General features: G+C 59.0%; 194 protein-coding genes, 4 tRNA genes and 12 pseudogenes (2 of these 210 cut by a window edge). 79 read left to right on the top strand and 131 right to left on the bottom strand.

From position 1 onward, the window contains the following. Positions 1 to 373: the final stretch of a hypothetical protein gene (locus tag IPK32_02930; protein ID MBK8090968.1), read on the top strand. The gene continues 410 nt to the left of window position 1, outside the view; 373 of the gene's 783 nt are visible here — the last part of the coding sequence; the start codon falls outside the window, past its left edge; the stop codon is at positions 371 to 373. Here the strand turns inward: IPK32_02930 and IPK32_02935 are convergent. Beyond that, positions 354 to 1,031, bottom strand: coding sequence for a transposase (locus IPK32_02935; protein MBK8090969.1), 678 nt, complete (start codon positions 1,029 to 1,031; stop codon positions 354 to 356). The two genes, IPK32_02930 and IPK32_02935, sit on opposite strands and share 20 nt — an antisense overlap. 66 nt (positions 1,032 to 1,097) lie before the next feature. Next, positions 1,098 to 1,298, bottom strand: a complete 201-nt coding sequence (locus IPK32_02940) for a hypothetical protein (GenBank protein MBK8090970.1) — start codon at positions 1,296 to 1,298, stop codon at positions 1,098 to 1,100. 473 nt (positions 1,299 to 1,771) lie between these two features. Here IPK32_02940 and IPK32_02945 point away from each other — a divergent pair, with 473 nt between their 5' ends. The 3 genes and pseudogenes from IPK32_02945 (at position 1,772) to IPK32_02955 (ending at position 3,167) form a co-directional block, all read left to right on the top strand. Next, on the top strand, positions 1,772 to 2,188 hold the full coding sequence (locus IPK32_02945; GenBank protein MBK8090971.1) for a transposase: 417 nt from the start codon (positions 1,772 to 1,774) through the stop codon (positions 2,186 to 2,188). Beyond that, a pseudogene (locus IPK32_02950) lies at positions 2,116 to 2,709 on the top strand (IS630 family transposase). Before IPK32_02945 ends, IPK32_02950 begins: the two are co-directional and overlap by 73 nt. Before the next feature lie 53 nt (positions 2,710 to 2,762). Continuing rightward, positions 2,763 to 3,167 carry a transposase gene (locus IPK32_02955; protein MBK8090972.1) on the top strand — a complete coding sequence of 135 codons (405 nt, stop codon included), beginning with the start codon at positions 2,763 to 2,765 and terminating at the stop codon, positions 3,165 to 3,167. Between the two features lie 236 nt (positions 3,168 to 3,403). On the opposite strand, the gene IPK32_02960 is transcribed toward IPK32_02955, so the two are convergent. The 6 genes from IPK32_02960 to IPK32_02985 all read right to left on the bottom strand — a co-directional run bounded on the left by IPK32_02960 (position 3,404) and on the right by IPK32_02985 (position 7,381). Beyond that, positions 3,404 to 4,222, bottom strand: coding sequence for an IS630 family transposase (locus tag IPK32_02960; GenBank protein MBK8090973.1), 819 nt, complete (start codon positions 4,220 to 4,222; stop codon positions 3,404 to 3,406). Further along, a complete protein-coding gene (locus IPK32_02965) occupies positions 4,200 to 4,439 on the bottom strand; it encodes a helix-turn-helix domain-containing protein (protein MBK8090974.1) in 240 nt (79 codons plus the stop codon). Before IPK32_02965 ends, IPK32_02960 begins: the two co-directional genes overlap by 23 nt. Positions 4,440 to 4,633: 194 nt before the next feature. Continuing rightward, complete coding sequence (locus IPK32_02970) at positions 4,634 to 5,056, bottom strand: hypothetical protein (protein ID MBK8090975.1); 423 nt, start codon at positions 5,054 to 5,056, stop codon at positions 4,634 to 4,636. 42 nt (positions 5,057 to 5,098) lie between these two features. Then, on the bottom strand, positions 5,099 to 5,743 hold the full coding sequence (locus tag IPK32_02975; protein MBK8090976.1) for a sigma-70 family RNA polymerase sigma factor: 645 nt from the start codon (positions 5,741 to 5,743) through the stop codon (positions 5,099 to 5,101). 39 nt (positions 5,744 to 5,782) lie between these two features. Beyond that, on the bottom strand, positions 5,783 to 6,394 hold the full coding sequence (locus IPK32_02980) for a hypothetical protein (GenBank protein ID MBK8090977.1): 612 nt from the start codon (positions 6,392 to 6,394) through the stop codon (positions 5,783 to 5,785). A gap of 57 nt (positions 6,395 to 6,451) precedes the next feature. Then, on the bottom strand, positions 6,452 to 7,381 hold the full coding sequence (locus tag IPK32_02985) for a general secretion pathway protein GspK (GenBank protein MBK8090978.1): 930 nt from the start codon (positions 7,379 to 7,381) through the stop codon (positions 6,452 to 6,454). Positions 7,382 to 7,502: 121 nt separating this feature from the next. On the opposite strand from IPK32_02985, the gene IPK32_02990 reads away from it, so the two are divergent. From IPK32_02990 to IPK32_03000, 3 genes are all read left to right on the top strand, one after another. Further along, a complete protein-coding gene (locus IPK32_02990) occupies positions 7,503 to 9,224 on the top strand; it encodes a type II/IV secretion system protein (protein MBK8090979.1) in 1,722 nt (573 codons plus the stop codon). A 208-nt stretch (positions 9,225 to 9,432) separates the two neighbouring features. Then, positions 9,433 to 10,791 carry a tRNA (N6-isopentenyl adenosine(37)-C2)-methylthiotransferase MiaB gene (gene miaB / locus IPK32_02995; GenBank protein ID MBK8090980.1) on the top strand — a complete coding sequence of 453 codons (1,359 nt, stop codon included), beginning with the start codon at positions 9,433 to 9,435 and terminating at the stop codon, positions 10,789 to 10,791. Between the two features lie 616 nt (positions 10,792 to 11,407). Then, on the top strand, positions 11,408 to 11,692 hold the full coding sequence (locus tag IPK32_03000) for a helix-turn-helix domain-containing protein (protein ID MBK8090981.1): 285 nt from the start codon (positions 11,408 to 11,410) through the stop codon (positions 11,690 to 11,692). A 102-nt stretch (positions 11,693 to 11,794) separates the two neighbouring features. Here IPK32_03000 and IPK32_03005 read toward each other — a convergent pair whose 3' ends face one another. Continuing rightward, positions 11,795 to 12,502, bottom strand: coding sequence for an ABC transporter ATP-binding protein (locus tag IPK32_03005; protein MBK8090982.1), 708 nt, complete (start codon positions 12,500 to 12,502; stop codon positions 11,795 to 11,797). 45 nt (positions 12,503 to 12,547) lie between these two features. After that, positions 12,548 to 13,858, bottom strand: a complete 1,311-nt coding sequence (locus IPK32_03010) for an ABC transporter permease (GenBank protein MBK8090983.1) — start codon at positions 13,856 to 13,858, stop codon at positions 12,548 to 12,550. Positions 13,859 to 13,991: 133 nt separating this feature from the next. Between IPK32_03010 and IPK32_03015 the strand changes: the two genes are divergently transcribed. The 3 genes from IPK32_03015 to IPK32_03025 are packed head-to-tail and all read left to right on the top strand — an operon-like array spanning position 13,992 to position 16,281. Continuing rightward, positions 13,992 to 14,426 (top strand): rhodanese-like domain-containing protein, encoded by a 435-nt coding sequence (locus IPK32_03015; protein ID MBK8090984.1) that lies wholly within the window; start codon positions 13,992 to 13,994, stop codon positions 14,424 to 14,426. Continuing rightward, positions 14,423 to 15,100 (top strand): hypothetical protein, encoded by a 678-nt coding sequence (locus IPK32_03020; GenBank protein MBK8090985.1) that lies wholly within the window; start codon positions 14,423 to 14,425, stop codon positions 15,098 to 15,100. Before IPK32_03015 ends, IPK32_03020 begins: the two co-directional genes overlap by 4 nt. Next, positions 15,097 to 16,281, top strand: coding sequence for a molybdopterin molybdotransferase MoeA (locus tag IPK32_03025; protein ID MBK8090986.1), 1,185 nt, complete (start codon positions 15,097 to 15,099; stop codon positions 16,279 to 16,281). Before IPK32_03020 ends, IPK32_03025 begins: the two co-directional genes overlap by 4 nt. Before the next feature lie 8 nt (positions 16,282 to 16,289). Here the strand turns inward: IPK32_03025 and IPK32_03030 are convergent, their stop codons facing one another. The 4 genes from IPK32_03030 to dnaA form a co-directional block, all read right to left on the bottom strand. Beyond that, positions 16,290 to 18,089: an ATP-binding cassette domain-containing protein gene (locus IPK32_03030; protein ID MBK8090987.1), complete on the bottom strand. Its 1,800-nt coding sequence runs from the start codon at positions 18,087 to 18,089 to the stop codon at positions 16,290 to 16,292. A 132-nt stretch (positions 18,090 to 18,221) separates the two neighbouring features. Then, entirely contained in the window at positions 18,222 to 20,375 is a 2,154-nt protein-coding gene (locus tag IPK32_03035) for a hypothetical protein (GenBank protein ID MBK8090988.1), read from the bottom strand. A gap of 134 nt (positions 20,376 to 20,509) precedes the next feature. Beyond that, a complete protein-coding gene (locus tag IPK32_03040; protein ID MBK8090989.1) occupies positions 20,510 to 20,983 on the bottom strand; it encodes a hypothetical protein in 474 nt (157 codons plus the stop codon). Positions 20,984 to 21,747: 764 nt separating this feature from the next. Next, a complete protein-coding gene (dnaA, locus tag IPK32_03045; protein MBK8090990.1) occupies positions 21,748 to 23,211 on the bottom strand; it encodes a chromosomal replication initiator protein DnaA in 1,464 nt (487 codons plus the stop codon). 542 nt (positions 23,212 to 23,753) lie between these two features. Between dnaA and IPK32_03050 the strand changes: the two genes are divergently transcribed. Then, entirely contained in the window at positions 23,754 to 24,296 is a 543-nt protein-coding gene (locus IPK32_03050; GenBank protein MBK8090991.1) for an N-acetylmuramoyl-L-alanine amidase, read from the top strand. A 19-nt stretch (positions 24,297 to 24,315) separates the two neighbouring features. Here the strand turns inward: IPK32_03050 and sucC are convergent, their stop codons facing one another. Together sucC and IPK32_03060 are read right to left on the bottom strand one after the other, a co-directional pair. After that, positions 24,316 to 25,500: an ADP-forming succinate--CoA ligase subunit beta gene (gene sucC / locus IPK32_03055; protein MBK8090992.1), complete on the bottom strand. Its 1,185-nt coding sequence runs from the start codon at positions 25,498 to 25,500 to the stop codon at positions 24,316 to 24,318. A gap of 119 nt (positions 25,501 to 25,619) precedes the next feature. After that, the gene (locus tag IPK32_03060) at positions 25,620 to 26,996 is read right to left on the bottom strand and encodes a replication-associated recombination protein A (GenBank protein ID MBK8090993.1); all 1,377 of its coding nucleotides are present in this window, start codon (positions 26,994 to 26,996) and stop codon (positions 25,620 to 25,622) included. 80 nt (positions 26,997 to 27,076) lie between these two features. On the opposite strand from IPK32_03060, the gene IPK32_03065 reads away from it, so the two are divergent. Further along, positions 27,077 to 27,484 carry an Rrf2 family transcriptional regulator gene (locus tag IPK32_03065; GenBank protein MBK8090994.1) on the top strand — a complete coding sequence of 136 codons (408 nt, stop codon included), beginning with the start codon at positions 27,077 to 27,079 and terminating at the stop codon, positions 27,482 to 27,484. A 24-nt stretch (positions 27,485 to 27,508) separates the two neighbouring features. Here the strand turns inward: IPK32_03065 and IPK32_03070 are convergent, their stop codons facing one another. The 5 genes from IPK32_03070 to IPK32_03090 form a co-directional block, all read right to left on the bottom strand. Beyond that, positions 27,509 to 28,831 carry a sigma-54-dependent Fis family transcriptional regulator gene (locus tag IPK32_03070; protein ID MBK8090995.1) on the bottom strand — a complete coding sequence of 441 codons (1,323 nt, stop codon included), beginning with the start codon at positions 28,829 to 28,831 and terminating at the stop codon, positions 27,509 to 27,511. Positions 28,832 to 29,081: 250 nt separating this feature from the next. Further along, complete coding sequence (locus IPK32_03075; protein ID MBK8090996.1) at positions 29,082 to 30,185, bottom strand: SMP-30/gluconolactonase/LRE family protein; 1,104 nt, start codon at positions 30,183 to 30,185, stop codon at positions 29,082 to 29,084. Positions 30,186 to 30,214: 29 nt separating this feature from the next. After that, the gene (locus tag IPK32_03080) at positions 30,215 to 31,021 is read right to left on the bottom strand and encodes a nucleotidyl transferase AbiEii/AbiGii toxin family protein (protein MBK8090997.1); all 807 of its coding nucleotides are present in this window, start codon (positions 31,019 to 31,021) and stop codon (positions 30,215 to 30,217) included. Continuing rightward, complete coding sequence (locus IPK32_03085) at positions 31,012 to 31,230, bottom strand: hypothetical protein (GenBank protein MBK8090998.1); 219 nt, start codon at positions 31,228 to 31,230, stop codon at positions 31,012 to 31,014. Before IPK32_03085 ends, IPK32_03080 begins: the two co-directional genes overlap by 10 nt. A 55-nt stretch (positions 31,231 to 31,285) precedes the next feature. After that, complete coding sequence (locus IPK32_03090) at positions 31,286 to 32,641, bottom strand: arylsulfatase (protein MBK8090999.1); 1,356 nt, start codon at positions 32,639 to 32,641, stop codon at positions 31,286 to 31,288. Between the two features lie 165 nt (positions 32,642 to 32,806). On the opposite strand from IPK32_03090, the pseudogene IPK32_03095 reads away from it, so the two are divergent. Next, a pseudogene (locus tag IPK32_03095) lies at positions 32,807 to 33,837 on the top strand (hypothetical protein). Between the two features lie 22 nt (positions 33,838 to 33,859). Here IPK32_03095 and IPK32_03100 read toward each other — a convergent pair. Beyond that, complete coding sequence (locus IPK32_03100; protein ID MBK8091000.1) at positions 33,860 to 35,290, bottom strand: LysM peptidoglycan-binding domain-containing protein; 1,431 nt, start codon at positions 35,288 to 35,290, stop codon at positions 33,860 to 33,862. Positions 35,291 to 35,356: 66 nt separating this feature from the next. Between IPK32_03100 and IPK32_03105 the strand changes: the two genes are divergently transcribed. The 3 genes from IPK32_03105 to IPK32_03115 all read left to right on the top strand — a co-directional run bounded on the left by IPK32_03105 (position 35,357) and on the right by IPK32_03115 (position 38,901). Further along, positions 35,357 to 36,136 carry an N-acetylmuramoyl-L-alanine amidase gene (locus IPK32_03105; protein MBK8091001.1) on the top strand — a complete coding sequence of 260 codons (780 nt, stop codon included), beginning with the start codon at positions 35,357 to 35,359 and terminating at the stop codon, positions 36,134 to 36,136. A gap of 90 nt (positions 36,137 to 36,226) precedes the next feature. Then, complete coding sequence (locus tag IPK32_03110) at positions 36,227 to 38,269, top strand: prolyl oligopeptidase family serine peptidase (GenBank protein ID MBK8091002.1); 2,043 nt, start codon at positions 36,227 to 36,229, stop codon at positions 38,267 to 38,269. A gap of 20 nt (positions 38,270 to 38,289) precedes the next feature. After that, positions 38,290 to 38,901, top strand: coding sequence for a 1-acyl-sn-glycerol-3-phosphate acyltransferase (locus IPK32_03115; protein MBK8091003.1), 612 nt, complete (start codon positions 38,290 to 38,292; stop codon positions 38,899 to 38,901). A gap of 12 nt (positions 38,902 to 38,913) precedes the next feature. Here IPK32_03115 and IPK32_03120 read toward each other — a convergent pair whose 3' ends face one another. Next, positions 38,914 to 40,014, bottom strand: coding sequence for a hypothetical protein (locus IPK32_03120; protein MBK8091004.1), 1,101 nt, complete (start codon positions 40,012 to 40,014; stop codon positions 38,914 to 38,916). Between the two features lie 118 nt (positions 40,015 to 40,132). Between IPK32_03120 and IPK32_03125 the strand changes: the two genes are divergently transcribed. The 3 genes from IPK32_03125 (at position 40,133) to IPK32_03135 (ending at position 44,008) form a co-directional block, all read left to right on the top strand. Further along, positions 40,133 to 40,873, top strand: coding sequence for a hypothetical protein (locus tag IPK32_03125; protein ID MBK8091005.1), 741 nt, complete (start codon positions 40,133 to 40,135; stop codon positions 40,871 to 40,873). 122 nt (positions 40,874 to 40,995) lie between these two features. Beyond that, the gene (locus IPK32_03130) at positions 40,996 to 42,531 is read left to right on the top strand and encodes a YifB family Mg chelatase-like AAA ATPase (GenBank protein MBK8091006.1); all 1,536 of its coding nucleotides are present in this window, start codon (positions 40,996 to 40,998) and stop codon (positions 42,529 to 42,531) included. Positions 42,532 to 42,553: 22 nt separating this feature from the next. Next, positions 42,554 to 44,008 (top strand): DUF1501 domain-containing protein, encoded by a 1,455-nt coding sequence (locus IPK32_03135; protein ID MBK8091007.1) that lies wholly within the window; start codon positions 42,554 to 42,556, stop codon positions 44,006 to 44,008. A gap of 114 nt (positions 44,009 to 44,122) precedes the next feature. Here the strand turns inward: IPK32_03135 and IPK32_03140 are convergent, their stop codons facing one another. Further along, positions 44,123 to 44,461 carry a hypothetical protein gene (locus IPK32_03140; protein ID MBK8091008.1) on the bottom strand — a complete coding sequence of 113 codons (339 nt, stop codon included), beginning with the start codon at positions 44,459 to 44,461 and terminating at the stop codon, positions 44,123 to 44,125. Between the two features lie 84 nt (positions 44,462 to 44,545). Between IPK32_03140 and IPK32_03145 the strand changes: the two genes are divergently transcribed. After that, positions 44,546 to 45,634: a mannose-1-phosphate guanylyltransferase gene (locus tag IPK32_03145; protein MBK8091009.1), complete on the top strand. Its 1,089-nt coding sequence runs from the start codon at positions 44,546 to 44,548 to the stop codon at positions 45,632 to 45,634. A gap of 43 nt (positions 45,635 to 45,677) precedes the next feature. Here IPK32_03145 and pyrF read toward each other — a convergent pair whose 3' ends face one another. Further along, positions 45,678 to 46,430 carry an orotidine-5'-phosphate decarboxylase gene (gene pyrF / locus IPK32_03150; GenBank protein MBK8091010.1) on the bottom strand — a complete coding sequence of 251 codons (753 nt, stop codon included), beginning with the start codon at positions 46,428 to 46,430 and terminating at the stop codon, positions 45,678 to 45,680. 151 nt (positions 46,431 to 46,581) lie between these two features. On the opposite strand from pyrF, the gene rsfS reads away from it, so the two are divergent. Continuing rightward, entirely contained in the window at positions 46,582 to 47,115 is a 534-nt protein-coding gene (rsfS, locus tag IPK32_03155) for a ribosome silencing factor (protein ID MBK8091011.1), read from the top strand. Between the two features lie 41 nt (positions 47,116 to 47,156). Continuing rightward, positions 47,157 to 48,398 carry a PQQ-like beta-propeller repeat protein gene (locus IPK32_03160; GenBank protein ID MBK8091012.1) on the top strand — a complete coding sequence of 414 codons (1,242 nt, stop codon included), beginning with the start codon at positions 47,157 to 47,159 and terminating at the stop codon, positions 48,396 to 48,398. Positions 48,399 to 48,440: 42 nt separating this feature from the next. Here IPK32_03160 and map read toward each other — a convergent pair whose 3' ends face one another. The 11 genes and pseudogenes from map to IPK32_03215 form a co-directional block, all read right to left on the bottom strand. Continuing rightward, a complete protein-coding gene (gene map / locus IPK32_03165) occupies positions 48,441 to 49,271 on the bottom strand; it encodes a type I methionyl aminopeptidase (GenBank protein MBK8091013.1) in 831 nt (276 codons plus the stop codon). A 17-nt stretch (positions 49,272 to 49,288) separates the two neighbouring features. Beyond that, positions 49,289 to 50,790, bottom strand: a pseudogene (gene secY / locus IPK32_03170) (preprotein translocase subunit SecY). 112 nt (positions 50,791 to 50,902) lie between these two features. Then, the gene (rplO, locus tag IPK32_03175; protein ID MBK8091014.1) at positions 50,903 to 51,346 is read right to left on the bottom strand and encodes a 50S ribosomal protein L15; all 444 of its coding nucleotides are present in this window, start codon (positions 51,344 to 51,346) and stop codon (positions 50,903 to 50,905) included. Positions 51,347 to 51,381: 35 nt separating this feature from the next. Next, positions 51,382 to 51,969: a 30S ribosomal protein S5 gene (gene rpsE / locus IPK32_03180; protein MBK8091015.1), complete on the bottom strand. Its 588-nt coding sequence runs from the start codon at positions 51,967 to 51,969 to the stop codon at positions 51,382 to 51,384. 42 nt (positions 51,970 to 52,011) lie between these two features. Next, positions 52,012 to 52,368 carry a 50S ribosomal protein L18 gene (locus tag IPK32_03185; protein ID MBK8091016.1) on the bottom strand — a complete coding sequence of 119 codons (357 nt, stop codon included), beginning with the start codon at positions 52,366 to 52,368 and terminating at the stop codon, positions 52,012 to 52,014. 30 nt (positions 52,369 to 52,398) lie between these two features. Further along, complete coding sequence (rplF, locus tag IPK32_03190) at positions 52,399 to 52,938, bottom strand: 50S ribosomal protein L6 (protein MBK8091017.1); 540 nt, start codon at positions 52,936 to 52,938, stop codon at positions 52,399 to 52,401. A 36-nt stretch (positions 52,939 to 52,974) separates the two neighbouring features. Beyond that, positions 52,975 to 53,367 carry a 30S ribosomal protein S8 gene (gene rpsH / locus IPK32_03195; GenBank protein ID MBK8091018.1) on the bottom strand — a complete coding sequence of 131 codons (393 nt, stop codon included), beginning with the start codon at positions 53,365 to 53,367 and terminating at the stop codon, positions 52,975 to 52,977. A gap of 39 nt (positions 53,368 to 53,406) precedes the next feature. Continuing rightward, a pseudogene (gene rplE / locus IPK32_03200) lies at positions 53,407 to 54,008 on the bottom strand (50S ribosomal protein L5). 150 nt (positions 54,009 to 54,158) lie between these two features. Beyond that, positions 54,159 to 54,359, bottom strand: a complete 201-nt coding sequence (locus IPK32_03205) for a hypothetical protein (protein ID MBK8091019.1) — start codon at positions 54,357 to 54,359, stop codon at positions 54,159 to 54,161. 64 nt (positions 54,360 to 54,423) lie between these two features. Then, complete coding sequence (locus tag IPK32_03210) at positions 54,424 to 54,801, bottom strand: hypothetical protein (GenBank protein ID MBK8091020.1); 378 nt, start codon at positions 54,799 to 54,801, stop codon at positions 54,424 to 54,426. Next, positions 54,755 to 55,129: an ISAs1 family transposase gene (locus IPK32_03215; GenBank protein ID MBK8091021.1), complete on the bottom strand. Its 375-nt coding sequence runs from the start codon at positions 55,127 to 55,129 to the stop codon at positions 54,755 to 54,757. Before IPK32_03215 ends, IPK32_03210 begins: the two co-directional genes overlap by 47 nt. 158 nt (positions 55,130 to 55,287) lie before the next feature. Here IPK32_03215 and IPK32_03220 point away from each other — a divergent pair, with 158 nt between their 5' ends. Beyond that, positions 55,288 to 56,073: an IS3 family transposase gene (locus IPK32_03220; GenBank protein ID MBK8091022.1), complete on the top strand. Its 786-nt coding sequence runs from the start codon at positions 55,288 to 55,290 to the stop codon at positions 56,071 to 56,073. Positions 56,074 to 56,171: 98 nt separating this feature from the next. Further along, positions 56,172 to 56,495, top strand: coding sequence for a transposase (locus tag IPK32_03225; protein MBK8091023.1), 324 nt, complete (start codon positions 56,172 to 56,174; stop codon positions 56,493 to 56,495). 330 nt (positions 56,496 to 56,825) lie between these two features. On the opposite strand, the gene plsX is transcribed toward IPK32_03225, so the two are convergent. From plsX to IPK32_03245, 4 genes are read right to left on the bottom strand one after another with little or no spacing between them, the layout of a single operon-like run. Beyond that, on the bottom strand, positions 56,826 to 57,656 hold the full coding sequence (gene plsX / locus IPK32_03230) for a phosphate acyltransferase PlsX (protein MBK8091024.1): 831 nt from the start codon (positions 57,654 to 57,656) through the stop codon (positions 56,826 to 56,828). Next, positions 57,646 to 57,858, bottom strand: coding sequence for a hypothetical protein (locus IPK32_03235; protein MBK8091025.1), 213 nt, complete (start codon positions 57,856 to 57,858; stop codon positions 57,646 to 57,648). The genes plsX and IPK32_03235 overlap by 11 nt, the downstream gene beginning before the upstream one ends. A 44-nt stretch (positions 57,859 to 57,902) precedes the next feature. Continuing rightward, positions 57,903 to 58,613 carry a phosphoribosylformylglycinamidine synthase I gene (purQ, locus tag IPK32_03240; protein ID MBK8091026.1) on the bottom strand — a complete coding sequence of 237 codons (711 nt, stop codon included), beginning with the start codon at positions 58,611 to 58,613 and terminating at the stop codon, positions 57,903 to 57,905. A gap of 56 nt (positions 58,614 to 58,669) precedes the next feature. Beyond that, a complete protein-coding gene (locus IPK32_03245) occupies positions 58,670 to 59,662 on the bottom strand; it encodes a phosphotransferase (protein MBK8091027.1) in 993 nt (330 codons plus the stop codon). Between the two features lie 126 nt (positions 59,663 to 59,788). Here IPK32_03245 and IPK32_03250 point away from each other — a divergent pair. After that, a pseudogene (locus IPK32_03250) lies at positions 59,789 to 61,207 on the top strand (Gfo/Idh/MocA family oxidoreductase). Between the two features lie 6 nt (positions 61,208 to 61,213). On the opposite strand, the gene IPK32_03255 reads toward IPK32_03250, so the two are convergent. The 3 genes from IPK32_03255 to IPK32_03265 all read right to left on the bottom strand — a co-directional run bounded on the left by IPK32_03255 (position 61,214) and on the right by IPK32_03265 (position 65,583). After that, positions 61,214 to 63,388, bottom strand: a complete 2,175-nt coding sequence (locus tag IPK32_03255) for a hypothetical protein (GenBank protein MBK8091028.1) — start codon at positions 63,386 to 63,388, stop codon at positions 61,214 to 61,216. A 63-nt stretch (positions 63,389 to 63,451) separates the two neighbouring features. Continuing rightward, positions 63,452 to 64,288, bottom strand: a complete 837-nt coding sequence (locus IPK32_03260) for a hypothetical protein (protein MBK8091029.1) — start codon at positions 64,286 to 64,288, stop codon at positions 63,452 to 63,454. A gap of 59 nt (positions 64,289 to 64,347) precedes the next feature. Next, positions 64,348 to 65,583, bottom strand: a complete 1,236-nt coding sequence (locus tag IPK32_03265; GenBank protein ID MBK8091030.1) for a PQQ-like beta-propeller repeat protein — start codon at positions 65,581 to 65,583, stop codon at positions 64,348 to 64,350. A 114-nt stretch (positions 65,584 to 65,697) separates the two neighbouring features. Here IPK32_03265 and IPK32_03270 point away from each other — a divergent pair, with 114 nt between their 5' ends. Genes IPK32_03270 through IPK32_03280 form a run of 3 tightly spaced genes read left to right on the top strand, consistent with a single transcriptional unit; the run spans position 65,698 to position 67,720 of the window. Then, positions 65,698 to 66,678 (top strand): L,D-transpeptidase, encoded by a 981-nt coding sequence (locus IPK32_03270; GenBank protein MBK8091031.1) that lies wholly within the window; start codon positions 65,698 to 65,700, stop codon positions 66,676 to 66,678. Between the two features lie 54 nt (positions 66,679 to 66,732). Further along, entirely contained in the window at positions 66,733 to 67,554 is an 822-nt protein-coding gene (locus tag IPK32_03275) for a TIGR00159 family protein (protein MBK8091032.1), read from the top strand. Beyond that, positions 67,532 to 67,720, top strand: coding sequence for a hypothetical protein (locus IPK32_03280; protein MBK8091033.1), 189 nt, complete (start codon positions 67,532 to 67,534; stop codon positions 67,718 to 67,720). The genes IPK32_03275 and IPK32_03280 overlap by 23 nt, the downstream gene beginning before the upstream one ends. 1 nt (position 67,721) lies before the next feature. Here IPK32_03280 and IPK32_03285 read toward each other — a convergent pair whose 3' ends face one another. From IPK32_03285 to rpmJ, 6 genes are all read right to left on the bottom strand, one after another. Then, entirely contained in the window at positions 67,722 to 69,065 is a 1,344-nt protein-coding gene (locus tag IPK32_03285) for a DUF1501 domain-containing protein (protein MBK8091034.1), read from the bottom strand. 176 nt (positions 69,066 to 69,241) lie between these two features. Further along, positions 69,242 to 69,697 (bottom strand): DUF2726 domain-containing protein, encoded by a 456-nt coding sequence (locus IPK32_03290; GenBank protein MBK8091035.1) that lies wholly within the window; start codon positions 69,695 to 69,697, stop codon positions 69,242 to 69,244. Between the two features lie 205 nt (positions 69,698 to 69,902). Then, a complete protein-coding gene (rpsD, locus tag IPK32_03295; GenBank protein MBK8091036.1) occupies positions 69,903 to 70,514 on the bottom strand; it encodes a 30S ribosomal protein S4 in 612 nt (203 codons plus the stop codon). Positions 70,515 to 70,548: 34 nt separating this feature from the next. Beyond that, a complete protein-coding gene (gene rpsK / locus IPK32_03300) occupies positions 70,549 to 71,100 on the bottom strand; it encodes a 30S ribosomal protein S11 (GenBank protein MBK8091037.1) in 552 nt (183 codons plus the stop codon). Between the two features lie 33 nt (positions 71,101 to 71,133). Beyond that, positions 71,134 to 71,511 (bottom strand): 30S ribosomal protein S13, encoded by a 378-nt coding sequence (gene rpsM / locus IPK32_03305; protein ID MBK8091038.1) that lies wholly within the window; start codon positions 71,509 to 71,511, stop codon positions 71,134 to 71,136. 36 nt (positions 71,512 to 71,547) lie between these two features. Next, entirely contained in the window at positions 71,548 to 71,661 is a 114-nt protein-coding gene (gene rpmJ / locus IPK32_03310) for a 50S ribosomal protein L36 (GenBank protein ID MBK8091039.1), read from the bottom strand. 148 nt (positions 71,662 to 71,809) lie between these two features. Between rpmJ and IPK32_03315 the strand changes: the two genes are divergently transcribed. The 4 genes from IPK32_03315 to IPK32_03330 all read left to right on the top strand — a co-directional run bounded on the left by IPK32_03315 (position 71,810) and on the right by IPK32_03330 (position 76,774). After that, a complete protein-coding gene (locus IPK32_03315) occupies positions 71,810 to 72,463 on the top strand; it encodes an SGNH/GDSL hydrolase family protein (GenBank protein MBK8091040.1) in 654 nt (217 codons plus the stop codon). A gap of 9 nt (positions 72,464 to 72,472) precedes the next feature. Continuing rightward, a complete protein-coding gene (locus IPK32_03320) occupies positions 72,473 to 73,510 on the top strand; it encodes a quinone-dependent dihydroorotate dehydrogenase (protein MBK8091041.1) in 1,038 nt (345 codons plus the stop codon). A gap of 432 nt (positions 73,511 to 73,942) precedes the next feature. Further along, entirely contained in the window at positions 73,943 to 74,968 is a 1,026-nt protein-coding gene (locus IPK32_03325) for an aspartate-semialdehyde dehydrogenase (protein ID MBK8091042.1), read from the top strand. A 99-nt stretch (positions 74,969 to 75,067) separates the two neighbouring features. After that, on the top strand, positions 75,068 to 76,774 hold the full coding sequence (locus IPK32_03330; protein MBK8091043.1) for a glutamine--tRNA ligase/YqeY domain fusion protein: 1,707 nt from the start codon (positions 75,068 to 75,070) through the stop codon (positions 76,772 to 76,774). A 143-nt stretch (positions 76,775 to 76,917) separates the two neighbouring features. Here the strand turns inward: IPK32_03330 and IPK32_03335 are convergent, their stop codons facing one another. Then, positions 76,918 to 77,766: a PmoA family protein gene (locus tag IPK32_03335; protein MBK8091044.1), complete on the bottom strand. Its 849-nt coding sequence runs from the start codon at positions 77,764 to 77,766 to the stop codon at positions 76,918 to 76,920. A gap of 193 nt (positions 77,767 to 77,959) precedes the next feature. Here IPK32_03335 and IPK32_03340 point away from each other — a divergent pair. From IPK32_03340 to IPK32_03355, 4 genes and pseudogenes are all read left to right on the top strand, one after another. Further along, positions 77,960 to 78,186 (top strand): annotated as a pseudogene (locus IPK32_03340) (ferrous iron transport protein A). Beyond that, the gene (feoB, locus tag IPK32_03345; GenBank protein ID MBK8091045.1) at positions 78,183 to 80,291 is read left to right on the top strand and encodes a ferrous iron transport protein B; all 2,109 of its coding nucleotides are present in this window, start codon (positions 78,183 to 78,185) and stop codon (positions 80,289 to 80,291) included. Before IPK32_03340 ends, feoB begins: the two are co-directional and overlap by 4 nt. Before the next feature lie 39 nt (positions 80,292 to 80,330). Then, positions 80,331 to 80,462 (top strand): FeoB-associated Cys-rich membrane protein, encoded by a 132-nt coding sequence (locus tag IPK32_03350; protein ID MBK8091046.1) that lies wholly within the window; start codon positions 80,331 to 80,333, stop codon positions 80,460 to 80,462. A gap of 45 nt (positions 80,463 to 80,507) precedes the next feature. Beyond that, on the top strand, positions 80,508 to 81,935 hold the full coding sequence (locus IPK32_03355) for a sulfatase (GenBank protein MBK8091047.1): 1,428 nt from the start codon (positions 80,508 to 80,510) through the stop codon (positions 81,933 to 81,935). A gap of 350 nt (positions 81,936 to 82,285) precedes the next feature. On the opposite strand, the gene IPK32_03360 is transcribed toward IPK32_03355, so the two are convergent. Beyond that, positions 82,286 to 83,089, bottom strand: a complete 804-nt coding sequence (locus IPK32_03360) for an alpha/beta hydrolase (protein ID MBK8091048.1) — start codon at positions 83,087 to 83,089, stop codon at positions 82,286 to 82,288. Between the two features lie 155 nt (positions 83,090 to 83,244). Here IPK32_03360 and IPK32_03365 point away from each other — a divergent pair, with 155 nt between their 5' ends. Both IPK32_03365 and IPK32_03370 read left to right on the top strand, forming a co-directional pair. Then, entirely contained in the window at positions 83,245 to 84,522 is a 1,278-nt protein-coding gene (locus IPK32_03365) for an HlyD family efflux transporter periplasmic adaptor subunit (protein MBK8091049.1), read from the top strand. Positions 84,523 to 84,632: 110 nt separating this feature from the next. Next, a pseudogene (locus tag IPK32_03370) lies at positions 84,633 to 85,350 on the top strand (DUF1080 domain-containing protein). Between the two features lie 54 nt (positions 85,351 to 85,404). Here IPK32_03370 and IPK32_03375 read toward each other — a convergent pair. Further along, the gene (locus IPK32_03375; protein MBK8091050.1) at positions 85,405 to 86,067 is read right to left on the bottom strand and encodes a hypothetical protein; all 663 of its coding nucleotides are present in this window, start codon (positions 86,065 to 86,067) and stop codon (positions 85,405 to 85,407) included. A gap of 559 nt (positions 86,068 to 86,626) precedes the next feature. On the opposite strand from IPK32_03375, the gene smc reads away from it, so the two are divergent. The 10 genes from smc to IPK32_03425 all read left to right on the top strand — a co-directional run bounded on the left by smc (position 86,627) and on the right by IPK32_03425 (position 105,865). Further along, complete coding sequence (gene smc / locus IPK32_03380) at positions 86,627 to 89,344, top strand: chromosome segregation protein SMC (protein ID MBK8091051.1); 2,718 nt, start codon at positions 86,627 to 86,629, stop codon at positions 89,342 to 89,344. Positions 89,345 to 90,663: 1,319 nt separating this feature from the next. After that, positions 90,664 to 91,971, top strand: a complete 1,308-nt coding sequence (locus tag IPK32_03385) for an ABC transporter permease (protein ID MBK8091052.1) — start codon at positions 90,664 to 90,666, stop codon at positions 91,969 to 91,971. A 111-nt stretch (positions 91,972 to 92,082) separates the two neighbouring features. Beyond that, the gene (locus IPK32_03390; GenBank protein ID MBK8091053.1) at positions 92,083 to 94,260 is read left to right on the top strand and encodes a hypothetical protein; all 2,178 of its coding nucleotides are present in this window, start codon (positions 92,083 to 92,085) and stop codon (positions 94,258 to 94,260) included. A gap of 177 nt (positions 94,261 to 94,437) precedes the next feature. Continuing rightward, positions 94,438 to 94,800, top strand: coding sequence for a GntR family transcriptional regulator (locus tag IPK32_03395; GenBank protein ID MBK8091054.1), 363 nt, complete (start codon positions 94,438 to 94,440; stop codon positions 94,798 to 94,800). After that, positions 94,797 to 95,699, top strand: a complete 903-nt coding sequence (locus IPK32_03400; protein MBK8091055.1) for an ABC transporter ATP-binding protein — start codon at positions 94,797 to 94,799, stop codon at positions 95,697 to 95,699. Before IPK32_03395 ends, IPK32_03400 begins: the two co-directional genes overlap by 4 nt. A 3-nt stretch (positions 95,700 to 95,702) precedes the next feature. Next, the gene (locus IPK32_03405; protein MBK8091056.1) at positions 95,703 to 98,339 is read left to right on the top strand and encodes a hypothetical protein; all 2,637 of its coding nucleotides are present in this window, start codon (positions 95,703 to 95,705) and stop codon (positions 98,337 to 98,339) included. Beyond that, positions 98,336 to 99,922, top strand: coding sequence for a hypothetical protein (locus IPK32_03410; GenBank protein ID MBK8091057.1), 1,587 nt, complete (start codon positions 98,336 to 98,338; stop codon positions 99,920 to 99,922). Before IPK32_03405 ends, IPK32_03410 begins: the two co-directional genes overlap by 4 nt. Before the next feature lie 262 nt (positions 99,923 to 100,184). After that, positions 100,185 to 102,788: a hypothetical protein gene (locus tag IPK32_03415; GenBank protein ID MBK8091058.1), complete on the top strand. Its 2,604-nt coding sequence runs from the start codon at positions 100,185 to 100,187 to the stop codon at positions 102,786 to 102,788. 100 nt (positions 102,789 to 102,888) lie between these two features. Then, entirely contained in the window at positions 102,889 to 104,562 is a 1,674-nt protein-coding gene (locus IPK32_03420; GenBank protein MBK8091059.1) for a hypothetical protein, read from the top strand. Between the two features lie 130 nt (positions 104,563 to 104,692). Beyond that, positions 104,693 to 105,865, top strand: coding sequence for an FAD-dependent oxidoreductase (locus IPK32_03425; protein ID MBK8091060.1), 1,173 nt, complete (start codon positions 104,693 to 104,695; stop codon positions 105,863 to 105,865). Here the strand turns inward: IPK32_03425 and IPK32_03430 are convergent. Next, entirely contained in the window at positions 105,856 to 106,731 is an 876-nt protein-coding gene (locus IPK32_03430; GenBank protein ID MBK8091061.1) for an NAD(P)-dependent oxidoreductase, read from the bottom strand. The genes IPK32_03425 and IPK32_03430 overlap by 10 nt on opposite strands. Before the next feature lie 117 nt (positions 106,732 to 106,848). Between IPK32_03430 and IPK32_03435 the strand changes: the two genes are divergently transcribed. Continuing rightward, positions 106,849 to 108,000 (top strand): 1-acyl-sn-glycerol-3-phosphate acyltransferase, encoded by a 1,152-nt coding sequence (locus IPK32_03435; GenBank protein ID MBK8091062.1) that lies wholly within the window; start codon positions 106,849 to 106,851, stop codon positions 107,998 to 108,000. Between the two features lie 32 nt (positions 108,001 to 108,032). Here the strand turns inward: IPK32_03435 and IPK32_03440 are convergent, their stop codons facing one another. The 4 genes from IPK32_03440 to IPK32_03455 form a co-directional block, all read right to left on the bottom strand. After that, entirely contained in the window at positions 108,033 to 108,896 is an 864-nt protein-coding gene (locus IPK32_03440) for an alpha/beta hydrolase (protein MBK8091063.1), read from the bottom strand. A gap of 41 nt (positions 108,897 to 108,937) precedes the next feature. After that, a complete protein-coding gene (locus IPK32_03445) occupies positions 108,938 to 110,572 on the bottom strand; it encodes a HEAT repeat domain-containing protein (protein ID MBK8091064.1) in 1,635 nt (544 codons plus the stop codon). A 58-nt stretch (positions 110,573 to 110,630) separates the two neighbouring features. Next, positions 110,631 to 112,676 carry a hypothetical protein gene (locus IPK32_03450; GenBank protein ID MBK8091065.1) on the bottom strand — a complete coding sequence of 682 codons (2,046 nt, stop codon included), beginning with the start codon at positions 112,674 to 112,676 and terminating at the stop codon, positions 110,631 to 110,633. Between the two features lie 100 nt (positions 112,677 to 112,776). Further along, positions 112,777 to 114,159, bottom strand: coding sequence for a DUF1501 domain-containing protein (locus IPK32_03455; protein MBK8091066.1), 1,383 nt, complete (start codon positions 114,157 to 114,159; stop codon positions 112,777 to 112,779). 143 nt (positions 114,160 to 114,302) lie between these two features. Between IPK32_03455 and trxB the strand changes: the two genes are divergently transcribed. From trxB to IPK32_03470, 3 genes are all read left to right on the top strand, one after another. Next, positions 114,303 to 115,235 carry a thioredoxin-disulfide reductase gene (gene trxB / locus IPK32_03460; protein ID MBK8091067.1) on the top strand — a complete coding sequence of 311 codons (933 nt, stop codon included), beginning with the start codon at positions 114,303 to 114,305 and terminating at the stop codon, positions 115,233 to 115,235. A 319-nt stretch (positions 115,236 to 115,554) separates the two neighbouring features. Further along, positions 115,555 to 115,983, top strand: a complete 429-nt coding sequence (locus IPK32_03465) for a L,D-transpeptidase family protein (GenBank protein ID MBK8091068.1) — start codon at positions 115,555 to 115,557, stop codon at positions 115,981 to 115,983. Between the two features lie 20 nt (positions 115,984 to 116,003). Beyond that, complete coding sequence (locus IPK32_03470; protein ID MBK8091069.1) at positions 116,004 to 116,345, top strand: rhodanese-like domain-containing protein; 342 nt, start codon at positions 116,004 to 116,006, stop codon at positions 116,343 to 116,345. Between the two features lie 42 nt (positions 116,346 to 116,387). Here the strand turns inward: IPK32_03470 and IPK32_03475 are convergent, their stop codons facing one another. Then, positions 116,388 to 117,554: an ABC transporter permease gene (locus IPK32_03475; protein MBK8091070.1), complete on the bottom strand. Its 1,167-nt coding sequence runs from the start codon at positions 117,552 to 117,554 to the stop codon at positions 116,388 to 116,390. A gap of 143 nt (positions 117,555 to 117,697) precedes the next feature. Between IPK32_03475 and IPK32_03480 the strand changes: the two genes are divergently transcribed. Beyond that, the gene (locus tag IPK32_03480; GenBank protein MBK8091071.1) at positions 117,698 to 117,943 is read left to right on the top strand and encodes a glutaredoxin family protein; all 246 of its coding nucleotides are present in this window, start codon (positions 117,698 to 117,700) and stop codon (positions 117,941 to 117,943) included. A 64-nt stretch (positions 117,944 to 118,007) separates the two neighbouring features. Continuing rightward, the gene (locus IPK32_03485) at positions 118,008 to 119,132 is read left to right on the top strand and encodes a hypothetical protein (GenBank protein ID MBK8091072.1); all 1,125 of its coding nucleotides are present in this window, start codon (positions 118,008 to 118,010) and stop codon (positions 119,130 to 119,132) included. 26 nt (positions 119,133 to 119,158) lie between these two features. Here IPK32_03485 and IPK32_03490 read toward each other — a convergent pair. From IPK32_03490 to IPK32_03615, 26 genes and pseudogenes are all read right to left on the bottom strand, one after another. Next, positions 119,159 to 119,978, bottom strand: a pseudogene (locus IPK32_03490) (ParA family protein). Positions 119,979 to 120,107: 129 nt separating this feature from the next. After that, positions 120,108 to 120,758, bottom strand: a complete 651-nt coding sequence (gene cmk / locus IPK32_03495) for a (d)CMP kinase (GenBank protein MBK8091073.1) — start codon at positions 120,756 to 120,758, stop codon at positions 120,108 to 120,110. 19 nt (positions 120,759 to 120,777) lie between these two features. Then, on the bottom strand, positions 120,778 to 122,151 hold the full coding sequence (aroA, locus tag IPK32_03500) for a 3-phosphoshikimate 1-carboxyvinyltransferase (GenBank protein ID MBK8091074.1): 1,374 nt from the start codon (positions 122,149 to 122,151) through the stop codon (positions 120,778 to 120,780). 111 nt (positions 122,152 to 122,262) lie between these two features. After that, entirely contained in the window at positions 122,263 to 123,627 is a 1,365-nt protein-coding gene (gene xseA, locus IPK32_03505) for an exodeoxyribonuclease VII large subunit (GenBank protein MBK8091075.1), read from the bottom strand. Positions 123,628 to 123,669: 42 nt separating this feature from the next. Continuing rightward, positions 123,670 to 123,760: transfer RNA gene (locus IPK32_03510), tRNA-Ser, on the bottom strand. Positions 123,761 to 123,864: 104 nt separating this feature from the next. Next, positions 123,865 to 125,973 carry a S9 family peptidase gene (locus tag IPK32_03515; GenBank protein MBK8091076.1) on the bottom strand — a complete coding sequence of 703 codons (2,109 nt, stop codon included), beginning with the start codon at positions 125,971 to 125,973 and terminating at the stop codon, positions 123,865 to 123,867. Between the two features lie 336 nt (positions 125,974 to 126,309). Beyond that, on the bottom strand, positions 126,310 to 126,909 hold the full coding sequence (locus IPK32_03520; protein ID MBK8091077.1) for a transposase: 600 nt from the start codon (positions 126,907 to 126,909) through the stop codon (positions 126,310 to 126,312). A gap of 523 nt (positions 126,910 to 127,432) precedes the next feature. After that, positions 127,433 to 128,167 carry a sulfate ABC transporter ATP-binding protein gene (gene cysA, locus IPK32_03525; protein MBK8091078.1) on the bottom strand — a complete coding sequence of 245 codons (735 nt, stop codon included), beginning with the start codon at positions 128,165 to 128,167 and terminating at the stop codon, positions 127,433 to 127,435. Continuing rightward, complete coding sequence (cysW, locus tag IPK32_03530; GenBank protein ID MBK8091079.1) at positions 128,164 to 129,024, bottom strand: sulfate ABC transporter permease subunit CysW; 861 nt, start codon at positions 129,022 to 129,024, stop codon at positions 128,164 to 128,166. Before cysW ends, cysA begins: the two co-directional genes overlap by 4 nt. An 18-nt stretch (positions 129,025 to 129,042) precedes the next feature. Beyond that, positions 129,043 to 129,867: a sulfate ABC transporter permease subunit CysT gene (gene cysT / locus IPK32_03535; protein MBK8091080.1), complete on the bottom strand. Its 825-nt coding sequence runs from the start codon at positions 129,865 to 129,867 to the stop codon at positions 129,043 to 129,045. An 18-nt stretch (positions 129,868 to 129,885) separates the two neighbouring features. Beyond that, positions 129,886 to 130,665 carry a succinylglutamate desuccinylase/aspartoacylase family protein gene (locus IPK32_03540; protein ID MBK8091081.1) on the bottom strand — a complete coding sequence of 260 codons (780 nt, stop codon included), beginning with the start codon at positions 130,663 to 130,665 and terminating at the stop codon, positions 129,886 to 129,888. A gap of 4 nt (positions 130,666 to 130,669) precedes the next feature. Further along, complete coding sequence (cysK, locus tag IPK32_03545) at positions 130,670 to 131,632, bottom strand: cysteine synthase A (GenBank protein MBK8091082.1); 963 nt, start codon at positions 131,630 to 131,632, stop codon at positions 130,670 to 130,672. A gap of 36 nt (positions 131,633 to 131,668) precedes the next feature. Further along, the gene (locus IPK32_03550) at positions 131,669 to 132,655 is read right to left on the bottom strand and encodes a sulfate ABC transporter substrate-binding protein (GenBank protein MBK8091083.1); all 987 of its coding nucleotides are present in this window, start codon (positions 132,653 to 132,655) and stop codon (positions 131,669 to 131,671) included. Between the two features lie 48 nt (positions 132,656 to 132,703). Next, positions 132,704 to 134,152, bottom strand: a complete 1,449-nt coding sequence (locus IPK32_03555) for an alginate export family protein (protein MBK8091084.1) — start codon at positions 134,150 to 134,152, stop codon at positions 132,704 to 132,706. 334 nt (positions 134,153 to 134,486) lie between these two features. After that, entirely contained in the window at positions 134,487 to 135,707 is a 1,221-nt protein-coding gene (locus tag IPK32_03560; protein ID MBK8091085.1) for a hypothetical protein, read from the bottom strand. Continuing rightward, on the bottom strand, positions 135,704 to 137,281 hold the full coding sequence (locus IPK32_03565) for a hypothetical protein (GenBank protein MBK8091086.1): 1,578 nt from the start codon (positions 137,279 to 137,281) through the stop codon (positions 135,704 to 135,706). The genes IPK32_03560 and IPK32_03565 overlap by 4 nt, the downstream gene beginning before the upstream one ends. A 58-nt stretch (positions 137,282 to 137,339) precedes the next feature. After that, positions 137,340 to 138,311 (bottom strand): DUF21 domain-containing protein, encoded by a 972-nt coding sequence (locus tag IPK32_03570; GenBank protein ID MBK8091087.1) that lies wholly within the window; start codon positions 138,309 to 138,311, stop codon positions 137,340 to 137,342. Between the two features lie 100 nt (positions 138,312 to 138,411). After that, positions 138,412 to 139,359, bottom strand: a complete 948-nt coding sequence (locus IPK32_03575) for a serine acetyltransferase (GenBank protein ID MBK8091088.1) — start codon at positions 139,357 to 139,359, stop codon at positions 138,412 to 138,414. 3 nt (positions 139,360 to 139,362) lie between these two features. Further along, entirely contained in the window at positions 139,363 to 139,893 is a 531-nt protein-coding gene (locus IPK32_03580; GenBank protein MBK8091089.1) for a rhodanese-like domain-containing protein, read from the bottom strand. Between the two features lie 6 nt (positions 139,894 to 139,899). Beyond that, on the bottom strand, positions 139,900 to 141,282 hold the full coding sequence (locus tag IPK32_03585) for a cysteine desulfurase (protein MBK8091090.1): 1,383 nt from the start codon (positions 141,280 to 141,282) through the stop codon (positions 139,900 to 139,902). A gap of 351 nt (positions 141,283 to 141,633) precedes the next feature. After that, on the bottom strand, positions 141,634 to 142,590 hold the full coding sequence (locus IPK32_03590) for a hypothetical protein (protein MBK8091091.1): 957 nt from the start codon (positions 142,588 to 142,590) through the stop codon (positions 141,634 to 141,636). Positions 142,591 to 142,659: 69 nt separating this feature from the next. Then, entirely contained in the window at positions 142,660 to 143,145 is a 486-nt protein-coding gene (locus IPK32_03595) for a helix-turn-helix domain-containing protein (protein ID MBK8091092.1), read from the bottom strand. Positions 143,146 to 143,403: 258 nt separating this feature from the next. Then, entirely contained in the window at positions 143,404 to 147,405 is a 4,002-nt protein-coding gene (locus IPK32_03600) for an autotransporter-associated beta strand repeat-containing protein (protein ID MBK8091093.1), read from the bottom strand. Between the two features lie 246 nt (positions 147,406 to 147,651). Then, the gene (locus tag IPK32_03605) at positions 147,652 to 147,840 is read right to left on the bottom strand and encodes a YezD family protein (GenBank protein MBK8091094.1); all 189 of its coding nucleotides are present in this window, start codon (positions 147,838 to 147,840) and stop codon (positions 147,652 to 147,654) included. Between the two features lie 7 nt (positions 147,841 to 147,847). Then, on the bottom strand, positions 147,848 to 148,393 hold the full coding sequence (locus IPK32_03610) for an Rrf2 family transcriptional regulator (protein MBK8091095.1): 546 nt from the start codon (positions 148,391 to 148,393) through the stop codon (positions 147,848 to 147,850). A gap of 83 nt (positions 148,394 to 148,476) precedes the next feature. Then, a complete protein-coding gene (locus tag IPK32_03615) occupies positions 148,477 to 148,791 on the bottom strand; it encodes a winged helix-turn-helix transcriptional regulator (protein ID MBK8091096.1) in 315 nt (104 codons plus the stop codon). Between the two features lie 112 nt (positions 148,792 to 148,903). Here IPK32_03615 and IPK32_03620 point away from each other — a divergent pair, with 112 nt between their 5' ends. Further along, the gene (locus tag IPK32_03620; protein ID MBK8091097.1) at positions 148,904 to 150,040 is read left to right on the top strand and encodes a cobalamin biosynthesis protein P47K; all 1,137 of its coding nucleotides are present in this window, start codon (positions 148,904 to 148,906) and stop codon (positions 150,038 to 150,040) included. 19 nt (positions 150,041 to 150,059) lie between these two features. Beyond that, positions 150,060 to 150,248 (top strand): hypothetical protein, encoded by a 189-nt coding sequence (locus tag IPK32_03625; protein ID MBK8091098.1) that lies wholly within the window; start codon positions 150,060 to 150,062, stop codon positions 150,246 to 150,248. Positions 150,249 to 150,730: 482 nt separating this feature from the next. Here IPK32_03625 and IPK32_03630 read toward each other — a convergent pair whose 3' ends face one another. Further along, a complete protein-coding gene (locus IPK32_03630; protein MBK8091099.1) occupies positions 150,731 to 151,312 on the bottom strand; it encodes a hypothetical protein in 582 nt (193 codons plus the stop codon). 302 nt (positions 151,313 to 151,614) lie between these two features. On the opposite strand from IPK32_03630, the gene IPK32_03635 reads away from it, so the two are divergent. Then, positions 151,615 to 152,925: an IS1380 family transposase gene (locus IPK32_03635; GenBank protein ID MBK8091100.1), complete on the top strand. Its 1,311-nt coding sequence runs from the start codon at positions 151,615 to 151,617 to the stop codon at positions 152,923 to 152,925. Positions 152,926 to 153,273: 348 nt separating this feature from the next. On the opposite strand, the gene nuoF is transcribed toward IPK32_03635, so the two are convergent. Further along, the gene (gene nuoF, locus IPK32_03640; protein MBK8091101.1) at positions 153,274 to 154,662 is read right to left on the bottom strand and encodes an NADH-quinone oxidoreductase subunit NuoF; all 1,389 of its coding nucleotides are present in this window, start codon (positions 154,660 to 154,662) and stop codon (positions 153,274 to 153,276) included. A gap of 33 nt (positions 154,663 to 154,695) precedes the next feature. Next, positions 154,696 to 155,988, bottom strand: coding sequence for a diaminopimelate decarboxylase (gene lysA, locus IPK32_03645; protein ID MBK8091102.1), 1,293 nt, complete (start codon positions 155,986 to 155,988; stop codon positions 154,696 to 154,698). A 149-nt stretch (positions 155,989 to 156,137) separates the two neighbouring features. On the opposite strand from lysA, the gene IPK32_03650 reads away from it, so the two are divergent. Next, positions 156,138 to 156,212, top strand: a tRNA-Lys gene (locus IPK32_03650). Between the two features lie 43 nt (positions 156,213 to 156,255). Here the strand turns inward: IPK32_03650 and IPK32_03655 are convergent. The 5 genes from IPK32_03655 to IPK32_03675 form a co-directional block, all read right to left on the bottom strand. After that, positions 156,256 to 157,683, bottom strand: a complete 1,428-nt coding sequence (locus tag IPK32_03655; protein ID MBK8091103.1) for a transglutaminase domain-containing protein — start codon at positions 157,681 to 157,683, stop codon at positions 156,256 to 156,258. Between the two features lie 85 nt (positions 157,684 to 157,768). After that, positions 157,769 to 158,128 (bottom strand): hypothetical protein, encoded by a 360-nt coding sequence (locus tag IPK32_03660; GenBank protein ID MBK8091104.1) that lies wholly within the window; start codon positions 158,126 to 158,128, stop codon positions 157,769 to 157,771. Positions 158,129 to 158,251: 123 nt separating this feature from the next. Then, positions 158,252 to 158,324: transfer RNA gene (locus tag IPK32_03665), tRNA-Ala, on the bottom strand. Positions 158,325 to 158,455: 131 nt separating this feature from the next. Beyond that, on the bottom strand, positions 158,456 to 159,463 hold the full coding sequence (locus tag IPK32_03670) for a ThuA domain-containing protein (GenBank protein ID MBK8091105.1): 1,008 nt from the start codon (positions 159,461 to 159,463) through the stop codon (positions 158,456 to 158,458). 103 nt (positions 159,464 to 159,566) lie between these two features. Then, positions 159,567 to 160,316 (bottom strand): hypothetical protein, encoded by a 750-nt coding sequence (locus IPK32_03675; GenBank protein ID MBK8091106.1) that lies wholly within the window; start codon positions 160,314 to 160,316, stop codon positions 159,567 to 159,569. Between the two features lie 201 nt (positions 160,317 to 160,517). Here IPK32_03675 and IPK32_03680 point away from each other — a divergent pair, with 201 nt between their 5' ends. Together IPK32_03680 and grpE are read left to right on the top strand one after the other, a co-directional pair. Further along, positions 160,518 to 163,208, top strand: a complete 2,691-nt coding sequence (locus IPK32_03680) for an FHA domain-containing protein (protein MBK8091107.1) — start codon at positions 160,518 to 160,520, stop codon at positions 163,206 to 163,208. Continuing rightward, the gene (gene grpE, locus IPK32_03685) at positions 163,111 to 167,979 is read left to right on the top strand and encodes a nucleotide exchange factor GrpE (GenBank protein ID MBK8091108.1); all 4,869 of its coding nucleotides are present in this window, start codon (positions 163,111 to 163,113) and stop codon (positions 167,977 to 167,979) included. The genes IPK32_03680 and grpE overlap by 98 nt, the downstream gene beginning before the upstream one ends. Before the next feature lie 77 nt (positions 167,980 to 168,056). Here the strand turns inward: grpE and IPK32_03690 are convergent, their stop codons facing one another. From IPK32_03690 to IPK32_03805, 24 genes and pseudogenes are all read right to left on the bottom strand, one after another. Further along, positions 168,057 to 168,995, bottom strand: a complete 939-nt coding sequence (locus IPK32_03690) for a GDP-L-fucose synthase (protein ID MBK8091109.1) — start codon at positions 168,993 to 168,995, stop codon at positions 168,057 to 168,059. A gap of 18 nt (positions 168,996 to 169,013) precedes the next feature. Further along, entirely contained in the window at positions 169,014 to 170,033 is a 1,020-nt protein-coding gene (gmd, locus tag IPK32_03695; GenBank protein ID MBK8091110.1) for a GDP-mannose 4,6-dehydratase, read from the bottom strand. A gap of 71 nt (positions 170,034 to 170,104) precedes the next feature. Continuing rightward, on the bottom strand, positions 170,105 to 171,355 hold the full coding sequence (locus IPK32_03700; protein MBK8091111.1) for a glycosyltransferase family 4 protein: 1,251 nt from the start codon (positions 171,353 to 171,355) through the stop codon (positions 170,105 to 170,107). A 2-nt stretch (positions 171,356 to 171,357) separates the two neighbouring features. Next, positions 171,358 to 172,464: a glycosyltransferase gene (locus IPK32_03705; GenBank protein ID MBK8091112.1), complete on the bottom strand. Its 1,107-nt coding sequence runs from the start codon at positions 172,462 to 172,464 to the stop codon at positions 171,358 to 171,360. Between the two features lie 69 nt (positions 172,465 to 172,533). Further along, a pseudogene (asnB, locus tag IPK32_03710) lies at positions 172,534 to 174,322 on the bottom strand (asparagine synthase (glutamine-hydrolyzing)). Positions 174,323 to 174,384: 62 nt separating this feature from the next. Further along, complete coding sequence (locus tag IPK32_03715; GenBank protein ID MBK8091113.1) at positions 174,385 to 175,215, bottom strand: glycosyltransferase family 4 protein; 831 nt, start codon at positions 175,213 to 175,215, stop codon at positions 174,385 to 174,387. Between the two features lie 395 nt (positions 175,216 to 175,610). Beyond that, positions 175,611 to 176,693, bottom strand: a complete 1,083-nt coding sequence (locus IPK32_03720) for a glycosyltransferase family 4 protein (GenBank protein ID MBK8091114.1) — start codon at positions 176,691 to 176,693, stop codon at positions 175,611 to 175,613. A gap of 6 nt (positions 176,694 to 176,699) precedes the next feature. After that, positions 176,700 to 177,672, bottom strand: a pseudogene (locus tag IPK32_03725) (GDP-mannose 4,6-dehydratase). Between the two features lie 43 nt (positions 177,673 to 177,715). Beyond that, on the bottom strand, positions 177,716 to 178,471 hold the full coding sequence (locus tag IPK32_03730; GenBank protein ID MBK8091115.1) for an FkbM family methyltransferase: 756 nt from the start codon (positions 178,469 to 178,471) through the stop codon (positions 177,716 to 177,718). A gap of 59 nt (positions 178,472 to 178,530) precedes the next feature. Further along, the gene (locus tag IPK32_03735; GenBank protein MBK8091116.1) at positions 178,531 to 179,409 is read right to left on the bottom strand and encodes a glycosyltransferase; all 879 of its coding nucleotides are present in this window, start codon (positions 179,407 to 179,409) and stop codon (positions 178,531 to 178,533) included. 554 nt (positions 179,410 to 179,963) lie between these two features. Then, positions 179,964 to 180,779: a hypothetical protein gene (locus IPK32_03740; GenBank protein MBK8091117.1), complete on the bottom strand. Its 816-nt coding sequence runs from the start codon at positions 180,777 to 180,779 to the stop codon at positions 179,964 to 179,966. Between the two features lie 262 nt (positions 180,780 to 181,041). Beyond that, complete coding sequence (locus IPK32_03745) at positions 181,042 to 182,253, bottom strand: glycosyltransferase family 4 protein (GenBank protein MBK8091118.1); 1,212 nt, start codon at positions 182,251 to 182,253, stop codon at positions 181,042 to 181,044. Positions 182,254 to 182,263: 10 nt separating this feature from the next. Continuing rightward, on the bottom strand, positions 182,264 to 182,893 hold the full coding sequence (locus tag IPK32_03750) for an FkbM family methyltransferase (GenBank protein MBK8091119.1): 630 nt from the start codon (positions 182,891 to 182,893) through the stop codon (positions 182,264 to 182,266). A 400-nt stretch (positions 182,894 to 183,293) separates the two neighbouring features. Then, positions 183,294 to 184,139 carry a glycosyltransferase family 4 protein gene (locus IPK32_03755; GenBank protein ID MBK8091120.1) on the bottom strand — a complete coding sequence of 282 codons (846 nt, stop codon included), beginning with the start codon at positions 184,137 to 184,139 and terminating at the stop codon, positions 183,294 to 183,296. 25 nt (positions 184,140 to 184,164) lie between these two features. After that, complete coding sequence (locus IPK32_03760) at positions 184,165 to 186,573, bottom strand: glycosyltransferase family 4 protein (GenBank protein ID MBK8091121.1); 2,409 nt, start codon at positions 186,571 to 186,573, stop codon at positions 184,165 to 184,167. After that, positions 186,573 to 187,298, bottom strand: a complete 726-nt coding sequence (locus IPK32_03765; protein MBK8091122.1) for a glycosyltransferase — start codon at positions 187,296 to 187,298, stop codon at positions 186,573 to 186,575. The genes IPK32_03760 and IPK32_03765 overlap by 1 nt, the downstream gene beginning before the upstream one ends. Beyond that, a complete protein-coding gene (locus tag IPK32_03770) occupies positions 187,256 to 187,516 on the bottom strand; it encodes a glycosyltransferase (GenBank protein MBK8091123.1) in 261 nt (86 codons plus the stop codon). The genes IPK32_03765 and IPK32_03770 overlap by 43 nt, the downstream gene beginning before the upstream one ends. Then, complete coding sequence (locus IPK32_03775; GenBank protein ID MBK8091124.1) at positions 187,513 to 188,691, bottom strand: glycosyltransferase family 4 protein; 1,179 nt, start codon at positions 188,689 to 188,691, stop codon at positions 187,513 to 187,515. The genes IPK32_03770 and IPK32_03775 overlap by 4 nt, the downstream gene beginning before the upstream one ends. A 61-nt stretch (positions 188,692 to 188,752) precedes the next feature. Beyond that, positions 188,753 to 189,715 carry an NAD(P)-dependent oxidoreductase gene (locus IPK32_03780; GenBank protein ID MBK8091125.1) on the bottom strand — a complete coding sequence of 321 codons (963 nt, stop codon included), beginning with the start codon at positions 189,713 to 189,715 and terminating at the stop codon, positions 188,753 to 188,755. 42 nt (positions 189,716 to 189,757) lie between these two features. Then, positions 189,758 to 191,869 carry a nucleotide sugar dehydrogenase gene (locus IPK32_03785; GenBank protein ID MBK8091126.1) on the bottom strand — a complete coding sequence of 704 codons (2,112 nt, stop codon included), beginning with the start codon at positions 191,867 to 191,869 and terminating at the stop codon, positions 189,758 to 189,760. Continuing rightward, the gene (locus IPK32_03790; GenBank protein ID MBK8091127.1) at positions 191,866 to 192,876 is read right to left on the bottom strand and encodes a hypothetical protein; all 1,011 of its coding nucleotides are present in this window, start codon (positions 192,874 to 192,876) and stop codon (positions 191,866 to 191,868) included. The genes IPK32_03785 and IPK32_03790 overlap by 4 nt, the downstream gene beginning before the upstream one ends. A gap of 6 nt (positions 192,877 to 192,882) precedes the next feature. Further along, entirely contained in the window at positions 192,883 to 193,926 is a 1,044-nt protein-coding gene (locus IPK32_03795; GenBank protein ID MBK8091128.1) for an NAD-dependent epimerase/dehydratase family protein, read from the bottom strand. 41 nt (positions 193,927 to 193,967) lie between these two features. Then, positions 193,968 to 194,624 carry a class I SAM-dependent methyltransferase gene (locus IPK32_03800; GenBank protein ID MBK8091129.1) on the bottom strand — a complete coding sequence of 219 codons (657 nt, stop codon included), beginning with the start codon at positions 194,622 to 194,624 and terminating at the stop codon, positions 193,968 to 193,970. A 70-nt stretch (positions 194,625 to 194,694) separates the two neighbouring features. Further along, positions 194,695 to 196,011 carry a hypothetical protein gene (locus IPK32_03805; GenBank protein ID MBK8091130.1) on the bottom strand — a complete coding sequence of 439 codons (1,317 nt, stop codon included), beginning with the start codon at positions 196,009 to 196,011 and terminating at the stop codon, positions 194,695 to 194,697. A gap of 78 nt (positions 196,012 to 196,089) precedes the next feature. On the opposite strand from IPK32_03805, the gene IPK32_03810 reads away from it, so the two are divergent. After that, complete coding sequence (locus IPK32_03810) at positions 196,090 to 196,800, top strand: hypothetical protein (protein MBK8091131.1); 711 nt, start codon at positions 196,090 to 196,092, stop codon at positions 196,798 to 196,800. A gap of 5 nt (positions 196,801 to 196,805) precedes the next feature. Here the strand turns inward: IPK32_03810 and wecB are convergent. From wecB to IPK32_03875, 13 genes and pseudogenes are all read right to left on the bottom strand, one after another. Next, a pseudogene (gene wecB / locus IPK32_03815) lies at positions 196,806 to 197,883 on the bottom strand (UDP-N-acetylglucosamine 2-epimerase (non-hydrolyzing)). Between the two features lie 90 nt (positions 197,884 to 197,973). Continuing rightward, on the bottom strand, positions 197,974 to 199,419 hold the full coding sequence (locus IPK32_03820; protein MBK8091132.1) for a hypothetical protein: 1,446 nt from the start codon (positions 199,417 to 199,419) through the stop codon (positions 197,974 to 197,976). Positions 199,420 to 199,478: 59 nt separating this feature from the next. Continuing rightward, complete coding sequence (rffA, locus tag IPK32_03825) at positions 199,479 to 200,606, bottom strand: dTDP-4-amino-4,6-dideoxygalactose transaminase (protein MBK8091133.1); 1,128 nt, start codon at positions 200,604 to 200,606, stop codon at positions 199,479 to 199,481. Between the two features lie 36 nt (positions 200,607 to 200,642). Beyond that, positions 200,643 to 201,650, bottom strand: a complete 1,008-nt coding sequence (locus IPK32_03830; protein MBK8091134.1) for a ketoacyl-ACP synthase III — start codon at positions 201,648 to 201,650, stop codon at positions 200,643 to 200,645. Beyond that, the gene (locus IPK32_03835) at positions 201,647 to 202,717 is read right to left on the bottom strand and encodes a ketoacyl-ACP synthase III (GenBank protein ID MBK8091135.1); all 1,071 of its coding nucleotides are present in this window, start codon (positions 202,715 to 202,717) and stop codon (positions 201,647 to 201,649) included. The genes IPK32_03830 and IPK32_03835 overlap by 4 nt, the downstream gene beginning before the upstream one ends. A 5-nt stretch (positions 202,718 to 202,722) precedes the next feature. Continuing rightward, positions 202,723 to 202,941 carry an acyl carrier protein gene (locus IPK32_03840; protein ID MBK8091136.1) on the bottom strand — a complete coding sequence of 73 codons (219 nt, stop codon included), beginning with the start codon at positions 202,939 to 202,941 and terminating at the stop codon, positions 202,723 to 202,725. A gap of 5 nt (positions 202,942 to 202,946) precedes the next feature. Continuing rightward, positions 202,947 to 203,669 carry a hypothetical protein gene (locus tag IPK32_03845; protein MBK8091137.1) on the bottom strand — a complete coding sequence of 241 codons (723 nt, stop codon included), beginning with the start codon at positions 203,667 to 203,669 and terminating at the stop codon, positions 202,947 to 202,949. Positions 203,670 to 203,673: 4 nt separating this feature from the next. Beyond that, positions 203,674 to 204,657, bottom strand: a complete 984-nt coding sequence (locus tag IPK32_03850) for a glycosyltransferase family 2 protein (GenBank protein ID MBK8091138.1) — start codon at positions 204,655 to 204,657, stop codon at positions 203,674 to 203,676. A 14-nt stretch (positions 204,658 to 204,671) separates the two neighbouring features. After that, a complete protein-coding gene (locus IPK32_03855; protein ID MBK8091139.1) occupies positions 204,672 to 205,787 on the bottom strand; it encodes an aromatic ring-hydroxylating dioxygenase subunit alpha in 1,116 nt (371 codons plus the stop codon). Positions 205,788 to 205,794: 7 nt separating this feature from the next. Continuing rightward, complete coding sequence (locus IPK32_03860) at positions 205,795 to 206,178, bottom strand: EamA family transporter (protein MBK8091140.1); 384 nt, start codon at positions 206,176 to 206,178, stop codon at positions 205,795 to 205,797. 6 nt (positions 206,179 to 206,184) lie between these two features. Continuing rightward, positions 206,185 to 207,210, bottom strand: coding sequence for a dTDP-glucose 4,6-dehydratase (gene rfbB / locus IPK32_03865; protein MBK8091141.1), 1,026 nt, complete (start codon positions 207,208 to 207,210; stop codon positions 206,185 to 206,187). 6 nt (positions 207,211 to 207,216) lie between these two features. Next, the gene (gene rfbA / locus IPK32_03870; GenBank protein ID MBK8091142.1) at positions 207,217 to 208,104 is read right to left on the bottom strand and encodes a glucose-1-phosphate thymidylyltransferase RfbA; all 888 of its coding nucleotides are present in this window, start codon (positions 208,102 to 208,104) and stop codon (positions 207,217 to 207,219) included. 40 nt (positions 208,105 to 208,144) lie between these two features. Continuing rightward, entirely contained in the window at positions 208,145 to 209,884 is a 1,740-nt protein-coding gene (locus tag IPK32_03875) for a carbamoyltransferase (protein MBK8091143.1), read from the bottom strand. Positions 209,885 to 210,172: 288 nt separating this feature from the next. Here IPK32_03875 and IPK32_03880 point away from each other — a divergent pair, with 288 nt between their 5' ends. Together IPK32_03880 and IPK32_03885 are read left to right on the top strand one after the other, a co-directional pair. After that, positions 210,173 to 211,366, top strand: coding sequence for an ABC transporter permease (locus IPK32_03880; protein MBK8091144.1), 1,194 nt, complete (start codon positions 210,173 to 210,175; stop codon positions 211,364 to 211,366). Between the two features lie 7 nt (positions 211,367 to 211,373). Then, positions 211,374 to 212,123: an ABC transporter ATP-binding protein gene (locus IPK32_03885; protein ID MBK8091145.1), complete on the top strand. Its 750-nt coding sequence runs from the start codon at positions 211,374 to 211,376 to the stop codon at positions 212,121 to 212,123. Between the two features lie 19 nt (positions 212,124 to 212,142). On the opposite strand, the gene IPK32_03890 is transcribed toward IPK32_03885, so the two are convergent. Next, positions 212,143 to 213,906, bottom strand: a complete 1,764-nt coding sequence (locus IPK32_03890) for an HDIG domain-containing protein (GenBank protein MBK8091146.1) — start codon at positions 213,904 to 213,906, stop codon at positions 212,143 to 212,145. Between the two features lie 181 nt (positions 213,907 to 214,087). Between IPK32_03890 and IPK32_03895 the strand changes: the two genes are divergently transcribed. From IPK32_03895 to IPK32_03950, 12 genes and pseudogenes are all read left to right on the top strand, one after another. After that, positions 214,088 to 216,889 carry a zinc-dependent metalloprotease gene (locus IPK32_03895; GenBank protein MBK8091147.1) on the top strand — a complete coding sequence of 934 codons (2,802 nt, stop codon included), beginning with the start codon at positions 214,088 to 214,090 and terminating at the stop codon, positions 216,887 to 216,889. Positions 216,890 to 216,909: 20 nt separating this feature from the next. Then, positions 216,910 to 218,154, top strand: coding sequence for a hybrid sensor histidine kinase/response regulator (locus IPK32_03900; protein ID MBK8091148.1), 1,245 nt, complete (start codon positions 216,910 to 216,912; stop codon positions 218,152 to 218,154). A 238-nt stretch (positions 218,155 to 218,392) separates the two neighbouring features. Continuing rightward, the gene (locus tag IPK32_03905; GenBank protein ID MBK8091149.1) at positions 218,393 to 219,727 is read left to right on the top strand and encodes an IS4 family transposase; all 1,335 of its coding nucleotides are present in this window, start codon (positions 218,393 to 218,395) and stop codon (positions 219,725 to 219,727) included. A gap of 13 nt (positions 219,728 to 219,740) precedes the next feature. After that, positions 219,741 to 220,775, top strand: a complete 1,035-nt coding sequence (locus IPK32_03910) for an IS630 family transposase (protein MBK8091150.1) — start codon at positions 219,741 to 219,743, stop codon at positions 220,773 to 220,775. A 167-nt stretch (positions 220,776 to 220,942) separates the two neighbouring features. Further along, positions 220,943 to 221,371: a hypothetical protein gene (locus IPK32_03915; protein ID MBK8091151.1), complete on the top strand. Its 429-nt coding sequence runs from the start codon at positions 220,943 to 220,945 to the stop codon at positions 221,369 to 221,371. Next, on the top strand, positions 221,368 to 221,649 hold the full coding sequence (locus IPK32_03920) for a hypothetical protein (GenBank protein ID MBK8091152.1): 282 nt from the start codon (positions 221,368 to 221,370) through the stop codon (positions 221,647 to 221,649). The genes IPK32_03915 and IPK32_03920 overlap by 4 nt, the downstream gene beginning before the upstream one ends. A 61-nt stretch (positions 221,650 to 221,710) precedes the next feature. Continuing rightward, positions 221,711 to 222,972, top strand: a pseudogene (gene murA / locus IPK32_03925) (UDP-N-acetylglucosamine 1-carboxyvinyltransferase). A 39-nt stretch (positions 222,973 to 223,011) separates the two neighbouring features. Then, complete coding sequence (locus IPK32_03930) at positions 223,012 to 223,491, top strand: hypothetical protein (protein MBK8091153.1); 480 nt, start codon at positions 223,012 to 223,014, stop codon at positions 223,489 to 223,491. Positions 223,492 to 223,521: 30 nt separating this feature from the next. Further along, a complete protein-coding gene (rpmF, locus tag IPK32_03935) occupies positions 223,522 to 223,710 on the top strand; it encodes a 50S ribosomal protein L32 (GenBank protein MBK8091154.1) in 189 nt (62 codons plus the stop codon). A gap of 136 nt (positions 223,711 to 223,846) precedes the next feature. Further along, entirely contained in the window at positions 223,847 to 224,776 is a 930-nt protein-coding gene (locus tag IPK32_03940) for a hypothetical protein (GenBank protein MBK8091155.1), read from the top strand. Further along, positions 224,773 to 225,798, top strand: coding sequence for an alkaline phosphatase family protein (locus IPK32_03945; protein ID MBK8091156.1), 1,026 nt, complete (start codon positions 224,773 to 224,775; stop codon positions 225,796 to 225,798). Before IPK32_03940 ends, IPK32_03945 begins: the two co-directional genes overlap by 4 nt. Positions 225,799 to 226,126: 328 nt before the next feature. Then, positions 226,127 to 227,944 (top strand): lysophospholipid acyltransferase family protein, encoded by a 1,818-nt coding sequence (locus IPK32_03950; GenBank protein ID MBK8091157.1) that lies wholly within the window; start codon positions 226,127 to 226,129, stop codon positions 227,942 to 227,944. A 23-nt stretch (positions 227,945 to 227,967) separates the two neighbouring features. On the opposite strand, the gene IPK32_03955 is transcribed toward IPK32_03950, so the two are convergent. Continuing rightward, a complete protein-coding gene (locus IPK32_03955) occupies positions 227,968 to 229,041 on the bottom strand; it encodes a methyltransferase (GenBank protein MBK8091158.1) in 1,074 nt (357 codons plus the stop codon). Between the two features lie 136 nt (positions 229,042 to 229,177). On the opposite strand from IPK32_03955, the gene IPK32_03960 reads away from it, so the two are divergent. The 4 genes from IPK32_03960 to IPK32_03975 form a co-directional block, all read left to right on the top strand. Next, positions 229,178 to 229,254, top strand: a tRNA-Arg gene (locus IPK32_03960). A 17-nt stretch (positions 229,255 to 229,271) separates the two neighbouring features. Next, positions 229,272 to 230,066: an SOS response-associated peptidase gene (locus IPK32_03965; GenBank protein MBK8091159.1), complete on the top strand. Its 795-nt coding sequence runs from the start codon at positions 229,272 to 229,274 to the stop codon at positions 230,064 to 230,066. A gap of 40 nt (positions 230,067 to 230,106) precedes the next feature. Beyond that, entirely contained in the window at positions 230,107 to 230,487 is a 381-nt protein-coding gene (locus IPK32_03970; protein ID MBK8091160.1) for a transposase, read from the top strand. After that, a protein-coding gene (locus IPK32_03975) for a transposase (GenBank protein MBK8091161.1) crosses the window boundary here: on the top strand, positions 230,427 to 230,686 show its 5' portion. 46 nt of this gene lie beyond the right edge of the window; the window shows 260 of its 306 coding nt (coding positions 1–260); the start codon lies at positions 230,427 to 230,429; its stop codon lies off the right edge, out of view. Before IPK32_03970 ends, IPK32_03975 begins: the two co-directional genes overlap by 61 nt.

The raw sequence follows: 230,686 nt of genomic DNA on the forward strand, positions 1-230,686 counted from the left end.
AGCACAGCAAGAACTCGCCGCGCTCCTCATCGCCAGCTCACTGGTGGCTGAGGAGCGACTAGCCTGCGCACAGAGCAGTGAGGATGAAGAAGTCCGGCAGGCAGGAGCGCTGCGCATCAGCATGAGCCACTGTTTGGAGCACACCGTAGCGCTGCTACTGGTGCTGGAGGCAGCGCAGGGCCTCATGGACGAGGCGGCACAAGGAGTGCTGGTGCGCCGAGTGCGAGAGCAAATCGCCCAAGCCGCGTTGCCAGCGCGACGAAGACGTAGTTGCCAGCGCAAGGTGCGACAGCCCGTGAGCAAATGGCCACGCCTGCTCTCGACCTCTTCTCTCCAAGCCAGCGACGATCTCATCATCGACCCTTTTGCTTAGCGGCATTGAGGCTAAAGCGGTAGTCGGGCAGGTCGTCGAAGAGCAACTTGCCTCCGGCCTGTGAACGGCGACTGATCTGCTTACGCACCACAATGTGCCGACGCGCCTTGGCCTTCGGATCGGCTGGCTGATGCCGCCACTCTTTGACTGCGATGCCGGGGCAGATTTCCACCCAGTCCTTCATGCCGTGGACCTCGTTCTTGATGTTGGAGTAGGCCCGCGCGGCGATGATGTAGTTGAGGCTGCGCTCTTCCAACGCGCTCAGGATTTCGTCGGTATAAAAACCGCTGTCGCCACGCACGAGGCCCACCTTCACTCCCGCGAGCGCCTCATCGAAAGTCTCGCGCATGAACTCGACGCAATTGGAGCACGCTGCCGTGTTGCCCGGGCGCAGCCATGCGTTGGCTACCATGCGTGTCTGGCTGATGAAGGCCATGAGCGGATGGTGCGAGTTGCGCCCTTTGCGGTTGGGGTTGTAGCCCTTGGCAGCGCCTTCCTGGCTGCCATCGCGCGTGATGACCGTGCTGTCGAAGTCCACCGTCACTGCTCCCACGTTGATTTGCGCAAAGAACCACTTCTGTAATGCTGGGAACACCACCGTGTTGCGCGCATGAGAGAACTTGCCGAAGAACCGGCTGTAGGTGCTTTGGCTTGGCAGGCCTCATAGCCAAAAATGGCTGCAAGCGTTTGATCCTGGCGCAACCAATCGCAGTGGATGTAGCGGCTAGCCCCCCGTCCAGATGCCAAGCCAAAAGCTTTCGATGATCTGCACCGAATCATACGCTCGATTCGACCCGCCTTGAGGCAGATCCAAGGTGGCCAGATGTTCGCGGATACCAGTCTGATCCACAAAACGCTTCATCAACGCCATGCCGCCAAAGGGCGTCACAGGCTTGTCGGAGTATTCAATCGGTAGATTCACCATCACGGTGATTCTGCCACACGCGTCAATCCCTCGTAGTAACACCCCTTCGCTTCACTCCAGCTACTCTATTGCATTATCCAGGTTGAATAGCACCAGAGTGATTGGCACTTTAAAATGTTTAAGGTGGATAGCATCCATCTGTTCAATGAACATTTACGTATTGATGCTGCCGGGCGTCCACTCGCTGATGATCCCATGGCTATGGCTGTCGATGGCTACCAGCATACTGTAGCGCTGCCTGCCCAATGCGCTCAAAATTGAACATGCGCGCGACGTACCTCAGCGTACCCAGAAATGCCCTCATGAAGAAGTGTACTGCGTCCACGAAGAGCACCTCTTTCGCTGCCCCTTGGCCGCCAGCTCCAGGCGCGGCAGCAGCACCTGCTTGTAAAAGTCGAACTGCAACTGCTCGTCACACTAGAGCATTTTAAATTATAATGTAGAATAGTGTCAAGGTGGTGCTATTGGAAAGCATGGCCACTCTCTCCCTAGATCTTCGTCAACGCATTATCAGCACCTGCGACCGCGGTGAAGGCACGCAGGAACAGATTGCCCGGCGCTATGGGGTCTCCTATGGCATGGTCAAAAAGCTGCTCCAGCAGCGGCGCAAGACCGGTTGCATCAAGCCTCGACATCACCTTGCCGGACGCAAAAAGAAGATCGTGTCCGAACACCGCATCGCCATCCGCAAGCAACTCCAGCGTAAACCTGACATGACCCTGGCCGAGTTGCGCGACGCCCTGGGGCTGGAGTGCACGTTGCCCGCCATCCACTATGTGCTCGTGGATATGGGGCTGACATATAAAAAAAGACGCTCCGCGCCGCTGAACAAGACCGCGAAGACGTCGCCAAAGCGCGGCGGCAGTGGAAGCGCAAGCAAGGCGGGCTAGAGCCCTGGCGTCTGGTGTTCCTCGACGAGAGCGGAGCCAAAACCAACATGACCCGATTGAGAGGACGTGCACCGCGAGGCAAGAGGTTGCATGCCGCAGCGCCCTGCGGCCGCTGGCAGAGCACGACGATGATCTCCTCCATCCGGCTGGATGGCACCACGGCCTGCATGCATCTGCCGGAAGCCGCCGACACGGCAGCCTTCGTGACCTACCTCGCCGAGGTGCTCTGCCCGACGCTGCGCAGGGGCGATATCGTGGTCATGGATAACCTCGCCGTGCACAAAAGCCCGCAAGTGGCGGCATTGATTGAAGCGGTGGGAGCTGAAGTAAGGTTCCTGCCAGCCTACTCGCCGGACCTCAATCCGATTGAGAAGATGTGGAGCAAGATCAAAGCCTCCCTGCGCAGCACCGAGGCCCGCACTCCTGAGGAGCTCGACCAGGCCATCAGCCTCGCCTTCTCAAAAGTCACAGCCAAAGATGCCGCCGGTTATTTTAACTCTTGCGGTTATAGTATTATTTAAATTGCTCTAAGCTGCGGCGTGAGCAGCAAGCCATCGGGCTGTCGCGTGGAGGGATGACCACCAAGCTGCTGGCTGCCGTTGATGAAGACGGCCTGCTCTGCGACTTCGTGCTGTGCGCGGGCAATTTCCACGACCTCACCGCCGTCCGTCTGATGCTTGAGTCCTTTCGCGGCACGCATGTGGTGGGCGACAAAGGCTTCGACAGCCTAGCGTTCCGTCAGGCACTCATGGAGCACGGGGCCGCTGGCAGCACGATCCCGCGCAAAGGCTACCAGACCCTCGACGAGCAGCCACAGCCTTTTGACCGCCAGAACTACGCCACGCGCCATCTCGTCGAAAACTTTTTCCAGCACATGAAGGCTCACAAGAGGCTTGCCATGCGTTCGGAGAAAACAGCCTATTCCTTCGCTGGCTTCATCTCTTTCGCCGCACTCCTGGACAGAACTCACCTCGCTTGATTTGCGAAGACACCGCCTAGCCCGGCACGGCAGCGGCATTGAGAAACTTGTAGCCCAGACGGTGCATGGTGCGGCGTGCCTGACTGCCGCTGAGCAGTATGCCAGTGAGCGACTCGAGTGCGTGCCACCGCCGCCTTGGAGTCGGCCATCGGCATGGCGGCGAAGCTTCAGCTCAGGCAATCCAAGAAAGGTTCCATGCTGTTGTCGGGCTTATAGACCGGTTCTCAAAAAGAATGTCATAAACGCGTCTTTGGGCGGCACTGGGACTGAAGGATGGATGGCTGGTCGAACAAAGAGCGTAGGGACTCGATGATACGGTCCTGAAGTTGCTCGGAAGTCTTGGCGATCCAGCCGTTGAACCAGTCGGCCTTCATGCGCAGCCACAAGCGTTCGATGGCGTTGAGATCGGGCGAGCGTGGTGGCAGATACTCGGGCTCAAAGTGGTGCCAGTTAAGACTCTTGGTCTTGTGCCATGAGGCGTTGTCGAGCACCAGGATGGCGCGGCGTCCTGCCACGTGCGGATTCTCCTCAGCTAGAGTGTCAAGGAACACCTGAAAAGTGACGCTGTCGCACAGGTTGAAGAGCAGTGCGCCGAGACGTCCATCTTTGGGCCGCACTGCGCCAAACACATTGTAGCGGATGTGCTCGCCGAGATAAGGTGAGTGGCGCACCTTGCCGATCTTGGTCCAGGTACGGCGCGGGCGCGGATCGCCTTCAAAGCCGCTTTCGTCGCTGAACCACAAGTCGACGCTCGGATCGGCCACCCAGCGCTGGAGCTTTTCGCAGAAGGCTTGGCGCTTGTCCTCATCCTGATTGAGCGGCCAAGGGCGCGGAACTTTGAGGCGGTAATCGTGCTCGTGGAGATAGCGCACGGTGGTGCTGTAGCCGAGTTGCGTTTGCAGGTTCTGCTTGATCCAGCCGTGCAACTTCACCGCAGTCCAGTGGCTCTGTCCAGCCAGCGACGGATCTTCGATGAGAGGTAGGATTTTACCGCTCACTTGTTCCTTGGGCAGGATTCGGCGACGGCCGCTGCTACGCCCAGGAATGAGACCCATCAAGGCCGGCGAGATTGAAGGCTTGGATAAAGCGCAAAACCTGCCGCAGGCTGAAGCCTGAGAGGTCAGCGACTTGCTCGCGGCTCTTGCCTTCATAAAGCCAGCGCAGCGCTTGAAGCCGACGAAAGCCCTTCTTCGTGGGTGAGCAATCCATCGCCACGCAGACCTCTTCCAAGGTCGCGTTTTCGAGATTGAGTGTGATGCACGGGCGGGCCACCGCCGCCTATTAATTACCGCAATTCTAAAAAGTACAGCCTCAATATGACATTATTTTTGAGAACCGGTCTATGCTTTTCGAGCTTTGCTTTTCACAATTTATGATAACGCCAAAAATATCCAAGGCTGAAAGCGGTCTGAAGACCCAATGTTGGGCTTTACTTAAGACAAGGTAAGTTGGCTTGGAGTGGCCGCTTACTCTTGGGGGGTGTGGGAGGTGGGGATGACCACGCCTTGCGGCTTTTCGTCTGGGGCTTTTTCTTCTTCGCCGACGAGGTTGTCTTTGGCCTTGGGCGTGTCAGCGACCTGAGTGGCTGGGGCTTTGGGAGATGGGGTTTTTGCGACTTGGGCGGACGCGTCTGAGAATGTGTAGGCCCAGATCCCAGCGCCACAGAGCACGAGAGCGGCGGCTGCCATGGCCCACTGCGGGGGGGACATCCAAGAACGGAAGGCCTCGCTCAAGCTCTGCATGAATGAGGGTGCAGCAGCTGGCATGGCGGCATCCTCGCGCAGGCGGCGATGGAGGCGGGTCAGGAGCTCGTCCGTGAAGCCTTCGCCGGGCGTCTCATACCGCTTTAGGCGGATGAGGCGCTGGATGTCTTCGAATTCGTCTTTCATAATGTCGTGTCGTGTAGGGTGTTCGTGCGGAGGGAGCGTGTATTATTTAACAAAGTCTTCGAGATACGATTGTAGTAAACGGTGGGCATAAAACAGGCGAGACCTGACAGTTCCTTCGGAGACCCCCAGAATCTTACTGATGTCCGCATGCTGAAGCCCCTGTATGTCGTACAAGGTCACCACCGTGCGATGGTCTTCAGACAGCTTCATCATGGCTTCGTTTAATTTTTTTTGAAGCTCATGGATGTTTACTTCCCTTGATACACCGGTCTTGGAGGTGGTTACAGCGATGAAATCCGGGTCGTTCTCAATGCCTGTATCTACATCGTCAAGACTGACCTTTACATGACGCCCTCGCTTCTTGATGTGATTAAGGGTCATATTTACCGCAATGCTATAAAGCCAGGTATAGAATGAGGATTTTCCCATGAATCTATCTAGGGAGCGGTGAGCCTTTGCGAAAACCTCCTGCAAAAGGTCTGCTGTGTCTTCGCGATTGGAGGTCATGTTATAGACCATTCCGTAGAGCTTGGGCGTGTATTTCCGCACCAGGTCATCAAAGGATCGCATGTCACCTTTTTGTGCTCGATCGACGAGGATGCGGTCCTCGGCGGCGCTACTTTGCTGCGCAGTTTCCACGGGTGCCACAGGGGCCGGCAGGGCGGTGAGAGTCGTCGGATCAGGCATGTTCGGGAGGTGTCTGTATGTGCAATGTTATGACAATCCTTACTTTGGATTGTTGGATTTTTCCCATAAGTGGTCGATGCAAATTTGTGACCAAGTTTCTAATTGATCACGCCGTGCATGCAGTTCCTGGAGGCTCTCGAATCGTAGATCTTGGATGGCTTCTTCATTGGAGCGGACTTCGTCACTGGAGAGCTCAAAGAGGTGTACGACGCCTAAATGCACACTGCCGACTTCTGTGGAGTCGTCATTGATGAGGCCAATGACGCTTTGGGTGTGGGTACCGCCGAGTACGAGCTCTTCACTGATTTCTCGCTCGACGCCATTGTAGTACATTGTTTCGCCCAGGCCATCCTGGGCGGTGTCCACGGGGTTGATATGGCCACCGATGCCGATGGAGCGCTTGGCGACGAGGCGCTTTTCGCCGGAGCTGCCGCCGCGGGTGTAGCTGAGGTATTTCCCTGCGTGATGGAAGATGGCGTAGGGGATGAGTTGTTTGTGGGTGGGGTCTTTTTCAGCAGAGGGCCGCTCCATGAAAAAATTTGCTCCTGTGGCGAGCATTCGCGGGAGATAGCGTGTGGCATCAGGCTGGAAACCCTGAAAGCTGCCGATTTCATCCAATAAAAGACGGGTGATGACGAGTACGTGTTCCATGTGACAAGGGGAGCGAGCATGGAGCGGTCACTGGGTGCCGCAACCTGAAGATACCACTCACCGCTTGGGCATGAACTCGTGCCGGTGGATGATTTGCATCTGAACGGCATCCTTCCGCGACACCACTAGTCCTATCCCCACGGCCTGCTCCCCACTCCAGCCGATACTCTCGATGCGTAGCGTGCCGCCTTGCAGCGTGAGGAGCGGCGCAGAGGAATGACTCGCTGGTAGGCCGAGGAGTTGGAGTGCCTCTGGCACGGAGGTGATGGGCTGGTCGTCCTTGGTGTGGCGGATGCCATCACGACCGGCACGCCGCTGCACGAGGCGCTCCGCCATGGTGGCATTCGCGCCGGTGATGAGGGCGAGAGCCTCCGCCGCAGCCTCATTCACATCGAGCTGGCCCGAGCCATAGACGGTGAAAAGGCTGCGCCAAGGGGGAAAAGCGGCATCGAGCCGCTCGATGCCCGCCACCATGTTTAGCTCCTCTAGACTGCGAAAGGGACGATTGAAGGGCCGGTTCGGATAGCCAGCTTGTTTATAATCGAGTGCCTCTGCGCTATCGGGGCGGCGCTTCAGGTCATCTGTATCGGCCCAGTCCATCAGTGCGGCCACCAGAGCCTGCGCAGGGGCGGGCTGGAGCCCGAGATTGCGAAAAACTTGCTCCAGCGCGGTGTGACGGCCCTCCTGGACGAGTGCATTGATATTGAGCCTACTCTCCTCGCTGGTCAGGATCGCACGATAGCCCTCTGTCTCACTGACATCTGCTGCGAGGAGTGGATCTTGGACAGTGACGCCGGGATGTGCTGCGATGGTGATGCCACGCTCTGCCATGCGCCGTGCACGGAGCACGGCCACGCGGTCTCCCAGAGCCTCGTCATAGGCCGAGGATGTCATCACCGTAGTCGCCACCGCAAAGGCTAGCAGCGCCACCACTGCCAGCACAATGAGCAGCACCGAGCCGCGCTGCGCAGCCTGGTAGCAGATCATGTGGGGGCATCGTTTCGTCATCACGGGCTGCACCTTCGTCATTTCGCTCCCTTGCGCAACATCCACACTTGCCGTGCTCACAGCCTCCTCATAGAGTCAGTGCAGAAAATACCCCCCCTGCATGATTTTGCTCCAAAAAGCTGCCTTGAAGGCCGGAATCCCCGATCAGGAGACTTATGCCGTCGCTGCCCAGCAGGCACTCACAGGCGGACAATCTTTCGTACGCGAGCTCATCACGAATACTCGGCTCGATGAGCGACTCTTCCTCCACCAGCTGGCCACCGATCTGCGCTGGCCCTTCCTTGAAGCCGTCCAAACCGACCCCACTGTCGCGGCCGAGCTCAAAGGCATGATTCCCGCACGCTTTGCGGTGAAGTATCAGGTCTTGCCTGTTCGCTTTGACTCCCAGCCCGTCGCAGACAGCTCCGCAGCCCCCACACGCAGTCTGGTCATCGCCTGCCACGACCCTTTTGACCTAGTGGCACGCCAGGCTGTCGCACGCCGCGTCAGCATGCCTGTGCGCTGGTGCCTGAGTCCGCAGCAGGAGGTCCTCGCTGGCCTCCAGGCACTCTACGGCGTCGGAGCAGACACCTTCGAGGATCTGATCAAAAGCCGCGAAGGCTCCATCGCCGAAAATGCCGATGAGGCCAATGTCATCGACGACGATAGCCCCGACGCCAGCGTGGTGAAATTCGTCAATCAAATCATCCGCGAAGGCCTCGCCCAGCGTGCCACAGACATCCACGTCGAGCCCCAGCCTGACAGCCTACGCATCCGCTACCGCATCGACGGCATCCTTCATGAAGTGCCTGTGCCGGAGAACATCAAAGCGCTTCAGTCCTCCGTCATCGCACGCATCAAAATCATGTCCAAGCTCGACGTCGCCGAGCGCCGACTCCCCCAAGATGGCCGCATCAATCTAAAAACCGACGGCCAATTCATCGACGTCCGCGTCGCCTGCATCCCCAGCGTCGAAGGCGAGTCGATGAGCCTCCGCCTCCTCGGCCAAGAGCGCTTCACCATCGGCAAGCTCGGCATGGCGGAGGACTACCGTGCCAAAATCGAAATCCTGCTCAAAAAGCCCAACGGCATCGTCCTTGTCACTGGCCCCACCGGCAGCGGCAAGTCCACCACGCTCTACTCCTTCCTCAGTGAGCTCAACAAAGTCGAGCGCCGCATCGTCACCATCGAAGACCCCGTCGAAAACAAGCTCGCAGGCGTCGTCCAGATCGCTGTGAAGCCAGAAATCGGCCTGACCTTTGCCGCAGGCCTCCGCAGCATCCTCCGTGGCGATCCGAACGTCGTCATGATCGGAGAAATGCGTGACCTCGAGACCGCAGAGATCGCCGTGCGTGCCTCCCTCACAGGGCACCTCGTCTTCTCGACCCTGCATACCAATGACAGCATCGGCGGCATCACCCGCCTCATCGAAATGGGCATCGAGCCCTTCCTCGTCGGCACCTCCATCCGCGCCCTCATCGCCCAGCGCCTCGTGCGCTCCCTCTGTGAAAACTGCCGCCGCCCAGCCCGCTATGAAATGGAGGAGCTACGCACTCTGGGCATCGCCGCAGGCCCGCAGGACAAGCTCTACGGCCCTGGACCCGGTGGCTGCAAAAGCTGCAACGGCAGCGGCTACCGTGGCCGCCTCGCCATCTTTGAGATCGTGATCATGTCGCCTGCCATGCAGACACTGGTCAACAAGCGAGCCAGCGAATCCGAGCTCTTTAAGCAATCCCGCGCCGAAGGCTTCGTCACCATGCGTGAGTACGGCTGGCGCAAAGTGCTCGAAGGAGCCACCAGCATCGAAGAAGTCCTCCGCGTCACCAGTGAGGACGCAGAGTGACCCACCGTCACTCCAACCGAACTCGCCCTGCGGTCACGATAAGAGCTTCTCATCAAGATGCTCAGCAAAGGGACGTTTTACCCTTCGGATTCGACACGAATGCCTTCAGAGCCGGAATACTGCCAAAATGGACATCTAGCTTTCGGATTGTCCCTGCCATCAGCGGCCCTTGCACCTCTCTTGCGGGAAGCTACTCTCCCCGCCCCCAATGCCCCGCGTACATATCAAAACCTACGGCTGCCAGATGAACGAGCGCGATACCGAACAGGTGTCGCAGATGTTCGTCGAGCGCGGCTATACCATGACAGCGACCGACACGGACGCCGATGTCGTTTTGATCAATACCTGCTCCGTGCGGGATCAGGCCGAGCAGAAAGCGATGGGCAAGATGGGCATGGTGCGCCGCCGGCGCATCCCGCTCGTCACCGGCTTCATGGGCTGCATGGCGCAGAGCCGTGGCAGCGAGCTGGTGGATAAGGCCAAAGTCGATCTCGTCGTCGGCACGCAGAAGTACCACCGCGTCGTCGATTACGTGGATGAGATCATCCGTAAGAAGGAAGCCGCCCTCATGGACGACGAGCGCTTCTCCATCGTCGATGTCGAGGAGGAAGAGCAGTCGCAGAACACCATCCGCGACCACACGCTCAAAGAAAAACAAGCCAGCGCCTTCGTCAGCATCATGCAGGGCTGCAACATGAAGTGCACCTTCTGCATCGTCCCCTACACTCGCGGCGGCGAGCGTGGCCGTCCCATCGCCGACATCGTGGAGGAGGTGAAACGCCTCGCGGATCGCGGTGTGAAGGAAGTCACGCTGCTCGGCCAGATCGTCAATCTTTACGGCAGGCACGAATTCCCCGCTGTCGATGGCAAAAGCCCCTTCGTGCAGCTTTTGGAGGCCGTGCATGAGGTGCCCGGCATCCAGCGCATCCGCTTCACCAGCCCGCATCCCATCGGCTACAAAAGAGACCTCATCGAAGCCTTCACCTACCTGCCCAAGCTCGCCGAGCACGTCCACCTGCCCGTGCAAAGCGGCAGCGATGCCATCCTGAAGCGCATGCACCGGCCCTACACCGCCGCGAAGTTCACCGAGCTCGTCCAGCGCATCCGCTCCTCACGTCCCGACATCGCCGTGACCACCGATGTCATCGTCGGCTTCCCCGGCGAGACCGAAGAGAACTACCAAGATACCCGTAAACTCTTCGAAGACCTCCGTTTCGACAACGCCTTCGTCTTCCGCTACTCCAAACGCCGCGGCACCCCCGCCGCGGAGATGGAAGACGCCCTTCAAGTGCCTGAGAAGGTCAAAGAAGAGCGCAACCAGGACCTCCTTGGCCTCGTCAACAGCATCGCCCTGCCGATGTATGCCAAACTCATCGGTCAAGAGGTCGAAATCCTCTGCGAAGGCCCCAGCAAGACCAACGATACCCGCCTCACTGGCCGCACCGGCAGCAACCGCATCGTCGTCTTCGACGGCAATCCGTCACGCCACACCGGCGAGATCTTCAATGTGCGCATCACCGAGGCGGGGCACTTCACGCTATTTGGTGATCCAGTGCTGGCGGAGTGATTCGAAGGGACAATGTATAGACCTGAACCCATGAGGTGAAAGTTGAGGTAAAAACACCAACCCAACAGGTTGCTACATGCCCACTCTTTCACTCACCGACGACCGCAAATCCAATGCCCAAGGCGGACTTCACCTCATTGGCAAGCTATTAATCCGGCATCAAGACAGCACATCAAATCAGCCGGTTCTCCCTGCGTGGGAGGTAGCGCTATCAAAGTGCCTGATTAATAATTGAGTGTCAAAGCGGACTGCGACAAGCCTTCCCCTGTGGTCTGACCAAGCGCAGCGACCGTCTAAGCGATGCAGACATCTTCATTGCCCAATTCGGTCTGCTCACTCTAGGACGCACGCACAATAAAGACATCGCGTTGTTTCGCGCAGCCGATTCCACTCAGGACGAGCACTTAGCGCAGTGCCTGAGCCTTGCTCAGGTGACCAGCGAGGCGATCCTGCGTCAACGCATCAAGCTGGTAGACCGACTTTCAAAAAGAATTGTTATAACCAGAGTTTTGGGCGACACATGGATTGGGGAAGTGAAGGCTGATCAATCACAAAACCCTCACTAACATGCGTAAACGCGGAGTGGCTATCATGCCACAGGGCGAGAGCCACCGAAGTGGCAGCCGCTACACTGGGCATCAATCGAACCACCATCTACGATTGGCTTGCCCTTTATCGCAAGGGAGACTGGAGCGCCTTGGATTCGCATAAAGGTGGAGTTTCTCGCATCACCGACGAACTCGTGTGGAATGGCGTCAATAATCACGCGCTTGGCAAACTGCCGCACCACGACAAGCCGACCATGCGCAAGGCCGCCGGGTGCTACCTGCGCTCTCTGCAAAGCAGCCCATCATGTATTCGAGCGCTTTTCCAGAAGCCCGCGGTGCGTTACGCTGCCTAAACTAAGGTCTCTATTAAAACGCTCTCCTTTATAAAACTATTTTTCGTGTTCACGTTTGCGACAAACGATCCATTTCAAAAATTATCGAAGTGAGTCCTCTGATCAAGCGGCGCGGGCCTTTAGGCGGCCTGCTTTGGCCCCGGCTTCGTCTTTTTCCACGTAGCCATCACGCAGGCGGATGATGCGGGTGCAGCGCTCGACCATACGCTCGTCATGGGTGACGAAGACGAGGGTTTTGCCCTGCTGATTAAGTTCATCAAAGAGATCGAGGATTTCTTGGCCTGATTTGCTATCCAGATTCCCCGTGGCCTCATCGGCGAGGATGACGAGCGGGCTGTTGGAGAGAGCACGGGCGATGGCCACGCGCTGCTGTTGGCCGCCTGAGAGCTCTGTGGGCTTATGATGCAAGCGGTGTGCCAGCCCGACCTGGATCGCGAGCCGCTCGGCCGTTTCCAGCATGTCGGAGTCCTTTGCGCCGCCGTAGTACATGGGCACAGAGATGTTTTCCAAAACACTGAGCTGCTGGATGAGGTTGTAGCTCTGGAAGATGAAGCCGAGGTTGCGATTGCGGGCGGCAGAGAGGTCATCGTCATCGAGATGGGCCACATTTTGCCCGCCTAGGAAGTAATCACCGCTGGTCGGCTGATCCAGGCAGCCTAGCACATTGAGCAGTGTGGATTTACCGCAGCCGGAGGGGCCCATGATGCAGACGTACTCGCCGGGGAAGATGTCGATGCTCACTCCCTGGAGCACATGCTGCGTGGTATCGCCCATCTGATATTGCTTTCGGATGTCCGTGAGGCGGATGATGGGCTCTGGGGCAGATTCTGGCATGTGGGGCGGTGGAGTGGGCGATTATTCGTGGCGTAGGGCTTCGACGGGATTCATCATCGCAGCACGGCGTGCAGGGTAGATGCCAAAGGCCACGCCTGTGAGCACGGAGATGGAGAATGCGAGTGCGGGGGACCAGATTTTGATGATGGTCGTCACGCCCGCGAAGTGCTGCACCGCCATGGGGATGCCCAAACCGAGTACGACGCCGAGTACTCCGCCCACACCGGCCAAGAGCACCGTTTCGATGAGGAACTGCACCACGATGTCTACCTGCCGTGCACCGAGGGCGCGGCGGATACCGATCTCGCGTGTGCGCTCGGTCACGCTGGCGAGCATGATGTTCATGATGCCGATGCCGCCGACGAGCAATGAAATGGCGGCGATGCTGCCCAGCACGATGCTGAAGATCTGCTTGGTGCGCTCGGCCTGCTTCAGCAGCTCGACGGGGACGATGATGCGCCAATCCTCCTTTTTGTGATTGGCACGCATGATGTGGCGCACGGCCTCTGCGCGGCTTTCCACCTGATTGACGTCTTCCACGCGGATCACGGCTTCGTGGAACTCGACTTTCTCTGCCTCAAAGCTGCCGGTGCGGTAGCGGAAGACTGTTTCGCCGTATTGATCCATCAAGGTATCCGCCGGGATCATGATCTGCCCTGCGGAGCCACCACCACCATCCACACCCGAAATGGAGGTCTCATCCTGAATGACGCCGACGACATGGTAGTAAAAGCCTTTCACCCGTACCGACTTGCCCACTGGCGCAGAGAGCGGGAAGAGCTGCCGCGCCACCGTGTCATTCAGCACGCATACGGGCACGCGCTCACGCAGCTCTAGCTCGGTAAAAAAGCGACCATGTGTGATGGGGCGGTTACGCATCTCTGGATAGATCGGCAGCACGCCCATGATCTGCCCGTCGATGCTGCGATCCAGGTGCCAGATGTTTTCCGAGACGAAGCGACTGGGAACCACGATGGAGATCCCAGGCACCGTCTGCGTGATCTGTGTCACGTCTTTGCGCGTGATGCCGTATTCGCTGATGAGGCTGCGGCCTTGCGCCGTGCTCCCCTGCCCGTCTGGCGGCTTCACGCTTTGGAGAATGATGTTTTGGCTCCCGAGGCGGCGGATCTGCTCCTGCGCCTCATGGCTGGCCCCTTCACCGATGGCCAGCATCGCCACCACCGATGCCACACCGAAGACGACGCCCAGCGCTGTCAGAAATGAGCGCAGCTTATGCTGCCAGATCGTCTTCAGCCCGAGAGCGAGCGTGCGGCGTAGGTGCTGTGGTGAGGCGAGTAATCGCAGGATCGGGTGACGGGCCAGGAATGTCATTCGCGGGTCGCTGAGGAGGAAAAGTCTATGGCTAGAGCTTGGGGGGCTGTGGTTCGGTTTTGGAGGGGCAGAAAAAACGCCGCGCTACGGCTGGAACTTGCCCTCGAATGCGTGCGCAGCCATGATCGTTGCTGTGAAGTTCTTTTTCATCCCGTGCCTGCTCCTCATCCTCACTGCCTGTGAACGTGCCCCCACCACCACGCCGCAGCATGAGCCGCCACCTGTCATTCTGCCAGAGAGCGTGCGCCAGATCACACCGGCAGAGGCCACACAGCTCATCGCTAGCACGCCCGATCTCATCCTCATCGACGCACGACGCGTCTGGGAGATCCAGGAGCAGGGCCGACTACCGAAAGCTCAGAATATCGACTGGCTCAATGGTGAGGACTACGTCGTGAAAGAGGTCACGAAGCTCGACAAAACAAAGCCATATCTGGTCTTTTGCGCCATCGGAGCCCGATCCAAGCTGGTCCTGGAAAAAATGGTCCCACTGGGCTTTGAGCGCCTTTATTGGCTCAAAGGCGGCCTGAATGCCTGGATCGCCGATGGCCGCGCTGTCGAAAAATGACCTCCAACGGCTCCCCTGCCCTCCAAGTGGACAAAACACGTCCTATGCGCATGGATGATGCTATGACGATCTACCGCACTCTTTGCCTCCTCATGCTCTTCATGCCCCTGGCGTGCAGTTGGAAGACGAAATCGAAACCTGAGGAGAAAAAAGACAATCGCACCGGCCAGGCGCGGCTCATCGGAGTGGTCGATATGGTCAATCCCGAGCAGGGCTACGTGCTCATCAACTGCGAGCAGCGCCCCAATCTGCGCGATGGCACGGAACTCATCGCCTTGGACCATCTGGGCAATAAATCCAAACTCCTCGTCACCCCAGAGCACAAAGGCAACTACATCACCGCCGACATCAAAGAAGGGTCTCCCACTACGGGCTGCCTCGTACTGCAAAAAATCCGTGATTCGGACAAACTGCCCGATACAGCGCCAAAACCCGGCGAAACACCAGCCTCCACATCTAGCAGCTCCGTGGCCCCGATGCCCACGGAGCGGCCACCACCGATCCCAGAGATCATTTTCCCATCGCAGGGCGGCTCCACCGTGCCCACTGCACCACCGCCAGTTCCCTCATCCGGTGATGCCCTGCCTATGCCAATCCCGCTCGATCCACTGCCGCCCGCCATCGAGCCTCCGCCCGCTCCAGACCTCTCCAAACTCCCGCCTGTGATTCGATGATTTCCGAAAGCGAGGCTCTGCAACGCGTGCTCGCGGCTGTCACACCACTGGAAACAGAAAGTGTGGCGTTGGAGCATGCGCTGGATCGTTTTTCCTCCCGTGATCTCATCGCTACGGTGCCGATACCGGCCTTTGATCAGTCTGCGATGGACGGCTACGCCCTACTCGCCGCTGAATCACATGGCACTCAGCTCCGCATCATCGGTGAGCAGCCTGCTGGCCCAGACCGCGCTCTGAGCATTGAGCCCGGCTGCAGCGTCCGCATCTTCACCGGTGCGCCCATCCCCGCTGGCGCAGACGCCGTCATCATGCAGGAGGATGTGCAGCGAGATGCCGATCACATCATTTGCCAAGAGCCCGTCCACACTGGTGAAAACGTGCGACGTGCAGGCGCAGACCTCTGCGCAGGCCAAGTCGTGCTGCGGCGTGGTAGCAGGCTCACACCAGCGCGGCTCGCCCTAGCCGCCTCTCAAGGCCTCGCCCAGCTCGAAGTAAACCGTAAGCCGCGTGTGGCCATCCTGAGCACCGGCGATGAACTCATTGCCCCTGGCAGCGGTTCTTTGGCCCCAGGACAGATTTACAACACCAATGCCACGATGCTGCGCGGCCTCCTGCAACGTCACGGCATCACTCAAATCACCACGGAGCACTGCGCAGACGATTTGGATACCACCACCAGCACCCTGGGACGCCTCATCGCAGAAAATGATGTCGTGCTGCTCAGTGGAGGCGTGAGCGTGGGCGATCACGATCATGTCAAACCCGCGCTCACTCGCCTAGGCATGCCGCCACAGCTCTGGCGAGTGCGGGTGCGGCCAGGGAAGCCCTTTCTGCATGCCTATCGTGGCAGTCATCACATCCTGGGCCTGCCAGGCAATCCCGTCTCTGCCTATGTGACCTTCCAGCTTTTCGCACGCCCCGTTTTGATGCGGCTCATGGGTGCATCGGATGAAGCGCTCGCTCCGCGCATGCTGCGCATGCCTGTGATGAGCCCCTTCAGTAACGAGGGAGACCGCCCGCATTATTTACGCGGCAGCATCAGCTCCGCAGGCTTTCAGCGCAGCGGCCTGCAAGAAAGCCACGCCCTCCACGCCCTCGCCCACTCCGACGCCCTCCTCCGTCTCGAACCCGGCGAGTCCCTGAATCCCAGCGAGCTCGGGCAAGTGTGGATGATGGAGTGATGGAAAAGCTACTCCAACTGGAGCTTCGCCAGTGAGCTATACAGGCCGTCTTTTTTGCCGACGAGTTCATCGTGCGTGCCGCGCTCTAGGATGGCTCCGCCGGACATGACGAGGATCTGGTCGCAGCGGCGGACGGTGCTGAGGCGGTGGGCGATGATGATGCTGGTGCGGTTTTCCATGAGCTTGTCGAGGGCGTCTTGGACGAGGCGCTCGCTTTCGGCGTCGAGGCTGCTGGTGGCTTCATCGAGGATCAAAATGGCCGGATCAGCGAGGATGGCGCGTGCGATGGCGATGCGCTGACGCTGGCCGCCACTGAGCTGGGTGCCGCGGTCGCCGACGATGGTAGCGTAGCCTTCAGGGAGCTGGGCGATGAAGTCGTGGGCGTTGGCTTTTTTCGCGGCGGCGATGACTTCGTCCTGCGTAGCTTCGGGTTTGCCATAGGCGATGTTTTCCTGGATGCTGCCGCCAAAGAGCAGCACCTCCTGTGGCACGAGGGCGAGGTTTCGCCGCAGGGTGGTGAGCGACATGTCGCGAATGGGCTGGCCGTCGATGCGGATTTCTCCCTCCGTGGGATTGTAGAAGCGGAAGAGCAGCGAGATACTGGTGGATTTGCCGCTGCCGCTGGGGCCGACGAGGGCGATGCGCTGCCCGGCTTTGGCGTGGAGGTCAAAATCACGCAGCACGGTGACGTCTGGCCGTGTGGGATAGACGAAGCGGATGCCCTGCATGTCGATTTCGCCTTTGAAGCGGTGTGCGGGCTTGGTATCGGCCTCTACGGGCTCGGTTTCATCGTGGAGGAGCTCGCGCACGCGCTCTGTGGCACCGAGGGCACGCTGGAGCTGGGTGATGAGCTCGGGGAACTGCATGAAGGAGGCGGCGATCATGCCGCTGAGGCCGGCGAACTGGGTGAGCTCGTCGCGGTCGATCTCGCCCCGGTCGAGCATGCGCATGGCGAACCACGTGACGAGGATGAGGGCGACGCTGAAGGCGAAGATGATGAAGGCGATGAAGCTGGCACGCGGCGCGGCGGCGCGGATGACGGTGCGGAGGTATTCGCCGAGGTTTTTGTCGTAGCGGGCGATCTCGTGGGCCTCATTGCGGAAGGCTTTGACGCTGACGATGCTTTGCAGTGACTCTTCGACGACGACCTGCGTGGCAGCGAGATTGTCCTGGGCTTTGCGCGTGAGCTTGCGGATGCGGGCACCAAAGATGGCGATGAGCACGATGACGACCGGGATGGTGCCGACCATGAAGAGCGAAAGCTTCACGCTCATTTTCAAAATGAAGACGAGGCAGATGGTGAGCATGACCGTGTGCCGGATGAGCATGGGGATGGTGACGACGAGAGTCTCCCTCATGGCCTCCACGTCATTGGCGAGGCGGGAAGCCAGCTCCCCGACACGGCGTGCATTCAGCGTGCCCATCGGCAGGCGGATGATCTTGCCAAAGGTGTCGAGCCGCAGCGCCGCGAGGGCTCGCTCGGAGGCTTTGGCGAATAAAAGAATGCGCCAGAAGGCAATGAAGGCCTGCACGGCGACGAGACCGACGAGGAAGTAGCAGGTTTCGGTCAGCGTGGTCATCCACTCCGGTCCGGTGGCACCACCGAGGCCTTTTCCGGCCAATGCGGCAAGTTCTTTGATGAAGAGCACGGTCAGCCCACCGGTAATCGCGAGGGCGATGAGTGCGGGGATGAAGACATTGAAGTGCGGACGCAGGTAATGCAGGAAAAAGCCTGCGTCACGCCAGGCGGAGCTGTCCCAGAGTTTTTTGCTGGCGCGGTCGGAGGCGGGCGTGGGGCGTTTGGGCATGGGGGAGAAGCGAAGGGCTAAGAGCGGAGAGCGAAGTGTGGATGCAGCTCAGCCATCAGCAAGGGAAGCTCGTGGGCCTGCTCGATTGACGATTGAAGAACATTCGATTGTTGGTTGTTGAGGGAATGATCCTCACTCAACCCGCACGGTGGCCCTCAGGGTGGGTTTGTCAGTGAGCTCTAGGACGGCTAGGGATTCGGCGTCGTCGGGATGGCGATGGGAGGCGGTGAGGAAAAGGCTGCGACCAGCGGCTTGGAGGCGGAAGTTCACACCGAGTTGGCTGTTGCCATTGCCCATCGCCCATTCGTGATCGTAGAGGTAGGCACGAGGGAGGGCGATGGTGAGGGTGCGCTTGCGATCGGGGGTGCTGGCGAGCTTGGCTGTGATGTCTTTGGTGTCGTAGTTGGCGGCGTAGCCTGTGCCAAAGGCCCACACAGCAATTTTTTCGATCTGGGCTAGACCGTCACCTGCTTTGCCATGGAGATGGATGGCAGCGGTGGCTCCTGGGGTTAGCCGCTGGCCGTAACGACGTGCGTCGATGTTGATGAATGCATCGTAGGCATGTCCGGTGTCGCGGTCATCGCTCAGTTCGAGACCGGTTAGATCACAAATGAGGAACAGCTTTTGCCCATCCGCATCGAATTGGAGCGTTGCAGCGCTAGATTGGCCATCAGCGGCACTGAGGGGCACTTTTTGCTTCAGACCGATGTTGCGTAAAATTTCGAGGTGGCGGCTAAAAACGTGTTTTTGGCCTTCGATGTCGATTTGGAGGCCTAGAGGCACTTTTTGACGAAATGGCGTCTCTTTGCTGATGGCGAGATCGAGCTTCACTGCGGGGGAATCGGCTGCTCCAGGGTCGAGTGAGAGGCTACCACTGCTTTTTTGCCCGAGGCAGGTGAGCTCCCATGCTGCATTGATTTTTTCAGCACGACTGTTGGTGATTTGCAGGCCGGGGGTGAAGGCTCCTTCATGATTAAAACTGGTCGGTGAAGTCCAGGAGACGCCAGGCGTGGGCTGAGGCAGTGTGACATCATGGATGCGTGCTTTTCCGTCTGATGTGATGAGCAAAGGCAATCGGAGCGGGCCATCTGCGGATGAAGCTGAAGCTGTGTCTGTGTGGACATAGGTGATGGGCAGTGTCTGGCTTTTGCCCGCAGGCACGTCCACTTCTGGACTGACCTCGCGTGGCAACCAGTCTGAGGTGACAAGGGGTAGCACAGTGAGGTGTAGTGGGGTGCTCGCGGTGCTGCTGAGCTCCAAATTGACGGCGAGTTTGTCAGGCGCAGTGGTTTTGCTACCGAGACTGCGGATGCTCCACAGAGCTGGTGGCGGACCATCGAGCACATCCTGGAAGAGGATCTCCCCGAGTGAGGTGTGTAGAGCATTGTCTGCTACGCTGAGGGTGCCGACAGGTTCTACACTGAGGCGGGACTGGTAGTGCCGCACGAGCACGGGGAAGCTCTGCGTGGCGGTTTGCAGTGCAGGAGGTGGCGCGATGAGGCGGGTGAGATCTCCTAGATCCGAGAAGAGTACTTTTTCTGTGAGGCAGAGATCATGCAGCAGGCTGCTGACTCCGCGTGTGCGAGCTAGTGTGGCTTCGGCTGGATCGGCCGCCTGGAGCATCGGTCCGGCGACGATCACTTCGATGCCGTGCTTTTTCGCGAGGGCGAAGACGTCACGTAATCCGCTTTCGACACTGGCGAGCGGTGTGCCGCTCCATCCATCCTCCATACCGAGGGCGATGAGCACTAGATCCGGTGTGGCTTGGAGGCCTTCACTCATGAGCGCAGCCTCTGCCTGCACCATGCTGCTGGCGAGCACGGGCTGCATGATGATTTCCGGACCGATGACTGGCTGGTCTTTGGCCTGGAGGCCTGCGCTGGGCCGGATGAGCCTGACGCCGCCCGTATAGTAGAATTTAGCCGCTAGCAGCCGTGCGAATTCACAGGGGAAACTCTGGAGCAAGGGGTCTGCGACGGATTGAGCTCCCTGGAGGCTCCTATCCCCCAAAACAACGCAGTGGACTCGCTGACGACGACTGAGCTTGAGGTAGGTGCGCGGCAGATACTGCTGGAGCCGCTCACGCTGCGCCTCGGAGAGCTGATAATAATGCTGCGGGGAGATGGATGCCGAAGGGAGCTCTTTTTCTGCATTTAGCGCCGCTGACTGGAGGACGGCGAGTGGCGGCTTGGCCGTATCCGCACCGGTTTTATCCACCGCTGTCTGCGCTGAGGCGGTGGCGGCAGAGAATAATGCTAACAGTGTGCGGATGCGGGAGGAAACCATGCGCAGCTTATGTGCCGAGCACCAGAGTCATTTCCAGTGCGAAATACGTGCGGGAATGGAGACTCCTGGCCTATGGCTGGCGATCACTCCCACACTAGGGATGCCGCGTTTTGCTCACAGCAAAGGTTTGCGGCCTATGATTTGGGTGCTGGAGTCGCAGTGGAGGGGCTCGGAGATGGTGCCGTGGGCGCAGGAGGTGGCGTGATCTTTGGAGCTTCGATTTTTGGGGCAGATGGCGTAGGCGTAGGAGCAGGTTTAGGAGTCGTCTTTGGTGCCTCAGTTTTGGGTGCGACACGATTGGTAGCGGTGGCGCTCGATTGTTGGCTTGCAGGCACCTTGAAGAGCTTGCCGCTATACGGACATTTCACAGTCTGCCCGGCGGACATGCCTGCTACATCGACGAGCTGGGATTTTTGTGCATAAGGGCTATTCACCATGTTGGGACGACCAGCGACAGGTGAACCATAGGGGAGGTCTTTGTTCGATGGTGTGTAGTCCGCTGGCTTTTTATTGGCGGGTGGTGTGCTGTTGTTGATTCCGCGTGTGGCACTGCTTGAAGGCGGGGTGGATGGGGTGTTGTCCACGATTTCATGCCGGGGCTCACGCACAGGTTTGCTCGATTGTGAGCGAGAGGGGCTGCGGCGAGCTACTTTGGATGACCCGTGGCTTTTGGGCTTTGTAGGCCCTACTTTTGTCGAGCGATGTGAGGAAGAAGAAGAGGCTGTGTTTTCAAGGTAACGTGTATTGGCTACCGGAAGAGGACGTGGCCGATAAACGAGACCGCTAGGCATAGCGTAAGCTCCATTGCCAATAGGGCGCATCTTTGTGGAGAGAGCCCCACTTCCATGCGGGTAGAGTGGGCCAGAGAAACTACGCTGCGCCATTTGGGAGCGAGAGGTCGTGAAGGGCTGCCTTCCGGTGGAATAGGCCCAATAATTAAAAAGACCGTCACGCTGAATGAGATCCCACGCCTGACGTGGTGGCATCGTGCATGAGGAAAGACAAAGAAGGGAGGCCGAGAGTGCGAGGCACCATGTCAATGAAGCGGGATGGCGGGAGGAGTTCTTCATAAGCAGAAGTGATGAGTAGGAGTTGCGAGCACGACAGCTTTTGTATCGTTGTATCACCATGCTGGCAGTTGGCTCCTGATTATTCAAGACAGGAGACAAACGAATGACATCACTCACTCGCAATTCACATAGACACCATAATCATTGTGCCGAGTGAAGAAAGAATTCTTAACCTTACAAATCAATGAAGCGTCTTTTGGAGTGCCTGCTTGGCTCGCGAATTTATAAATAAAAAAGGCCACTCCATTGCTGGCGTGGCCTTCCTCGTTTTTAAGGGACCAAGAACAAGAAGATAGGCGTCTCTACTTGGATCGCTCCGCACCTGCATCGCGGATTTTTGCAGCGAGCTGATCTACTTTCCGGCGAAAATCTGTGGAGGTATTGATCTGATTGGTGATGACTTTGCAGGCATGGATAACTGTGCCGTGGTCGCGACCGCCGAACTCCTCACCGATCTGGATGAGAGGCAGCTTCGTCAGGGTGCGGACGAGATACATGGCTACCTGACGACCCTCGGCGATATTTTTCGGCCTACGTGGTCCAGTGAGGTCACTGACGCGTAGATCGTAATGCGTAGCGACGATGCGCTGCACTTTGTCCACCGTGATCTGACGAGCCTGATCGTCCTCAATGACATCGTGGAGTAACACGGCTAAGGCGGTCTCCGTGGGGACGGGGCCTTCGAGCGAGACGTGGGCAGCGACGCGCATCATCGCACCTTCGAGCTTGCGCACGTTGGAGCGGATTCGCTGAGCGATGAAGTCGAGCACCCAGCTATCGAGTGCGACATTGAAGTCTGCCATCTTGCGCCGCAGGATGGCGATCCGAGTTTCAAAATCTGGCACCTGGATCTGAGTCGTGAGTCCCCACTCGAAGCGGGAGACGAGGCGACTTTCGAGATTCTTGATTTCACTCGGTGGCCGGTCACTGGCCAGCACGATCTGCCGGGCATTGTTGAAGAGCTCGTTGAACGTGTGGAAGAACTCTTCCTGGGTGCTGTCCTTACCTTCAAAGAATTGCACGTCGTCGATGAGCAGGACATCTACTTTGCGATACTTCGCACGGAATTGCGTGAAGGTCTGCTTCTTGATCGCCTCGACGAACTCATTGGTGAACTGCTCACTGGTCACATAGCGCACGATGGCGTTGCGCTTTCTGGCCAAGACCTCTTGACCGATAGCTTGGAGCAGATGCGTCTTGCCTAGCCCCGTAGAACCATGAAAAAAGAGTGGGTTGTATATGCGACCCGGCTTTTCTGCGACGGCTCGTGCCACAGCGACAGAGTAGCCCGTATTCGTGCCGGCCACGAAGCTATCAAAATTAAACTTCGCGTTAAGACCAGCCTCACCAAAGCTACGGATCGGCGCGGGCTCTGCATTCGCGACGCGGGCTGCTTTTAATTGTATCGCGGGAGCAGGCGTGAGCACATGGGCACCCGTAACAGGCTCCGTAGCGACATGGAATTCGATCGTGGCAGGCTCACCAGTGACTTGCGCTACGGCATCAGAGACGACTCCGAGGTAGTTACTCTCGATCCAGAGTTGATGGATCGGATTGGGCACGGTGATGATGAAGCGCCCACCATCCGCTGTGTGTGCAGAGGCACCGCTGAAACAGCGCTGATAGTTATCTGCTCCGAGCCTCTGCAACAGCACCTCACTCACGCTATCCCACAAAGTGGGTGTCAGCGTAAAGAGATCATGCTGACCTGGTTTAGTTTGCGGGGTGTCGGAAGTGTTGTGACCATCTTCATTCTTGGGCTCCATGTGGTTGGTATTCTACAGCGGTCGTTGAGTTGAGAGGGGATTGAGGGAGGAAAGGGATTTCGCTCGAGAGTGTGAGCCAGTTTCAAAAGGCCACCCGAAGATGTTTTTAAAACTGGGCGCTTTGTATGACGAATTCGTTTCCAAGCACAACCTTTTCCGCGCTTATTTTTTGAAAAAAACTTCTGATCGAATGAAATTTCTCAACCATTTTTGCGAGTCACTGCGAAGGCTATTGTCAGCATAAGTGCGTATAAGCAGTGAACAGCCAACTCAGGATTGCGAATATCAGGACCTTCACTCGGTCGATCTTCACCCTTTGGCTCCGTGGAGATGAATCATGCTTTTTTCCCCAGGGCTCAATTCAGGGTTGATTCCTTGCTGCCTTTTCCGCTTACTTATCGTTAATCTGCTTTCACACGGCGTTTCACTGCGCCGGATGGACCCACACGCTCATGATTTCTCCATCTGCACGACTCCAATTTTCGCTCCGGTTAGTTTTAGCACGCAGTTTACTCTGTGCGCTGTGTCTGTGTTGTAGTGCCTTGCATGCTTTTGATACGGTGATCCTCGATCCAGGTCATGGAGCTCATGACCGAGGTGCCGCCATCGGTTATGTCTATGAGAAGCACCTCGCACTCGATACGGCGCGGCGTGTGGAGCAGCTACTCAAGAAAGAAGGCATCAAAGTCATCATGACACGCAACCGTGATGTATTCATCCCACTACAAGGCCGCTCCGCCACGGGTAATAGTAAGAGCAATTCCATCTTCGTGAGCATTCATTACAACTACAATCGTGGAGGCAGTGGTAGCGGGGCGGAGACGTATTACCATTTTTCCAGCAGCTACACGCTGGCGGCCTACATACAGGCCTATCTGGTCCAGCGCACGCGTATGACGAACCGTGGCGTGAAAAGCGCCAGCTATCATGTCATCCGTGAAACGACGCGAAATCCCGCTGTCCTCGTCGAATGCGGGTTCGTGAGCAATCCCACAGAGCGTGCACGCATGCTCACCGGAGAATTCCGCGCACGCATCGCTGAGGGCATCGCACAAGGCATCGTCGCCTATCGCAAGGCAGATTAAAGAGAGCGTACTCTCTGCATCATGCTTTCACGGCAGCGACGATCTTCTCTGCTGCATCTGTGAGATCAGCGGCACTGGTAATCTTCAGACCACTGGCGGCCAGAGTAGCCTTTCCGGCTTCGACGTTGTTGCCTTCGAGGCGGACCACGAGTGGGATGCCCAATGAGACCTCTTGTGCAGCGGCGATGATGCCCGTGGCGATGATGTTGCAGTCCATGATGCCGCCAAAGATGTTCACGAGGATGCCTTTGACGTTCGGATCGCCGAGGATGATTTTGAAGGCAGCAGTGACCTGCTCCTTGGTAGCACCACCACCCACATCGAGGAAGTTCGCGGGCTCACCGCCGTGGAATTTGATGATGTCCATGGTGCTCATGGCGAGGCCTGCACCATTGACGAGACAGGCGATGTTGCCATCGAGACCGATGTAATTGAGGCCGTACTCGCTGGCGGCGACTTCGCGGGGATCTTCCTCGGTTTTGTCACGCATTTCGGTGACTTCTTTCTGCCGATAGAGGGCGTTGTCGTCGAAATTAAACTTCGCATCCAGAGCCACGACCTGATTATCGGTGGTGATCGCGAGGGGATTGATCTCGACGAGGGAGCAGTCGCTCTTCAGATAGAGATTCCACATGGCGGTAAAGAGTTTGACCGCCTGATTCATCAAAGCACCACGCAAGCCGAGTGAGGCAGCGATTTTACGGCATTGATAGCTCTGGAGACCGAGTGTGGGGTGGATGAACTCTTTGAAAATTTTTTCGGGAGTCTTTTCGGCCACTTCTTCGATATTCATGCCGCCTTCGGTCGAGGCGATGATGGCGTGCCCGCTGCTGCCACGGTCAAAAAGAATGGCAAAGTAGTATTCCTTCGAGATGTCGACCGCTTTGGCGATGAGCACCTTGCTGACGAGCTTGCCCTCTGGGCCGGTCTGGTGGGTGACGAGCGTCTGGCCGAGCATCTTGCCGGCGATGTCCTGAGCCTGCTCTGCGGAGTCCACGACGTGTACACCGCCTTTGAAGCCATTTTTGAAGGTTCCTTTGCCGCGGCCACCTGCATGCACCTGGGCCTTCACGACGAGTCCTGGGCCACCGATGTCTCTCGCTGCCTTACCAGCCTCTTCCGCTGTGCTGGCGACAATGCCTTTGGGCGTTGCGACGCCGAATTTTTCAAACAACTGCTTGGCTTGGTATTCGTGGATGTTCATGCGTATGGGACTGGGAAAAGGAGCCGCGACAGTAGGATCGGCCTCCCCAGCGTCAAGGCGCATTCCCAAGAGAAGACGGTTTGTTGTCCCCGTTTCCGCTCACCAGACAGCCACTTGAATCACCCTACAGGAGAGCTGGCCTCAGCCTGGGCCCACTGAGCACGCCAGTGATCGAGTCTCTCTTTGATGCGGCCTTCCAGACCGTTTGAGGTGGGATCGTAATAGATGCGGCCTCCTTCAATGCAGCGCTGCGGCACGAATCCGCCCTCAAAATCATGCGGATAGAGATAACCCGCACCATGGCCGAACTCTTTGGCCGCCTTTTTGTGATGCGCATCCCGCAGGTGACGCGGGATGGGCAGTGTACGCCCCTCTCGGATGTCTTTCAGCGCAGCGTCGATGCCGGTGTAGGCGCGATTGCTTTTGGGCGCGGTGGCATTGTACACGGCTGCATGCGCCAGGATGATGCGTGCCTCTGGCATGCCGATAGCCTCCACGGCCTGCTGCGCAGCGACTGCGACACGGAGCGCATTGCTATCCGCCATGCCCACATCCTCACTGGCGGCGATGACGATGCGCCGTGCGATGAAACGGATATCCTCACCTGCGTGCAGCATTTTCGCCAGCCAGTAGAGCGTGGCATCTGGATCGCTGGCACGCATGCTTTTGATGAAAGCGCTGATCGTATCGTAGTGGGCATCACCATCGCCATCATAGACGACGGTTTTTTGCTGCATGCTCTCCTCCGCCGCTGCCAGCGTGATGATGATCTCCCCCGCCGCATTCGGCGCAGTGGTCAAAACGGCCAACTCCAGGGCATTGAGGCAGCGCCGCGCATCCCCATCTGCCACGGTGGCGAGGTGCAGACGGGCATCCGCCTCGATCCGCACCTGCTGATCGCCCAGTCCCCGCTCCGAGTCCGCTAAAGCGCGGTCGATGAGCGTTTCGAGATCGCTTATACCCAGGGGCTCTAGCTGAAAAACCTGCGAGCGGCTGACGAGCGGGCTATTGACATAAAAGAACGGATTGTGTGTGGTGGCACCGATGAAGCGCACCGTCCCGCGCTCAAGGTGCGGCAGCAACACATCCTGTTGGGCTTTGTTGAAGCGGTGAATCTCGTCCACAAAGAGAATCGTCGTCTTTTCATAGAGCCGCGTGTGCTGCTGCGCATGCTCCGCCTCCCGCCGGATATCCGCCACACTGCTCTCCACGCCACTGAGCGTGATGAAGCGTGATTGAGTCTCCTGGCTAATGATGTGAGCTAGAGTGGTCTTTCCCACACCGGGGGGACCGTAGAGGATGATCGAGGAAAAACGATCCGCCTGTACAGCACGTCGGAGCAGCTTCCCCTCGGCCAAAATGTGCTGCTGCCCAGTATACTCGTCGAGCGTTCGCGGGCGCATGCGTGAGGCCAGTGGGGCAGCCTTCGCATGCGTCACCCCGGCGCTACGGGTCCGTTCCGATGGCGGTGCCTGGGTGAAAAAGTCGTCGTTCATGCGTGCTTCAGTGATGGGCCATGATTCGCAGAGCAAATGCTGCTTTGCACTTTGATTTTGCCCGGCCAGAGTCAGGGCAGATGAAACTCTCCAAAAAAGCCGAATATGCCCTCCGCGCTCTGGTAGCGATGGGGAGTGCGCTTGAGGGGACGAAATTCTCGATTCAGGACCTCGCTCAGTCGGAAAAAATCTCTCTCAAGTTCCTGGAACAGATCCTACTGGCGCTAAAAAACGGCGGCCTACTCCACAGCAAACGCGGCGCAGGCGGCGGCTACCAATTAGCCAAAAATCCCGCTCGCATCCCCCTGGGTGAGGTGATTGCGATCTTTGATGGCCCCTTTGATCCCCTGCCCTCTCGTGAAAATGCAGCCCTAGCGGCCACTTTTGGCCAATTTCGGGAATTAGCCAATGCATGGCTCGCAGAGCACACCGTGGCCGATGTGATCGAGCATGAAAGAGGTCAGGCAAACGTCAGCTTCGAAATTTGAGCCGTATTAACGAGCCAAATCCACTCAGGTAGTGGTCTTGCGCTCGACGTTGAGCCCCATTTTACGATAAAGCGTGGCGATGGAGATGCCGAGCATGCTGGCGGTCTTCTCGCGTGAGCCATTATTGTAACGCAGCGTCTCCTGGATGAAGATGCGCTCCTGGTTTTTCACGAAGTCATCGAGCTTGCTGCCGATGGGCAGCTTGGTGATCCCCTCACTGACAGAGGGCGTAGGCACCTCGATTTGCTGCGTGACTTTGGTGGGTAGGTCACTGGGGCGGACGCGGTCATTCTCCGCAAAGGCACAGGCCCGCTCGATGGCATTGCGCAGCTCCGAGACGTTGCCAGGCCAGGTGTACTTCTCCAGGAATTCGATGGCGTTTTGGTCGATGGTCTTCGCCTTGGACTCTGTCCGCTCAGCGAGATCTTTGAGCATGTGCTCGACGAGGGGTTTGATGTCCTCACGGCGCTCACGGAGGGCTGGGATCTTCAGAGGGACGACGGAGAGCTTATAATAGAGATCCTCGCGGAATTTTCCGGCCGTCACGGCCTCCTCTAGGCTGCTCGTGCTGCTCACGACGAGGCGATAGTCGAGAGAGCTACCGCTCGACCAAGTCTTACGCACCATGGTCTCATCCAGGAAGGTATTGAGGTGTGCCTGGATACGAGCTGGGAGCTGATTGATCTCTGCCAGATGCACCGTGCCACCAGCGACACGCTGAAAGATGGACGTACTGCCAAACAGCTCTGTCTCCAGAGCTGCCTCTGGCATGGCGGAGCATTGCAGTTCCTTAAAGGGGGCTTTGGTGCGGCGGCTGGCCTCATGCAGGGCACGAGCGACCATGTGCTTGCCCGTTCCGAACTCACCTTCCAACAGCACCGGGCTATCGTTGTTCGCGACTCGACGCACGATGTCAAAAATGCGCTGGATGGCATCGCTATGACCGATGAGTTTTGCAGAAGAGCTGGTGCGCAGGATGCTGGAGGGGAGGGCTGCGTTCGTCGCAGTGGCCGCAGTGCCTGCTGCGCCGGCTCCGTTGCTGGCGAGCGCTTGATTGACCGTTTTGATGAGGTCTCCCAGATCAAAGGGCTTTGTCAGGTAGTCAAAAGCACCGAGACGCATCGCCTCGACCGCTGTTTCCACGCTGCCATGACCTGTCACCATGATGACGGCAGTCGTCGGATACTGCTCTCGGCACATGCTCACCAGGTCCAGACCATTCACATCGCCGATACGCAGATCGACGATGACGAGCTCCGGTTGGTTAGCCCGGATGGCCGCAATGCCATCGAGACCAGTGGTGCAGCCGAAAACCTGATGACCCGCTGCTTTGCAGAGTTTGGTCATCAATTCGAGAATCGCGGCTTCGTCATCTATGATTACTAGTTTAGCCATAACGGGAGAGGTGGTTTGAGATTCAGGATTGAATATCAAAAAAGGTTAATAGATTCAAAACCTGGAGTCAATGCGCTTTTTCTCGTTTTTGCGAGAATGCCGAATTTTTCGATCCAAAACGCGAAAAAGCGGTTGGGAGCCACTTTTCGCCCGATTTACCGCATCCGCCTTGAGTCCAGGCATTGATAAAAAGACCCGCTCCCTACTTCAGCGGCACGCTCCACAAATGGCTGCCAGAGGTGATGAAGAGCGTCTTGCCGTCCTTGCCGCCAAAAGCGCAGTTACAGGCCTCATCCGGGCCGGTGGGGATAAAGTCGATGAGGCGACCACTCGGCGAGAGGATGTAGCAACCCGCCTTGAAGCGTGTCGTCTCATGCGGAGTGGTCTTGTTCGTGCCTGCGACGACATAGATGCGGCCCTCTGCGTCCATTTTCATACCATCTGGCCCACGTCCATCTTTCCAGTCAAAGAGCACCTTTCGCGTTCCAGGCTTCACATCGCCATTCGCGTCCAATTCATAGCGAACCAGCTTCCGCGAGCCGCCATGATTGTTGTTGTTATTGTCCGCGATGTAGAGAAAACGGTCATCAGGGCTGATGAGGATGCCGTTGGGGCGCTCCAGGTAACAAAAACGTCCGCCAGTCAGAATCAGGCTTGCCTTACCTTTCCCATCGATTCGGTAGACACCTTCAACAAACGTGTTTCGAATGCTGTCGCTTGACAATGAATCGATACTCCCTGGACGATTAGGCTGTACTTTAACTTTCGTGTCGCCTCGCGCTCCTACGCCAATTGGCACTGGGCAAGAATCCACACATTGAAGAGTGACTGCTAACGGATGTGTAAATATACCGATGTTTTCATGCTTTATCTCCATCCCCGCCCGCGAACCATAACGTGGATCGGTGAAGTAAATCCGGCCCTTGGAGTCCATGCATAGGTCATTCGGCGAGTTGAAGCGTCCTTTGCGGTAACGATCCGCCAGCACGGTGATGGAGCCGTCTTTCTCGGTTCGGGTGACGCGGCGGGTTTTGGTTTCACAGGCCACGAGACGGCCTTCGCGGTCGAAAAGCAGGCCGTTGGATGCGTTGTGGCGGAAAACGCTCGTTTTGCCGTCTGGTCCCATGCGGTTGATGTGCTGCCCATCGGTGAAGTAGAGCGATCCGTCCTTCCAGGCCGGTCCTTCCGTGGCACCGATGGCTCCGTGGTCTTTTGGCACCGCTCCAGGCACCAGCGGCGAGCGCATGGAGGAGCATGAGGACAGAAGGAGGATGAAAGCGAGGCTAGAGAGCGATTGAAAGTGCATGGAGCCGCACTTTACGAAGCGAAACCGACTTACTTGTCCACATTTGTCACACTCGGCCAGCAGCCACGTATCGATGGCCGGTGGATGCGCAGCGTGGGATCAGTCCCGAGCCAACCCGGCTTCCCCGCACCATCCACAAAAGCCACGCCGATGGGCGTGTCCGGCAGCGTATCCGCCACCCGCGTGATCTCCGCCTCCGCCCGGTCCGACATGGCAATCCAAGCTTTTTTCAGGGCGATGGGGTCAAGGTTACGGGCCTGAATTGTCTCAAGCTGCTGCGGATTGATGCGAGCAAAGCGACGCATCATATCGAGCAGCAGCATGGGGCTGTAGCCTTCATCTTTTCCGCAGGCGGCCCAGATCGTGGCTTCAAGAGGATAAGTCTTGTCCAGCTCGACGATGTCCACGTAATCGCGTGTCACCGAGCGTGCGGCCAGCGCCAAGGCCTTGTTCGTCGCCATGTCAAACAAGTGCAGCCGCCAGCCGAGCACGGGATCGTTTTCGATGGGAAAGAAGCGAAAGGCGGAATCCGCAGCCCAGTCAATTTCAAGCTTTTGTCCTTCGTGGAGGAGCTGCGCTTTGCGGAAGCTGCTCGGGTTTGTCCAATCGCCAGTTTTAGGCTGAATGTCAAAACCAGCGGCACGCAGCGTGCGCACATCTGCCTCGCTGGCCCGCGCCACCTCCTCGCTCGCCTCGTGAAATATATCGAAGTCGTGGCTGTAGCGCGGCGAGTCGTCGGTGCAGTTGAGAACAAGTCCTCCAGCAAAGTGGCTCGCCTCGCTGCGGTTGGCGGCGATGAGGCTGAGTATCTGGCGCTGGAAGTTGGTTAAAGGCATGCGTTGATTTCCTGTGCACGTCGCCAAGCTCCGTGACCGCCTTTGCGCAGATTGAGCACGATCTCACGGACATCTTCGCTGGATTTCGGGACAAACTCCGGATTCCACCACCAAAAGCACTCATGAAAATCCCGCACTGCCTGCCGCGCCATTTCGAGCACGTTCGCGGGAACGGGCTGGCTGCTAGTGCTGGCGGCAGATGGGGGCATGGTGGCATTTTAGTCGCCGCCAGCGGCTTCTCACGCGTTTTTTCACCAGCGGGGACTACCGCACGCCGGAGGGGACGGCGTCCTTCATGAGCTCTGCGAGCTTGGCTTTCATGGTGGTGACGCGTTCGGGGTCCTTTTCGGCGAGATTGGTCTTTTCACTCGGATCGGCGGCGAGGTTGAAGAGCATCACGGGCTCGTATTTGCGGCCTTTGGCCTTCACCTTGCCTTTACCCTTCTTTTTAGCCTTGGTACTGCCTTCTTCCGGCAGTTCAGCATCAGCTCCTGTGCTGACGATGAGCTTCCAGTCGCCCATGCGCACGGCGACGTTTTCGGGTGATTGGGCGAGGAGGATGGCATCATGTGGCGAGGCGGCTTTTTCGGTGATCATGGGCCAGACGTCGCGACCATCGAGCGGGAGTTTTTGCTCCAGGCTGCCGCCGGCCAGTTTCACGAGCGTGGGATACCAGTCGATGATGTGCATGGGCTGTGTGAGGCGCTGACCTGCGGGGATTTTGCCAGGCCAGTTGGCGAAGGCGGCAGCTCGCACGCCGCCCTCGTAGATGCTGCCTTTAAAATCACGCAGAGGAGTGTTCTCGCCGGGTGGTGGGCCGCCGTTGTCGGAGGAGAAGAGGATGAGGGTGTTCTCACGCAGGCCCGATTTCTCCAAGGCTGCGACGACTTGACCGATGGCCTCATCTAGGCAGGCGAGCATGCCGGCGAGTTGCTTGCGCCCTCCGCTAAGGACTGCGTAGGGCTGTAAATAGCTCTCTGGCACCTGGAGTGGGCCATGAACGGCATTGTAGGGCATGTAGAGGAAGAGCGGCTTTTCCTTTGGCTGGGCTTGGATGAGCCGCACGGCTTCCTTCGTGACGAGATGGGTGCTGTAGCCTTCCTCTTGGAGCGGCTGATCGTCATGATACCAGTCGTGCGAGTCATCCCGCACATGGGTGAAGTAATCGAGGGCTCCGAAGTAATGCCCATGCTGGTGCTGAAAGCCGCGTGAGGTGGGAAGGTAGGCTTTGTCGAACTCTCCGAGGTGCCATTTGCCGGTGATGGCCGTGGTGTAGCCTGCCTCCGTGAGCGCGGTGGCCAGTGTGCGCTCTGCCAGCGGTAGGCCCCACTTGGCATGCGGGCGCACGACGGTGTACACGCCAGTGTGCGAGACATAGCGCCCTGTCATGAGTGAGGACCGCGTGGGCGAGCAGACGGGCTGCACGTAGTGGTTTTCCAAGACCGTGCCGCCAGAGGCGAGGGCGTCGATATTGGGTGTTTTGATCACTGTTCCTCCATTGAAGCCGCAATCCGCATAGCCGAGGTCGTCGATGAGAAAGAAGACGATGTTGGGCCTAGGCGCAGCCGCATGGAGGCTGATTGCGCTGGCAAGGAAGAGGCAGGTGAGGAGTGACTTCATGGTGCGATCTGCCACAACGCAGCGCAGCCATGCATTTAGCGATGAAGTTTTTCTGGGGAGCCATGCTGCTCATCCACTGACAATGGCGCAGCTTTTGGCGCTGGGCTTTTTCGCTGCCATTGGGAGTTGCCGGGCAGGTTTTTGACCCGTAGATGGCGACTCACGATGCACGAGATCACCAAGCGGAAGAATTTCATCCCTGTGACGGACGAGCTGATCGAGTACCTCGACCAGTTTGGCCGCTGCGATGCGCTACCGACGACGTATGAGGATTTGTTGGGCTTTGCGGAGAGTTATCCACTCTTTGATAAAGAAGGGAACGCGACGCACTGGAGCAGCGTGATGTATCCGCGTGAGATGCAGCAGTTTATTTATCCGAAGCTGACGAGTATCTACTCCCTCCTGCGCACGGGTGACTACCATGCGGTGCCGCATCTTTTTGTGGAGCGAGTGGATTACTGCGAGTTCGGGAATTCACGCCCATTCCGTGTACGCGTGGTGAACCAGTACAATGATAACTACGACCACTTTTACGTGAAGACGGCGGATGCCTCGCGTGTGTATGGTCTGGAGCTGGAGCATCTGCTTTCTCCGAATCGCATCAACTACCTCATGCACCGTGCTGGCACGCTGGTGGAGGAGCATATCGCGGGCATTCCGGGGATGTCTTTATCCGTGACTTCCTACACCGCCCCGATCTGAATGCGGTGCGACTGGCGAAGGAGTTCGTGAAATTCAGCGAGCGCTGCTTCATCCGGCTGCTGGGTGATATGCGCAGCTATAACTATGTGGTGGATATGACGCCAGACTTCGAAGAGGTGCAGTATCGGGTGCGGGCGATCGACTTCGACCAGCAGTGCTACGAGGGGCGCAAGAGCTTGTATCTAGCGCAGTTTTTCAAAGAGAATAACGAGGTGGTGCAGCTCTGCTCCTCCTGCCTGAATTTCCCGACGATGAAGCAGTATCAGGAGGAGGAGCGCAGCCTGATCTCTCGCCGCTACCTGAGTGAGCACCAGCGCATCTCCGCACTGATCAAATGCATGAAGAACAATGCGGTGGAGCCTTTTGAAAAGGTCACTCAACTCCGCGCAGAGCTCAGTGAATATCACGGCACACACATCTTCGATTCATGCAAGAGCATGGGAGAGATCGTGGAGCGGAATCTGGAGCACATGCTGGGCAAGCATCTGACGTGACGCCTTTTTTTGATCACCTGGATCAGTTCGTGGAGACAGCTCCGAGCGTGGGCACCATGATCTCGTCACCACCAGCGAGCTTGGTGGTGGGCTGGAGATGATTCATCTGGCGGATGCGCTCTGGGGTGGTGCTGAACTGTGTCGCGATCGTCTCGATGGTGTCGCTGGCATCGACGCGGTAGGCGAGGATGCCACGATGGGAATCAGCCACTTTATTCACGCTGGCGCTGCCGGTGGCAGGCTTGGTGCTGCTGGGAGCTGGGTAAGTCGGTGCCTTGGTGGTGGTGGGTGGCACTAGGGGTGGATCGTTTGGCAGGGTGACTCCAGGCAGTGGCACGGTGTCATCGGAGGCTGCGGCGAGAGATTTGACTGGCGGCTTGTAGGCGAGGCTGCTGCGAGAGGTCGAAACCGCACGGCCACCAGGCAGGACGAGGCGCTGACCGACGATGACCTTATTGGCATCCTTGATCCCATTGAGCGATGCGAGAGCGGACGTACTGGTGCCGTGACGGATGGCGATTGCCTTCAGGCTATCCCCTGGACGCACCGTGTAGCTGCCGCCAGCCGAGGAGAAGGAGGAAGAGCTGCTGCTATGATTCTCAATACGCACCGATTTACCCGGAATCACGATGCGTGAGCCCGCGATGAGTCCGCCGCCGAAGTCCACCCGAGGATTGGCATCCATGAGGGATTTCCGCGAGATGCCGTATTTTTTGGCGATGCTGCTGGAGCTGTCGCCAGAGCGCACTTCGTAATAGTAGGGCTTGTAGCTGACTTTTGTCATGCTGCTGCCACCGCTGCTCGCACCCGCACGGCCAGGGATGAGCAAAAGCTGACCGACGAGCACATTGTCGCTCTTCATCCGATTGAGTGACATGATCTCTCCAGGTGAGACACGGTGAGCATTGGCGATCTGCCACAGGCTATCACCTGGTTTCACGACGTAGGAGCCCCTGGCTCCAGAGGAGCTGTCCGAGGCCGAGTAGCGCCCCACTGCGCCACGCCGCAGTCCGCCCACATCATCTTCAAGACGTGAGATGCGGTGATCCTGCTCGCGATCCTTGGACGTGCCGCTGCTGGTGGAAGTGCTTCTTTTCGGCGCGGTGCTGGTTTTTGAGGGAGTCGTGGATTTTTTCTTGGTGGATGTCGTCTTCGGTGCAGCGCTTGTGTGCGGAGGTGGCAGTGATCCAGGCGGTGGAGTGCCTGGGGGCCAAACGAGGGGCTGTTGGGGATAGGTGGACTGGGCTGGATACGCGGGATAGGCCGGAGCCCGGGCTGCCGTCCTCGGTGCAGCAGTGGTGGCACCGTAGCCTGGTGGCGGAGACTGCATGTAAGTGTATCCACTTGGCAAATTACCGGCTGCGGGCTGGGACAGTGCCGACTGTGTGCAGACGAGCCCGAGGAATGAAACCAACGCCGGGAGACCGTGGAGTGAGTGCGACAAAGTCTTCATAATATGATGATTTTAGAATTTCCTGTTGTTAATTACTTTAAATATTTTAGAATTCCAAATAAAATTTTGAAATTTAAAGACACAGCTTTGCTTTTGCTCCGTGCCACTGCCTCCATGTCGGCTTTGGCACTGGCTTTTGCCTCGCTGATCTGGCTTCAGCAGCGCATGCTCTCCCTAGAGACGCCCAAAATCGGCCCTTGGGACACGGATTCACAAAAAATCCCTCTCGTGCTGCTCGATGCCGGTCATGGCGGCCATGATGGCGGTGCCGTGGCAAATGGTGCGATTGAGAAAAACCTCACTTTGGAGATCACTCGCTATTTGAAAGACGAATTGACCGCTACTGGCCTCCGAGTGGCCATGACGCGTGAAAAAGATGCCTTTCTGCCGCTGGAGGAGCGTGCGGCCCTGACGGCGAAAACGGGGGCAGATGTCTTCATCAGCGTCCATATCAATACCGATGGGGATGGCGCTACCGCAGAGGGAGTGGAGACATACTTCGCCGGGAAGCCCTCTCTTCAAACCCTGCGCAAAACCGCCTCCCAGCCTACTGGCAATGCCGCCACCCCCGATAGCGCGGAGCTAGCCGCCCTCGTCCAGCGCAACGTCTGCAAGACCACCGAGGCAGAAAACCGTGGCGTGAAGCAGCGCGGCTATGTCGTCATCGAGGAAGCAGTCTGCCCGGCTGTGCTGGTCGAGTGCGGATTCCTCACGCATCCGCTGGAGTCCAAAAAGCTCAAAGACACACCGCATCAGAAGAAAATCGCCCAAGGCATCGCTGCGGGCGTGCAGCTCTTTCTCCAGACCCGCGACACACCGCCGCTCGTCGTCGGAGCTGCTCCTTGAGTGCGGATTGAGGCGAAAAAGCCGCACGCCAAGTGAGCCGAGGCCATTGCCAGTTGAGCAATCGCGGCCTAATCTCGCGTTTTCCTCCGCATGCACCTCTGCTCCACCGTACTTGCCCTCCCTGCCCTGCTCCTCGCCGCTGCCGCCGCACTCGCAGACGGCCCGAAGGACAATCTCGCCACCGAAGTCCGCCCCATCCCCCCACCCGGCATCACCGTCCCCGATGCAGACAAGGCCCGGCTCACGACGAGCCTGCAACAGCTCCGCAGCGCCATCGACGAAGCCGCAAAAGCCCAGGCAAAAAATCCCCGCCTCGCCGATTTGCTGCCAGATGTGGAGATTTATCACAAAGCCGTCGATTGGGCTCTGCGCTACGGGGAATTCCATAAGGCCCCAGAGATCAAATCCGCCGATGAAGCCCTCGCCGAGGGCCTCCGCCGCGCCACGGCCCTCAAAGAAGGAAAATCCCCCTGGACTGCCCAGAGAGGCCTCGTCGTCCGTGGCTACCGCAGCCGTATCGACGGCAGCGTGCAGCCCTACGGCATGGTCATCCCCGAAAGCTACGTCGGAGCCCCCGCACGCACCGACATCTGGTGCCATGGACGCGGAGAGACCCTGAGTGAGCTCGCCTTCATCGACCAGCGCAGCAAGCAAGTGGGCAACATCCAGCCCGCTGGTGCCCTGGTCCTGCATCCCTATGGCCGCTACTGCTGCGCCAATAAATTCGCCGGTGAAATCGACGCCCTCGAAGCCATCGCCCATGCCCAGAAATTCTACGCCATCGACGCAGACCGCCTCGTCATGCGCGGCTTCAGCATGGGTGGAGCCGCCGCCTGGCAGTTCGCCGTCCATTACGCCGACAAATGGTGCGCGGCCAACCCCGGTGCCGGTTTCGCCGAGACGGCGCAGTTCCTCGGTGGCTTCCAGAGTGAGGATGTCTCCAAGGCCCCCTGGTATCAGAAAAAGCTCTGGCACTGGTATGATGCCACCGACAATGCCCTCAACCTCGAAATGTGCCCAACCATCGCCTACAGCGGTGAAATCGATAAGCAAAAACAAGCCGCCGACATCATGGAGCAGGCTCTCCGTGGCGAGCAGGTCGAGCTCCAGCACATCATCGGCCCCCAGACAGCGCATAAGATCCACCCCGACTCCCTGCTCGAAATCGAGCGCCGCCTCGCCGACATCTGCGCCATCGGCCGCGACCGCCGCCCGGATGAAGTCCACTTCTCCACCTGGCATCTGCGTTATGACCGCATGCACTGGGTCGTCGTTGATGCCCTGAAGCATCACTGGGAGCGCGGACGCATCCACGCACGCATCCTCAGTCCCACAGAGGTCGTCGTTCGCAGTCAAAACATCACCGCATTCACGTTCGACATGCCAGCAGGCCACAGCCGCCTCTCCCTCCTGAGCAAAATCAATGTCACCGTCGATGGCCAGTCCCTAGAGGTGTCCCGCCCCCGCACCGATCGCTCCTGGCGTGTCCACTTCCGCCAAAAAGACGGCAAATGGAAACAAGCCCTCAGCCCCGAGCTCGAAGACCAAGGCAAACTTGTCAAAAAACACGGCCTCTGCGGCCCCATCGACGACGCCTTCATGGACTCCTTCCTCTTTGTCCGCCCTACGCAGCCTGGACTCAGTGAAAAAGCCACCACCTGGGCGAAAACCGAGCTCGACCGTGCCCTCTATGAGTGGCGGCGGCAGTTCCGTGGCGATGCGCCCATCAAAGACGACACCACCATCACTGAGGCCGACATCGCTGCGAACCACCTCGTCCTCTGGGGCGACCCACAGAGCAACGCCGTGCTCGCCAAGATCGTCAGCAAGCTCCCCATCGAGTGGACCGCCACCAAGCTCACCGCCAACGGCAAAGCCCACGATCCCGCCACCCACGCTCCCATCCTCATCTTCCCCAATCCTCTCAATCCCACCAAATACATCGTCCTCAATAGCAGCTTCACCTACCGCGAATACGACTACCTCAACAACGCACGCCAGATCCCGAAGCTCCCCGATTGGGCCATCATCGACCTCCAGCAGCCTAGCACCACCCAGGCCCCAGGCGGCATCACTGACGCCGGTTTCTTTGATGAAAGCTGGCAGTTTCAGCCAGCACCAGCGGCGAAGTAAATCCGCTCCCTCAAAAACCCATGCTGCTCACTTATTGGATCGGATACCGTGTCTTCCGCGAGCTCTCGCACGGTCTCCATGACTTCCGCATCATCGGTGCCGAGCGGCTGCGCTTCAGCGGTCCCGCACTCCTCGCCTGCAATCACGTCAGCTTTCTCGACCCGCCTTACATTGGCCAGGCCTTTGACGAGCCCATCCACTACTTCGCCCGCAAGACTCTCTTTGACCACCCACTCGCGGGCTGGCTGCTGCGTCGCTGGCAGGCCATCCCCATCGACCGCGATAAACCAGACGCCTCCTCCCTCAAAGCCACCATCCGGCTCCTCCGCGAAGGCAAAAAAGTCCTTATCTTCCCCGAGGGCACCCGCAGCCCCGATGACACCCTCCAGCCCGCAGAGGCCGGCGTCGGTCTCTTCATTGCAAAATCCGCCGCTCCCGTCCTCCCCATGCGGATCTTTGGCACCCATGAGGCCTACCCACGCGGAGCAAAGACCCTCCACCCCGCACGCGTCACGCTCGTCGTAGGTGAGCCATGGCAGCCAGACCTCAGCGCCGCCACGCTGAATGGCCGCGACCTCTACCAAAGCCTCGCTGATGAAGTCATGCGCCGCATCGGTGAGCTACAGGTGTGACAGAACGCTCTCTCACAGCGCAAAGAGTGGCGCAGGCAGTAAGAAGGCATGCTGCTCCAGCAGACTGCGGGCACCATTCCAGGAGATGTAGGGCGTCAGATACACCACCAGCACATACGCCAATGCGACGGGCAGGATACCCAGCCGTGCGAGCCACTGCCAGGCGCGGTGTGCAGCCACCTCACGCCGCATGGCACGGCCTAGCGCCCAGCCAGTGAGCAGCCGTGCCGGGAAAATAAACAGGACAAAGACCAAGCTTGGCAACCAGGCCAACTCACGCGGCGTGAGCTCCACTTTGAGGATGTAGAGCGGCGCGGCAAACAGCAGCGTCGCCAGCAGCGCCATCCAAAAGGCCAGCGGCGCTCGGATAAAGAGCCGCCGCACCTCCCGCAGCTCGAACATCGCTGCAAAGCGCCCGCTCTCCGCCAATCGAGCTTGGAGAAATGGCAGATGCATCGCGACGAGCATCAGCATGACACCGCCGAGGAGTGACAGCAGCACCGCTCCGCCTAATGGAGCACGCGTCGCCGCATAGAGCACGGCCACCGGCAGCGCCAGCCATGCCGCCGCACCCGCAAAGCCCCGCAGCCCCAGCCAGAAGTAAAAAGGCAGACGCAGCCCGCTCACATACTCACGCACAGCTCCCCGCACCTGCGCCAGACCATCCGCACCACGCAGCCAGCGCAGTAGCTCCAGCGGCGCAGGCCACAGAAAATGCCGCCACCGCCCACCACGCAGGCAGGCCCACACGATATGGATCAGCGTGAGCCCAAAAACGACTCCGAGCACGATCTGCCACAAGCGGACACTCGCACTGCCTGCCGCGATGATTTGTGCATCACGCCAGAAATCATGCGCGATCCGCGCCGGCCACAGCACTAGCCAACTGCCCACCAGCACACGCCCGAGCACGGCGGCCTTGCGCCTGCCGATGATGCCATCCCGCAGCCGCCCACTCTGCGCCACCACGCCACTAGCATGCAGCAGATAGCCAAGACTCAGTAAATTCAGCACCGGCACCACCGAGCACACCGCCAGCAATACAAGCACCGCTGCAAAACCAAAGACTCCGTCGATGAAACGGATCGTGGTGGAAAAAAAGGAGCGGAGCATCGAGCGCGGGCAGGAGGGCTGGCACTTACAACACAGCATCACGAGCAAAAGTTTTCCCAGAACATGCATTTTGATCTGCTGGGAGAATTTAGCGCTTCTCACACCGTATGGCCTTCTCATGCGTCGTCAGTCCGTTTTGCACACCCTAGCCAGCCTCCGAGTGCGGATGGGCCTTTTCATGGCCTGCTGGGCTGTGATCGCCGCACACGCTGCGGATATGCCACTGGAGGAGGATACCTCCCTGCCCCGCGCTTTGAAGGAGGGCCATTTTGAGCAGCTTTTGTCGAATTCTCCCTTCACCCGCTCCCTCGGTGGCTCCGACTCCCTGATCCTCACCGGCATCGTCAAAATGGATAAGGAGCTTTTTGCCACCCTGCTCGATACCAAGACGATGGAGTCCCACCTCGTCTCCAAAAAGCCCAATCACAACGGCTGGCAACTCATCGGCATCAGTGGCCAAGCCGACCGCGTGCAGACCTGGAGCGCGAAGATCCAGATCGCCGGGGGAGAGATCTTTGCCGTGCGCTACCAGACACCGCCGCCGCGCCCACGCAACATGGCCAGCAAAGGCAGCCCCAGTAGCAGCAGCTCGGGCGGCAGCCCTTCCGCCCCACTCACCTCTTCCCAGATCACCGAGGCCAAGCAAGCCGCCGAAAACTACAAAGAGGGCTTCACCTCCGATGGCTACCCACGCCAGCCCCCGCCGGAGATGGTCGCCAAACTCTCCCGCCTCAGCGTCTCGCAGCGTGAGGACATCAACCGCCAAATGATCAGCCACCGCAATCAAGGACTCGGCATGGAAGAGCGACGGAAAATCTATGAAAACCTCGTGGACCGCTCCATGCAGGGGCGGCGCTGAGCCTCTGCAGTGCCCGCATCTCTGGAGCTGTGACACCGGATCATTGCCCGCCCTACTTTGGAGAACTCATTGGACATTCTGCGTTCCCGCCTTTCGTTCGGTGCCCTTTTTTCCCCGCTCGCATGATCGCACGCACCTACTCTGCCACGCTCGTCGGCGTGAACGCTGTCGAAATCGAGATCGAGTCCCATGCTGGCGGCGGCACGCAAAAAATGCTCATCGTCGGCCTGCCGGATGCCAGCGGGAAGGAAAGCCGCGAGCGTGTGATGGCCGCGCTGCGCACCAGCGGCTTTCAGCCGCATGATGGTGTATGCACCGTGAATCTGGCCCCTGCGGATCTGAAAAAGGAAGGCCCAGGTTTTGATCTGCCCATTGCCATCACTCTTTTGGCCGAAAGCGCCCGCATCCCAAAGGCGGTGCTGGCAGAGACGGCCATGATCGGCGAGCTGGCCCTCAATGGTGAGCTGAGGCCAGTCCGTGGCCTGCTCGCCGTCGCTCTGGAGGCACGGGCACGAGGCAGAAAACGCCTCCTAGTGCCAAAAAGAGCCGCCGTAGAGGCCAGCGTCGTCTCTGGCATCGAAATCATCGGCGTCGAGTGTCTGCGGGACGCAGTGGACTTTCTCAAAGGCAGTCTCCCCATCGAGCCAGAGCCCTGTCGCGCCGCCCAGTTCTTCGCCGCCGCTGCGCATTACGACATCGACTTCGCCGATGTGAAGGGCCAGGACGAGGCAAAGCGTGCCATCGAGGTCGCCGTCGCTGGCGGGCATAATTTGCTCATGATCGGTCCCCCAGGCACTGGCAAGTCGATGATCGCCAAACGCGTGCCCACCATCATGCCCGCCATGAGTGAGGAAGAGGCCGTAGAGACCACGAAAATCCACTCCGCAGCCGGTTTGCTGCATGAAGGGGCCGCCTTTGTCGCCACGCGGCCTTTTCGCTCTCCCCACCACACCATCAGTGATGCGGGCCTCCTCGGTGGCGGCACCAATCCCGGCCCTGGAGAGGTCTCCCTGGCTCATCACGGAGTGCTCTTCCTCGATGAGCTCCCAGAATTCCGCCGCAGCACGCTGGAGGTGCTGCGCCAGCCGCTAGAGGATGGGCGTGTCACCATCTCCCGCGCTGCGGGCACCATGACCTTTCCATCGCAGTTCATGCTCGTCGCGGCGATGAATCCCTGCCCCTGCGGCTTCTACGGCGATGCACGGCGAGAGTGCCGCTGTAGCCCGCCGATGATCCAAAAGTATCGCCAGCGCATCAGTGGCCCCTTGCTCGATCGCATCGACCTCCACGTCGAAGTGCCGCTGGTGGACTTCAAAGCGCTCGTCAGCCATGAAGCAGGCGAAAGCTCCGAAAACATCCGCACCCGCGTGGAAACCGCGCGTGCCATCCAGCGCCAGCGTTTCCTCAAAAGCACCAGCACTAGCGTGAACAGCGCCATGTCGCCCCGCCTCATCAAAAAGCACTGCGAGCTGCCAGCCAGCGGTCAGAGCATGCTGGAGCATGTGATGGAAGAACATGGCCTCAGTGCCCGTGCGCATGATCGCATCCTCAAAGTAGCCCGCACTCTCGCCGATCTCGATGCCGTGGAAAAAATCACCGAGAACCATGTGCTCCAAGCCGTGAACTTCCGCAGTCTGGACCGGAAATTCTGGTCCTGAAGCTGCGTAGTCTCCACCGCCCATGAGTCCGTCCATCGCCCTGCATCAGGAATTCACTCGCCGTGCCCTTTTCGGGCATGGAGCAGCAGGCATCGGTGCACTGGCTCTAGGCTCGCTGTTTGAAAAAAGCGGCTACGCGGCACAGCGGCCAGATCCAGCGGCTCCAGCGCTGCCACACTTCGCCCCACGGGCGAAACGCGTCATCTACCTGCTGCAAAACGGTGCCCCATCCCATGTCGATCTATTTGATCACAAGCCGATGCTCAAAAAGATGCATGGCACGCAGATCCCAGACAGCATCGTCGGTGGGCGGCGCTTCAGCACCATGACAGGCGGGCAGACAGCACGGCCCGTGCTCGGAGAGATCACCCAATTCGCCCGCCACGGCCGCAGCGGAGCCACCGTGAGCTCCTTTCTCCCGCAGCTCGGCCAGGTGGCGGATGATTTGTGCTTCATCAAGTCCATGCACACCACGCAGGTCAATCACGCACCTGCGATCACCTTTCTGATGACCGGCGCAGAGCAGGCAGGGCGGCCCGCGCTGGGTGCGTGGCTCAGTTACGGCCTAGGCAGCGAGTCGGAAGACTTGCCCGCCTTTGTCGTCATGACCAGCCGTGATAAGGAAGCCTCCTGCGGCCAGATTTTTTATGACTTCTACTGGGGCAGCGGCTTTTTGCCCACCAAGTATCAAGGCGTGAAGTTTCGCGGCAGTGGCGACCCGGTTTTGTATCTGAGCAATCCAGAAGGCATGAGCCAGGAAGTGCGCCGCACCATGCTCGATGGCCTCCGTGATCTCAATGCCATCAAACTGCGCCACCACGGCGATCCAGAGACTGCGACACGCATCGCCCAGTATGAAATGGCCTACCGCATGCAGACCAGCGTGCCAGAGCTCACCGATCTGTCGAAGGAGCCTAAGCACATCCTCGACATGTATGGCCCCGATGTCCTGCGCCAGGGCAGCTACGCCTACAACTGCCTCATGGCCCGCCGACTCGCCGAGCGCGGCGTGCGCTTCGTCCAGCTCATGCACGCTGGCTGGGATCAGCATCGGAATCTCAACACGCAGCTCAAAATCCAGTGCCAGGATGTCGATGCCCCCAGTGCCGCATTGGTCCAAGACCTCAAACAGCGCGGCCTACTCGAAGACACACTCATCGTGTGGGGCGGCGAGTTCGGGCGCACCCCATTCCTCCAGGGCGACATCACCAACACCAAGCAATGGGTCCGCGATCACCATCCCTACGCCTTCACCATCTGGATGGCCGGTGGCGGCATCAAGCCCGGCACCACCTACGGCGAGAGCGATGAATTCGGCTTCAATGCCGTGAAGGACAAAGTCCACATCCACGACCTCCAAGCCACCATCATGCACCTCATGGGCATCGACCACGAGCGCTTCACCTACCGCTTCCAAGGCCGTCAATTCCGCCTCACCGACGTCCATGGTGAGGTGGTGAGAGCCGTGCTCGCTTGATCGCTCTCTTTAGTTCCCGGTTCGCTGTTCCCTGTTCCAAGAAGCGCGGTTATTGAACCGAGAACCGAGAACCGAGAACCGAGAACCGAGAACTGCGAACTGAAAACCGAGCACTCAGCGCGTCGTCGCACTAAAACCCTCCGCCGAAGCAAGTCCCTCCACAAAGAACTCGCTCGCCTCTGGATCGAGCACGCCTTGATTGAGGATGCCCTCCAGCCTACGGCGGCTGCCACGCTCGGTGCCAGGGCGGTTGGCGGCACGCTGGATCACCTCCGTGATGACCGGCGCAGCGATCGCCGCACTCGCCGCCAGCAGCGTCAGCGCGATCACATTGGAGGAGCCACGGCGCATCCCACGGCCAAATAGAATACCCAGGGCACATCCCGCCGCCGCAGGGGCGATGAGCGAAGCGTAGTTTTCATACTGGCGGGCGGCTGAGGATTCGTTTTGCATGCGGCCCATAGATAAGCCGTGTCGAACAAACTCCAAAGAGGAATTTGCCCGCAAGCTGCTTCCTCGTTACAGGCACGACCGCCTATGCCCACCGCCACTACCCCATCCCCCAAACGCTATGCCCTCATTTTGGCCGGAGGCAGCGGCCAGCGCTTTTGGCCCGTCAGCCGTGACGCCCAGCCCAAGCAGTTGCTCAAGCTCTTCGGTGAAAAAACCCTGCTCGAACTGACCATCGAGCGCCTGGAGGGCCTGGTGCCAAAGCAGAACATCCTCATCCTCACCAACACCCAGCAAGAGGCCACCGTGCGGGCCATCATCAAAGACCTCCCGCCAGAAAACATCGTCGCCGAGCCTGAAAAGCGGGATACCGCACCCGCCATCGCCCTGGCCGTCGGCTGGGTCGTCGCACGTGACCCCATGGCCACCATGATCGTGCTCCCAGCGGATCATTTGATCCAAGATCAAGCCCAGTTCCTGCGAGTACTCAAAAATGCCGCTCTCGCGGCAGAAAACAGCGGCAACCTCGTCACCATCGGCATCAAGCCCACCTGGGCATGCCCCAGCTACGGCTACGTCGAGCGTGGGCGCAAAGCCAGCATCGGCGGCGTCGAGGACCTCCCCGTCTGGGAAGTCGCCCGCTTCCGTGAAAAGCCCAATCCCGACCTCGCCGAGCACTTCATCAGCCAGGGCAACTTCCTCTGGAACGCCGGCATGTTTATCTGGACCATCCCTGCCATTTTCAGCGAGCTCAGTCGCCACTGCCCTGTGCTAGCAGACTTCGTCAGCGAGCTACGCGGCTCCAAGGACTTCAGCGCCACCGTGGCCAAGCAATTCGGCAAACTGCCCAAGCTCAGCATCGACTACGCCCTCATGGAAAAAGCCTCTCGCGTGCTCAACATCGAGTCCACCTTCGACTGGGATGACGTGGGGAACTGGACCAGCGTGGGCAAGTATTTGAAGACCGACGAAGATGCCAACCAGCACAACTGCGCCTTCTCCCAGCAAGAATCAGCCAACAACATCATCTTCACCCAGACCGGCCAGCACGTCGCCCTCCTCGGAGTCCAAGACCTCATCGTCGTCGCCTCCAAAGACGGCCTCCTCGTCGCCAACCGCGACAAAGCCGAGATGATCAAAAAGCTCGTGGACGGCCTACCGCAGGAGCTGAAGTAAGGCAGATCTATTTCTTCAGCGCTTTGCTTTCTCATACTCAGGATCAGGCCAAGGCTGCACGTATGGCCTGATCCCATTTTTGAGCGCGGGCGGCAAAGGGCAGCGACTCATCCTGGTAGAGGATGCCGCGACTGACATTGATGAGCAGCGGCGCGGTGTGGTCACTGCCACGCAGAGCGGCTAAGTCGCCGCCTTGGGCTCCGAGACCGGGGATGAGGAGCGGCACATCGGGGATGCGTGTGAGCACGTCCGGTGCGGCATTGGTGAGTCCGACGACGAGTCCGGCCTGGGAGTGGCCTGCGGTCATGTCCGCGACGAGTTCGTAAATGTGCCGCTCTCCGGTTTTTTGCAGCTCGATGTCTTTGGCTCCAGGATTGGAGGTCACGCCGAGGAGGTAGATGCCTTTGTCGGTGTATTTGAGGAAGGGCTCCAGTGTGTCGCGGCCCATGTAGGGATTGAGTGTCACGGCATCTGCCCGCAGCACTTCAAAACAGGCCTTGGCGTAGTAGCCCTGTGTCTCGCCGATGTCGCCACGCTTCACATCGAGCACGGTGGGGATGTCCGCAGGGATGGCGGCCATGATTTCTTCCAGCAGCTTGACGCCCTGCCAGCCTAGGGCCTCAAAGTAGGCGGCGTTCGGCTTGAAGGCGGCGGCGTAAGGCGCGGTTTGCTCGATGACGTCGAGAATCCAGCGCTTGGTGGAGTCGCTGGCGTCGGTGGCGCGGACATCGAGTCCGACGCAGAGATTGGAGCCAGTAGCGGCGATGCGGGCAGAGAGTTTTTCGACAAAGGTCATGAGCGGCTGTGCTATGAACGGATGATCTAGCGATTCAAGGCGCAAGGTGATGCAGATTGCGAGGGCTTGTGGGGCGATACCGCGTAAAAGTCCTGTCATTGCCGCGCATTCCGTGCTTATGGCTGGAATCCCGTAACTGAAAAACTCCCACATGCACGACCTAGACATCGCCCGCGCCTGCGCCGCCTTTGCAGACGACAAAAAAGCCGAAAACATCCGCATTCTCGATCTACGCGGCCTTTCCCCCGTGAATGACTACTTCGTGCTGTGCAGCGCGATGTCCGCCCCGCAGCTTCGTGCTGTGCGTGACCATATCGAGGATGAGATGAAGGAGCATCATAAGCAGCGCCCACTCTACCGCGATGGCACCTACGACAGCCAGTGGATGATCCTCGATTACGGCAATGTGATGGTGCACATCCTCTCCCCGGAAAAGCGTGAGTACTACTCTCTGGAGGAGCTCTGGGGCGATGCGACGGAGCTGGCACTCACTGAGGATGCGCCTGCGCCAGAGCCACGTCCGAAGCGTGAGCGTCCGAAACGCGAAAAACGGGCAAAAAAGCCCGCTACAAAGAAATTCGCCCAACGCTCTGCCAAGTCGTCCAAATCGACCAAGGCCCCAAAAGCGAAAAAAGCTGCTAAATCGGCCAAACCGAAGCCCCAGGCAAAAAAAGCGGCCAAGTAAGGCATGAGCTGAACGAATAAGGACGTTTTGGATTCACTGCCATGAATCGCTCCTTGCTCCTTCTCCTCACTCTTTGCCCTTCGCTTGCCGTTTTTGCGGATCATTGGCCCATGTGGCGCGGTGCCAATGGGGATGGCACCTGCTCCGAGTCCAATCTGCCTCTGAAATGGAGCCAGACAGAGAATGTCCAGTGGAAGGTGGCTCTGCCAGATCGCGGCAATAGCACTCCGGTGGTCTGGGGCGAGAAGGTCTTCGTCACGCAAGCTATCGAGAAAGAGGGCAAGCGGCTCCTGCTGTGCTTTGATCGCAAAACTGGCCGCCAGCTTTGGGATGCAGGCATCCTCTATAAGGAACCTGAGCTGACTCACGGCACCAATCCCTACTGCGCGGCCTCCCCCGCGACGGATGGTGAGCGTGTGATCGTCTTCCACGCCTCTGCGGGTGTGTTTTGCTACGACATGAATGGCAAGGAGCTGTGGAAGCGCACCGACTTGGGCAAGCAGCACCACATTTGGGGCAATGGCACCTCTCCCGTGCTCGCTGGCGACCGCGTGTTCCTCAATTTCGGTCCCGGAGAGAAAACGGTGCTTTACTGCTTCGATAAAAAAACCGGCAAAACACTCTGGGAGCATGCGGAACCCGGCGGTGCGAGCGGTGAAGGAGCCAATAAGCAATGGCTGGGCTCCTGGAGTGATCCGCTCCTGCGCAAGATCGACTCACACTATGAGTTGTTGATGACTTACCCTGGCCGTGCCTGCGCCTTTGATCCTATGAGTGGGCAAGAACTCTGGACCTGCGGCGGACTCACGAAGTTGGTCTATAACTCGCCGCTCTATACCGATGGCATGATGGTGGCGATGAGCGGCTACAATGGAGCTGCCCTCGCAGTGAAGCCCGGAGGCAAAGGGGATGTGACTGAGAAAAGCCGCCTCTGGCATCTGCCAAAGGTAAGCCAACGCATCGGCAGCGGTGTCTTGCACGGTGGCTATCACTACATCCTCAGCGATGGTGGCATCGTGGAGTGCCGCAATCTGAAAACCGGCGAGATGGTCTTTAATGAACGCCTCAAAGGCCAGAACTGGTCATCCCTAGTGCTCACTGCGGATGGTCTTTGCTACGCCGCGAACCAGATCGGCGATTGCCACATTTTTAAAGCCGCTCCGAAGTATGAACTGGTCGCGACCAACTCACTGGGTGAAAAGATCATCGGTTCCATCGCCGTGAGCGACGGCCAGCTCTTCATCCGTGGATATAAGAACCTGTGGTGCATCGGCAAGAAGTAGGGCCTTTGCCAGAATCTCTAGGTTTCATTCAACCGGTGCCTGTTACGGCCAGAGGGCGCTGATGGGCTGGGGTGTGAGATCGGCCACGCCCTGTGGGAACATGCGCTTGCGGTAGGTGAGGATCTCCGGCTCATCTGGGGTGATGAGGACGACGTGCTCGTAGTGGCTGCTGGGCTTGCGGTCGGTGGCGATGACGGTCCACTTGTCTTCCAGGATGCGAGTCTTTTCGGTGCCCATGTTGATCATGGGCTCGATGGCGAGAGTCATGCCGGCTTTCAGCCGTGGGCGTTCACCTTTTTTGCCGTAGTTGGGCACTTGGGGGTCCTCGTGCAGCTTACGACCGACTCCGTGACCGACGAATTCACGCACGACATAGTAGCCATATTGGCTGACGTGGTGCTCGACGCTGTGGCAGAGATCCCCGAGCATCCATCCATCACGGGCAAATTTGATGGCATTGTGGAGGGACTCCTCGGTCGCCGCCATGAGGTGGAGGGTCTCTTTGGCGACGTTTCCTACGGGGACGGTAAGGGCATTGTCTCCGACCCAGCCATCACGGTAGATGCCGATGTCGATTTTGACGATGTCGCCATCCTGAATGACACGAGGACCACCGATGCCGTGGACGACTTCTTCGTTGATGGAGATGCAGATGTTCCCCGGAAACTGGCGGTAACCGAGGAAGGCACTGGTGCAGCCACTGGCCTTCATCTCAGCAGCTGCAAAGCGGTCTATCTGCGCGGTGGTGGCACCAGCGTGGACTTCGGCTGCGGTTTTGAGCAAGATGTCGCGAGCGAGTTGGCCAGCCTTTCGGATGCAATTCTGCTGGTGACCGTGACGGATGGGGATGTTCCCCGATTTAGCGAGTGCCATGAGCCTTGAGAAAATGCTCACTTATTGATGAGGTAGCTAGTAATCGCCACGAGGACGATGACGGCGATACCAAGCCAGAGCCAAACAATGGTGGTGGAGTCCACCACTTTGCCAGTCTGCTGGAGGCGGTCGAAACGGCCACGGATGCGACCTTTTTTGAGGAAGCCATCATAGTGACTCTGAAGCAGGTGTGTTTCGACCTGGCGCATGACGTCAAGCACGACACCGACGAGGATGAGTAGGCTGGTGCCACCGAAGAACTGGGCGGCGCTGGAGGAGATGCCGAGCCAGGAACCGACGAGCAGAGGCAGGAGGTAGAGTCCCGTGAGGAAAGCTGCCCCCGCAAAGGTGAGACGGCTCATGGTGAAGTCGAGGAAGTCCGAAGTGGGCTTACCAGGGCGGATGCCGGCGATGTAGCCGCCGCTCTTTTTGAGGTCCTCGCTGATCTGGAAGGCTGGAACATGGTGGCGACCCAGAAGTAGCTGAAGAAGAAGATGAGGATGGCAGAGATGATGTAGCTACTCCAACCGGTGCTGACAAAAATGGAGAGGCGCTGAATCCAATCCACATCCTTAAAGATGGAGGCAAGGATGCTGCTGGGGAAGAGTAGGATGGCCTGGGCGAAGATGATGGGCATCACGCCGGAATAATTGATCTTCAGTGGCAGATACTGGGTCTGTCCGCCGACCATTTTGTTGCCCATGACGCGTTTTGCATAGGTGATGGCGATGCGGCGAGTAGCCTGGGTAAGGGCGATGACGCCGGCAATCACGATAATCATGAAGCCGACAAGAAGGACGAGGGTTAATCCACTGGAGGCCGTGGCGTTTTCGCCGCTGACGTAGGTTTTCCAGACCTGAATGAAGGCACCTGGGAGGTCCGAGACGATGTTGACGCAAATCAGGATGGAGACGCCATTGCCGATGCCGCGCTCAGTGATCTGCTCACCGAGCCACATCATGAACATGGTGCCAGCGGTGATGGTGATGACCGCAGGGATGATGAAGGTGATCCAGCCGTAATTCGGGATAAGCGGGCGGCCCATTTTGGCGATGGTATCACCGAGTCCCTGCATGAGGTAATTCCGATCTGGATCTGCCAAGGAGCTGACGAGCAAGTAGGCCTGAAAGACGCAAAGAACAATGGTGGCGACGCGGGTGTATTGCGTGATTTTTTGACGACCACCTTCTTCACGGGCGAGTTTGGTCAGCGGTGGCCACACAGCAGTAAGGAGCTGAAGCATGATGCTGGCCGAAATGTAGGGCATGATGCCAAGGGCAAAGATGGCGCAGTTCTGCAAACCACCGCCGGAGAAGATGTTGAGCAGGGCGGCGACTTGGGCACCGGCGCTGCTGGTGTTTTCTGAGGCGTCTTTGATCCACTGACCGAGGACGCCAGGGTCGATGCCGGGGAGAGTGATCTGGGTGCCGATGCGCACGATCACGATCATGGCGAGCGTGAAGAGGATGCGGGAACGCAGCTCGGGGACTTTGAAGCTGTTTGCGAATGCGGAGATCATGGGCGGTTGGCTGCTTGATGCGGTGATGGGCCTGCTTCCTGCGGCAGCGGGGCGCTGCGGGAAACCGGCCCATCACGGTGAGTGGTTGGTTTAAAAGTTCGAGAGGTGGAGTTTAAGCGGCGATGCTGCCACCAGCCTTCTCGATCTTCTCACGGGCCGCGGCGGAGACTTTTGCGCCCTGGATCGTGAGTTTCCGGCTGATGTCGCCGGTGCCGAGAATTTTGATGATGTCGCAGTTACGGGAGACGAGGCCTACGGTGCGAAGAGCGGCTTCATCGACGGTGGTGCCGTCTTCAAAGGCGTCATTGAGTTCGCCGACATTCACGATCTCGATCGCATCCTGGAAAAGAGCGTTATTGAAGCCTTTTTTCGGGAGTCGGCGATGCATCGGCATCTGACCGCCTTCGAATCCGGGGCGGATACCGCGACCAGAACGGGCCATCTGACCTTTGTTGCCTTTGCAGGATGTTTTGCCGTGGCCGGAGCTTTCTCCGCAGCCGATGCGCTTACGACGCTTGCGAGCGCCGGGGCGATTGGTGGTGTCTTGAAGTTGCATGTCGATTTGAAAATTAAGAGGGTGATACTAGTGGCTTAGAGAGCCTTTTGGCGTGGCTGACGGCCGCGTGCGCGGAGGATTTCGTCTGGCAGACGCAGGGTGCTGAGGGCGTGCAGAGTAGCCTTGACGATGTTGGCGTGGTTGGAGGAGCCGAGGGACTTCCCGATCACGTCTTTGACACCGACGCACTCGAGCACGGCGCGGGCAGCACCACCAGCGATGATACCTGTACCTGGGGATGCAGGCTTGAGCATGAGGTAGCCACCGCCATGATCGCCGATGGTTTCATGCGGGATCGTGCCATTGGTGATGTTGTAGGTCACCATGTTTTTGCGGGAGCTTTCAGTGGCCTTCTTGATGGCGTCTGCCACTTCGTTAGCTTTACCGAATCCCCAGCCGACTTTACCCTTTTGGTCGCCGACGACGACAAGAGCACTGAAGCTGAAGCGGCGGCCGCCTTTGACGACTTTCGCGCATCGGTTGATGTGAACCACTTTTTCGATGGTGTCGCTGGCGGGACGCTCGCGGTCACCACGCTCACGGGGTGTGAAAACGGGTGCGGCGGCCTCGGCGGAGACTTCGACTTCTTCGGTAACGACGGGCGCTTCTATTTCGGTGGCCATACAGTTAGTTGAGGGGAAAAGAGAGAGATGAGGGAACAAGGATTAAAACTGGAGGCCTTTTTCACGGGCGGCATCAGCAAGAGCTTTCACCTTGCCGTGGAATGTGAATCCTGCGCGGTCAAAAACGACGGATTTGATGTTTTTAGCAAGAAGGCGCTCGGCGATAGCTGCACCGACCTTGGTCGCATGGGAGCAGTTTGCCTTGCCAGCACCGTAACCTTTTTCCTTGGTGGAAGCGGATACAAGCGTCTTGCCAGCCTCGTCGTCGATGACTTGGGCATACACGTTGGTGTTGGAGAAGTAAACAGCGAGGCGGGGGCGCTGGGCGGTGCCGCCAAGTTTGCGGCGAATGCGCCGATGGATGGTAGCGCGGATGGCTTTGCGATTTTGAGTGGCCATGATGGTCTGCGGGCGAAAAATTGGAGGGGGTTACTTGACGGATTTGCCAGCTTTGCGGCGGATGTATTCACCGACGTAGCGGACGCCCTTGGCCTTATAAGGCTCAGGCGGATAATAGGCACGGATGTCAGCAGCGAGCTGCCCGACCACCTGCTTGTCGATGCCTTCGATGGCGATCTTGGTATTTTCAGTGACCGTCACCTTCACACCTTTGGGGATGGGATGCAGGCGGTCATGGCTCTGACCGAGCTGAAGGTCGATATTGCTGCCTTTGACAGCAGCACGGAAACCCACGCCGTGGATTTCCAGGTTACGCGTGTAACCCTGGCTGACACCGATGATCATATTGCAAATCAGGCGCTGCGTGGTGCCGTGGAGAGCACGGACAACACGATCTTCGGAGTCACGGGTGACGCTGATGGTTTGAGCATCACCATTGACGGTGACACCACGGGGGAGAGCCCAAGCGAGTTCGCCTTTGGGGCCTTTGACCTGGACAACACGATCGTCGCCGATTTTGACGGTGACTTTGTCAGGGATAGAGATGGGGAGTTTGCCGACGCGGGACATGGTAAAATGGATTCCGTTAGGTGTTTCAGATCAGGTTTACCAAATGGTGGCGAGGAGTTCGCCGCCGATCTTGGCCTTGCGGGCACGGGAGCCAGTCATGACGCCGCGTGATGTGGAAAGGATGGAAATACCCAGGCCACCGAGGACGCGGGGAATTTCATCACAGGAGACATACTGGCGCAGACCCGGGCTGGAGACACGCTTGAGGTTGCGGATGACAGGAGTGTTGTCCTCCGTGTATTTGAGCTTGAGCTTGAGCTTCGGGTGGGCACCAGAAGTGTCCACTTCGTAGCCCCAGATGTAGCCTTCTTCCTGTAGGATACGGGAAAGCTCAGCTTTCATTTTGGAGAAAGGGGCCAAAATTTGCTCCTGGCCGGCGGCGAGGCCGTTGCGGATGCGGGTGAGGAAATCAGAAATCGGGTCAGTCATGACGTGGCGTAGGGTCCGTGGTTATTTCAGTGTGTAATATTATGCCTGCTGGCTGCTTTGTGCAGCGGACTCAGCCGCAGCGTCATCGCTCTTCTTCTTGCCCATAGCGCGGAAGGGCATACCGAGTGCGCGGAGCATTTCACGCGCATGATCGTCATTCTGAGTCGTGGTGACAAAGGTGATGTCAAAACCGAGCGTGCGCTTGATTTTATCGAGCTCGATTTCAGGGAAGATCGACTGATCGGTGATGCCCAGAGTATAATTGCCACGACCATCAAATGCACGGGGAGCAACACCACGGAAGTCACGGATACGAGGCACCGCCGTGCGGACCAGACGCATCAGGAAGTCATACATCTTATTGCCACGCAGCGTGACTTTGACGCCAACATTCTCACCCTCACGGAGCTTGAAGTTAGCGATAGCCTTCTTCGACTGGGTGATGACAGGCTTTTGACCAGTGATGAGCTGAACTTCGTTCACAGCATCTTCGATAGCCTGCTTACGTTCACCCTGACTGCCGACAGAGCAATTGATGACGATTTCTCCAGGCGGGGGACTTCGTGGATATTGGTGACGCCGAGTTGTGTTTTAAGTTCGGCGATTTTTTGCTTGTACAGCGTTTTGAGAGCGGGCTCCATGATTCAGTGGTGTTCTGCGCCTCCTTTCCTTCGAGGTCCGGCAGGGATTGCCGACACAGTGATCGAGGGGGGAGGCAGGGGGCCGCGATGGTGGCGAGTGCGCCGCCATGCGCAACCTTCTTTTTCAAGTTTTTCACAATTGGCCAGGGCTTACGAACCAAAACCATGGAAAATGGGACGAATGACTTCGGAGCGGAAGGTTGGGTCAAGGGCGCATCGCTTGCTCTTGCTGCGTACGGAGCCTTTCAGCGGTCTTGTCTTGAGCACCTTGGCTGATATTTCGCGCAGCAAGGTGAGGTTGTGCGCGGCGGTTTTGTCCCGCATCTGGCTGTGATCCTCGTGGTAGGTCACCTCCAGCAGATGATGGCACTGGTTTTGACTCGCTACGCTCGCCCTGCGGGCTGCCTGCGGCAGTCTATCTCCGCTGCGCTCTAGTTCTACCGACCAATGGTTGCGGATGAGGCGGCCCAGGTCGGCGGCGACCCTCCGAGCTGCTGAGATAGTAATGCATTTCGACCGTTGGTCTCTCCGCGCAGTGGCGCTGGCGCATCGTCTCGCGCCGCACGCAGATGATGCTTTGCAGCCCCGCCCATTTCCATGACCTGGGCCACCAGTTCATCTCGCGGATGACGACGACTTCGCGTTTCTCGTAGCGTCCGCGGTTTTGCTCGCTGGTGGTGCTTACTTCGCAGCCGGGCTGCCATCCGCCCTGCGCATGGGTTTCATCCTCCGGCAGACGCAGACTCTCAAAACGGAAAACGGGCGATGACGGCTTCATGCGCGTCTTTTTCATTGGCTTTGAGCACGAGGATGTAGTCGGCTCCGCTCTCCTGGATCTGCTTGGCGATATCGGGGTGGCCGCCCATAGCGTCGATGGTAACGGTGGCTCCGTGGAGTTGGAGGCGGGCGAGTAACCGTGGCAGGGCTTCCAGTTCGTTGCTCTTCTCGGCGCAAACTTCGAGACCGACGCTCAGGGAGGCTTCGCTGACCCAGGAGTGCAGGATGTGCAGGATGCTCTTTCCCGTGATGCTGTCCTTGGCTCCACGGCTGACTTTGCCATCGAGTCCGCCGACCCACAGCTCCATGATTTCGAGCGGCACCTCGGGTAGTGGATACAGCACGCGACCGATGACGCGCGGATCGGGCAGGCTGGCGAAGAGTTGCCTTAGCCTCAGGATGTCTGGCTGCTCGGAGGATTGCGTGGCGGGGAGACAATGAGGAGGTGTGAGCCTTCTTCGTTTTCGTGGACAGCAAAAGTTGGGTAACTACCCAAAGCAGCATGAACACGACCGGAACAAAAAAACGCACTTATGACGAGCAGTTCAAACGCGACGCAGTCGCGCTGCTCGAAAGCGGCCGCAAGGCCGCCCAGCTTGCCCGCGAACTGGGCATTTCCTTGAACCTGCGCGACTGGAAGGAACGCTACGGCACTGGAGCCGCAGTGAGCCAGCCCCCAGGCGCGCAGCGCCGGGCTGGCGAACGCAGGAGGCTCCAGTGCCGTAGCCGCGGTGGTGGAGATCGCCGCCCTGCGCCGCGAACTCGACTTCATCCGCGCTCAGAACGACATTTTAAAAAAAGCCTTGGCCATAGTAGCCCAGCAAGAAGCCAGCGCTACGCCCTCATCCAAACCCTCCACCACGAGCAGCCGCGCATGAACCTCGCCCAAGCTTGCCAGACCCTCGGCGTCAGCCGCAGCGGCTTCCATGCCCACCTGCACAAGCACCAACGCCCACGCCGCCGCCAGGACGCGCAGCTCGCCACCGAGATCCGCGCCGCATTCACCGCCAGCCGGGGCACCTACGGCTCGCCACGCCTCGTGCGTGCCTTGCGCGACAAGGGTCTGCACCACGGCAACAACCGCATCGCCCGGCTCATGCGTGAGCAAAACCTCCGCGTGCGCCAGAAGCGCCGCTTCGTGCCGCGCACCACGGTGACTGACAAAACGGCGGCAGTCGCTCCCAACCACCCTCCTCCAACGCAGCGCCCCCAAGCGCCTCAACGAGGTCTGGGTCACCGACATCACCTACCTGCCGACTCGCGAAGGCTGGCTCTATCTCGCCGCTGAGATGGACCTCTGCAGCCGCCGCATCCTCGGCTGGAGCACGCGTGAAGACCTCGCCACGACACTGCCCAACGCAGCTCTCGAACTCGCCCTGCAAACACGTGGATCAAAGCCAAAAGACCTGCTCCACCACAGCGACCGTGGCTGCCAATACACCAGCAGCGAAGTTCCGCCAGCGTCTCAAACTGCGTGGCATCACCGCCAGGATGAGCCGCACCGCCAACTGCTACGACAACGCCACCATGGAGTCCTTCTGGGCCACGCTGAAAGCTGAATGCTTCGGCACCACCGTCCCGGCCACCCGCGCCCAAGCCCGCTCCATGGTCTTCGACTACATCGAGACCTTCTACAACCCCGTGCGCCTTCACAGCGCCCTCGGCTTCAAATCACCTGTGGCCTTCGAACAATCCATCCAAAACAACTAACCCAACTTTCCGTGTCCACGTTTTCGACGAAAGATCATGGTGAGTGCAAGAGTCGTCATGTGGCAACCTGTTGGGTTGGTGTCGTTACCTCACGGATTCAGGCTCATATATGTCCTCCCGAATAACTTGAATTTTTATCCACAGATTTCACAGATGGACTTCAATCTGTGAAATCTGCGCAATCTGTGGATACACTCAAAAGTTACTCTCCGTTCCACAATCAAGCCGCTTTGGGTTCCGGAGCTCTGTGGTAGAACTCTTCTGGTTCCAGGGAGGAGGAGTTGGAGACGGAGTCAGAGTCTGATAAACCAAGAACCAAGAACAAAAAAACTAACTCACCTTCTGCGAGTGCAGGTGGAGGCTGTGGGCGGTGGCGGCGGCGATGATGTGGGGGTTCACTTGGTGCTGGATGGACTCACAGGCCTGGCGGATGGCGTTTTTCATGGCGTAGGCTGAGGCGCCGCCGTGGGCGATGATGGTGATGCCATTGAGGCCGAGCAGGGGCATGCCGCCGGCTTCATCCGCATTGGTCTGCTGATGCACCCGCTTGAAGGCAGGTCGGGCGAGCTTGGCACCGATCTTTACCGGGAGGCTGGAGGCCAGGATTTCACGCTTGATCATGGCGAACATGGCGTGGGCGAGGGCCTCGGCGGTCTTCAGCAGGATATTGCCCGTGAAGCCGTCGCACACGACGACATCGGGTGGGTCTTCCCAGATGTCATGGCCTTCGACGTTGCCGCGGAAGTGGATGCCGGGGGTGTTGCGCAGCAGTTTGGCGGTTTCTTTGGTGAGGGCGTTGCCTTTTTCCTCCTCGGTGCCGTTGGACATGAGGCCTACGACGGGCTGTGGCCGACCGAGGACATGCTGGGCAAAGGCGTGGCCCATGATGGCGTTTTGCACGAGGTGTGCGGGCTCGCTGTCGGGATTGGCCCCGGCGTCGATGAGGACCCAGTTTTTCGTCAGGGACGGCATGATGCTGGCGATGGCGGGCCGCTCGATGTGGCTGATGGTGCGCAGCTTGATCAAGGAGGCGGTGACGGCGGCGCCGGTGTGCCCGGCGCTGACGACGGCATCGGCTTTGCCGTCTTTGACCAGATCGACGGCGCGGCTGATGGAGCTGTCTTTTTTCTTCCGCACGGCATCGAGGCCGCTATCGCTCATATCGACGATCTGGGAGGCGGGGACGATCCTCGAGCTTCGGGCTGTAGACGCCCTGGGCAGCGAGCTCTCGCTCCATGATGTCTGGCACGCCGACGAGGAAGATTTTCTCGATCTGGGGCAGTGTCTCTAGGGCGAGCTTCACACCGCCGATGGGGTTTTGCGGGGCGTGGTCGCCGCCCATGACATCGAGAGCGATTTTCATTTCGGGTGGAGGAGGTCGGAATCCGTGATGAAGAGCTAAAGAGCTCAGTTCAGGGCCTCGCGGGCACCTTGGAAGAGGAAGTGGCCCCAGCCGTGCTGCGCATCGCCGCTCCAGTCTGGATCATAATGCTGGCTGCGGAGGATGAAGCGCTCTGGATGGGGCATGAGGCCAAAGACGCGGCCGGTATCGTCTTGCAGTCCGGCGATGGCGGCGGTGCTGCCATTGACGTTCTGGGTGTAGAGTAGGGCTGCGTGGCCGGTTTTGACGTAGTTGGCGGCATCTTGGCCCTCGGCGACGACGCGGCCCTCTGCATGGGCGATGGGGAGCTCGAAGTTTTCGGGCAGTTTGCTGAGGTAGGGGCTGCTTTTGGCGGTGTTTTTCTTCAAACCGGCCCAGCGGCAGATGAAGCGGCCACTGGTGTTGTGAATGAGGCTGGCTTTGGGCAGTAGTTCGAGCTGGGAGAGGATCTGGAAGCCGTTGCAGATGCCGAGGGCATAGCCGCCACCGGCGACGAAGGCCTTGAGCTTGTCGCCGAGCTTCGATTTCGTGATGAGCTGGGCGATGCGGCCGGACATGACGTAGTCGCCGTAGCTGAAGCCGCCGGAAAACACGATCATCTGCGCCTTTTCGAGCGAGGCGGGCTCTAGGAGGGATACAGGCAGTACTTCAGCACTAAAACCGGCACTTTCCAGGGCACGGGCAGTCTCGGCGTCGCAGTTGGTTCCGGGGAATTTGATCAGCAGGGCGTGGGGCATGGGTGGCGCATGATGGCGACTGAAGGCGGGGGTGCAACATTCAGTTCCCGAGAACGCTACAAGCCACCCGCAAAGAGTCTGCGCAGCTCCGTGAGCCCCTGCCCTGCTTCGCAGACCTCGGAGAGATTGGCGATGGCGGCGGGGATGTGCTGCTCGAAGTGCGGTTTGCCGAGATTCCGGCTGAGATTGGCATAGGCACCGAGGGCCTGCATCAGACGCTGCGCGGCGCAGAGGTAAAAAACCTCCCGCAGCTCGGTGAGGGGCAGTTTCCGATGATCTGCATAATAGCGCAGCAGGTAGCCGCGCTCCTCATGAGTGAGGTTCACATACGGATCATACAGCAGGCTGGCGAGGTCATACTCCCCCAGCCCGAGGCGTAGGCCCTGGTAGTCCACCAGCCATGCCTGCTCGCCCCGCATGAGCACATTCTGGCTCTGGAAGTCCCGGTGGACGAGGCAGCGTGGCAGGCGTGCCAGCCGCCTGCGCAGGCGGCGCAGGGCCTCATGCGCAGAGTCGTATTCTTTGTCCGTGTACTCGCGCCCCAGGAAGCCACGCACGTAGTGATCGAGGAAGTAGTGCTGCTCCCACTCATAGAGTGCCTCATCGAACTCGGGCTCCAGCTCCGCATGGTCCGCACGCGTGAGGGCCTCCTCCGTGATGCTGTGGATCTTTGCCGCCTCGCGTAGGGTGGCCTCATAGAGTGGGAAGCGTGTGTTCCACGGCCGCTCCCGGAAGCTATGTAGATCAATGCGGCCCAGGTCATCTAGCCACACGCAGAGGCGCTGCTCGTCAAAGGCGCGGATCGCTGGCACATGCACGCCGATCTGGGCTAGCCGCCGGGTGGCGGGGACGAATTTCGGATTGTCCCGCCGGGCCATGGTATAGACCATCAGGATCATCGGCGGATGCCCGCCATCCTGCCATTGAAGGCGGTAAAAATGCCTATCTGAGCCCCCTTTGACGATCTGCTCCACCTCACACGGCACACCGCGCAGGTCGGGGAATTGGTCTCGGGTCAGGGTGAGGAGCGCTTCGTGTTCGGGAGGCATCGTGGTGGTCGGAGTGGCACTCCATAAGCCGTGCAGCTCTGCTGGCAAGCACGGCGCAGTGCGGATTCGAGTCCGCTCGCTTTCTCCACAGGCAAGAGTGCCGCCCCGGCGTCGTTACTGGCTTGTATGCCTTCCTCACGCCATTCACGTCGTCACTTTCTCGCCACTAGCGGTGCCGCAGCGGCTGCCGCACTAGGATTTCCTGCCATCGTCCGTGCTCGCTCCCCGAATGCGAAGCTCAATCTCGTCTTCATCGGCGTCGGTGGACGCGGTGGTGGCAATCTGAGCGCCATCACCGGCATTTCCGTCGGTGGCGGCAAAAAGGGCGACAAGGAAACCACCCCGCGCCCCTCGGCCTCCGACTCCGCAGAAAACGTCGTCGCTCTCTGCGATGTGAATGGGCAGAATCTGGACCGTGCGGCGGCCATGCACCCAGGAGCGCAGACCTTCCGCGACTTCCGCAGGCTCTACGACACCCTCAAAGAGAGCTAGATCGACGGCGTCGTCGTCAGCACCACGGAGCACACGCACGCCTACGCCACGATGCCGGCGCTGAAGATGAAAAAGCCCGTGTACTGCGAAAAGCCGCTCACGCACAATGTCGCAGAGGCTCGCCTCATCACCCAGGCCGCCGCAGAAGCAGGCGTCGCCACGCAGATGGGCACCCAGATCCATGCCGGGGCGAATTATCACCGCGTCGTCGAGCTGATCCAGAGTGGAGCCATCGGCAAAGTCACCGAGGCGCATGTCTGCGTCTCCCGCGCCTGGGGGCTGCAAAGCAAGGAGGAGGCCGAGGCCAACAAGGACATAATCTATGTCACTGAGCGTCCGACGGAGGCACAGGAGCCACCGCCTTACCTCGATTGGGATCTCTGGATCGGCCCTGCGCCGATGCGGCCTTACAACGATGTCTATTTCCCCGGCCCGAAGTGGTATCGCTGGTGGGACTTCGGCAATGGCACGATGAGCGACCTCGGCAGTCACTGGAATGATCTCCCTTTCTGGGCACTGAAGCTCGATGCCCCGCTCAGTGTCGAGGCCTTTGGCCCGAAGCCACACCCAGAGCTCGCTCCGGCCAATATGCACGCCGTCTATGAATACGGCCCACGCGGCGACATGCCCGCCTGCCAGATCCATTGGCACCAGGGCAGCAGCAAACCAGACGTCTGGAAGAACGATCCTCTCATCAGCAAATGGTCCAGCGGCGTCCTCTTCATCGGGGACAAAGGCATGCTGCTCTCCGACTACGGCAAACATGTCCTTCTCCCAGAGGCCAGCTTCAAAGACTTTACTCCGCCGAAGCCCTTCATCCCCGACAGCCCCGGCCACCAGGCCGAGTGGCTGCTGGCCATCAAGAACGGCACGCCCACCGCCAGCCCCTTCAGCTACGCAGGGCCACTCACGGAGGCGAACCACCTGGGCAACGTCGCCCACCGTGCGGGTGGCAAAATTCTCTGGGATGCCAAAGCCATGCGCATCACCAATATCGAAACCGCCAATCAGTTCATCTCCCGCGAGCCCCGTGCTGGCTGGACGCTGGGCTGAGTGCGCTCACTTCAGCCACTTCCGCAGGAACTCATACGTCCCCACACCATGGATCATGTGGGGACCATCGAAGTGCTCGATCTCGGCGCGGTCACCGATGCCGAGCTTGTTGTAGAGGCGGCGCACTTTGGCGAACTCGTAGTTCACCCATTCGTCGGTGCCCACGCCGTCATTGTGGCCGCGCTCGACCATGAAGGGACGCGGGGCGATGAGGGCCGCCATTTCCGCGTAGTTGTAGGTGCGGCCCATGTTCCATTCCCAGATCTCGTATTCGTGCGTGTGGATGTAGCTCATCGGCATGTCACTGCTCACGCACTTGCGCACCCATTCATTAAAATCACCGCTGCAAATGCTCAGGCAGTAGTCTGGCAGCACCGCTGGCGTGCGCATGGCGCTTTTCCCACCGTAGCTCAGGCCGTAGAAGGCGATCTTTTCTGGCTGTGCAAAGGGCTGCGCCTTTAGCCACTCTAGGATGCGCTGATGCTGGCCATTGATGACGCTGTAAAGAGTGAGCCCTAGAGGATTGAGCTTCCGCTGGAGCGTGCGGAAGGCATGCATGCCGCGATACGGATTATGCGGAGCGAAGGTGACGAATCCCTCCTCTGCCAATCGCAGTGTGAAGGCCTGATAGGCACCAAAGGCACGCTGCGTGGCATCCGTGGTGATCGTGTCCTCTGGGATGCCCTCCAATCCATGCTGGCAGACCACGACAGGTCGCCGCTCGCCTGCTTGCAGATTTTTTGGCAAGCAGAGCCATCCCCACGCGAACACATCCTCCCACACATCGAGCGTGACTTCGTAGATCGCTACTTTGTCCGTCTCTCGCACGAAGCGGCTACGGGCATTCATGGGCAGATTCGGGTCCGGCAGCCGTCCGATGACCTCATTCCAGAAACGATCACGTTCTTTGGCCGTGTGGGCCTGGTAGTCGGCGAGCGACTTCAGCGGCAGTTTTTTCCAAAACTGCTCATTCCGCTCCGTCTCGGTGCTCACCAGCAGACGCTGCGTAAAGCTCTCCAACTCACGAATGAGGCGTTTTTGCCGAGTGGGGTCGGTTTTGATCGAAATCGCGTCACCTTGGATCTTCAGCGACTTCAGCGCAGCATCCGCATTGGCTTTCGGCAGCAGGAAGTGGATGATTTGGTCATTCATTGTCTCCTGCGTGGCGGCCAGGATGCGGCTCGTCGGTGCCAGCACTCTCGCACGGGCGATTTCGGCCTCAAAAGCGGCCAAATCAGGCGCTGAGAGCCTGCCCGGTGCCGCGATGGCCCGCGTGCCTTTTTCAGCCTCCATCGAGACGACGCGTTTCGGATAAAAAAGATGCTGAAGCACCAGCGGACGCGGCGCGATGAGGCTAGCGATCTCCGCATCACCGAAATCACGCAGCAGGCCAAAGACATTCCGCTCGATCGGCTCCTGCCACAGTGCCTCACGCGGTGCGAAGTAGCCCATCGAGTACACGCTGTCGATCCGCTCGTCGATCGCCGCTGCATGCAGCGCCTGCATCGCCCCCTCCCCTACCCCCGCGATGAGCAGTGGCACCTGCTCTGGCTGCGACTTGAACCAATCCACGATGGATAGCGCCTTCTGCACCTCATAGCCGATGATGTGGCGACCCAGCTCATAGCTCTGGCGGTAAACCCACTCGCGGTGCGGCACGTTCGTCTTCACGTTGAATTTCTCATTCGTGCTGAACTCCGTGCCACGGCTCACCAGCGCCGGGATGACCACCTCGCAGCCCGTCGTCAGCAGCCACTGATCCACCAGCTTCTCCGGCGTGCCGTCGGCATCTGGCAGATAGATCACCCGCGCATTCGGTTTCGATTTTGGCTGCACATACAGGCCCTCGCCATGCACTCCGTCAAAGACCGGCCACCGCACTCGGAAGACCCGGCACTGCTCCGTCTCCAGCAGCAGCGCAGGAGAAGCCGTGTCACCGATGAGTTCCAGCGCCGTCACGGGCACACGCTCATCCACGATGCCAATCGCGGCCTTCAGCTTCTCACGCGTGGGCTGGCGGCTACTCTTGGACTTCTCGATGAGCCGCAGCGCCATCTTGTCGATCCCTGCGACCATTTTTGCCGAGAAATCAGCCTCAGCAGCGAGTGGCTGTGTGCCGGGCAGAGTCGGCGTGGCAGCCAGCGTGGAGAAAAACGGCAGGAATAGGAGGAAGCAGCGCATGAGAGGACAAACGGCCACTCCATGCCGCGACTTCCATCACAGGGCATCAGAACCCAAGGCGGCTTATTTCCCCGCAGATGGGTCTGGCAGTGCCTCCCAGTCCACGTCTTTGATCCAGCGCATTTCGCGGAAGGCATCCAGATAGGGGCCGAGCTGGGGCTCCTTGAAGATGCCCGCAGCACGGAGCATCCACTCGTTGGCCATCTTGAGATCTTTTTTCGCAAAGGAAACGGCAGCTCCAGAGAGGTAGTAGGCGGGTGAGTCGTCCATGAAGGTGAAGCTGTCTTTGATGATCTTTTCAGCGACGTCGTAGTTCTTCATCCGGGCCTCACAGATCACGATACGGAAGAGTGAGAGATGGCGGATGGTCATGGGCAGCTTCGGGAAGTCGGTGATGAGCTTGCGGAAGGCGGCTGCGGCCACGGGGAAATCATGCCGGGCGAATTCGAGTTCGGCGAGGTTGAAGCGCGGGCCGGGCGATGTGCTATCGAGCTCGAGCGACTTGAGGAACTGCTCTTTGGCGAGATCGAAGTCACGCCGACGTGGAGCGAGATACACATCACCACGCATGGTGTAGATGAGTGAGACCTTCGGGGCGAGCTTCTCGGCCTCTTCGAGCTTACTGAGGGCTCCGGTGTAGCGATTTTCTTTCCGCGCTTTCTGAGCCTCTTCCAGCAGGACACCGACTTTTTGCGCAACATCGGGCGGGATCGAGTCGCCGAGGGCCTGGATGAGCGGAGAGACCGCAGGCTCGCCCGCAGTCGCGGTGCTGGTGCTCGGAGCAGGAGCGGCAGGTGCTGCGGGAGCCGCAGGCGTTGGTGTAGTGGCCTGTGCAGCGAGAAGGACTGGGAAAAGTGCGTGCGCAGCGACTGCGACTGCGGCGAAGGAGAGTTTTTTCATACGAGGCGGAGTGTCTGGACACTGCGTGTGCTTTCAAGTTTCAAATTGAGCATTTTCAGTCACCAAAGGCTCCATGCGACGAGTTCTTTGTCATCCCGTGCGAAGATCTTATTACCCGCGAAGGCGGGATGTGCCCAGGTTTTGCCGATGACCTGCCAGCGGGCGATTTCTTCACGCCGCTGCGCGGTGATGCGGACATAGACGAGCTCGCCGGAGGCATTGAGCAGAGCCGCGAGGTCGTGCGCCTCATCCATCCAGACGAGGCTCATCTGCGGATTGCGGTCTTCAGGGGTGAGCTGGCCGTCATCGCTCCAAAGGATACGCCCAGTGCGGAGCTCGAAGGCCTGGAGGCCACGCTTTTTATCGAGCATGAAGACGGTGCCGTCTTTGCACAGCGGGGCAGACATGAGGCCGCAGATGTTTTTTTCGTCTTCCCAGAGGAGCGTGGGCTGCGGGCCCAGTCGGAGTGCCTTGGCACCGTGCCAGTAACCGCTGACGAGCAGGATGCCATCCTGATAGAGTGGCTGGGCGATGCTGACACCGTAGGTGATGGGGTAAGGCCATGACCAAAGCAGTCGGCCCGTGGTGGGATCGAGGCTCTGGATGTTTTTTGGCCCCCAGGCGATGAGCTGGCGGCTGCCGGTATGGGTGATGAGTTCCGGTGTGCAATATCCAGCCGGATCTGGGCCACCGCGCCAGATCTCCACGCCGCTATCCGCCTGCAAGGCGACGACGGAGCCTTCTTTCACACCGACATGGAGCAGCACTCGCTCGGCATCGAGCACAGGTGATGCCGCAAAGCCCCACTGCGGCACGCGTGCCCCGAGCTCGGCCACGGTGTCTCGCTGCCACAGCACGGTGCCACGCTCCGCATCCAGACAGCAGGCGATGCCGGTCGCCCCCAGGGTCCATGCCTTGCCATGGGCGAGGGTGACGGAGGCACGCGGGCCGCTACCATACTCCATGCTGCCGTAGTCGGCGGCGTAGTGGTGCTCCCAGAGCTGCTTGCCACTGGCTGCGTCGATGCAGAGCACGCGCTCGATTCCCTGCGGCTGTTTTTGCCGATCCATGACATACACGCGGCCATCACTGACCGTGACCCCGCCGTATCCTGGACCGATGGGCAGCCGCCAGAGCCGCTGCGGCTCACGCTTGGCAAAATCTGCCGGGAGTGCCGGTGGATTCCAGCGGCCATCCGCAGCAGCACCACGCCAGCGCGGCCAGTCCTGCGCTCGGAGCGCGGGGAGGATGCTGAAACAACAAAGACTCCAATAGACGAAACGAAACACAGTCATGCAGGGCGAATGATACGACGGCAAAACGCGAAGATGGCAAAAAAGCGGCACTGAAGAGGCTTAGAAACCAGGAGCGGCCTTGACCATGGGGCGCAGCCCCGCCACTCATGCAGCATGATTTACCGATTGATGCTGCTTTGGGCACTGCTGACCTCTGCCACCGTGCTCGTCGCACAAGACACTGGCCCAGCCAAAAACGACCCATCCGTGCCCAAGGATCGCGATACCGTGCTACGCATCCAGATTTTCCTCGATAAGCACCTCTTTGGCCCAGGGAAGCTCGATGGAGCGATCGGTGAGTTCACTTACAAGGCCGTGGTGAACTACAATTACTCACGCGGGCACAAGGATCTCTACAATTGGGACCATGTGAAGTCCGCAGCCGAGGCGGAGGTGCCGGTGATCTTCGCTGCCTACAAAGTGAAGGCCGATGTGCTGAAGTACATCAACAAAGATCTGCCCGATGATCCTGAAAAGCAGTCCGAGTTCCCCTACATGGCCTACCGCAGTCTCTCGGAGCTGGTGGCAGAGCGTTTCCACACGGACGAGAGCTTTTTGGCAAAGATCAATCCCGGCAAAAACATCGACGCGATGAAGGCCGGGGCCATCATTGTGGTGCCAAACATCCGCAGCTTTAAAATCGAAGAAGTGAAGGCCATGCAGACCTTTGCTACGGACAAGACGCTGGCTGCTCGGACCATCGTGGTGGACACTGTGGAGCGTATGGCCGCCATCTACACACCGGATGAGGAAATGATCGCCGCCTTCCCCATCACTCCAGGGAAGCCGCAATTCATCCCCACCGGTGTATGGAAGATCCAGAGCATGATGACGACGCCCAGCTTCCGCTACGACAAGAAATTCCTCGAAGAAGGCGTGCGTGGCGATGAGGCCTTTCACCTGCCACCGGGGCCCAATAGCCCCATCGGCGTCATTTGGTGTGGACTGAGCAAAAGCGGCATCGGCCTGCATGGCACCGCCCAGCCACGCACCATCGGTCGCACACGCAGCGCGGGCTGCGTCCGCCTCGCGAACTGGGATGCCATCCGCCTGCCCGGCCTCATCCGCCCTGGGGCCAAAGTGATCGTGAAATGACGCACCCGCCTTGCCATTTCATCCCCGCCCTGCATCATCCACGCACCGGACTGCATGCCTGAATTTCTGACAACCCATTGGCGCGACGGCGTGGAGATCCTCATCCTCGCCGCGCTGGCCTATCATGGGTATCTTTTCTTCCGTGCCACCCGTGGCGCACGCATCCTCACCGGGCTGCTGATGCTGCTACTCGGCCTCGCACTCATCGCGCTGCTGCTAGACCTCGCCGTCATCACTTGGCTGCTGCAAAGAGTGTCCGTCTTCCTCGCCATCGCCCTGGTGGTGCTCTTCCAGCCAGAGCTGCGACGTGTTTTGGCAGAATTGGGCAGTCACCGCATCTTCTCCTTCAATCGCCCGGACCCCGAGGCACTGGATATCCTGATGGAGGCCATGCAGCAGCTCTCGAAGCGCCGCTGCGGTGCCCTCTTTGCACTGAAGCGTGGCATCGACCTGAAGCCCTTTGCAGAATCCGGCGTGGAGATGGACGCCAAGCTCTCCACCGAGCTCATTGGCACTCTTTTTCATCCAAAGACCGTCCTACACGATGGCGGCGTGATCATCGACCAGGGCCGCATCGCCAGTGCGGGCTGCGTCTTCCCCGTCAGCCAGCGTGACATCCAGGACCGCGCCATCGGCCTACGCCACCGAGCAGGCATGGGCATCACGGAGGAGACCGATGCCATCGCCCTCGTCGTCAGTGAAGAAACCGGCGCACTCTCCCTCTGCTACCACGGCAAGCTCGAGCACGATCTGGAGCCCGATGAGCTGCGCTCCCGCATCAATGAGATCCTCTTCGGCGAAGGCTCCGATGATCGCAGCACCGCAGAAACCACCAAAGACAAGGAGGATGCCCATGAGCCCGATCACGCGATTTAAAGACATGCTCGTGCGGAACTGGCGTGAGAAGATCATCGCCCTCGTCCTAGCCTTCCTCTTTTGGTTCATGATCAAAGCGCAGATCACCCAGCCCCAGATGCCGCAATGGCAACAACACGCCTGGCCCCCGCGTGATCCCAGCGTAGCACCTGCGATCGTGCGCTGACTCAGATCAGCTCCGCCATCGGCAAATGCGAATCCACGAGGTACTGCGGCCTGCCACTGTGATCCGGCAGCGTGACCTTGCTCACGTCGATACCGAGCTGACGGTAAAGGGTGGCAAAAATCTCGCCAAAGGCCACCGGGCGGTCCGCAGGCTCCGCCGCATGCTTATCCGTCGAGCCGATGACCTGACCATGACGCATGCCGCCACAGGCGAGCAGCGCACTATTCACCCGTGGCCAGTGATCACGGCCCGCCTTGGGATTGATCGTCGGTGTGCGACCAAACTCTCCCCAGCAGATCACGCTCACATCTTGATCCATGCCACGCTCATGCAGATCGGTGATCAGCGCCGTGAGCCCTGCATCTAGCAGCGGCAGATCTTCACGGAGCTGGCCAAAATTGTTCGAGTGGTAGTCCCAGCGGCTGAATCCCAGCGTCACCACACGTGCCCCCGCCTCCACCAGCCTGCGAGCCGCCAGAAAGTGACTCGTCAGACGCGGCCCACCATCATCGCGATTGCGATTCTCTCCCTTGCCATAGCGCTCCACGATACGCGGGTCCTCCCGGCTCAAATCGAGTGCATGGAGCAGTTTCGGGCTCGTCAGCACATCCAGCGCCTGCTGGTGAAACACATCCACCCCGCCGATCAACCCACTCGCGTCCATATCACGGCGCAGCGTGTCAAAACTGGCCAGCAGCGCCTTGCGATCATGCAGCCGATCCAGCGAGATGTTTTTCAGTTCCATATCACCCGTGCCGCCCTCACGATTTGGCTGAAAAGGTGCATTCGAGACACCTGTAAAGCCCGCAGCCCCATTATCCGCCCACGGCATGTGCCCCATCTTGGGCGACAGCCCCACAAAGGATGGCATCGAAGGCGTCACACCACCCAATAGCCGCGAAACACAGGCCCCCATCGACGGCCAGCCGCCCGGCGGCTGTTGCTTGGTTGCACGACCCGTCAGGCACTGAAAAGCATCATGTCGCCCCTCCGAGTCATGAATGGAGCGGATCAGCGAGCTGCGATCCATCATCCGCGCCAGACGCGGCAGATGCTCACAGAGCTGGATACCAGGCACATTCGTCGAGATGGGCTTAAACTCGCCCCGAATCTCCGCCGGAGCATCCGGCTTCATATCCCACATATCCTGATGCGGTGGCCCACCGGGCAAAAAGACCATGATGACCGCCTTATGCCTACTGCCAGCCTTTGTCGCAGATTCAGCCCGCAGCAAATCGGTCAAAGACAGCCCACCCATCGCCAATCCCCCCACACGGAGAAAATCACGCCGCGAGACTCCATCACAGAAGCCTTGATGAACCGAAGAAGAACGAATCGAGAGCATACCACCCCAACCTACGGTCACTTTTCCCTCCTCTTGCTCAGGCTCTCGCTCTCTCCCTTGCCCGCACGCGATATTCCACCTGATGCGAACATGCACAGAACACCCGAGAACAACACTGGCAGCAACAGCGGATCGCCGTCACTCCACCGTGAAGATCCAAGCGCATTAAACACGCCCTAACTCGCTTCCAACGTCTGCCAGCGGCGGAGCCAGCCACGGCTGAGAGTTTCGACGAGTTGCTCCACGCGGTCCACCTCGCGGACATGGATGCGCAAGAGAGGGATATTGGTCAGTGCGAAAAGTGCGTTCACGAACATGTCGCGCTCTTTGCGGTCTTTCCGCTCGTGACTGTCATCATCCAATTCAATCCCGAGCATAGGCATCCAGTCGTCATTGCGGCAAATGAGGAAATCGACGTGCTTTTGACTGACCTTGTTGAAACCGGAGAGATCGCCTTTCGCATGCTGAAAGACATCGGCGAGGCGGGGCTTTACCTGAATGCGGCAGCGATGTTGAGAAATCTGCTCCAAGCAGGCATGAAAGCGGGCCTCAGTAGGTGTGAGCAATGCTTTGGGCTTATAATGATGCTCCAGAGCGATTCGGGTATCTGTCAGTGGGGCGATGAGTTTCATTGGAGGGAGGCGGGTTCGCAGGCTAAATTATAGTAATTATAGCCTAAATCACTCCAGGGATAAACAACAGTTTTGCTCCCAAGACGCAGAACGAGATCAGACTCAGAGGGAGCGAGACCGGATGCAGGCGTTCATGGCGATAAAGCAAAAGGGACGCCTCGCGGCGTCCCTTTTGGTGGATGATTGAGATGAATCGCTCTCTCGATTAACGGGAGTAGAGTTCGACGACGAGCTGCTCGTTAGCGATGGGGGCGATTTCTTCGCGCACGGGGACGCGGTTGACGGTGCCCTTCATGGCTTCGCGGTCCACGGTGGTCCAGTCGGCTCCGGGGCTGCCAGCGGTCATTTCGAGGAACTTGCCGACGAGCTGCTGGCTGCGAGGAGCGGCCTTCACTGCGACGACGTCACCAGGCTTGCACTGGAAGCTGGCGATGTTCACGATCTTGCCGTTCACGGTGATGTGGAGGTGAGCGACGAGCTGGCGGGAAGCGAAGCGGGTGTTGGCGAATCCCATGCGGTAGCAGACGTTGTCGAGGCGGAGCTCGAGCATCTGGAGGAGGATTTCACCGGTCACGCCTTTGCGGCGCTGGGCTTCTGCGAAGAAGCGGCGGAATTGTTTTTCAAGCACGCCGTATTGGAAGCGGAGCTTCTGCTTTTCGAGCAAGGCGGTGCCGTATTCGGAGGTCTTGCGGCGGGTGTTGCGTGCGCCGTGCTGTCCAGGGGGGAAGTTGCGGAGTTCGAGTGCTTTGGAGGGGCCGAAAAGCGCGATGCCGAAGCGGCGGGCGATTTTTTCACGAGGTCCAGTGTAACGAGCCATGAGTCAGTAGATAAAAGAGGTGAGTGTGAAAAAATTAGACGCGACGTGCTTGGGGCGGACGGCAGCCGTTGTGGGGGATCGGCGTGGTGTCTTTGATGGTGGTGACTTCGACACCGAGGGCCTGGACGGCACGCACGGCGGATTCACGACCGGAGCCTGGGCCATGGAGACGGACTTCAGCCTCACGGAGGCCGTGACCCATCGCCTGACGGCAGGCATCCTGTGCGACGACCTGGGCGGCGTAGGCGGTGCCTTTACGGCTGCCACGGAAGCCCATTTTACCGGAGGTGGACCAACCGATGACCGCGCCGGTCTTGTCGGTGATGGTGACCATGGTGTTGTTGAAGGAGGAACGCACGTGGACGATGCCGGAGGTGACGTTTTTGCTGCCTTTGGCCTTAACGATCTTGGTGGCCTCGGCACCTTCTCCGCCGATTTCTGCCCAGATGCTCTGGGAGACTTGGCGGTCACCGCTGGTGGGGACTTTATCTGCTCCGGGAGCAGCGACAGGTGCTGCTGGGGCGGCAGCGGGTGCTGCGGCGGCCTCCGGGGCGGCGGGGATTGCTGGGGTAGTTTCGTCAGCCATGGGATGAAATGTGCTTCGCGTTAAGTGTGGAGATTATTTAGAGGCCTTCTGGGCACCGACGGTCTTACGTGGGCCTTTACGGGTACGGGCATTGGTGTGGGTGCGCTGACCACGCACGGGCAGACCACGGCGATGGCGGTGTGCACGGTAGCAGTTGATCCCGAGGATGCGCTTCATGTGCATCTGGATCTCACGACGAAGGTCGCCTTCGATCGGAATTTTGGTGGCCTGGATCGCCTGGGTGATCAGGGCGATCTCATCGTCCGTCAGTGCGCCAGCGCGGATGTTCGGGTCGATTTTGGTCGCCGCGAGCACCTTGCGGCTAAGGGGAAGACCCACACCATAAATGTATGGCAGTGAGTATTCGATTTTTTTGTCGTTCGGGATTTCGACTCCGAGCAGGCGAGGCATGACGTGGGCGTGTGGGTTGTTGTTGGTGGAAAAGGATCAGCCCTGGCGCTGTTTATGGCGCGGGTTTTTGCAGACGACGCGGACGACACCAGCGCGGCGAATGACGCGGCAAAGTTCGCAAAGAGGTTTAACGGAGGTACGGACTCGCATGAGAGGGGGTTCCAGTGGGGGGAATGGATCAGTGACCCCTGCTCCGGGAGCAGGGGGCGTGATGCCTACCACGAAAGAAATTTCACGCAAGCTAGTTTTTCACAGTTTTCCTGTGCGTTTTGAAAAGCCCTTCCCATCATCGCTGCGCATGAAAAACATTCTTTGTTTCGGCGACTCGAATACCTGGGGCTTTGTGCCCGATAGCATCCTCGCCCCCTACCAGCGCCGCTTCCCCCACGATGTGCGGTGGACGGGCATTCTGGCCCGCGAGCTCGGCGCTGGCGTCAAAATCATCGAAGAGGGCCAAAATGGCCGCACCACGGTCCACGATGACCCTTTCGCCGCTGCGCGGAATGCCAAAACCGTGCTGCCATCTATATTAGAGTCCCAAAAGCCGCTCGATCTCGTGATCCTGATGCTGGGCACCAATGACCTGAAGGCCATTTTTGCAGTCTCCCCACCCGAAATCGCCGTGGGGATGAAAATCATCGCCCAGATGATCTTGGCCAGTGATGCCGGTCTGGAGGGCCGCCCCCCTGCCCTACTCATCCTCTGCCCGCCCATCATCGGTGACACCTCTCACTTGCCGGGTGTGACGGAGAAATTCCCCCTCGCTCGCGAAAACAGCCGCAAGCTGCCCCGGCTCTATGATGCCGTGGCCAAGCAACTGGGCTGCCACTTCTTCAATACACAGGACATCATCGAGCCCAGTGCCGCCGATGGCATCCACCTCGATGCGGCTGCCCACAGCACGCTGGGGCTCGCCCTCGCCGCGAAAGTGAAGTCGATCCTCTCTCTCTAATCTCCCCTCATGACCCTGCTGGAAAAGTTTTATCCCGTCCTGAAGCCCTGGCTCTTCCGCATGGATGCCGAGTCCGCGCACTCCCTGACTGTCAAAATGATGGTCATCGGTCACAAACTCGGCTTTGTGCAATCCGTGGCCCCTACACACACGGCAGAGCAGCCCGCATCCATCCAGTGCATGGGCCTGGATTTTGCCAATCGACTCGGACTGGCCGCCGGCATGGATAAATCTGCCAGCGCTGTCGATGCCTGGGCCGCACTCGGCCTGGGCCATGTGGAAGTGGGCACGCTCACACCGCGTCCGCAGCCAGGGAATCCAAAGCCACGCCTCTTCCGCCTACCAGAGCACGATGCGCTGATCAACCGCATGGGCTTTAACAATCCCGGCATCCACAGCGCTGTCACACGCCTGGAAAAGCGCCGCTCCAAGGCCATCGTCGGTGTGAACATCGGTAAAAACTTCGACACCCCGAATGAGGGCGCGGTGAATGATTACCTCTATTGCCTGAAAGTCGCCTACCGCGTCGCTGACTACATCACGGTGAACATCTCCAGCCCGAACACCAAGGGACTCCGCGATCTCCAGGCGGAAGAAGCCGTGCGCCAACTCGTCGCTGCACTGAAAAAGGAGCAAGCCGCCCTCCAGCAAGAACACGGTAAAAAAGTCCCTCTACTCGTCAAAATCGCCCCGGACCTCAACGACCTGCAAATCGAGTCTCTGGCCCGCGTCTTCAATGAGCTGCACCTCGATGGTGTCATCGCCACGAACACCACCATCGACCGCAGCGCCATCACAGGCCACGCCCTAGCCACAGAGACTGGCGGGCTCAGCGGTGCTCCTGTGCGTGAGCGTTCCAGCCTCGTGCTAGAGGCTTTTCGCATGCTGCTGCGTCCAGGCACACCGCTCATCGGCGTCGGCGGCATCACTGCGGGCCCTCACGCCCAGGAAAAGCGCCGCGCCGGAGCTGATCTGGTGCAAATCTATAGCGGCCTCGTCTTCCGTGGCCCCGCACTCATCCGCGAGACCCTCGCCGCCCTCGCCTGAGCATGCCGCAGAGCATCCGGTGAGGAGAAGGGAGCCTTTGGCCCAAAGAACCGGGGCGGATCACTCGATCCGCCCCGGTCCTTTGAAGTGTGTGCCAACAGCCAAGAAGGAACCACTAGGTTTGAGAAACTGGCGACTTAGCAGTCTTGCGACTACTCTTATTGTCTGGAGGTAGTTTCGCACAGTCTGCGGAATGTGTGTCAGGCAGTTGGAAGAGATTTGAAAGGGAATTGTAAAAACAGCCCTTTGGGCTGACTTTTGATCCCTAGTGCTTCTCAGAACTGCTCTAGACTCTCAAAAACACTTCACGCCGCGACCGTCCGTGTAGCAGTCAGACCGACCATTGCTTCCAGCCCTTTCGCGCCTTGCATCCAGGCCGCTTGGTCGTAGGATCGCTGCCCTTTTTCACCCCAAACCCTGAACCAGAACCCCATGAGCACCCCCAAGAACGTCGCAATCGTCGGAGCCACCGGCGCCGTCGGCGTGGAAATGATCCGCTGCCTCGAAGAACGCGCCTTCCCCGTCGCGAAACTGACCCTTCTCGCCTCCGCCCGCAGCGCTGGCAAAAAGCTCAAGTTCAAAGGCCAGGACATCACCATCCAGGAGCTCACGCCAGATTCCTTCCAGGGCATCGACATCGCGCTCTTCAGCGCAGGTGGTGGTATCTCGCGTGATTTTGCCCCGCATGCCGTCAAGGCCGGTGCCGTGGTCGTGGACAATAGCTCCTTCTTCCGCCAGGACCCGAAAGTCCCGCTCGTGGTGCCAGAAATCAATGCCGCCGATGTGAAGGGCCACCAGGGCATCATCGCCAATCCGAACTGCACCACTGCCATCTCGCTGATGGCTCTCTATCCGCTGCATCAGGCCTTTGGCGTGAAGCGCATCTTTGCCAGCAGCTACCAGGCTGTCTCTGGCACTGGAGCACAGGCCATCGAAGAGCTGGCCAATCAATCCCGTGACTGGGCTAGCCAAAACCGCGCCTGGGATGCCGCCAAGCTCGATAACAAGCCCGCCGTGTATCCGCATCAAATCGCCTTCAATGCCATCCCGCAGGTCGATAGCTTCCTCGAAACGGGCTACACCAAGGAAGAGATGAAAATGGAGAACGAAGGCCGCAAAATCATGCATCACCCGGACTTCCGCGCCTCCGTGACCTGCGTGCGCATCCCTGTCTTCCGCGCCCACAGCATCGCCATCACTGCCGAGTTCGAAAAACCCGTGAGCGTCGAGTCCGCACGGGCAGTTTTGGCCAAAGCACCCGGCCTAGACATCATCGACGATCCGGCCAACAAGCAGTATCCGCTCGCCCTCGACATCGCAGGGCGTGATAACTGCGCCGTAGGCCGCCTTCGCATGGACTGCGCTCTGGATAATGGTCTCACCTTCTGGGTCGTCGGCGATCAGCTCCTCAAAGGGGCCGCTCTCAATGCGGTGCAGATCGCTGAGTGCCTGCTGTAAAGCAGCCCTGCATCACACGGCTCGGCATCCGGCATGACTCGCATGGGCATGGGACGAATTCTTGACCCCCTGCCCATTCGTGATTATGCGGACATATCCATGTCCGAAAACGCCCCTGCCCCCGCCACTGCCCCCTCACTCGATTTCATCCGCGAAATGATCGCCGCCGATGTCGCGGCTGGACGCAACGGAGGGCAAATCGTCACACGCTTCCCACCAGAGCCGAATGGCTACCTCCACATCGGCCATGCGAAGAGCATCTGCCTGAATTTCGGCCTCGCGCAGGAGTATGCGCCGCAGGCACGCTGCCACCTGCGCTTTGATGACACCAATCCGACCAAGGAAGAAGTCGAGTATGTCGATAGCATCCAAGAAGATGTGAAGTGGCTCGGCTTTGACTGGGGCACTCATCTTTACTACGCCAGCGACTACTTTGAGAAGCTCTATGAGTTCGCCCAGCAGCTTATCGGCAAAGGATTGGCCTACGTGGATGACCAGACACAGGAGCAGATGCGCCTGAATCGCGGCACTCTGACCACTCCCGGCACGCGTAGCGCCTGCGCAGAGCGCAGCGTGGAGGAAAATCTGACTCTCTTCCGCCGCATGCGTGCTGGCGAGTTCAAGGAGGGCGAGTGCGTGCTGCGGGCCAAGATCGACATGGCATCTCCGAACATGCACATGCGTGACCCGGCCATTTACCGCATCCTCCACGCCCATCATCACCGCACGGGGGACAAATGGTGCATCTACCCGATGTACGACTATGCCCATCCACTCAGTGATGCGCTGGAATCCATCACCCACAGCCTCTGCACGCTGGAGTTTGAGATTCATCGCCCTCTCTACGAATGGCTGATCAACAACGTCGATGGCCTGCCAGGACAGCCCTACCAGCGTGAATTCGCCCGCCTGAATGTGACCTACACCGTCATGAGCAAGCGTAAGCTCCTGCGCCTCGTGAAGGAGAATCTCGTGAGCGGCTGGGATGATCCACGCATGCCGACGATCAGTGGCATGCGTCGCCGTGGCATCACGCCTGCTGCACTGCGCTCCTTTTGCAAAACCGTTGGCCTCACCAAATTCAATTCACTCACCGAGGTGGCGCTGCTCGAGCACGCGATCCGTGAAGGCCTCAACAAAACCGCCCGTCGTGCCTACGGCGTGCTGCGGCCGATCAAGGTGGTGCTGGAAAACTACCCCGCAGACCGCGTCGAGCAGCTGGAGGCTCCGAACAGCCCAGAAGATCCCAGCGCAGGCACACGCCAGATTCCGCTCTGCCGGGAGATTTTCATCGACGCGGAGGATTTCATGGAATTCCCCACCCAGGGCTTTCACCGGCTGAAGCCAGGCGGTGAAGTGCGCTTGAAGTTCGCCTTCTGCATCATCTGCCAGGAAGTGATCAAAGATGCCGCGGGCAACATCACCGAACTACGCTGCACCTATGACGAGACCACTCGCCACGGACAGAAGCCTGAGGGCCGTCCGAAGCCCAAAGGCATCATCCACTGGGTCAGTGCCCGCCACGCCGTGGATGCGCAGGTACGGCTCTATGATCGACTTTTCACCGTCGAGACGCCCGATGCCGATGCTGGCGAGGACGGCGATTTCACGCAGTTTTTGAACCCAGACTCACTGGAGGTCCTTTCCGACGCCAAACTGGAGCCATCGCTGCGAGAGGCTGCTCCGGGCAGCCACTGGCAGTTTGAGCGTGTGGGCTACTTTTTCGTCGATCCGGTCGATTCCAAGCCTGGAGCACCTGTTTTTAACCGAACGGTCACTTTGAAGGACGGCTGGGCAAAGAAGTAAGCCGCACCGCGCAGCTTACTTCGACTCCTTCGCGTATTTTCCCAGGCTTCAGAGATCTTGCCGGTCTTCTCGTCGCCTTTGTGGAAGATGAAGCGGTGGCGCAGCACCAGATGCTCACCTTTTTTCAGCGTGTGGGCACCACTCTATTTTTGAAGCTTCAACTGAGAAAGGCCGAAGGGGTTCGCGGTGAAGAGGCCGTAGGTGCGTGAGTGCCAGGAGGTGGGGAAGCGGAAGCTGCTCGGATGGTTCAGCATCGCGATGCCCAGGTGCTCTCCGCCCACGGGGCCGTGGTAGTCGCACCATTTGGCACGCTTGCCCCAGGTGTCTGCATCGGTCTGGCCTTCGCTATTGATGAGCTTGCCGCCTTCCTTCGCATCCACGCTCATGCTGTGTGGCACGCGGATGCTCAGACCGGCATCTTTTTTATCATCCACCACCACATCGGCCTCAGAGGCGATCAAGTCGATGTCCACGTCAATGACGCGGCTGCCATCATCTTCCACGCGGAAAGTCAGCGTGCGCTCCTCGGTGAGCGTCACTTTGCCCTCAGCATCCACATAGTCGGACAAAGCGGTCAGCACGCCTGTCGCTCCGCCTTGCAGTTGCTTGAAACTCTTGTGCTTGATCGCTCCCAGGTGCTTCAGGCGCTCAGAGCTCTTCGGATTCTCGCCAAAGGTGGCTTTCTCTGCCCAGGTGTCATACCCGCCGATGCTCTCGTGGCCAAAATTCAGCCCGCGATGATGCGGATGATCCTGCTTTTCACCCTCGACGTTCTTCATCGGGTAGGCACGCGTCATTTCCTTGCCCGTGGGGCCAAGGATCGGCCACAGATACGGCTTGTTCGCCTGATCGACGACATACTCAGCAAAAAGCTGCCCATCTACCTTCACCACCGCACCACCAGAGGCGGTCTTTTCGACAGTGAATTCTGCGGCACTGGCCGCGAGGCTGAGAAGCAGGAGGAAGGCAGAAAGGAGGGCGGTGCGTTTCATGGGCGGTGTGAAACGCCCACCGCATGGCATTTCTACATGCAGGCGTGAAAAAGGCCGCACGGAGCCGAAATGACAAAAAGTGATCCAAGTACGCGATTGCGCGGCGTGCAACGATCTGCGACAGAGTCTCAATAGCAGAGCCGTTACCTGCGCCTCCATCTCGTTGATTGCCTGCTCCGATTCCTCTTTCCCCATGTCCCCCATGACACTCGCTCAACTCCCCATCGGCCCTTACGCAAGGGTGCTATCCATGCCTACAGGACGCTCCGCGCTGACACGACTACGGGAAATGGGCATCGTCCCTGGCACGCTCGTCCAAGTCATCCGCAGGGCTCCCTGGGCGAGCCCATTGAGATCAGTGTGCGGGGATCACGCCTTTCCATGCGCAATCACGAAGCGGCTTTCATCGAACTGGAATGAGCAACTCGACCGCTGCATCCGCAGGAGCCGCCTCCGCAGAGGTACCGCTCATCGCCATCGTGGGGAACCCGAACTCGGGCAAGACCACGCTCTTCAATCTGCTCACGGGACTGCGCCAAAAGGTGGCAAACTACCCCGGCGTCACCGTGGAAAAGAAGATCGGTGAATGCTACAGCCAGCACGGCAAAAAACTGCGCCTCATCGACCTGCCGGGTGCTTACAGCCTCAATGCACGCTCCCCAGATGAGGCCGTGCTGCGGGATGTCCTGCTCGGCAGACGCCCAGAGACGCCACGCCCAGACCGCGTCGTCTGCGTGGTCGATGCGGCGAATTTCGAGCGCAATCTCTACCTCGTCTCCCAAGTGCTCGAACTGGGCCTACCGACGATTTTGGTGCTGAATATGGTCGATGTGGCCGAGCAGCGCCAGTGGCGCACAGATGCCGAAAAGCTCAGTCGCCAGCTAGGCATCCCGGTGGTGAAAACACAGGCCGTGAGTGGCCAAGGACTCACCGAGCTGAAAATCGCCCTCAGCCGTGAGCAATCCAGCGTGCCCCACGCAGACAACCCGCTGCGCATCGCCCTACCAGAAGGCGTGCGAGCCGCTCTGGAGCAAAGTCGCGGTCCACTCTGCCAGATGGGTGCCATCCACGCATGCGCCTCACTGCTAGAGCCGCTCTACCTGCTCTCCGACCATGATCCCACGCACTATGGCCTGGGAGATGCGCAGATGACTCACATCCATGAATTGCGCCGCAGCATTGATGCTGCATTCCCTGGCTGGGAGGATGATCTGGTCACCGCCCGCTATCGTGCCATCGAAAAACTCTGCTCCGAGGTGCTGACGCGGCCCGATCAGGAAGTGGACACACTCACTGCCAAGCTCGATCGCGTACTGCTGCATCCCGTCATCGGCATGCTGAATCTCGTCTTCGTCTTTCTACTGCTCGGCTATCTCATCTTCAGCGTCGCCGCCGTGCCCATGGAGTGGATCGACAGTCTCTTTGGCCAAACCGGTGCCTGGGTCGAGTCCCTCATGGCTCCAGGGGATCTGCGTGATCTCATGGTCAATGGTGTCGTCTCCGGCGTCGGTGGCGTGGTCATCTTTTTGCCGCAGATCATGATCCTCTTCTTCTTCATCGGCTTGATGGAGGACACTGGCTACATGGCGCGGCTGGCCTTCATCATGGACTGGCTGATGAGCAAAGTGGGTCTCAATGGGAAGTCGTTTTTGCCCTTCCTCAGCTCCTACGCCTGCGCCGTGCCCGGCGTGATGGCCGCACGCACCATCGACAGCCCCAAGGACCGCCTCGTCACCATCCTCATCGCACCCCTGGCCTCGTGCTCCGCTCGCTTGCCCGTGTACACCTTGCTCATCGGCCTGCTCTTTCCAGCGCAGCCATGGACACAGGCACTGCTGATGACCGGACTCTATGCGCTAGGCACCGGCGGGGCCTTCGTCTTCGCCTGGATCTTTAGCCGCCGCATCATGAAGGGAGCCAGCAGCCCCATGATCCTGGAAATGCCCGCCTACAAGCGGCCCTCACTCCGCTCCATCCTCCTACTCGTTTGGCAGCGTGCCCGTGCCTTCCTCGTCCGTGCAGGCACCATCATCCTCGGCATCTCCATCCTCATCTGGGCCGCATCCACCTACCCGAAGAGCGAAGGCACCGACAAATCCGCCCAGCTCGCCGCCAGCTTCGCAGGCCGTGCGGGCAAGCTCATCGAGCCCGTCATCGAGCCCCTGGGCTATGATTGGAAAATCGGCATCGGCCTCATCGGCAGCTTCGCCGCACGCGAAGTCTTCAATACCACCATGGGCGTCGTCTATGCCGTAGAAAGTGAGGACGCAGACAATCTCGATCCCCTGCGGGACAAACTCGCCGCAGAACGCCGCGCAGATGGCCGCCCTGTCTATACGCCCCTCGTCTGCATCAGCCTGCTCATCTTTTATGTCTTCGCCATGCAGTGCATCAGCACCATCGCCATCGTGCGGCGAGAGACCGGCTCGTGGAAGTGGGCCATGCTCCAGCTCGGCTACATGACTGGCACCGCCTATCTTTTGAGCCTCCTCGTATTCCAGATCGGCACCGCTTTGGGATACTGACCTCCCATTCATCCACCCCACCGCACCCTCAGCATCACCATGGACTGGCAAACCCTCACCGCCCTCGCCATCGTGATCCTCACGGCGGTCATCTTCATCGTTCGTGCCGTGAAAAATCGCCGCAAATCAGGCTGCGGCAGCGGCGGATGTGGCGGCGGCTGCCCCAAGTGACTGCGCCCTGCAAGAGAGTCCCAGGCCGCACGTTCACGCGGCCTTATGATTCGTCTCTTTGCTGCACTCTTTCTCCTGCTCGCCCTCCAAGCCCCTGCGCAGACGCATCCTGATGTGCTCTTCATCGCCGTCGATGATCTCAACGACTGGGTAGGCCACCTCGGCGGCCATCCACAGGCCAAAACACCGAATATCGACCGCCTCGTCGCACGCGGCACCGCATTCACCAACTCCCACTGCGCCGCCCCCGCCTGCAATCCCTCCCGCGCAGCCCTCATGAGTGGCCTACGCCCCTGGGAAACCGGCATCTACACCAATGGCGACCCCGCCCAAGGCGTGCTCAAAGACATCACCACCATCAATCGCCACTTCCTCGCCAGCGGCTACAACACCCGCGGCGGCGGCAAAATCTACCATGGATTCGGCAGTGAAGGCCGTGACGACACCTGGACCGAGTGGGCGGGCCTCTTCCCCACCGTGAACGATCACGATGCCAATCTCAACGGCCTCCAAAGTGGCCATTTCGACTGGGGTGCCATCCAAGCCGCCCCACAGGACATGGGCGACTACAAAGCCACCTCCTGGGCCATCGACCACCTCCAGAAAGCCCCCACCGACCAGCCCCTCTTCCTCGCCCTCGGCTTCATCAAGCCCCACCTCCCCTGGTATGTGCCCCAGCTCTACTATGACCGCTTTCCCCTCGCTGACATCCAGCTCCCCATCACCCGCGAAGACGACCTCGATGATGTACCCGATGCCGGTAAAAAAATGGCCCGCCCCGAAGGCGATCACGCCAAAGTGCTGCAAGGCGACCAATGGAAAAAAGCCGTCCAAGCCTACCTCGCCACCATCTCCTTCCTCGATGACCAAGTAGGCCGCCTGCTCGATGGGCTCGATGCCAGCCCCCGCAAAGACAAAACCATCATCGTCTGGTGGACCGACCACGGATGGCACCTCGGAGAAAAGCAGCACTGGCGGAAATTTGCCCTCTGGGAAAAAGCCACCCGCACCTCCATGGCCATCATCGCCCCCGGCATCACCCAGCCCGGCAGCACCTGTGCCGCACCTGTCGATTACACCCACATCTACCCCACCCTCTGCGAGCTCACCGGACTCCCCACTCCCCTACACGTCAAAGGAGCCTCCCTCATGCCCCTATTGAAAAATCCCGCCGCCACCTGGGACCAATACGCCGTCTGCACCCATGGCAAAGGCAACCACGCCGTTCGCGACAGCCAGTGGCGCTACATCCGCTATGCAGACGGCAGTGAGGAACTCTACGACCACAGCAAAGACCCGCATGAATGGACAAACCTCGCCGCCGAAGTCGGCATGAGCGACATCAAAACCCGCCTCGCCGCCCTTCTGCCCAAAACCGAAATCAAACCCACCTCCGGCAGCAAAGGCAGCAACGGCGACAGCAGCAGCGAAATGCCCAAGAAAGGCAAAGGCAAGAAAGGCAAAGCCAAGTGAGGTAGTTGCAGATCCTCTGGTTTCCGTGCCCTGGGTAGGCCAGGGGGGTTCGGGGTTCTGTACTGGCTCGCCCCCGGCCCGCCCCGCCGGCGCCGGGCCACGGGGGGGGGGGGGGGGGGGGGGGGGGGGTTTGAACGCCTGGGCCTCCAAGGAAAAAACTGGTGTTCACAAATCATGATGACGCGAAGTATAGATAAGCCGCCCCACGCTCCTAGCAGCTTCTCAGCAGCCCTCAGAGTGCCTCGTGCTCACCCTTGCCTACTACAGCGCACGCTTTCGGAGGATGGATGGCAACAGAAGAAGCGTTCCCGCAGTCTTCTGTTGCCGTATAGGTATCCAGCCTGCCCCGATCAATGCTTCAGCAGCCACTCCGTCGTGCGGGGATTGAAGTCGCCCAGGCACTCCCAGTGGAAGGCGTGGCCCGCATTGTCATAGAGATGCAGATCCGCACCAGGGATCGCAGCGGCCACTTCTTTGCCCATCCACTGCGGCGTGAAGGTATCGTCCTTACCGCCGATGACCAGCGTGGGGCACTTCACGTTCTTGAGCTCGTTGAGCGTGTTATGCGTCATCGCGGCGGCGCTTTGGGCCTCCGTCGCATGCACGGGCTGCGGCGCGGCATTGATGGCCGCATCTTTGAGCCCCTGCTGCATGTTGTTCCAGCAGTCGTCATTATCGAACCAGGGCTTGGTGAAAATGAGCATCTGGATCCAGTGCATGAAATCCTCCGGCCGCATGCTCGCCTTGCACTTCATGAGGTGCTGCCAGGTGTAGAGACCGAAGCGGTCCTGCCGTGCCCACGTACACATGAGGATCATGCTCTTCACCTTCTCCGGGTGCCGCAGCGCCAGCTGCTGCGCGATCACTGAGCCCAGCGAGCAGCCCACGACGCGGGCTTGCTTGATGCCCAGCTTGTCCATCAGTCCGGCGTAATCATCCGCCATCATCGCCGTGGTGTAGGGGCCTTCGGGCTTATCCGTCTCACCCACGCCACGATTATCCCCCAGGATGCAGCGGAAGTGCTTCTCCCACGCCTGCGCATGCGCATCCCACACACCGCCAGGGGCCGTCACCCCCATGATGCAGATCAGCGGCTCACCGCTGCCGCGTTCTTGGTAGTACATTTTGATTCCGTTGGTTTCGACGTGGGGCATAAGGAGAAGTTCTTGGTTGGGGGTTCTGAGTGCGTGACTCCTGGCTTTTCGTTCCAGGCTTCACGCATCTCTTCGACAGAAAACAGGGAACCGCATTTTCGACAAGAAAAAACTACCTGCGGGAGTGTGAACTCAGCGCATGATACGCCCACCACATGCCAGCAGCCGCCACCGATCGCCCATCCACCACCACCCCGCCGTGGGAGGCACGGAGGCCGCCCGCACGGCGCGGACTCCTGCGGAAAATGCTCATCATGCTGCTGATCGCAGGCGGCATCGGCTTCCTCGCCTCCGCCCTCCGCCCACGCCCCATCCAGGTAGAGACCGCCCTCGTCCAGGACGGGCCACTCACCGTCTTCGTCAGTGAAGAAGGCCGCACCCGCATCCGCAACCGCCACATCGTCGCCGCCCCCGTCGCTGGCAGCATGCAGCGTGTCACCTTAAAACCCGGCGACACCGTCCAGGCCGGCAAAACCATCCTCACCCGCATCCAGCCCGCACAGCCCGCCCTTTTGGATGATCGCACCCGCGCCACCGCCACCGCCCAAGTCGCCAGCGCAGATGCCGCCCGCAAGCGAGCCCAAGAGGCCCTCGAAGCCAGCCGCACCACCCACAAATTCGCCCAGTCCAACTGGGACCGCGTCCAGCGCACCACCGAAAAAGGCACCCTCAGCGACACCGACCGCGATGAGTTCCACCGCCTCGCAGAGATCAGCCAGCGTGAAGTCCGCGCAGCCGAGTTCGCCCTCCAGGCCGCCGAGTCCGACCATACCCAGGCCCAGGCCGCCCTGCTCCAGTTCACCACCCACGATCCCCACCCTCCCATCCTCGAGATCAAAGCCCCCGTCAGCGGCGTCGTACTCCGCGTCCAGCAAGAAAGCGCCACCATCATCACCCCCGGCACCGCCATCCTCGAAATCGGCGACCCCACAGACCTCGAAGTCGAGGCCGAGATCCTCACCCGCGACGCCGTAGGCATCCTCCCCGGCGCCACCGTCAGCATCGAGCAATGGGGCGGCCCCGAGCCCCTCCCTGGCCGCGTCCGCCGCATCGAGCCCGCCGCCTTCACCAAAGTCTCCGCCCTCGGTGTCGAGGAGCAGCGCGTCCTCGTCCTCAGCGACTTCTCCCCCCCACATCAAACCACCGCCACCCAGCCACTCGGAGACCGCTACCGGGTCGAGGTCCGCGTCGCCGTCTGGAGCACCCCGCGCACCCTCCTCGTCCCCTCCGGTGCCCTCTTCCGTGAGGGCAGCCAGTGGAAAACCTTCATCCTCGCCGCCGACAAAGCCCAGTCCATCATCGTCGAAGCCGGCCGCAGCGACGGCCGCCACACCCAGGTCCTCAGCGGACTCCAGAGCGGCGACCGCGTCCTCATGCACCCGCCCGACTCCGTCAAACACGGCAGCGCCGTCGTCCCGCGTGAAGCACCGTGACCCCAGCCTGGCCCCACCGTCACCAGGACCTCCACCGTCACCGCCAGCACCCCAGCAAAATGACGAAGGCTGCAAAGCAGCCCCACACCCCGCACGTATCCTCCAGCGCCATGAACTACCCTGCCCTGCTCGCCCTCACCGCACTCTCCGCCCTACTCCCTCTCACCCTCACCGCCGCAGATCCCGTCCGCGCATTCATCGACGACACCCAGCCCGGCTTCCGCGACCTCACCGCCGCCGACTTCGCCAAAGTCAACAGCGCCGACGACACCTGGAGCTGGCAGGACGGCACCCTCCACTGCACCGGCAAGCCCGTCAGCGTCCTCCGCACCGTCAAAGAATACCAAAACTTTGAAATCGTCGTCGAATGGAGCCACCAAAAACCGGCTGGAAACTCCGGCGTCTTCGTTTGGGCCACCCCCGCCTCCATCGAGCGCCTCACCACCGCCGGCAAGCCCGGCCTCCCCCAGGGCATCGAGGTCCAAGTCCTCGACCACGGCTACACCGACAAAGTCAAAGCCGCCGGCGGCAAAACCGACTGGTTCGGCACCAACGGCGACGTCTTCCCCGTCGGCGTCAAGCTCACCCCCTTCCCCCCGCTCAGTCCAGACGGCAGCCGCAGCTTCCCCCGCAAGCACCTCGCCAAAGGTCACCCCGAATGGAACCACTACTACATCCGCGCCATCAACGGCGAAGTCCGCCTCTGGGTGAATGGCGAGGAAGTCAGCGGCGGCACCGCCTGCAACCGTCGCCCAAGGTTTCCTCTGCCTCGAAAGCGAAGGCTCCCCCATCCTCTTCCGCAAACTCCGCCTCCGCGAGCTCCCCTGATCCCTCCTCGTCCGTCTCCTCCTCCGCCTCCGCCTCGATCCTGCGGCGTCTTTTTTACCACGGATGAACGGATGGTTTCACCACGGATGGTGTGCGCTTCAAGAGGGCTGCGTTTGGCTCGTAAACTCCCTTGTCATACTCATAGGCTAGCCACCGTCCGGTCTTCATGCTCTTACCGGCGTGAATCTGGCGAGGACTCTCGTCTTCACCGGCACCGAATGACATGTTCCAGTCCACCACTGAACCATCTTTCGGATCTCTGGCACTCCTGGGTGGATCTGCTGCGGCCTTCCAATAGGCTTCATAATAGGCTGCTCGCTCCTTCAGACGGAAATCCTTCTTGTGTCGCTTGCACCAAAAGGTCTCCAAAATGACAGCGGACATATCGTCGGGGTGATGAAACCCGAGCTTATTCATGTGCTGCGCCAACGGCCCACCGCCCCAAAGCCCCCAACCGTTCCGCATACCCATGCCGGGTCCGAAATGATACTTGATCATCTCACCTTCGGTCTTCATCGCGTCAATTTTCACAAGCTCCTTCTTCGGAAGCAACTTCTCCAACTGCTGGTGCGCTTCCTCTAAAGACTTCGGAGGCAGAGCCTGCGCTGCTTTTGCCTTCTCTTTGGCAGGCTGCTTTGCAAGTGCGTCCTTCTTCTCATCGGCACACAATTGGCTGCCGACGGCTAGAAGCAGAATGAGAGTGGCGATGCGCTTCATAAGTCGGGCGAGACTTTATCGCTGCGGCCCAGCCTGTGCAAGCAGGTTGGAAACGCAGCGCAACTGTTTGAAAAAGGCGTGGTCGCGGGCTGCTTCTGGCGAAATCTATCCGGACGTTCGGGGCGGGCACGAGCAGTCCCCATCGTATGAACAGAGAAGTATTTGGATTTGAGATGAGCGACACGTCAGCGTCGGATTAGCGGTTTCAAAATCCCAAAACCCATGGCGCAAAGCATCGCTGCGTGGATCGAATTGCACCCACAGGCTCCCACGCAGCGTTTAGCGCACGTCCTTGCTCGCTTGCTCCGAATGGCGCATGAGAGCCGGACTCGAATGCCGCACTAAAAAACGCCTCGCTGAAACCTTGTTCACATCCGCTGCGTTTATTCACAGCCGGGGAGCACCCGAAACACACCATATCTTGTTTCGTATACCTTAAGGAAGCCCAAGATAGGGGAAAATAACCCCTTGTCGCTTGCGGCTACTCGCTCGCCCGTGGTTCACTCCACCCCAGCACCTCTGACTTTTCACGTCTCACCTTTCACGCACCGACCGCGCCATGTACCTCAAAAGCCTCACCCTTCACGGCTTCAAGTCCTTCGCAGACAAGACCCACTTTGAATTCCACAGCGGCGTCACCGGCATCGTCGGGCCGAACGGCTGCGGCAAATCCAACGTGGTCGATGCCATCCGCTGGGTGCTCGGAGAAACTTCCGCCAAAGCCCTCCGTGGCGATGAAATGGCCGATGTTATCTTCAATGGCACCGACAAGCGCAAACCCGTGGGCATGGCCGAAGTCACTCTAACCATGGCTGACTGCGAAAAGTCCCTGAATGTCGATTTCAACGAAGTCGCCATCACCCGCCGCGTCTTCCGTGATGGACGCGGCGAATACCGCCTCAACAACACCGTCTGCCGCCTCAAAGACATCCACGATCTCATCGCAGGCACCGGCATCGGCCGCGCTGCCTACTCCATCATGGCCCAGGGCCAGATCGACATGCTCCTGAGCTCTAAGCCAGAAGATCGCCGCACCGTCTTTGAAGAAGCCGCTGGCATCACCAAATTCAAATCGCAGAAAAAAGAAGCCCTGCGCAAACTCGAATACACCGAGGCCAATCTCCTCCGCGTGGCCGACATCATCGCCGAAGTAAAGCGCCAGATGGGCACCCTCCAGCGCCAAGCCGCCAAAGCACGCCGCTACCAGACTCTCCTCGAGGACACACGCCTCCTCGATACCCACCTCGCTCACAAGCAGTACACCGAATTCTCCGGCGAGAAATCCGAGAGCGAGAACCAACTGCGCATGCTCGCCAATCAGCTCGAAGAAACGCAGCGCAAACTCCAAACCGCCGAAGCAGAGGCCGCCCAAACCCGTGAGGCCTACCACTCCCTCGAAAGCCAGATCAGCCAGGCACGCCAGCAGGCCCAGGAGCTCCGCTCCCAGATGCAGAGTGCAGAAGGCCGCATCGGCTTCAATCGTGAGCGCAGTGAGGACCTAGAGGCCCGCATCCGCCAGAACGAAGAGCAAATGGCCGCCAACGAGGAACTGCTCGATCAAACCCGCCGCGACCTCACCAGCGCCGATGAGCAACTCAACTCCATCCGGGAAAACATCGCCACCCGCCAGCAGGCCGTCAATGAACACGGCAGCCAGCACCAGAACCTCATGCCCGAGCGCAATCGGCTCGACAGCGACCGCCGCAGCATCCGCGAGTCCATCCGCCTGTTTGAGGGTCAAATGGCCTCCGGTGAAGCCCGCGCACAGTCCCTGACCGCCCAGATGGCCGCAGACCGTCAGCGTCATGAATCCCTGGCCCATGATCGCCAAACGGCGGCCCAGGCCCGCGAAGCCAGCCAGATCGAATTCGATGATCTCCAGCGCCAAATCGCCGAACTCGAGCACACCCGCGACGAGCTCGATGAAAAGGCCAAAACCTGCGCCCGCGACATCATCGAGCGCCGCCGCCAGCGCGATGCGATGAACAATGAGCTCAATGAGCTCCAGCGCAGCCTCACCCAGCGCAAATCACGCCTGGAAGTCATCGAGCAGCTCCTGCAAAAAGGTGAAGGCCTCTCCGCAGGCACTCAAAAAGTCCTCCCCGGCCTCGATAACCCAGAAATCTACTCCACCGGCGTCCGTGGCCTCCTCGCCTCCAGCATCGAAGTCACCGACACTGCCTTCATCCCCGCCATCGAGGCCGCGCTCAAAGATCACCTCCAGGCCGTCCTTCTCACCGAAAGCGAGCTCGCCGCCCAGATCGTCCAGCGCCTCGCAGATCAGCGCATGGGCCGTGCAGCACTCTTCCCACAGGATTTCATCAATCTGCGCTCCCAGGCAGATCGTGAGCTCCTACCCGGAGGAGCCCTAGCCTGGGCCACCGATAAAGTCCGCGTCAAAAACGGCGTCCAGAGCCTCATCGACCACCTTTTGCACAATGTCGTCATCGCTGAGGATCTGCACACCGCCATGCGCCTGAAGCGCCAGCTCCCACACCTCGCCATCTCCACCCTGAAGGGCGAGTTCATCAGTGCAGATGGCATCATCTACGGCGGTGCCTCCAAAGATGAAGAAAGCTCCACCCTCCGCCGCGAGGCAGAAGTGAAACAACTCCGCACTGAGGTCGAATCCTTCGATCTCCAGTACCAGGAGAAAGAAAACGCCGTCAAAGATGCCACCGCACAGCTCGACGACATGCAGCTTGAGGAACTCAGCCTCCGTGAGCAATCCCAGCGTGCACGCGAAGGCTTCTCCGCACTCCAGGGCAAAATGTCCGTCGTCCAGCGTGCCCTCCAGCAAGCCAGCGCCAAGCTCGAAAGCATCGAATGGGACCAAAACCAGATCTCCGAGCGTATCGGCGGCAGTGAAAACATCATCGCCCAACTCCGCGATGCCGCCAACATGGTCATCGAGCAGCTCGAAGGCTCCCGCGTCCGTGAAAATGAACTCGAACTCGAAATGGAGTCCTTCCTCCGTCGCGAGCTCGAATCCAGCGAGCGACTCAACGAACTCCGCACCGCTCTCGCCCTCGAGCAAAGCGCCCTCGGCAGCATCGAACGCCAAAAACACCCCTCGGTGCTCGCATGCAGGAGCTCGCCGCCGCCATCCGCCGCTTCGATGAAGAAATCGCCACCTGGCGAGTCCGCATCCAGCAGAGCGAAGCAGAAAACGCACGCTACGCCGAGCAGATCGAGTCCCAGCGCGGCACTATCGCCGCCATCGAAGAACATCTCCAATCCAAGACCGAAGAACGCGCAGGCCTCTTTGAGCAAGTAAGCGCACTCGAAGCCCAGCTCACCCAGCTACGCCAAAGCCACAACGGCCTCAATCAGAGCCGCAGCCGCGCAGAAGTCGCACTCACCCGCGTCGATCTCCGCCTCGAAAACCTCATCAATCAAGTCCAAGAGCGCTACAGCTTCCACATCAGCGCCTTTGAGCCAGATTATCACGTCCTCATGCTCACCATCGAGGAGCAGAAGAAAAACCGCAGCCGCGGCAAAAAAGCCGCCAGTGCCGCTGCGGATGATGCTGATAAAGCAGACTCATCTGAGGAGCACTCCGACGCTAGCGAGTCCGCCACAGCCCCCGAGGAATCCGAGACCTACATCCCCGCCATCTCCAACCGCGACGATGAAGATGTCTCCATCGAAGACGTCGTCATCCCGGACGAACAGGCTGAGCCGGATTGGGCCTTCGTCATGGAAGTCGTCTATGAGCTGCGTCAGAAGCTCGAAGGCATCGGCCCCGTCAATCTGGATGCCATCCAGGAATTCGAAGAACTCGAAGAGCGCCACCGCTTCCTCGAAACCCAGCACGGCGACCTCGTTAAAGGCAAAGAAGAGCTCCTCCAAGTCATCGCCAAGATCAATGAGACCACCAAGCTCATGTTCAGCGAGACCTTCACCGCCGTCCGCAACTACTTCCAAAACAACTTCAAAGAACTCTTCGGCCCGCAGGCCAAGGCCGACCTCATGCTCGTGGACGAAGCCGATCCGCTCGAATCCGGCATTGAGATCATCGCCAAGCCGCCTGGCAAGAAGCTGCAAACCATCAGCCTCCTCTCCGGTGGCGAGCGCAGCATGACCGCCGTCGCCCTGCTCTTCTCCATCTACCAGGTCAAGCCATCCCCCTTCTGCGTTCTCGATGAGTTGGACGCCCCGCTGGATGAAACCAACATCGGTCGCTTCCTCAAGATGCTCGATAATTTCATCGACAACTCCCAGTTCATCATCGTCACCCACAACAAGCGCACCATGAGCCGCGCCGATGTGATCTATGGCGTGACCATGCAGGAATTCGGCGTCTCCAAGCCCGTCGGCGTCCGCATGACTACAGAGGACACACGCACCCTGAAAAAATCGGACCAAGAACTCGCCCTAGAAGCCCCTTCCTCCTCACGACGCGGCAAAAAAGCTGCCGCCGTCACCCCAGACGAAGAGCCCGTGAACGACCTCGATGCCGAGCAGGCAGTCCTCACCGACTCCGAAGACCCCGTCGAAGAAGAACAGCTCGTCATGCCAGCTTAGGCCGTGTTTTAACTCACTGCCTAGCAAGTTGGCATTCGACATCTGGACTCCTGCATTCCATCCTGGCTCGTGCCTTCCACTGCTGTCAGCGCCGTCACCTTCCTAGCCCGCCGTTACCTGCGGGCAAAGCGTTCCTTCGTCTCCATCATCACCATCATCTCCGTCCTCGGCGTCGCGATGGGCGTGCTCATGATGATCGTGGTGAACTCCGTCATGAAAGGCTTCGAGCGTGAGTTCCGACAGGCACTCATCGGCTACCAGCCCCACATGCTCATCAAGCCAGCAGATGGCAAGACAGCCTCTGCATCCGAGACCGCCGCGATCCTGCAAAAGATCCGCACTCGGCCCGAAACAGCCCACACCAGCACCTATGCCGGTGGCTATGTCTATTTGGAAAAAAACGGCCAGCAGAGCGTGGCAGAGCTTTTTGGCCTACCAGCCGAAAGCGCAGGCTACTACATGCAAAAAATAAAAAAGCACCTCCTAGACGGCACCACCGACCTCGCAGATGGCGGCATCATCGCGCCAGATGAATGCGCAGCTAGGCTCGACGCCCGTAGTGGCGATACCATCTCCATTTACCCCAGTAGCAGCGTCACACAGGCCGTGCGGAGCTTCCGCACCGCTACCGACATCGAGGATGAAGAAAAACGCAAAGCCGCCTACAAGCAGATCAAGCTCCATCCACGCGAAATACGCCTCCTAGGCTACACCCGCACCGAGTCCGCAGGATTTTATGCCTACACCACCCTCCCCACGGCACAGAACATCTTCGGCATGCAGCAATCCGTCAGTGGCATCCTCGTAGAGGTCCATGACCCCAATGCCATCAAAGCCACCCACAGCGCCCTCCAAGCCGCCGGCATCATCCCACCAGGCTGGAAAGCCACCCTCTGGACCGATGTCGGCGATGCACGCCTCGCCGCGATGAGCAATGAGCGCTTCATGATGTTCTTCATCATCGGCATCATCGGCCTCGTCGCCGCATTCTCGGTCATGAACACCACCATCACCGTCACCACGCAGAAGCGCCGTGAAATCGGTGTCCTCACCGCGCTAGGAGCACGTCAGGGCCAGATCATCCGCATCTTCGTCTCCCAGGCAGCCTTTGTCGGCATCGTCGGCACCGCAGTAGGTCTGCTGCTCAGTGCCGCCGTCCTGCACTACCTCAATGAACTACGCGGACTCATCGCCTACGTCTCTGGCGGTGGCTCAGTCGATACAGAGGCCCTCTTCCTCTCCACCATCCCCGCGCAGATCGACCCACTCTTCATCACCTGGACTGCGCTAGGCTCCATCCTACTCTGCCTCCTCGCCGCCTGGCCACCCGCCTGGCTCGCATCCCGCGTCGATCCTGCCGTGGCCCTGCGGGACTGAGCGATCGGTCACTTCAAACACGAAGTTCTCAGCCCATAAGGCCGTAAATACCCCGATGCGTCCGCCGGAAAATGCAACCCAAGTAGCCTGTAGATCGTTAGGCAGCCTGCCATGACCACCCGACGCACTTTTGAACTCCTCGCCGCCGCGCTTCTGGCGATGGCATCCTTCGCACTCGGTGCACCTGAGTGGCCGGAAAAGGAGATCGCGCAGTTCTTGAGCGAACAGCACATGCGACCACTGGAGTTTAAGCCAGGGACTCGTTTGCAGCGTGATGTGGACAAAAAATGGCAGGAGTGGTTTCGCCGCGTCATCCTTGGCCCCTTTCAAAAGCGAGTGAGCAAGGACGCAGCACTCACGCAAAAAGCCGCTCGCCTGCTGGAGCAAGGAGCCCTGCAAATCGAAAGCAACTCGCTGCGCGACAAGCATCTGACATCCGCTGACCTTGCAAAAGGCTGTGCGGAGATCATCAAAGCAGGCGTGGACGACCCGCTCATGCATTGGGTCCATAGCCACGCGATCTATGCCAGTAGCCAGAATCTTCCCGCCACGACCGATGCGTTCAATAAAGCCCGTCGCCATCGCGAATTCGCCCTCCTGCCAGCCTCTTCACGCTACTGGGTGCTAGCAGGCATTTCACAACTCTACTGGAAGATGTATCCGACCAAAAAGCCCACGCCATCAGGTACCGATCTCATCCAGGCAGCTAGCGAAACGCTGAGCGAAAAAGACGCCTTCACCGCCGCTGAGGACGAAATCCTCGACGAATGCCTCTGGCCGATTTTCCTCGAAAAAAACATCCGCAGCCACGAAGACAAAGTGGAGGCCTTCACCCACCTGGAGACGCTCACCGACTGGACCCGCCACATGCTCACTGGACGCCTCCATGAAAGACGCGCCTGGCTCGCCCGCGGACACACCTTCGCCAACGGTGTGAAGCCAGAGGGCTGGCAGGGATTTGAAAAACACCGCGAGCTAGCCGTGGCGGCCTTTAAACAAGCCTGGGAGCTGCGCCAAGACTCCCCCCTGGCCGCACGCGAGCTACTCGGCATCGAGCTGACCGGCGGTGGCACTGGGGAAAAAGCGGATACATGGCTGCACCGGGCATTGGGTGCCCAATTTGACCACCTGAGCACCTGCCGCGCACAGATGAACGGCCTGCTACCGCGCTGGGGTGGCAGTCATGAGCAGATGCTCGCCTTCGGGCTCGCCTGCGCAGATTCGCGGCGCTTCGACACACCACTGCCATATTTCTTTTTCAATACCCTAGAGGATGTCGTGCGCGATGGCGGCCAGTGGTGGGAGATTTGTCGGCGACCTCTCATCGCACGCGTCGCCATAGCGCTGTGCCGTCAGCGTGTCGCTGATGCTGCCACCCCGGAAGAGAAAAAAGACGCCCTCGCACTGCAAGGAGCCTTCGGCTGGCTCTGTGGCGACTACGCCGCCGCGCAGGAGGCACTCACGCAAAACGAGTCTCGTTTCAGCCGCGCCGTCATTCTCCAATTGCTCCCCTACCACGGCTATAGCGAGGCGTTGATCCGCGGGGAATCCGCCATTTTCTCCAGCGACCAAGCCACCACCTGGCAGCAGGCACATCAAGACCTGCACGCCCGCAACTGGGAGTCCGCCATCCAGGCTTTCGAAACTGTACGCGGCAAGCTCACAGGCCCCGGCGCAAGACTCGCCTCCTCCTGGCTGCAAACCACCCGCATCGAGCAACAGCTCGCAAAAGGCGACTGGGTCACGCTCCCATTCACGCCCGACCTCGACGGCTGGCAGGTGCAAAAAGGCGACTGGAGTGTCGGTGCGGACGGCACGCTCACCAATCGCGGCAAAGGCACCTCCGCCTTCATCTTCCATTACGCACGACTCGGCTCGGAGGTGGAAATACGCGGCGAGTTCCAGGCCGGAAAATCAGGCCTCGGCGTGCATCTCGGTCATGGCTATGACAAAGGCGACACCGAGCGCTGGCTCACCTGCATCATGAAAGGGGACCAAGCCTACTTCCTTGATCGCTACTACACCTCCGGCTCCAAGACCCAAAAAATCCCCAAACTACCGGAGGGCAAGCCCGTGCGTTTCGAGATCACCTGCCGCGATGGCAAGATCACCTGGAAAGTAAATGACCAGATCGTCTATGATCAGGTCACTCCCGTCGGCTTCTACCCACCACATGATCCCCTGCCCCTCATTCAGACCGGCCACATCGGCTTCTGCCACACTCTTTTCGACGAAGGCCACCTCGCCACCATCCTCAAAGTCGAAGTGCGGCGGTTGGTCAAAGAGTGAGCAGACTCCTTGCCACCCACCACCACGCCAACTTTGACATCCACGTTCGCCAAAAGACAAAGATAAGAGCGAGCCTGCATCCAATAGTGCTCAATTAAGCGGCTACTGACTCATCGGAGAAAAATACTTGCCACTGTATCAGTTGTGCTGTTACAGTAAGAACACTGAGCAAAGGCCATGCTTCCGTTCTCCATCCAGCTCCAAGACGGCACGCCCGTTTCCGACCAGATCCTGCTGGCGGTGCGGAAGGCGCTGCTCACCGGCCAGATGAAGGCGGGCGATGAATTCCCCAGCGTGCGCACGCTCAGCCAGGAGCTGAAAATCAGCCCCACCACCGCGCACAAGGTCGTCCTCCAGCTCAAAGACGCAGGCTGGCTCAATTCCCGCCCCGGCATCGGCATGGTCGTCACCGAGCCAGATCAGCCCGGCCTACGCGAGCGCCTCGCGCAGATCACGCCGGAGTGCCGCGCACTGCTCAAAGAAGCCGCCGAGCTCAATCTCACGCTCAACCAAGTCATCACCCACCTCAAAAGCCTATGATCACGATTTCCGATCTTCATAAACGCTTCCGCAAAACCGAAGCCGTGGCCGGTTTGAGCCTCGAAGTGCCCGCGGGGCAGGTCACGGCCTTTTTGGGCCCAAACGGCGCAGGCAAGAGCACCACCATCAAATGCCTCCTCAACCTCCATCGGCCCGATTCTGGCTCCGCGACCGTTTTGGGCGTCGATTCGCGAAAACTCGGCCCGCGTGAGTTCACGCAGATCGGTTACGTCAGCGAAAACATGGAACTGCCGCTATGGATGACCGTGAAGCAGTTCCTCGACTACTGCCGCCCGCTCTATCCGAACTGGGACAAGGCCTTCGAGGGCCAATTGCTCAAGCAATTCGACCTTCCGCTCACCACGAAGCTCAAAGACCTCTCACGTGGCATGCGCATGAAGGCCGCGCTGCTCAGCAGTCTCGCGTATCGGCCCAAGCTCGTCGTGCTCGACGAACCCTTCAGCGGACTCGATCCGCTGGTGCGGGATGAATTCATTCGCGGTCTGCTGGAACTCACCGAGCAGGAAGGCTGGACCGTTTTCGTCTCCTCACACGACATCGAGGAGGTGCAGCGCCTCGCCGATCGCATCGCCATCATCAATCGCGGCAGCCTCGCGCTCGATGAGACCAGCGACAGCCTGCAAAGCCGCTTCCGCGCCGTGGAGGTGGTGCTCCCCGACGACACGAGGCCGCCCACGAATCTCCCCGCCGACTGGCTCCATGCCGAAACCGCCGGTCGCACACTTCGCTTCATCCATAGCCGCCACAGCAGCGACGAAGCGCTCGCCGCAGCAGTCCACAGCACCCTCTCCGCATCCCCAAAGCCCGAAATCCGCCCTATGAGCCTGCGCGAGATCTTCGTCGCCCTCGCCCGTGCCTACCGTCTCGAAGGAAAATGAGCCATGAACCTCACGCTTCATCATTTCCTCAAAGAGTTCCGCCACCTGCGCTGGAAGTGGTTCGCGTGGCTGGCCGTGCTGGTGCTGCAACTGGCGGTGGATGCGGAATGGATCGTGCCGATGAGGGCGGGAACAGCTTCGCCGACATGGATCGGGCTGCTGCCAGTGCTGGTGTGGGGCGGGGCTTTGATGCTGGCGCTGGGGTATGCGGCGGAGGATGCGCTGGCGGATGACCGCAGCTTCATCGCGGTGCGTCCGCTCCCGCGCAGTGGCTACTGGTGGAGTCGTGTGCTGGTGTTTTTGCTGATGATCGTGATGCCAATGATCGCCGTGGAGGGACTTTTCCTTATCGCATCAGGGGTGCGGGCGCGGGATGTGCTGCTGGGCATGGTGGAGCGCTTCTTCTTCACGGGCGCGGTGCTGGCCTGGCTTCTGCCGATGCCGCTGATCGCCGCCGGAGCGGTGCGCTGGGTGATCGCGGGTGTGGCACTGCTCACCGCATTGCTTTCAAAATCACTGAGCGATCAGGTGCTGCGTGTTTGGCGCCTCAATGATGAGATGCTTTATGCAGATAGCAGTCTCGCCAAGGCGGCTTGGCTGGGTACTGTGGGTATGATCGCAATAGCTGTCTGGCAAAAACGCCACCGATGGGCACTGGCACGTCAGCTCACAGCCATCGCGGTACTGACGATGGTGTGCTTCTCGCTAGCCTGGACGCCGATGTTTCAGCCCAGCACATGGGCGGGGCGTGAGCCAGAGTGGATCGCGGAGATGGCTAAGAAGCACGCAGAGCTGCCAGCGCCTCATTCCTTCCGTCTCTATGCCTCCAATGATAGCGAGACAGGGGCCAGCATCATCGAGTTCGATAGTGGTGATTTGATGCCGCTGCCTGCTCCAGCAGAGCTGATGCCGAGGTGGCGCGTGCGTGAGGCGGTGCTGAGGCAGAAAGATCATACTCTGCATTCCAATCTACGCGGAAACTACTCGTATCGCTTCTTTTGGGCGATGGCTGTCTTTACCCAGGATGATCCCTGGTTGCTCACGAATCTAGCGGCCCATTTTCCTTCGCAGACGCTCGTCGTGGATCGCTATGGCCAAGCCCGTAACCACTTCGATCTCAGCCATTGGCCGATGCCGGATGATTTGACGACTCCAGCCGATATCGAGGCACGATTCGAGGCTGACTGGGTGCGGCAATCCGTGCTGGGGGGCTGTGAGTTGCGTGCGGGAGCGCGGGTGTGGGCTGATGATGCTGACATGGAGATCGTGGATGTGCGACCGCATGTAGATGGCATGGGTGTAAAACGTCCGGGCAGCCTCACGATCCTCATCAGGCTGCACAGACGGGATATTGAGACAGGAGGGACTCCATTCACCTATGGCATGGAGATACATCAGGAACTCTATGCGCCCCATCAGGCTTTGCTTTGGCAAAATGGAACTGATATTGTGGGCGATTTTCAGATGCGTGCTACGCAACGCGGGCGCACCCGGATGATGCGCAGCCTCACCTTCAACAAAGTGCTGGTGCCTGGCACGGGCATTCGGGAGGAGGATGTGCCCTCGATGCGCCTCATGCTGCGCAAACAAGACTTCGCAGGCACGAGCACGCACCGGCTGCGCATCGAAGGCGTCGATTTGAAGGAAAAGCTCCAACGCGAGCCCTGGGCCTATCCCGAGCGGTGCCCGCGTGAGGCGATGAATCCGCGTGCGGGCTTCCTGCGTGAGTTTCAGCGTATCCCGCAGCCTGCCGCCGATGCGGGGCCGGAGGCGGTGGCGAGGTTCGTGGCGGATGTGGTGACGCTTTCTCATGCGCTGAGCTGGCGCAGCGATATCAAAAAGGACGGCAGCCTGCATTTCCCTGGTGATGACCGTACGGTGGCCGATGCCGTGGCTCCGTATCTGCTGCGGCATCCGCAGGTACTCACGCGGCAGCCTTTTGTCTTCGTCTCACAGGATAATCCCTTTGTGCGTGAGCTGCTGGATGCCACGCTGCTGAGGGTAGGCATCCAGGGCATCACGCGGGAGGCAAATGGCCTGCGGTATGATGGAGGTGGCGATGCTAAGGCAGCCACACCGCGTCTTTTGAATGGCCTGGTCGGTGGCTGGAAAGACCTCGCGCCAGCCATCGAGGCCGCTTTGCAGCAGCGGGATGTGAAGCCGATCCTCGCTGTGCATGAGAAATGGCGTGCTGCAATTCGCACGGTGATCCCTGATGAGGAGCGGCTGGCGACTTTGAAGCAGAACAAGAGTTTCACCTCCCTGCGCGGCATCCGCAGCGAGGCCGTGCGCGCCCAGGCACGCGAGTGGGTGCGTCGTGAGTATGAGCTGAGCGTGCCTCCCGCTGTGTCAACCTCCAGCGAACAGCGTCCCCTCGTGGAATGTGCCATCGCCGCTGGCATGGAGACGGCGCTGGATCGCTATCTGCACGGTCTGCGCTTTTGGAATGAGAAAAAGCTCGATCACGATCACCTCATGGATTTGTCCACGCTGCATCGCCTGCTCGGCGGGCCGGAGACAAAGCTGGAACTCACCTGGGACGAAGCGCTGCCCTTTCTGCGCCGTGTACGTGAGTTGCGAGCCGCTGATTTCCGCTATGACCCGGCTGCGATGACCTGGAACGCGATCCCGAAACCATGAGCACTCTTCTTCATCTGCCATCATTGACCTACCGCGTGCTTCATCAGCTCCGCGTGGATGCGCGGCGTGATCGCGGTCTGCTGCTCATGTGGCTGCTGCTGCTTGCTGTTCATGCGCTGGAGCACCTGGATAGGGAAGCACTGCACATGCGGGGTGCCTTCATGCCGGAGGCGCTGCCGATGGCGGTGGGGCTGCTGCTGGCATGGCGTGTGGTGAAAGCGGATGATCCAGGAAGCGCGGACAGCTCCACACTCACGCGACCCCTGGGGCGTGGCGCACTGTGGTTGGCCAAGTTCATCGGCATCGCACTCTTTGGCCTACTGCCCTGGCTGCTGGTAAAAGTGCTGGTGTTTCGTGGTTACGGACTCGGCATGATTTCATGGCTCGGAGTGGCTATCGCCGTGCTGCTGCCTGCGGCAGTGGGTGTTTTTGCCGCGTGCTGGCTGGCCTGTCTGCGCATGAAAAGCAGCTGGACGATCTCGCTGGCTGCACTGGCGTGTCTTTACCTGCTGCTGCCGCAGATCAGCCGTGCGGCTCCAAACTTTAGCTATTTGCATTTGGACGGCCTGCAGTCCTTCAGCCTGAAGGGGCCAAACGCAGACCTGCATCGCTGTCAGGTCATCGTTGGCATGAGCGGTACGGCGCTGGTGCTGCTGTGGGCATGGTGGCGTGCCACTCTGGGACGGGTGCGGTCATGGATGGTGCTCATCATGCTCGCCCTGATCGGAGTGCTGGCTTCGTTTTGGCCGTGGAACTGGCGTGCGCTATCTGCGCAGGCTTTTTCTCGCGAGCTGCAGCTCCACATCGGCCCTGCGCCGGAAAAGGAGCATCAATCGCTCTGGAGCACGCTGCATCTCAGCGGCCTCGCGCAGGATGAAGTGGCCGCGATCATGGCTTTTGCGCCCATTTTGCCCGATGGTAAAAAATGGCCACCGGAGCCTGTGTACACTGATTTCTTCTATTGGGATGAAAAAGGCCAAAAGCAGTCCTTCTGGCGCTGGATGAATGTGGATCATGCGCAGCGGCTCAGCGGCCTTTTTCCAGCGCAGACCTCCTGGGTGGGTGAGGAGGACAAAACACGCGATCCGCTTTCCAAAGTCCTCGCCAAAGCAGAGAAGCGACACCCTGGAGCCACGCAAAGTCGCTGGCGACTGCGGCTGGCTGTTCATCGTCTGCGCAAGGTGCAAGAAAAGCCCCTCGCGGAGGTGCTGCGCAGTGGCTTCACCGCCGCGCCCATGCCGGGATGGCAGTTCGATCTGGTCAAAAACACCATGAGCGAGTCCAGCCTGAACCTGGAAACACGCCTCTATGAACGCTGGCCGCTCACCGTCCCCAATCTGCCCTGGCGACGCCTCAATGTGCTCGGCCGTCAGCCAGTCACCAATCTGCTGCTCACCGCTCATGCGCCCGGCATTGATCAAGTCGTCTGCTTGCACGAACCCAGCAACGACTGGTATTATTTTCAGCATAGCTTCTGGCATCATGAGCATGCCCGCCCGTGTGAGTTTTTTTACCATTGCCGGTCATTCATCAAACCCTCTCCGGCCTCAAAATTTCCGACTGGCTGCAAAGCACCCGCCTAGCCCTGTGGTGGCCCGACGAGCTAGGCACGGTCGATCTCGATCTCAGCCCGCAGCAAATGGCAGAGCTGATCAAACTCAACCAGGGGGTGAAGAAGCCATGAGCGGAATCATTCCCTCCTCTGCTCCTCTGCCTCTTTGCCCCTCTGCGGTAAAGCTGAGTATTCCAGCGTCATCATTCCCGCGAAGCGTCGAGGACTTCGATTTTGCCGCAGAGGGGCAAAGGGGCGGAGAAAATTCAGGAATCTAAAATCAGAAATCCTCCATGAATCTCACCCTTCATCATTCGCTCAAAGACCTGCGCTGGCTGTGGCCGCGGGTGGTGGTGCTCTTGGCGGCGCTAGTCTTTGACTATGCGGTGCAGATGGAATGGCTGTGGCCGATGAGTTCGAGGCCGACGATTTCGTTTCCGGCGGCGCTTTGGAGTGTGCCAATGTGGATCATCGCGTGGTGGGTGCTGCTCAGCGTGCCGCCGGAGGATGGAGGGCTGGCGTTTCGGAGCACGAGGCCGGTTTCGCGGCTGCATTATTGGCTGTCGCGGATTTTGACAGGCGCGGTGGCGGTGATGCTGCCGATGGTGATCGAGAATGCAGCGGTGCTGTTGGCCTACGGTCGTCCGTGGGCGGATGTGGGGCGCGGGGTGTTAGAAACAGGCCTCGCGGTGGCGGTGAGCATGCTGTGGCTGCTGCCGGCGGGGACACTGTTTCGCGGCTGGGAGAAGTATGTAGCGCTGGTGCTGTTTATCTATTGCGGCTTCGATGGAGGGCCGACATGGATTTTTAAGTGGCTGCACATGCCGTATCGCGAGGCGTGGATGTTCATGTGGTATGATTCGAGCCTGACGCTGCGCAGTAGTGCCATTGCTGGGGTGCTGGTGTTGCTATTTGCGTTCTTGCACTCGCGCAGGCCGATAGGGCGGCTGATGCGATTGGCGGTGCCGGTGGTGATGGGGATGATCTGGACGCTTCCGGCGATGTTTCCGTCTTTTCCGAGTGCGATAGAGGCTGCGCAGGATGAGGCGCTGGTGAAAAAGCTGACGCAGGATCGTGTCGTGCGCGTGGAGGCGGATCGAGTGGTGGTCAACAAAGGCGGCAAAGGGCTTGAATTGAAGACACGCATTGAGTTTGGGGAACTGCCGCCAGGGATTGTGCCGGTTTGGCAAGTGGAGAAGCGGCGGATGATGCAGGATGGAAAAGAACTGCCGGATTTGGCGGAGGTGCGGCTGGATTCGTTCTCTGATGCGACTGACATTGCCTACCTTCCGTTTTGGAAGCCGCTGGTGGATCATGTGCCAGGCGCATGGGCAGCTGACACGCTGACGAATGCTCGATTGGATGGCAGGACGCGGCTGGCGACGCTTTCGCTGAAGGTGGATGCGCTGAAGCCGATCACGATGGAATTGGAGCTTTCGGCGCAGTGGGCGCGGTTACGAGAGCTGGGGCGCATGCCTTTGAAGAATGGTGCGGTGATTCGCACGCCACAGAGCGAGATCGAGGTGCTGGAGGTGATCGCTGGCATGGACAATCGCGGTAACGAGAGGCGTGTCGCGCTGACTTTGAAGCTACGGGAGCGGCATGTGACCTTTGGTCGTCGGAACGCGGTGTTTCCCTTCATGCCGCATCTTTGTCTGTATGCGCCGGAGAAGCGGCTGCTGTGGCAGCAAGCATCCGATGGAGCGCGGTTTGAGCGTGGCACGAATCACGGCTGGAGCACGTTTCACCGCGAGATCACCTTTCTTTACGGCGTGCTGGAGCTAGGCACGGGTGTGACGAAGGAGAATCTGGAGCAGCAGGAGCTGATCTGGATCGGTGGTGAGTTCCTCGGCAGTTCACGGCATGAGGTGAAGGTGGAGAATGTGGTGTTGGGCGAGCAGTGGCGTGAAAAAGACCAGTGGCCGAAGATGCCGGTGTCGCTAACGCCGAAGAATCCGCGTGAGGCTTTTCTGGAGCATGTGAAGAGCATCCCGCAACCTGCGGAGACGGCGACGAAGGCAGAAGTCGAGCGATACATCGCGGCGGTGTATGCGGCGGATGTTGTTTTTGAGCATCGAGAAGACTTGGATGGAAATCACGAGCCGAAATGGCCGGGGAATGACCTGGAGGTGGCGGAGATCGTCGCGCCTTATGTGGTGAGGGTGCCAGAAGTGCTTTCGAGGTCATCGAAGAAAGGCATGAGTGGTGTGCATGGCTTCATCGACTGCGTGATGGGGGAGGCGCTGCTGCTCAAGAAGGTGCCTGGAGTAACCCGTGAGAAGGGAGAGGTGTATGCTCTTTATGCCGCAGGACGGACCGACCCAGTGAATCCTGAAATACGTCATGGCAAACAATGGCCTCTGAGACTGGCTTTTGCCGGGACGGTGGAGAAGCAGATTGAGGCTGTGCAGACCTGTTTGCGCTCAGGCAGTGACGAAGCGTTGTGGAGTCTGGAAGTGAAGCCCGCCATTTCCGACGAAGAGGCTTGGGGAGATTTCCAAAAAAGACTCGGGTCGGTTCATTTGCGCTACCTTTCACAGAGGTCAGGCTATCAGGAGCGAGTGGCGGCTTTGACGAGAGAAGCTTTTTCGGCGCTGCCGCGTGTGACTCAACCAGAACAGCATCAACGTGGCATCTTGGAAGCCGCAGTGGCGTTGGGGGATGTGAATGCGTTGGACAGGATACTGCGCGGACTTGCACTGCTGGAATCACAAGACCATGAGGAAAATCAGCGGCTGGAGTCGGCTCATTCGGCCATTTTTGGACTGAGTGAAGAGAAGACGAATTACAAGACGCTGAAACAGTTTGGCCAGCGGTGCCAGCACTTGAGCGTGAAGGATTTTCGATACGACGCGGAGAAGATGCGCTGGGAACTCAACGCGGAGGCAAAACCATGAGGAGAACACCAATGAAACAGCAAGATAGGGGATGGAGCATTCTCAGGCGCGGCAGCGTCGTGGAGTGCGGTGGCAAGCGTCAGCGCGACACCGCTGTCGTGTGCTGGACGGAGTTCTTGGTGAGGAGAGCGTCTTTCCCGCTCTCGACAGCGGTGTCGGCGATGCGCGGCTGCGCCCGCGCATCTTTGCCACCGCACTCCACGACGCTGCCGCGTGCTCGTTACATTCTGAGCGAAGGAGGTATGGCATGAATACGAAGGCATCATTGGGGTTTTGGAGCCGGGCGAGGCATCAGTTCATGCACGAGTGGCGTGCGCAGTGGGGGCTGGTGGTCGTGTGGGTGGGATTGCTCGTGGCGCAGTGGTGGCACTGGAGTGCGGAGGCGGAGTGGCGGCTCCCGATGCCGGGGGCGCTGCCGGGGCTGCTGGCGCTGCTGATCGTGGTGCGCTCGGCACGGGCAGATGCGCCGGGGAATGTGGAAATAGCCTCGCACACGCGTCCTGTTGGCCGTGGGGCGATCTGGGCGGGCAAGGTGGCGTTTTTGATGCTGGCGCTGCTTTTGCCGTGGATCGTGCGCGGGGTGCCGCAAGGTTACGAAATGGGTTTTGGTGTGCTGGAGTGGCTTGGAGTGCTGTTTGGGTGGTTTTTGCCTGCGATGACGATTGGCAGTTTGGCGGCTTCTTGTGCCGCTGCGGGCGATTCGGGGCGCAAAGCGGTGATTTGGGGGCTGGCGGGCTTTGCGGTGTTCTTGACGCTCTTTTTTCTTTTTGACCCGATCTCACGCCATGATGCGAAACATGGCGCATGGACGGTGGCGAGTGTGCTTTGGAGTATGACAATGCTCTTCGTGTGGTGGCGAATGAGTTTGCGACGGGATTGGGTGAAGTATTTGGTGAGTGGTGTGGTGCTGGCGGTGCTGGTGGTGATGTTTTGGCGGTATGATTGGCGTGAGGTGCCGCCAAGGGCGTTCACGGAGGCGAAGCTGGCACTGCATGTGGGCGAGAAGCCGGATGCGAATGCACAGGAGCTTTGGGCGGGGCTGTTTGTGACCGGTTTACCACCGGATCATGTGGTGAGCATACTGGAGTGCGGACGCTTCTCTGACTACCTCTACGGAAAGAAGAATGAGAATGCGCGGAAGCACTGGATGACGCAGGCGCACACGCGGGCGCTGCTGCCGCATTATCCTGCGGGTTCGCTGTGGCATGGGAATGTGGATTTGGATGAGCGGGAGGCTTTGAAGAAGTATCTCGACGAGGACCCCAAGTCGCCATTGCGGGTGAAACTGGCGGTGCAGCGGATGGAGCGGGTGCTCTCGATGCCGATGAAGCAGCGGAAGCGTCAAAGCGTGATCCTGGAGGCTGGGCGGAGGTTGGAGTTTGGCGTGCGCAGCTTGAATGATGAGCAGAAGCTCTCGCTATGGGCGCGGCTGCATGAGTTTTACCCGGATGTGCTGCCGAGAGCAGAGTTTGCGCGTTTGAGGCCGTGGAATGGCGCGGTTCCAAAGGCGAATTTTTTGGCACTGCTGCATTCACCCTCGCTGCAGGAGGTGCGGACGGCGTGTGAAGGGGACTGGAGCTCGTTGTTTTATCAAATCGGCGAGCCTAAGGATTTTTCGTTCACGCATCCGAGGCCGCAGATGGACATCGCGGGGCTGACTTTGGAGGACTGGCTCGCAGATTCGGTGCTGGACCTATGGTGGCCGCGTGAGTGTGGCGTAGTGGAGCTGACGCTGAGCGCGGAGGAGCTGCGGCGATTGCTGGAGAAGAAGTAGGCGCGGCGGGCGTTTTCTGCGACTTCATGATGAAACGACTGTCTATTCTTCTCGCCTGTGATTCCAAGGCGCAGGGCACCTTGGGAATGGGACAGCTATTTCAAAATGGATCGCGACTTTTTCTTTAATTATGGTGCCTCATTCCATCCTGATTCTCGGTGGCGGTTGTTTCGGACTCACTGCGGCACTGGAGCTGCGCTCGCGGGGCTGGTCGGTGACGTTGATGGATCAAGGAAGGCTCCCACAGCCAGATGCGGCATCTACAGACATCAGCAAGGTCGTGCGCATGGATTACGGCGTCGATGCTCAGCACACGGCGATGGGGCTGGCCTCTATCGAAGGCTGGAGACGCTGGAATCGTGCTTGGGGCATGGATTTGTATCACGAGGATGGCTTCCTGGTCATGTCGCGGGAAGAAATGCGGCCTGGCAGTTTCGAGCATGATAGTTTTCACTATCTGATGGCTCAGGGGCATGCGCTGCGGCGTATGAATGCCTCAGGGCTTCGTCAGCAGCATCCCGCATGGAATGCTGAGGCCTATGTGGATGGTTATTTCAATGCAGTGGGCGGCTGGGTAGAGAGTGGGCGAGCGATCGCGCAGCTGGCTCGCGATGCCCGGAGTGCTGGTGTGGTGATTCACGAAGAGGTGAAGGGAGCGAGGCCGATATTCCAAGCTGGGCGCTGCATCGGTATTGAGTCTGCGAGCGGCGAGGTTTGGAGTGCGGACTTGGTTTTGGTCGCTACGGGTGCTTGGACGCCCGAGGTGCTGCCGCACCTTCAAAAAGTCATTCGGGCGACGGCGCAGACGGTTTTTCACTTTCAGCCCGCACAGCCAGAAAAGTGGTGTGCGCCGCATTTTCCGGTCTGGGGAGCAGACATAGCCAAAACGGGCTGGTATGGATTTCCGGCAAATGCGGATGGTATCGTCAAAGTGGCCAATCATGGCCCTGGACGGCCTGTTTTGGCCTCAGAGCCGCGAACGCTGCCGGATGGCGAGGAGGAGCGTTATCGGGCGTTTTTGCGTGACACCTTTCCGGCTCTCGCTGAGGCTCCTGTGCATAGTCACCGCGTGTGTTTGTATTGTGACACCTTCGATGGCGCTTTTTGGATCGACCATGATCGCGAGCATGCGGGGCTGGTCGTTGCAGCGGGGGATTCGGGCCATGCTTTCAAGTTCACGCCGGTGCTAGGCGGGATCATTGCGGATGTGGTCGAGGGCAAGGCCAATGACTGGAGCGCGCGCTACCGCTGGCGTGAGCCTACGGTGTCCACGGGTGATGGTGCGAGAGCATCTCACTCGTAAAGGCGGAAGAGGCCGCTGTGATCGAGATCGCCATGGCCTTTCTCATGGACGAATTTTTCCCACTGCTGGAGAGAGTTCCGCAGCGTGGGTGAGTCGAGTCCTGCGCTATCTGCTAGCTCGCACATGAGCCGCACATCTTTGAGCTGGAGCACGGCGCGGCCTCCTGGAGCGAAGTCACGGCGCACCATGCGGTCACCATGCAGATCGAGGATGCGACTTTCTGCAAAGCCGCCGAGCAGGGCCTTGCGCACGAGTGCGGAATCCACGCCCGAGAGCTCGGCGAGGCGTAGCGCCTGGGCCACGGCGTCGATGGTTTGAGCCACGATGAGTTGATTCGCGAGCTTGGTTACTTGGCCACTGCCAGCGGGGCCCATGTGGGTGATGTTTTTGCCCACGGTCTGAAAAATGGGCAGCGCACGCTGAAAGTCTGCCTCCGAGCCGCCAGCCATGATGGTCAGCGTTGCGGCCTCTGCGCCGACTTGGCCGCCGGAGACGGGTGAATCGACCCAATGCACACGCTCGGCGAATTTCCGCGTCTGGGGCACGCCGGTGGTGCCGAAATCGACAATCAGCGCCTCTGGATGCAGTCCCTCATGCAACCCACCTGTGCCAAAGACGACTTCTTCGACGACTTCGGTGGTGGTGAGATTGATGCAGATGACTCCTGGACCGATCTCGCGTGCGAGCTCGGGCAAGGATGCGGCGCGGCGCATGCCCAGGGCTGCGGCAGCCTGTGCGGGGGCCTCACTGCGATTCCACACCACGATTTCTGCTCCTGCGGCATGGAGGTGGCGTGCATTGGCACGGCCCATGTTGCCGAGGCCGACGAATCCGATTTTTTGTCCAGTGAGTTGGGGTTTGTTCATGCTGAAGGAATGAGGGTGGGAGGCATTTTATCGAAGGGATAACGCTTGGTGTCCATGAAAGTGACTCCTGCTTTGACGAAAAGGTGAACTGCACTATCTGCATGCCAGCCACCCCTGATGGATACCCAACCACCGCCCCCAGAGCCAAAACGCGGCATGCTCTACCGCATGTTTGTCAGCATCGTGTTGGCACTGGTGCGCTCGGTTTACCGTGTGAAAACCATCCATGCAGAGCGTGTGCCGCCAGGTGGCGGCGTGCTCATGCTCTCGAATCACGTCAGCTATGTCGATGCCATGGTGCTGGCGTCCGCATGTCCGCGCATGGTCCGCTTTGTCATGTGGGATGTGCTTTATAAGATCTGGTGGATGAATGGCTTCCTGCGCCTCGTCGGCACGGTGCCCATTTCACCTACACGGGCAAAGGATGCCGTGCGCAGCGTGGCAGAGGCGCTGAAGGGGGGCGGTCTGGTCTGCCTTTTCCCCGAGGGCCAGATCACACGCCACGGCATGGTCAATGAGCTACGCAAAGGCTACGAACTCATGGCACGCCAGGGCTCTGCCCAAGTGCTCCCGGTGTGGCTGGATGGGCTCTATGGTAGCATTTTTTCCTTTCAAGGTGGGCGCTTCTTCAAGAAACGGCCTGCGCATCTGCGCTATCCCGTCACGGTGCTCTTCGGTGAGCCGATCGATGCCCGCGCGGCGGATGTGGCGACGCTGCGCAGCGCCATGCTAGCCCTTTCTGCACAGGCGATGATGCTGCGCACGGATTGGCGGCCTGATAGCACGCGTCGGAGTGCCATTGGCCTGCGTGACGCAGAGTGGTATCGCCCAGGTGATGTGTTTTGGTGCCTAGAGCCGCAGGGCAGCGTGATTCACGGCATCGTGCATGATCTGGCGCATCTGCTACCTGGAGTGAAAATCATCACGGAAGCCGCCCAGGCCGCCGGAGCCCCCATCGTGGCTTTTTGCTCACCGGAGAGCCTTTCCCGCATCACCGACACGGAGCGACTCATCTTCTGCTGGGATGCAGATGCCGCACGCATCACAGAGCTGAATGATGCACGCCTACTCCGTGGCTATTGGGATGCCGCCAGTGGCTTGTTACTCAGCACAGAGGTCCCCACGCCGCCGATGCCCGTGGGTGAAGAGGCACTGCAAAAAGGCCGCAAGCCCGCCACGCTCGGTCGCCTGCTCCCAGGGCTCGCGCTCGACTCACTGACCGCAGCATGCACGCTCGATGCAGAGGGCTTTGTCGTGATCAAAGCGTGAGATGAGGCGGACTGAGCGCGATTTTTCGCCAGCTACTTCTTCTTCAGAATCTGCGCCACGAACCCACTCACCGCCTTCGTCGCTGCATCGCCTTCGGTGCCGAGATTGGCATTGATGCGGGTGTGATTGGTCTCTTTCCCGCCAAAGACCGTCACGGGGATTCCAGCCTCCTTCAAAACCGCACCGAGCCGCTGTGCCTGCGCGGAGTTATCCGGGTGATCCGCCACGTGCAGGATGAAAAAGGGCGGGATGTGCTTCCCCGCCGCCACATGGGTCACCGCAGAAAAATCCAGGTGCTTCGCCGGATCATTGCCGAACTTCTCCCGGTGCCCAAACTTCGCCTGCGGCTGGTGGTGCACCCGCCGCCGTGTTTCAGCGACCTCGATGATCGCCGGGATGTCATACGTATCGCCATCCACTGGCAGGCAGCCGATCAGATCCACAAAGGACACGCCCACGGCCTTCAGATAGCGATCATCCGCGCAGAGAATCGTCGCAAGCTGCGCCCCAGACGAATGCCCACCCACCAGCACCCGCTTTGGATCACCGCCATACTCCGCGATGTGCTGATGCATCCATCCAAAAGCCTTCGCCACATCGCCAATGAGCGTCCCCATGTCCACCTCCGGCAGCAGCCGGTGATTGATCGAGACAAACACAAACCCCTGCCCAGTGAACCACGTCGGCTTCTCCTGCACATTGGCCTTATCCCCCGTCTGCCACCCACCGCCATGGATCCAAAACACCACCGGCAAATTCTTCGCCCCCGCTGGCGCATAAATGTCCAGCACATGCCGCGCATGCCCATTCTCGACATACGGGATGCTCCTCTTCATCTCCAAAGCGGAAGCTGAAGTGGCAAAGAGTGCGACGCAGGCGAAGAGAAGGCGTTTCATGGCTGCAAAGTAACGCTGATCACGTCTAGGCTCATTCATCTTCACCGATACGGCTCCTTTCGTTTCTCAGCCGCATCAATGGCAGCTTTGAGTTCTTGTTTGATCTGATCATCACTTTCACCTCCCAGACGCTTCTTTAACCATTCAAGGTCATCCCTGCTAACCACCCAGTCGAGCTTATCCACCGCAGCCATTCGCACATCATGTTCCTCGTCATCGAGGCCATTTTTCAGGATGTTCACTGCCTCTTTGTTTTTCAAAAAATGCGCATGATCAAAGCCTACCACCCGAATTCTTGGAGAAAGATGTGAGCACGCCTTCTTGACTGAGTCGGTAAAGACTTGGCTTTCGTGGTCAACATTCTCCCAAAGAAACTCTAGCTCCAATTCCCCCATCTCACCTACTGGCTCCTCAAGCAACCTCTTCATGCGCATCACCAACATCTGCTCTCTTTGTGGATACTCATACTCTTCAAGTACCTGGGTGCTGTATAGTTGAATCAGCCCTGGCTCGCTATATCGAGCCAGAATGGGGTCAAGCAAACGTGGCTCACTTGTATCCAAATCCGCAACGGAGGCAGCGATGCGCGTCCAAGTGGTCCAATCATTGCCCTTCGCTGTTTTAGCATTGGTGATGAAAATGTCCGTGATTGCCCTCAATTCACCCGGCATAACATCCTTCTTTTCCTTCTCTTGTGCCTTGTCAGATTGCCAGTAATCCAGCCGGCTTTCAGCCCAGGCAGCTGATCCGGCCTTTGGAGGCAACTCTTTCCAACTTTGCCCATCTTCCTGAAACTGCTCGAACACGCCCCCTTTGAAACTGATCCTTAAAGTTGTCTGGACCCCCGAGCCATCGCGCCGCCACTCGTCTGCAACATACTCCAAAACATCCCCATCAACACGCGTCGGCTCCCCAAACAGCGCCTTCACCTCTGTCATTGTACTCCCACGTTCCAACCAGGCAGCAAGCCCGTCGATGCCTCTTTTCTCTTTCGAAAGCGCCTGCCACTCCGCTAAAGTACGCGAGGACTTCTTTTTAAACCTCAAAGAGGCCCCTAGCCGGGCATACGCGCTTTGCGGCACCACAGAATGAGTCCACTCAAAAAGAATGGCCCGGTGCTTGCCACCGAGCGCCTGGACCTTTTTCACCTGTCCGCCCTCCAGCAGGCTGAACTCAAGCGCAGTCCCATCTTCCTGAACACACTTTTTGAAAGCAATGGGACCACAAAGACAGATTCCTTCATCAAACCAGTCTGCCTCACGCACAAAAATCACACCGTAGTAAAGGGAGCCGACCTTGAGGTGATAAGCTCTCTCAAAAGAGTTGTCCGCCATGCTCGCAACCCCTCCAACGACTTGAATTCGATTACTTTTTTGGTCACCCAGCACCGTCACCGAAAACAAAGAGTGATCTGGATGCTCAAAGCGTAGAAACTCATCTTCATAGGTCTTCCAAGCTCCTGTATCCTTTGTTTCAAAGGCAGCCCTTTCCTCGGCAGTCAGTTTGCGCCCTTCTTGTTGTTCCAGCGCCTCCAGACTGCTCGCGCCAAAAGGCGAATTTGGATTCGCTTTGATCAGCGCCAGTCTCTCCTGAAAGGATTTAGGCGCGCTAAATACCGCAGATGCAGTCGCTAAAGCGAGGAACCATACACAGAGAGTAAAGAACGTCTTTTTCATGCTCGATGACACGATCCTACGGCGAATCTATTGAGTATGTGAAGCCAAAACGTCCACCTCACGGCTTAAACTCCGCCACGACCTTGGCACCGGCGACGTCCCAGGCGCGGACGGTGCCGTCTTGATCGCCGCCGAGGATGATGTCGCCGGATTGGGTGGTGGCGAGGGATTGGAGGAAGCTGGTGGAGCCGGGGAGTTGCTTCACTTCGCCGCCGTCGCTGGTGATGAGGCGTAGCTTGCTGTCGCCAGCGCTGGTGGCGAGCTGATCAGCGGCGCCGAGGTAGCGGATGCCGGTGACTTCTTTGTCCCAGCCGTCCACGCTCTTGCGGCGGTCGCCGGTGGTCCAGTCCCAGACTTTGACCACGTTGTCCGCGCCGCTGCTGGCGAGCAGGCGGCCATCTGCACGCCAACTGACGCCGAGGACGTGATGCGTGTGGCCTTCAAAGGTCTTCACCATCTTCCCAGTGCTCAGATCCGTGATGCGCACGGCTTTGTCTGCTCCGCCGGAGGCGAGGAGCTTGCCATCTGGCGAAAAATCCAACGCTAAAATGCTATCGAGATGACGCTCGGCAAAGGTCTGGGTCAGCTTGCCACTGGCGACTTCAAAGAGGGTGATGTCACCGCTGCGGGAGGGCTCGCCACTGCCGACGGCGAGCGTTTTGCCATCTGGCGAAAAGGCGAGGCTATTGGCGCGGTCGGTGATGGGTGATTTGCCATCACCGGTGCCAAAGCTGCGCTCCAAGGTCCAAGTGGCCGCGGTGCTTCCTGGCGTGATGGGCTTACCATTCACGGTGCTCCAGGCCTGTGCGGGGCCGTTGTCATAGGTGGCGATGAGTTCGAGCCCGTTGGCGCTGAAGCCGAGTGCTTTCGCTTTTTTCATGCTTTGCGCGAGGGTCTTGGTGATCGCGTCGCGGTCGGTGTTGGCTTTTTCGAGGGCTTTCTTCACCACGTCGAGATGGGCTTTTTGGTCGATCACGCGTTGCTTGGCTTTCTTTTCGTTTTCGGTGACGAGTTTGATCTCGTTGGTGGTGTCGGTGATGGCGGCTTCGGCACGGGTGAGGGCTTCTTGGGCCAGTTTGAGCTCGGTGGCGGCTTTTTCTTTGGTTTCGATGGTTTTGGCGTCTGTGGCTGTGTTTTTGTCGGCGGTGGCCTTGGCGTCGGTTTTGGCCTTCAGGTCCTTCTTTTTGTCTTCCAGAGCTTTTTTGGCGAGTTCGGCGAGCTCGCCTGCTTTTTTCAAACGGGTGCCCTGCTCTGCGGCATCGGTCTGAGCCTTTTTGATGGCTTCATTTTGATAAGTCACCTCCAGGCTCGCTCGTGCGGCTGCGTGCGTGCGGAGAGCGAGGGCTTGTTGGGTGGATAGGTCGGTTTTGATCTGGGTGATGAGCTTTGCTCCCTCACTGAGCTTGATGCTATTGTCGGCATCTTGGGTGGCGGTGAGCTTGGTGGAGGCTGTGGGGGCTGCGGGGGGCAGATTGAGACGCCAGAGCTTCACCTCGCGAAAGCTGCCCGTGGCGAGGCGAGTGCCATCTGGGCTGAAAGCGAGTGCCTGCACGACATCACGATGCGCATCAGCGGGGAGTTTCATCGAGAGCTGCTGGGTAGGCAGGTGATAGATGCAGATCTGATTCGCCCGAGCTGCAGCGGCGAAATCGCCCTGCGGCGTCACCGCGACGGCGAAGACTGGCTGAAAGCCCGTGGGCAGAGGCTGCCAGGCGATGACTTGCTCTTTTTTGCCCGAGGATTTTGCTCCTTGGTCGATCCACTGCTTCAAGAGATCGAGCTGTGAGCTGGTGAGATTCACCGCGCCGACTTTATTGCCCTTGGGGGGCATTTCGCTGTCCCAGGAGTGTGCGGCAGCTTGGTAGATGATGCTTGCGGCACCTTGTCCGGGGAGGATGCCTTTGTCGGACTCGCCGCCCTTTGCCATCAGCTCGGGTGTCTCCATGTTGAGCCCGCCTTTGGTCGTCGTTTTGTTATGACAGGCGATGCAGTTGTCCTTCAAGAATGGATGCACCTGCTTTTCATAATCGATCACGCCGGGAGCAGCGTGGAGACTCGCAAAGCAAGAGGTGAGGATGAGGAAGGAGATGGAATAGCGGAGCATGACGCCGGAAAATACGTGCCTGAGTCGCCAGATCGCTCAATCCAATCATGCACATGTCACTGCGGCGTCTTCCGCCGCGCAGGAGTCCATGGCGAGGTGGCTAGGTATCGAGGAGCCCTTTGACCACTGAGCATTCCTCCACGCCGGTGAGTCGCTCATCGAGGCCATTGTGGCGGAAGGTAAGCTGCTCGTGATCGAGGCCCAAGAGGTGCAGGATGGTGGCGTGAAGCTCACGGATGTGCACTTTGTCCGTCTGGGCACGCAGCCCGAAGTCATCCGTGCTGCCATGCACATGGCCATGCTTCACGCCTGCGCCAAACAGCACCGTGGTGAAGCCCCAGGGATTGTGATCGCGGCCCACGCCCTTCTCACTCATCGGCATGCGGCCAAATTCACCACCCCAGATGACCAGCGTGTCCTCCAGCAGCCCGCGCTGTTTCAGATCACGTAGCAGGCCAGCTACAGGCAGATCCGTGCGTGCACAGAGGTCCGTGTGATTGCTGAGGACATTCTCGTGGGCATCCCAGCCGTTCGTATCACCCGAGTAGAGCTGCACAAAGCGCACCCCGCGCTCGATCATGCGCCGGGCCAGCAGGCAGCGTGTGCCAAACTCACGCGTGGTGGCGTGATCCAGTCCGTAGAGCTTTTTCGTGGCATCGCTCTCCTTTGAAAGATCCACCGCATCAGGCGCAGCGCTCTGCATGCGGAAGGCTAGCTCGTAAGCGCGGATGCGGGCATCGAGCACGCTGTCTGCCGTATGCGCATGGCGTGTGGCATGCTCACGATTCATCTGCTGGATGAGATCCAGCGTCGCTCGCTGCCGTGCAGTGCCCTGCGGGCTCTCCAGGTGCAGGATGGGGCTGCTACCAGCACGCATGGTGGTGCCCTGATAGGTCGCGGGCAGGAAGCCGCTGCCCCACGCCGGTGGTCCGCCCTTCAGGCCACCACCGGGGTCTGGCAGCACGACAAAGGCGGGCATATCCGCATTCTCCGTGCCGAGTCCGTAGCTCACCCAGGCCCCCATACTGGGCTTGCCCATCAGCACGGAGCCCGTGTTCATCTGATAGACAGACTGCGGATGATTCACACTATCACCGTGGCAACTGCGGATGACGCACATCTCATCGGCCATCTGCGCCATGTTCGGCAAAAAGTCGCTCATCTCGATCCCGCTCTGTCCACGCGGGCGAAAGGTCTTCACCGGCCCGAGCAGTGGATTTTGCGCCACTTTGCGCCGAGTCTCGACTGCGCCGTAGCTATCTGGCAGCGGCTTCCCGGCATGGCGGAGGAGTTCGGGCTTCGGATCAAAGAGGTCCACATGACTCGGCCCACCATGCATGAAGAGCCAGATGACCCGCTTCGCCTTCGCCGTGAAATGTGGACGCGAATCCGCCATCAGATGCGCCAACGCCACACTGGACAGCCCCATGGCCGTGCTGCCGAGGATGCGGCGGCGTGAGGCAGGGGCGAGGGAGGGATTCATGGATAGAGTGGTCGCTGGAGCCCATAGAACGCCTCGGTCACAGAAATGTTGCCCAAAGAGACGTGGAGGAAAAAAGCCTCTCTTGCGCCCGCAGGCTGCCTTTCCATCATCGGCGGCTCACTTTCACCTCACACACGACTCACATGGAAAACGTCATCATCATCGGCACAGGCTGCGCGGGCTACACAGCGGCGATTTACACTGGACGGGCCAATCTGGCACCACTCATCCTCTCCGGGAACATGCCGGGTGGACAACTCACCACCACCACCGAGGTGGAAAACTTCCCCGGCTTCCCAAAAGGCATCATGGGGCCAGATCTGATGATGAACATGCAGACGCAGGCAGAGCGCTTCGGAGCACGCATCGACTACACGATGGTCGCCAGCGTGAAAAAGACCGCCGCAGGCCATTTTGAGGTCGTATCGGAAGATGGGAAAGTGCGTGAGGCCAAGACGGTGATCATCGCCACGGGTGCCTCTCCGCGTCACCTGGGCCTACCGAACGAAAAAACACTCATCGGCCACGGTTTGACCAGTTGCGCCACCTGCGACGGAGCCTTCTACCGCAACGTGCCCGTCTGCGTCATCGGCGGTGGCGACAGCGCCTGCGAAGAAGCCTCCTTTTTGACCAAATTCGCCTCCAAGGTCTATCTCATCCACCGCCGCGATGTGCTGCGTGCCTCCAAGATCATGGCCGACCGCGCCCTGGCCAATCCGAAGATCGAACCCGTCTGGAACAGTGGCATCAGCGAATACCTCACCGACGAAAAAGGTGAGATGCGTGCCGTGAAGCTCAAAAACCTCGTCACTGGCGCGGAGAGCGAGCTGGAGGTGAAGTGCGTCTTTGTCGCTATCGGTCACGTGCCGAATGCGGCCTTCCTCGGCGACCTCGTGGACCGTGACGAAAACGGCTACATCCTCCAGACCAAAGGCACCCGCACCAAGACGGAAGGCCTCTTTGCCGCTGGAGACGTCGCCGACCACGTCTATCGCCAAGCCATCACCGCCGCCGGCCAAGGCTGCGCCGCCGGGCTAGAAGCCGAGCGCTACCTCGCCGACCAGGGCGTCCACTGATGGCAGGATCTCCTTTTTTGCCGGGAATGGAAATGGTGGACAGTCAGCCAGGAGTGTTCATTTTCGCCGCCCTGCTGTGGGCTCCGTGCCCAGACTGTTTCGTCTCCATTTCTATCGCATGACATCTCCTTTGCCTTTTTCGCCTCGCCTTCTGCTCTTGCCCCTGCTGGTGCTGGCGCTCTCTTCCTGTGCTGGCATTCGCAAAGGTGCATCACGCGTGCGCGGACAGACACAGTATCTGGAAGCTTTCGCCCCGGGGACAGTGCCGCATTCTGCGCTGTACAATGCAGACCAGGATTCCTACTGGGATGGTGATGGCATGGGCGGATCTCCCAGTGTGACCATCGACCTCAGTGACCAGAAGGCTTACTTTTACAAAGGTAGCCAGCTCGCTGGTGTCAGTGCGCTGTCCACCGGTGATGAAAAGCATCCGACGAAGGCGGGGACCTTCAAGGTCATCCAAAAAGACCAGTGGCATAAATCGAATCTCTACGGCGACTTCGTCGATGCCTATGGCAATGTCGTGCGGGCGAATATCGACATCACCAAGGATAAACCACCAGCGGGGACACGCTTTGAGGGCTCCAAGATGCATCACTTCATGCGTTTTGTCGGCGGGATCGGCATGCATGAGGGCTTTTTGCCCGGTTATCCGGCCTCCCATGGCTGCGTGCGCATGCCTGCTCACATGGCGGCCATCTTCTACAACAATGTCAATATGGGCACGCCCGTCACGGTGCGGCCCTGATCGCTACGCACACGCCTCCTATGACCGAAGTCCCGCTCGAAATCGGCCCCACAGATGTGAGTTACCTCCTGGGGAGGCCCGGTGCCCGTGATTTCCGCATCATCGACTGCCGTGAGCTCGATGAGTGGCACATCTGCCGCCTGCCAGATGCGGTGCTGGTGCCGATGTCCCGCATCGACGAGATGGCGCCGCAGGTTTTCACGGATACGTCGGAGAATCTGATCGTGTATTGCCACCACGGTATGCGTAGCCAGCGACTGGCTCAGTGGCTGCGGCAGCATGGCTTTTACCGTGCGCAGAGCATGCGCGGTGGTATCGACGCCTGGGCAGATCTCGTGGAGCCGGAGCTGCCGAGGTATTGAGCATTGCTGCTGTCACAGGACTTCTGCATCAGAGCCTCATTTTCATAATGCGAGGCGTAGCAGGGCTGGAGCGGCGATAGAAGCTGCAAAGTAGAGTCCTGCGGCGATGAGGCTGGCGAGTAGTGCGATGAGGGTGATTTCCAGCGCTTTGACGAGGCGGAGGCTGTTTTCTGCGACGCCGATGTCTGCTAAGGTGCCGAATTCCCGCCTGCGGAGGCGAAAGCTCAGGGCAAAGACCAGCGCCGCGACAAAAAGGGCCGCGCCTGCTGTGGTGAGTAGCATGGTGGTGGCAAATCCCTCCAGCCGCACGAGCTGGGTGAGGAGTGACTCCATGTCATCTTGTGGACGAATGAGCTGGCTGGTTTTTGAGCGTGCGTATTGACCTGCGAGGAGCGCTTCTGCCTTGGCATCTGCGGGGAGCACGATGGCGGCACTCACGGGGTAGGTGCCGGAGTCGCCGTGGAAGTGAAAGGTGGAGAGATTGGCATCTGTGACCTCCTGAAACATGCGCACGGCGGCATTTGCGACGGTGTTGCCGTCGTTTTCCTGTTTGAGCACGGTTTGTGCATTTTTCGCCACATCGTCGTGGCCGTGGCTGCGGCCTTCGATGAGCCATGCGGTCTTCAAATCGACAAAAATGGCCTCATCGTCTGCGGTGCCAGTTTCAGCGAAAAGGCCAGTGATGCGCATTTTTAGCGGATAAATGCCCGCGATGTCGAAAGCCTGCTCACTGGAGGAAAAGAGGGCGTCCCCAGGTTTCAGGCCGCGTTTTGCGGCGACGCGGGCACCGAGCACGCAATCGCCCAAACGGGTGATTTGGCGGCCAGCGGCCAATTTGAGCCCGCGGAAGGTAAAGTAATCCAATTCGGTGCCGACGATGGGAGATTCCTGCGCATGAAAGCGCACATGCAGCGGGATGGCCTGTGCGGTGCCGGTGGCGCGGATTTCCGCGAGCGTGGCCAGTGGTAGGCTCGGAGAAGACTCACGCTTGAAATAAAGAGCGGTCATCATCAGGTCCAGCGCACTGCCCTTTACCCCCACGATCTGCGGGGTGGAGGCAGCACGGGCTCGTAAATCTGCCTGGGCATGCCGCACCAGCACACGCAGGCATAGGGGTAGGGCAAAGACCAGCCCCAGCGCCGTAGCCAGCAGCAGACTCTGCACGCGATGACGCGTGATGTAGCGGACTGCGAGGAGGAGAGTGGGCATGTGCGGCGGATGGAACGAAATCCGAATGCCGAAAGAACGACGAATGTCGAATGCGGAATGCAGAATGTGCGGGCTGGCGCATAGAGCGGTGCTCCCATTCTGCCGCTTGCACTGGCTGAAGGAGCTAGCCATGCTGTGAGGCGATGAAACCTATCCTTTTTGTCAAAACTGGCTGCCCATGGTGTGATGAAGTGCTCGAGTACCTGGAGGCTAAAAACATCCCGCACGAGGTGGTCGTCGTCACGGGTGATCGTGAGGCGATGCAGCGCATGATCGACCTCAGCGGCCAGTCCAAAGCTCCGACGATGGACTGGGATGGAGAGGTGCTGGCGGACTTCGGCGTGGATGAGCTGGTGCCTTTTCTAAAGGCCCGTGGTGTGGCTGTGTAAGCTGGCTTATTCTTTTTTTGCGTGAGCAGGTTTTTAGGCGAAGGAGAAGTCTGATCTCTTTACCATGAACCGCGATCTCATCACTTCCCCCGCTGATCTGAAGCCTGACACCCCCTGGCAGGATACGATCTGGGCCTGGACGAGCGAGGAATCTCTCGCAGACCACAGCACCCGCGCCCGCTTATGTGTGGCGACGCTGCTGCCTTTCAAGGACCAGAAGCCGGACTGGGCGGGTTTCACCAAGAGCGTCCACTGGATGCGCCAGTGTGCGGAGCATTATGGTGTGGAGATCGTCTTCGTGCTGAATGCGGATACGGGATACATTTTTGACCTGGATAATGATCTCTACGCGGAGGTGCTGCGGCGCTTCCGTGCGGAATTCCCGGATCAGCGCTTCATCGCGGGTGTGACCGCGCGTGGGGCTGAGGCGGATAGTGTCTTCAAAGCCGAGCGCTACCACCCGCTGCTGGACATCGCCCAGTCGCATGAGAACTGCGAGGTGATGATCATGACTTCCCGGCTACTCAATATCCTAGCGCCTGAAGCGCGGCGGGATGCGTATTTTCAGATCGCAGAGCACATCACGCGTCCAGCCATCGCACATGCATTAGAGCCCTCCTTTGTTCCATGGGCCACGCCGTATGAGCCGTGGCTTTTCCACCAGATCGCGCTGCATCCGAAGTATGTCGGCGGAAAGGTGAGCACGCTCGATGAGCCGCAGTTCCTCTACTGGGCGGCGATGTGCAAAGATCAGAATCTCCCCTTCTCTCCGCACAGTGGGGATGACTATGGGATCGCCACAGCGATCAAGCTAGGCCTGCCGCTGCTCATCGGCGCGGGTGTGAGTGCCTGCCCGCTGATCTGCGATGCGCGGGATATGTGGCTGCTGGATAGTGTGACGGATAAAAAGTACAAAACCGGCACCGGCCGCTTCGATACCAGGGTGTACAAGCTGTTTGAGGCCTTCCAGAGCTTTGAGGATCTCGTTTTCCGCCTGGATGAGCGCTTGAGCGCCTCTCCCTATAAACACAGCACTGCCCATGTGCTGCATGAGCTGGGCCTGATCGATGCCCCTGAGCCACATCCAGACTGCAAAGACCTACGCGGCCCAGATGAGGCCCTGCGGATGCAGGAGGCACTGCGCAGGCCACGCCGCGTGGCAAAGCGGCTGGAGATACCGTTTTTCTGAAGCCGCTTTCAGCGGAAACAGAGCCTCTATGGGCTCTCTGCCTCCTCTAGGGTGGGAGCAGCGGATGGCTCTGTTTTGGGCTGACGACGATCGAGAAATTCCTGCGCGAGGGCTTTGTAGGCCTGAGCACCGCGACCAGAGGGATCATACTCGATGATACTCTTGCCGTAGCTGGGTGCTTCCCCGAGCCGTACGGTGCGGGGGATGACGCTTTTATAGACGATGTCAGGGAAGTACTCCTGGACCTCGCGCACGACTTGCTGGGCCAAGTTCGCACGGCTGTCGTACATGGTCATGACGATGCCTTCGAGCAGCAGATTCGGATTGGCCCCGCAGTCACGAATCTGGCGTGCGATGCCGACGATCTTGCTGAGGCCCTCCAGGCCGAAATACTCGCACTGCATGGGCACGAGTAGCTCATCCGCCGCAGAGAGGGGAGGAAGTCATGAGCACACCGAGGCTGGGCGGCGTGTCGAGAATGACGTAGTCAAAGCTGCGCATCTCACGCACTGGACTGAGCACGTCCGGCAGACGTCCGAGATGATTGCCCGCCAGGGCCAGCTCGATCTCACAGCCAGCAAGCTCCTGGTGGGAGCGGATGATGGAGAGATTTTCCAACCGGGTGGCGCGGATGAAATCACGCGGGTCGGCATCTTCGACGAGGGCGGAGTAAAGGCTGCCGCGCTCCTCCTGTGCGAGGCCGAGACCGCTGGTCGCGTTCGCCTGCGGATCGAGGTCGATGAGCAGCACCCGCTGCCCTAACTGAGCGAGGCAGGCGGAAAGATTGACCGCCGTGGTCGTCTTGCCGACGCCGCCTTTTTGATTGGTGATGGCCACGATGCGCATGTTGTTTCCGGGATGATTGAGCTGGGGCGCGGATTGTGGCGAGAAAGCAGCGCACATGCTACAAGAGAAAGCGCAAAAAGTCAGGCAACCGATTCTCACCGATTGAACGAAGTGACCAACCTGAATGGATTAAGCGCTAGGCGAGAGATTTTTGGAGGCTAGTGATGCCAAAACTTTCTCCACGGCCTCTTCCAGGGTGATGTGGGAGTTGTCGATGATTTCAGCTCCATCTGGGATGACGAGCGGGCTGGATTTACGGGCTTTGTCCAGGCGATCACGCTCGGCGAGGTTGTCGGCTTGCCCCTGGGCACGGCGGCGGGCAGCGCGGACTTCCTCAGAGGCGTCGATGTAGATTTTCCACGGACTGTCAGGGAAGACGACGCTACCGATGTCACGCCCCTCCATGACGAGCGGCCCGAGTGCGGTGAGCGCACGCTGATCGGCGACGAGGCGGGTGCGCACCTCTGGCACGCGTGCGACGAGGCTGACAGCTCGATTGATGGCATCGGTATTCAGGTCATCGAGGCTGAGATCATGCCCATCGAGCCGGACGTGGGTGATGCCGTCGAGGACGGGGCATTCAAAGGTAATGGCCGGCAGCACCGCTGCGACAGCGGCTGCATCCGCCGGATCGACCCCACGGTGCAGCACCGCCCATGTCATGGCACGGTACATATTCCCCGTGCCGACAAAGGTGTATCCGAGATGCTTCGCGACAAGGCGTGCGATGCTGCTTTTACCGGAGGCTGCGGGTCCGTCGATGGTGATTACGGGGGGCATGTGCAGGTGATGGACTGGATCACTTGGCGAGTCTCTGCGCGACACTGGCAGGCACGCGAGAGAGGGTGGGGATGGGACGAGCGGCAGTATCGCCATGGAGGAAGAGGTCGAGGTGGTGATCAAATCCAGGGTAGCTGGTGCCGATGCACTCGGTGTCTTCGATTTGAGTGACGCCTTCGGCAAACAAGCCCGCGATGGCGAAGGCCATCGCGATGCGATGATCGCCAAAGCTGGGGACAGTGGAGCCCAGGAGCTTCGCCCCGCCCTCGATCTCCATGCCATCGGGCCGCTCAGTGACGGTGACACCCATGAGGCGTAAATTATGCGCCACAGCGGCGATACGGTCCGTTTCCTTCACTCGTAGCTCTTCGGCATCACGGATGAGTGTTTTGCCACGGGCGAGGGCTCCTGCTACGGCGAGGATGGGCAGCTCGTCGATGACATTTGGGATCTCAGCACCGCCGATGACGGTAGCATTGAGCTCGCCACCTTTGACGACGATGTTGCCACGCGGTTCGCCATCGGAGTGGATCTCACTCTGGATGACCTGGGCTCCCATGCGCAGGAGCACGTCGATGATGCCGGTGCGGGTGGGATTGAGGCCGACGTTTTTGATGGTGATCTGCGATCCTGGTGATGCGGCAGCAGCCACCATCCAAAAAGCAGCACTGGAGATGTCGCCGGGCACCACGATGTCAGTCGCACGCGGCTCCTGCGGGCCATAGACGCTGACGGCATCGTCCTCACGCAGCCATTTGATGCCGAAGTGGCTAAAGAGCCGCTCTGTGTGATTCCGCGTGGCCACGGGCTCGACGACGGTGGTCTTCCCATGAGCGTAGAGTCCAGCGAGGAGGATGGCGCTCTTCACCTGGGCACTGGCCACAGGGAGCTTGTAGTACATGGGCTTGAGCTCGCCGCCGTGGATTTTGAGCGGAGCGCAGATTTTCTCTCCCTGACCCTCGATACGAGCCCCCATCTGACCGAGTGGGTCAGCGACACGTTTCATCGGCCGCTTCGAGAGTGAAGCATCGCCAAAAAGCTCGGTGGTGAAGTCCTGACCCGCGAGGATGCCACAAAGCAGACGCGTGGTGGTGCCGCTGTTGCCACAGTCGATCGGATGCGTGGGTGCTTTGAGCTTCCCGCCATTGCCGGTGATCGCGAGCTTCACCAGCCCCACGCCTTCCAGCTCCTCCAGAGGCTCCACCGTGGCACCGAGGGCCTGCATCGCCTTTACCGTGCAGAGACAGTCTTCACTGGGGAGAAAGCCGTCGATGACCGTGGTGCCTTTGGCCATACCCGCGAACATGGCGGAGCGGTGAGAGATGCTTTTGTCACCGGGGACAGTGATTTCGGCGGGGATGCTTTTGAGCTTTTTCGATTTGATGATGGCCATGCGATGATCAGGCCGCCTGAGGGATGAATTCACAGAGGTTTTGTGCCTCGGCGAAAGTTCGGCGGGACTTTTCATGGCCCACACCCAAGAGGATTTCAAGCGCATCCACCCTCAGACCTTTCGGCTGCGGAAAACTCCCCCAGAGAGCCGGGTGACGATTTCATCGCCTGTAGCTGCCTCATCAGGGGCCATGAGGACCTCCCCCGCCGCATTGGTCGTGTAGGAAAAGCCCCTCCGCAGCACCGCCTCTGGGCCGAGGTGACGCAGCACCTCCTCCCGTGCATGGAGGAGATCCCCATCTCGCTGGAGACGCGTGCGCATGGACTGCTGGATCATTTGCATCGCAGAGGACACCCGGAACCCGGCCTCCGAGATCATCGCACGCGGATGCATGGTAGAGAGGGCGTGTTGCTTCTCTGCCACCGCATCCTGGAGACGGCGGAAATGCTCCCGCATCAGCTCCCGCACCCGCGAATCTGCCTCATCGATCGCCTGATCCGCCTCCAAAAGCACCCGAGGCAGCTCACTGAGCAGCGGCCCCTTTGCCATGAGCTCCAGCACATGCTCATGGTGCCCCAAAGTGCTGCTCACGCGGTTCTGCAGCATGCGTGCCGAGGCATCTAGCATGCGACGCAGCTCAGCCACATCTGGCGCCAGCAACTCCGCAGCCGCACTAGGCGTCGGGGCACGCAGATCCGCTGCGAAGTCCGAGATCGTGAAGTCGATCTCATGCCCCACGGCGGAGATAACCGGGATGTGCATCGCTGCGATGGCACGGGCCAGCACCTCCTCATTAAAGCACCACAAGTCCTCCAAACTCCCACCACCACGCCCCACCACGATGGTATCCGGCACCGGCAGACCGAACTCCCCTGCCCTATCGAGCACCTGGAGCGCCCGCACGATCTCCAGCTCCGCCCCCGCCCCCTGCACACGCACCGGATAGACCAGCACACGCAACCAGGGAGCACGCCGGGTCAAAATATTCAGCATATCCTGGATCGCAGCTCCCGTGGGACTCGTCACCACAGCGATCACTTGTGGGAAACGCGGGATCTCCTTCTTCCGCGCCTGATCAAAGAGCCCCTCCGCATGCAGCTTCCGCTTGAGCGCCTCGAACTGCGCCTGCAGCCCCCCCTGGCCCCTCCCCTGCACCTGCCGCACGATCATTTGATACTGCCCACGCGGCTCATACACAGACACATCACCCAGCACCTGCACCTGCACACCATCCGCCAGCCGCGCACTCACACGAGCTGCCGCACCGCGAAAAAGCACACACGAGAGCTGCGAGCCAGCATCCTTCAGCGTGAAGTACTGGTGCCCGCTGGATTGCAGACGGTGATTACTCACCTCCCCCTCCACCCACACACTGCCCAATCGGCTCTCCAGCACCTCACGGATTTCCCGCGTGAGCTGACTGACGGTGAGGACTTGCGGCTTTTCTGGCATGCCCACTTTGTGAAGTCGATTCACAGCACATGCATCCTCAAAATGCATCTCCTACATAGAGAAAGCTGGCGGACAGGGAGGGATTCGAACCCTCGGTACCGGATTAGGGTACACACGCTTTCCAGGCGTGCTCATTAGACCACTCTGACACCTGTCCCGAGCTTTTCGCCACCCAGGTCTGGGCAGCGAGGCGCGGACTCTGCCGCAGCCCTGCGGTGTGGCAAGATGTTTTTACCCCTAGATGAGCTTCACCCTGCTTTTTCAATCCGACTTCGACCCCCAATCCGCTCGCATGCCTAGCTGGGCGTGGAGGAAAGCCATTTCATCGGCAGCTTTTTCGATCATTTTCCCCAAAGCCGTCCCTGCACCGTGTCCCGCACTGGTCTCGATACGGATCAGCACAGGTGGCCCTCCTTTGGCCTGAGACTCCTGGAGCCGTGCGGCGAATTTGAAACTATGCGCAGGCACCACCCGGTCATCATGGTCGCTGGTGGTCACGAGAGTGGCTGGATAACGCACGCCGGCACGCAGATTGTGATACGGCGAGTATTTCAGCAGCGCCTTGAACTCAGCGGCATTCTCCACGCTGCCGTAGTCGCTCTTCCAGGCCCAGCCGATGGTGAATTTTTCAAAGCGCAGCATATCCAGCACTCCCACGCCAGGCAATGCCGCTCCGAAAAGCTCCGGCCGCTGCGTCATGCAGGCTCCGACGAGCAACCCACCATTGCTACCGCCCTGGATCGCCAGCTTGGCACTGGTGGTGTATTTTTGAGCGATGAGCCACTCCGCCGCCGCGATGAAGTCATCGAAGACATTCTGCTTACCGAGCTTGATGCCTGCATCGTGCCACTCGCGGCCGTACTCGCCACCGCCACGCAGATTCGCCATCGCGAAAACCCCTCCCATCTCCAACCACACGGCCCGTGACACGGAAAACGACGGCGTGAGGCTGATGTTGAAGCCGCCATAACCATAAAGCAGCACCGGATGACTGCTATCGAGCTGGAGGCCCTTCTTATGCACAAGGAACATCGGCACCCGTGTGCCGTCTTTGCTGGTGAAAAACACCTGTTTCGTCTCCAGGCCGCTACCCTCGAATTTCACCTTCGATTTGCGCCAAAGCGTACTTTCACCCGTTTTCACATCCAGGCGGAAAATGCTGCTCGGGGCTGTAAAGCCGGTGAAGGTGAAAAAAGTGCTCGAATCCTCACGATAACCGCCAAAACCACCCGCAGAGCCGATACCCGGCAGAGCCACCGAGCGCACTTTCTCACCCTGGAGCGTGTATTGCAGCACCTCCGTCTTCGCATCACGCAAATATTGGCAAAAAAGCTGTCCACCGACGGTGGAGACATCCTCCAGCAGCACCTTCGGCACCTCCGGCACGATGATGCGCCAGTTGCCCCGCTGCGGCTGCGTGGTGTCGATGGCGATGACGCGGAAACACGGCGCATTCAGGTCCGTGCGAAAGTAAAAAACCGGCCCATCATTGTCGATAAACTCGTAGCGAGCATCGTAGTCATTCAGCAGCTCCACAGCAGGCGCATCCAGCGCCGCAGTCCTTTTATAAAAGACCCGATTCTTCGGCTCCGTGCCTAGCCACACCTGGATGATCAGGAATTGGCCATCCTCAGTCACACTACCGCCAAAGCCCCACTTCGGCTCATCCTTGCGCTCATAGATGATCGTGTCCGCACTTTGCGGCGTGCCCAGCTTATGAAAGCAGAGCTTATGAAACTCATTCTTCGCCGTGAGGGCCGCACCAGCCGCTGGCTCATCATAGCGTGAGTAGAAGAATCCACTGCTGTCCTTTAGCCACGAGATCCCGCTGAATTTCACCCAGTGGATCACATCCTCGCGGTCTTTCCCGCTGGCAATCTCACGCACACGGATCGTGGTCCAGTCACTCCCAGCCTCGGACACTGCATAGGCGATGAGCTGCCCATCCTCACTCGGCTCAGAGTCAGTCAATGAAGTCGTGCCATCCGCAGACATCGCATTTGGATCAAGCAGCACTTTCCCCTCCGCATCCAGCGAGTCCGCCATCATCAGCACCGACTGGTTTTGCAGACCGCTATTGTGCGAGAAAAACCACCTCCCACCACGCCTCGATGGCATCCCCACACGTTCATAATTCCACATCTCTTTGAGCCGTGACTGCACGCGGTCTCGCATCGGCAATTTCTCCAGATAACCAAAAGTCACCTCATTCTGCGCCTTCACCCAGGCCTTCGTATCCTCCGCATGATCATCCTCCAGCCAGCGATAGGGGTCCGCAACGTCCACCACATGAATCGTATCCGTGACATCCTCCTTGCGGGTCGGCGGGTAGTTAAGAGTATCGGCAAAAAGGTAAGCGGAGGTCAGCATGAACACGAAAAGGCAGCGCATGCATCCGATGCTGGCCGGGCCTAGCGCGAATGCAAATGATGATGCCGCCGCTAAATGAGTCGTGTGGACTCATACCTGATTCCGTAAGCTATATTGACCGATGAGGAAGCCACTGGGTTTTTACGGACTGACACGGCAGTGGGGTGCTTTTTGAGGGAGGCGGCAGCTGATTTTTGCCGCCCGGCGTGCTCGATGGATGATTCTGCGGCTTGGTTTGATCCCTTTTTTACCCTCTTTCGCAGTCTTTGCCCACGGACTTGCTCTCCCGCTCTCTGGACCCGGTCGTTTTGGTTGCTTCCTGCTCAGGGGATTTTTTCAGGTGGCACTCAGGCGTGCATCCATGGCCAGGAGCACTCGACTCCACGGCCATTGGCTCGCTAGCTTCATCACCTCCCGTCCGCTGTGGCGGACCCATTTGCAGGCGACGTGGATCAGGTCGCGTATGATGCTGCCCACTCGCCGACGTTTGACCGCTTTGATGCGCTCCGGCCAGCTCTCCGCTTGTTCTTCACGCACGCTGCGGGCCAGTTCGTCAAGGCTGCGCAACAGGTTGTAGGCGTAGGCTCCGAGCTGCAATATGAGCGTGTTGACCGCGAAACTCTGCGAGGGAAATCGCTCCAGATTTAGGTCGCTTTTTAGTTCGCTGTGATACTGCTCGCTGGTGCCGTGGTCATGATACAGCGCGATGATGCCCGCTGCGCTCTGGCCGAGGTTGGTCCAATACGTCTCGACGCTGATCTGGTCGATGAGCAGTGGTTGACCGTGCTTGTCGATGCTGCGGCGCACGACGCGGTAGATCACTGGCAGCGGTTCTTGCTCGCTGTTCTTGCCACCGGGGCGGTGGTGATCTGCGGTGCCGACATAGACTTCTTTGGCGTGCGAGAGCCATTTGACAGGGATGTGCGCCTTGGGCATTTATTCTGCCGTCGGTGAGTGCAAGTGTCGTCATGTGGCAACCTGTTGGGTTGGTGTCGTTACCTCACCCTTTGCCTCTTCTGAGGCGGGTTGCTTCACTCTATCTCTTTTTACCTCACGGATTCAGGTAATTCACTTCCACATCCTCTTTCACAGGATGAGCGGCATGGAGCGCAGTGATGGACTAGTATATGAGATCGTCATTCTATATGAGCACTATTTGCAACGCCAACGTATGAGCCCGCGCAGGCTACTTCATTACCAACTCAGTCAATGGTATCCCCTGCTCTTCTTCTAGGCATCAGCTACCGCCTACATCTCATTTTCTGGCTCGCCGCCAGCACGAGTGCACCTCACCCGTCAACCATCTCTCAATGCGACATATCACCTGTCCAATGGGCAAATACCGCTCCAAAAAGACCAGAAGCAGCTGCAGACCGAAGTAAAGCTGCCGCCATCCATCTCGGACTGAATGAACGCATGACTCTTAACCATCTTATCCCAACTTGAAGGCACAGATGCTTCAAATCATCACGCAGTCGAGGAAGTCGGCGACGAACTCGTTTTTTGGGTTCTCGCGGAGTTGTCTTGGGGAGCCGACTTGCTGGATGTGGCCTTCGTGAAGGATGACGACGCGGTCGGCGAGTTCGAAGGCTTCGTCTTGATCGTGCGTGACGAAGAGCGTGGTGACGCGGGTTTCGTCGTGAAAGTGACGCAGCCATTTGCGCAGCGTTTTGCGCACTTTGGCATCGAGAGCGCCGAAGGGTTCATCGAGCAGCAGAACCTGTGGGCCAACGGCGAGGGCGCGGGCGAGCGCGACGCGTTGCCGCTGGCCGCCGCTGAGCTGCGTGGGGTAGCGGTCGCCGTAGCCTTCGAGGGCGATGCGGCGCAACAGCTCGGTGACGCTGCGGTCGATGTCCTCACGCGAGGGCCGCTCAGGCCGTTTCATGACGCGGAGGCCGAAGGCGATGTTTTCGGCGACGGTCATGTGATTGAAGAGGGCGTAGTTTTGGAAGACGAAGCCAGCTTTGCGCTCGTAGGCGGTGCGGTTGGTGACATCGCTGCCGTGAAACTCGATGCTGCCCGCGCCTTCATCGGCGAATTCGAGTCCGGCGATGATGCGCAGCAGCGTGGTCTTGCCGCTACCGCTGGGGCCGAGCAGGGCGACGAGTTCGCCGGTTTTGACTTCGAGATCGACGTTTTTCAGTGCCTGAAAGCTGCCGAAGGATTTGGAGATGTGGTGGATGTGGATGCTCATGCTGCTCCTCGTGGGGTGGTCGTCAGAGTTTTCAAAATCAGGGTCACCAGCGCGAGCAGTGCGAGCACGGACGCGACGGCAAAGGCGGGGACGAACTGGTATTCGTTGTATAAAACTTCGATGTGCAGCGGCACGGTGTTGGTCTTATTGCGGATGTGGCCGCTGACGACGGAGACCGCGCCGAACTCGCCCATGCTGCGGGCATTGCACAAGATGATGCCGTAGAGCAGGCCCCATTTGATCTTCGGCAGTGTGACGCGCCAGAACATCTGCCAGCCATTCGCGCCGAGCGTCATCGCGGCTTCTTCCTCGGCCTGGCCCTGCGCCTCCATCTGCGGCGCGAGTACTCGCGCGACAAAGGTGAAGGTGACGAAGATGGTGCTGAGCACGATGCCGGGCAGCGCGAAGATGATCTTGATACCGTGTTCCTTCAACGACGGCCCGAAGAGGCCCTGCGCACCAAACAGTAGCACGTAAACCATGCCCGCGATGACCGGCGAGACCCACAGCGGCAGCTCGATGAGCGCGGTGAGGAAACGTTTGCCGCGAAATTGAAAGCGCGACACGCACCAGGCCGCCGCGAGGCCGAAAAGCGTGTTCAACGGCACCGTGATGGCCGCGACTTGCAACGTGAGCCAGATGGCATGCGTCGTGGCGCGATCATCGAAGGCCTCCACATAGCCTTCCCAGCCTTTGCGGAACGCTTCCTGGAAAATGACGACGAGCGGCAGCACGAACATCAAGCCCATGAATGCGACAGCGATGCCGATGATGAGCCAGCGGGAGAAAGGAGACTCGGATGTGGCTTTGCGAGGCCTAGCGGTGTGGATTGGGTGGTTGATGATGATGGCGGCCATGATGGAATGACGAAGGCTTCAGCGGCCCGTGCGCTTGCGGCTCCAGTTGCTGAGGAAGTTTGAGATGAGCAGGATGCCGAAGCTCGCGGCCAGCATCACGACGCCGATGGTCGCGGCTCCGGCATAGTCGTATTCTTCGAGGCGCATGGTGATGAGCAGCGGCGCGATTTCGGTCTTAAAAGGGAGATTGCCGGAGATGAAGACGACGCTGCCGTATTCGCCGACAGCGCGGCCAAAGGCGAGGGTCATGCCCGCGAGCGTGGAGGGCAGCAGGGCGGGAAAGACGACGCGGGTGAGCGTCTGCCAGCGGTTCGCGCCGAGGCAGGCAGCGGCTTCTTCGACATCCATCGAGAGATCGGCGATGACGGGCTGCAAGGTGCGCACGACGAATGGAAAACCGACAAACGTGAGCGCAATGGTGATGCCGAGCGGCGCATACGCGGCCTTGATGTCGTGCTGGGCCAAAAACGAGCCGATCCAGCCATTCGGCGCATACAGCGTGACGAGCGCGATGCCTGCGACGGCCGTGGGCAACGCAAACGGCAGATCGACCATCGCATCGAGCAGTCGGCGACCTGGAAATGCGTAGCGTTCCAGCGCCCAGGCTGTGATCAGGCCGAAGACGCCATTCACGAGCGCGGCAACGAACGCGGTGCCGAAGCTGAGTTTGAGCGACGAAATGACGCGGGCATGGGTGAGTGTCTCGATGAAGTGCTCCCAGCCGCCGCTGGCCGCTTTCCACGCGAGCATGGAGAGCGGAAAGAGCACGAGGAGGCTCAAGTAAGTAACGGTGAAGCCGAGAGAGAGCCTGAAGCCAGGCAGAACGTGACGTGGACGTGCCATGAAGGTGCGCGAGTGGGATTACAAGTTCGCGGCGTAGGCCTGGAGTTGGCGGTATTCGGCGAGGATGCGCTTCACGGCGGCGACGGTGGCTTTGACCTGCTGCGGCATCGGCGCGAGCGCGGGAGTCTCGAACACGATCTCCAGCGCACGCGGCCTCTGTTCCGGCGGAGCGCTGAGGATGCCGAGGTAGCCTTCCTTGATGATGCCGCGACTAGCGAGAAAGCCATCGATGATGTGCTGCTCGTTGCGCGGGAGGAATTCGCTCGCCGCTTGCAGCGCAGGCTCGAGCAGGTGCTCGCTGAGCAGATCGCCGCTGACGAAGCCGTAGCAGCCGTCGGAGGTGTCATCGGAGTGCAGGGAGACGATGCCGTCGTATTTTTCGCGGCGCAGTTCGCTCTCCAAATAGACGATTTCAGGCTCGGTGGAGCCAAACCAGAACTCTCGGTTCAAATCGAGGCCGCTGTGGCTGTGCCGCGTGCCCAGCACGAGGCCGGTGGGATTGCAGATGGGGAAGAAATGCAGCTCGTAGTCGTGCAGCTCCTCCGGCTTCTCGGCGGCCCAGCGGATGAGTTCCTGCGTGGCGAGCGTGCCCGCTTCCTCATCGCCATGAATGCCGGCGAAGATGCCGATTTTGATGCCGTAACCCGGTTTGAGCGGCTTGCTGACGATCTTCGGGATGAAGATGCCTTGTTGCTCGCTCGGGTGGATTTCAGTCATCAGTCGTGAGGATGGCAGTGGGATGGTGCCGCGCTGAAACGCGTGCCTGCCGGTGAATTGCAAATGGGATGGGAGTGTCATGGTTTCAAGCGGTGACTTTGCTGCGTGCCTCGTCAGCGAGGGCGGTGGAGAGGTAGCGCTCGCCGGTGCTGCAACCGAGGGTGACAATGAGCTTCCCGGCATTCTCCGGACGCGCGGCGACTTGCAGCGCGGCCCACACGTTCGCACCGGTGGAAATGCCGACGAGCAGGCCTTCCTCGCGAGCGAGGCGCTGCGCGGTGGCGATGGCATCCTCGTTGGTGACCTGGATGACCTCATCGACGATGCCGAGGTTGAGGTTCTTCGGCACGAAGCCAGCGCCGGTGCCTTGAATCTTGTGCGGGCCAGGCTGCACCGGCTCTCCGGCACGTGTCTGTGAAATGACCGGCGATGCCGCAGGCTCGACGGCGATGGATTGCAGCGAGGGTTTGCGGGCTTTGATGACTTCGCTCACGCCGGTGATCGTGCCGCCGGTGCCCACCGCAGCGACGAAGATGTCGATCTGACCACCAGTGTCGTGCCAGATCTCGTTCGCCGTCGTTTTGCGATGGATCTCCGGATTCGCCGGATTTTCAAACTGCTGCGGCATCCATGCGCCGGGTGTCTCGGCGATGAGTTCCTCAGCGCGTTTGATCGCGCCTTTCATGCCTTCCTTTGCAGGCGTGAGCACCAGATTGGCACCGAGAAGCGCCAGCAGCGTGCGGCGCTCCAGGCTCATGCTCTCCGGCATCGTCAACGTGAGCGGATAGCCTTTCGCGGCGGCGACAAAGGCGAGCGCGATGCCGGTGTTGCCGCTGGTGGGCTCGATGATGTGCCCGCCGGGCCGCAGCACGCCGCTTTGCTCCGCCGCCTCGATCATGGCGCGGCCGATGCGGTCTTTGACACTGCCGAGCGGGTTCTTGAACTCGCCTTTGAGCGCGATGGTGGCCGGAAGGCCCGCGGTGATGCGGTTGAGCTTCACAAGCGGCGTGCGACCGACGGCTTCGATGATGGTGGTGAAGTAGGACATGGCGTGCGGAGGTGTTTTGAGTGCATCAGCCGCGTTTCACTTCGCGGAGTAGATCTGGTCAAAGATGCCGCCTTCATCGAAGTGCTTCTTCTGCGCCTTGCCCCAGCCGCCGAAGTCGCCGTCGATGGTGACGAGCGTGAGTTTCGGGAAGCGGGTGCTGTATTTCGCGGCGGCAGCGGCATCACGCGGGCGGTAGTAGTGCTTGCCGATGATGTCCTGCGCCTCGGGTGTGTAGAGGTATTCGAGGTAGGCCTTCGCGACTTCGGTGGTGCCTTTTTTCTCGGCGTTCTTGTCCACCACGGCCACGGTGGGCTCGGCGAGGATGCTCAGCGAGGGGATCACGATTTTCGTCTGGCCGGGGAACTCACGCTGGATGAGCCATGCCTCGTTTTCCCAAGAGAGAAACACATCGCCGATGCCGCGCTGTGCAAACGTGGTCGTCGAAGCACGAGCACCGGTATCGAGCACGGGCACGTTCTTGAACAGCGCGGAGATGAAATCCTTCGCCTTGGCTTCGCTGCCGTATTTCTTCAGCGCGTAGGCCCAAGCGGCGAGGTAATTCCACCGCGCACCGCCGGAGGTCTTCGGATTCGGTGTGACGACATTCACGCCGGGCTTCACGAGGTCGTCCCAGTCCTGGATGTTCTTCGGATTGTCCTTCCGCACGACGAACACGATGGTGCTCGTGTAAGGGGCGCTGCTGTTCGGCAGGCGCTTTTGCCAGTCCTTCGCGATGAGACCAGCCTGCTGGCCGATCACGTCGATGTCACCTGCCAAGGCGAGTGTGACGACATCAGCTTCGAGGCCATCAATGACGGCGCGGGCCTGTTTGCCAGAACCGCCGTGGGATTGGTCAATGCTGACTTTTTTGCCAGCGGTGGCCTTGTAGTGCTTCGCGAAGGCTTTGTTGAACTCGGCGTAGAGTTCACGTGTGGGATCGTAGGAGACGTTCAGCAGCTCGAAGTCGGCGGCAGAGGCGGAGAGGCTCAGAAGAGCGGTGGTGAGGATGAGAGAGAGTTTCATGATGGAATATGGGAGAAGAGTTTGGAGATGAGGGATGAGGTGTTGGAATCAGAAGAAGCGGTGACTAAATTCGAAGTAGGCGAAGTCGGTGTCGCCGCTGCGGACGCGGTTTTGGATGAAGTCACCGGCTTTGAAGTAGGCGTAGCCGACGGTGATCTCGGTCTTGGGGCTCCAGGCGTAGCGAGCGCGGATGTCGAGCTCTTGTCCGACGAAGCCGCCGCTGCGGCCGGTCACGTCGCGGGCGTTGTTGGCGTTGGCGAAGCGGTCCTTGTCACTGGCGAGCCAAAAGAGGCTGTAGCCGAAATCGACGCGCAGGTTGTGACGTGGTTTGAACTCCACACGAGCCTTCGGTGCGCTGATGTTTTCATAAACGACGTAGTCATTGGCGGACCACGGACGACCGAAGCCGAAGAAGCGCTCGAAGCGGTTGTCCTGGTTGTCGTTCGGATCGCGATCACCGCTGGCGTAGCCGTAGAAGAGGCTGAAACGCGGCTTCCACGGGTTCGTGGCCCAGGTGTAGCCGACTTCGATGTTTCCGGCATACGCACGCACATCTCGCGATCCATTTCGACCAAACTGGTAGATGAAACTGAAGTCGTAATCGAAGCCGCTGCTGCCGACGATGCCGTAGCCGCGCAAGCCAGGCGAATGGACGAACCGCTCAGCCACGCCTGCATAGGCGGATTGATTCAAGGCGAGGTAAAACGGCTCCAGCGTGATGATGTCTGACCACTTTCGCCAGTGGCCGATGGCCCCGTAAAGCCACTGCTGCTCCACAGGGCGATCCCAATCATACTTCGAGCGGCTCAGCGGCTGCACGGCGAGCAGATCGAGCTGCCAGTCATTGCTTTCCTGCCCGAGGCTGGCGTGAAAGCCCTGGAAGGTGTTCGCAGTGTTGCGCCACTGGTTGTTGCCGAGCAGACGGCGGTCGAGGAACTCGAAGTTATGAATGCCGTAGCGGATGCTGAGCGGTCGCGGATTGCCGATGGCATCGTGGCCGAGCAGATCCTTGAAGTACAGCTCGCCGTAGAGGCGGATGAACTCGAATTCATTGAAGTCGCGGTTATCGCGGGCGTAGTTTGAGTTGTAGCGACGCGAGTCCTGAAGCTCCGCCGCGAAGCGGAAGGGATCAGCGATCTCTTTGATGCCGATGTAGGCCCGCGTGCGGTGCAGCCACGGCTCATCGAGGCCCGCCTGCGCCCGGCGGATGTCGTCATCGCGGTATTCGTAGCGGAAGCGGTAATCGAGGCCCACATCGAGCCAATTCACATTCAGCAGCGAGTCGATGCCGAGCTCGCTGACACTGCGCGCATACTTCGGCGGATCAGGATCACGCGTGGTGCTGTAGCTGAGCGGGTTTTGATAAAAGGTGCCTCGCTTTAGCTTGGATGCTTCGTTGTCGTCGGCATTGGCTGCGACGGAGACGGAGAGGATCAAGCCGAGGAGCGAGACTCGGGAGAAAAGGTGTTGGGTGGGTCGGATTGCTTTGGATTTCATGAGGTTGGCATCTGCGGAGCGTCGGCTTCCGGTGGTCCGGTCGGCGTCGGCAGGTGTCGTTGTCGGGAGCGCCCCGGTATGGGACCGGTGGGCTAAATGAAAAAGAGACTGACCGGGTCATGGAGGCTCGAACAGCAAGCCGCTGTGCAGACGCAGGGTCTGGAGCGGTTTTTGTCGTCGAACACTTCCGGTGGTCCGGTCAGTCTCTTGGAGGTCGCAGGCGGTCTGTAAGGACTGCTGGGGCGATGTGCTGGACAGTTATCTTCTGAATCTACATTCGGCAAGTAGGAATTAGAAAAAGTTTCTCACAGAGCCTCACATTCAGAGCGGTGGCTCAATTGCTCTTCATCGCTGGCAAGTTCAGCCGATGTTTGGTCCAGAGCAGGTTCGCCGTGGTATCCGCACTACCTTTGATTCGGCCGCGATTCGCGGCGTGGAGAATGGGAAGCAGTTCAGGCGCGAACTCGCAGAGGTCGATCCAGTTGCCACGCAGTGTGCCGGGCGGGCGTTTGCCAGCGGTTTCGCCATCGGTGCGGCCAGTGAAGGTGTGGTTGGGCCGCGCCATGATGTGGAGCACGATGTTGGCAAAGGGTTTCATCATCGCCGCCGTGATGCCGTAGCGACCGCTCACATAGGCACGGTAAAGTCCGCCGACATCGTAGCCGCCATGCGCGGTGTCTTCGAAGTGACGCATGGGTTCTTCGGCAGCATAGGTCCAACGGTAGCACTCGTGGCCATTCACGGTGATGCGCTTCGCCGCCGCAAAGAACCAGTCCACGGAGGCCTGCACGATGGCTTCGTAGCGTTTCAATCGTGACGCATCATCGCCAAGCAGCGCGTGGCATTCAGCGAGCCGTTGGAAGCCGTTGTTCAGCATCATCTGCTGATTCCACGGCACAGGCAGATTCGAGCTGCCGGGACGCGAGGCGGAGTCGTAGGCCGGTGAATTGGGCGAATAATAGCGCAGCGTATCAGCCCGCACGAGCCACCGCAGCACGAAGGCATCCACCGTGTGGTCCATCTCACGCAAATAGCGCCGTGCCCGCTCGCGATACGTCCCGCCAAAGCCATGAGGATCGCCATCGGGCACCTTTTCACCCTGCAGCGACTCGTTTTGCAGAATAAGCCGCGCCGCATACGCGATGTGGCCAATGACATCGCCCGTCTCCGTGCCTGCGTAGGCGAGTTGGCCTTCTTTGGGCACCGAATTCGGCCATACAGCCTCACGTTCGCCCGTCCAGACGATGACGCCGGTTTTCGCGTCATTTCTCGCCGCAAGCATCTGGTCTGTGAAGCGCAGCATGAGATCGAGCAGCTCGCGATCACCCGAGATTTCAAACATCCGCCCCAACGACTCGACAGCCATGCCGCCGCTGCCATAGACCATGGCATTGCGCAGATTGTCCACAGGCACCGGCACCGTGCGCATGAAGCTCTTGAAGGCCTGTAGCTCAGCTGCCGTGACGGGGCCTTGGAGCTTTTCGACGATCATTTCCTCCGCTGCCGAAAGCGAGCCGAGAAAGGCAAAGGTGAGAGCGAGAAATGCGGATTTCATCGGCGTGCAGCACGGGGATCTGTCTCCCAGTCATCCGTGCGGAAGGCTTGGGCGGGTAGGCCGTCTTGATTGAAGAGGTTCGCCCACGGGGCATTGCTGGACCAGGCGTAGCGGACGGCGGCGGGAGTTGAAACGGCGGCGCTGGAGACGAGAACGGTATCGCCTTCGATGGTGGCATCAGCCCAGACGAATTTCTTGTCGGCACCGGCAATGAGGAAGCCTTGAAGCTTGTCGCTGTGACGTGCGGCGAGTCCTTGGCCGACATGCGTGAACTTGACGCGCACTTTGTCGCCCACGGTCTCGTGCGAGGCGTAGAGCGGGCCGCTGAATTCGATTTTTTGGCCATAGACAAAGCCGAGCGCGACTTGCTTGGCACGCTCGCCGTAGCCGGATTTGTTCGTGGGATGCGTCATGCCGCCGAGGTCGGTGCTGATGACCATGGCGGTGTGCGGGTGCTGCCGGATTTTGATGTGGACTGCACGGGCGATGCCTTCGTTGTCAGCGGGCACTTTGGCGGGCGGCGGAGCGAAGGGAATGGCGTTTTTCGTGGTCGGATTCGCCAGATCCCAGGCGGTGCCGCCGCCGCTGGGCTTCTGCATGTAGAGGAAGGGAAAGTCCTGGTTCCAGGCTTTGCGCCAGCCTTGGATGAGAGCGCCCATGAGGTGAAATTGATCCACGCCGGTGATGCCTGTGCCGCCTTCGCCTTGATCCCACAGCACGCCGCGAATCGCATACGGCACATAGGGCTGAATGTGTGCCGCGTAGAGATGACCGATGACGCCCATGCACTCGCCGGGCTGCCTGGGCACGGCAGGTTCGCGACCCACGCGAGCACCGCTGTGTTTCGCTTTTTCCGCGTTGGCCTTCCACGCGGTCATGTAGCGCTCGTAGGCCTTCATCGCGGCGGGAAAGTCATACGTTTTGGCAAACTCCTTCACCTGCGCCTGGCAGGCCACGTCACCGCGATACATCTCCTCCGTGAGCCAGTAACCCGAGGGCGTGCCGCCTACCGCGCCGAGCATCAGGCCGACGGGGACATCGAGATCGGTGTGCAAGCGCGAACCAAAGGCAAACAGGATCGCGGAGAAGCCATCGACGTTCGCTGCGGTGGCCTCTGTCCAGCCCGCACCGCCTTGGCGGATCAGGCGGATGCGCGGATACGGCGCGGCGGCGAGCGTCTTCTGCAAGCCTTCGTCGTTGATCTTGTAGCCACGGACCGTTCCCGCCATGTTCGACTGCCCGGAGCCCAGCCACACCTCGCCCACGAGCACGTCTTTCACTTCGATGGTGTTCGTGCCCTTCACGGTGAGCGTGAGTCCTTCCGCCACCTCCAGCGGATCGAGCTTTAGCTGCCACTTCCCATCCGCACCTGCGGTCGTCTTCTTCGTTTGTTCAGCGATGGAAACGGAAATCTCCTCGCCAGGGGCTGCCGTGCCCCAGATCGGTGCCGCGACATCGCGCTGGAGCACCATGTGATCCGAGATGACCGGCGGGAGCTTCACCGCAGCGTGTGTGATGGAGGTGAGTGCCAGGCAAAGCACGGCGAGAGGCAGAAACGGATGGCTTTTATTCATGCGTGGGTTCCAACGACCCAACGAGACGGTCTATTGCCATGGAGAAGCGGGAAACGCCTCAAACTCGCGCTCCCATGAGCACCTTCATCACATCGTCCATGGTGATCCAGCCGAGGATCGAGTTGTCCGGCGCATCCACGAGCACCGCGACCTCTTGCTTGTCGAGGAAGAGGGCGAGAAGCTGGGTGAGCGAGGCTTTGCCATCAATGCGTAGCGCGGGGCGAATGAGATGTGTCCAGTCGGCGGACTCGGGCGTGGTGAGGTTCTGCACAAAGAGCTCGCGAACGCGGATGTAACCGGTGACTCGCTCCAAAGTGCCGTCTGGGCTGACGGGATAACTGCGGTGGAGTTTCTCGCCAGCGGCCTGAACGTTTTCCAGCAGCGAGAGACGCATGTCGAAGACCTTCACGGCCTCACGCGGCACCATGGCGGACTTCACGCGGCGTGCGCTGAGTGTCGCGGCGTGGATGATGATGATTTCCTCGCGATTATGAATGAGCTGCTCGGCTTTCGCGGCCTGGACGAGCGTGATGATGTCCATGATGTGGTCACTCTGCGTGCGGCCTTCGTTCGCGCTGCGTTTGAGGCGCTGGCAGAATTTTTCCATCAGCAGCACGAGTGGATGGCAGAGCCGCAGCATCCAGGTGAGCGGTCCGATGAGCCGTGGAGCGAGTTTTTCAGCGTGATGGACGCCGATGATCTTCGGGGCCATTTCGCCGCCCAAGAGCACCAAGACGCTGATGATCACGGAAAACAGCCAAAGCCATTCGCCACCAAACACATCGGTGGAAAGGGCCCCTGCAAGTGTGGCAAGGCCGGTGCTGGCCAGCGTGTTGAAAATGAGAATGGCCGAAACCGGGCGCTCGATGTTGTTTTTGAGCCGAAGCCAGCGCCCAGACACCGCGCTGCCCTTTTTCTCCTGCAACTTGAGCGAAAGCGGGTTCAGGCTGAGCAGTACCGCCTCCATCAAGGAACAAAGAAACGAGACGCCCAGGACTGTTAGAACGACGAGTAAAAAAAGTATGAGCATGAAAGAGAAACAGTGTTGGCCGCAACTATGCCATTTGTATGGTGCGTTATTTTAAATCTCAGCAGCGTTTGTTTCACAACAGAATCAGATAAGTCCGTGATCAAATGCTGAACTCGCCGACTTCCTTCTTGGTCTTCTTGGCGTTTTTGTCGAGGATGTGGATACCGGCCTCTTTGGTGACGACGAGGGAGTTCGGCGGAACGCTGTGCATGAGGGTGACGTTCGCGCCGATGGTGCTGCCTTCGCCAAGCACCGTCTCTCCGCCGAGGATGGTGGAGTTCGGGTAGATGGTGACGTTGTCTTCCACATCCGGGTGCCGCTTGGTGCCGCGCACAATCTGGCCGCTGTCGTCTTTGGCGAAGCTGCGGGCACCGAGGGTGACGCCGTGGTAGAGCTTCACGTTGTTGCCGATCTTGCAGGTCTCACCAATGACGACGCCAGTGCCGTGGTCGATGAAGAAGTGGGTGCCGATGCTGGCTCCGGGATGGATGTCGATGCCGGTGCGGGCATGCGCCCACTCGGTCATCATGCGCGGGATGATGGGCGCTCCTTCTTTGTAAAGGCGGTGGGCCAGGCGCTGGATGGCGATGGCCTCGACAAAGGGAAAGGACAGGATGATTTCCTCCTGCATGCGCACACTTGGATCACCAGCCAGGGCAGCCTCGACATCATGCTTGAGCAGTTCGCGGACGGCGGGTATGGCCTTCACGAATTTTTTCATGATGGGCACGGTCTTGCCGGTGGGTTTGTCGGGATTGCCGATGCGGACGGCTTTGCGCACCTGCTCCTGCAAACGGCGGACGACGGAGAGCATGCGCTCGACGGTCAACTGCGCGAGCGTGCCGTCCGGGATGGCATCGAGGTCGTGAAAGCCGGGAAAGAGGAGCTGAAGCAGATCGCGGCAGATGTCATTGACCGCGCCTTTGGAGGGGAGATTGCTGGAGCTGTTCTCATTGAAGCCGCCAAATCGCTCGTAGGACGCGAGAAGCTCGGGAATGTGCCAGTCAGCGAGGGCGAGGGCCGGATTCTGCGGTTTGCGGGAGGACATGGACTAGGCTTTTTGATTCCACGGTGCTTTGGCGAGCAGGAGGCCCATGCCGCACCAGTCACTGATGCCGGCAAAGATGAGACCGGCACCGATGAAGCCGCTGAGCCAGAAAAAGGCGGGATTCACGAACTGCGAGAGCAGCACGCCGCTGAGCACGATGAAGCCCGCGACGATGCGCACCTGGCGCTCCAGGCTGATGACCTTCGTTTTGCCACGGGTCACGGGCAGTCCGGCCTCGATCCACGCGAGCGTGCCGCCCTCGACGACGACGGAGTTTGGAAAGCCGGCCTTGGCGAGCTGGTCGGCAGCCTTGGTGGCTCGCTGACCGCTGCGGCAGAGGATGTACACGGGTTTTTCGAGGCTGAGCCGATGATGCTCGTGCAGATGATCGGGATCGAGCGAGTCGAGCGGCACGCTCTTCGCCGCAGCGACGTGGACCTCGGCGAACTCGACGGGCGTGCGCACATCGATGACGTTTTGGGCGGCATTGTCCTGCAAGAGTTCGTGCAGCTCGGTGGCGGTGATCGTGGCCATGGTGAATCAGCGTTTCGGGAGTGAGTGCAGTGCGGCGACAAAGGCATCGACCTCCGCGAAGGTGTTGTAGAAGGCCAGCGAGGGCCGCACGGTGGTGTCCTGGCCGAAATGACGCTGCGCGGGCAAGGCGCAGTGGTGTCCGGCACGGACGGCGATGCCCTGCTTGTCGAGATGATGCGCGATGGCCTCGTTCGACACGCCTGGGATGATAAAGGAGAGCACGCTGGCTTTATTGGCCGCGGTGCCAATGGGACGAAGCCCTGGGACGGTGCTCAAGGCATGGGTGGCATACTCCAGCAGGGTGTGCTCATACGCGGCGATGGCGGGAATGCCGACGCGGAAGAGGTAATCAATCGCGGCACCGAGTCCGACGACGCCAGCGATGTCCGGCGTGCCTGCCTCGAATTTCTCCGGTGCAGGACGGTAGATGGTCTTCTCAAAGGTGACGTCCTGAATCATGTGTCCCCCGCCCTGCCAGGGTGGCATGGCATCGAGCAGGTGTTTTTTGCCATAAAGGGCTCCGATGCCGGTGGGGCCGAAGATCTTGTGCCCGCTGAAGACGTAGAAGTCGGCGTCGAGCGCGGAAACATTGACCGGCAGATGCGGTGTGGACTGTGCACCATCGACGAGCACGACCGCGCCGACGGCATGCGCCAGCGGGATGATCTGCTCGACGGGATTGACGGTGCCGAGTGCATTCGAGACATGCGTGACGCTGACGATCTTGGTTTTCTCGCTGAGGAGCTTTGCGAACTCTTCGAGGATGAGTTCGCCACGGTCATTGATCGGCGCGACGCGGATGACGGCTCCGGTTTGCTCGGCGAGGAGCTGCCAGGGCACGATGTTCGCGTGGTGTTCGAGCTGTGTGAGCAGGATTTCATCGCCCGGGCTGACGTGACGGCGGCCGTAGCTATTCGCGACGAGATTGATGCCCTCCGTGGTGCCACGGACAAAGACAATCTCCTTCGCATCGGCTGCGCCGAGGAACTGGCGCACCTTTTCGCGACCTGCCTCGAAGAGCTTCGTGGAGCGCTCTGCGAGCACATGGGCGGCGCGGTGGATGTTGGAGTTGTCGCGGCCGTAGAACTGCGAGGTGGCATCCAGCACGGCCTGCGGCTTGTGCGTGGTGGCGGCATTGTCGAGGTAGATGAGCGGATGACCGTTCACCCGCTGGTGCAGCGCGGGAAAGTCACGACGGACGCCTTCGACATCGAAGGCGGTGAGCGCCTCTGATGAAGCTCCGGCATTCGCGACATGCTCCAAGAAGTAGTAGCCCGTGTCACTACTCGGCAGCGAACCCGGCAACCACGCGGGCAGCAACGGCTCGACTGGCGCGGAGGAAACCAGCAGCGGCCGGGCGGGCTTTGCCTCGATGGTTTTCGAGAACAAACGAGGCTCTCAAACTCAAACGAATCAGCCGCTCCTTTGTGGTGAGTGCCTGCGGGCGTTTCCGAATGTCCCTTGTCTCCCGCCGCGACCACGGTGGGATGCACCGGCGCAGAGGTGGAGGTGCTGGGAAATCCGCCATTGAGAGAGATGTCACGAGTCTTGCCGGGCAAGGAGGCGCTGTCCGGGACGGTTTCCGGCAAAACAGCCACCTCAGCAGGTGCTGGTGATGCACCAACCTGCTTGCGGATGGATGGAACGTCCTCTGCACCTGAGTAGAAGCCTTTGAAGAGCTGGCGCAACACCGCAGTGTGTTTCAGCGCTTCCTCGTCTTCATCGGGGAAGACGGCCAGCTCAGGCTTTGGGGAAGACATATTCGTGGTAGTGGTCGATTTTCACCCCGTCGAGACGTGCGAGCGCATCCTCATCCAGCGCGGCGACCGAGAAATAGCGGGTGACGAGATGCAGAGCCTTCGATTTCTTGTTAGTGCCCATGTATCGAACCGAGAGGCCGGGCTCGATCTCGCCCGTGACGCCTGCTTTTTGAAGACCGACCACGCCGCGCTGCTTCTCCCCTACACGAAGAAGCAGAATGCTCGTTTCATTCTTGTCGTTGATGACAAACTTGTCGCTCGGGATGAGCGGGATGCCACGCCAAGTGATGAAGGGAGAGCCAAAAAGCGTCACGGTGGGTGGCGGCACGCCGCGGCGAGTGGCCTCGCGACCAAAGGCGGCGATGGCTTTCGGGTGCGTGAGGAAGAAGGCTGGTTTTTTCCACACACGGGTGATGAGCTCGTCGAGGTCGTCCGGTGTCGGTGGTCCGGTGCGGGTCTTGATGCGCTGCTTTTCGACCACTTCGTTGAGGATGCCAAAGCGTGGATTGTTGATCAGCTCATACTCTTCGCGCTCTTTCACCGCCTCGACGGTGAGGCGCACCTGCTCGCCCAACTGGTCAATGCGGTTGCTGTAAAGATCGGTGATGCGTGTGTGGGTTTGGAGAACGGTGCGGATGGTGGAGAGATGATACTCGCGGGGCTCCTCCTCATAATCGACGTAGGTGTCAGGAAGCTCCGGTGCTTCGTCGTCGTCAGAGGACACATCCCCGTCCACCGTGATGACCTCGACCGTGGGGCCGCCTTCCTTGGATTTCACGCGGTTGACGCGGTAGATGCCACCATCGACATCCACCCATTGTAGGAGCTGGTGCAGCCAGCGTGGTGTGATCTCATCCCACTGAGGCGGGGTGACGGTTGCGTTGGCCAGATTACGCGCGGCCTTGGCGCTGAGTGCGGTTCTATTATTGGTGCTCATGATGAGTGTGTGATCGGAAACAATGATGTGCCCCTGGCCTGCGGATGATGGATCACCCCATGCTCGGCATTAGGCATGCGAAGTGACATGTGGCGGGCCTCCTTGATGGTGCGGGTCGGCCTGATGAACGTCTGTTTTGCCGCAGCAGGCCTGTCTTGTTGAACTCAGCGGAGCTGCGATGACTGTTGCCTTGGAGGTAGCGGCTGGCGAGGGAGTGTCAATAACACGTTTTTTAATCCTGCTTATCGGCTGAAGCTGAACCTGAGGTGGTGATGAGGGGGTGAGTGTGAGCCACACGCGGCTGGCCTGGGATACTTGCCAGCCGAGCAGTGCTTCGCACAGCCCACCTGTGCGAAAACGATGGATCAACTCTGCCAGGCGGCGCGGACTAATGGAAAGGCTGCGGCAGACTTCATCTGCGGTGGCACCATCATCGAGCAACAGCAGGCTCTTTGCCCTTTGGCGCACCTTCGGGTCAATCTTGGAGTTTTCACTGACGATGGTTGCCAGAAGAGTCTGCTCATACGAGAGGCCGGTGAAGTAGAGAGTTTCCATCAAGCTAGTAGCAGCACGCGGCTGGGTTGTTTTTATTAAGCGTTCCATTTTTGTGTATAAGTTTATTACTTGTTAATAACGACTATGGAAGTCGGCACAGGGTGCGGTAGGAGGATGCTTGTCGAGGGCCTACCGTGAGGCACAAACCCGAGGCTGGGGGAGGTCAGCTTTCACGATAGCGATCTTTTCGGTCATCGAATAGCATGTAGGATGTGGCATGGCGTGCATGTTGCGGTGGTTGATTTGATGAGGAAAAACTCAAAGCGGCCGGCGACGACGTAGCAGGGCTGAAAACAGCCCGCACAGCAGCAGGAGTGCACGTGACGGCTCCGGTGCGGTGATGACGAGAAGGCCGTGACTGGCCCACAGGCTGGTATCCCAGAGAAAACTACCGCCGAGGTCGAAAAGGGCCAGATCGCTGCCGGTTTCGCTGCCGGTGCGGAAACCGATGCCTGCGTTGACTTGATCGGCATTCAGCACGCGGGTCCAATCGAGCAGATTGAAGACATCTCCGGCGGTGGGTGTGTAGCCGTTGTTCAAAACGGTCGAGAGGCCGGCTCCGGTGCCCCAATCGAAGGCTCCTGCAACATCGAGGTGATCGTGCTGCGTGAGCGCGATCGGGTTAGCGAGCGATGAATTGCCGATGAGGGCCGCCAAAGCTGCCGCGTAGCCGGGATCTTCGCGATTGGCCAGCGCGGTGACATTCAGCGTGGCGGTGCTGATTTGCAGGTCCAACGAACCGCTGGTGAAGGTGGCATCTCCTCCCACCCACAACGTGCCGAGCGAAGAACCGGCGGCATCGCCGGGACGGAGCGTGCCGCCATTGAAAGTGAGGCCGCCTTGAATGAAGCCGCTGCCGGTGATGACGGACGTGGCGTTCAAGGTGGTCACTCCGCTGCCGGTGCGACCGATGGTGCCTGCTTGCGTGGCGCTGGTGCCATCCCCGCCGCTGCCGACAGTCAGCGTGCCCGCATTCACGGTGGTGGTGCCGCTGTAGTTGTTCGCGGCGGTGAAAATCAGCGTGCCGGTTCCGCCTTTGATGACGCTGCCACTGCCGCCATTGCCGACTGGGTTTGCGAGCGTGACGGAGTTCGCCTGCGTGTCGAAGGTGGCGTTGCCATTGAAGGTGGTGGTGATGGCGCTTGGATCAAAGGAGCCACTGAATTGCAAGGTGCCGCCATTGAAGACGAGCTCGCGGCCTGCACCGGTGCCAAAGCGGGCGATGTTGTTCGCCTGGATGGTGCCTTCGTTGAGATACGTTTTGCCGGTGTAGGTGTTCGTGCCGCCGAGGATGAGCAGGCCCGCACCGGACTTCACGAGGTTCACGCTGCCACCCACGTTGTCAGCGATGGCGGAGGTGAGGTTCAGATTGGCTCCCGTGACACGCACAAAGAGTTCCGCACCTGCTGTGGTGCCTGCGGTGAGCGTGCCGCCGGAGATCGTGCTGCGATTGGCGGCGTTGTTGTTCCCCACTGCCCCTCCTTGCTTGATCAAGCCGCCGCTGGCGAGCGTGAGTGTGTTCGTGCCGAGCGTGAGATCGATGCCGAGGCCGAGATTCGCCGATGCGGCGGTGCGAGATGAGGTCAGCGTCTGATCGGCGGCGGGTTTGACGTACAAAGAGCCGGTCCAATCCGCTTCGGTCAGCGTGGAGTAGTCAGCAGCGGTGAAGGCACTCACGCTGCCTTGATTGCCAGCCGTCACCGTGTCGATGTCGGTGGTGTATTTGGCAAACTCGCTGCCCACGGTGGCCCAGCCGCCGATGAAGCCATCCGTCAGGCCGCCAATGTCGAGGCGGTTGCGCGTGCTGGCTCCCAGCCCGCTGGCACCGCCGGTGAAATTGACGCTGCCGCCAGTGTTTCGCGTGACGCTGGTGAAGGTCAGGGTCGAAGTGCGGCCGGTGGTGGCCTGGTCGGCCGTGATCTGGCTCGCGCCTGCGGCCAACGTGACCGCCCCTGCGGCCTCGCTGTAGTCCGTGTTGGCAGCGCCGCTGTTGTTGAATTCAAAGGTGCCGCCGCTCAGCGTGATGGTGGCGGCGTCGTTCACGCGGTCGGTCAGCACGTTGGTGCCGTTGGTGTTGGTAAGCTGGAGCTTGGCTCCCTGCCTCACGGTGATGCTGGTGGTGCCGCTGAGACGACCGCCGTTGTTGCCATTGCCGAGCTGGACGGTGCCCGTCTGGATGGTGGTGGCTCCGGTGAAGGCGTTATTCGCCTGCAAGGTCAGCGTGGCACTGCCAGCCTTCGTCAGAGCCAGCGCGGCCGCCGCGCCGTTGTTGATCGTGCCGGTGAAGGTGCCGCCGCCGTTCACCGTGAGCGTGGAGGCGGTAGTGGCGCTGTTGTTCGTCAGTGCCCCCGCGCCATTCAGGCCCGTGGTGCTGATGCTGTTACCATTGAGACGCAGCGTGCCGCCGCTTTGGATTTGCAGTGCATTGCCATTCAGCGCGTTCGCATTTCCGAGCTGCAAAATGCCCGCGTAGATGCGCACATCGCCGGTGAAGGTGTTGCTGCCGCCGAGCACGAGGATTTTATTCCCCGCTCCTGTGCCGCTGAAGGTGAGACCATTGGAGCCGGTGATGACGCTGTTGACCGTCGCCGTCACTGCTGCGCCGCTGGCGAGGTGGATGATGCCCTCGCTGCCATTGGCAAACGCCAGCGTGCCACCCGTGAGCGTGCTCGTGGTGCTGAAAAGCAAGGCACCGCTTTGCAGTCCGAGTGTCACCCCCGAGCCTAAGGTTGTCGTGCCGGTGTTGGCGCTGGTCCAAGAGTTCACATCGACGCTGCTGTTCACGTTGATGTTGCCCGCGGTCGATTTGAGCACGTTTGAGCCGGTCGCAGCGCTCGCCGGAGCGGTGTATTCACCTGCGGTGAGGAGGCGGAGTCCGTTCGTGGCATCGTAAGTCGCAAAACCCGTTCCATTGCCAGTGGCGGAGGCATCCACCAGCAGCCACGGCACGATGCCGCCGGTAAAAGTGGGTGCTGAGGTGAAAAACACACGCGAAGAGCCCGCCGTGCCCGCCGCCGAACCCAGCGCGGTGCCGCGCACGAGCGCCGTGGCATTCTCCAGACGTGCCAGCGAGGCAAACGTGAGCGTCGCCTCATCGCCGCTGCCGGGTGTGAGAGTGAGGAAGCTGCGATGATTGCCCGAAACGGTCAGCGCACCGGCTGTTTCGGCATGCACGGCTTGCGAAGCAAAATCAGCGCCGGTGTAGTTCAGCGTCGCACCGCCGACATTGCCTCCATCGAGCGTGATTGCCGCCGAATCGCCCAGACGGTTCACGGCCACGGTATCTGCCGCCGCGCCAATGTTGGTGATGGTGGCCGCATTCGTCACCAGGGCACTGCTGGCGGCGATGCTGGCATTATTTCCCTGCACATGCAGCGTGCCGCCATTGTTCGTGGTGATGCCGGTGTAGGAGTTATTGCCGCTGAGTAGCAAACTCCCACCACCAGCCTTTGTAAGGCCGGAAGACGTGCTGCCATCCGCGATGACGGACTGGATCGTGAGATCGGGATCAGCGGTAATGTTCTGCGTCGTCACCGTGCGTGTGCCATTGAGGTTCAGCGTGCCGCCTTGGATCAAACCGGCCAGCGGTGTGTTCGTGGCGGAAAAGCTGACGTTGCCGCCGAGATTGAAGTTCGTTCCGGTGCCGAGTGTAAGCGTGGAGGTCACGCCTGCGCCCGCGCCTAGTGTCAACGTAGTCGCATTCGCCGTCACACCATCCGCGAGCTGCAAATCACCGCCTTGCACGGCGTAAGCCCCCGTCGGCAAAACGGAGCCAGAAAGCAGCGCGATACCTGTTCCCGTCTTCGTCAGGCCCGCGCTACCATTGATGAAGGAGCTGATGGAGAGCGTGGAACCGCCCGCCACATTCAGCGCCGCGTTCACCGCGCCGAAATCGAGACCGTCCGTGCCGCTTTGTGGTGTGAGCGTCAGAGTTCCATTGTTCAGAGTCAGCGCGGAAAGCTTCAGCGCCGTTCCAGCGCCGAGGGTGACGCTGTATGTGCCCGTCGCATCGCTTCCGGCAGCAAAGAGCGCTGCTTCCAGGCCTGAGTTTGTCCAGGCAGCTGAGCTGGTGCCCCCAGCGGCATTATTCCAGCGGAGGGCCGACAAATCCCAGATGCCGTTTGGCGTGGGCCCACCGGAGCCTATCGTGCTGTCATTCGTGTCCCAATAGAGGGACTGGGCTTGAGTGTGAATCGCCAGCAGAGCCAGCGTGAGGACGAGAAAGAGGTGTTGTAGAGGTTTTGGGGATGTTTTTTGCATGGACGGCAACTGCTGAGCGTCGGCGTCCGGTGGTCCGGTCGGCGTTCGCAGGTGCTTCGGGGGATCAGGCCGCCGTCAGGGGGATGACGGTGGGCGTTTCGATAAAAAATGCCGAGAGGCTGACGGGAACGGATTTCAGGGGTGAAGCGGGTTTCTGCTTCGCTCTGAAGACCTCTGGTGTTCCAGTCAGCCTCTCGACAAATGTGGGGCGCGTGGCCTTGCGGCGACGCTATGGGAGTGATGGCGCTACTTTTTCTTCGTAGCAGGCGCAGGAGCGACGACATCGGGCAGACGCGTCTTCTCCGTGCTCTCCACCTGGGTCACTCGACCTTCATGGACGATGATCTGCACCGAACCGAAGCGCATGACTTCGATCTTCTGGCGCACGATGTCGATCCATGGCTCGACTTCAGGTTCTGTAATGTGTTGGGACATGGGAAAATCAGGTGATGGGTGAGAGCAGCGCGGCGAGGAAGCCGTCAGCGGGATCCGCGTGGAGGGATTTGGAGGTCTTTTTCTTGGCGGTTGTTTTTCGTATCGTGGCGGCCTGCCGCTCCTGCTTTCTCAGAGTGACCTCGACGACGTGTTCGAGCGTGTAGCGGTCGAGGATGTTCGCGATGGCATTGCGCACGTCGATCATGAGCATCCGCAGACCACAGTGTGCCTCATCAGGACAGGAGCACTTCTCATACTCCGTCTCGCTGGCGCAGCCGATGGGCGCAAGCTTGCCATCAATGAGCCGCACGACTTCGCCCATTTTGATGGACTTCGCCGGCTTTGCGAGGCGAGCGCCGCCGTGCTTGCCGCGCAGGCTTTCCACATAACCGGCCTGCTTTAACTCAAAGAGGATCGCCTCGAGGAACTTGAACGGTAGCCGCTCCTGCTCCGCGAGCACGGAAACCGAGATCACGCCCTCTCCCTGCCGGTCAGCGATGCCGAGACGGATGAGGGTGCGGAGGGCGTATTCGCCACGTTTGGTGAGCTTCATGCCAAACACATGCACTCCTAATATACACTGCGCAAGTAGGAATTAAAAGTTTACTGCTTTTTCTTTCATTGGTTCACAAGAGTTCACTCTGGCAGCTTGTCGAAATGAAACTGGCAGCAGCCGAGATCGAGCGTCTTGGCGTTGTTCGAGAGCTTCTCACGAAAGGCGGCGGCGAGGGCGTAGATGCGCTGCTGGCCTTGTTTTTCGACTTCGAGGAGTCCGGCTTCTTTCAGCACGCGGAGGTGCTTGGAAACGTTGTAGGGCGTGACGTGAAGTTTTTCGCACAGCTCGGTGACGGGCTTCGCTCCGCTGATGAGCTGGCGCACGAGGCGCAGACGCGTCGGCTCACCCAGCGCACGCATGGCGCTAAGGCAGTCGAAGGTTTTGCGGGCAGGCATGGCTCGGAAATACAGCGTGGTGGATTTTTTTGCAAGATGCGTGGTTGGCGCTTGTTTATTTGCCACATCTGGCAAATAAAAACACCCCATGTCCCAACGCGCACGCTACATCATGATCGGAGGCTTCCTCGGAGCCGGTAAAACGACCACCGTCGGACGGTTGGCGCGGTATTTGAGCGATCAGGGCCTCAAAGTCGGCCTCATCACGAATGATCAGGCGGGTGGCCTCGTGGACACGAAGCTGCTGCGCGGCCAGGGCTATGCGACGGAGGAAATCGCGGGCGGCTGCTTCTGCTGCCGCTTCAACACGCTGGTGGATGCTGCGAGCAAGCTCACGAACAGCACGAAGCCGGATGTCTTTATCGCGGAGCCAGTGGGAAGCTGCACCGACCTCGTCGCCACGGTGACGTATCCGCTGCGCCGCATGTATGGCGATGCCTTCACCATCGCGCCGCTCAGTGTGCTGGTGGACCCGATCCGCGCCCGGCGTGTGTTCGGCCTCGATGACGGCGGCACCTTCTCCTCCAAAGTGGCCTACATCTTCAAAAAACAGCTCGAAGAGGCCGACATTATCGTCATCAGCAAAAGTGATCTCATCGACGAAACGCAGCGCGAGGAGCTGCGAGCCGTTTTGACGAAGGAATTCCCGCTCGCGAAGGTCGTCACGGCTTCGCCACGTCAGGAAACCGGTCTCGACGAGCTTTTCGCATGCCTCATGACTGACGAGCAAGCGCGGCGCAATCCGATGGCCGTCGATTACGAAGTCTATGCCGATGGCGAAGCTCTCCTCGGCTGGCTGAATGCCACCGTCACGCTGAAATCGGACGATGAGTTCGAAGCGAACGACTTCCTCAAAAAGCTCGCCACGCATGTACAGGGCCGCTTGCAGCTCGCCGGCGTCGAGATCGCCCATTTCAAGATGACCTTCAGTCCCGATGACGGCATCGCGGGCGAACTGGCGAGCATCAATCTCGTGCGCAGCGATTACGTGGCCGAACTCGGCATGGAACTCGACGAACCGAGCACTGGAGGCCAGCTCATCATCAATCTGCGTGCCGAGGCCGATCCCGCGTCGCTCATGGAAGCCGTGAAAGCCGGCGTCGAAGCCACCGCCGCGCAATTCTTCGGCCTCAAAGCCACGCTCGATCACGAAGAGCACTTCCGTCCGGGCAAACCGACGCCGACGCATCGCGACGGCGAAGTGGTGATGGAAACCAAAGGCGGCTGCAAACCCGGCAGCGGCTGCTGAACCTTCCGAAGGCGCCGGCATCACCCCGGACAAAAACATCATCTGCTACTGCGGCACCTCCCGCGAAGGCAGCCTCATCTACTTCACGCTGAAACACGTTCTCAAATACCCCAACGTCCGCCTCTACGAAGGCTCGTGGAAGGAATACGTCTGGCTCGATGGCAAATCGCTACCTGCGGAGACCGGCGGCAAGGCGGCAGGGAAATAGACCGATTCCCGTTACCAACCGCAGGTTAAAGGAACGGAGAGTTTCTGAGCTGAGACTTCCCTGCCTCGATCACGGACTGGGAGCCTGTTCCCATCGAACTCCTGCGACGACATGTTTGATTCAGCAGAATTGCTGATGGACGATGACGCGGCGGAGGGACTGCGGCATGGCGGCAGGAGCATGGGGCGGGCTTTCAGCCCTTCATCACCTGGTTTTTGCTGCGTCCCCTCCCCTGGGCCGTTGGCCCAGGCTGGTATGGGGTGCGCCTTTGGCGCGAGGATGCAGAAAACGGGGGGGATGGGAATCATGCGCCAGTGAATGCGTGGAAGGTTTTCGCGAGGCTCTTCGTCAATGGAATTTGGGAGTCGGTGAGCTTAGGATGCTCCATCCGCGGAGAGCGAGAGTGGGGGGGAATACGAAGGAGAAAATGCACCAACCAAGGTGCCGCGATTCCAAAAGGCTCAGAACCAAGGCGGATAAAATCACCAGCTTTTGATGTTGTCCTCCCACGTCGCCGGATCGCCATCGGGACCGGCGGAGAAGATGGCGATGTCGATTGGCAGAAAGGGGTTCTTTGGAGCTGTGGTGGTATCTGGATTGGCGATTTTGCCATCCTGATCGATGTCGAGCAGGATGTGGTATTCATGGCCCCACCTATCGCTCAACACCCATTCCTGGGACTCTTGCCAAATGCCGTCACGTTGATTTCGAGCGACCGGAAACTCGCTGAACACGATTCCCTTTGGATTTAACAGAGGATTCTGCCCCATCAGCGAGGAAAGAATAGCACCACGAGATGTTGTTTTAAGATCGGGAGCGCCTCGTGCGGAAGAGGGCGGTAAGTAACCATACTCAAGCTCAAAGCATTGAAGTCCATTTCGGAATCCCTTCATCACATCGAGGGTTTTTATGAGGAGATGATCACGGTGTCTATCCAGATACATGAAGGGTCTGAAGTTAAGCAGCAACCACACAAGCAAGATGGCCGTCAGCAGGGCTAGGATGCTTTTCCCCAGACAGGCACAGCCTGTCATGCGTGCAATGCGTCGTTCTCCATCAGACATGGATAAGTTTTATCAGGTGTCAGGCCTCTGCGTCGAGTTCTAAATCACGCCAAACCCGCCGAAGCCACCTTAGCGGAATCCAGCACGGGTGCGTCATCGTGGGAAAGGACGATGAGGAGCATGGGGCGGGCTTACAGCCCTTCACCTGGTTTTTGCGGCCAACCCTGGGCCGTTGGCCCAGGCTGATATGGGGAGCGCCTTTGGCGCGAGGATGTTTGAACCTGGATAATGCAATAGAGTAGCTGGAGTGAAGCGAAGGGGTGTTACTACGAGGGATTGACGCGTGTGGCAGAATCACCGTGATGGTGAATCTACCGATTGAATACTCCGACAAGCCTGTGACGCCCTTTGGCGGCATGGCGTTGATGAAGCGTTTTGTGGATCAGACTGGTATCCGCGAACATCTGGCCACCTTGGATCTGCCTCAAGGCGGGTCGAATCGAGCGTATGATCCGGTGCAGATCATTGAAAGCTTTTGGCTTGGCATCTGGACGGGGGCTAGCCGCTACATCCACTGCGATTGGTTGCGCCAGGATCAAACGCTTGCAGCCATTTTTGGCTATGAGAGCCTGCCAAGCCAAAGCACCTACAGCCGGTTCTTCGGCAAGTTCTCTCATGCGCGCAACACGGTGGTGTTCCCAGCCTTACAGAAGTGGTTCTTTGCGCAAATCAACGTGGGAGCAGTGACGGTGGACTTCGACAGCACGGTCATCACGCGCGATGGCAGCCAGGAAGGCGCTGCCAAGGGCTACAACCCCAACCGCAAAGGGCGCAACTCGCACCATCCGCTCATGGCCTTCATCAGTCAGACACGGATGGTGGCCAATGCGTGGCTGCGCCCGGGCAACACGGCAGCGTGCTCCAATTGCGTCGAGTTCATGCGCGAGACTTTCGATGAGGCGCTCGCGGGAGTGAAGGTGGGCCTCGTGCGTGGCGACAGCGGTTTTTATACTGACGAAATCCTGAGCGCGTTGGAAGAGCGCAGCCTCAAGTACATCATCGCCGCGCGGGCCTACTCCAACATCAAGAACGAGGTCCACGGCATGAAGGACTGGGTGGAAATCTGCCCTGGCATCGCAGTCAAAGAGTGGCGGCATCAGCCAGCCGATTCGAAGGCCAAGGCGCGTCGGCACATTGTGGTGCGTAAGCAGATCAGTCGCCGTCCACAGGCCGGAGGCAAGCTGCTCTTCGACGACCTGCCCGACTACCGCTTTAGCCTGTATGTGACCAATCTCGACCTGCCGCTCGATCAGATATGGAACATCTACAACACTCGGGCCGACTGCGAGAACAGGATCAAGGAGTTGAAGCAAGACTTCGGCCTCGACGCGTTCTGCCTGCAGGACTTTTGGGCGACGGAGGCCTCGTTCCGCTTCATCATGGTAGCCTATAATCTGATGAGTCTGTTCCGGCATTTTGGACTCAACAGTCACAATCAAGCCACCTTGGCGACGCTGCGATCCTATTGCTTTGCAATAGGCGGTTGGGTCAGACAACACGCTCGAAAGCGAGTGCTCAAGCTCTCACTGCCTGGCAAAAAACGTCCCTGGATGGACGCTATCTTCCGCCAAATCGAGGCTCGCCCACCGCCGTTCGCTTACTCAATTGCATAATCCGGGTTGAACGAGAAATGGGAACTCTGTGCTCCTCGGTGCCCTCGGTGGTAGAACTCTGCAGCTTCAGGGAGGCGGAGGCGGATCAACCAAGAACCAAGAACCAAGTACTCTTATCCCATCCGTATCATCTGTGGTGAAACCATCCGTTCATCCGTGGTAAAAAAGACGCCGCAGGATCGAGGACGAGTTCGAGAGCCAAGCGAAGCGAATCAACGAGGACGAACTGGGAACAACGAAACCTACCCAGCCACTGTGCCTCTCCGTGCCCCACTGTGGTAGAGTTCTGCGGCTTCAGGGAGGCGGAGTAGGAGGCGGATAGAGATGGAAGATGAAGAGCAAGAAAGATCAAGCCAAGCCCGCCGAAGCCACCTTACCCTCGTTATTCACGATCTTTCCGGCGAGGTCGGCTTTGCAGTCGGCTTTGAGTTCGTCGCGGAATTTGCGGACGAAGGACTGGGTGGGCCAGGCGGAGGCTTCGCCGAAGGCGCAGATGGTGCGGCCGTCGATTTGCACGGCGACTTGCTCCAGGGTGTCCACGTCGTCGGGGCTGGCGTTGCCGGAGACGATGCGGTCGCTGATCTTTTTCATCCACAGGCTGCCTTCACGGCAGGGGGTGCATTGGCCGCAGCTCTCGTGGGCGTAGAAGTTGTTCAGGTTGTTGATGACCCAGGTCATGCTGCGGGAGTCATCCATGATGATGACGCCGCCAGAGCCGGCCATGGTGCCGCAGGCGGCCATGGTGTCGAAGTCCATGGGGATGTCCATGATGGTGAGTTCGCGGCCGTCCTTCATTTTGAATTTCTCATCGGCTCGCAGGACTTTGGCGGAGCTGCCGCCGGGGATGATGGCTTTGAGCTTGCGACCGGGTTTGAGGCCGCCGCAGAGGTCGTTGATGACCTCGCCCATGGTGAGCTTGCCGACTTGGATTTCGTAGTAGCCGGGTTTTTGCACGTCGCCGGAGACGCATAGGATGCGGGTGCCTGTGTTGTTGGGGGTGCCGAGCTTGGCGTATTCGGCGCCGCCCATTTGCAGGATGTGCTTCACATGGCAGAGGCTTTCCACGTTGTTGACGATGGTGGGGCTCATGTAGAGGCCGAGTGCGGCGGGGAAATAGGGCGGCTTGATGCGTGGGTAGGGGCGCTTGCCTTCGAGGGACTCGATGAGGCCGGTCTCTTCGCCGCAGATGTAGGCTCCGGCACCGCGGTGGACGTAGATTTCGCAGTCGAAGCCGCTGCCCTGGATGTTTTTGCCGAGGAAGCCTTTTTCGTGGGCCTCTGCGATGGCTTTTTCGACGATGATGGCGGCCTGGGGGAATTCTTCGCGGATGTAGATGTAGGCGAGCTTGGCCCCGACGGCGAAGCAGGCGATGGTCATGCCCTCGATGAGCTGATGCGGGTCTTGATGAAGGATGTAGCGGTCTTTGAAGGTGCCGGGCTCGGATTCATCGGCGTTGCAGATGAGATAGACGGGCTTGGTATTGGTGGGCGGGATGAAGCCCCATTTCACGCCGGTGGGGAAGCCTGCGCCGCCACGGCCACGGAGGCCGCTGGCCTTCACTTCATTGGTGATGGCGCTGCGCTCCATCTTGAGGGCTTTTTTGAGCATCTCGTAGCCGCCGTCGGCGATGGCGCAGTCGATGGAGGTATTCCAGCCGACACGATCGACGTTTTTGAAGATGAGGCGGTGTTCGCGTGGGTGGGGCTGTTTGCCGGGGAGATACGAGATGGAGGACATGGGGCGTGTAAGTTTAAAAAGGCTCTACGTGGATCAGGCGGTGTGCTCGCCACGGATGACATCATCGAGGGACTGCCGCTCGCGGACGAGGGTGGCCTTGTCGCCATCGACGAGGATTTCGGCGGGAAGTGGGCGGGTGTTGTAGTTCGATGCCATGGTGAAGCCGTAGGCTCCAGCGCTCATGACGGCGAGTACGTCGCCTGCCTGCACGGGGGCCATCTCGCGGTTCTGGGCGAGGAAGTCGCCACTTTCGCAGATGGGGCCGACGACATCGGCGAGCTCGGTTTTTGCATCGGCGGGCTTTTGGACGGGGACGATCTGGTGCCAGCCTTCGTAGAGGGTGGGGCGGATGAGGTCATTCATGCCTGCATCGACGATTTTGAAGGTCTTGGCGCTGCCGCGTTTCTCGTAGAGCACGGAGGTGAGGAGGACGCCGGCATTGCCGACCATGAAGCGTCCGGGCTCACAGAGGATGCGTAGGCCCAGTGGGGTCAAGAGTGGCACCACAGCCTGTGCGTAGGCCTGGACGGTGAGTGGGTGAGTTTCGGCGTTTTGTTGCCACCAGGTGTCTGGGCCGGAGTCGAGCGACTGGCGGTAATTGATGCCGATGCCGCCGCCGATGCTGAAGAACTCGATGCGGTGCCGCTCCTGGATGGTTTTGACCAGTGGGATGACTTTTTGCACGGCCTCGACAAAGGGATCGACGGTGGTGAGCTGGGAGCCGATGTGCATCTGGAGGCCGCGGATGATGAGATTCGGGCACTCGGCAGCGATGCGTGCGTAAACGTCGATGATCTGATCGAAGTCGATGCCGAATTTGTTCTCGCTTTTGCCGGTGGTGATTTTGGCGTGGGTTTTGGCATCCACATTGGGATTCACACGGACGGCGACGGGGGCTTTTTTGCCGAGTTCACCGGCGATGCGGTCGATGTAGCGGAGCTCTGCCTCGGACTCGGCATTGAAGCAGTAGATGCCCTGGTTGAGTGCGTAGATGATTTCGTCGCGTGTCTTGCCGACGCCTGCGAAGGTGCATTTGGAGGGATCGCCACCGGCTTTGATGACGCGGAAGAGCTCGCCTGCGGAGACGATGTCGAAGCCGCCGCCGAGCTTGGCGATGGTGGAGAGCACGGCGAGGTTGGAGTTCGCTTTGACGGCGTAGCAGACAAGGTGGTTCAGCGGAGCGAGGGCTGCATCGAGGCGTGTGAAGTGATCGGTGATGGTACCTTTGCTATAAACATACAGCGGAGTGCCGTGCGTGGTCGCTAAGGAGCCGAGGTCAATATTCTCGCAATGAAGGCGGTCGTTTTGGTAATGGAAGCGGTGCATGTGAGCAGCGTTTCATAGGCGGATGCACGGGAGACGCAACCCTGGGGCGGGTGTCTGGGGGTAAAGTGCGAAAAAGTCTGCGTAAAGGTCGATCTTCGGGCTTGCGCTGTGTAGAAAAGCGGGCACTTATCCGCCCCCTTTTCCGGGATGCGCAGGTAGCTCAGCGGTAGAGCAGTTGGCTTTTAACCAATTGGTCGAGGGTTCGATCCCCTCCCTGCGTACCATCTTTATCGGAAAAGAAACCCCCGAGTGCAAAACAAAGCACTCTCACTCACGACGCGGAATGCGTGAGACCTTCCAGTCGGTCGATCCACCAGGGACATCGCCCAAATCCATGCCGAGAGAGGTCTGGATGCTGGTGGAGGTGCCGGAGGGATTCCCCACGCGGTAAGCGCCATTGACGGAGGTGGATGAGCGCAAAATGCTGCGGGCGATGTCTCGCTCGGCCCGGTTGCCATTGGCGAGGAGCGGATCGCGATTGATGTCGGTGCGGGGCTCGACTTTGACCCAATTGGAGTTTTTCCAGTAATCGCCGTTCCAGACGCGGTTGGCAGAGCTGGGGACGTAGATGGCGAAGCGGTCAAAAAGCACCTCCGGCACGTAGCGGCTGCCGACACGACTGATGAGCGGCGGATCGACCGGGTCGGGGCGGCCCTCGGTGGATTCGAGCAGGTATTCTTTGTCTTCGATTTTCACCACGCACCAAGCGTGCCCGCCGAGGTCGCCGTAGCGTCCGAGAGCGACTCGGACCTGGTAGCCGAGGGAGAGGAGCCAGTCCGCGAGAAAGATGGTGGAGTCTTCACAGTCCCCCGTGCGGAGGCGCTGGGTTTCATCCGCGAATTGCCAGGAGTCGAGATGGTTTTTGCTGGCGTATTTGGAGTCAGAGGCACCTGGATCATTCGTATAGCGGCAGTGGTCATGCACTGCGGACCAGATGGTGAAGAGCTTCTGGATACGGGATTCGTTTTTCGCGAAGGTGGCTGGTGGGGAGTAGCCGGTGAGGAATTCATTCACGTAATGAAATGTCCCTTTCGAGTCTGATGCGATGACGGCATATTTACGAGCACATTTGGGGCACTCCAGAGCCATGCTGCGCTGCTGGCGGGAGAGATGCATGAAGTGTGGCTGCTTGCAGTGAACGCACACACTGTAAAATGGCTGTGTGCCATTCGACTTCGTCAGTGCCTCTGGCGTGAAGTCATCTAGGCGCTGGCCTTGGACCATGAGGGCCTCGTACATGAGCCCTGCGGCACGTTTGCGGATGGCGATGGCCAGATGTGTCATGTCTGCCTGCTCTGCGTGGCGGTATTCGTGGAATTTTTCCAGCAAGTCCTTCAGGCTCGGGCTGGAGGCACTGCAAATGGAGACACGGAAGTATCGTGGCATGCCCTCCTGCACCTTGCTCGTGACTTTGTTGAGGTCAGTGAGGTCGAGGTTTTCGTAATTCTTCGCGAGCCATGCTTCCAGCTCGGGATCGACCCGCAGTGGCTCCAATTTGGTAGCGACGCGTGAGTAATTCACCTGGTCGAGAGACTCCACCTTAAATCGAGCCTCCGAGTAGGAGCTGCTGGAGAAATTAAGGAACTCGGAAAGCCGCATTTTCCAGCCGGTCAGCCAGCCCGCATGGAGGGCATAGAGCGTCGCCGTGGCCATGATGACCAAGGCGATGCAAATGGTGAGCAACTTCGATTTCATGCCCTTGATTATAATTTTTATAAAATGAGAAGCAATTTAAAAGAATGTCTCGTTTTATAAAAATCCCCCACCCTGCCCTTTTTCGTTACTGCGGACGGTATTGGACTGATCCGAGCAATCCGTAACGGATGGGCCGCTCCACTCCGCGAGCACCTAAGAGCGTGGATGGGGCCTGCTGGAGCTGATAACCGGGCTGTCCGACCCATGCTGCTTGGCCACCATCTGGACGCAGAAAGAGGCCGCCATGCTCACGCCCGCCCTTCATCACCCCGCCAGTATGAATCGGCTGTGGTGCTGCATAATAGATCCCCTCCTCCGAGCTTGCCTCCGGCAAGTACAGTCCTGCTGGAAAGGTGATTTTACCGAATTTATGCGCCACGATCTGCTCTGTGGACAGCAGGATGCCGCGTGTGCCAGATGCGGGGGCCTGGATGAGACCGCCCATGTTGCAAGAACTAAGCGTGAGGGCCGAAAAAAGGACGCACAGATAAGCTTTCATAATGGGCAGGGAGTGACTGGGGTGCCGTTCGGCAGATTTTTTCTGAACCAGCTACGAGAGGGGAAATTGTGGAGGTAAGGGGATTCGAACCCCTGACCTTCTCATTGCGAACGAGACGCTCTACCAACTGAGCTATACCCCCACGGATTCAGGTCGTGGCAGGATTACAGGTGATTTGAAAAAATGTCCAACTTGATTTGGCGCAGCACTTTCTGCACGCAAGTCCGTGTTGAGCATCCGCGATCTCGCTCGCGGGACCCGTCCCGCAGAGCCTTATTTCCCGAGTGCGAAATCATCAGGCTTCAGGCCCTGTTTATTGCCTTTGAAGCCATACATCGTGGGCTCGTAAGCACCGACGATGTCCACCTTGGCCTTCTCTGGCACTTCGAGCCCCAGGCCCCAGTAGATGCCATTGACCACCAGGCGGCGCAGGCCTTCGTCGGTCAGGTCCGTGGCAGCACCCATCGTGGTGCAGAGCACTTTGTTCGTGCTACCGGACTCATTCTTCACCTCGCGTGTCCAGACCACAGGCATCATGGGCGAGTTCACATCTTGATCGACTTTGGCTTGGGTCTTCTTCGTATATTTCGCTGGGGCGGTATCCGCTGTCATGCCCTGGAGGACTTGGCCACGAGCGAGGATCGTCGCATCCGCAGGAGGAGCAGCCTCATAGACATCTGTATTGCCAAAGAGACCACTGATGCCATGCAGCACGGGGTGGGTGGCGTTCGCAGCCTCTAGGATGCCCTTGGTCGCTTCCACCTTGTGTTTGCCCCAATGGCTCACCCAAGTCTCTCCGAGCACTTGGCGGCCCCAGCCGCCATTGTTGCCGAAATTCCACGCCGCATACGGGCTTTCCTTCGGATAGCCATTGAAGGCATGCGTGCTGGTACGTAGCCCGATCACTGGGATGCCACGATTGACCGCATCGGCGAATTTTTTGCTCGTCGCATCATCCCAATGGCGGAAGCGCAGCAGCAGCACCACTGCATCCGCGCTATCGAGCGACTCGGGGTGAGTCAGGCTTTTCCCAGCACCGGGGTCGATGAGGCCATCCTTATCGACACTGAAGAGCACCGTGCATTTATAGCCATGATGTTGGCTGAGGATCTTGCCCAGCATCGGCAGAGCTTCTTCGCTACGATACTCTTCATCTCCAGCGAGAAGCACGATGTGCTTCCCCTTCGCCTCACCCGCAGGTTCATAGACGACATGGTCAGCGGCTCGGATCGAAGTGAGCGATGCAGCAGTGGCGAGGAAGAGGGATAGGAGGCGTTTCATGAAGGTAAATAGAGAAAAAGCGAGGTGCCGAATGTGAATGCACCATCCACCTCGCGTCTATCAAAATCCTTTCTCGAAATCAATTCACCACGGCTCCTACTCATCAAAGCCCGGCCTTATACCGCTCACACCGCGCATGCCACCCCGCCAGCCAGCGCTTTTCACCGCGCTCAGGTGGCGCATTCGCCACGCGGCGACTCAGCACCCGCTTCGATGCCTCTGCAAAGGCCGCGGGAGTCCCTGCCCCACGCATCTCTTCCAGCACCTGCTGCAGTCCCCAGCCTTGGCCATTGTATCGCTCCTTTGCATTCGTGCCCTCGCCTTTGAAGTTCACGTAATCAATCATGCAAAACATTCCTTCCGGCGTCGTCCGTAGCGCCTCAAATCCCGCCCTCGCCGCGCCACCCATCCCAGCCGCAGCACGCTCCAGCCTCCGTAGAATGAACTCCGTCTGCAATCCTGTCGTCCGCGCCAGCAGCCCACGCAGCTCTGTCAGCCGCGCTCCCTTTTGATCCGCCTGAAAAGCCCCCTTCGTGCTCCATGGGCAGGCCCCTAGTGCCCAATCTGGCACAGCCACGCCACGCTGCCGATAATAGGCCATCAGCGGCGGAAAGCTCTCCTCAAACGGCCCACGCCGCCCCGCTGGATACCAAATAAAATGCCCGATCCCCAGTGAGGCGAAGTCCTCCCCCGCATTCCAGCTCGTCAGGCCTGCCACCGTGCCACCGCACTCGTTTTGCCAGATTTTTTTACCCACTCGCTCCATCTGTGCAGGGCTCAGGGTCGCACTACTCGCCGCATTCGCCACACCAGATGGGCCCCCAGCACAGTTCGCCAGGAGCAGGGCCGCCATGATCCACCACACGCCACGCAGACCTGAGCCTGCTCCGTTTTGTTTTAGAAAAAATTCACTCATAATCACAATCTCATTGGTTTTGGAAACAATAACGCACGAAGCACTTCACTTCGCATCATGGGATTCATTAGGATTGCCTAACTGATTTTCCACCTTTAGTTTCATCCTCTATTTAACGCTTTTTTCAGCCCTCCCGGCATGCCGTATCTGGCCTTCAACCTCAACGATGGAAATGAATTCGTCTTCGATATCCTCGAAGACCGCCTCACTATAGGTCGCGATGCCAAAAACGACATCGTCATCGACAACACCTACATTTCCAGCTTTCACGCAGAGTTCCTCAAGCAACCAGATGGTGGTTACGAACTCGTCGATCTAAAGTCCTCCAACGGCACCTTCGTCAATGGCCGCCGCATCGAGCGCTCCCGCGTCAAAGGCAGCGACCGCATCATGTTCGGCCAGCTCGATAGCCGCTTCCGTGATCGTGCTCCGAAAGGACTCGCCCCCATCGGCGACTCCAAGGCTGTCGCCGCTCCGAAGCACGATACCACCCGCACCGATGGCCGCAGTGGCGACACCGAAAGCATCCCCGTCCGCGAAAAGCAGGACACCGGCAAAATCGAGCCCACAAAGCCCGTCGTCCAGCGCCAGTCCGTCCCACCGCCACCTGCTGGCTCCCGGCCACCAGGACCACCGCCGCCTCCGCCCGCCTCCTTCCCTGCCCCGGCCTTCGTCGCCCCGGCACCAGATCCCGCTTTGCAAAAGCAAGCCGCAGAGCTCCGCGAGGAAATCGACAAACTCCGCCAGCAGCGTGATGCCGCACGCATCGACGCTGAGGTCGAGCAAAAACGCCGCGATGAGCTCCGCAGCCTCGATGCCACCCTCGATCTCCGTCGCAAAGAACTCGCCGACACCCAGACCACCCTCTCCACCGCGAAGTCCGAGTCCTCGGATCTCGCCAAGCAGCTCCAGGCCGCCCGCGTCGAGCTCGATGCCGCAAAAGCCGCCACCGCACGCCAGGATCAAGTCCGCCGTGATCTCTCCAATCTCGACAGCAAGCTCGACTCCACCCGCACCCTCCTCACCAAAGCTGAAAGCGACCTCGCCACGGCGCAAAAGTCACTCCACACCATGCACAGCGATGCGGAGGCCAAGCGCCACGCCGCCATCGCCGCCACGGAGGCCAAGCTCACCGCACTCGCCACCCAGATCGTCGCCGCAGAGACTCGTTTCACCGAATTGAGCAGTCAAAACAGCGCCGCATCTGCCGCCGCGCTCAATTTCCAGCAACTCACAGATAAGACCAAGTCGCTCGAATCATCCCTCACCGCAAAGAGCGACGAAATCGCCAGCGCCGATCAAAAACTCGCCGCACTCACGGCTCAAATCACTGCCACTGAGGAAAAGCTCACTTCCCTCACCCGCCGCACCGCAGAGGCAGAAAAATCCGAGGCCGACATCCTCGCCAAACGCAGCACCGAGCTCCAGACACTCGAAACACGCCTCGCCGCCAAACAGGACGAGCTCTCCACACTCACCCGCCAACTCGCTGAAAAGAACACCGAGTCCGCCACCCGCTCCACCCAGCTCGATCAGCTCACCGCTTCCGTCGCGGAGACCGACTCACAGCGCAAAAACGCCGCAGAAACCTTAACTCGCCTCACCGCAGACATCTCCACCGCCGAGCAAAAACTCGCCGCACTCACAGCCAGCACCACCGAGGCACAAAAATCCGAATCGGAGCTCAAATCCAAGCGCAGCGCAGAAGTCCAAGCGCTCGAAGCCCAGCTCGCCACCCAGCAAAACGAGCTCGCACGCCTCGCAGAAGCTCACCGCGCAAAAACCGCCGAAACCCAGACCGCAGAGGCCCGCTCGCGTGAGCTCGAAAAGCAGCTCGGCAGCCTCGAAGCCACTTTAAAGACCAAACAGACCGATCTCGCCGCCCTCGAAGCACGCAGCACCGAGGCCGCCACCGCCGCCGAAAAACTCGCCGGGCTCCAAAGCCAGATCACCAGCTCCGAAAAACACCTCGCAGACCTCGCTCGCCGCACCTCCGAAGCACAAAAAACCGACGCAGAGGTCCAATCCAAGCGCAGCGCAGAAGTCCAAGCGCTCGAAGCCCAGCTCGCCACCCAGCAAAACGAGCTCGCACGCCTTGCAGAAGATCACCGCGCAAAAACCGCCGAAACCCAGACCGCAGAGACCCGCTCGCGTGAGCTCGAAAAGCAGCTCAGCAGCCTCGAAGCCACTTTAAAGACCAAACAGACCGATCTCGCCGCTCTCGAAGCACGCAGCACCGAGGCCGCCACCGCCGCAGAAAAACTCGCCGGACTCCAAAGCCAGATCACCAGCTCGGAGGCACGCCTCGCAGACCTCGCTCGCCGCACCTCCGAAGCACAAAAATCCGACGCAGAAGTCCAATCCAAGCGCAGCGCAGAAGTCCACGCCCTCAACAGCCAACTCGTCAGCAAGCAGACCGATCTCAGCAATCTCGACAAAAAACTCGCCGAGCTCACCACCACTCTCAAAAACACCGAGAGCGCCATCACCCGCCGCGAGGACGAATCCGCCGCCGCTGCACAGAAACTCACCTCGCTCGCCGCCCAGATCACTGCTTCCGAGCAAAAAGCAGCCGCCCTCTCCGAAGTCGAAAAACGCCTCACCGACCTCCAAGCAAAACTCCAATCCACCGAGGCCACGCTCACCCTCAAAAACACCGAGGCCACTGCAGCAGAAAAAACTCACCGAGCTGCAAACACGCACTGCCCAAGCAGAGCAAAAAAGCGCTGCATTGGCCGCATCCGAGGAAAAACTCGCCTCCCTCACCCCACAGCTCGAAACACTCCGCGCCACCCTTTCTCAAACCGAGACCACTCTCGCTCAACGTAGCTCCGAGGCCGAAAAAGCCGAAAAAGCCCTCAGCGAGTTCACCACCCGCCTCAAGGACACAGAAGCACGCCTCGCCCAGCGGGGGCTAGATGCCGCCACCGCTCAAAAACGCCTCACAGAGCTCACCGCACAGATCACTAGCGCAGAGGAACAAGCCTCAAGCCTCGCCGACACCGAGCAAAAACTCACCGCACTCACCACGCAGCTCCAGAGTGCGGAATCCACCCTCACCCAGCGCAACGCAGACGCCACCGCCGCGCAGAAGCTCCTCACCGACCTCACTGCCCAGATCACCGCTGCACAGGAAAATACGGCCAACCTCAGTCAGACTCAAAAACAGCTCGCAGCCCTCGTCTCACAGCTCCAGACCGCCGAAACCACCCTCACCCAGCGCACCCAGGCCATCACAGAGGCAGAGCAGCGCCTGGCCAGTTTCGCGCCGCAAATCAATGCCGCAGAGCAGACCGCACTCACTCTCAAAAAGACCGAGTCCGACCTCTCCCAGCGCCAAGCCACGCTCAAACAACTCACCACCGAAACCGAAGCTGCCGAGAAAAAAGTCCAGCAGCTCGCCGAGCAGTCCTCCGCCCTCGAGCACGTCCTCGCCGCCAAGCGCAAAGACACCAGCGACGTCGAGCAAAAGCTCACCCTCCTCGCCACCCAGATCACCGATGCTGAAACAAAGGCCGCATCGCTCAAAACCGTCGATTCAGACCTCAACCAGCGCCGCAAAGAGCTGGAACAACTCACCGCCAGCATCGAGGCAAAAAACGCCTCGCTCCAAAAAGCTCAGGATCAACTCCTCGACACCCAACAGACCCTCGCACGCCTCGGAGCCGACGAGAAAACACTCTCCGCCCGCCTCACCGACCTACGCGATCACGAGCAGCGCCTCAGCCTCGTCTCCACCCAGCTCGAGGATAAAGAAAAGCAGCACGGCCTTCTCGAAACCGCCATCGCTGCGCTCCTCGGCACCCAGACCGCTCATCAGGCAGACATCAGCAGCTCGGAAAATCGCCTCACCGCCCTCCGGGACGACATTAGCTCCCTCACCGAGAAACAAGCCGCCGCCCAGGCCGCACTCGCCCGCCTCCAATCTGATCGCGATGCCACAGAGGCCCAGATCACCGAAAAAACCTCCGCCGCACGCACTCAGCTCCTCGCTCTCGAAAAAGAAGCTGCCGCACTCACCGAGCAGCAGACCACCGCCCGCCAAAAAGCCGCAAAAGAGCTCGAATCCCTCCATCTCGAAATCCAGAAGCGTGCCTCACGCTCCGCAGAACTCGGCGCTCAAGTCCACGAGCTAGAAACCCGCGCCGCCGACCTCGAAAACAAGCTCTCCGACCTCAGCGAGACGGATAACCGCCTCAAAGACGCCAACACCGCACTCCAAGCCATCGAGTCCCACAAAGCGGAAGTCGCCGCCGCCGTCGCCGCACTCGTCAAAGACCGTGATGAGCGCACCCGCGAGCTACTTGCCACCCAGGAGCTCGGCCGTGCCCAGCAGCTCCTCGTCCGTGGTTACGTCACCCGCCGCGAGAGCATCGAATCAGACATTCATAAAACGGAGGAGCTGCAAGCAGCCGCCTCCCAAGCACTCGGCAAAGTGCGTGAGGAACACCGCGCCGCAGAGGCCGATCTCGAAGAGTGCCGCACTCAGATCACCCACGCAGAGCAGCGCTTGGAAAAACTCCAAGAACTCGCCACCGATACCGATTCACGCTTCAAAACCACCCAGGCAGAAGAGAAAAAAATCGCTGCCCGCCTCGCTGAATCACGCGCTCAGCTCGATCAGCTCACCAGTGAAATTTCCGAGCATCAGAAAAAAGCCACCGCCGCCGCTGCGGATGTCCAAAAGCACACACAGCATCACTCCTCACTCTCCGAAAAGATCAGTGGCCTCGATGCCATCATCGCCACCCTCACCGCCACGCATGCCAGCACGCGCCAGAGCATCGCCGCAGCAGAGAGCGAGCACGAAGGGCTGAAACTCGGCCTCGCTGCCCGCCAGCAAGAGATTGCCACCTCAGAAAAACGCATCACCGAGCTGCGCCAGCAGACCACCAGCCTCGAAGACCGCGTCAAAGAACTCAACTCCGTCAATAAACAACACGCTGAGATTTCCGCCGCCGTCGTCTCCGCCACACAAAACCGGGACAAACTCGCCGCCGAATCCCAGCGACTCGCCAAAGAACGCACCGATCTCGAATCCCTCGTCCCTGACCTCCGCTCCAAAGTCGAGCAAGCCCGCGCCGAACTCAAAAATCTTCAAGACGACTTCGCCGCACTCAATCGCGATAAAGCTGCCGCTCTCGATGCCCTCCAGCACACCAGCAAGCTCCGTGGTGATGCAGAGTCCGCCAACGAGGCCCTCCGCCTCGAAAGAGCCGCTCTGGATAAATCCATCGCCGAAAACCGCACCACGCTCGACACAGAACTCAAAACTCGCCAAGCAGAAATCAGTGGTGCCGAAACACGACTCAAAGGAGTCCAGGAGCGCATCACCACCGGCGAGGCACGCCTCAAAGAACTCGAATCCGTCACCGAGCGCCTCACTGCGGCCACTCAGAAGCTCAAAGACACCGAAGCCGCCCGCAGCACCGCTGAGAAATCCGTCACTGAGCTGACCAGCACGCAGCAAAAACTCCGCAGCGAGCTCACCGCGCTCGAATCCAGTCTCAAGACCACCGATTCCAAGCTCACCGAGACCACTCAGTCCACCAAACAGGCAGAGAACCGCCTCAAAGACCTCCAGCAAAACATCTCCACCGGCGAGGCACGCCTCAAAGAACTCGAATCCGTCACCGAGCGCCTCACTACCGCCACCCAGAAGCTCAAAGACACCGAAGCCGCCCGCAGCACCGCTGAGAAATCCGTCACTGAGCTGACCAGCACGCAGCAAAAACTCCGCAGCGAGCTCACCGCGCTCGAATCCAGTCTCAAGACCACCGATTCCAAGCTCACCGAGACCACCCAGTCCGCCAAACAGGCAGAAAACCGCCTCAAAGACCTTCAGCAAAACATCACCATTGGCGAGGCACGCCTCAAAGAACTGGAATCCGTCACCGAGCGCCTTACCACCGCCACCCAGAAGCTCAAAGACACCGAAGCCGCTCGCAGCACCGCCGAGAAGACAGTTGCCGAATTGAACGCGACCTTCGAGAAAACACGCATCGCGCTCGCAGAAGCCGAATCAGCCGCCAAAGCCGCCGAAACACGTCAAATCAACGCCACCAAGTCTGCCAATGCTGCCGAATCACGCGCGGTCGAATTAGAAAAACGATCCGAAAAAGCCACCGCCGCTCAACAAGCAGCCGAAGCCGCCCGCGCAGAAGCAGAAGCCGCCGCAGAGAAAAATCGCTCCGAGGAAAAAGCCCTCCGCAAACAAATCCCACTCCTCAACACCGAGCTGGCAGGCATCCAGGCTGCCCTTGCCTCCTTGAACAAAGAACGTGATGAAGCCTCGCAGTTCGTCACCCGCCTCAATGTCAGCACGGAGAGCCAGAACAAAAAACTCTCCGACTTACACGATCAGATCTCCCAGCTCGAATCCGCCGCCAAACAGCGCCAGGACCGCGTGCTCAAAATTCAGAGCGAAGTCGATCTCGAAGCGCAAAATCTCAAATCTGCCCAAGAACGCACTCAAGCAGCCGAAAAGGCCCTGGATCAGCTCGACAAAGAAATCAAAGACGAGCGAGCCAAAGCCGCCGCCTCGCGCAAAGAAACTGCCGCTGCCGAAGAGGAACTCCGCACACGCCTAGATCGCGTACAGAACCTCAAAGCCGATGAACAGCGCCTCACCAAGCTCGTCGAGAACCTGAAGCAGGACCTCGGCGGTGCCGATGGCATGCTCAAAGAGCTTCAAGGCAAGATCGAAGACCACCAATCACGCCTCAGCGACTTCATCCACACTGGCGGCAAGATTCTCACCCTCGGTGCCGCCGTCGCCCAGCTAGAATCACGCCAGAGCGAGGTCAGCAAGGCTCTGCGCAGCGCCTCGGAGGACGATCTAGCCATCCAGGTGAAGCTCAACGCCGCTCAAGAAGCCCTCAACCGTGAATCCCTCCGTGCCGAGCAAGCTCGCAAAGACCGCGAAGCTGCCGAGGCCGAGTTTAAGCAATTTAGCGAGGCCATTCAGAAACAAGCCGCCGCGCTTCAAAACTACGAATTGGAGCAGAAGAAGCGCATCGCGGAGCTGGAAAAACGCATCACCGACCACGCAGCCTCAGAGCAGCGCATGCTCACCCAGACAGAGCAGACCCGTGCCGCCCTGGAGCGCCTCGAATCTCAGCGCACGGCCATGTCACAAGCAGAGGCCCAGCTCAAGCACTGGCAGGAAATCGAATCGCGCCTCCGCTCCCAGCTCAATGAATTGGAGGAGAAACATGAGATCATGCGCCGCGGCCTCGCTGTGGAGGAAGGCACCGTCGTCATGTTTGCCAATGACATTATCAAGCGCATCGACCTTATCGACGCCCTGGGGGCACGCTACCTCGCTGTCGCGGGTGGTGCAGATGTCGCCGCGCAGCTCCGCACCTTACGTCAGAGCTTTGAGGACATCCTCCTCCAGCACGGCGTCAGCGAATTCGAGGTCGCTCAGGGCACCGAAGTCGATGTAAACCTGCGCAAGCGTATCGCCGTGGTCGATTCCCTCCCCGGCAAAGCCAAGCCCCGCGTCATCGAGACTACCCGCACCGGATTCATCTACTCACGCGAAGAAGGACACGAAGTCATCCTCCGAAAAGTCGAAGTCCGCACCTCCAGCCAGTGATACATCACCCTTGGTGACGATTACGGCCCTCATTCAGGACCGAACTGGCATCCTCTTGTAGAGTGTTATTGAAAACCTCACACTCCACGCAGTCGGCCATTGGCCGATTCCTCAAGAAAAGCCGCGTAGGTGCTCTGGAGTCCCGCTTGAAGTGGAATGCGGGCTTTCCAACCCAGTGAAGTCAGCAGTGAGGTGTCCAAAAGCTTTCGCGGAGTACCATCTGGCTTTTGTGCATCCCAGACGATCTTCCCTTCGTAGCCCGTCACATTTGCAACGAGCTCAACCAACTCACGGATACTAATATCACTGCCGAAACCAATATTGACAAGGTCCGGCGGATTCTCGATTCCCATCAAAAAGGCGCAGGCATCTGCGAGATCATCAGCGTGCATAAACTCACGCAAGGGACTACCACTTCCCCATGCTGTCACCTCTGGCAGCTTGTTCAGCTTCGCCTCATGGAAGCGGCGAATGAGGGCTGGCATGACATGGGAATTCTGCGGGTGGTAGTTATCACCTGGGCCGTAGAGGTTTGTGGGCATCGCAGCGTGATAAACCACGCCATACTGCTTCCGATAGTACTCGGCCATTTTCACGCCCGCGATCTTAGCGATCGCATAGGCTTCATTCGTCGGTTCTAGAGCCGAAGTGAGCAAACTGTCCTCACGGATAGGCTGCGCCGCAAGTTTCGGGTAAATGCAAGAACTGCCCAGGAACAGCAACCGGCTCACACCTGCCTTCCAAGCGCCATGAATGCAGTTCGTGGCGATGGCTAGGTTTTGCTGAAGGAACTCAGCAGGATAAGTACTATTGGCGTGAATGCCGCCAACCTTCCCCGCAGCAATAATCGCCGCATCAGGCCTCGTTTCGGCATAGAAACGATGCACGGCAGCCTGATCTCCGAGATCGAGCTCACTCCGACTACGGGTGATGATTTCGACGCCGGGCTCCTGCTGGTAGCGCCGCACAAGTGCGGCCCCAACCATGCCCTGATGACCTGAGATGAAGAGTTTCATCGCTTTTCGTCCATTCCATTATGAACTAGCAAGAGCCGCCTTCACACGCGCCTCCTGCTCCGCCATCTGTAGATCGGAATCGACCATGATTTTGACAAGATCTTTGAAGCGGACTTTGGGCTCCCAACCGAGTTGGCGCTTTGCTTTGGCTGGATCACCGATGAGTAGCTCCACTTCAGCAGGCCGCTCATAGCGAGAGTCATGCACGACGTACTTCTCCCAGTCCAAGCCGAGAAGCTGGAAGGTCTCTTGGCAGAACTCCCGCACACTGTGCGTCTCATTGGTGGCGACGACGTAGTCATCAGGCTGATCCTGCTGGAGCATGAGCCACATCATTTCGACATACTCACCCGCGAATCCCCAATCGCGTTTCGCGTCGAGGTTGCCGAGATAGAGCTTGTCCTGAAGGCCCAATTTAATGCGAGTAGCTGCACGCGTGATCTTACGAGTCACGAAAGTCTCTCCACGGCGAGGACTCTCGTGATTGAAGAGAATGCCATTGCTGGCATGCAGGCCGTAGCTCTCCCGGTAATTCACCGTGAGCCAGTATGCATAAACTTTGGCACAACCATATGGTGAACGCGGCCAAAACGGCGTCTTCTCGGTCTGCGGCACCTCCTGCACCTTGCCGAACATCTCTGAGGAGGACGCTTGGTAGAAACGTGTGTTTTTGACCAATCCAGCCTCGCGAATGGACTCCAAAATGCGCACTGCCCCCAGCCCATCGACATCACCCGTGTATTCAGGGATGTCGAAAGAGACCTTCACATGAGACTGAGCCCCGAGATTATAGATTTCGTCCGGCTTCAGTTCATAAAGCAGCTTCACCATGTGCACGGCATCGGCCAAGTCGCCGTAATGGAGCTTTAAACGACTACCATCAACATGTGGGTCCTGATAAATGTGATCAATGCGCCCAGTGTTAAAACTCGAAGAGCGGCGGATGATACCGTGTACTTCATAGCCTTTTTTGAGGAGGAGTTCGGCCAGATAGGAGCCGTCTTGTCCAGTAATGCCAGTGATGAGCGCTTTTTTCATGTGGAAGTGGTGGGAATATGGCCTCTAACGTCTTTTGACAGGCTTTCGAGAAAAATTTACTCCTTCGCTCGTCAGCGGGCAGCCGTGGCGATGATCTCGACCAGACGTGGGCACAGGACGGAGTGCGAAAATTCGGCTCCTAGGGCCTGAGCGGCAGCATTTGGCGGCTGCGGCCCACGAGCAGCAGCGGAGCGTATTTCCCCCAAGATGCGGTCCACTTCCCCATGCTGCGCTAGGCGGGCATAAGCAGGATCGGCCAATCGGCGCACGATGTCCCCCCCGTGGCTCTGCTTCGGCCCCACAAACAACAGGGGAATGCCAAGCGTGAGGATGTTGTAAATTTTGCAGGGATGTACGATGCCAACAAACGGATCCCCCATCACAACTAGGTGCAGATCCGCACTAGAAAGCGAGCCTGAAAGCTCCTCCATCGGCTGATAAGGCAGTGTCGTGATATTCGACAGCGATTGTTCTTTTTGAAAAGCCTGCACCTTCTTAAACTCGCTACCACCGCCGACAAAGAGGAAGTGGATGTGATCCTCGCATTTCAGAGCCTGCGCAGCCGCCAGCACCGTATCGAGCGGATGGCATGGGCTGTGATTCCCCGAGTACATGACGACAAATTTGCTGCCCAGGCCGTGCTTGGCGCGAAAAGCCTCACGCGCCGGCACATCGAAACGCACGGCCTGATCGTGAGACCAGGGCGCATCCGTGTGAATGACCTCCTCATGCACTCCTTTGCGGATCAGCCGCTCCGCCATAAAGCGATCCAGCGCGATGATGCGTGCCGCCTGTCGGAAGCTCCATTTTTGGATGAACGTCAGCGTGCGCTCCACCACCCCGCCCGCTTTGAGCCAGCCCGCCGCCACCGCTTCATCTGGATTCAAGTCCATCACCCACGGCACCACCTCACCGCCTTTGAGCTTCGCCGCCACCGTGCCCAGTGTGGAGATCAGCGGCGGTGAAGTGAGGCAAACCGTCACATCATGCCGTGGCATGAAGAGAAGGATGCGGGCCGCGTTCAGCCAAAACACGCCAAAGTCGATGAGGCGGTGCAGTTTGGACTTTTTGCCGAGTCCTGGAGTCCAGATGCGACGAATGTCGATACCGTTCCACCTCTCTCGCACAGGATAACGCCGCGTCGGATCATCATAACCGCGACTGGATGCCACGGCGGTGACGTGATGCCCTGTCTTGACCAACTCCAATGCCAGATCCGTGAGATGTTGGGCAGTGGCTACATGATCAGGGTGGAAGCACTGATTTATTAAAAGGATGCGTAATCCGCTCTCATATCGGACTGGGGGGGGATTGAGCGTCATCGTCAAAGGCCCTGGATAATGGTTTCGTAAAGCTCTCTGAGTCTTACCCCGGTAGCGGCCATGCCATGATGTGACCAAGCGTATGCACGGGCCGCCTGACCAAGCTTTACACTTTCTTCCTGGCTTGAAAGCAACCTTAAAACATCCGGAGCTATGGCATCCGCACTGCACGGGATCAGGCTCACCGCATCATCACGGGCCGCAGAGACTGCCAGAGCAACTTTATCGGTGGCAACGCATGGCAGTCCAGCAGCCATCGCCTCCAGCAGAGCCATTCCAAAGTTCTCCGAATGCGAGGGAAGGCAGAACACCTTTGCAGCAGCCAGCGCCGAGAGTTTCAGGTCTCCACTAAGGAATCCAGCCCAGGTAATGGCCTCAGACACACCATGTACCTCAGCCAAACGGCGTAGCTCCTCTATGAGCTGCGGTGGGCCATCTCCCACGATGACCAGCCGAGCATCGGTCACCGTCTTCTGAATCTCCCGGAAGGCCGGAATCAGCATCTCGAGCCCCTTTTTTCGGTCCACCCTGGAAATGAAAACGATTCGCGATCCGGCGGCAGCTTCTGGAAACCTTTCCAAAAAAAGTGCCGGGCTGGGGAGGCACTCAAAGTCCGCCAGATCGATTCCAAGGGGAATGATCACCGCCATGGAACGAATGCCGAGGCGTGCCACATCCTCGGCCTCATCTAGGCTTGTAAAATGCATGGCCGCCGCCACATCAAAGAAAGGTTTCTCGAAGAGCCGGAAGAACATTTTTTTGAGCATCGGGCGCCGGTTTTCCATGCCCCAACGATTCAATATGCCAAGCGGGCGGACCACAAAAGGAACCCGTGCCTTTGCCGCAGCCCGACATGCGGCCCAACTCGAGTAGGTGAACACGCCATGAACGTGGACTAAATCGTAATCCACTACATGGCGAGCGAGCCATTTCCCAAGAGCAACAGATACCCGGTAAGGACGGCAAGTGAGCCCAAACGAGAGGCGCTGAAAGCCTTCCTTGTCGCTCACGGCACCTTGCGAGGAATGGCCTTCCGGCAAGGTTTCATCAATCGTTGCCACATGCACCTCGACACCCGCAGCCGCTAGGCCTCGGGCCATCACCGGCATGGCCGCAGCAGGCCCTCCATAAGAGGCTGCGAGACTGGGTATGACATGCAAGACTCGCATCCTGAGTATTCAAAGGCTTTTGAGCCACTGCTGGAGCATAAATACCGTCCAAATTTGATACCATGGCGGATTTGCACCGTGCAATACGGCGGCAGCTTCCTTGAACTCATGCCCCCAGCGCTGTGACAGCCATTTATCAAAGGGGAACATGAAACCGCGTTTCGGCTGGTTCTTGACCCAGTCTGGCACCTCTGGCACCGCATCGAGCAGCAACTGTTTTCCGGCCTGAACCCGGAACCTGGAGGGGATCTTTGAGATCGACTCAAACAGCATTTTGTCCACAAACGGAACCCGCAATTCAAGACCATGCCGCATGCTCATGACGTCACTGTCACGCAGAAGCTGGTTTCGCATGTAGAAACTGGCCTCGCAGGCACTGACCGCATCAGCCTCATCAGTTAGATCAAACACTTCATAGGGCGGCGGTGGCTCGATGGCCTCGCTGCTGCCCGTGATCGCCCTAACGAGTGCCATCGCCTCACGCTGGGAAAATATGCCACGAAAGGCACGGTAAGCTTCGAATACTGACGGCTTTCCGCCAAGAAACGCGCCCAAGCGGCGAACGCGTGACGGCATCAGCGAATTTTGAAAGATCCTGGAGGAAAGAGATGACAAGCCAGGCACCCAATGTGCCACCTTCGCGAGGGTCATCAGGCGTGGTATTTTCTGAAAGCTCGGATAACCACCGAAAAATTCATCCCCCCAAACCGGACAACACGACTTTCATCCCGTGCTGCCTGGCGAAAGCCGATACGGTGAACGTGTTGAGCCCATCGACGCTCGGCTGATCCATCGAATCCAAATAACTGGCGAAACTTTGCTCCGCGAACTGTCCGTTCATGGCTAGCTCGTGATGGCTAGCACCAAAATGAGCGGCTGTCCGCGCAGCGATCCCGCTTTCATCCAATACCTGATCATCCACACCAATCGAAAAAGTGGATACCCCCCGATGCCCGATTTTTTCCGCCAGTGCGAGGAGCACCGTCGAATCTATTCCTCCGCTCAAAAAGATGCCTACAGGCACATCACTGACAAAGTGAGCCTTGATGGAATCCAGCAATGCCTCGCGGCAGAGATGCACCGCCTCATTGGCACCAATGGGACCAGGGTCGAAATTCACATGCCAGTAGCGCTTTATTTTCATGCCATCCCGCCGCCAGAAAAGAGTATGCCCGGCCTCTAGACATCTGACATCACGAAGAAGAGTGCCAGGCTCGGAAACCGAACCCAATTTTAGGTAGCGGAGCATCGCGCCGCGATCTAACTCTCTACTGACGAGGTGACCACGGGCAAGAGCACGCAATTCAGACGCGAAAACCAAGGTTCCATTTGCACCAGCGTGATAGTAGAGCGGCTTTATGCCAAATGGATCACGAGCTAGGAAGGCGGTCTTTGACTGTTCGTCCCAGATGGCAAAGGCGAACATCCCACGAAGCATGGGCACCATTTCCTCGCCATGACACTGATACAAGCGTAGGAGCACCTCAGTATCCGTCTGGGTGTGGAAAACAATGCCTCTTGCTTCCAAAGAGGCTCGCAGCTCCCTGAAATTGTAGATCTCGCCATTGAACGTAATGGTCAATGGCACATCTGACAGTGACATTGGCTGGTGGCCCGCCTCTGACAAATCGAGAATGGAAAGACGAGTGTGAACAAACCCCGCTTCTCTGGATGGAGACAACCACATACCCAGGTCATCTGGTCCACGATGCAAAAGACTCTTTTGCATGCTCCTCAACTCATCCTCGATCGGGATGGGTAAGGTCTTCGAGTGAATAATTCCGGCGATTCCGCACATTGGCGCGTTAGTGTATTTTTTTTAATGATTTAGCAGGATTTATGTCACCTGCAAACAGCGCCTTATTGTAGCGCCTTCCGCCACGCCGAAACTGCACTCTGGGCTGCTTCAATGAAGCGTACAGCTCCCGATTCAAGTGAATGATCTGTCACAGACTCTCGCGCAGCCCGCCTCATTTCGTCGAGTTGCGAGCTATCCAGAGACGCGGCTTGCTTCATAGCTGCAAGCAATGCGGCTTCATCGCCACCCGGCACCAGCCAACCATTTGAGCCCTCTTTGAGAAACTCCAATGCAGCCCCTGTCTGATCGGTCGAAATAACTGGCAGGCCGGAGGCAAGCGCCTCGATCGCGGCAAGCCCCCACCCGTCATAGTGGGAAGGAAAGCAGAAGATGTCCGCCTCCGCGTAAAACTGGGGTAAATTTCCCCAGGGTTGGAAACCTGCCCACTCCACCTGGCCAGCACAGTCAGCTAGGATAACCTTCAATTTTGGAACCAAGGGGCCATCTCCTACCAGCACCAGGCGGACATCCGGGTGGCTGGAGGCAAGACGGCTGAATGCGCGAGCCAGCTCCATCACTCCCTTGCGCGGGATCATAGCACCACAAAACAAGAATTGTTTCCCCTGAGGCTTTTCTCTTTTTTCGCAAACAAACCGGCTCAGATCCGAGAAGTAGGGAATGTCAAAATACTCATGTTCGGGACCAAACTCACTCAGGTAGCCTTCCACACCGAACTTGCCCACACCCCAGATTGGCGCAGGGCAGGCATGCAAAGGAGATAGCAGGAGTCTTCTTTGAAGCCTGCCGATGAGCCCCAGGTGCATGAATCCCGGCCGCTCTCCCCAAAACACCCACGGCATTCCAGCTGCAGCGCGTTTGCGGATGGCTCTCAACGCGAAAGGATGTGTAATAATTAAAGACTGCGACATCCGCTGCCATCAGCACTGCCATAGCACTTTTCGACAGTTCAGGTGTCTCATCCACTATCATGTGCGCATGAGACAGCGCAGGCTTGGCCCATTGCCTGGATCGATCATTGCTGGTGAGATAGACGACATCTAGACTGCATAGTCCAGACGCGTTGATCGCGTTGAAGAACTCCACCTGATACGGGGATGTGAGATGCGTCAGCACGGCGATTCGCAATCCCCGGCGCTGTTCCGGCTGCCTGGAGGCTGCCACATCGTCCCCGCTGGCAAAAACAGCACTTCCCGAGTCCACACCATTTTCCACCAGTGGACGTACAAAATCAGCAAACAGGCGACTTACCCGGGCATACCCAAACTGTTCACGAACGGCCTCTCGGAGTGCTCTCAGGCTGGAATATGAGTGGATTGGGGTAAGTGCGTTCCAATATCTGGCACGCGGTCTCTGCGATCTTCAAGGGATAGTTAGGATCAACCAAAGCGCCTAAACGACCATGATCCAACGCATCCACGGAGCCATCGACATTGCCAGCGATGACAGGCTTTCCAGTTGCCATGGCCTCCAAGAACACGATCCCAAAGCCCTCTTGTGAGCTGGGCATCACAAATAGGTCACACATACGGTAAAGGGCCGGTAACTCCGCGACTGGCACATGACCGATGAATTTCACATTTTCACCCAAGCCCATCACCTCAGCCTCGTCTTTGAGACGTACAAGATCATCTCCCTGTCCCGCCACGACGTAAACAGCATCTGGGTGACGTTCCAGTATCCGCCTCATCGCCACAAAAACCTGCCGATGCCCCTTATAACGTTCGGAGAGTGCTAGGCGACTCACAGTCAACAAAACCGGATGATGCGGTTTGAAGCCATACTTCTCCATGAGATCCTTCGGCTTTTCCCCAATGGCAAAACGTTCGACATCAAACGTGCAGGGTACAAGCTTGCACAGGCGTGGCTCCACCCCGTGATGGCGTACCACATGATCACGCGTGAATCCACTAATCGCCGCTAGAGCGTCCGCAGCACACATGGCGCGGATACGGTGCCTCGAGGTCACGTTCCATGCTTCGATGCCATAGAGAAAACCAGCATACTTGGTGCCAATCAGCGACCGGAGAGCCTGGATGGCAGGAAGAAAGTGCAAATGGGCACCCAAGACACAAACCGGCCGTTCAGTAATCCCCATAGCGAAGCCTTTCGCCGCGAATGCCGCAGTACGCAAAAAGATGGGCACAGCGGCCACAGAGGAGAAGCGCACGCCCATATCCATCAACGGATCTGTTGAATCCACGTCATCATTTTTCAGGAGCACATGAAGGTCGCAGTCAGGAAACCCCTGCTTCAGCGCCATCACGAGGGTACGGCAGAACGCCTGAATGCCCCCGGTTCCTTCCCGAATGCCTGGAGCCCAGACATGAATGGTTCTCAGTGGTTTATGCATGTAATATCAAATGCGTGTCATATCCGCGTCCACCATCGCCGAGATCATATCAGCGAATTGCGTCTCTTGTTTCCATCCGATCACACGATGAATTTTTGAGCTATCCCCTTGAAGCGGAACTGGCTCTTCGAGGCGCTGGAACATCGGATTCACCACCACATACTTCTTCCAGTCGAGTCCAGCCCGCTCAAATGCAATTTCACAAATCTCTCTGACGCTGTGCAGCTCGCCAGTCGCTACCACATAATCGTCCGGGGAAGCATGGGTGAGCATGGCATGCATGGCCCGCACATAATCTGTTGCGTCCAGCCCCAGTCACGTCTGGCGTCCAGATTTCCTAACTCCAAACGATCTTGGCGTCCGTGAGCGATGCGGGCGGCGGCCATGGTGATCTTGCGGGTCACAACTTGGGTCTACGCCGGGGGCTTTCGTGGTTGTAGAGGATGCCGGAACAACAGAACATCCCCTGAGTTTCGCGGTAGTTCCGCACCAGATGATAGGCAGCCAGTTTGCTGATCCCGTAGGCGCTGCGCGGCATGAAAGGTGTGTCCTCCTTTTGTGGAGCCGTGCCAGGCCTGCCAAACATCTCGCTGGTGCCCGCGAAATAAAACCGGCATGACTTTTGAAATTCACACAGCGCAGCCAGCAGATAATGAGTTCCAGCGATGTTAGTTTGAATGGTTTGATAACCATCCGCCAGCGTTTCTCCCACGAAAGAGGCTGCCGCCAGATGATAGCACTCGTCAAACCGCCAGCGTGACACAAGCCGGTAAAGGCCCGGAAAGTTATCCAGGCTGATGGGGTGGAGCACACAGCGCTCGTAGAGATCCTCTGGTGCACCGAATTGGGTGCTGCCTTTGATCTGCTCCAAGCCGGTCTGCCTCATCAGACCATGCACCTCGTAGCCCAGACCGAGCAGATACTCTGTTAGATAGGAGCCGTCTTGCCCGGTGATGCCCGTGATGAGCGCACGCTTCATGGTTGGGTGGATATTGATTGGTTACGAAGGATAAGTAGCTTTTTCATCGGTGAAGGGGGACGCACCATGCTTGGTACTCTCCGGGAGGCCGTGCCGCACTGACAGGTAGGCCGTCAAACATCGAAATCGAGTAATCGAGCCTTTCGGCAAGACTCATCAAGACTCGCCTTTCACGGTCATGTTGGTCGGAGATATGCAGTTCCACCATTAGAAAAGGGCGTGCAGCTTCAAGGACTCCAGAGGCCCCGGCGAGCACCTCGTCCGCAGCTCCTTCCACATCAATTTTGATGCAGTTTGGCATTCTTCCATGACTAGCTGCCAGTTCATCCAGGGGCATCGTTTCAACGGTCAAACTAGCGGATGATCCACAATCGAGCTTCACCGCAGACTCGGCAAAGGTACCCATGGTGGCGCGCGTGGTGTCGAAAGAGAAGCTTCGTAGTCCGCCTGAGGCGCTGATGGCCGCCTTGACCATTTGTACTTGCGGGTAGTCTCCCAGTGCCAGATTTGCGGCCAAGGCGCATTGGTTTTCGGGAAGAGGCTCCACCGCCAGGACCATTCCCTTGCTTCCGACCCTTGGAGCAAGCCCGATCGAAAACTGCCCCTGATTGGCACCGATGTCATAAAAGACACCACCTTCTGGCAGATGGTCTGAAAGCAAGGACAGTGCACGACGATGATCTGCCCCTAGCGCGTACATCAGCCCCATACCGGGAGCCACATGAAATCTCGTGCCCGCAGCAGGGCCGAAAAGCACCCGGCGCACTGCTCCATAGGGATAAATGAGGCGGGCAAGCAAGGAACGCCACCGCTTCGAAGGAGGTGTTTCAGGCAGTCTGGAGGCGGTTGGGGCAGATTTCATCTCGGCAAGTCAGTCTTCAAGCCAAGTGCCTGCGGGTGACGGCGCAGTTTCAGCCAGCCAAGCACCCCCGTCAAAGGCAGCGGTGTCCTGAGTCGCAAAATGTTCCAAACCTCTGCGGGTAGCTGGCGCAACGCTAGCCACACTGCACCTGCTTCCCCCTTGAGCAGCACTCGGATGGCGTAGCGCAGCCCAGTCAAGGCGGCCCAAGGCAGCAAAAGAAGGGGATATCGGCACAGCGGGAACAAAAAAGCGTTCAAGATAGCCCCGGCCACGATTTGCCGAGGCAGCGTTTCCGGCATCGGATGATCGTGAACCACGCGAAGGCAAGGATCATAAATCACCCGCCCCCCAAGGCAGTGCAATTGAAGGCTCACATCCACTTCCTCGAACCCGTAAGCCACCACCCGCGACACAAAACCTTTCGTCCGCAGATACCACGGGCGGTTAAACACACTCCCGCAGCCCGAGAATACCGCGATATGATGAAACCCCGCCGCCGCTTTTTCATCAGATAGGGTATCCCAGCTCAGCACTGCTGCCTCAGGAAACTTTTCGATGTCGGCCATCACACGGGCGAAGAAACCGGGACTCTCCGGAAACGAGTCATCATCAAAGGTCACCACCCACTCGTGCTTTGCCACCCGAATCATGCGGTCCCTAGATCCTCCAGGTCCCAACAAAGACGCGCTCGCCAGGAGCTTCACCTGCGGAAACAAACCCGAAACCTCATTCATGACTTCCTGGCAGCCCCCATCAATATGTACCACCACCTCGTCAGGAACCGGGGAGCAGCCAAATACCACTTCCAGGGTATGAAGCAGCTTCCGCACCCGACGGTGCGCAGGAATGATGACCGTGAGTGGAATGACAGTCACAGGGAACAAGGAGCCCCCCCACGATGGTGGCGTGAAGCCCCAGGGCTCAGGCTGAGACCCGCGCGTGGGGGGCCGGCATTCGTCGAGAAATCGGCTGCCCGCCCGGCCGACCGATTCGTACGAGATTGGGGATCATGCACAGTCCCCAGGCGGCGAAAACAAGCATGTTGGCAAAGTGGTTCAGGACAACCCCAGCAGTGAGATGAATTCCTTGGAAACAGAAGCAGGCGAGGAACAAGGCCTTTAATACCGAAGGGGCCGCACGCTTGTAGGCTAGCCAGGTGGACCAGAAGATCCAAATCCGCAGGGTATACCACGTCAAGAATCCAGCCCAGCCCAGTTCCGCCAGCACCTGACCTGTCTCCGAGTCATAGACCGGACATCTCGACTTGGGCTTTGGGATCTTGAGTCGATTTCGCATTGCCTCCACCCCTGGGTGAGACATCCCGATGCCATACCCTGCCAGGCCGGCGTCTTTGGAAGCCTGCTGGATCGACCAGAGAGGAGTGTAAAGACGGGAGGCAGTCGTGTCGTTGGCCGTCCTACGTCTGCCTTCAAATTCGTTGAGCGCATCTTTGAAGAAAATATTCGCCACCAAGGCTACGACCGCGATACCTGCGAGAAGATAGCCCAGCGCACCACTTCCTCCTTTCTCGGTTTTCCCCACGCGGGTGATGGTGGTCATGGCCACAAAGATGAGGGTGAACAAAATCACCGTAAACCGCCCCTCGCGACCCCGACATAAGCGCGTTGGCAGCCAGCAGCGGCAGGTTGACCAGCAGCAGTATCCATTTCCTCTTGTCCGTGATCCCGGTGAGAGCCATCGTCAGGCCAAAGAAAAGGATCACAAATGTGGTGTGTCCCGTGATGAAAGAGAAGGTGCCGGTGATTCGGGCTCGCTCAGACCCAGTTCCAAAAGTCGCGACCTGCCCGCTGTCCATCATGGCAGTTTGCACATAGCAGTTCAGAGGGGAACTCGGTCCTGCAAAGAACTGTGCCGCGCCCAGAAGGCAGATCGGGATGGAGATCATGCAATACCAGAATAGTACCCGGGTCAGTTCCTGTCTCGCATGAAAAAGATACGGCATCATGAAGGCCAGGGGCACATACCACAGATAGATTTTCACTCCATACACAGCCAGCACCATCGAACCAATGTTTGGATTCAGCGCCCCGACCATGATCAGCATCAAGCAGGCTGAAGACACCAGCATCGCCGGTGTCTTTAAATAATACCCCTTCAGATCAAAATCCGGATTGAAGTAGAATTTCAGGTAAGCCCCGAAGAGAATGATGTCCTTACCGAAATAGACGAGTTCCGAGGCAGCAGGCAGCAGCCATTTGCGAATCGCACCTTCAAACAGAGCCATGATGAAAGCGAGATGAACCGCTCTCCGCCAGCTGAAAGAGGCTAGCATGTAGCTAAGAAGGAGGCTGCAACCCGCAGCCAGGATCATCATTTCTAAACTTAGTTTGCCCATAATATAAAAGTCAGAGACGGAAAAAGTCGCTTAGAAGTTGGAATTCTGTGTGGAGCACTCTATTTTCACTTTCACCAAGTCATAGACGCGGGGAAAACTGCCGAGGCTGTCTTTGATGATCCTTGAGAGCATGAGAGTGAATTCAGGAAGCCTATATGGAAATGATGCGGCTGAACTGGTTGCGGTAGAGACCCCAGCTGTTTTCTTTGGCAGTGACCAAGGCGCTTCGACTGGATGATGCTATCATATCCCGTTGATTGTGCAAAACCCCAATTTGGGAAGCCAGCGCCTTGATGTCACCTTCGGGCAGGATAAAACCACTGTTCTGAGATTCGATCAAAGGCTCCGCCCCTGCTTTGGTGGTCGTGATCACTGGCAGCCCGCATGAAAGTGCCTCACCGATCACCAAGGCCATGCCTTCGTAGTGCGTGGGCAGCACCAGCAGGTCATGCTTGCGCATCTCAGCCATCACCTGCTCGCGTGAAAGCCCAGAGAGCCAGCGGTGGCGGCTCAGCATGGAATTCAGAGCCGCACAGTATGTTCCATCCTGAGGGCTGCCGATGAGAGTTAGATCGACCGGAAACTTGAGAAGCCGCAGGCTGGCATCGAGATCCGCCAACCCCTTTCCCTGCCCCAGAGTTCCCACATAGAGAAGCTTGAGCGGTTTGGTTGCGTCGTGCCGGTGAGCGGCTGCCACATCCGGCTCCGGACAGCCGTAGGGCACCACACGAATGTCACGCGGCGGTTGAGGCGCGAGGGCCAGACTATCCCGCACGAAGGCACTGGGAACGATCACCACATCCGCCAGAGCTAGTTCGGCATCACGCGAGCGCATTTTCGGTGAGTCTGGGTTCATTTCAGGCAAGGTGACCGCCCAGTCTGGGTAGCGCCATTTTTCGCGTTCGATGATCTCGCGGGTAGCCCGCCAGTAAGGTGTGGGGAGTTCGTAGATCGTCTTCACACCCCTCGCCCGAGCTGCTTCAAAGGTGATGCGAGCCGTGTCCATGTAGGCGTAAACTGCCGTTACACCCGAGCGGCGGCTCAAATCCTCCGCCACGGCTTGATCGAATCGCTCCGCCACCTGGTCCATGCCCAGCCAGTTTCCCTTGCCCAGCGTACGGCACATCAATCGGAGCACCTCCCATAAAGGATGGCTACACACGCGGCCGGCCACCATTGGAGGAAGCCGCCGCTTAGAAAGTGTTTCACGAAGACCACGCGGGAGCATCTTCTCCAGCGTGGGCGGAGGTTTCCAGGCCAGCGTGGTATGAAAGGCCTCCAGCCAGCCGTGCTCCGCCAGACTCCAGGCAGCCTGCCTGCTGTTGACGTTGCCGGTGACATGGGAAAGAAGGATGCGGGGCATCGTGCTACACTCAGCCGACTGGATTGATCGCAATAAACCTAGCGTTGTAACCACAAGCCTCCAGTTCCTCTGTGGTTATGACTTGGTTGTCGAGATTCAGCCACTTGCTGTAGCCGGCTTCGCGCAACAGTCCAAGCACGTTTTGCGGTCTCTTTCCGCGATTATTTATCAGCAATCCATGCAGTTCGAGAAACACTGTTGGCTTGAAGTTTCGCAGTGTTTGGAATGCCCCGCGGAGAACCTCCTCTTCAAAACCTTCGACATCTATTTTAACGTGAGTGGGCTTAAACCCTGCACTTACCACGGTAGAATCAATTGTAACCTGGGGGACTGTAACCGTGTCAAAACGCTCACCCGCAGGCACGACCAAATAATCTGCACCGCCGGCTCCAGTGGTTAGCATTTTAAGCTCGCCAACTGACTCACCACAGGCTGCGTTAATTATATCAACCTGGCTTACCACATTATTTAATTGTAAGTTTTCTTTGTACACAGCCACCGCATCACTTGAAGCCTCAATTCCAACAACGCGAACCCCTTTTCCACCGTAATGAATAGCGGCGAGTGTGAAAACTCCCCAATGGGTCCCGACATCCAAAAACTGCATGTTTCGTGTCGCGTGATCGGCAAAGCATTTCATTTCTGCCGCTTGTTCTGGGTCATTTTGAAAAACGGAAAACTCGGAACGACAAATTGGGTGACACCGAACCTTCCATCCCTTCATGACCTCCACGTCTGATATTACCCCCATAGAATGCCGGGCTTTATCAACAAGTCTTCGCAATGTGATTTGAGGCCTGCGAACAGCATTTCGAAACGAGCGTGGCAGCAAGACACGAAGTAGTTTAACAAGTGTGGTCGGTTGTATTTGCATGTGTGATGAGTCTATTTCACCAAATTTTGGATCAATGATAAATATGCTTGGGCGAATTCTTTTTTGTGAAATCGGCTCAGGTGTTTTGCTGCATGCTCTTGGAAGTTCAGCAAGAGATCAGAATCTCGCATGAGCAATTCTATTCCATCGGCCAATCCTTCAGTCTCTACTGAATTGCAGACCAGTCCGCACTCGCCAACGGCCTCGGGTAATCCACCTCTAGAAAAAGCAATTGGGACACAACCACACGCGATTCCTCAATCACCACAAGACCGAAGCCTTCTGAACATCGGGAAGGAATCACCATGATACGATGGGCATTGAGCGAGCGAGCCAGTTCCTCGCCACGCAGAGGGCCGGTGAAGTCGATCTGATCTTCCACGCCAAGGCTGGCAGCTTGTTTTTGCAAATGTTCGAGTTCGGGGCCGCTCCCGATCATGGTCAAGCTAGGACGAAGACCTTTGTGCTTCAGCAAGGCCAATGCCTCGACGAGCACGTCCGCACCTTTGTCGGACACCAACCGCCCCAGGAAGAGATCTCGATCACGCGACACGTCGGGCATCAGGCGGAAGGTTTCGTGGTCGAAGGGATTGGGAATGACGATGCCGGGATGGCCGAGAAAGCGGTTCACCGCCGCGCTGACGGAAACATTCGCGTTGGCCAGGCCTGTGAGCGCCACCTTGAGGCGGTCCATCCACTTCACCGGCTTTCCCGTGTCAAAATACCAGCCGTGATGCGTGGCTACCCAAGGTCGCGGGCAGAGACACAGCGTTAAAAACCACCACAGGCTGATGTTGCCAAAAATCACCACATCCGCCTCACGATGCGCCTCTAAAAGCCGGCCCAGGGATGGCTGGCGGAGCACCTGGAAAGGAAATGCATCGGGTTTGTCATTCCGTGAGGCCGTCACCACCGTCACCGCATGCCCGGCGCGGGCGAATTCCTCCGCCAGCATCTGCATCACAGCCTCCAAGCCGCCGATGCTCGGGTAAAAAGGACGTGTGCGTATCAAGATGCGCATAGTTATAGGTGCAGGCTCAGGCAGCCAGTAGCTCCTCATAAATCTCCCGCACCTTCCGGCGGTATTCGGAAGGCGGAAACTGCGCGGCAAAGGCACGCGCTATGCGGCTATCCTCATCCACGCGGGCAGCATCGGCAGCATACCACATGAGGCGGTCCGCCAGCGCTTGCGCATCATGCGTCGGCACCCGCCACGAAGGATGCGGCACGGGAGCTCCACAGTGATTCGTCAAAATCACCGGTAGGCCGCAGGCCATCGCCTCCAGGGCCACAAAGCCGAAGGAATCTCCCAGTGAAGGCAGCACCAGCAGATGCTGCGTGGCGTAAAAATCCCGCAGTTCCTCACGGGATTTGTAGGGCAGCACGGTGAGCCATTTTTGAACCGGCTCCGCCAGATGGCGGATTTCACCGGCCAACGGCCCCACGATGGAGAGATGCACCGCATCACCCGTCTGCTCCAGCGCCTTCAAAAGATACGGAATACCCTTCGCCAGCGTGGCCGTGCCCGCAAACATTATCCGCAGAGGCAGTACGGCTGGAGGACGCGGTTTTGATTCAAACCAGAAGCTCGTATCCAGCCACAGCGGCACCGGGCGCATGCGGGAGACATCCTCGCCGATGCTGGCATAAGCCTCCTTCTGCATCTCGGAGCAGAGCAGGATCACATCGGCCAGATTTCGTTCCTGCTGCTTATGCCAGGTCATTTCAGGACTGTCACAGGGCTGCTGAACCGGGAGGCCAAATTCCTCCGCGCCACGCCTTCTCGCCGCATCCAAAAAGGGTGCGGGAATGCCATGGGCATCCAGCACGCACTTCATGCCGCGTCGTTTCGCCGCCTCAAACCAACTGCGGGAGCAGGTCTCCGCTCCCACGACGATGCCTGCGTCCGAATGAGCTAGCCTGCGGGCCGCCAGATGCTCGAAAAAAGAATGAAAGCGTGTCGGGTCCACCTTGGCACCACGAGCCCAGCCTGCCAGCCGCAGGGAAGCCAGCGGCAGCGACAGTTCGATGGTTTTTTCCGGCGGCAAAATCTCGCAGCCTAGAGGATGAGCGGAGGGCAGCCGTATGAAGCGCGAGGCCAATCGTCCGAGTTTACCAGGCCCATCAATGACCGAGCATTGCAACCCGCGAAGCTCACCCATCTCCTGCGCCGCGATGGCGAGCTGGAACACCTCATGCACCCCGATGTAGGCCAGTTCGATACCGGAGCGGCGTGCCGGTGCAGACCATACCGAGGCATTCACGCCGCCGCGCCTTTGATCCACCTTCTCCAGAGCCTCCCGCAGGCCTTGTGCCGCAAAGGCGGGACCCCACTGATTCACACAGCGCAGGCTTGCTCGACCTGCCCGTTCCGCGAAAGCAGGATCACCCGTCACACGGCGGATCGCATCCGCCAGGGAACGCGGGTTCATAGTTTCAAACACCACGCCATTCTCGCCGTGACGTAGCAGATCATCCCATGAGCCAACTCGATCACTCAAGATCAACGGCAGGCCCGCATTCATCGCCTCGTTCACCACCATGCCCCACGGCTCGATGCTGGATGGGAGAACCAGCGCATCGCTCACATCGAACAAAGCAGGAAGCCGGGACTGCTGCGTGAAGCCGAGGAAGCGCACATCCTCCCCTGCCCGCTCCGCCGCCAACGCACGGATCTCTTTCGAGAACGGTCCCTCCCCGCCGATGAGCAAGATGGGGCGAGATTCCTGCGGCAGTTCCTGCTGAAGCAGCCGCATCGCCTCAAAGAGAGTCGGGAGATTCTTTTCCCAGCTCAGACGGCCGATGAAAAGCAACACCGGACGGCCCTGCTCAAGGCCAAGCGAGCGGCGAAACTCCTCGCGTCCCGCCGCAGCGGCTAGGCAGGCACGCTGAAAGTGCTCGTTGTCCGTCACATACGGCACCAGCGAGATGCGATCCTCCGCCACGCCGTAACTGCGATAGAACTCGCGATTCGCCGATCCAATCGCCAGAAACTGATCCACCTGCGTGAACACACGCGAGAGCACGGCACGGTGCAGCCAGTGCCACAAAATGCCGGGCTTCAGACAACGCAGATGCGTCTCCCCGCGCAGTAGAATCGGCACCCCGCAGGCATGCGCCGCCATCAGTGCGCCCAAAGCGAAGGCTGTTCCCCAACCATGCACCCACACCACATTCGGTCGGCAGCGCTTCAGCCACACCTCCGCCACTTTTTTCCATGCCCAGGGCCAGTTTTCCCAGGTCGGTGCCTCCAGAACCTCGTGGGGATAGCCTTCCAGAAGTGGCTTCTCCCAAGAAATGACCTGCTGGTAATCTCGATCAAAGTAAGCGCCCGCCGTGGAGACATCCCCATAGACCGTGACCACATCCAGACCTGCCGCCACAAACTCCCGCAGCATCGGTGTCTGATACTGGATCGGGTGGGAGAGAAAATAGGCCACCTTCATCAAGAGGGGGCCTCTCCATCCAGATGGCGCTGGATCAGGCGCGGTCCCTCCAGCCGGGCCAGCACCGCCGCAGGCAGCGCCGAAAGCCAGCGGCACAGATGAAAAGGAATCACCCACGGCTTGCGCAGGTTGCGCTTGTTGACTCCGGCGGAGCGGAGGTCCACTGCCAGCAAATGGGGCAGTGACCGCCAAGTGCAGTGATTGATCAGGAAATACCACGAACCGAAGTAGTGATGCCAGCCCATCCAGATGGTCTTCTGCGTCCAATGCCGTGCGCCACCATACGCCACGCCGGCTCCGCCGAGGTGGTAGAGCTTCAAATCCGGTCGGTAATGCACCACGCGGCCGCTTTTGCGCCAGCGCATCGCGAAATCCGCCTCCTCACGGAAAGCCCCCTTCATGAAGTGCTCGTCCATCCCGCCCACCGCCAAAAAATCCACCCGCCGCACGCCCATGTTACCTGCCATCACGAAGCAGCCGGTGAAAGGCTTGTCGTAGTTCCTTTTGCAGAACATCCAGCCGTAATCCGCATCGTCCGCACGAGGATCACGCATGCTCACGGTCTCGCGCTCACCTTCCAGCACCAGCCCGGAAGTCGCTCGAACCTCGGGATTAGCAAACGCCGCCTGATACGACGCCACAAAGTCCCGCTCCACCTCGATGTCATCATCCAGAAACACGATCACCTCTCCCGCCGACTCCAACGCACCGCGATTCCGCGCCATCGAAGCGTTCGGCCCTCCTGCCTCACCCATTTGATCTGCCCTGCCTCATGCCAGGCTTTCAGCTTCGCCCCTACATCCGGCGGAATGTCCGTGGACTGGTCCACCACCACGATGTCACGCGCCGGAGACGTTTGATCCAGCAGCATCTCAACCGTGCGCACCAAAACCTGCCGCCGGTTGAAAGTCGGGATGATACAGGAAATGGTTGAAGTCATCATTGGCTTGATGAAGATCGAGTCAACAGCTCGTCCGACAAGACAGCGCCCCAAAACCTCTGCTTGAGGGCGTGGGAGTTAAAATCTCGATTTGCCAGTGTAACCCCTCGCGATGCCAGCCGTGCAAGTTCCATCGGTTCGCTGAGCACCTGCAACAACTGCTCAGCCATCGCAGCTGCATCGTTCGTATGGATGCACAGCGCACCCTCGTTTCGCTCCAGATACCTGCCTGCCGCCGTGTAGTCTGGACCATGGTACATGATTGGCATTCCTGACGCCAGGTAACTGATCATCTTGGTCGAAAATCCGAGCTGCCCCAATGCCCGGAACTCTTTGCCAAATGGCAGAGGGAGATACAAAAGATGTTGATCCGCCATTTCTCGTTCCACAACTTCCTTCGAGGCGAATGGCAAGATGGTTGTCAACGGGTGCCCGGATGCCAACCCCTGCGTCCGCAAGGTCAGGGATGGATTGAAGCGTCCGGTGGACCGGACAATCTCAAGCGCTTGCTCCAAAACCCGAACATTAGCGACATAGGGTTGATTCATCATGCCCATGAAATATACACGAATATCTTTCGCAGGCGGCAAGTATGCGGTCGCAGCAGCTTCACTCACACCGTCGGTATGAATTAAATAGGGCCGGAACCCGTAGCGCTGGTTGTACTCCTGGCCCATTTCTTCACAGATAACAAACCGCGTTGCAGCCCCACGCCACAATGCTCCGAGCTCCCTCATCATGCGCTTTTTCATGGGGTGGCGTGCCGCTGTGTAACCAAGATCATCATGCACGCTCACATGAACTGGAACCCCCATCTTCACGGCCAAGCGGTGGGCGACAACAAAGTCCCCCCATGAATGCGGAACCAGATGGACCGCATCAGGACTAAGTGAGTGAACCTGCCGACTTAAACGCCTTGTGAAGAAGGGAACAAAAGCGGCTTCCATATATCCTCCCAGATGGGCAAACCTCGTCCGGTCTAAACGACCCAAGCGAGGCCTGAGCGGAACCAAATACTCCGGGCACAGCGACTGCTCGGGAAGCCTTTCACAAAACGCCGTGCAGATGCTTGTTACTTCGCATGGTGCGTCTTTGACCACAGATTTCAGAATCTGTGGACCACCTCCCACTGCCCCCACGCTGAAGGGCTGGATGAATAGCACTTTCTTATGACTCATACCATTCCGTTACGATACAGGCCAGACGAAGCCCGATCCAGCCAAGAGGGGAGCCCTCAGATTACTTCAATCGGTAAAAATCACGCATCCACTCGACGGTGTTCTTGATGCCTTCGTCGAGAGTCACGGTGGTCTTCAAGTCGAGATCGCGTTTGGCCTTGGAGCAGTCCACGCGCTTCACGCGGGTGGTGAGCACCTCCTCGTCCTTCACGCTCACGAGTTCAGCCCGACGGCTTTCACGCCCCGTGTGCTTCAGAACCAGCGCCGCGGCCTCCTCGATGTCATGGAAGTCCTCTCCACCGATGTTGTAAACCTCACCAGCTTTGAAATTGGAGCTGATGTTCGACAGGGTGCGGGCCATGTCGCTGATGTAGGTGCTGGTGCGCTTGTAGCCGCGATAGACGGTGATCGGCATGTCATGCAGCAGACGGTAGCAGAAGAGGCAGATGACAGAGCGGTACTTGCTGTAAGGCTCGCCGGGACCGTAGGTGTTGAAGAGGCGCACACGCACGCTTTGAGTGTTGAACTGGGTAGCGCTGTTCATGACCTGCTGCTCGTTCACCCACTTGGAGAGGGCATAGTCGTTCATCTGGCGGATCTCGTGCTTGTCCATCACGTCCTCGCTCATCACGCCTTCAAAGTCACCATACACCTCGGAGGAGGAGAAGTACACCGCCTTGAAGCCTTCACGCTCCTGCATGCGCAGGATGTTCTTGGTGCCCACGGCATTGCTGCGCCAGACCTGCTCGTAGTAGTCCTCCCCGTTCCAGCGGCCAAACTCGGCCGCGAGGTGATAGACGACATCAAAGGAGCGGGGCTTGTTGCAATAGCCATGACTCCAGCCGCCGCCGCGCCACAGGTTCTCCACCTGGCGGAACTCGCCGACGTCGCACCGGGCGTAGTTCGGATCGTTGTGGTGCTTCATATCGGCCACGAAGACATTGTGACCACGGGAGCGGAGTTCTTTGACAAGGAAGGTGCCGACTGCGCCAGTGCCGCCGGTGACGAGGATGTTTTGACTCATGATCTGGGTTGGGTGGGTGGAACTGATAGGAACTGAAAAGGATTACTTCTCATAAAACTCGATGCGCGGCGTGCGCATCGCCGCGCGGATGGCCTTGTCCTGCGAACGAAGCTCCTCGACGACGCGTGTGTGAGGAACGAGCACAGCGATGAGATCGGCCCCCTTCGCCGCTTCGGCGAGCGTGCTGTATTCCTTGCCGGGCACCAGCGGATCGAGATGCACGAAATCGTAACCGTCACGCTCAAGCTGCGCGGCCACTTCAGGCGCGGGGCTTTCACGCTGATCTTCCCAGTCACGCTTATAAGTGGCTCCCACGAGCACGATGCGCGGCTGCGGGATGTCACGCACCGCTCGGCGGATCTTCCCGGCCACACGAAGGGGCATCTCGTCATTGATGAGACGAGCAGTGCTGATGAGGCGCGAATCGTAAGGGGCGATCTCGCGCAGGAACCACGGGTCCACCGGGATACAGTGGCCGCCCACGCCGATGCCTGGATTCAGGATCTTCACACGCGGGTGCTTGTTGGCGAAACCAATCACCTGACGCGGGTCAGCTCCCAAATTTTCACAAATGGCGGCCAGCTCGTTCGCCAGCGCGATGTTCACATCCCGATAGGTGTTCTCCATGAGCTTCGAGAGTTCGGCGGAGATGTCATCGGTGTGATGGAGCGCCCCTTTGACAAAAGTGGCATAAACATCAGCCGCAGCCTGGGTGGACGCCTCGTCCATGCCGCCGATGAGGCGGTCGTTCTCCACGATCTCGCGGAAGATGTCACCCGGCAGGATGCGCTCGGGGCAATGGGCCAGTTGGATGTCCTCAGGGACCTTCAAGCCCGTGCTTTTTTCAATTATCGGCTTCACCACATCCCGGCAGGTCCGCGGCGGAATGGTGCTCTCGATGATGACGAGATTCCCCTTTTTCAAAAACGGGCAGAAGGACTCGACTGCCGATTCCACAAAGGCCAGATCAGCCGTTTTTCGCGCATGATCGACCGGTGTGGGAACGGCGACGACGAAGACATCCCCTTCACAGGGCGAGGTGCTGGCACTCAGATTTTCCTGTACCACCGGGTGCTTCATCAGCTCGTGCAGTTCCTCCTCCTTGATGGTCATCGTGCGCTCATTGATAGCGCGGACGACGTTCTCATTGATATCCACACCGACGACACTAAGCCCCGCACGCGCCCACATGAGGGCGGCTGGCAGGCCGACATAACCGGTTCCGACGACGACAATTTTGGGAGCAGTGACAGGCATGGTTAACTTAGAGGGCTGGTTTGCTTGATTCTCCTTTGATGGAAGGATGCACAAAATTTGGGGGGGTGATCTCAGGACTACAGGCAACCAGAATTCCATCAAATGAATAGGTCTGTTCTGTGTCGACACTGACAAGTATCTTGTAGCCGAACTGATCCAAGAAGTCGCGGCATTTGTAATGCAGCTCCATGCTATGGGTGGAGATAAACACATAATCCACCCCCTTGGCTGATAGAAGGCCCTTGCTCCTTCGAGCATCTCCAGCTCATACCCTTGAATATCGGAATGCAGGATAGCGATGTGTTTCAGATTCTTTTTGGCAACATACCCGTCGACGCTGATAATCTCGACTCCGTCAGCGCCAACAGATTGCTCACGCCCCACAAACGCCCGAGTAAAGTCAGCGCTCATCCTATTGATCTCGAAGTTTTCTCTGCCCATCTGCAAGTTTTCCAACATGGGTTCAACAAGAAACACTTTGGAGGATGGAACCACCTTGGAGAACCAAAGAGAATAGAAGCCCCAATAAGCGCCCAACTCGATCATCATCGAGCCGGCAGGCAGAGAATTCACGACGGCATCGAACACCGCTTCCTCTTGTGGCTCATGACACCCCCCGTTTGATGAAAGCCAACTACCCCCTCCTTTCCCGTAATAGCTTTTCGCAAGAACCTTTATGCCGTTATGCATTATCTGAAGACCATCAATGATCTTCCCGGCATCAGGAACCCTGTTTATCCGAGAATTATCAGGGCACAATTGAAGCAATTTCGCCCGTTCCATCCAAAAGGGCCGCTCAGCGCGTTCGGACTTCCACAGAGTGAGTTTGCGCCAGACATCCGGGCAAAATTTCAAGGCAAGCGACTTGGCAATACTATGGATAATCGAAGCAATCATATGGATGTGAAATGGTTTTTGTAGTCGAAGCTTATCCCACCGGCGATTTCCAGCATAGCGCTGGAGATGATTGAGGCCTGATGATCCACGGTCCACCTGGAGATAACTGTGTCATAGTTACGCTCAACCAAAGATTGGAACATTTCAATACTGCCCAGAACATCGCCGATCAGTTGCTCATGCGGCCTGCTCATGTCCACCTCAATCACTGGATTATAGCCCATGATGTCGATCAACTCGGAAGGACAGTGACCGATCATCAAGGCCTTGGAGAACATGCACTCAAAGTATCGGAAGGTCGTCGTCTCCACGCCTCCAGCCTGCTCAGGAGCCGTGATGGATTTCGGAAAGCACACAACAACCTTGGCGTTCGCGTAGGCCCTGACCGCATCCTCATATGAGATCATCTCATTCGCGCGAGTTCCGGGATGATCGTGATGAAAGCCGGCCGATTCGAGAGGCCCGCGGATGAGGTGATGATAGGCTGGATACGAGCGTCCAATCTCCAGAACATCGATATCTCGCTCGGCCAATGGCTTCGCTCCATTAAATCCCGCTGGATCAAGAGCTTCTGGGAGCCACCGAAACTCGACCCCGGGCACACGTCGCCGCATCTCGATCACAGACGATTTTGCAGAGACAAAGGCTATCCGAGGCTGGTTCTTCAGGAACAAACGCTGCCAGCCGTCGTACAGATAAGGCCAGCAGTCGAAAGAGAAGGTGACCATTGGGTTTGTGATCACATAGGGAAAAAACGCTGTTGGCCAGACGTGGTTTAAGTGGAAAAAAAACGGTTCCTTGCTCGCCGACCAAGGCAGCTTCTGAAGACCACACAAACCGGCAATTTTGGCCAGGGCCCGAAGCGGCTTGTGACGCAAAGGACTGTCAGAACAAGGAATACCGCGTCGCTCCAACGCCCGAACCAGCATTTTCACTGTCGGCAGAACGTATGACTCGTGAGATGGTAACAAGACTTGTCTCATTTTAAAAGCGCCGGAGCCCACCATGAAACATCACGATCCTTTTGAAGCTTGGCAAATCTCACCAAACACTTGATCTAGGTTTTTTGTAAGATTCCAACGAGGGTAGTGCGTCTTGATCTTCGACAGGTCGCTGATGTAGCAAATGTGATCTCCTTCACGATTTTTATCCACATATTCCCAGCTCATTGGCTTGCCCGAAATTGCTGAAATTCGATCAAAAGCCTCCAGAATCGAGACGCTGTTCTCCCGCCCGCCGCCAATGTTATAGACCTCGCCACAGCGGGGGCTCAGGTAGAACTCATGCATGAATCGAACGACGTCGAAGCTGTGGATGTTGTCACGGACCTGCTTGCCCTTGTAGCCGAAGACCTTGTACTGCCGACCAACCAGATTGCACTTGATCAGGTAGCTCAGGAAGCCGTGCAACTCGACCCCGCTGTGATTCGGGCCAGTCAGACAGCCTCCCCGAAGGGCACAACACTTCATGCTAAAGTAACGCCCGTACTCCTGAACTAAAATATCTGAGGCCACCTTGGAAGCTCCAAAGAGGCTGTGCTTACTCTGATCGATGGAAAACTCCTCGGTGATGCCATTTTCATAGACGGGATCATCATAGTCCCAGCGTGTCTCCAGTTCCTTGAGACGAATGGTGTTGGGGCGGTCACCATACACCTTGTTGGTGCTCATGTGGACAAACACCGCCTCGGGTGCGTGAAGCCTAGTGGCCTCCAGCATGTTCAGCGTGCCAACCGCATTGGTGTCGAAGTCATCGAAGGGCCGTGATGCCGCCAGATCATGGCTGGGTTGGGCCGCTGTGTGAACCACTAGGTCAGGCTTGAGCTGCTCCAGGCAGGTGAGCACCGTGCGACGGTCACGGATGTCGAGCTCATGATGCTTGAATAACGGGAACTTCTCCAGCAACCTGGCCTGGTTCCAACGGGTGTCTCCTTGGGGGCCGAAGAAGTCCGCCCGCATGTTGTTGTCCACCCCGTGAACCTGCCAGCCAAGATCACTGAAATAAGAGACAACCTCTGAACCAATGAGGCCTGAAGAACCGGTGACGAGCAGTTTCATGGTTGGGTAGTTGGAATCAGAATGGTTGGATGGATTGATGACTAGCTCAGGGTTTGCCGGATCATCAGCGAGATCTGCGCGGCGGGCGGCAATGAATCACATTCACCCAACTGCCGCAGCATTTTATTCAGCCTCTTCACCGAACGCATTTGCAGAACCTCCGAGTTCCAACCGACCCCAGTATTGGGGTTCAGCGCCGTCATCCGCATGATGTGCTTCATCCCCCGCAGCGCATGCCGGTAGGGCGGCTGCTCAAAATCATGCACCAAGACCACCGCACGAGTTGGCGCACGAGCGACCACGGCGCGGATTGTCGCGCTGCGCTCAGCGGAGGTGACGGAATCGTCAATGAAGATCATGTCGTAAGACTCAATATCCACATCATCCACCGCCTTTGCCACCGCGCCGTCCAGAAGATGCATTCGAAAACGGGAATCGTGCGCAGCCTTGGCCGCGATGCTAGCCCCCCATTCGGGATCGTTCTCAAAGGAATCTACATGCTCGACATGCGGGAAGCATTCCCGGTCCAAAAAGGCCAGTGAACTGTGGTTCCCGCTTCCAAACTCCAAAATGCGCCGAGCCTGAACGAGATGCCCCACTCCCAGCAGCACGGGCAGATGGGTCACAAACGGCTCCAACGCCCTCGGTGGCACTTTCAGGAGATGCTTGTCCCTCAAAGCGCGAAGTTTGAAGATCACCTTCTGGGAGAACGATGGAGACTCGATAGCAGGAGACGTTGCGGGCATGAAAAAAGCAGATTGGAAAATTTTAGCCCGGGCTTTCGGCAGACTCAGGAGGCAAGCGCTTGGAGAGTCCCACCAAGCAGGTCGTGAGCGCATGGCAGCACTGCACTACCGTACTAACAATCACAAATTTCGCCAGACCGGCGACGGTGCTGAGATCGAAAACGATCGCGCCGACAACCTGGGCACCGAGTGTGAGCGGAATGTTTAGCCAAGCCAGCCTGATCCAACCACGCACCACATTGAGCGACCAAGCGAGGCTGGAGGTATTGGCAATGCACATGCCCAGAAGCATCAGAACGAGTTCGTGGCGCAAGTGGCCATATTTGGAGCCGAGCAGCCACAAAAACCAACCTCCCTTTAGCCAAGCGACGAGCACCATGACGACAGAAAAAAGCGTGGAACCAACGAGGAGCCCGCCCGCGATGCCCCAGAGGCGCTTTTTGTCCGAAGCACGGGCAAAGGTAGGCGCGACAAATTGCGTCACTGGCCCGCCAATGACCGCGAACAGAATGGCAATGCGGCTGAGCGCCCCGAGGTCCGCCACCTCGCTGCTGGTGGCAAACAAACTGATTAGCCAAGTAGAAAGCTGGCCCTGGACGCAGAGAAAGATGCAGTTCGGCATTAACTGGCGCATGAAGCCGTGGATCGCCCGCTTGTGGGCGGTTAGTTGCCCTTCCTCCACGGGAGCTTCGCCGAGCAAGGGCAGCACCTGCCGCCGGACGATGGTCAACTGGAAGGCATGCCCGGCCAGAACGGCCAGCAGCGCCGTCACGGGTGATAGCCTGCCCGCTCCAAGCAGCGCCAAAGTCAGCACCACACGCAGCAGTGCGGGATAGGCATCTGCGATCTGTAATTCGCGAGTGCGGGAATGCAGGCGGTTGACCACGCTCAGCACCGCGGAGGTGGAAAGACACCAGACGGGCGAGAGCACCAGCAGCGTGAGTATCACGCTCGCCCCCCATTCCGCACCGTTCCGGCGCAGCAGCCATAGCGAAATACCCGCTACGAGAAAGGACGCCAAGGCCGCCATCTGCATCCGCAGCCGCATCGCCGCCATGACGAGCGCCTTGAGCGAGGCCTTGTCCTTCCACACCGTGCCGCCGATGGAGGTCACTGCGCTGCCGATGCCCGAATCCGAAAGGATTGAAAGCACCGCACTCATGCCGCTGGCGATGGTGAACCAGGCGTAATCCGGCTTGGGCAGCGTGCGCACGAGCAGGAAGCCCGCCACGGCATTGACCACCTGCACGAGCAGTTGCGTCAGCGCGAGACCTCCAAAGATCTTCCCCCATCGGAACACACGGTGGCGATTCTGTGAGAGCCAGTGCCATGAAATCATTCTTGGATGCCTTTGGAATACCGGACAGGCGTCTTCGCGGTTGCACGGACGCGTCTTTGCGGGGAAAACTGGCCGCTCATGGCGCGTCCACCTGTCATCCTCACTCCGGAAAACTTTCGCCTTCATGTGGTGCATTACACGCCCTTTACGGAACGCCGGGCACACATGGAAAAACTGATCCGCGAAAACGGTCTCGACCGCTTCCCCGTGAGCTGGATGCTCGATCACGACCGCGAAGCCTTGCTGGAGGCTTTTCACCAAGGTGAATGGGGGGCACCAGACAAAATCGCCGCGTCGTCCGTCTCGTTGATCCTGAAGCACCTCGCCGTTTATCAACGCATCGCCAACGAACCGTACCGCTGGCATCTCGTGATCGAGGATGACCTTCTCGCTAAGCCGCATTTGATCGCCAGAATGCAGCGCTGTCTCTCCGAACTGCCGGAGGACTGGGAACTGCTCTTCATTGGCGAGGGCTGCGAACTGCATGTGCCGTGGTGGCGTCGCCGCCCCGGCAAACGCGTTTACTTTCGCGGTTGGAAGCCGTGGTGGGGAGCTGGCGGCGGCACCTCGCGATGCACGGAGGCCTATTTCGTGGCTCCATCGTTTGCTCAGCGCTTGCTGGCATCCCGTTTTGGTCGGCCTCCGTTCGACTGCCCCATCGACTGGCATCTCGCCAAGGCAGGCTACGAGATGCACATCCGGTCCTACTGGGCGGAGCCGCCCCTGGCGGGACAGGGCGCTTTCGAATCGTGGACGAAGAATCCGCATCTCAATGAACTGCTGAAGTAGCCGTCTCAAGCCCCCAGGATGATGTCCGCAATCTGGCGTGATGCGGTGCCATCGCCAAAGGGATTCGATTTCCCAGCCATGGCGGCATAAGCGGCTGGATCCGAAAGCAGGCGGCGGGCGTTCGTGTGGATCTTCTCCTCATCGGTGCCGACGAGGATGGCGCAACCGGCATCAATGGCCTCCGGGCGCTCAGTGGTGTCTCGCAGGACGAGGAGCGGCTTTGAAAAGCTCGGTGCCTCCTCCTGGATACCTCCAGAATCACTCAGGATGATGAAGGCCTTCGACATCAGCCAGAGCAGGGCGGAGTAGGACACTGGAGGCAGCAGGCGGATGCGCGAATGATCGGCCAGGATGGCTCTCGCTGGTGCCTGAACATTCGGATTCAAATGCACCGGATACACAAAAAAGCGTGTCAGGAAACTCATCCGCGAGCCGGACGATGGAGCGGAAGGTATTCTCCAGGCCACCGCCGAAGGATTCACGCCGATGACTGGTGACGAGGATCACGCGACGCCCATCCATGGCGCTGACGACATCGGCGGGAATCTCGTCCGTCGCCTGCAAGGCGTCGTGCGACTGCATCCAATGCAGCGCGTCCACCACCGTGTTGCCCGTCACAGTCACCTGCGACTCCGCAATGCCCTCGCGGAGCAAATTCTGCTTTGAGCGCACCGTCGGCGCAAAGTGATGCGTGGCGATGCGGCCCACGATGCAGCGGTTCACCTCCTCCGGGAACGGTGCCCAGATATTACCAGTGCGCAGCCCCGCCTCAACATGACCTACCGGGATGCGGCGGTAGAAACCGCACATGCCGCCGACGAAGGCGCTCGTCGTATCGCCCTGCACGATGATCTCATCCGGCTGGGTGTCCTCAATGGCCTTGTCGATGGCTTTGAAAAGAAGGCTGGTCAAACCGGCGAGCGTCTGGCCTGGCGTCATGAGGTTGAGGTCCATGTCCGCCTTCATGCGAAACACCGCCAGCGCCTGATCGAGCATCTCACGATGCTGGCCGGTGGAGCAGGCGATGCACTCAAACTCCTCTGGGCGGCTGCGCAGATGATGGATGACGGGAGCCAGTTTAATGACTTCAGGGCGGGTCCCGAAGAGGACAAGAACGCGCTTTTGTTCATTTTAGACTAGATGATATTTCCAAACACCTATGTTAGCCGTATATCAAAAAGGACGCACCCGCTCGTAAAGAGCTGCTGAATAACCAGGAGTAATTCGCCCCACCTGCAAAATGAAGTGCGGCACATGGGTAACGAAGTTGTGTTCAATCAGACGATAGCCCTCCAATTCAGGAGGAACTAGACGGCCTGTATTCACCTGCTGAACAAACAGAAAATCCTCGCTACGCGGTGCCTCTGGCTGAAACAATGCCGCATTGGCGTCATGCTCTGCGCATGGAAATAAGGCACCAGTAAAGCCGATCTTTGCTTCAGGAGCCTTTTCTCTTACCGAAGCCATCCAGCCTCGCGTCGTATGCAACGGAACCCCGTGAGAAAGATATGAGGTAAAGCGAACCAGATCGGTTGCTATCATTGCCCCGTTTGCCACTCCCGTAAGGATGATGGCTATTGCAGCCAACCAAGCTAAACGTTTGTCGTTTGCAGGCTTTAGTGCCGAAGAAGCGAAGGGCATCAGCATGACCATCATAACCGGCAGTAAAGGCAGGAAAACATAGCTTCGAAACGGTGCCCTTACGCCTAGCCTCCAGCATAGCAGCAAGAATAGAATGCCCGCCAGACTCGAGAGAAATGCATCAACGCCAGCCCTCACATTTCGCTGGGCTCGATCCGCCAACAGTACACCACAAGCAACAAGAGGCAATAACAGTAGCGGATACTCAACCTTCCTCACAAACCATGCGGCAAAGTAAGTCAACTCACTGATGGTCAAGTTGAACCTTCCCACCTGATAGAAACCCTGTATAAAACCCACCCACTCCCCAGGATACAAGGTGACAAATACAATTGACGCTGCACACGCTATTGTTACGGAAAAAGCAGTTACCCGAAGCCACTTCAACGAGCAAGCCTCCTTACCTGAGGCCAATAAAAAGCTGATCATTGCAGCTAGAAGCACTCCAGGAACAGGATTGAACCAGAATACTAAGGCACAGCCAACCCCTAGGAAAAAAAGTGTCCAATATGTGATCCGGCAGCCCAACGCTAACCACAGAAACAAACATATTGGAGCGCAGGTCACGCTCTCGGGTCGGCTTGGATCGTAGCAGGACCAGTTGAAGAACGATGCCACTAGAATCTGCATCAAACAATTGCACCAGGCAGGAACATCTTTTGGTAGCACGCGATTTACTGCGAGCAGCAGAAAGGCCGTCGAAACCACATGCATGAGTGCAAGAACCAAGTGCAGACGATGGTAGTCCCCGCCAGATAGCATAGCCAGCAGCATAGGCGTGAGAAACCCATGAGAATAAGTGTTCTCAGCATGAGCGTAACCAGTCTGCCATTCTAAAAACGGTGCGAAAACCAGATTATTGAACCGGCCGGTCTCAGCGTATGACTTGACATGCGGCCAAAAACCAGCCGCATCTCCATCCCAAATCGGATAGTCAGCCAAAGCACGCACGATCTGATAGCCGCAGATCAACGCCATCAGAACAAAGAAAACGATGTATTTAGAGGTACTCGGCGATCTTTGGACAAACAAACCGCTCATATAATTACCCCTTTCATGGCGGCGATAACCTCGCCTTGCTGCGCATCGGTTATGGAATTAAAGAACGGCAGACGCAGCAGGCGGTCGCTGAGGTCTTCGGTGACGGGGCAGTCCCCTGCTCTGCCGCCGAAGCGGGAGCCGAACTCGGAGATGTGCAGCGGCAGGTAGTGGAAAACGGCGATGATGTTTCTGGCCTTGAGATGAGCGATTAGGGCCATGCGGGCCTCCAGACTTGGCAACAACAGGTAGTACATGTGCCAGGCCTGCTCGCACTCGGCAGGCACCACGGGCTGGCGGATGCCGTTGCCAGCGCACCAATCGGCCAGTTCTATCTGATAACGCTCCCAGATCTGTTGGCGGCGCTTTTGAATTTGCGGCCAGACTTCGAGCTGAGCATAGAGGAATGCGGCTAGCACGTCGCTCATCACGTAGCTACTGCCGACATCGACCCAGGAGTATTTGTCCACCTGGCCACGGAAGAAGCGGGCGCGGTTGGTGCCTTTCTCGCGGATGATTTCGGCGCGTTCGGCGAATTTGGCGTCGTTGATGAGAAGTGCGCCACCTTCGCCACAGGTGATGTTTTTGGTCTCGTGGAAGCTTTGGGTCGCCATGCAGCCAAAGGTGCCAAGCCAGCGGCCTTTGTATTTACCGAAGAGACCGTGTGCATTGTCTTCAACGACGGGAATACCGTGTTGGTTTGCAATCCTCATGATTTCATCCATCTCGCAGCCTACACCTGCGTAATGCACGGGAACGATGGCTTTTGTGCGTGGCGTGATGAGTGCCTCAAGCTTGGACTCATCCATGTTCAATGTATCAGGCCGGACATCGCAGAAGACGATTTTCGCTCCACGCATCACAAAGGCGTTCGGCGTCGAGACAAAGGTGAACGAAGGCACAATGACTTCGTCGCCTTCCTTGATCTCTAGAAGGATGGCGGCCATTTCCAGCGCATGAGTGCAGGAAGTAGTCACAAGCGCTTTTTTCACACCTAGTTCAGCTTCGAGCAGTGCGTGGCACTTCTTGGAAAAGGTCTGATCTCCTGCGATCTGGCCGATGGTGATGGTCTGGAAGATGTATTCCAGCTCACGACCACGCAGCGATGAGCGATTAAAGGGAATCATAGGTGTGAATGGATAAGGCAGCGTGTTGTCCAACCCTCATGCCTGCCAGCGCAGAAGTGTGGCGGCCCATGAGTAGCCGACACCGAAGCCCACCAACATGATTTTCATTCCTGCATGCAGCTTGCCTTCTTTTTGGGCCTCGCGAAGAGCGATGGGGATGGTGGCAGAGACGGTATTGCCTGTGGTCCGCATGCTGACGACGAATTTTTCCTTGGGGATGCCTATTTTGCGGCGCAAAAATTCCAACATGTATTGGTTGGCTTGGTGGAAAACGAAAAGGTCGATGTCATCGTGCTTCATCTCCACTTTCGCGAGTAGGGTGTCGATCGACTTGGGCACCATATCCTGCGTGAAGGCGAAAATCTCGGGCCCATTCATGAAAAGGCAGCTTTCGCTCTTTGGATTGCCGTGTTCATCCCAGGAGACTTCGTCACTGGACTGTGGTTTACGTGCAGCACCGGCTTCGACGATGAGATGATGTGCCCCTGCCCCATCGGTGCCAAAGACAAAAGGACCGACACTTTCCTGCTCACCCGCTTCTAACAGTGTGGCAGCAGCGGCATCGCCGAAAAGGGTGCGGACGGACTTGTCCTGAACATGCATGAATTTGCTATAGGTGTCTGCGGTGATGAGGAGCACTCGCTTCGCCTGTCCCGTCTCGATCAGGCCCTTGGCGAGGCTCAGGCCATAAACATAGCCGGAGCAGCCGAGATTGAAGTCGAGCGCTCCAGCCGTCGTCGGAAGGCCCAGGCGATGCTGCATGACGCAGGCGCTCGTCGGCAGGCAATAATCCGGGCTTTGCGTGCAAAAGAGCAAAAAGTCGATGTCCGCTGGCGTGCAGGCTCCGCTAGCAAAAAGCTTCTGCGCGGCCTTCACGCCGAGATCGGCGGCGGTTTCACCTTCAGCAGCGATGTGGCGCTCGGTGATCCCGATTTTTGCCTCAATGCGCTCTGGCGTCCATTCGGGAAACTCGCGGGAGAGCTCCTCATTACCGAGCACGCGCTCCGGCAGATGGTATTCGATGGCTTTGATGAAGACGTTCATCGTTTTTCGTCCACGAGTATCAGCTCTGGGCAGATCAAGGGGCCAGTGGTGAGAGAGCAGCCTGCCCAAGAGTAGCCGACGCCGAATCCGGCCATCACGAGGCGCAGTGAGCCTGCAGCGAGGGCATCTCTACGGGTGACGGTGAGTGTGAGTGGGATAGAGGCACAGCTAGTGTTGCCATACTCACCGAGGGAGAGTGGGGTTTTATCCAACGGCACGTTCATCTTGGTGCCGAGGTGCTGGAGCATGAATTTATTTGCCTGATGAAAGAGGAAAGCGTCCACGTCTGCGGCTGTCCATCCGCTTGACTCCATCAGTCCGGCGATGAGCGGCGGCACCTCAGCCAGGGTGAAGGCAAAAATTTCTGCTCCATCCATATAGAGGTCCTGCTGACCACGTTCATTATTCCCTTCCACTTTATGACGCTGGGCAGTTTCCACACTGGCGGGAATGCGGCAGCCACCTGCGGGCACGATGAGGTTTTTCCAGCCTGCACCGTCTGTACCGAGCGAGAATGTCATCGAAGAGGCATTCCCATCCTGTATGAGTGCGGTAGCACTGCCCGCATCACCGAAGAGTAACGAAGTGGAACGATCCTGTGGCGAGGTGAGCCGACCAATCGTGTCACCGACGAGCAAGAGGCCGCGTTTCAGACCTGATGCGGCGATGAGGCTGCTCGCCGTCCAAAGGCCGTACACATAACCTGAGCAGCCCATGCCAATGTCAAAGCAGGCACAGTCCTTCGAGAGGACCAAACGATGCTGGAGCACACAGCTCGTGGCTGGAAGCACATGATCGCCTGTTTGTGAGACAAAAAGGAGAAAGTCCACGCTGTCTCGTTCCCAGCCGAGTTCGTTTATCAGTCGATCTGCGGCTTCATAGCACAAATCAGAGGCACAGAGCGTGCCTGTGGAGACATGGCGCTGTTTGACCCCCGTGCTACGGGTGATCTTGGCGAGATCTTCGGCCCCAAAGGCAGCGACAGCCGCTGCACTATCCCACTTTGCTGCGGGAACGGCACTGGCGACGCCAGCGAGGCTGACTCCGTTGATTTTGAGCAATGGCATGAGGATCAGGCTACGAGCGCGGCGAGGTCATCGACGGTTTTGCAGTCTTTGAGCGCAGCGGGAGAGACTTTTTTGCCATACTTGGCATCAGCCAATGCGATGAAACTAACCACCGCGAGTGAATCCCACTCCAGGATGTCGGAGAGAGCCTGACCAGCGCTAATGCTTCCTACTGGCGAGTCGATGGCAGATTCGAGGTGCGTGATGAATTCGGCGATGTTCATGGTTTTCAGTAGAGTTTGCGGAGGATGGCGTGAGTGGAACGGACTTTGAGGCGCATGTTGCCGATGAGGTGCTGCACGATGACGCGGTGTTCAGCGGAGAAGCTGGTGGTGACTCGTTTCACGCCGAGGCTGCCGAGGTAGTTGAAATAAAAGCTGTCAGCGATGAGACCGATGCCGCTGCCTTTGTGATCCACCCGCACGGCACTGAGCAGACCGATGGCGTGATCTGGAGCGGCAAATTTATGCGTCTTGAAGGTGAGTGTGCGGCCATCCGCCGGATCGACCATGCGGCAGACTTCTTCATCGGCAGCGAGGAAGGATTTTTTGACGTACTCTTGATAACGACGGCCACCGAGCACTGCGCCGATGCCGGGGTCTTTGCTGTAGCGGTCGAGATCGAAGCTGGTTCCGGCGATTTCGAGTACTTCGGCCAAAACGGCTTCGCTAGTAACTTTTTCAAATCGGTAAGGCTGGCCTTCGGTGTTGCGCTGTTGGACAGGAATGTCGCCAGTGAGCTGGATTTCGACCAAACGGAAGCCTGCAGCCTCCAGGGCATGAATCGCGGTCAAATCACCCACGGGCACTTTGGCTGAAACATAGCGCGGTGAGTGCTGTGCACGATATTCTCCCTCAAAAGCGGCGAAGTCGGCCTGCGCGTCGAATTCACTAATGCCGAGCACCGCGCCGCCAAAGGCAAGGGAGTCGATTTCATTAAGGTGAACCTGCATAGACTTACTCTTTGACCAGACGCTGAGTGGCCGCGCCTGTGGTGGCGGGCACAGGAATGGGTGGGGCGAGGTTCAACGCGGTTTCGACGATGTAGAGTGGCCGCCCTTTGACCTCGTCGAAGATTTTTCCGAGATAGAGGCCGATCACACCGAGATTCGCGAGCACAAGGCCAAAGAAGAAGCTGACAGCGACCATCGTGCTCGTCCAGCCTTGCAGGGCGGTGCCAAAGTAGAAGTAGCGGAAGATCAGCAAGGCTGCGTAAAACCCGGAAGCGAGAGCGAGGGAGAAGCCAATCTTGATGGAGAGGCGCAGCGGCTTGCTAGATTGCGCAACGATGCACTGAATGGCGAAGTCGAGGAGCTTCAGAAAACTATAAGAGCTTTTTCCAGCGAAGCGGGCTGCATGCTCGACATCCACAGTGGTGGTCTTGAAGCCGACGGCGTCGCGGAAGATGGGGAAGGAGCGGTTTCGCTCACGAAAGCGGCGCACGCTGTCGATGACGCGGCGGGAGGAGATGGAGAAATTCGAGATGGAGTTGTCCACCTTGATGTCGCCGAGGTAGTTGTAGATCTGAATGAACAGCCAGGAGACGAAGCGACGGTAAAAGGAGTCGATACGCAGGTGGCGGCGAGCGAGGACGACATCGTAGCCTTCCTGAGCCTTGGTGAAGAGTTTGCCGATCTCTTCGGGCTTATCTTGAAGGTCGCAGTCCATGACGACGATCCATTCGCCGTCTGCGGCATCGAGTCCGGCCGCGATGGCGTAGTGCTGGCCGAAGTTGCGGCTCATTTTGATGGCTTTGAGCTTGCGATCACCTGCGGCGAGCTGCTGCATGCGCTCCCAAGAGCCGTCTTTGCCGCAGTCTTCGACCCACACGAGTTCGTAATCCGGCGTGATGGCCGAAACGGCGTCGGTGAGCCGACGATGAAGCTCGACGATACACTCGAGTGCTTTATAGACCGGGATGACGATGGAGATTTGAGGCATCGGAAGCGCTGGGATCAGCGATTGCGCCACTTTTCGGGCAAGCGATCGAGAATGTACTGCTGGAAGGCGAAAACGCGCTCTTCACGGCAGCTCATGACGCCTTTGTTTCGGCTATTTTCCAAGCCATGATGGATCATGGGCCAGATGTCCATGTCCTCGATGAGGATCTTGGCAAACTGCTTGATGAGGGGCTGAATGATGACACGCAGAGCGATCTGCATGGGCCAGCCGCCTTTTACTTCGCGGGGCATGAAGCCCACGATTTCATAGCGTGTCACGCCTGCGGCCACGGGCTGCACAAAGGCCCAAGTGGAAAAAATCTCATTATAATAGAGCAGGTTATTCGGGAAGATGTGCGTGTGCTTGAAGCGCTCGTAGTTCGGGCTCGGGAGGAGGAACTTGGAGAGGAATTTAAAGCCGCGATCGACGATGCCAGTTTTCCAGGGCTCCAAGTCGCCGTACCGAGTGTAAGCGGGGTTGAGGCGATGATCATGCAGCTCGGCCGCCTTGTAGTCCGTGAAAGTCGTCGGGTGCGCCATGGGGACATGGTAGCTCTCCACCGCGTTTTCTTCGATGATTTTCCAGTTCGTCTTATGCTCAGTGGTCCAATGCCAGATGAGCTTATGCTTGCCAAAGTATTGATCCAGCTCGGCGGCGAGGTCTGGCATGTCTTGCTGGATGGTGCTGTCTCCAGGAGCGAGATTGGCAAAAATCAGTGAACCGATGCGTGAGAGCCGCACAGGTGTGAGGCAGTAGTCGGTGGCTTTGATGCCACGAAAGCTAGAACCGTCTGGCAGGTGGCTGATTTGACCCTTTTCGCCGAATTCCCAGCCGTGATACATGCACTTGAGCTTCTCCGTGCAGCCCGTGCCCTCTTTGACGATCATGGAGTGGCGGTGCGGGCAGACATTCCGGAAGCCTTTGATCTCCCCGCCGAAATTCCTCACCACAACGGGCACGCCAGCGATGTCGCGAGCGATGTAGCTGCCCTCTTTACCGAGCTGGTCGCTGACGCCGATGTATTGCCAGCTTTTGCGAAAGAGGTGCTCCACTTCATCCTGCCAAAACTCCGTACTGGAGTAGTCCTCCGGGCGGAGCAGGTGCTCTAGTTTGCCACTATGAATGAACATGACTCTTTTAACTAGGACGCGATGAGATGTACAACCCCAGGCAGACGATTCCGACGCCGATCCACTGCTTCATGGCGACGTTTTCACTGAACAGAGTCGGTGTGAGTGCCAGCACAAGAACGATGGCCAGCGACATAAAGGGATACGCGAAACTGATGTCTGCCCTCGATAGCGCCGCCATCCAACTCCCAACGGCTAGGAAGGCGCAGACGAGGCTGAAGAAGTTCCCCGGATGAAACAGCGCCTTCAGCAAAAACATGGGGACCTCAGCGGATACCGAAGGAACCTTTCCTACTTTGAGCATGCCCCACTTCATGAGTAGCTGCCCCGTGACGGTGAAGCCGATGCACATGAAAATGTACGGCAAGCTGGCGAGTTGGGACGGAGTCATGATGAATTAGCCTTTGACTGCTTTGACCCAGCTTTGGTTTTCCAGATACCACTTCACGGTTTCGCGGATGCCGGTTTCAAAGGTGTGCGCGGGCCGCCAGCCGAGTTCGTGGTCGATTTTGCTGGCGTCGATGGCGTAGCGGCGATCATGGCCAGGGCGGTCGGTGACGAAGGTGATCAATGAGCGCGAATTGCCGCCGAGCTCGGGTTTGAACTCATCGATGAGGTCGCACATGAGCTGCACGAGGTGCAGGTTGGCTTTCTCATTGTGCCCGCCGATGTTGTAGGTCTCGCCGAGGGCTCCTTTCGTCAAAACGGTCCACAGAGCCTCGGCGTGATCGCCGACGTAGAGCCAGTCGCGCACGTTCATGCCGTCGCCATACACGGGGATGGCTTTGCGAGCCTGGATGCTCTGGATGACGACGGGGATGAGCTTTTCGGGGAACTGATACGGGCCGTAGTTGTTCGAGCAGTTGGTGATGACCGTCGGCAGGCCGTAGGTGTGGTGGTAGGCACGGACGAGGAGATCGCTGGAGGCTTTGGAGGCGCTGTAAGGCGAGTTTGGCGCGTAGGGCGTGGTTTCGGTGAAGAAACCGGTGTCGCCGAGAGTGCCATAGACTTCGTCGGTGCTGACGTGGTGAAAGCGGTTCGCGGTTCCCGGTTCGCGGTTCTCCGTTGTCAGCCAATGGGAGCGACATGCTTCCAGGAGGTTGAAGGTGCCGTTGATGTTGGTGGTGATGAAGTCGCCGGGGCCGGTGATGCTGCGATCAACGTGGCTTTCAGCGGCGAGGTGCATGACGTGCGTGATGTCATGCTCGCGGACAACGCGGAGGACTTCGTCTTTGTCGCGCAGATCGACTTTTTCGAAGGCGTAGCGCGGATGGACGTCGTGGATGCCGTCCAGGTTTTCCAAATGACCGGCGTAGGTGAGGCAATCGAGGTTGATCAGCTTGTTCACCTCCGGCTTGTCGATGACGAGCCGGATGAGGTTGGAGCCGATGAAGCCTGCGCCGCCGGTGATGAGGAGATTCATAATAGATTATGCTCCGACGAGGCCATGCTTGCGGACATCGGCGGCGACTTCGGTGAGGTAGTCGCGGTATTCGCACTTGGGCATGGTGGTGAGAAGGTGCTCGAATTCGTCGATGCTGAGGAAGCCGCGATGGAGGGAGGCTTCCTCCGGGCAGCCGAGTTTGACGCCTTGACGTTTTTCGATGGTCTGGACGTAGGCGGAGGCTTCGTGGAGGCTGGTGCTGGTGCCGGCGTCGAGCCAAGCGGTGCCGCGGCTAAGACGTGAGACTTTGAGCGTGCCGCGACGGAGGTATTCTTTGTTCACGTCGGTGATTTCGAGCTCGCCGCGCGGAGAGGGCTTAGTGTTGCGGGCGATTTCGATGACGTCGTTGTCATACAAATAGACGCCGGGGACGGCGTAGTTGCTGCGCGGGTGTGCGGGTTTTTCTTCGAGGGAGATGGCGCGGCCATCAGGGCCGAATTCGACGACGCCGTAACGCTCGGGGTCATTGACGTGGTAGGCGAAGACGGTGGCACCGCTTTCAAACTCGCCAAAGGCACGCGGGAAGGCATCGCCGCCGAAGAAGAGGTTGTCCCCAAGCATGAGAGTGACGGGGTCTTTGCCGATGAAGCTCTCGGCGATCAAAAAGGCCTGCGCGATGCCGTCGGGCTTCGGTTGCTCGCGGTATTCGATGCTGAGGCCCCAGGCTTTGCCATCGCCGAGCAGTTGCTTGAAGCGTGGCAGGTCGTGCGGGGTGGAGATGAGGCAGAACTCGCGCACGCCGGATGCGATGAGCACCGTGAGCGGGTAATAGACCATCGGCTTGTCATAAACCGGCTGGAGTTGCTTGGAAGCGACCTGCGTGAGCGGGTAAAGACGGGAGCCAGCGCCGCCAGCGAGAATGATGCCCTTCATGAGAATGACGAATGAGTAAATCGGAATGACGAAACCCGCGTCAGCGGGTGACGATCCAGTCATTGAGCACCAAGACGTCCATTTTGGTGCGGAGGAAGCAGTCGAGGGCTTCCTGGGGTTTGCAGACGACGGGTTCGTTTTCGTTGAAGCTGGTGTTCAGGACGATGGGGACGCCGGTGATCTGGCGATAGCTGTCGATGAGGCGGTGGTAGCGCGGATTGGTCTCCTTGTGAACGGTCTGGAGGCGGCCGGAGCCATCGACGTGGGTGGTGGCGGGGACTTGAGCGCGTTTTTCAGGGCGGACTTGGAAGACCTCCATCATGAAGGGCACGTCGTCGTCTTGCTCGAACCATTCGGTGACGTATTCACGCATGATGGACGGGGCAAAGGGGCGGAAGGACTCGCGGCGCTTGATCTTGAGGTTGAGCATGTCCTTCATGTCGGCACGGCGGGGATCGCCGAGGATGCTGCGGTTGCCGAGGGCTCGTGGGCCCCATTCCATGCGACCTTGGAACCAACCGATGACTTTGCCTTCGGTGATGGCAGTGGCGGTGGTTTTGCAAAGCTCGCCTTCGTCGTCGTAGCGGCGCACGGTGCAGTTTTCGGCCTGGATGTCGGCGGTGCGAGTTTCGAGCAGCGTTTTGATCTCGTCGTCGGTGGAGCGTGGACCGACGTAGGCGTGGTCCATGACGTATTTCGTCGGGTTTTGCTGCCTGCTGACCACGAATGCGGCTCCGATGGCTCCACCGGCGTCTCCTGCGGAGGCGGGGAGGTACATGCGCTTGAAGGGGCTGTTGAGGTACACCTTGCCGTTGGCGACGGAGTTCATGGCGCAGCCACCGGCGAAGGCGAGGTCGTCGCACTTGTACTTCGCGTGGAGGCTTTGCAGCATGGCGAAGAAGGCCTCTTCATACATGGCCTGAGCACTGCGGGCGAGATCTCGGTGTTTTTGCTCCAAGGGGGCTCCTTTTTCGCGTTGGGGGCCGAAGAGGGCCTCCATGGGCTCTTTTTTGTAAAGGGTGCCGACTTCGGGAATGCAGTTGTCCCAGGTGTAATGCACGTCCTCATCGTGGTGACGGTAGTACTTCAAGTTGAGCTTGAAGGTGCCGTCCGGCTGGATGTGGACGAGTTCGCGCATCTCTTTGAGGTATTTGGGCTCGCCGTAGGGGGCGAGGCCCATGACCTTGTATTCATCGCCGAAATACGGGAAGCCGATGAACTGGGTGATGACGCTGTAAAAGATGCCCAGCGAGTGCGGGAAATAGACGCGACCGTCGATGCGGATGTCATTCCCCTGCCCCATGCCCCAGGTGGAGCTGGCGAAGTCGCCAAAGCCGTCGATGGAAAGGCAGACAGCCTGATCAAAGTCGGAAACGAGGAAGGCGGAGGCCAAATGAGCCAAATGGTGCTCTACGCGATGGACCTGGGCTTTGAGCGTTTCACCGGGGAATGCCGCTTGGACGTTGTCTTCGAAGGAGGCGGCGCGTTTGATGTTGGCGAGGCGTTTCCAGATCAAACTGATGCTGGGACGCTTTTGCAGGACATAGAGGGCACGGCGGAGGTTGTTGACCTTCGGATTGCGGTTGATGGCGATGTGATCGACGTCGCCCAGCTTGAGTCCGGCATCGGCCAGGCACCATTTCATGGCCTCGGTGGGCAGACCGGACCAGTGCTTGATGCGGCGGAAGCGCTCCTCTTCTGCGGCAGCGATGAGTTTGCCATCTTTGACGAGGGCGGCGGATGAGTCGCCGTGAAAGGCATTGAGACCGAGTACGATCATGCGATTAAAAATCCTGGTACGCTGCCGCCCTTGGTCGATTCAGGCAGAAGAATGACCAATGGGCTCAAAATGGCCGAGATTGGGGACGGCATTTTCGGGAAAAGAGCGCGGACTCTAACACGCTGAATTCCTTCGCAAAGAGCAAAATGCAGCAGTCATGGAGATAGTAAGCTCCGATAGGAAAATGGGTCAAAAATTTGACATTTGAGGGTTTGTAGTCGCTAAGGGGCCGAAACCGCGCTTTTTGCGGGGTCTCCTGCTGCCACTCCCGCTTTTCGATTCTCAAAAATGCTCCGACTCGCTCTCAAAATGCTCTTTGGCGATACAGCGAAGTATCTCATGCTCGTCGCGGGGCTGACGGTGGCGACTTTTTTGATGGCGCAGCAGACGGCGGTGTTCTGTGGGCTGATGAACTGGACCCGCAGCACGATCCGCAATGTGCCTGCACCCATCTGGGTGGTGGAGGAACGGGTCGAGCAGGTGAATGAGACCAATCCGCTGCTCGACACCGATGTCGCCCGTGTGCGTAGCGTGAGCAGCGTGGCCTGGGCCTCTCCGATTTATAGCGGTATCCAGCGTGTGAAGCTGCAAAATGGCAGCTTTAAAATCATCCAACTCATCGGCATCGACTCGAATACCCTGGCCGGAGCCCCGGCGAAGTTGCTGGCGGGGAATCTCATGCAGCTACGGCAGCCGCACTCTGTCATTATTGACGACATGGCGGCCTTTAAGCGGCTAAAGACAGATCCCAAGACGCCCGTGAAAATCGGCGATGTTTTCGAGATCAACGACCAAGAAGCCCGTGTCGTAGGCATCGCCGATGCGGCAAACTCCTTCACCGGTGGCCCCTATGTCTGGACCACCTATGAGCGGGCTCTGCAATACGTCCCCCCGCAGCGAAAAATGCTCCAGGCTGTGATCTGTGCTCCGCGTGAAGGCATCAGCCTCCAGAAAGCCGTGGAGGACATCCGCCGGGAGACGGGGCTAAAGGCCTTCATCAATGAAGAAGCCAGCTACGCCGACTTCCGCGAGTATGTGCAGCAGGGGAAAACACAGAACTTCAATGTCTCTACCGTCTATTGGTACATCAAGAATACGGGCATCCCGATTTCCTTCGGCATCACGGTCATCGTGGGGCTACTGGTCGGGATGGCGGTGAGTTGCCAGACCTTTTACTCCTTTGTGCTGGAGAACATGCGGCACCTCGGGGCACTGAAGGCCATGGGCACATCAACAGGCACTCTTTGCCTGATGCTCATCACGCAGGCCTTCACCGTTGGACTTGTCGGATACGGCATCGGGCTGCTGCTGACGTCTGGTTTCGCGATGGGGGCACTCAAAAACGAGGAGCCACCTTTTTACCTGCCGGAATTCGTTCCATTCGTGGTGTTGGCGGTCATTTTGGGCATCTGCATGCTCGCTGCTCTCATGGGTATCTGGCGTGTGAGCCGGTTAGAGCCCGCGATGGTTTTCCGCAGTTGATTATTCTATGAGCCAAGCCGCCGTCACTCTCGCTGCCAAGGTACAGGGGATCTCGAAGAGCTTCGGGGATGGTGAATCACGCCTGCGGGTGCTCAAAGGCATCGACCTCGAGGTGCGAGGCGGAGACATCACCATGCTGGTCGGCCCCTCTGGCTGCGGCAAGACGACGCTCATCAGCATCATCGCGGGGACGCTCGCTGCGGATGAAGGCAGCCTACAGGTCCTAGGGGAGGATTTGCGGAAAATGAGCAGCGCACAAATCACCCGCTTCCGTGCACGGAATATCGGTTTCATCTTCCAGGCGTTTAATCTGATCCCCACGCTCACCTGTGCGGAGAACATCAGTGTGCCGCTGCTCATCCAGGGGCAATCCGCCTGGAAAGCGGAGAAAAAAGCCCGCGAGGTGCTCGATCAGGTCGGTCTAGCGGATCGTGCGAGCCACCGCCCGGCGCAGCTCTCTGGTGGTCAGCAGCAGCGCATCGCCATCGCCCGTGCACTGGTGCATGAGCCCCGCCTCATCATCTGCGATGAGCCCACGGCGGCCCTCGATGCGAAGAATGGCCACATCGTGATGGAGCTCTTTGAGAAGGTGGCCCGTGCTCAGGACCGCGCGGTGCTCATCGTCACCCATGACAATCGCATCTTTCACCACGCGGACCGCATCGCGGCGATGGATGATGGCCGCATCGTCGAAGTCCACGACATCGACGCCGATCATCCGCCGCCAGACCACCTCAGCATCCACGAGCGGCTCTAAATCGACGCCGCATCGCGGATCACGCGGCAGCCTGGGGTGATTTACGCCGAGAGGTACGTTTTTTGATGGAGGCCTGGGCATCAGGGCCGGCGAAGGAGGCCTCGACGATCTGCATGGAGGTCGTGGTGGTGGGCGGCTCATCAGGCACGGCGGCGATGCTGACGGAGTGCTGCCCAGAAGAGGTGGTCTGCGGCGCTGTACCGACGATGCCGCGGGGCTCATCACGGGTGATCTGCGTCGTGGGTGTCTCAGTGACCTTCTGGTACTTGATGCGGCCATGCATCATGCTGAGGAGGGATTTGCAGAAGCTGGCTTTGACCTTGGCGAGCTCGGCGATGGTGAGATCACACTCATCGAGCTGGCCATCGAGCATGCGGGCGTGGACGATCTCATCGACCATGGTTTCAATACGAGAGGCATTGGGCTTGTCCAGGGTGCGGGAGGCACTCTCCACGGCATCGGCGAGCGAGATGATGGCCGATTCTTTGAACTGCGGCTTCGGTCCGGGATAGCGGAAGACCTCCTCGCTGACCTGCGGCACATCGTCTTCTTTGGCCTTTTGCTGCTCGACGAGGCGGAGGATTTCCGCCTTTTGATCGAGTGCTTGGCGGTAGAAATACCACGCTAGGGAGGTGCCGTGATGCTGCTCGATGACGTCGATGACGCGGCTGTTGAGGTTGTGCTTGATGGCGAGATCGACGCCGTCTTTCACATGGGCGATGATGACCAGGGCACTCATGCGTGCGGTGAGGTCTTCATGCGGATTGGCAGCGGGGTCCATGTTCTCGACAAAGTACTCCGGCTTACTGAGCTTGCCGATGTCATGGAAATAGGCGCAGACGCGGCACATGGTGGCGCTGGCACTGATTTTCTCCGCAGCAGCCTCTGCGAGATTGGCGACGACGAGGCTGTGATGGTAGGTCCCAGGGGCCTCGATGGAGAGGCGGCGCATGAGCGGGTGATTCAGATCGGCCAGCTCCAGCCAGGAGACCTCCGTGGTGACGCCAAAGAGCTGCTCCAGCGTCGGCATCAGGCCACCGACGACCATGCCCGTGAGCACCCCGATGACGAAGGGCGTGCCGAGCATGCGCCCCAGGCCTACGGACTCCATGGAGCTACTCGCGTAGTGCAGCAGCAGGGAAAAAACCGCCGCGACGAGCCCGGCCAGCACCCCAGCGGTGAAGAGGCGATTGCGCTTCCGCACCCGGTGGGTGAAGACGATGACCAGAAAGCCCAGCAGCGAGGAGGTAGCCAGATAGGTGAGCGGATTGACCAGTCCACCAAAGATGAGCGTGCCAAACAGGGTGGCATAAATGGCCCCCATCAGGCCGATACGCCGACCGAGCATGACCGAGAGCACCAGCGGGGCGAAATAATGCGGCATGGTCATCACCCGCAGCGGTGCGGGCATGTCCCTTGTATAATAGAGGACCACCGCACCGAGCCCGAGATGCAGCAAAAGGGTGCAGAGCGTCAGGAGGAGGACGGAATTCTCCTCCAGCTCACTGCGCAGCGCCACACGCTGGTGGACGACCAAGGCAGTGCCCAGGGCGGCGACACTGAGCCAATCGAGCAGATCTGGCGATGGCACGCCTTCACCGAGCTGCGGCGTGAGGTGCATCAGAAAGAGCAACCCGACAAAAAAGAACGCAAACACGCCCACCGCTGCCCCTGGATGCGTGCGGAGCTCATCCAGCAGATCCCCCTCCTGGTGCTTGCGCCGGGTCTTTCCACAGGAAAGCCCCTCACGCTGCAATTTGGCCCGGCGGATGGATTCAAACATGGTTTTGGGAGGAGGAGGGGGCGCAAAGGCTAAGCGCATTCGTGCTTTTGGACAAGGACAGCTTTGCTTTGGAGGCCTGCAAAGGGGCTCCTGAATGTTAATAATTATGGTTTTTTAAATGAAAAAGATGCACAAACGCGTTCCTGCTCTTAGATTTTCCGTCTCCAACCCACCCCGTGCCATGCTCCTCCGCCCTATCTTCGCCTGCATCACCCTCTCCCTGAGCCTTCAGGGAGCCCCCGAGGTCAAGCCGCAGCCAAAACCGGCTCCCACCCCCGCGAAGCCCGAACCCGCCAAGCCGACTCCGAAGCCCCTTCCCGCCCCAGAGCCGAAACCGGAGCCCAAACCCGACCCAAAGCCCGATCCAAAGCCCGAACCCAAACCGGAACCGAAACCCGAGCCCAAGCCCGAGCCCAAGCCCGAACCGAAGCCGGAGCCCAAACAGGAGTCCAAACCGGCGACACAGCCCCAAGCAGCCGCCCCTGCCCCAGCGAGCACCGCCGCCGCCGCCAGTGGTGATAACAAACCGAAGCGCAAAAGCATCAGCGATTTCACAAAGGGTTTCTCCCGTGTGGATGGCCTTTTCCGCTGCTACATGGATACGGAGCGCGGCAGCGCCTGGATGGTCGTGACGAAGGAGCAACTGGGGCGCGAATTCATCTACTTCACGCACAGTGCAGACGGCCCCGTCGAGGCAGGCCACTTCCGGGGGCGCTACGGGGATAATTACGTCTTTGTCATGCGCCGTGCCTTTGATCGCATCGAGTTCATCCAGCAAAACACCGCCCTCTATTTTGATCCACAAAACGCCGTTTCCCGTGCCAAGCGGGCGAATATCAGCAACGCCATCCTCGCCAATGAAATGATCGCCGCAGAGGACTCGGACGCCTATCTGGTCTCCGCCAGCAGCCTCTTCCTGCGTGAGAGCCTTTCGGCCATCAAAGGCAGCAGCTCCGGCGGCGACCGGGCCGTGCTAGGCCGCTTGAATGAGACCAAATCGAAGATCCTCCGCATCCAGGGCTTCCCGAAAAACACCGCCGTGCTGGCGGAGTACGTCTTTGAAAACCCCACGCCTGCCTGGGAGGCCGATGCCGATGTGACCAATCCGCGCTACGTCTCCGTCCAGGTGCAGCACACCCTGCTCGCCATGCCCGAGGATGATGGATTCAAGCCCCGCTTTGATGATCCGCGCATCGGCTTCTTCATGACACAGGTCACCGACATGACCAGCACCGATGTGGCCCCCTGGCGTGACATCATCCACCGCTGGCGCCTGGTGAAGCAGAAGCCCGGCACCGCGCTGAGTGAGCCCGTCACGCCCATCACCTTCTGGATCGAGAACACCACCCCCATCGAGTTCCGCGACACCATCCGCGCCGCCGTGCTGAAGTGGAATGAAGCCTTCGAAACCGCCGGATTCAAAGACGCCATCGTCGTCAAACAAATGCCCGATGATGCCAAGTGGTCCGCAGACGACATCGAGCACAATGTGCTGCGCTGGACCAGCAGCGTAAAGCCCCCCTTCGGCGGCTATGGCCCCAGCTTCACCAATCCCCGCACCGGCGAGATCCTCGGCGCCGATGTGATGCTCGAATACAGCTTCATCTCCAAACGCATCCTCAGTAAGAAGCTCTTCGACGACGTCGGCATGGGCAGCAGCACCACCCAGCAGGATGAGGCCCCATCCGCCCTCACCGCCGCCATGCGTGCGGATCCACATACATGCCAGGCCTGCGGCTGTGCACGGCAGGGCCTACTCCTCGGCAGCACCATGCTCCGCATGCAGAAAAGTGACCGCCTGGAGATGAATCGCCTGCTCAAAGAAGGCCTCTACTACCTCGCCCTCCATGAAGTCGGCCACACACTCGGCCTGAACCACAACTTCCGCGCCAGCCAGCTCCACAGCCCCACCGACATCCATAACCTCCAGCTCACCGAGAAAGTCGGCCTCACAGGCTCCGTCATGGATTACCCGCCGGTCAATTTCGCCCCGAAAGGCATCAAGCAGGGCAACTACTACACCACCAAGCCCGGCCCCTACGACCACTGGGCCATCCAGTACGGCTACAGCGAGTCCTTGGAAGACCCCATCGAAGAACAAAAGCGCCTCGAAGCCATCGCCGCTCAGTCGCACAAACACGAGCTCGGCTTCGCCAACGACGCCGATGACATGCGCATGCCGGGCAAAGCCATCGACCCCCGCGCCATGCTCTATGACATGAGCAACGACGTCATCACCTGGGGCGAGCAGCGCTGCGACCTCGTCCGCGGCGAGATCCAAAACATCCTCAAAGACACGGCCACCCCCGGCAAAAGCTGGCAGGAAGTCGGCGCCGCCTACTCCATCATGCTCAAGGAGCTCGACAGCACCCTCGCCGCCATGTCTCGCTACGTCGGCGGCGTCTATGTCGAGCGTGCCCTCCAGGGCCAGGCCGCAGGCACCACCCCCTACACCCCCGTCGAGGCAGAGCGCCAGCGCCGCGCCCTCGCCGCCCTCGCGAAGCACGCCTTCGCCCCAGAGGCCCTCACCGCACCCGCCGCACTCTACGCCCACCTCCAGCAGCAGCGCCGTGGTTTCGGGCACATGGAGGATGGCGAGGACCCAAAGGCCCTCAGCCTCATCTTCCGCACCCAGCGCAGCCTCCTCGATCACCTCCTCCACCCCAATACCCTCCAGCGCATCCAGGACAGCTCCCTCTACGGCAATCAAGTCAGCCTCGACGAAGTCCTCACCACCCTCACCAAGGCCATCTTCACCGGCGATGATCCCGCGAAGCCCATCAGCCTCGCACGCCAAAACATCCAGCTCGATTACCTCAACCGCCTCCTCACCATCGCCCACAGCGGCATCTACTTCCACGCCACCCAGAGCAGCGCCCTCCTCCAAATCGAGACCATCCGGGGCATGAACTTCCCCTCCACACCCGCCCATCAGCTCGCCATCAAATACCGCATCCGCCGTGCGCTCGATGAGACGAAGTAAGCGTGCCCCCCTGCCCCGCCATGCTCTCCCCCTATCACATTCTCTATGTCGATGACGAGGAAAAGGCCCTGCACTACTTCCGGGAGATCTTCTGCGACGAATACACCATCCACATCGCCAACAACGCCCTCGATGGATACAAAATCCTCGAGGCCTACGGCCCCCAGATCGGTCTCCTCATCACCGACCAGCGCATGCCCGGCGCCAGCGGCGTCGAGCTCCTCGAACAGGCCCGCAAGCTCAGCCCCAATGCCGTCCGCATCCTCGTCACCGCCTACACCGACTACCAGGCCGCCGTCGATGCCGTCAATGACGGCCGCGTCTTCCGCTACCTGCACAAGCCCTGGGACCCAGAGGAGCTCAGCCTCGTCCTCCGCCACGCCCTCGACTACTACACCGTGCTCGTCGAGCGTGAGCGCCTCCTCACCGAAAAAGCCGACACCGTCCGCCACATGCTCGCCGCAGACCGCGTCAGCGGCCTAGGCATCCTCGCCGAAGGGCTCAATCACCACCTCCGCAACGCCCTCACCGTCGTCCGCGCCTTCATCGACCTCGCCCCCATGAAGCTCATGGAGGAAAACGGCGGCGCCGCCCCCAAGGACAGCTCCTTCTGGCTCGACATCCAAAGCCAAGCCGCCTCCCAGATCGAGCGCATCCAGACCCTCCTCTCCCGCGTCGCAGATGCCTCCCAGTCCCGCAAACTCGTCCGCGCCGATGAAATCACCCTCCACGGCGTCATCGACGAGATGCTCAACGTCTTCGGCCCCCAGCTCCAGCAAAAGCACCTCCACGTCGATATCGAGATCGACCCGAACTTCCCGCCCCTCATCGTCCACGGCGGACGCTTCCGCCAGATGTGGCGCCTCCTCTTCATGGAGGAGCTCACCCACCTCACCGAAGGCGACAGCATCCAGATCAGCGCCACCACCGAGCGGGACAACGCAGGCCGCGCCCACGCCGTCATCTACCTCCGCGACACCGGAGCCATGAGCACCCACGACCGCGCCGCGAACCTCTTTGACCCCTTCTACACCCGCAGTCGCCGTCCCGACGACTTCGGCGTCAACATGATGGCCGTCTATGTCACCATGCACCTCCACGGCGGCGGCGCAGAAGCCTCCACCCTCCAGCCCCGAGGCCTCGAAATCCGCCTCCGCATGCCCCTCGACCCCACCGCCACCGCCGCCGAAGAAGACGAATTCTTCCGCAAAGCCCTCCGCCACGAAAAGCGCTGGAAAGAACGCGAAGAAGTCACCTTCGAGTAAGCACCTCTAGAGCATTTTAAATAATAATGTAGAATAGTGTCAGAGTGGTGCTATTGGAAAGCATGGCCACTCTCTCCCTAGACCCAATGCCGCTAAGCAAAAAAGCGAAGAGGAGCGTAAAGAGTGCTGTACAACTGAGTAGCTGAGTCAACTAGCGGTAGATGGTAAAGCCATCCAGCCCACCGCGATACGAACATCATCTCTCTGCACGCATCCGCAAAAACTCGGCGTCGAGCAGTTGCCCGAGGAACTGCGGGCAGAGCCAACGCACCAAGGGCCGCGACGCAAACTTCTCGGTTGGCAACTCATCGCCGGCATGGTCGCCCAAAGTCTGCACGCTTGCGGCAGCCTACAGCAGATCATCGGTCGTTATTTTGCTGTGCGCATCAGCTCCGCGGCGCTAAGCCAGCGTCGTTTGAAGATATCCACCCAAGCTTTCGATGCCTGCATGCGCCACTCCCTGGTGCCGCTAGCCTGTGAGCAGCGGCATCCAGCGTGTTTTTTCGCCGGGCTGCGCTTGGTCGGCATCGACGGTGGGCAGTGGAACCTGCTTAACACCGTGCAGATCAACGCCCAAGTGCCCAAAAGCCGCAGTCGTCGTGCGCAGGCAGCCTTTGCCAAGCTCTCCATGAGCACGCTGGTCGAGTCCGGCACCCATGCACCGCTGGCCGTATCGATGTCACTGGGTGCGCTCAATGAGAAATCGCTGGCCGATCCGTTGCTCGCCGCGCTACCAGCTCGCAGCCTGCTCATCGCCGACCGCTATTACGGGCAGGCTCCGATGCTCAAAGAACTGCAAAAACATTCGCAGCGCACGCAGAGTCACTTTTTGGTCCGCGTGCGGCAAAAGCTCTCCGTGCGAGTGCAAAGCGTGCATGCCGATGGCAGTGCGGAGGTGGTGGTGAGTCTGCGCGAGCGTGAGAGCCCATGCGCAGACTCGTCAACAACAGCTCCGTCCAAAGCTGACGAGAAGCAGACACCCGAGGCGAACAAAGCGCGGGGCCGCCCGCGCAAACATCCGCCGATGCGCCAGAGCGAGTTGCCAGTGCGCGAGATCGTGGGGCGAGTGCGCAACGCCGCTGGAGAGTGGGTGAAGGTGCGGCTGTGGACGAGCCTGAGCGTGCAGCAGGGCAGTGCGCGTGAGTTGTTGGCGTTGTATGCGAAGCGCTGGGAACAGGAAGTCTTTTACAAAGAACTCAAGCTCGTGCTTCACGGAGGGCATTTGCTCAGCGCACAACGCACCGAGACAGCACAGCAAGAACTCGCCGCGCTCCTCATCGCCAGCTCACTGGTGGCGGAGGAGCGACTAGCCTGCGCACAGAGCAGTGAGGATGAAGAAGTCCGGCAGGCAGGAGTGCTGCGCATCAGCATGAGCCACTGTTTGGAGCACACCGTAGCGCTGCTACTGGTGCTGGAGGCAGCGCAGGGCCTCATGGACGAGGCGGCACAAGGAGTGCTGGTGCGCCGAGTGCGAGAGCAAATCGCCCAAGCCGCGTTGCCAGCGCGACGAAGACGTAGACCGGTTCTCAAAAAGAATGTCATATTGAGGCTGTACTTTTTAGAATTGCGGTAATTAATAGGCGGCGGTGGCCCGCCCGTGCATCACACTCAATCTCGAAAACGCGACCTTGGAAGAGGTCGGCGTGGCGATGGATTGCTCACCCACGAAGAAGGGCTTTCGTCGGCTTCAAGCGCTGCGCTGGCTTTATGAAGGCAAGAGCCGCGAGCAAGTCGCTGACCTCTCAGGCTTCAGCCTGCGGCAGGTTTTGCGCTTCATCCAAGCCTTCAATCTCGCCGGCCTTGATGGTCTCATTCCTGGACGCAGCAGCGGGCGTCGCCGCATCCTGCCCAAGGAACAGGTGAGCGATAAAATCCTACCTCTCATCGAAGATCCCTCACTGGCCGGACAAAGCCACTGGACCGCGGTGAAATTGCACGGCTGGATCAAGCAGAACCTGCAAACCCAGCTCGGCTACAGCACCACCGTGCGCTATCTCCACGAGCACGACTACCGCATCAAGGTTCCGCGCCCTTGGCCGCTCAATCAGGATGAGGACAAGCGCCAAGCCTTCTGCGAAAAGCTCCAGAACTGGGTGGCCGATCCGAACGTCGACCTGTGGTTCAGCGACGAAAGCGGCTTTGAAGGCGATCCGCGCCCGCGCCGCACCTGGACCAAGATCGGCAAGGTGCGCCACTCCCCGTATCTCGGTGAGCACATCCGCTACAATGTGTTTGGTGCCGTGCGGCCCAAAGATGGAAGGCTCGGCGCACTGCTCTTCAACCTATGCGACAGCGTCACTTTTCAGGTGTTCCTCGACACTCTGGCCGAAGAGAATCCGCGCGTAGAAGGACGCCGCGCTATCCTGGTGCTCGACAACGCCTCATGGCACAAGACCAAGAGCCTCAACTGGCATCACTTCGAGCCGGAGTATCTGCCGCCACGCTCGCCAGACCTCAACGCTATTGAGCGGTTGTGGCTGCGCATGAAAGCCGACTGGTTCAACGGCTGGATCGCCAAGACTTCCGAGCAACTTCAGGACCGTATCATCGAGTCCCTACGCTCTTTGTTCGACCAGCCCTCCATCCTTCAGTCCCAGTGCCGCCCAAAGACGCGTTTATGACATTCTTTTTGAGAACCGGTCTAGTTGCCAGCGCAAGGTGCGACAGCCCGTGAGCAAATGGCCACGCCTGCTCTCGACCTCTTCTCTCCAAGCCAGCGACGATCTCATCATCGACCCTTTTGCTTAGCGGCATTGGGTCTAAGTATGGTTTCTGGCCTCAATTCGATATGAACGTCGTTTCGAGCCGCATCGACGAATATCTCGTCATGCGCCCAGCGACACCTCGACAATATTTCCGTAGGCTTGAACTGCTCAATGCACTCTATCTGGACCTGAATTGTCTTCAGGGCTTTTCCATTCTCGACCGTCACTTCTCCATCATCACTTCCCAACCGTGGTATCCCGCTCGGAATGCTACTTGGGCGGAGATCAAACAATGGATGGCGCAGCGTGGGTTCATTCCCGTGCGTAGCGACATCTATGAAGATCCCACTCGCTGGTATCACCCCGAGCAGAATTTAGCGCTCTTTGATGTCGGTGAGAGCAACATGATCTCCAGCGACGGCGAACTCGTCCCCATCGACATCATTCCCATGCAGCCAGAAGGGCCGCTGCTGGACTTTTTGACGGACTTCGCCGAAAAACACGCCGCATGACCTCCGCAGAACTTATCGCCCTCACTGATCCCAGTGCACTCTCGCCAGAGACGCAGACTCTCTGGCAGATCAAAAACGGTGATTGGGACTCCGCGCACAACATTGCCCAGGAAATCCACACCAAGCTCGGCTCCTGGCTGCATGCACTACTCCACGTCATCGAGGGCGACCAGTGGAATGCCGACTACTGGTTCGCCAAAGCTGGGAAGCCATCTCGCGGGCCGAAGGATGTGAATGCACTCTGGGAGGAGATCGCCGCCGTCGTGCTCGCAGACTGACTTCATCCGCATTCGCCCTTGCTGGCTGGATAATTCGCGGCATCGGAAGCAACTCGCATCCATGGAAAAACTCATCGTACACGGCGGCACGCCGCTCAAAGGCCGCATCAACATCAGCGGCAGTAAAAACAGCTCTCTCCCCATTCTGGCCGCGACGCTGCTGACGAAGGACACCTGCACCATTCGCCGTGTGCCCGACCTCAGTGACACGAACTACATGGTCCAGATCCTAGGCGAGCTAGGGGCTGAGGTCGAACGCGCCAGCGGCGTCGTTGTCGTGAAGGCCGAAAAAATCAAATCTGTCGCCCCCTACGACCTCGTGCGGAAAATGCGTGCCTCCATCTGCGTGCTCGGCCCGCTCACCGGCCGTTTAAAGAAGTGTACCGTCTCTTTGCCCGGTGGTTGCGTCATCGGTGACCGTCCCGTCGATCTGCATCTGAAGGGTCTGGAGGCACTCGGGGCCAAAATCACCGTCGATGGTGGCGACATTGCCGTAGATGCCAAAAAGGCTTCAAAGGTGGCCCCATGAGCCTCATGGGCAAACACGGCCCCACCGTGCTCGGCACGGACAATGTCATGATGGCCGCCGTTCTCGCCAAAGGCACCACTATCATCGAAGGAGCCGCCGCAGAGCCGGAAGTCGAGGATTTGGCCAATTTCCTCATCAAAATGGGTGCCAAGATCGAAGGCGCAGGCACCCACCGCATCACCATCGAAGGCGTGAAGGAGCTCCACGGTGCAGAGCACATCGTCATCCCAGACCGTATCGAGGCCGGCACCTTCCTCGTCGCTGGGGCCATGCTCGGTGATGGCGTCACGCTAAAACGCGTCAATCCCGATCACATGCACTCCGTCACCGACGTGCTGCGCCAGTGCGGCTTCCCCCTAGAGATCACCAAAGACAGCATCACCGTGCGTCCGAACCCGAACGCGAAGGGCTTCGACATCACCACCCTGCCCTATCCCGGCTTCCCCACTGACATGCAGGCCCAGTTTTGTGCCCTCGCCTGCGTCATCAATGACACCAGCACCATCACCGAGACCATCTTCCCCCAGCGCTTCATGCACTGCGCGGAAATGAAGCGCATGGGGGCCAATATCGACCTCCAGGGCGCCACCTCACGCATCCGTGGCGGCACCCGGCTCAAGGGGGCTCCCGTCATGGCCTCGGACCTCCGCGCCAGCGCCGCCCTCGTCCTCGCAGGCCTAGTCTCCGATGGAAAAACCGAGATCAACCGCCTCTACCACATCGACCGTGGCTACGAGCACCTGGATGACAAGCTCGCCGCCCTCGGTGCCCATGTCGAACGCGTCCGCGGTTGAAATTGACTCACCCACCTGAATTCAGGCCCCCGCCCCCCTATGCACCGCCCCTTTCACATCGACCTGCGCAACCTGCCTGATGGTGGCAAAGACATCACCGGGCAGGAAGCCGCCACTTTCTTCGAATTACCCGCGGAAGATGCCGCCCAGGCCACCGGCCCCCTCAAATACGATCTCCACATCGAGCGGGATGACGGCGAAATCGTCGTCAAAGGCCGACTGGAGGCCGATTTCAGCCTCGAATGCGGTCGCTGCCTCGAAAGGTTCGATTTCCACCTCGTCATCGACGGCTACGAGGCCGAGCTGCCGATCGAGGAAGAGGGAACGATCAACTTGACAGATACCATCAGGGAAGACACTCTCGTCGCCCTTCCGAGCTACCCACGCTGTGAGGACGGTAACGTCCGTCCCCGTCAGTGTCCCGCCGAAGGAAAGTTCGAGTCCCAGCCGGAAACGGTCGCGACCGAACCTGAAAACGCGGGCCGTGGTGTTTGGGATGCTTTGAATCAACTGAACTAGAACCTTACCCCCTCCGAAAGACCCCCTCACATGGCCAATCCGAAGCGCAGACAGTCCAAAAGCCGCCAACGCATGCGTCAAGGCGCGAGCCGCTGGAAAGCTCCCACTCTGAAATCCTGCCCCGAGTGCGGCAGCTCCGTCCCCGGCCATGTAGCCTGCCCTTCCTGCGGTTACTACCGTGGTCGTCAGGTCATCAGCAAAGTCGCTGACGCAGAGTAAACAACTCGATCCCGGTTCCAGCCGGAAAAATCCACCACCCCGCACGTCCCAGCACGCTGCGGGGTTTTTTCATGGATAGGTGGCAGCGCCAGAGACTGAGCAATACCACAACATCACCGCCAACTGCACGCACCTCATGTCGCTTCCTCCCGCACTCTGCACCACTCTGGTTTTCACCGCGCTACTCACCAGCGCCACCAGCGCCGAAGACCTGTGCAAGCAACCCAGCCCCGAGGCCATGGCCAAGGCCGCTGGAGTGACTCTCCCGCCCTCCCCCTGGCATGTGGCGAACATTTGGTGGGACTTTGAGAAGCCCGTAGAGCACTTCACCTCCCTGGAAGTCGATGTCACCATCGACCGCGATGTCCCCAGCGACTACAACCTCTACATCTCCCCCTGCGGCATCGCGAAGATCAACGGCCTCCAATTCTACGGCGGCATCCAGACAAACATCAACGGCTGGGCCACCAAGGAGAGCCGCGAACGCGTCCATCGCGGCAAAGGTGGCATTTTCTCACGTTGGTCCAGTGACAAGACCACCCCCATCGGCCTCGATCATGTGCGCACCGCCGCAGAAGACTGCCTCGTCGAAAGCGCCGGCTACGAAGGTGAATTCGCCAGCGTCCGGCGTCCCTTTGCCTGGAGCAAAGGCACCTACACCTGGTGCATCACAAAGGCCACCACCGAGGGCGAGAACACCTGGTTCACCTGCACCATCCGCGATGCAAAGGGCAGCGTCCATGAAGTCGGGCAGCTACGCTTCGAAGGCACCGATTTCACCTTTTGGGAAAAGCACTCCGCCTTTGTCGAAGTGTACAGCACCGCCAAAATCCCCCACTCCGGCATTCCGAAGGTACAGGTGACTTTCGGCTGGCCACGCCTCAATGGACAGAAAGTGCCGCTCAAGAAAGCACATGCCTACTACCCTGACAAAGGCGGCCCCGACTCACCCGACTGCGCCTGGGTGAAGGCTCACGGCGAAAACTGCATCGTCGAAGTCGGCCCCATCTTCAAACGCGACGAAGCCAAGCGGCGGCATGACCTCCCACTCACCCCACAGCCATGAAGCCCGCCCTTTTCTCACTCCTGCTCCTCCTCACAGCCTCTGCCGCAGCCCATGGCCCCGGAAGAAACAACGACTTCGCCGGCAAACGCGTGCTATTCTTCGGCATCGACGGATGCCGCACCGATGCACTCACAGCGGCTATCGAGCGTGGATTGGCACCACAGATGAAAATGCTCTCCGAGAGCCCCGGCGGCCTGCTGACCCGTCAATTTTACGCCGGAGGCGAAATCGGCACCCCCACACACCAGCCCACCGTCAGCGGCCCCGGCTGGACGAGCCTACTCACCGGCGTGTGGATCGATCAGCACGCCGTACGGGACAATCGCTTCCTCGGAGGTCGATTCTCGACCTACACGCACTTCATGCGCCGCATCAAAGAAGAGCACCCCACCGCCTGGTGCGCCTCCTTCGCCGACTGGCCACCCATCCACACCCACATCGCGGATTTTTCACGCGTAGGAGAGCGAGAGTTCCTCGATGAAAAATTCACCGCCACACCAGATGCCTCACGCCATTTCATCGACAACCCAGAAAAAGACATCGAAGTCCGTGATGCCGCACTCCAATCCCTGCGCACGCGTGATGCAGACACCATGTTTGTCTATTTCGGCCAGGTCGATGAATTCGGCCATGGAGCCACAGATCCACGAGCCAGCTTCTCCCCAGACAGCACCCTCTATCTGAATGCCATCAGCCATGTGGACTCCCATATCGGCGAGCTCATACGAGCCCTACATGCTCGGCCCAAATTTACCGAGGAAGACTGGCTCATACTCATCACCACCGATCACGGAGGACGCGGTCACAGCCACGGCGGCGACAGTGATGTCGAGAGAAACATCTGGCTCATCGCCCACGGCAGCAGCCTGCCACGGGATGCACTCCTCCACGCCCCCGTGCCACAGACCGCCCTCGTACCGCTCATCTACCAGCACCTCGGCATCCGCCCCAAACCCGAGTGGACACCACCACCAGCACCGCCACCAGCACCACCATCCCCGCCAGCAGACAGGGCTAAGTAGCGCATAAGGGCCTCCAAGGAGCGAGCGCAGGCTATACAGTAGATCACATCGAGGAGATGACGTCGTTAGGACTCGCTACTCTCGCCTTGTCTTGCTGCGGGTTTCATTTTCGGCAAGACGTAGTCTTTCAAACTGCGTGACGTCGGTTTGATATGCTTCTTTTTCATTCGTATGGAAATTTGCGCATCGGCTTCTTCGGTGTCGATTCATCCTATTTAATCGCTCATTTTATGCGTATGCCCCGTATCGAAGATGACGCATCAAGCTGCTTGCATGGCTCTTTTTCGAGCGAATGGGTGCTCTGACCTCCTGATGCGGTCCTCCATGCATGGTCATCGACCTCAGCAAACATCTCCAATCTCCGCTCCAGCGCCGCATTTACCGCGCTATCGGCCCCACTGTGGAAAAAACCCTCGGAGTCAGTGACTTTGAGGAGGTTTACCAAAACTCCGCCCGCCTCTATCGCGAGCATCCCGAGCATCCGCGTGTTTTTGCCTGGTTCGACTCCGTCATGAAGGTCATCGGAGTGGATACCCAGGTCGATCTGCCCACCGATTTCACCTTCCCAAAAGAAGGGCCGCTTATCATCATCGCCAATCACCCCTTTGGCATCGTCGATCCCGTGGCGCTGGCACGCTGGGCCTCGCAGTTCCGCCCCGAGCTGAAGGTGATGACCAATTCCCTGCTCCTCGCCATGAAGGAGCTAGAGCCACACATCATCCCCGTGAATCCCTTTGGCGGTGAAGATGCTGCCAAGACCAATCTCGCTCCGATGAAGGAGGCCATCCGCCTCCTGCGAGCTGGCGGCACTCTCATCATCTTCCCAGCGGGTGAAGTCGCTGCCTACCGCCTCGGGCGTGGCATCGAAGAGCCTGCTTGGAGTCGCCACGTCGGCTCCCTGGTGCGGCGCACCCAGGCCACCGTGCTCCCTGTCTATTTCCCTGGCACGAACAGTGCGCTCTTTCATGCGGCAGGGCTGCTGCACAGCCGCCTACGCACCACGCTGCTCCTGCGGGAGTTCCGCCGCCGCGTCGGTCGGTCCATCCACATGCGTGTGGGGCACCCCATCCCCTTTTCACGCCTCAAAAAATTCGAGGACGACGACTCCCTCACCAGCTACCTGCGCATCCACACCTTTGTCCTGCATCAGCGTGGCAAAGGCACCATCCAACTGCCAGAAGAAGGCCAGGAGTCCCCACCCGCCGTCCCTCAGCAAAGTGACTCCTCCCCGGAGAAAATGGTCGCCGAGATCGACCTCATCCGCGCTCGTGGTGGCAAGCTCGTGGGCCAAGGCAGCCTCTCCGTCTATCAAGCCCACTCGCATGAAATCCCCTGCCTTCTCCAGGAGATCGGCCGCCTGCGAGAGATCACCTTCCGCGAGGTCGGCGAGGGCACTGGCGAAAACATCGACCTCGATAAATACGACCGCTACTACGAGCACCTCGTGCTCTGGGATGAAGAAAAAGAGCAAATCGCTGGCGCTTACCGCCTCGGTCGTGCCGACATGATCCTCAGCGAGTATGGACCGAAGGGGCTCTACACCAGCACCCTCTTCCGCTTTGAAAAACCCTTCCTCGCACACCTCGGGAATGCCGTGGAAATGGGGCGCAGCTTCATCGTCAAAGCCTACCAGCGCAATCTCGCCTCCCTGCCCCTCCTCTGGAAAGGCATCGCCCACTGGATCGCCCGCTACCCGCAGTACACGAAGCTCTTCGGCCCCGTGAGCATCAGCCGCGACTACAACAGCCTCTCGCGGAAAATGATCGTCGCCTTCCTCCAAGACAATAAGCTACACCCACAGCTCTCCAGCTTCGTGAAGCCGCGCAATCCCTTCCGCTTCATGCGCGGTCGCCGCCTCATGCGCGAGTTCATCAGCGCGAATCTCCAAAACGTCGATGACTGCTCCGCCCTCGTCTCCAGCGTCGAGACCGATGGCAAAGGCATCCCCGTCCTGCTGAAGCACTACCTGAAGCTCAACGCCACCATCCTCAGCTTCAACGTGGACAAAGACTTCTCCGACTGCCTTGATGGACTCATCATGGTCGATTTCACCGAGATGGACCCGCGCTTCCTCTCCAAATATATGGGCGAGGAAAACAGTAAGGCCTACCTCCAGCGCCACGGCATCACCGAGAAGTCTGAATAACACGCCACGCAGTCGCAGCAGCCTCAGCGCCGCTTTTTCTCGCTTTTCCCGCGTCGCTCCACATGCGCAGCCACCTTCGGGCCATGGGCATGCAGCACTTTGAAGCCGTTCCGCTCCTCCACCAGCCGCGTCTCCGCAAAAAGCTCACCCAGCGCACGCTCATACGGCAATTGGCGATTCGCCACCAGCCACAGATGCCCCTCCGGCTTCAGCCCCGCCGCCGCCGCACCCAGAAAGCGCAGACCGATCGTCGGGTCCGTCGTCTTCCCATCATGAAAAGGTGGATTCGTCACCACCACATCATAGCGCCGTGACTCGATCCCCGCCGTCACATCACGCCACAGCGGCCGCGTCTTCACCCGCGTCGGGATCACGCCCAGATTCCGCCGGATCGGCTCAAAAGCATCCGCATCCGCATCATATAGATCGATCGACAAAATCTCTGGGCACTGCCGCAGCAGATGCGCACTGAGAAAGCCCCAGCCGCAGCCCAAATCCGCCGCATGGCCACTCAAATTCGTCGGCAAATGCTCCACGAGCAGCGCAGAGCCCTCATCCACACGATCCCAACTGAATAAACCCGGCTTCGACCACCATTTCCCATCCATCACACGCCGCATCGCCCCACGCTCACGCCAGGACTGCAGCACCGCCTCATTCCACGGACTCTCCGCACTCTTTGTCGCCCAAAACATCCGGCAATGGTGCTTGGAAAGCGACTGCACCTCCCCCGCCGCCTCACGCAGATGCTGCTCGGTCTTTTTGGCACCCGAATCATTGTGCTGCGCCACCAGCAGGATGCCCCCCTCCGCCAGCCGATCATATCCCCGAGCCAGGTCTGCCGCAGCCAGATCACGCTGCGGGTCCGGCAGCACCAGCACCAGTGGGTAAGAGCCACTCTCCTCACGCTCCACGCGGAAATCCGCCGCCTCCAGCTGCGCCACACGCGGCTTCCACGTCTGCTGGCAGGTCAAACGCGTGCGGAAATGCTCCAGCGCCGGATGCATCTCCGCCCGCAAGAAGAGGATACGCCCCTCCGCACCGATTTCGGGGTTCAAATCGAGAGCATGGATCAGGGAATCAATCGCGCGGGGCATGGGGCGCGGAGCATGCCGCGAAACCCGCCGATGAAAAGCCCGCGAAAGAATTTCCTCCACCCGTTTGACAAAACAACGACTGCAACTAATCTCCGCCCCCGCTTCCCCCGAAGCGGTTGGCTTTTCAACAAGCCCTGCACCCCTAGCTCAACGGATTAGAGCATCTGACTACGGATCAGAAGGTTTCAGGTTCGAATCCTGAGGGGTGCGCCACTTTTCTCTCCCTTCGCATGTGTGGTCGATTGAATCAGTTCGCGAAGCTCCCTGCCCTCTCCCTCGCGGGACGTGCTCTGCGCATCGAGCGGCGAAAGAAAGAACGTGAGGACAAAAAAGCTGCCGCCCAGGTCCTCCACAACATCTGTCCCACCGATTACGCGGATGTGATGATGCAGGAAAACGGCGAGCTCGGCATGGAGCGCATGCGCTTTGGGCTCATCCCCGCCTGGGCAAAAGGTAGCAAGGCAGAGGTGGCCAAGAAATTCCTCCACACCTTCAATGCACGCTGTGAATCCGTCTTTGAGCTCGCTTCCTACCGCAGGCCGATCATGCAGCAGCGCTGCCTCATCCCTGTGCGCGGCTGGCATGAGTGGCCAGCGAGCCGCACGCCATACTTCATCCACCACACGGACGATGCGCCGCTGCTCCTCGCAGGCATCTGGGACGTGTGGGAGAGCCGTGATCCGGCAGACGAGCCCAGCGGCCCCCTCGTCACCTCCATGAGCGTGATCACCACCCCACCAGGCCGCTACATGGGCAAATTCCACGACCGCAGCCCACTCATCCTCGAAGGCGAAAGCGCCCTCACCTGGCTCCAGCCGGATCTACGGGCCAATGACCTCCGCGCCCTCTTCAAACCCTACGAAAGTGAGCACCTGGAGGCCTACCGTGTCTCCACACTGGCCAATCAGGCCCGGAACAAAACGGAAGCCGTCTGCGCCCCCATCTCCCCAGCAGTGCCACAGGCCGGATATGCGCCGGTAGCTCCTGAAAATGAAGAAATACCGCTTTTAGAGTCTATCCGGTAAATATTTGTAGCCAGTAGATGCAGGATGGGGAAGGTGGGCGATGCAAGCCAAGCCCTACCAACCTGCCGGTTACGATTCTGATTTGAGCGATGCGGAATGGGAACTCATCAAGCCAATCATTTATCCAGCCAATGCCAAGCGTGGTCGTGGCAGACTGCGTGATGCCGATTCAGCAAGAGCCTGTCTGGACACCATCCGCTATGTGCTCAAAACGGGATGTCAGTGGTCGATGATCCCTAAAACCCTCGCGCCTCGCAGCACGTCCCACGATGCTTTGAGCCGCTGGACCGAGCAAGGCTTGTGGCCCAAGCTCAACGAAGCTCTGTGCACCAAGACACGCCTGATGTTAAAAAAAACGCCATGCCCAGCGCCACTGTCATCGACAACCAAAGTGTCAAAGGCGGGCAACTACCGGCTGTGAGCTACGGCTACGATGCGGGCAAAAAGATCAAGGGATGCAAGCGCCACGCTCTCACCAACACCAATGGGCTGCTATTGGGTATTGTGGTCACGTCAGCCGATGTGCAGGACCGTGACGGCGCGAAGCTGTTGTTGTGCATGTTCTGCCACAACTTCCTGAGCCTGCTGATGATTTTTGCCGATGGTGCCTGCGTCGGGAA

It is taken from the genome of Verrucomicrobiaceae bacterium, assembly GCA_016713035.1.
GTDB lineage: Bacteria > Verrucomicrobiota > Verrucomicrobiia > Verrucomicrobiales > Verrucomicrobiaceae > Prosthecobacter.

What these genes read in the sequence shown, in the direction of transcription:
- IPK32_03875 (MBK8091143.1), bottom strand. Translation starts at nt 209,884, where the DNA reads ATGATCGTACTCGGTCTCAATGCCTTTCACGGCGACTCATCCGCCGCC.
- IPK32_03955 (MBK8091158.1), bottom strand. Translation starts at nt 229,041, where the DNA reads ATGCCCCGCGCGATTGATTCCCTGATCCATGCTCTCGATTTGAACCCC.
- IPK32_03580 (MBK8091089.1), bottom strand. Translation starts at nt 139,893, where the DNA reads ATGGCCACGATCACCGCCACCGAGCTGCACGAACTCTTGCAGGACAAT.
- rpsE (MBK8091015.1), bottom strand. Translation starts at nt 51,969, where the DNA reads ATGGCCACCGAAATAGAAGCGCCCGTCGTTACCGAAGAAGTCGAAGTC.
- IPK32_03970 (MBK8091160.1), top strand. Translation starts at nt 230,107, where the DNA reads ATGCAAGCCAAGCCCTACCAACCTGCCGGTTACGATTCTGATTTGAGC.
- IPK32_03900 (MBK8091148.1), top strand. Translation starts at nt 216,910, where the DNA reads ATGCTCTCCCCCTATCACATTCTCTATGTCGATGACGAGGAAAAGGCC.
- IPK32_03425 (MBK8091060.1), top strand. Translation starts at nt 104,693, where the DNA reads ATGGTGCCTCATTCCATCCTGATTCTCGGTGGCGGTTGTTTCGGACTC.
- map (MBK8091013.1), bottom strand. Translation starts at nt 49,271, where the DNA reads ATGGCACTCGCTAAATCGGGGAACATCCCCATCCGTCACGGTCACCAG.
- IPK32_03805 (MBK8091130.1), bottom strand. Translation starts at nt 196,011, where the DNA reads ATGATTTCATGGCACTGGCTCTCACAGAATCGCCACCGTGTGTTCCGA.
- IPK32_03720 (MBK8091114.1), bottom strand. Translation starts at nt 176,693, where the DNA reads ATGCATAAACCACTGAGAACCATTCATGTCTGGGCTCCAGGCATTCGG.
- IPK32_03035 (MBK8090988.1), bottom strand. Translation starts at nt 20,375, where the DNA reads ATGGTTTCCTCCCGCATCCGCACACTGTTAGCATTATTCTCTGCCGCC.
- IPK32_03100 (MBK8091000.1), bottom strand. Translation starts at nt 35,290, where the DNA reads ATGAAGACTTTGTCGCACTCACTCCACGGTCTCCCGGCGTTGGTTTCA.
- IPK32_03795 (MBK8091128.1), bottom strand. Translation starts at nt 193,926, where the DNA reads ATGAAACTGCTCGTCACCGGTTCTTCAGGCCTCATTGGTTCAGAGGTT.
- IPK32_03860 (MBK8091140.1), bottom strand. Translation starts at nt 206,178, where the DNA reads ATGACTCCGTCCCAACTCGCCAGCTTGCCGTACATTTTCATGTGCATC.
- IPK32_03270 (MBK8091031.1), top strand. Translation starts at nt 65,698, where the DNA reads ATGATTTACCGATTGATGCTGCTTTGGGCACTGCTGACCTCTGCCACC.
- dnaA (MBK8090990.1), bottom strand. Translation starts at nt 23,211, where the DNA reads ATGGAGCCCAAGAATGAAGATGGTCACAACACTTCCGACACCCCGCAA.
- IPK32_03950 (MBK8091157.1), top strand. Translation starts at nt 226,127, where the DNA reads ATGGTCATCGACCTCAGCAAACATCTCCAATCTCCGCTCCAGCGCCGC.
- IPK32_03390 (MBK8091053.1), top strand. Translation starts at nt 92,083, where the DNA reads ATGACCACCCGACGCACTTTTGAACTCCTCGCCGCCGCGCTTCTGGCG.
- IPK32_03185 (MBK8091016.1), bottom strand. Translation starts at nt 52,368, where the DNA reads ATGGCCACTCAAAATCGCAAAGCCATCCGCGCTACCATCCATCGGCGC.
- IPK32_03750 (MBK8091119.1), bottom strand. Translation starts at nt 182,893, where the DNA reads ATGAAATGCTTTGCCGATCACGCGACACGAAACATGCAGTTTTTGGAT.
- IPK32_03220 (MBK8091022.1), top strand. Translation starts at nt 55,288, where the DNA reads ATGAACACGACCGGAACAAAAAAACGCACTTATGACGAGCAGTTCAAA.
- IPK32_03030 (MBK8090987.1), bottom strand. Translation starts at nt 18,089, where the DNA reads ATGCCCAAACGCCCCACGCCCGCCTCCGACCGCGCCAGCAAAAAACTC.
- IPK32_03575 (MBK8091088.1), bottom strand. Translation starts at nt 139,359, where the DNA reads ATGTCCTCCCGCAAACCGCAGAATCCGGCCCTCGCCCTCGCTGACTGG.
- IPK32_03830 (MBK8091134.1), bottom strand. Translation starts at nt 201,650, where the DNA reads ATGAACGTCTTCATCAAAGCCATCGAATACCATCTGCCGGAGCGCGTG.
- IPK32_03590 (MBK8091091.1), bottom strand. Translation starts at nt 142,590, where the DNA reads ATGAGCACCAATAATAGAACCGCACTCAGCGCCAAGGCCGCGCGTAAT.
- IPK32_02945 (MBK8090971.1), top strand. Translation starts at nt 1,772, where the DNA reads ATGGCCACTCTCTCCCTAGATCTTCGTCAACGCATTATCAGCACCTGC.
- IPK32_03280 (MBK8091033.1), top strand. Translation starts at nt 67,532, where the DNA reads ATGAGCCCGATCACGCGATTTAAAGACATGCTCGTGCGGAACTGGCGT.
- IPK32_03430 (MBK8091061.1), bottom strand. Translation starts at nt 106,731, where the DNA reads ATGAACAAACCCCAACTCACTGGACAAAAAATCGGATTCGTCGGCCTC.
- IPK32_03410 (MBK8091057.1), top strand. Translation starts at nt 98,336, where the DNA reads ATGAGCACTCTTCTTCATCTGCCATCATTGACCTACCGCGTGCTTCAT.
- IPK32_03450 (MBK8091065.1), bottom strand. Translation starts at nt 112,676, where the DNA reads ATGCTCCGCTATTCCATCTCCTTCCTCATCCTCACCTCTTGCTTTGCG.
- IPK32_03605 (MBK8091094.1), bottom strand. Translation starts at nt 147,840, where the DNA reads ATGTCCCAACACATTACAGAACCTGAAGTCGAGCCATGGATCGACATC.
- IPK32_03920 (MBK8091152.1), top strand. Translation starts at nt 221,368, where the DNA reads ATGACCTCCGCAGAACTTATCGCCCTCACTGATCCCAGTGCACTCTCG.
- IPK32_03265 (MBK8091030.1), bottom strand. Translation starts at nt 65,583, where the DNA reads ATGACTGTGTTTCGTTTCGTCTATTGGAGTCTTTGTTGTTTCAGCATC.
- miaB (MBK8090980.1), top strand. Translation starts at nt 9,433, where the DNA reads ATGCCCCGCGTACATATCAAAACCTACGGCTGCCAGATGAACGAGCGC.
- IPK32_03415 (MBK8091058.1), top strand. Translation starts at nt 100,185, where the DNA reads ATGAATCTCACCCTTCATCATTCGCTCAAAGACCTGCGCTGGCTGTGG.
- purQ (MBK8091026.1), bottom strand. Translation starts at nt 58,613, where the DNA reads ATGCCCCACGCCCTGCTGATCAAATTCCCCGGAACCAACTGCGACGCC.
- IPK32_03325 (MBK8091042.1), top strand. Translation starts at nt 73,943, where the DNA reads ATGAGCACCCCCAAGAACGTCGCAATCGTCGGAGCCACCGGCGCCGTC.
- IPK32_03140 (MBK8091008.1), bottom strand. Translation starts at nt 44,461, where the DNA reads ATGCAAAACGAATCCTCAGCCGCCCGCCAGTATGAAAACTACGCTTCG.
- IPK32_03775 (MBK8091124.1), bottom strand. Translation starts at nt 188,691, where the DNA reads ATGAGTCATAAGAAAGTGCTATTCATCCAGCCCTTCAGCGTGGGGGCA.
- IPK32_03670 (MBK8091105.1), bottom strand. Translation starts at nt 159,463, where the DNA reads ATGAAACGCCTCCTATCCCTCTTCCTCGCCACTGCTGCATCGCTCACT.
- trxB (MBK8091067.1), top strand. Translation starts at nt 114,303, where the DNA reads ATGGAAAACGTCATCATCATCGGCACAGGCTGCGCGGGCTACACAGCG.
- IPK32_03400 (MBK8091055.1), top strand. Translation starts at nt 94,797, where the DNA reads ATGATCACGATTTCCGATCTTCATAAACGCTTCCGCAAAACCGAAGCC.
- aroA (MBK8091074.1), bottom strand. Translation starts at nt 122,151, where the DNA reads ATGGCCATCATCAAATCGAAAAAGCTCAAAAGCATCCCCGCCGAAATC.
- rpsM (MBK8091038.1), bottom strand. Translation starts at nt 71,511, where the DNA reads ATGCCTCGCCTGCTCGGAGTCGAAATCCCGAACGACAAAAAAATCGAA.
- IPK32_03260 (MBK8091029.1), bottom strand. Translation starts at nt 64,288, where the DNA reads ATGAAAAAACTCTCCTTCGCCGCAGTCGCAGTCGCTGCGCACGCACTT.
- IPK32_03335 (MBK8091044.1), bottom strand. Translation starts at nt 77,766, where the DNA reads ATGAAACGCACCGCCCTCCTTTCTGCCTTCCTCCTGCTTCTCAGCCTC.
- cysW (MBK8091079.1), bottom strand. Translation starts at nt 129,024, where the DNA reads ATGGCCGCCATCATCATCAACCACCCAATCCACACCGCTAGGCCTCGC.
- IPK32_03705 (MBK8091112.1), bottom strand. Translation starts at nt 172,464, where the DNA reads ATGCCGGTGATGGCCCGAGGCCTAGCGGCTGCGGGTGTCGAGGTGCAT.
- IPK32_03455 (MBK8091066.1), bottom strand. Translation starts at nt 114,159, where the DNA reads ATGAATCCCTCCCTCGCCCCTGCCTCACGCCGCCGCATCCTCGGCAGC.
- IPK32_03060 (MBK8090993.1), bottom strand. Translation starts at nt 26,996, where the DNA reads ATGAACGACGACTTTTTCACCCAGGCACCGCCATCGGAACGGACCCGT.
- IPK32_03565 (MBK8091086.1), bottom strand. Translation starts at nt 137,281, where the DNA reads ATGAATAAAAGCCATCCGTTTCTGCCTCTCGCCGTGCTTTGCCTGGCA.
- IPK32_03440 (MBK8091063.1), bottom strand. Translation starts at nt 108,896, where the DNA reads ATGAAACGCCTTCTCTTCGCCTGCGTCGCACTCTTTGCCACTTCAGCT.
- cysK (MBK8091082.1), bottom strand. Translation starts at nt 131,632, where the DNA reads ATGTCCTACTTCACCACCATCATCGAAGCCGTCGGTCGCACGCCGCTT.
- IPK32_02990 (MBK8090979.1), top strand. Translation starts at nt 7,503, where the DNA reads ATGATTTTGCTCCAAAAAGCTGCCTTGAAGGCCGGAATCCCCGATCAG.
- IPK32_03445 (MBK8091064.1), bottom strand. Translation starts at nt 110,572, where the DNA reads ATGAAAAAGACGTTCTTTACTCTCTGTGTATGGTTCCTCGCTTTAGCG.
- feoB (MBK8091045.1), top strand. Translation starts at nt 78,183, where the DNA reads ATGAGCAACTCGACCGCTGCATCCGCAGGAGCCGCCTCCGCAGAGGTA.
- IPK32_03595 (MBK8091092.1), bottom strand. Translation starts at nt 143,145, where the DNA reads ATGGAAACTCTCTACTTCACCGGCCTCTCGTATGAGCAGACTCTTCTG.
- IPK32_03480 (MBK8091071.1), top strand. Translation starts at nt 117,698, where the DNA reads ATGAAACCTATCCTTTTTGTCAAAACTGGCTGCCCATGGTGTGATGAA.
- IPK32_03475 (MBK8091070.1), bottom strand. Translation starts at nt 117,554, where the DNA reads ATGCCCACTCTCCTCCTCGCAGTCCGCTACATCACGCGTCATCGCGTG.
- IPK32_03405 (MBK8091056.1), top strand. Translation starts at nt 95,703, where the DNA reads ATGAACCTCACGCTTCATCATTTCCTCAAAGAGTTCCGCCACCTGCGC.
- IPK32_03435 (MBK8091062.1), top strand. Translation starts at nt 106,849, where the DNA reads ATGGATACCCAACCACCGCCCCCAGAGCCAAAACGCGGCATGCTCTAC.
- rsfS (MBK8091011.1), top strand. Translation starts at nt 46,582, where the DNA reads ATGCACGACCTAGACATCGCCCGCGCCTGCGCCGCCTTTGCAGACGAC.
- IPK32_03690 (MBK8091109.1), bottom strand. Translation starts at nt 168,995, where the DNA reads ATGAAACTCTTCATCTCAGGTCATCAGGGCATGGTTGGGGCCGCACTT.
- plsX (MBK8091024.1), bottom strand. Translation starts at nt 57,656, where the DNA reads ATGAGCGATAGCGGCCTCGATGCCGTGCGGAAGAAAAAAGACAGCTCC.
- IPK32_03700 (MBK8091111.1), bottom strand. Translation starts at nt 171,355, where the DNA reads ATGACGCTCAATCCCCCCCCAGTCCGATATGAGAGCGGATTACGCATC.
- IPK32_03760 (MBK8091121.1), bottom strand. Translation starts at nt 186,573, where the DNA reads ATGAAGGTGGCCTATTTTCTCTCCCACCCGATCCAGTATCAGACACCG.
- IPK32_03790 (MBK8091127.1), bottom strand. Translation starts at nt 192,876, where the DNA reads ATGGTGGGCTCCGGCGCTTTTAAAATGAGACAAGTCTTGTTACCATCT.
- IPK32_03770 (MBK8091123.1), bottom strand. Translation starts at nt 187,516, where the DNA reads ATGATGACTTCAACCATTTCCTGTATCATCCCGACTTTCAACCGGCGG.
- IPK32_03065 (MBK8090994.1), top strand. Translation starts at nt 27,077, where the DNA reads ATGAAACTCTCCAAAAAAGCCGAATATGCCCTCCGCGCTCTGGTAGCG.
- IPK32_03130 (MBK8091006.1), top strand. Translation starts at nt 40,996, where the DNA reads ATGATCGCACGCACCTACTCTGCCACGCTCGTCGGCGTGAACGCTGTC.
- IPK32_03550 (MBK8091083.1), bottom strand. Translation starts at nt 132,655, where the DNA reads ATGAAACTCTCTCTCATCCTCACCACCGCTCTTCTGAGCCTCTCCGCC.
- IPK32_02975 (MBK8090976.1), bottom strand. Translation starts at nt 5,743, where the DNA reads ATGCCTGATCCGACGACTCTCACCGCCCTGCCGGCCCCTGTGGCACCC.
- IPK32_03350 (MBK8091046.1), top strand. Translation starts at nt 80,331, where the DNA reads ATGGACTGGCAAACCCTCACCGCCCTCGCCATCGTGATCCTCACGGCG.
- IPK32_03020 (MBK8090985.1), top strand. Translation starts at nt 14,423, where the DNA reads ATGACCTCCAACGGCTCCCCTGCCCTCCAAGTGGACAAAACACGTCCT.
- rplF (MBK8091017.1), bottom strand. Translation starts at nt 52,938, where the DNA reads ATGTCCCGCGTCGGCAAACTCCCCATCTCTATCCCTGACAAAGTCACC.
- IPK32_03275 (MBK8091032.1), top strand. Translation starts at nt 66,733, where the DNA reads ATGCCTGAATTTCTGACAACCCATTGGCGCGACGGCGTGGAGATCCTC.
- IPK32_03835 (MBK8091135.1), bottom strand. Translation starts at nt 202,717, where the DNA reads ATGCCATTGCTCAAAATCAACGGAGTCAGCCTCGCTGGCGTCGCCAGT.
- IPK32_03570 (MBK8091087.1), bottom strand. Translation starts at nt 138,311, where the DNA reads ATGCTCATACTTTTTTTACTCGTCGTTCTAACAGTCCTGGGCGTCTCG.
- rfbA (MBK8091142.1), bottom strand. Translation starts at nt 208,104, where the DNA reads ATGAAGGGCATCATTCTCGCTGGCGGCGCTGGCTCCCGTCTTTACCCG.
- IPK32_02985 (MBK8090978.1), bottom strand. Translation starts at nt 7,381, where the DNA reads ATGATCTGCTACCAGGCTGCGCAGCGCGGCTCGGTGCTGCTCATTGTG.
- IPK32_03010 (MBK8090983.1), bottom strand. Translation starts at nt 13,858, where the DNA reads ATGACATTCCTGGCCCGTCACCCGATCCTGCGATTACTCGCCTCACCA.
- rpsD (MBK8091036.1), bottom strand. Translation starts at nt 70,514, where the DNA reads ATGGCTCGTTACACTGGACCTCGTGAAAAAATCGCCCGCCGCTTCGGC.
- IPK32_03810 (MBK8091131.1), top strand. Translation starts at nt 196,090, where the DNA reads ATGGCGCGTCCACCTGTCATCCTCACTCCGGAAAACTTTCGCCTTCAT.
- IPK32_03235 (MBK8091025.1), bottom strand. Translation starts at nt 57,858, where the DNA reads ATGAAAATCGCTCTCGATGTCATGGGCGGCGACCACGCCCCGCAAAAC.
- IPK32_03540 (MBK8091081.1), bottom strand. Translation starts at nt 130,665, where the DNA reads ATGACACTCCCATCCCATTTGCAATTCACCGGCAGGCACGCGTTTCAG.
- IPK32_03085 (MBK8090998.1), bottom strand. Translation starts at nt 31,230, where the DNA reads ATGCCCCCATCTGCCGCCAGCACTAGCAGCCAGCCCGTTCCCGCGAAC.
- IPK32_02970 (MBK8090975.1), bottom strand. Translation starts at nt 5,056, where the DNA reads ATGAAAGACGAATTCGAAGACATCCAGCGCCTCATCCGCCTAAAGCGG.
- IPK32_03845 (MBK8091137.1), bottom strand. Translation starts at nt 203,669, where the DNA reads ATGCAGGTTCACCTTAATGAAATCGACTCCCTTGCCTTTGGCGGCGCG.
- cysA (MBK8091078.1), bottom strand. Translation starts at nt 128,167, where the DNA reads ATGAGCATCCACATCCACCACATCTCCAAATCCTTCGGCAGCTTTCAG.
- rpsK (MBK8091037.1), bottom strand. Translation starts at nt 71,100, where the DNA reads ATGGCTGACGAAACTACCCCAGCAATCCCCGCCGCCCCGGAGGCCGCC.
- IPK32_03855 (MBK8091139.1), bottom strand. Translation starts at nt 205,787, where the DNA reads ATGTTCATTCATAGTGGCAAACTAGAGCACCTGCTCCGCCCGGAGGAC.
- IPK32_03355 (MBK8091047.1), top strand. Translation starts at nt 80,508, where the DNA reads ATGATTCGTCTCTTTGCTGCACTCTTTCTCCTGCTCGCCCTCCAAGCC.
- IPK32_03610 (MBK8091095.1), bottom strand. Translation starts at nt 148,393, where the DNA reads ATGAAGCTCACCAAACGTGGCGAATACGCCCTCCGCACCCTCATCCGT.
- IPK32_03515 (MBK8091076.1), bottom strand. Translation starts at nt 125,973, where the DNA reads ATGCTGACCTCCGCTTACCTTTTTGCCGATACTCTTAACTACCCGCCG.
- IPK32_03945 (MBK8091156.1), top strand. Translation starts at nt 224,773, where the DNA reads ATGAAGCCCGCCCTTTTCTCACTCCTGCTCCTCCTCACAGCCTCTGCC.
- IPK32_03465 (MBK8091068.1), top strand. Translation starts at nt 115,555, where the DNA reads ATGGGCGGATCTCCCAGTGTGACCATCGACCTCAGTGACCAGAAGGCT.
- IPK32_03850 (MBK8091138.1), bottom strand. Translation starts at nt 204,657, where the DNA reads ATGCCTCAAATCTCCATCGTCATCCCGGTCTATAAAGCACTCGAGTGT.
- IPK32_03520 (MBK8091077.1), bottom strand. Translation starts at nt 126,909, where the DNA reads ATGCCCAAGGCGCACATCCCTGTCAAATGGCTCTCGCACGCCAAAGAA.
- IPK32_03765 (MBK8091122.1), bottom strand. Translation starts at nt 187,298, where the DNA reads ATGGCGCGGAATCGCGGTGCGTTGGAGTCGGCGGGAGAGGTGATCGTG.
- nuoF (MBK8091101.1), bottom strand. Translation starts at nt 154,662, where the DNA reads ATGTCCTCCATCTCGTATCTCCCCGGCAAACAGCCCCACCCACGCGAA.
- IPK32_03895 (MBK8091147.1), top strand. Translation starts at nt 214,088, where the DNA reads ATGCTCCTCCGCCCTATCTTCGCCTGCATCACCCTCTCCCTGAGCCTT.
- IPK32_03840 (MBK8091136.1), bottom strand. Translation starts at nt 202,941, where the DNA reads ATGAACATCGCCGAATTCATCACGCACCTCGAATCTGCCATCGACTCG.
- cysT (MBK8091080.1), bottom strand. Translation starts at nt 129,867, where the DNA reads ATGGCACGTCCACGTCACGTTCTGCCTGGCTTCAGGCTCTCTCTCGGC.
- rpmF (MBK8091154.1), top strand. Translation starts at nt 223,522, where the DNA reads ATGGCCAATCCGAAGCGCAGACAGTCCAAAAGCCGCCAACGCATGCGT.
- IPK32_03090 (MBK8090999.1), bottom strand. Translation starts at nt 32,641, where the DNA reads ATGAAGTCACTCCTCACCTGCCTCTTCCTTGCCAGCGCAATCAGCCTC.
- IPK32_03660 (MBK8091104.1), bottom strand. Translation starts at nt 158,128, where the DNA reads ATGGGCGGTCTCATCCAGGCCCCCGCATCTGGCACACGCGGCATCCTG.
- IPK32_03330 (MBK8091043.1), top strand. Translation starts at nt 75,068, where the DNA reads ATGTCCGAAAACGCCCCTGCCCCCGCCACTGCCCCCTCACTCGATTTC.
- IPK32_03940 (MBK8091155.1), top strand. Translation starts at nt 223,847, where the DNA reads ATGTCGCTTCCTCCCGCACTCTGCACCACTCTGGTTTTCACCGCGCTA.
- IPK32_03915 (MBK8091151.1), top strand. Translation starts at nt 220,943, where the DNA reads ATGAACGTCGTTTCGAGCCGCATCGACGAATATCTCGTCATGCGCCCA.
- sucC (MBK8090992.1), bottom strand. Translation starts at nt 25,500, where the DNA reads ATGAACATCCACGAATACCAAGCCAAGCAGTTGTTTGAAAAATTCGGC.
- IPK32_03485 (MBK8091072.1), top strand. Translation starts at nt 118,008, where the DNA reads ATGAACCGCGATCTCATCACTTCCCCCGCTGATCTGAAGCCTGACACC.
- IPK32_03160 (MBK8091012.1), top strand. Translation starts at nt 47,157, where the DNA reads ATGAATCGCTCCTTGCTCCTTCTCCTCACTCTTTGCCCTTCGCTTGCC.
- IPK32_02980 (MBK8090977.1), bottom strand. Translation starts at nt 6,394, where the DNA reads ATGGAACACGTACTCGTCATCACCCGTCTTTTATTGGATGAAATCGGC.
- rffA (MBK8091133.1), bottom strand. Translation starts at nt 200,606, where the DNA reads ATGATTCCCTTTAATCGCTCATCGCTGCGTGGTCGTGAGCTGGAATAC.
- IPK32_03890 (MBK8091146.1), bottom strand. Translation starts at nt 213,906, where the DNA reads ATGTTTGAATCCATCCGCCGGGCCAAATTGCAGCGTGAGGGGCTTTCC.
- IPK32_02940 (MBK8090970.1), bottom strand. Translation starts at nt 1,298, where the DNA reads ATGGTGAATCTACCGATTGAATACTCCGACAAGCCTGTGACGCCCTTT.
- IPK32_03885 (MBK8091145.1), top strand. Translation starts at nt 211,374, where the DNA reads ATGAGCCAAGCCGCCGTCACTCTCGCTGCCAAGGTACAGGGGATCTCG.
- pyrF (MBK8091010.1), bottom strand. Translation starts at nt 46,430, where the DNA reads ATGACCTTTGTCGAAAAACTCTCTGCCCGCATCGCCGCTACTGGCTCC.
- IPK32_03115 (MBK8091003.1), top strand. Translation starts at nt 38,290, where the DNA reads ATGCTGCTCACTTATTGGATCGGATACCGTGTCTTCCGCGAGCTCTCG.
- IPK32_03785 (MBK8091126.1), bottom strand. Translation starts at nt 191,869, where the DNA reads ATGATTGCTTCGATTATCCATAGTATTGCCAAGTCGCTTGCCTTGAAA.
- IPK32_03255 (MBK8091028.1), bottom strand. Translation starts at nt 63,388, where the DNA reads ATGCGCTGCTTCCTCCTATTCCTGCCGTTTTTCTCCACGCTGGCTGCC.
- IPK32_03395 (MBK8091054.1), top strand. Translation starts at nt 94,438, where the DNA reads ATGCTTCCGTTCTCCATCCAGCTCCAAGACGGCACGCCCGTTTCCGAC.
- IPK32_03655 (MBK8091103.1), bottom strand. Translation starts at nt 157,683, where the DNA reads ATGAAATCGAAGTTGCTCACCATTTGCATCGCCTTGGTCATCATGGCC.
- IPK32_03120 (MBK8091004.1), bottom strand. Translation starts at nt 40,014, where the DNA reads ATGCTCCGCTCCTTTTTTTCCACCACGATCCGTTTCATCGACGGAGTC.
- IPK32_03145 (MBK8091009.1), top strand. Translation starts at nt 44,546, where the DNA reads ATGCCCACCGCCACTACCCCATCCCCCAAACGCTATGCCCTCATTTTG.
- cmk (MBK8091073.1), bottom strand. Translation starts at nt 120,758, where the DNA reads ATGCCCCCCGTAATCACCATCGACGGACCCGCAGCCTCCGGTAAAAGC.
- IPK32_03740 (MBK8091117.1), bottom strand. Translation starts at nt 180,779, where the DNA reads ATGGCTCTGTTTGAAGGTGCGATTCGCAAATGGCTGCTGCCTGCTGCC.
- rplO (MBK8091014.1), bottom strand. Translation starts at nt 51,346, where the DNA reads ATGCAACTTCAAGACACCACCAATCGCCCCGGCGCTCGCAAGCGTCGT.
- IPK32_03555 (MBK8091084.1), bottom strand. Translation starts at nt 134,152, where the DNA reads ATGAAATCCAAAGCAATCCGACCCACCCAACACCTTTTCTCCCGAGTC.
- rpsH (MBK8091018.1), bottom strand. Translation starts at nt 53,367, where the DNA reads ATGACTGACCCGATTTCTGATTTCCTCACCCGCATCCGCAACGGCCTC.
- lysA (MBK8091102.1), bottom strand. Translation starts at nt 155,988, where the DNA reads ATGCACCGCTTCCATTACCAAAACGACCGCCTTCATTGCGAGAATATT.
- IPK32_03820 (MBK8091132.1), bottom strand. Translation starts at nt 199,419, where the DNA reads ATGGCGTTGATCTGCGGCTATCAGATCGTGCGTGCTTTGGCTGACTAT.
- smc (MBK8091051.1), top strand. Translation starts at nt 86,627, where the DNA reads ATGTACCTCAAAAGCCTCACCCTTCACGGCTTCAAGTCCTTCGCAGAC.
- IPK32_03780 (MBK8091125.1), bottom strand. Translation starts at nt 189,715, where the DNA reads ATGAGTCAAAACATCCTCGTCACCGGCGGCACTGGCGCAGTCGGCACC.
- IPK32_03075 (MBK8090996.1), bottom strand. Translation starts at nt 30,185, where the DNA reads ATGCACTTTCAATCGCTCTCTAGCCTCGCTTTCATCCTCCTTCTGTCC.
- IPK32_02960 (MBK8090973.1), bottom strand. Translation starts at nt 4,222, where the DNA reads ATGGGTCTCATTCCTGGGCGTAGCAGCGGCCGTCGCCGAATCCTGCCC.
- IPK32_03285 (MBK8091034.1), bottom strand. Translation starts at nt 69,065, where the DNA reads ATGCTCTCGATTCGTTCTTCTTCGGTTCATCAAGGCTTCTGTGATGGA.
- IPK32_03290 (MBK8091035.1), bottom strand. Translation starts at nt 69,697, where the DNA reads ATGAAACTCATCGCCCCACTGACAGATACCCGAATCGCTCTGGAGCAT.
- IPK32_03025 (MBK8090986.1), top strand. Translation starts at nt 15,097, where the DNA reads ATGATTTCCGAAAGCGAGGCTCTGCAACGCGTGCTCGCGGCTGTCACA.
- IPK32_03560 (MBK8091085.1), bottom strand. Translation starts at nt 135,707, where the DNA reads ATGAAATCCGCATTTCTCGCTCTCACCTTTGCCTTTCTCGGCTCGCTT.
- IPK32_02955 (MBK8090972.1), top strand. Translation starts at nt 2,763, where the DNA reads ATGACCACCAAGCTGCTGGCTGCCGTTGATGAAGACGGCCTGCTCTGC.
- IPK32_03965 (MBK8091159.1), top strand. Translation starts at nt 229,272, where the DNA reads ATGTGTGGTCGATTGAATCAGTTCGCGAAGCTCCCTGCCCTCTCCCTC.
- IPK32_03360 (MBK8091048.1), bottom strand. Translation starts at nt 83,089, where the DNA reads ATGCCCCACGTCGAAACCAACGGAATCAAAATGTACTACCAAGAACGC.
- IPK32_03600 (MBK8091093.1), bottom strand. Translation starts at nt 147,405, where the DNA reads ATGCAAAAAACATCCCCAAAACCTCTACAACACCTCTTTCTCGTCCTC.
- IPK32_03080 (MBK8090997.1), bottom strand. Translation starts at nt 31,021, where the DNA reads ATGCCTTTAACCAACTTCCAGCGCCAGATACTCAGCCTCATCGCCGCC.
- IPK32_03135 (MBK8091007.1), top strand. Translation starts at nt 42,554, where the DNA reads ATGAGTCCGTCCATCGCCCTGCATCAGGAATTCACTCGCCGTGCCCTT.
- IPK32_03375 (MBK8091050.1), bottom strand. Translation starts at nt 86,067, where the DNA reads ATGAAGCGCATCGCCACTCTCATTCTGCTTCTAGCCGTCGGCAGCCAA.
- rpmJ (MBK8091039.1), bottom strand. Translation starts at nt 71,661, where the DNA reads ATGCGAGTCCGTACCTCCGTTAAACCTCTTTGCGAACTTTGCCGCGTC.
- IPK32_03470 (MBK8091069.1), top strand. Translation starts at nt 116,004, where the DNA reads ATGACCGAAGTCCCGCTCGAAATCGGCCCCACAGATGTGAGTTACCTC.
- IPK32_03315 (MBK8091040.1), top strand. Translation starts at nt 71,810, where the DNA reads ATGAAAAACATTCTTTGTTTCGGCGACTCGAATACCTGGGGCTTTGTG.
- IPK32_03320 (MBK8091041.1), top strand. Translation starts at nt 72,473, where the DNA reads ATGACCCTGCTGGAAAAGTTTTATCCCGTCCTGAAGCCCTGGCTCTTC.
- gmd (MBK8091110.1), bottom strand. Translation starts at nt 170,033, where the DNA reads ATGAAAAAAGCGCTCATCACTGGCATTACTGGACAAGACGGCTCCTAT.
- IPK32_03630 (MBK8091099.1), bottom strand. Translation starts at nt 151,312, where the DNA reads ATGTCTGATGGAGAACGACGCATTGCACGCATGACAGGCTGTGCCTGT.
- IPK32_03620 (MBK8091097.1), top strand. Translation starts at nt 148,904, where the DNA reads ATGATCGGAGGCTTCCTCGGAGCCGGTAAAACGACCACCGTCGGACGG.
- IPK32_03880 (MBK8091144.1), top strand. Translation starts at nt 210,173, where the DNA reads ATGCTCCGACTCGCTCTCAAAATGCTCTTTGGCGATACAGCGAAGTAT.
- rfbB (MBK8091141.1), bottom strand. Translation starts at nt 207,210, where the DNA reads ATGAATCTCCTCATCACCGGCGGCGCAGGCTTCATCGGCTCCAACCTC.
- IPK32_03070 (MBK8090995.1), bottom strand. Translation starts at nt 28,831, where the DNA reads ATGACCAAACTCTGCAAAGCAGCGGGTCATCAGGTTTTCGGCTGCACC.
- IPK32_03745 (MBK8091118.1), bottom strand. Translation starts at nt 182,253, where the DNA reads ATGCCCCGCATCCTTCTTTCCCATGTCACCGGCAACGTCAACAGCAGG.
- IPK32_03635 (MBK8091100.1), top strand. Translation starts at nt 151,615, where the DNA reads ATGGTGAATCTACCGATTGAATACTCCGACAAGCCTGTGACGCCCTTT.
- IPK32_03245 (MBK8091027.1), bottom strand. Translation starts at nt 59,662, where the DNA reads ATGCCTCCCGAACACGAAGCGCTCCTCACCCTGACCCGAGACCAATTC.
- IPK32_03615 (MBK8091096.1), bottom strand. Translation starts at nt 148,791, where the DNA reads ATGCCTGCCCGCAAAACCTTCGACTGCCTTAGCGCCATGCGTGCGCTG.
- IPK32_03680 (MBK8091107.1), top strand. Translation starts at nt 160,518, where the DNA reads ATGCCGTATCTGGCCTTCAACCTCAACGATGGAAATGAATTCGTCTTC.
- IPK32_03365 (MBK8091049.1), top strand. Translation starts at nt 83,245, where the DNA reads ATGCCAGCAGCCGCCACCGATCGCCCATCCACCACCACCCCGCCGTGG.
- IPK32_03675 (MBK8091106.1), bottom strand. Translation starts at nt 160,316, where the DNA reads ATGGCGGCCCTGCTCCTGGCGAACTGTGCTGGGGGCCCATCTGGTGTG.
- IPK32_03125 (MBK8091005.1), top strand. Translation starts at nt 40,133, where the DNA reads ATGCGTCGTCAGTCCGTTTTGCACACCCTAGCCAGCCTCCGAGTGCGG.
- IPK32_03210 (MBK8091020.1), bottom strand. Translation starts at nt 54,801, where the DNA reads ATGAAAAAGACGCGCATGAAGCCGTCATCGCCCGTTTTCCGTTTTGAG.
- IPK32_03930 (MBK8091153.1), top strand. Translation starts at nt 223,012, where the DNA reads ATGCACCGCCCCTTTCACATCGACCTGCGCAACCTGCCTGATGGTGGC.
- IPK32_03110 (MBK8091002.1), top strand. Translation starts at nt 36,227, where the DNA reads ATGCACCTCTGCTCCACCGTACTTGCCCTCCCTGCCCTGCTCCTCGCC.